Below are 226,420 nucleotides of genomic sequence, written 5' to 3' on the forward strand. Positions count from 1 at the left end.
TCTGCATGTCCCGACCTCCTGCTCAACAAAAGCCCCCAATGAAGGGCGCGGAGCGGGAGGCGTCCATCCCATAACGCCAAGGCCGAGAGCTTCATGAAAACACTCAAGGTCGAGGCGGTCTATCCGATGGCCTACGAAACTTTCGAGGACGTTGCTGCCGACCTTCCGCGCTTCATCGATCACGTCTACAACGCCAGCCGACTGCATTCCGCGCTCGGCTATCTCAGCCCGCAGCAGTTCGAGGATCAACACGCCCGGCTCACGGTCAAATCCGCAGCCTGATCCTGTCTGCCCGCAGGGGCGCACTCCAAAAACAGGGAAGCAGAAGATACAACTGCCGGTCCGTCGGTCGCTTTCAGGTCCTTCTACAGATACACCGCGTATCGAAGCCGAGATGGCATGGAGTACATTAAGAATGAATTTGACAAATACTTGAGAGAGCGATGGAACGGCGCACTCGAGCCCGTCCGGCGCAATTCGGCGATCATTCTGCCAGGGGAAGAACTGAAGAATGAGTTCATAAGCGAGTTGGAAATTTCCCGCCGTGTCGGGAAGGCGCAAGCTCGCGCAATTCTGAACTCGAGGCAACCGAATATCGTCATCGCGCGAACAAAGCAAAAGCCCCGGCTGTTCACGAAGCGTGCAGCCGTCGAAGAATTGATACCAAATGGCAGCGCGTTGTTGAGTTTGAAAGATGCGAGCAAATTTCTTTCAATCTCGCCTGCTTTTACTAAGCTTTTAGCCGACCAGGGCTTGCTTGTTTCTGTCGACGGGCCATTCATCAGCGGGAACAAGCGATACCTTTTTTCACGGCCGACGCTCACTGATTTCGTCGCCTCTGTCGCCGCCCGATCAGTTGCGATCGGCGAAGGGGACAAAACGGTTTCCTTCAGTACTTTCCTGCGCTCTCATCGGGCACGAGGAATCCCTGTTGCGCTGGCAATGCAGCTTATTCGGGAAGGTAGAGTCCAGCCGTTATTTATCAGATCCGACGTGAGATCATTGGCGGACATAAGAGTCTTAAGGCTAGATATCGATAAATCGCTACGCGAAATACCACCTCACGACTGTGCGATTTCCCGGCGTTCGATTGTAGATATTCTAGCTGTCAATAAACGTACGGTACAATTCCTCATTCGAAACGGGCATCTAACTGAGATTCCTGGCTTCGGCAAGCAGCAGCCTATACTGAAGGCGTCTTTTGAAGAATTCAGTTCGAAGTGGATAAAGGTCGGTGATATTGCTAGGTTGTATAAGACTAACCGGATGTTGGCGTCTAGAGCATTAACTTTTCTTGAAATTGATTCAATTATAGATAAGTATGATTCGTCGGTTGCGACGTTTTTCGATCGGCAAGCGGTCTCCGATCTAAAGGGGTTTCGGGCAACTCTCAACAGCGTGGCGTTTCATCGTGGAAAAAGCTATTCGGACTACATGGCAGGTCTCGCCGATCGATCCTGTTGATGCCGGACTTTGGACGCCGTAATCAGTTCTAGCTAACGCGGTTCTTACCGCGTTTTTTTGGCTTTGAGCGCAGCATGCGCCCAGCGCATGGCAAAAATGCCGCCCAATCTCATGTTGAATGAGATTTTTGACGGCCAGTCTCATCGGGAATGAGATTCTCGGTGAGACTGGGTGAGATTCGTGCTTTGACCGGGCATCCCAGTCTCATCTTGAATGAGATCCGACACTCATTGCCGATGAGATTGAGGCAGATTCAAATCTCATAGAAATGAGACCGATATGCAGCCAGTGCATATCAGGAAATCGTGGAATTACAGTGCGTTATCGATACTTTCATCGAACCGGTACCATAGCGAACGGTCAAATGGCAGGGATACGAACCCATCTTTCGCTCGAGAAAACTCGCGATGTTTCAGTCTCGTCCGAATGAGATTCTCAAGAGCGCGCCCGCTTTTTGATAGTCTTTTGGACTGCTGGTGACCCTTCGCAGACTCTGGCAAAGTCCGGTTGCAGGCAGGCGGCCGACCACGACCTGATCGCCAAGAGCGCCCATGCGCTGAAATCGATGAGTGCCAATCTCGGGGCGACGGGCGTCGCGGAGGGCGCCAATCGAACGCATCGCCTCGCCAGCATCGAACCGCGTCAGCGCCCGTTCGCGGAGATCCTCAGAGTAAGGTCGTCATCTCTGCCGGCCGCCTCGCCCCCGGCAGGCATCTTGAATTACAACCAAACCGATTTGCGAATCCCGATTCCGCTGAAAATCAGCAGGCTCTAGGATCGATTTAAAACGGTGCACGTCCCTCGCTCCACCCAGACCGGCACGAGATCGACTGAGACCTGTCGCCATAGCCAATCATCCGGCTGAGCATGCCCCTTTATCATCGATAATGTTGGTTCGAAAATGCGCGGTGGCGTGACGGTTCTGCGAGCCGTCCATCAAGCGTGCCGCACAGCGATAGGTGTGCGGCCGACGTTCCGTGTCAGGACAGAATGAATCTGTGCTATGACCGCTGCACCTTCGCCGACCGCGGCGGCGACCCGCTTGGTCGAGCCGGCACGTACGTCTCCGACGGCGAAGATGCCTGGGCAACTGGTTTCGAGCGGCAGCCGCCCGCCGTCACCGGCGCGCTCCCCGGTGAGGACGAAGCCCGTTCCGTCGAGCGCCACGCAGCCATCGAGCCAATGTGTATTGGGATCGGCGCCGATGAACAGGAAGAGGTGCCGCGACGTGCACTCCCGGATCGCACCGGTCTGGCTGTCCCGAAACCTCGCTCCGGTCACGCCCGTCGCCCGGTTGCCGTACAAACCGGCAATCTCGCTGCCGACATGGAGTTCGACATTGGGCAACGCCGCGATCCGATCGATCAGGTACCGGGACATGGTCTGTTCAAGCGGGCGTCGTACCACGAGGTGCAGATGCCTGACCTGCGGTGCGAGATAGGCGACGGCTTGGCCCGCCGAGTTTCCCCCACCGACGAGGACGATGTCCTGGCCCGCACAAAGCCGCGCCTCGACGGGCGATGCCCAGTAGGACACACCGGCCCCCTCCAGCTCTTCGATGTTGGGGATGGCGGGTTGCCGGTAGCGCGCTCCCGAAGCGATCACGATGGTGCGCGAACGCGCGGTGCCACCATTGCTGAGCTCAAGGCTGAACGGGGCTTCCGCATCCTCGCCGTGACAGCGGAGCAATCCGACGGTCAGCGGAATGGCGAGCTCGGCGCCGAACTTCGCCGCCTGATTGAAGGCCCGCCCTGCGAGCGCCTGTCCGGAGATGCCGGTCGGAAAGCCGAGATAGTTTTCGATCCGGGCGGATGCGCCGGCCTGGCCGCCGAAGGCGCGGCTGTCCAGGACCAGGACGGACAAGCCCTCGGACGCGCCATAGACCGCAGTGGCGAGCCCGGAGGGCCCGGCCCCGATGACCGCCACGTCATAGACCTTGTCCGCGTCGAGATCCGGTGTGATGCCGAGACAGGACCCGGCATCGGCATTGCTCGGGCGTCTGAGCACCGTGCCGTTCGGGCAGATCATCAGCGGCAAATCGTCATGGGCGACGCCGAGCCGTTCGACAAGCTCGCGCCCCTCTGCCTCGCAGGCGGCGATGACGGTGTGGGGATAGCCGTTGCGGGTGAGGAAGCCCGACAACCCGACAATGCCCGGATCATCCCGGCGCCCGACCAGGATCGATCCTGCGCCGCCGGTCTGCCCCGCCTCGATCAGCATGACGCGCCGGAGGATGAAGGCGCGCATGATCGTCTCGCCGACATCGGCCGATCCAATGACAAGCGCCCGCAGATGCGGCGCATCAAATGGGATCGCGACCGCGCCGGCGTCACCCGCTACGACCGACATCAGGGCTGGACGCCCCGTAAGCTGATTGGTCTCGCCGGTGAACTGGCCGGGACCGTAGGTGGTGACCAGCGCTGACTCACCGGCCGCGCTCCGCCGGATCGCATCAGCCGAGCCATCGAGGATCAGCCAGGAGGGCGCGTTGCGGTCGCCGATCTCATAGACGACGTCGCGAGGGTCGAAGCGGTGCGGCTCCCCGCTCGCGAAGCGGCGCGCCGTCGCGATCTGAAGGGCGGAGAGTGTCGGAAAGACCTGCTCCCGCCGAGCATCGCCGATTGGCATAAAGTGACCTCCGCGTCGGAGTATACGACCTCTGGTGCGCGACGCCATCCGCCCCGTTGTAAAGCCCGATCGCCATCACGCCGGCGCAAGCCGCGACGCCTCCGGCTGGGTGAGCGCGAAGACGAACAGGCTCAGGAGAGTCAGTCCGAAGCCGGCCCAAACGGCAGATAGCAGGCCATAGCCGGCAGCGATCGTCGCGCTGCCCGCCCAGGCGCCGATGGCATTGGCGACGTTGAGTGCCGCGAGGTTCATGGCGCCCATCAGCGTGGGCGCCTCCGGCGCAAGGCCCGTCAGGCGAACCTGTATCGTCGGTATGGCGACCATCATCGTCATGCCGACGCCGAGCAACGCCGGCATCAGTATCCACACATTGCCGCCGCCAACGGCAAGCACCGCGAGCACGAACAGGGCGCTGCCGAAGCCCAGGACCAATCCTCGAACGGGATAGCTGTCCGCCAGCCTTCCGCCGATCAGGTTGCCGGCGGTCATGCCGATGCCGAACAGCGCGAGTGCGACAGGAATCCAGATTTTATCGAGCGCTGCCGTATCGGTGACGAACGGGCCGATGAAGGTGTACACGGCGAAGATGCTGGCAACGCCGAGTGCAGCAACGAGCATCATGGCCCACACGGCCGGCTTACGCAGCGCGGTCAGCTCCTGCACCACCGGCCCGCCATGCAGGGCTTCGGTGCGGGGTACCCAGGCCCACAAGGCGAGGAAGGCCAGCGCGGCAATCCCGGCGACGCTGAGATAGGTGTTTCGCCATCCTACGGTTTGCCCGAGAAAAGTTGCCAGCGGCGAGCCGATGATTGTCGCAACTGTCAGCCCCGTCATGACCAGCGCGAACGCCTTTCCGGCATGGCCGGGCCCGACGACATAGGACGCGACAACGGCGCCGGCGCCGAAATATGCCCCTTGCGGCATCCCGCTCACGAAGCGCGCCAGGGCGAACATGCCGAGATCTGTAGCGACCGCCGACAGGAGGTTGCCGATGATGAATAGGCCCATCAGGCATAGGAGAAGCACTCGCCGGTTCAGCCGCGCGGCCACCAGCGTCACCAGCGGCGCACCGATTACCACACCAAAGGCATAGGCAGCGATCGCGTTCGTTGCCGTAGGTATATCGACGCCGAGGCCAGCCGAGAACAGCTGGAGAATCCCCATGCTCGCAAACTCCGACGTCCCGATGCAGAAGCTGCCGAGCGCAAGGGAAAACAGCGTGAGGCTGCGGTGACGCCGCTGCGCTTCATCCGTGCAGTGCACCGTCACGGCCTCACATTGAGCGCGATAGGCTTTGTCCCACATCAGTGCCTCCATGCGAGATAGCTGTGCGGATCGAGTTGGTTCATCCAGGCAACGGCATCGCTATCCCTGCCGTTGCTTGCGCTCAGCCCGGACAGGGCTGCCCGGCGGCTCCCCAGAGAGCCATGTCCTTGACGTGGTCTTCGAAGGTTCCGGGCGGAGTCGAGCGGCCGGCGCCGGGCTCCCATGCTCTGGGAATGAATCCGCTCAGCGACGCATCGTGCCTCAGATGCTCAAGGAGGCGGACAGCGTTGCGGCCGCCGTTACGCTTGGGATCCTTGAGTTGGGCACAGATCTCGGCGCCGTTCTTGCCGAACCAGATGAAATCGACCGGCGCCAGCTGCCAGTCGATGCCGGCCTGCAAGGGGGCCGGCGCCGGGAGGTTCGGCAATGTCGACGTGATGTGGCACGTCGAACACGGAATAGCCTCCGTTCCGATGCGGCTTTTCCCCCCGTGGATGTTCATGCCGTGGACCCGGGACTTGCTTTCGCCGGCCGGCGTCCAGATCGGAATGGCCTTTGCATCGACATGGCAATTGGCACAGCGCGGATGCGTCACCACCGCTTCAATTCGCTTCCAGGCCTGCAGCCCTTCGGCCTGGCTGATGCTGCCTGGCGGCAACGCATCCTTCGACTCTTCCTTGGCCAGGACAAAGCCCGTCAGAGCAACGATTGATGAACTGGCAAAGGCGAGCGCGATCAGAGTTGTCCTTCTCATGGTTCGCCCTCACACGAAATCGATGAACTTGTTGAAAGGCATCTCTCGTATGCGCTTGCCCGTCGCGGCGAAGATGGCGTTTGCCAGCGCCGGTGCCGCGGGTGGCACGGGCGGCTCGCCGATGCCCCTGACCGTGTAATCGTTTTCCAGGCCGCGCACCTCGATCACCGGGCACTGATACATGCGCATGGCTTCGTGGTGATGGAAGTTGGTCTGCTGCACGCCACCCTTGGCATAGGTGAGTTCGCAGTTCATGGCATGGCCGAGGCCCCAGACGACGCCGCCTTGGACGAGATTCTCGAAGTTGACGGGATCGACGATCTTGCCGACATCTGCCGCCACCCAGACTTTGTCGATCTTGATGCCCGCATCCGTCATCGTCACTTCGACGATCTCCGCAACCGCCGTTCCGAACGACTCCACGAACGCGACGCCACGGCCTTTTCCGTTCCCCAGGGGCCCCTTCCAGTCCGCCATCTCACCAACGGTCTCGATAACCCTGCGGTAGATCGGAATCTTGCACATCTCGATGCGCGCCTTGAGCGGATCGAGCCCCGCGGCGTGGATCAACTCGTCGATGAAGCTCTCTGTGAAGAACCCGTTTGCGGAGGCCCCGACGGACCGCCAGGTCGTGGATGGCCCCAGCCCCTGTACTTCGAAGCTTTTGGCGCGGTAGTTGGGGATATCGTAGTAGACGTTCCAGATACCGACCGCCAACTGGCCGTCAGGTTCCTTCGGGGGCGACCCCATCCTTGTTAGGAGTTCCTTGAAGGGCGGAGTTGCGGCCACCTGCACATCGGCTGTGACGATCTTGCCGTCCTTGACGCTTCCCCGATAACGGCCCATCGCGATCTGCCGGGGAATATCCTGCAAGAAATCCTCCTCCCGGGAGAAGACGAGCTTCACCGGCGTTCCGCGCATCTGGTTCGCAATCTCGGCCAGCACCCGGATATTCTCGAATTCGAGCCGATGCCCGAAGCTCCCGCCCATCCATTCGTTATGGAAGGTCACCTGTTCCGGCTTCAGGCCGACCGCGTTAGCCGCGATGTACTGCACCGATTGCGGCGTCTGATGCCCGACCCAGATTTTCATACCCTTGTCGGTCACGATGCCGATGCCGTTGAGCGGCTCCAGTGGCTGATGCCCGACATAGGGCGCGCGATATTCCGCCTCGAGGACCGTCCCTTCCTTCAATCCGGCGTCGACATTTCCGTCGTTGCGCCACTCCTTGGCGAGGAATTGCGGCGTGAAGGACGAGGCCACGGTGTTCCAGTGGTCAGCCTGCTCGGCCGGATATTTGCTCGGCTCCCAGACGCAGTCGACACGCTCGGCCGCCTGCATCGCGTACCAGCTGTTCGTCGCGATGACCGCGATGCCATTCGAGATCTTGAGGATCTTCTGGACCCCCTGCATCGCCTGAGCCTTGCTGGCGTCGTAGGACTTGATCGGCTGTCCCTTGTTGGGGTTCAGCTTGACCGCCGCGTACACCATGCCGTCCATCGTCCGGTCGATGCCGAACTTCATCGCGCCGGTGACTTTCGAGCGGATGTCGAGGCGCTCCATCGGCTTGCCGAGAATTCGCCATTGCGATGGTTCGCGGAGCGTGGTGACCGAAACCGGCGTGATCTTCGCCGCGTCCGCCGCGAGGGCCACATAGGAAATTTTCGCACCGTTCGGCAGGATCACGTTTCCGGCCTCTGTGCGCAGTTCGGCCACCCGGATGCCGCTGCGCCGGGCCGCGGCCGCCTTCAACGTCTCGCGCGCGATCGCGCCGGCCATGCGCAGCTTGTCGTAGGTGTCCGGAATCGTGCTGGAGCCCCCGGTCATCTGCAGGCCGGCGTTCCTGAGCCATTCCAGCGCCGCCGCGCGGGCCTTTTCGGCCTCGGGGCTTTGGTCCGGCGCCATGAAGGGCGCGAGTTCATGCGCGAAGCCGGTATTGAAATAGGCGGGACTTGGCCCGGCGAAGCGGATCTCGAACTGACCGGGCTCGAGATCCAGCTCCTCGGCGATCATGAGCGGCTGGATGGAGCCGACGCCCTGGCCCTTGTCAGCATGCTGGGCGATCAGCGTGATCTTGTCCGGGCTGATCTCGACCCAGGGATTGAAGGTCACCGAGTTTGGACCGAGGCCCGCCGTCAGCGGGTTCGCCGCAGCGGCGGAAGAAGCGGCCTGTTGCGCCTGGCCGTACTGCCCGAAAGCCACACCTCCGGCGACCGCAACGGAGCCGAAAACGAAGCCGCGGCGGGAAAGATTTGGCATCTCGCCCATGTCATTTCCCTCCCATCTTCGCAGAGGCTGAATGGATCGCGACACGGATGCGCTCATAGGTTCCGCATCGGCAGAGGTTGCCCGACATGACCTGGTTGATGTCCTCGTCGGTCGGCGTCGGGATCGCCTTGAGGAGCGAAATGGCCTGGATGATCTGGCCCGTCTGACAGTAGCCGCACTGCGGCACCTGGTGCTCGATCCAGGCTTCCTGCACGGGGTGCAGCCTGCCGTTGCCGATCGCCTCGATGGTGGTGATCGCCTTGCCCGCGACATCGGCCATGCGCGCCTGGCACGAGCGGACGGCTGCTCCGTCTATCTGCACGGTACAGGCGCCGCACTGAGCTATTCCGCAGCCGTATTTGGGGCTTGTGATGCCAAGCTCGTCACGCAGAACCCAGAGCAAGGGCATCTCTGGAACGACGTCGATTTGATGCTTAGTCCCGTTGACGGTGAGTTCGAACATAACAACGCTTTCCCTCGACAGATGTTACAGTTCGTTGCCGTGAAGAGCAGCCCTCTCGGAGCCTGTGCTCTGGCTCATGGCCCGGGCCGCCGCTTCGGCCACCGCGATGTCCTGTTCGACAGAGCCCGCACTGGTGCCGACCGCCCCAACGATCTGGTCGTCGACCTTTACCGGCAGGCCGCCGCCGAAGATGACGACATTGCCGCCATTGCTCTGCTGGATCCCGAACAGTGGCGCGCCGGGTTGAGCCAGCGCGGCGAGATGATCCGTCGCCTTGTCGAACATACGTGCCGTCTTGGCCTTGCCGATCGCAAGATCGATGCTTCCCGCCAGAGCGCCGTCCTGGCGGGTGAAGGCAACGAGGGCGCCACCGGCGTCGACCACCGCAATATTGTATGGAATCCCAAGGCTCGTCGCCTTGGCCTCGCCGGCCTCGAGCATCTGCTTCGCATCGGCCAAAGTGAGTGTATCGAGCGCGCGAGGCATGGTCCCCTGTCTCTCGATTTGCTTGGGACCAGAGCTAGCATCGATGGACCGGCGGCGCCGGTTAAATAATGTAAAAAATCAAAACTGCCGCTGTTCCTGGCAGAGGAACTTAAGCTTAGCGCGCCGAGGTCCACTTGCTGCCGACGGGGCAGTGTCCCGCACATAGCGCCTGCACCATCCACGGCAACTCGGCGCGCTGCATTCCAATTATGAGGAGATAAGTGCGGAGGGATGCGGCCTGCTCAGGAGGCCGCATCCCTCCGCCTGGCGGTCGACAGCAAGTTGCGCGGCCGCGACCTGGTTCGCCTCCGCATCAGTGATGTCGTTCTTGGCGGCACGGTTAGACTGCGGACCTCGGGTGTCGTTCGAACTGACGGATCCGACGCGCGAGGCGATGATCGCTTGGCTCCGATGTCGACCCTCAACCGATACCGGCGGCTCCCGCCGCGCCGCTTGCGCCGATTTGTCAAACATCTGGAGTGCGGCGTGACCTCAACCTCCGCTTATGGCGCGTCTCGCCTCGAACGCGCCAGATTACATTCCGGCCCTGCTGTCAGGTGTTCAACAGGGACGGCTCGCGCCGCCCCCGTGGAGGGCCTTCACTCTGCCTTGGCCCCGGTATCGGCGACGATCTGTGCCCATCGCGCGCCTTCCTGCTTCATATATTCGGCATAGTCCTTCTCGGTGCCGCCCAGCAAGATCGATCCGAGCTCCATGATCCGCTTCCTCACGGCTTCGTTCTTCAGCGTCTTATCAAGCGCGTCGCCGAGCTTGGCGGTGACGTCCTGCGGCGTACCAGCCGGCACCATGAGGCCCTGCCAGGCCCCTGCATCGAGCGTGGTGAGTTTCATCGACTCGCGGAACGTCGGAACATCAGGCAGTTGCGGCAAGCGTTCTGCGTGGGTCACAGCCAACGGACGCAGAGCGCCGCCCTGGATCTGGGGAATGGCCTCGTTGGCCGGCAGGAACATGAAATGGGTCGACCCGCCGATCAGGTCGGTGACCGCGGGAGCGCTGCCGCGATAAGGGATGTGAGTCGCCTTGATTCCGGCCTCCTTGGTGAAGAGCGCTCCTACGAGATGCAGCAGCGCGCCTCTGCCCGACGAGGCGTAGTTGACGTTGCCACCCTGGGTCTTGGTCCAGGCCACGAGCTCGGCGGGTGTGTTTGCCGGGACCTTGGGGCTGACCACGAGGACGAGCGGAATCGTTGCGGTCAGCGAGATCGGCTTGAAATCCTTCTGCGGATCGAATCCTGGATTGTCGTAGACCGAAGGAGCCAGGACCACGGCTGAGGTCGAGTAGAAGATCGTGTAGCCGTCGGGCGCCGAGCGCTTCGCCTCGACGGCGCCGAGGTTCCCACCGGCACCACCCTTGTTTTCAACGATAACTTGTTTGCCCAGCTCCGTGCTCAGTTGCTGGGCGACGAGGCGTGCATTGATGTCAGCCGAGCCCCCTGCCGCGAAGGCGACGATCATCTTGATCGGTTTCGACGGATAGCTGTCGGCAAGGGCTGCGCCGCTGATCGCTATGGCGAGGCAGGCGGCAGCTGCGACAACGCGTGGAAAGAATGACATGGGTGCTCCTCCGGTTCGCCGGCCTTCTAGACGAGGCCGAGTCGCTTCAATGTTTCTGTCAGGTTCAGGAGTTCGGCCGTGGTCGCGCCGTTCTCGATCGCGGCACGCATCTCGTCTTCCTTGCCTTCGCGGGCAATGCTCTTTTCGATCGCACTGGCGACCCCGTCCCGCGGAACCGCGACAAGCCCGTCGCGATCGCCGACGATCACGTCGCCGGGGTTGATCACGACGTCGCCGATCACCACCGGGACATTGACGCGGCCTGCCTGGGCCTTGCCCGTCCCCTTGATCGACAGGCCTCGGCAGAAGACCGGGAAGCCTAGTGAGATCAGGAGATTGGCGTCACGGACGCAGCCATTGATGACGAGGCCTGCGATGCCGAGCTTGAGCGCCTGCATGGTCAGCACGTCGCCCCATGGTCCGGCTTCGAGGAAGCCCTTCGCATCGACGACCAGCACGTCCCCCGGCTGCGCCTTCAGCAGCGCGTAATGGAGCATCAGATTGTCGGCCGGCCGCATGTCGACCGTGAAGGCGGGGCCGGCCAGCCGGACCGACGGGTCGATCGGCTTCATGCCGGAATCGAAGGCGCCGAATGCTCCCTGAGCCTCGTAGACCGTCGCCGCGCCCAGCTCGCGGAGTGCGTGCAATTGTTCGTTTGTCGCCATAGGCATTATCCTGCTTAGGTGTTGGGCGGGGGCGCGCCGACCTCGGAGGCCGTGGCGAGCAGCCAGGACAGTGCCTCGTCGACATCCGGCTCGGCCATGGCCGGCGGGTTGGCCGCGAGCGCCTGCGATGTCGTGCGGAAGCGCTGTTCCACGCCGGGAAGCACGACCGAGGAGAGCCCCTGTGCGTCGAGCTCAGCCGCCGCGTCGCTGACCTCGTGCAATCGCCGGCCGGCATGGATGACATGGGTGCGCACCAGCATGTCGAGGAAGTCGCGCAGCGGGGATTCGTCGATATCGCTGAGCTGCTCGTAGAGCTTCTCACGGACGCCTTGCTTCTCGGCGCTCATCAGCAGCTCGACCGCGAGCGCCTCCATCCCCTTGGTGAAGACACTCCGGAGTATCTTGAGCGAGATGGCGTCACCGGCGACGCCGCCTTCGATGACCTTGACCCGGCCGCCGAGCGGGGCAAGCAGTGCGGCGAACTCGCCGGCGCCGTCACCGGCTGCCAGGAGCGGCGTGCGGACCCGGTTCAGCGAGATTGCGCCCATGATGGCGGTATCGACATAGCGGACGCCGATCCCTGCGGCCTTGCGTGCAGAGGCCCGCTTCACGGCCGGGCTGGCTGTGGTCAGGTCGGCGAAGATCACATCCTTGCGCAGATGCGGCGCGGCGGCATCGAGAACCGGGCCGGCCTGCGCACCGGTCACGCAGCACAACACCTGATCGGCCGAGCTGAGCCAGGGACCCGGCGCAGCGTGGACGGGGCGCTGCGTCGCGGAGACGAGCGTGCCCGCAGCATCGGACAGCCGCGCCTCGCAGAGGCTGAGATCATAACCGGCGGCCAGCAGGGGCTCGGCAAAGCAGCGGCCGACCTCGCCCAACCCGATCACGGCAACATTCATTGAGCATTCCTCCCTCTCTAAAAATACATAAAAAATACATTAGCGCAATATGACAGAGAAAACGCCTGTCAAAACGCGATGGTAAGTACAACAATCGTACATTCATAGCTGCCTGCTCGGAGGAGCTTCCCGCCATGGGGGCAAGCCGCTACACACTGGCGGGAAGCGATGGATGGGCGCATGAAGCGAGGCCAGGAGCGGGCGTACGAGTTGTTGCGGCAGCGTCTTGTCGGCGGCCACTACATGCCGGGGACCCATTTGCGCGAAGAGCCGCTGGCGCGTGAGTTCGGGTTGAGCCGGTCTCCGGTCCGCGCCGCCCTGCAGCGGCTGGTCAGGGACGGGCTCGCGACGGCCGATGCCGGCCAGGGCATCCACGCCTCGGCCTGGAACGATCACGACATCGAGGAAATCTTCCAGCTGCGTATGCAGCTCGAACCGCTGGCCACCCAGTTCGCCTGCGAGCGCGGCGGCGAGCCACTCGTCGCGCGACTGGCACAGTTCAACGCCGCGATGAGCGAGGCGATCGAGCGCGACGAGGAAGCGGCGGTCGAGGCTATCCAGGAAGCCAATCGCGGCTTTCACCTCGCCTTGCTGGAATTCTCGGGATCACCGCGCCTGCGCGAATTTCTTGCGACCATGATCGACATGCCGGTGATCGTCCGGTCGTTTCATCTCTCGACGCGGGCGGAACGGCTCCAGAGCCTCAACCACCATCTCGACATCACCCGGGCGGCCGAGCTGCGCGATGGCGAGATCGGTCTGCATGCAATGCAATTGCATCTGCGAATGTCCTACAGCCGCTTCATGCAGCATCGCTCCAAGTGGCGCGCAGGAAGTGGCGACGCCTGAGCAGGCACCTTCCAATTCAATCAGATAAGCGCCGGAGGAAACCAGTTTCGTCCGGCAATTCCGCCCTTTTGGCCATCTGATTCCGGGGATCAGCGCCTGTCGGAGCGACCGGCTTAGAGTTTGCTATTGGCGCATTGCGATGGCGAGGAAACCATTGGCCCGCATTCTCGTCGGCGCCGAGAGACGAGCTAGGACGACTGACCTAATCGAAAGGAGGTCAACCGTCCTAAAATGACGGCGATGGCATCGGAAGTGGGTTCGCTCCCGTTGATCCTCGCGACGTGCTGCCTGGAGAGACGGCTGCGATGAGCCGCAACACGACCCGCCAGGAGATTGTCGCCGCAGCCGATGATCTCTTCTACCGGAACGCTTCGATCACACCTCACTCGCCGATATTGCGGAGGCGGTGGGCATCCCGTGCCGTCTTTCAAGCGGCTTTCGCGCTGAATGTCGCGTGTGACGGCGGCCCGCGGGGCGCGACCTTGGCCGGCTCTGACCGGCCAGGCCCTTTCGAAGCGTCGCTCTCAGCCCTGCGGCGTGACGGTCTCCGGAGCGCGCGCCTGCGCGGGCGCGGCCTTGGCCTTGGTTCCGCCCGCTTTGAGCATGTCCCAGCTATTGGGCTGGCTGACGCTGCGCTTGAGATAGGCGATCGTCGCCGCGGCCTCGGCCGGGCTCTGGTCCTGCTTCGCCAGCGTCTCGGCCTCGCCGAAGCGGCCCTGAAGTCCCAGCACCAGCACCAGGTTCTGCCGCACGCGCGGATCCCTGTTGCCGGTGGCAGTCGCTTCGCGCAGGACGCGTTCGGCCTCAGGCAATTGCCGCGAGAGCGCGAGCGAGAGGCCGAGATTGGAGAGCACGGTCGGCTCGCCCGGCGCGATCTTGAGCGCGGCCTGGTAGATCTGCTGGGCGCGTGCATGCTCGCCGAGCTGATCGGCCACGGTGCCCTGCGCCGAGAGGATGCGCCAGTCGGGACGCTCCGGCGAATGAGCCCGCGACAGCACTTCGTCGGCTTCCTTGAGCCGCCCGTTATCGGCCAGCGAGCGGCCATAGGCGCCGAGCATCTCGCGATCGTTGGAATGGGTCAGCACGGCCTGCTGCAACACGGCGAGCGCCTGGGCGTTCTGGTCGAGCGCGCGGAGCGCACGCGCATAGTTGAAGGCGGCGTCACGATCCTTCGGATTGGCCTCGTAGCGCTTGCCCCAGCGCTCGCTCTCGGCATGCCAGTCGGCCGCGCTGCGCGGCTGCGAAGGGCTCTTGCTGATCGAGCCGGTGATATCCCCCAAGCCACCCCGTCCCTGGCAGCCGGCCAGCGCGAGCGCGGCGAGGCAGACGCTCAACCCCAACCCCGGCGGCGAGAGCCGGCGGGCGGGTGACAGGGGGTGACGGCGCGCCCGGAAAATGGAAGACAGATGACTGGAAAACATGAGCCTCATCGCCTTGCCATGATGGAAGATGCGCTTGCTCCGGTGATAAAACGTTAACCCTAACGCATCCTTAACCGGCGCTCCTGCCGGCCCTCCCGATCAGAGAACCGACCCTCGTGAACAGCCTCATCGTGCAAGCGTCGCCGGCCGCGATTCCCGTCCATTGCGTGACGAAACCCGGCCTGCCCGCACTCCTCGCCGCGCTTGCCCCGGCCGGTCGCCTCTTTGCCGAGGCGCAGGGTTTCGCAGGCAAGCCGGGCCAGCATCTCGTCCTGCCCAAAGCCTCCGGCGCAGTAGCGGCGGTGCTTCTCGGCGTCGAGGCTGCCGATGCACGCCGCCGGGACTCTTTTGCTCCCGGACGGCTCGCCACCTCGTTGCCGGCCGGCGACTACGTACTGCAGGGCGAGATCGGAGATCCGGCGCTGGCGGCGCTCGGCTGGCTGCTCCAGGGCTACACCTTCGCGCGCTATCGCAGGGCCGTTCCCGCCGCGGCGCGACTGGTGCTCCCCGACGGCGTCGACGGCGAGGATGTGATCCGGATTGCGACCTCGGTCGGGCTGGCGCGCGACCTCGTCAACACCCCGGCCAACGACATGGGCCCGGCCGAAATAGAAGCCGCGATCCGCGCGCTCGCGGCCGAATGCGGCGCGACGGCAACCGCGATCGTCGGCGATGAACTGCTCGCCCGCAACTTCCCGATGATCCATGCGGTCGGTCGTGCCTCGCCGCGCGCGCCGCGATTGATCGATCTGGTCTGGGGCGATCCGGCCCATCCGCGGATCACGCTCGTCGGCAAGGGGGTCGCCTTCGACACTGGCGGCCTCGACCTCAAGACCTCGGCCGGCATGCTGCTGATGAAGAAGGACATGGGCGGCGCGGCGGCGGCGATCGCGGCTGCGCGCATGATCATGCTGGCGAAGCTGCCGGTTCGCCTGCGCCTGCTCGTGCCTGCCGTCGAGAATGCCGTTGCGGGCGCCTCCTTCCGACCGGGGGACGTGCTGGCCAGCCGCAAGGGCCTCTCCGTCGAGATCGGCAACACCGATGCCGAGGGCCGGCTGATCCTGGCAGACACCCTGGCGCTGGCCGACGAGGAGGCGCCGGAACTGTTGATCGACTTCGCCACGCTGACGGGCGCGGCGCGCACTGCGCTCGGTCCCGAACTGCCGCCCTTCTATACCCATGACGAAGGCCTCGCTGCCGAGATCGCGAGACAGGGTGAAGCCGTCAACGACCCGGTCTGGCGCATGCCGCTCTGGCCGAACTACGAGCGGATGCTCGATTCACGGATCGCCGATCTCAACAATGTCTCCGGCGGCGCCTTCGCCGGCTCGGTGACAGCCGCTCTGTTCCTCAACCGGTTCGTCGAGAAGAGCCCTTCCTACGCCCATTTCGATATCTACGCCTGGAATCCGTCGTCGAAACCAGGTCGGCCGGAAGGCGGCGAATGCCAGGCAGCAAGGCTGACCTACGCCCTGGTCAGGCAGCTCTACCCCGCCGGTTAAGCCTGTCGCGAGAAGCCGATTGCACCTTCGCGCCTGCGGGATAATGATCCGGACCCGTAACGATCGGGACCGTGCGCGTTCATGCCCTTGGAGATCAGGCCTTCTCAGGCGCTCAGGCTCTGGCGCCAGGTGCATCTCGATCTCGTGCGCGACGGGCAGGCGGATCTCTCGGCGCGGCAGACGGCGATCCTGCTGACGATCTATCTGGAGCTGCCGCCGCATACGGTGCGCGGTCTGGCGGCCCAGCTCGGCGTGACCAAGCCGGTCATCACCCGCGCCCTCGACACCATGGGCAAGCTCGGCCTCGTCACCCGCAAGCGCGACGAGTTCGACCGCCGCAACGTCGTGATCCAGCGCACCGTCGCTGGCGCGCTCGCGGTCGAGCGGCTGGCCGATCTGGTCGTCGAGCATGCCCGCGAGATCGGCGGCGGTTGACTGGTTCAGCGGATGACGCGGGCTTGGCGTCGCGGCTATGGTCGGAGCGTTTCTTCGACGCCATTGATACAGGATCGATGACCACGATGCTCGACCGCCGAATCACGCCCGCTCGCCCGGATCTCGCCGCCCGCCATCTGGAGGGGCAGGTCGAGGCGCGGACCTTCGTCGATCCCGTCCGGATGCGCGTCGCCGCGCCCTCCGCACCGCTGCGCCGGGAGCCTCGTCCTGATGCAGCTCTCGATACGGAGGCGCTCTGCGGTGAACGTGTCGACGTCTATGAGAGCTTCGAGGGCTGGGCCTGGGTCCAGCTTCGGTCGGATGGCTATGTCGGCTATCTGCCTGACGATGCGCTGCGTGGCGATGCGCTCGCACCGACCCATCATGTCAGCGCGCTCAGGACCTTCGTCTATCCGGGCCCCTCGATGAAGCTGCCGCCGCTGGCGGCGCTTTCGCTCGGCGCAGGCGTCACCGTTTCCGGCGAAAGCGGCGATTTCGTCGTGCTCTCGGAATTCGGCCGGTTCGCAAGCGGCTATGTCTTCGCCGGTCACGTCGCGGCGCTGGATGCGCCCGCGACCGATTTCGTCGCCGTCGCCGAGCGCTTCCTCAACGTGCCCTATCTCTGGGGCGGCAAGACCAGCCTCGGCCTCGACTGCTCGGGCCTGACGCAACTGGCCCTCGCAGCCGCTGGCATCGCCTCGCCGCGCGACTCCGACATGCTGGAAGCAAGCATCGGCTCCCCCGTGGCTTTCGACGACAGCCTGCAGGGGCTGCGGCGTGGCGATCTCGTCTTCTGGAAGGGTCATGTCGGCATCCTGACCGACCCCGACACCCTGCTTCACGCCACCGCCTATTCGATGACCGTGATGAGCGAGCCGCTGCGCACCGCCCGCGACCGCATCCTGGCGAAAAGCTTCGGCGCGATCACGAGTATTCGCCGGCTGGCCTAAGCGAGCCCCTTCAGCCGATACAGCGCCTCCAGCGCCTGCCGTGGCGTCATCTCGTCGAGGTCGAGATCGTCCAGCGCCAGCCGCAGCGGGTCTTCGGCTGGTTGGGCCGGGGTTGGCGCGACGCGCCGTTGCGGCACGGCGAAGAGCGGCAGGTCGTCGACCAGCGAAGCGACCGGCTTCTCGCGCTCGCTCTTTTCCAGCTCGCCGAGGATGGTGCGGGCGCGTTCGACCACCGCCGGCGGCAGGCCGGCGAGCTTGGCGACCTGGATGCCGTAGGAGCGGTCGGCCGCGCCCGGCACGACCTCGTGCAGGAAGACGACCTCGCCATTCCATTCGGTGACGCGCACGGTCGCGTTGGTCACGCGGTCGAGCCGGTCTCCCAGCGCGGTCAGCTCGTGATAATGCGTGGCGAACAGGCCGCGGCAGCGATTGATCTCGTGCAGATGCTCGATCGCGGCCCAGGCGATCGAGAGCCCGTCGAAGGTCGCCGTGCCGCGTCCGATCTCGTCGAGGATGACGAGCGCGCGAGGGCCGGCCTGGTTCAGGATCGCGGCCGTCTCGACCATCTCGACCATGAAGGTCGAGCGTCCGCGGGCGAGATCGTCGGCGGCGCCGACGCGCGAGAACAGCCGGTCGACGATGCCGATATGGGCGCTCGCTGCCGGCACGAAGGCACCCATCTGGGCCAACACCGCAATCAGTGCGTTCTGGCGCAGGAAGGTCGATTTACCCGCCATATTGGGACCGGTGATCAGGCAGATGCGGCCCCCCTTCGCATCGAGCCCCGGCGGCGACAGTTCGGTTTCATTGGCGACGAAGGGTTTGCCGTCGCGCTTCAGCGCTGCCTCGACCACGGCATGGCGACCGGCACGGATGGTGAAGGCCTCGCTGGCGTCGATCAGCGGCCGGTTCCAGCCCTCGCGCGCCGCGAGTTCGGCAAGCCCGGCCGCGACATCGATCTCGGCGAGCGCGGCCGCCGCCCGCTTGATCGGCTCGGCATGGGCGAGAACGCTCTCGGCGAGCGCGGCGAATATCCCCAGTTCGAGTCTGAGCGCGCGGTCGGCCGCCGAGGCGATCTTGGCCTCCAGGCCGCCGAGCTCGACCGACGAGAAGCGCATCGCATCCGACATGGTCTGGCGGTGCACGAAGGTCGCCCGCCAGGGCTCTTTCAGGAAATCTTCGCCGGTGGCCTGCGGCACCTCGACGAAATAGCCGAGCATCGAGTTGTGCTTGATCCGCAGCGTGCGGCAGCCGGTCTCGGCCGCATAGCGCGCCTGCAGTTGCGCGATCACCTTGCGCGAGTCGATCTGCAGCAGGCGCAGTTCGTCGAGATCCGGATCATGTCCCTCGCGCACGAAGCGCCCGTCGCGGCGGTTCAGCGGCAGTTCGTCGGCGAGCGTCGCCTCGAGCCGTGCCGGCAGGTCCGGGTCGATCTCGGAGAGGGCGCGCGAAGCCTTCGACAACTCGGCCGGCAGGGCAGATCGGCCGAGCAGCATGCCGACGATGGCGCGGGCAGCGCTCAGTCCTGAGCCAAGCGCGGCGAGATCGCGCGGTCCGCCGCGGTCGAGCGAGAGCCTCGCCAGCGCACGGGCGATGTCGGGAACCTTGGCGAGCGCGGCCTGCAGGTCCTCGCGCAGCGTGCCGTCGACGACGAGCGCCTCGACGGCGTCGTGGCGCTCGGCGATGGCGGCCGGGTCGGTGAGTGGGCCGGCCAGGCGCTCGGCGAGCAGGCGTGCGCCACCTGGGGTCACCGTACGGTCGATCGCGGCCAACAGGCTGCCGCTGCGCTCGCCTGCGAGCGTCCGTGTCAATTCGAGATTGGCCCGCGTCGCGGCGTCGATCAGCATCGTGTCGGAGCCAGTGTCCCGCACCGGCGGCGAGAGCGGCGGACGGGCGCCGAACTGCGTGCGCTCGACATAGGCCAGCGCCGCGCCGGCCGCAGCCACCTCGGCCCGGCTGAAGCTTCCGAAGGCGTCGAGCGTCGCAACGCCGAAGAAGTCCTTCAGCCGGCGCTCGGCGGAGGCCGCATCGAGCCCGTCGCGCGCCAGCGGCGTCACCGGCACGCCGATCTCGCGCCAGAATTCCTTCAGCTCCGGATCGTCATGGATCGCGTCCGGGCAGACGATCTCGCGCGGCTCCAGCCGGGCGAATTCGATGGCGAGCCGTTCCTGCGGCGCCTCCATCACGCTGAAGCGCCCGGTCGAGATGTCGATCGCGGCGATGCCGTAGAGCGCGCTCGCGTCGCCGAGCTTGCGCCTGGACACCGCGACGAGCAGGCTGGCGCGCCCGGGCTCGAGAAGGCGTTCCTCGGTGATGGTGCCGGGCGTGACGAGGCGCACCACGTCGCGCCGCACCACCGATTTGGGGCCGCGCTTCTTGGCTTCGGCCGGGTCCTCGACCTGCTCGCAGACGGCGACGCGGTGTCCCGCCGCGATCAGCCTCTGCAGATAGTCGTCGGCGCGCTCAACCGGGACGCCACACATCGGGATGTCGTCGCCCTGATGCTTGCCGCGCTTGGTCAGCACGATCCCGAGCGTGCGCGAGGCGATCTCGGCATCGCTGAAGAAAAGCTCGTAGAAATCGCCCATCCGGTAGAACAGCAGGCAATCGGGATTGGCGGCTTTGATCTCGACATATTGCGCCATCATCGGCGTAACGCGGCTGGCCTCCTCCCTGGCGGGCGCGAAGGGTGCGGCGGGCGGATCGACCCGATCGTGAAGCGGTGGATGGGCGCGGTGCATGGTGCGCGGACGCTAGCGTTTCGCCCCCCGCTTGGAAACCGCGCAGCCCGCCCGGCACCCGTTTCGCCTGAATATTGATGTGGACGTGGCTAGGAGCAGCGACACAACGCCAAGGTTCAGCATTCGTTAGCTGCAACCGGCGTAAATGTTGGATGGATGCCGTCCTCAGCCGCAGCGGGCAAGCCCATATGCTACTGGAACTGACCAGGGGTCTTGGTTACCTCATCGTCGCCGCCGTGCTAGTGCCGGTTGTGACGCAGCGGCTCGGCGAACTTCACCGGCTACGGCAGGCCGTGGTCGGCATCATCCTGACGGCCGGCGGCTGCGCCAGCATGCTCGATCCGATCACGGTTCAACCCGGCATCCTGCTCGATTTCCGCAACATCGCTGCGGTTTTGTCCGGCGCGCTCGGCGGCCCGATCGCGGCGGGCATCTCGGCTGTGGGCCTGTCGCTCCTGCGGCTCCATCTCGGTGGAGAGGGCGCCCAGGCGGGCATCATCGGCCTCGTATTGTGCTCGATCATCGGCATGGCGTACGCCCTCTGGCTTCGGCGCGCACAGCGCAACATGTCCGTGGGCGGGCTGATCGGCCTCAGCCTCGTCGCTGCGTGGATGCCCGTCGCGATGATTGTGGCGCATGTCTCGTTCCCGCGCGCCTGGGGGCTGATCGTAACCATCTCCGGGCCCGAGGCCACGACGGTGAACGTGCTCGGCGCCATTCTGATCGGCTACATCATCAGAAGCGACCAGCAACGGGTCGAGGCCCTGCTGCGGCTCGAAGCCTGCACCGCCAATATGCCCGGCGTGCTCTACCAGAAAATTCTGAGACCGGACGGCTCGATCCAGCACAAGCTCGCCAACTCCAAGATCGAGGATTTTCTCCCCGTCACGCGCGAGGAGGTCGAGCGAGACCCGAACAGCTGGCTGCGATGGATGGTGCCGGAAGATCGGGAGTTCCTCGCGAAGGCCAATGCCCAGGCCGCGGCCGAGCGAACGCTGAAGCCCTGGCGTTTCGTGGGGCGCCACCGGCTTGACGACGGCCGGATGGTCTGGCTGAGGACCGACGCGGCGGCGCGCCGACTGGCTGATGGATCGATCTGCTGGGACGGGATCATGACCGATGTCACGGCGGAGCGAACGCTCGACCAACGGCGACAGGAGTTCGACGACGAACGCAAGGCGGCGCTGGCGAGCCTCGCCTCGCAGCTCGAGGTGACGGTCGGCAAGGCGCTTCAGGAAGTCGCATCCTCGGTGCGCGGCATGTACGAGGCGGCCAACGAGATGGTGGGCAGCGCCAACAATACGGCGCTGCGTGCCGGCGAAGTCACGCGCGAGGCAGATGTCGCATCGCGGCGCGTCAGCAGCGTCGCGGTCGCGGCCGAGGAGATCGAGGCCTCGATTCGCGAATTGACCCGCCAGACCGCCCATGCCGACCAGACCGTGCGCGACGCGGCAAGCTATGTCCGCTCCACCCGTCGCGACGTCGCCGGTCTCGGAGAAGCCGCCGACAAGGTCAGCTCCGTGCTCGACTTCATCGAGGATATCGCCTCGCGCACCAATCTGCTCGCCCTCAATGCGACGATCGAAGCTGCGCGCGCCGGGGCGGCGGGGCGCGGCTTTGCGGTCGTGGCCGGCGAAGTCAAGAATCTGGCCGAGCAGACACAGAAGGCGACGCGCGACATCGCTGATACGCTGCAGGAAATTCGCGGCGCGGCGGCGACGGCCTCCGATGCCGTCGCCCATATCGAGGGCACGATGACCACGATCGAGCGGACATCGGGCGCGATCGCTGACGTCGTCAGCAGGCAGGCCGACATCGCCTCGACGATCACGACCGACGCCCAGGCCGTCGCCGGCAGCGCGAGCGCCGTCACGGCCAGCGTCGGCTCGGTCGCCAACGAGGTCTCGGTCACCGGCGGCGCGGCAGAACGCGTCCTCGGCGTCGCCCGCAAGGTCGACGAGCAGACCGCTTCGCTCGACCGCTATGTCGGAGAGTTCGTGGGCAGTCTGCGCAGCCGTCTCTAGCCCTTGGCGCTGGAAACGAAGCCCGCGTTAGGAAGGCGTTCAGCAATCGCCGCCATGGTTGTCCGATCGTTAACCGAGACGGCTTGATGCTGCTGTTCGTCACCCTCATCGAGAGCCTGTCATTCATTCTGCTGGCAGCGCTGGCGGTGATGGTGGTGACGCCGCCGCTCGAGCGCTATCCGATGGCGCGCCAGTTCTCGACGGGTTTGCTGTTCGCCGGTGCGGGCCTGCTCAGCATGGCCCACCCCTTCGTGCTGCAGCCGGGCGTCGTCGTCAGTTCCCGCAACATCGCAGCGCTGCTGGCTGGCACGTTCGGCGGGCCGCTGGCCGGCACGCTGGTCGCCGGAGTGCTGTCGTTCTATCGCTACCTCGAAGGCGGCGGCGGCACGCTCCCCGGCATCGTCGGGATCGTGCTCAGCATGCTCGCGGGGCTCGCGATGCATTGGCACGTCCAGGCGCGTCGCCGCCCGCTCGCCCGGAGCGACGTCGTCGTGCTGGCCCTGGCCAGCGGCGTGGTGCTGCTTCCCCCGATTCTGCTGCTGCCGAACCGGGAGGTGATGTGGACCGTTCTCGCACAGGCCTTCCCGCCCGTTCTCGTCATCAACGTCATTGGCACGGCGCTGGCGGCGCTGTTGATCATCATCGACGCCGAACGGCGTGAAACGGGCTATCGCTTCAAGGCACTGGCGCAGCGCGTTCCAGGCACGCTCTATCAGCGCATCCTGAGCCCCGAGGGCGCGGTCAGCTATCGCTTCGCCTCCTTCGGCCTCGGCGATCTGCTCGGGATCAGGCAGGAGGATGTCGAGCGGGACGCTCGCGTCTGGATCGACAAGATGATCCCTGAGGATCGCGCCCGTTTCGAGGAAGCCTGCCGGACGGGCTTCGACGAGAAGGACAATTGGCGCCTCTATCTGCGCTATCACGGGCGAGACGGCGGCATCGTTGCCATGCGCAGCGAGGCCACGCTGCGACGCCTGCCCGATGGCACGCGGATCTGGGACGGTATCCTGTTCGACGTCACCGACGAGCGCACGCTCGAAACCCGCCGCGAGGAACTCGAGGAGGCGCGCCGGAGCCAACTCGACGAACTCGCAGGCCAACTCGAGGTCACTGTCGGCAAGGCGCTGCAGGATGTCGGGCAATCGGTCCGCAGCATGCACGAGGCGGCCGGCGCCATGGCGCGGAGCGCCGACAACACCACCCAGCGGGCCGTCGCGGCGGCGCGCGAGGCCGAGAGTGCGTCCAGCCGCATCGGCAGCGTCGCTGTCGCGGCCGAGGAGATCGAGGCCTCGATCCGCGAGCTCACGCGCCAGACCGAGCATGCCGATCTGGCAGCCCATGATGCTGCGAGCTATGTCCGCGAAACGCAGCGCGATGTCGCGGGCCTGAACGCCGCCGCCGACAAGGCGAGCGCGGTCCTCGACTTCATCGAGGACATCGCGGCCCGCACCAACCTGCTTGCGCTCAACGCCACGATCGAGGCCGCCCGCGCCGGAGCGGCCGGTCGCGGCTTCGCCGTCGTCGCCGGCGAGGTCAAGAACCTCGCCGAGCAGACCCAGAAGGCGACGCGCGACATCGCCGATACGCTGCAGGAGATTCGCGCGGCGGCGGCAACGGCTTCGGGTGCGGTGGCGTTCATGGACAAGACCATGACCGATATCGAGCAGACCTCCGGCGCTCTGGCGCGCGTCGTGAACCGGCAGGCGGACATTGTCTCCTCCATCGCGGCCGATGCCCAGGCCGTCGCCGGCAGTGCGGTTCTCGTCACGAGCAATGTCGGCTCCGTCGGCGACGAGGCTCGCGTGACCGGCGATGCAGCGCGTCTCGTCGTCGAATCGGCACGCGCCGTAGAGGAGCGCACCGGCGCGCTCGACCAATATGTCGGCGATTTCGTCGCCAGCGTGCGCCGACGCCTCTGATCAGCCGTCCATCCAGCGGGTCGATCTGTAGCCCAGCGGCATAAGCGTTCGTCGCCAGCGCGGCTTGTGGGCGCGCTGGCGCTTGCCTATGGTCCGCGTCCCCCAGGAAACGCTCACAAAAAAGAACACTGCCATGACCGACCAGCCGCCGATCAAGCGCACCCGTCCGACCTTCACCGACCAGGAAGCCCTGCTGTTCCATTCGGAAGGACGCCCGGGCAAGCTCGAGATCGTGCCGACCAAGCCGATGGCGACGCAGCGCGACCTCTCGCTCGCCTATTCGCCGGGCGTCGCCGTGCCGGTCCTGGCGATCGCGGAAGACCCGTCCAAAGCCTATGATTACACCACGCGCTCGAATCTTGTCGCGGTCATCAGCAACGGCACGGCGATCCTCGGCCTTGGCAATCTCGGCGCGCTCGCCTCCAAGCCCGTGATGGAAGGCAAGTCGGTCCTGTTCAAGCGCTTCGCCGATGTCGATTCGATCGATCTCGAGGTCGATACGGAGGACGCGGACAAGTTCATCGACGCGGTGCGCTATCTCGGTCCGTCCTTCGGCGGAATCAATCTCGAAGACATCAAGGCACCGGAGTGCTTCATCATCGAGCAGCGGCTGCGCGAGCTGATGGATATCCCCGTCTTCCATGACGACCAGCACGGCACCGCCATCATCGCCGCCGCCGGCCTGATCAACGCGCTCGACCTGACCGGCCGCGACATCGCGACCACTCGCCTCGTCATCAACGGGGCAGGCGCCGCCGCGATCGCCAGCATCGAGCTGCTCAAGGCGATGGGCTTCAAACCCGACAACGTCATCCTCTGCGACACCAAGGGCGTGATCTATCAAGGCCGCACCGAAGGCATGAACCAGTGGAAATCAGCCCATGCGGCCGTGACCGACCGGCGCACGCTGGCGCAGGCACTCGAAGGCGCCGACGCTTTCTTCGGCCTGTCGCAGAAGGGCGCGGTCACGCCGGAGATGGTCGCCGCGATGGCGCCGAACCCGATCATCTTCGCGATGGCCAACCCCGATCCAGAGATCACGCCCGAAGAGGTCCATGCCGTTCGCGACGACGCGATCATGGCGACCGGCCGCTCCGACTATCCGAACCAGGTCAACAATGTCCTCGGATTCCCCTTCATCTTCCGCGGCGCGCTCGATGTCCGCGCCAAGACGATCAACATGGAGATGAAGATCGCCGCCGCCGAGGCGCTGGCCTCGCTCGCGCGCGAGGACGTGCCCGACGAGGTCGCGGCCGCCTATCAGGGCTCGCGCCCGCGCTACGGCAAGGACTACATCATCCCGGTGCCGTTCGACCCGCGCCTGATCCATGTCGTGCCGGCGGCGGTCGCCAAGGCGGCGATGGAAACGGGCGTCGCCGGCAAGCCGATCGTCGATATGAACGCCTACAAGGCGCAGCTTTCGGCACGGCGCGATCCCGTCGCCGGCACGCTCAACCGCATCTTCGAGCGCGTGCGGCGTTACCCCAAGCGTGTCGTCTTCGCCGAGGGCGAGGAGGAGCAGGTCATCCGCGCCGCCGTTTCCTTCGTCAATCAGGGCCTCGGCCACGCCATCCTCGTCGGTCGCGAGGAGCGCATCTATGAGACCGCGACCTTTCTCGGCGTCGATCTCGAGACGAAGGGCATCTCGGTCCAGAATGCGCGCCTGTCGAAGCGCAACACGGCCTATGCGCAGTATCTCTACGAACGCCTGCAGCGACAGGGCTATCTCTTCCGCGACTGCCAGCGCCTGATCAACCAGGACCGCAACCATTTCGCCGCGGCCATGGTCGCGCTCGGCGACGCCGATGCGATGGTCACGGGCGTGACCCGCAACTACTCCATCGCGCTGGAGGAGGTCCGCCGCGTCATCGACGAGAAGCCGGGTCACCGTGTCATCGGCGTCTCGATCGTGCTCTCGCGCGACCGGACCGTGCTGGTCGCAGACACCGCGATCACCGAGATGCCGACGGCGCGCGAACTTTCGGAGATCGCCATCGAGGCCGCCGGCGTGGCGCGGCGCCTGGGCTACGAGCCGAAGGTCGCGATGCTGGCCTTCTCGACCTTCGGTCATCCGGCCGGCGAACGCTCGGAAAAGGTGCGCGAGGCGGTCAAGCTGCTCGACGGGCAGCGCGTCGACTTCGAGTATGACGGCGAGATGGCGGCTGATGTCGCGCTCAATCGCGATTTGATGACGCAGTATCCGTTCTGCCGCCTCGGCGGACCGGCCAATGTCCTGGTCATGCCGGCGTTCCACTCGGCCTCGATCTCGACCAAGATGCTGCAGGAACTCGGCGGCTCCACCGTGATCGGTCCGTTGATCGTCGGACTCGACAAGCCGGTACAGATCGTGCCGCTCGGTGCCAAGGATTCAGACATTGTCAACATGGCGGCGCTCGCGGCGTTCAATATCGGCGGGTGAGCGACGCCGTCATTGCGAGCGCAGCGAAGCAATCCAGAAGGTTTCGCTCGACGGTTGCTGGATCGCTTCGTCGCTGACGCTCCTTGCAATGACGACGAGGCTCACGAAGCCTTTTTCTTGCGCGTCTCGGCCGCCTTCTTGGCCGAGGCGGATCGTTCCGCCGCGGGTCGCGCGGCGGCGGCCTTGCCGCCGAGCTTCCCGCCGCGCTTCGTCGAAACCTTGGTGTCGGGCTTGCCCCGGCCGGAGCCGGACTTGTTGCCGCCGCCGCTCTCCTTGTTGACGGTGGCCCAGGCGCGCCGTTCGGCTTCCTCCTGGGGGATGCCGCGCTCCTCGTAACTGCCCTCGATATGCTCGGCCTTGCGCTTCTGCTTGTTGGTATAGGCCGACTTGTCGCCGCGTGACATGATCGCCTCCTGGCTTGATCCTCCCTGGGGGGAACGCGGGCAGCGTGGGCGCTGTTCCCGTTCATTTCGAGTTCATTCGGCACCAGCCAGCCTGTCCCGAACGCCGGAAAACCGGCAGAGGGGGATGATCGGGAACCGTGCAGGCGCGCAGCGAGACGCCGGGCGTGACGATGGCCGTGCCGAGCGACCGGCAGGTCGCGCTGCGCTTCGCGCAGCTGACGGGCGGCTTCTGGCGCGGCCGGGGTGCCGGGCGCGCCTGGTTCTGGTCGCTCCTGCTCGCCTCCGCGATCATTCTCTCCGTCTTCGCCAACGTCACCGTCAACCGCTGGAACGGCTGGTTCTTCGACGCGCTGGAGAAGCGCGACAGCGAGAGCGCACTGATCGCGATGGCGGTCTTTCCGGTGCTGGTGCTGGTCGTCGCCGGGCTCGGCGTCGTCATCCTGGTTTCGCGCGAGACCTTCCAGGTGCATTGGCGCCAGTGGGTCACGGCAAAGCTGGCCGATAGCTGGATCGGCCAGCGTCGCTTCTTCCGGCTCAGCCTCTCCGGCTACGAGCCTGCCAATCCCGAATACCGCATCGCCGACGATGTCCGCTGGGCGACCGAGCCTGTGGTCGATTTCGCCATCGGCCTGCTCTCGGCCGTCATCACCATCATCACCTTCATCGAGATCCTCTGGGAGATCGGCGGCGCGCTGACCTTGCGGATCGGCGGCGCGCCTGTCGTCATCCCGGCCTATCTCGTGCTGGCGGCGATCGTCTATGCTGTGCTGGTCTCGGCGCTCGTCACCTTCGTCGGCCGTCGGCTGCCGAGCCTGATCGCCGCGCGCAACGAGGGCGAGGCGCGACTGCGCTTCTCGCTGATGCGCATCCGCGACCATGGCGAGACGATCGCGCTTTCGCGCACGGAGGCCGGTGAACGCCGCGCGGTGGCGCGGACCTATGACAGCCTGGTCGGGCGCTGGCTCGCGATGATCCGCCAGCGCGGCCGCCTCACCTGGATCACCAATGGCAGCGGCGCGTTGGTGCCGGTGGTGCCCCTCCTGCTGGCCGCGCCGAAATACCTGTCGGGCGAGATGTCGCTCGGTGGCGTCGTCCAGGTTGCGGCGGCCTTCGTCGCCGTCCAGAACGCCTTCAACTGGGTGCTCGACAACTTCATGCGGATCGCTGAATGGCTGGCCGCTGCGCGGCGCGTTAACGAGCTGGCCGATGCGCTGGAGCGCGTCGATAGCGAGCCGCCGGGCGAGCATCTGGCGATTTCTCCGAGCCCTGACGGCCTGTTGCGGCTCGACGAGGTTACCTTGATCGACCGCGACGGGCGCACGCTGGTCGCCGACATCTCCTGCTCGGTGCCATCAGGCGCGACACTCCACGTCTCCGGCGAACTCGGCCTCGGCAAGGCTGCGCTGATCCAGGCGGTCGCCGGTCTCTGGCCCTGGGGGCGTGGTGCGATCGCCGTGCCGTCGGGCGCCTTCGTGACGGCCGTGCCGCAGAAGCTGCATCTGTCGGAGGGAACGCTGCGTGCGGTTCTGGAGACCGGCGCTGCCGTGCCCGAGGAGCGATTGGAGAGCGCGCTGCGCCGCTATGGCTTGTGGAGCCTCGCGCCTTTGCTCGACGAGAACCGCGATTGGGACAAGGAACTGGCGACCAGCGACCGCCAGCGCCTCGCTCTGGCCCGCGCCGAGCTAGAAAAGCCCGACATCATTCTGCTTGACGAGGCGACCAGTGCCTTCGACACCGACGCCGCACTCGAACTGCTGACCGAACTGCGCGCGGCGCGGCCGGACGCGATCGTCATCGCCTTCGGGCAGGGCGCGGGTTTCGCGGAGGCCGCGACGCACCGGCTGCTGCTGAAGCGCGCCGGCGGCGTGGTGCGAATGGTTCGCCCGGCCGCACCGGAACCTTCTCTCGCGCCGGCGGCGCTGCCGGCGCAGGCCGGACCCGCTGAATGATCATCCGCTTTTCCAGGAGTCCACGACCATGACCGCCGCGACGATGAACATCTGGGACGTCTATTGGGGCTTGCGCGTCGAGCAATGCCCCTGCGACGTGCATTTCGTCGAATGGCTCGAGGAGGAGGGCCTGACGGGCAAGCGCATCTACCATTTCGGCACCGGCGGCCACCACTATGTCGGCATCCGCTGCGCCGAGCCCGAGCTCGACTGCACCGTGCTCGGCATCACCGCCTCGCCGAAGGAATACGACGCCTTCGTCAAGCTCGCGACCGGCAATCCGACGATCACCAAGACCTACAGCGCCTATTTCGGCGACATCTACACCAGCAATGCCAAGCTTCTGCCGCGCTTCGACATCGTCACGCTGTTCCACGCCTGCGAGTTCCGGACGGAGGCGAACGACGCCTATGGCGCGCTGACCGATCGCGAGGTGATCGATCTCTTCACGGCCCAGACCGATGTCGGCGGCTACCTGCTGTTCTATACCGGCTCCTTCGCCTATGCGACGGCCGAGCCGATCATCGCCGACTGGGCGAAGACGGCGCAGGTCGACGAGGTCGCGAGCTTCAAGACCCTGCGCGTCTTCCGCAAGACCGGCTGATCGGAGGCGCTCCGGGCGCGCACCGCACCGGGCTCATGGCGCGTATTCGCCGCGCCATGCCGCCTTGTGCATTGGCCGGGAGGCGCTATGTCTGCGGCCGGGGCCGTCTCCGCGCCTCACGCCTGCAATCGGCGCCGCTGGCCTTACGCCTCCTGCGCGAAACCGACCATGAGAGCGTATGTCGTTCGGCCAGCCAGAGCCAGGAATGCCCGCGCGCAAGCGCAGCCGCTGGTGGTGGCTCGGGCCGCTCGCCAGCATCGTCATCTTCAGCGCCTCGCTGGTCGTCCTCTGGTTCATCGTCAAGGAGATCGAGCCGGGCGAGCTTGCCGGCGCCTTCGCCAATGCCAGCCTGCGCCAGCTCGGCCTCGCCTGCGGCTTCACCGCCCTGAGCTATCTGCTGCTCACCGGCTATGACGCGCTGGCGCTGAGACGGCTCGGCCTGTCGATCCCCTACCGGACGACGGCGCTGGCCTCCTTCACCAGCTATTCGGTGTCCTTCACGCTCGGCTTTCCGATCGTGACCGGCGGCACGGTGCGCTACTGGATCTATTCGCCCAAGGGCGTGCGCGCCTCCGAGGTCGCGAGCCTGACAGTCATCGCCGGGCTGACCTTCTGGCTCGGGCTCGGCGCGATCCTCTGCGCCAGCCTGTTCTACGCCACGCAATCCGTGGCGATGCTGGCGCGCACCTCGCCGCTGGTGGTGCAGGCGGTCGGCGCGGGCGTCGCCATCGGCACGCTCGGCTATCTCGGCTGGATCGCGAGCGGCGAGCGCACCATCCGCGTGCGCGGCTGGAACCTGCCGCTGCCGGGGCTCGCCATCACGCTCGGCCAGATGTTCCTCGGCGCGGCCGAGGTCTGCGCGGCCGCCGCCGTGCTCTTCGTGCTGCTGCCGGGCGGGCACAACATCGACTATCCGAGCTTCCTGGCGGTCTATGTCTTCGCCTGCCTCGTCGGCATCGCCAGCCATGCGCCGGGCGGCCTCGGCGTCTTCGAAGCGACGATGCTGGTCGCGCTCAGCCGGCTGCCCTTCGAGCATGTGCTCGGTGCGCTCCTGATCTTCCGGATCATCTATTACATCCTGCCCTTCATCCTGGCGCTGGTGTTGCTGGCGCTGAACGAGATGATCCGGCGCATCAGGCGCCACGATATCTGAGCGCCAACCGCCGCGGACCTGCAAACAAGCTGCCGCAGGCCTGCAAAAGAGCCGTCGCGGCTTACTTCAGAGCCACGACGATCAGCAGGAACATCAGGACCAGCGCGATCTGCTTGAGGCTCCAGTTGATCCGCGCGAGTTGGTCGGCGGTCGCCTCCGGTGGCTCTTCTCCGGCGGCGGGCTCGGCTGCGTCGGGTGCGGGCAGGTGGGCTGTCGCGCGTTGCCAGTCCAGGGTCTCGACCAGTCCGCGGGCCGTCGTGCTCCGCCGTCCGTCGGCCTCCAGGCCAAGATGCCAGGCGACGGGCAGGTCCGGCAGGGCCTCGCGCTGGCTTTCGCGCACCCACAGGCTGGTCGTGGCGGAGAGCGAGAGCACTTGCGCGGCGCCGGACAGGATATCCTGCTTCAAGGCCTCAAACGCGACGGCGGGTGCGAGCATCTCGGCGCGGAAGCCGCCGGCTTCGCCTTCGTTCTCGTCGAAGCCGAGAACCAGCAGGATGCGCCCGTCCTCGCCTGTGGAAAGGGGCCGGATGGTCAGCGCGATCTCGCTGGCTTCGCCTGCCATCCCGGCCCGGTGGAGGCTGTCGCCGACCAGCGTTGCCCGCCCGAGGATGCGCGTCGCCTCGTCGAGGCGTCCGTCGCGGCTGGAAAAACCGCGGGCGAGGTCGAGGTCGGCGACGGTCAGGCGCAGATGCCGGCCGAGGCCCTGCACGAACCGCTCCGAAACGCCCTCGATGGTCATCAGGCCCTGGCTTATGGCGACCTGCCGCATCGCGCCTGTTTCGACCATCGAATCCCCGCCCCGTTCCCGCTCGGTACGATAGCAGGTCGCCCCCGCCAGACGAAGCTGGCGCTCCGGACGTGCTGCGGCACCGTCATTGGGATTGCGCGCTCGTGTCGTGCTGCCCACCAGGCGCATGGCGAGCCGCGGTCAGGTCGGGTTGTCCCGCGTTTCGCGGCAGTCTAGAGGCAGATCAGGGGCTTAACGACCATCCGTGTTCCTCCGCCAGGCGGAATGCGTGCCCGCAGACAGGCTGCCATGACCGACGCTTCCCATCCTGCCGGGCCCCGCCATGGCATGCGCTTTCGTTCCTTCGTGGCGCTCATGGCCGCGCTGATGGCGGCGAATGCGCTGGCGATCGATTCGATGCTGCCGGCGCTGCCACAGATGGCCGAGGCGCTCGGCATCGCCGAGGCGAATGAGCGGCAATGGATCATCACTGCCTATCTGCTCGGCTTCGGCACGGCGCAGATCATCTACGGCACATTGTCGGACCGTTTCGGACGCCGGCCCGTGCTCCTCTTCGGCCTCGTCGTCTATGTCGCGGCCAGCATCGCCGCTTCCTTCGCCGGCTCCTTCGAGACGATGATGGCGGCCCGAATCGTCCAGGGTATCGGCGCCGCCGCCACGCGCGTGCTCGTCGTCTCGATCGTGCGCGACTGCTATTCCGGCCGCGACATGGCCCGCGTCATGTCCCTGGCGATGATCGTCTTCCTGGCGGTGCCGATCCTGGCCCCCTCGATCGGCCAGGCGATCCTGCTTGTGGCGCCCTGGCGCTGGATCTTCGGCGCATTGGCGACCTTCGGCGCTCTGGTGATGCTCTGGGTTGTGCGCAGCCTGCCGGAGACGCAAGCCCCCGAGGATCGCAAGCCGATCGAAGTCTCGACGGTCGTCGCGGCCTTCCGCACGACGCTGACGACCCGGCTCGCCGTCGGCTACATGCTGGCGATGGCCTTCGTGCTCGGCGGGCTCTTCGGCTTCATCAATTCGGCCCAGCAGGTCTTTGTCGACGTTTTCCACTCGCCGGAGTGGTTCACGACGATCTTCGCGTTGATCGCGATGGGCATGGCGGCGGCCTCGCTGCTCAATTCGCGCATCGTCGTGCGGCTCGGCATGCGCCGGGTCTCGCATGGTGCGCTGCTGGCCTATATCGCGCTGACCGCGACCCATGCGCTGCTGGCTCTTTCGGGCCATGAATCGCTCTGGAGCTTCGCTCTCTTCCAGGCCGGCGCGATGTTCTGCTTCGGGCTTGTCGCGCCCAATTTCGGCGCCATGGCGATGGACCCGCTCGGCCATGTCGCCGGCACGGCATCCTCCGTGCAGGGCTTCGTCACCACGGTCGGCGGCGCGCTGCTCGGCTTCTATATCGGACAGCATTTCGACGGCACGGTCGTCCCGATCACGCTCGGCTTCGCGCTTTGCGGGCTCGTGGCGCTGGGGATCGTGCTGGTGGCGGAGAAGGGGCGCCTGTTCCGCCCGGCCGCCGGGCGAGCCTAGCGCGAGAACGCCAGGGTTGAGACGGTTCAGGTCGGTTTTGAATCTGGTGGCTCTGGTCCGAGCCTGGAGGGCGCCTTAGGCCCTCGACCGCCGCCATCGAGGCGACGGGCATGCCGGGAATCGTCTTCAGTCCGTATAGATCGATAGAGATTCGCATTGGCTCGGGAAGCGACGCCGCCGATCGGCCTCCCGTCTAGCTATAGGATCAAGCCGTCTTGAGATTGACGGCCGAGGACTTGCCGGTCTTGCGATCGGCCTCGAGATCGTAGCTGATCTTCTGGCCCTCGTTCAGGCCGCGCAGGCCCGAGCGCTCGACAGCGCTGATATGCACGAAGACATCGCTGCCGCCCTGGTCAGGCGTGATGAATCCGTAGCCCTTGGTCTCGTTGAACCACTTCACGGTACCCGTGCTCACGTGCTGTTCCTTCAGTCTCAGTTCAGGTCGGCTCATGCCGACCCGGCCCTACTCTATGAGGCAAATCGCCCAGGTTGCAATCACGCGCCGCACAACGGCGTTTTTGGACATGGTTTGGCATGCCAGGGGAGCAACGCCGCTCGCGAACTGGGGCCTTGCTCCGCGGCGCCGCCTCCCGCATGAACGACGGCGAAGAACCTGCCGCAGGAGAACCTCCGCCATGACGAATTATGTGATCGATCCGCCGGCCGTGACGGCCGTCCCGGTGGCGGGTGGCGGGCTCTTCCCGGTGCGGCGTGTCTTCTGCGTCGGCCGCAACTACGCCGAGCACACTCGCGAGATGGGCGGCGACCCCGATCGCGAGGAGCCGTTCTTCTTCACCAAGCCCGCCGATGCGCTGCTGATCAACGGCGCCGACATGCCCTATCCGACGAAGACCAAGGACCTGCATCACGAGATGGAGCTCGTCGTGGCGATCGGCACCGGCGGCAAGAACATCGCCGAGGCCGATGCGCTCAGCCATGTCTTTGGCTACGCCGCCGGCCTCGACATGACGCGTCGTGATCTGCAGGCCGCCGCCAAGAAGGCAGGCCGCCCCTGGGACATGGCCAAGGGCTTCGATTTCTCGGGACCGATCGGCGAGATCGCGCATGCCAGCCATATCGGGCATCCCAGCGCCGGCAAGATCGAACTCGTCGTCAACGGCGTGCCGCGCCAGAGCTCGGACCTCGCCAAGCAGATCTGGAACGTGCCGGAGACGATCGCCTATCTCTCGGGGCTGGTCGCGTTGGCGCCGGGCGACCTGATCTTCACCGGGACGCCCGAGGGTGTCGCTGCCGTTGTCTCGGGCGACGTGCTCGAAGGCGAGATCGCCGGCGTCGGCACCGTCCGCACCCGCATCGTCTGAGTCGCATGAATCTCCGCCGTCATCCCGGACAAGCGGCGAAGCCGCGCAGATCCGGGATGACGGTGAGGGTGTCGTCGACGTCAATTCCAAAAGCCATTCCAGCCCAAGGCCACGACCATGACCCTCACCCCCGACGCCTCCGGCGTCTTCCCGATCGCGCCGACGCCGTTCAATCCGGACGGCACGCTCGACTGGGCCTCGACCGAGAAGCTCTTTGCCTTCTATGACGAGATCGGCTCGGACGGCACGACCGTGCTCGGCATCATGGGCGAGGCGCCCAAGCTCGAGCCCGACGAGTCGCTCGGCATCGTCAAGCGCGCCGTCGCCGGCATGCCCGGCAAGCCGGTGATCGTCGGCGTCTCGGCGCCGGGCTTCGCCGCGATGCGCTCGCTCGCCCGCCAGTCGATGGAGCTCGGCGCCGCTGCGGTGATGATCGCGCCGCCGCCCTCCCTGCGGACCGACGACCAGATCACCGGCTATTACAGCCAGGCCGTCGAGGCGATCGGGACGGACATCCCCTTCGTGATCCAGGATTATCCGCTGACGCTCTCCGTCGTCATGACGCCGGCCGTGATCCGCAAGATCGTCACCGACAACCCTTCCTGCGTGATGCTGAAGCACGAGGACTGGCCGGGGCTCGAGAAGATCTCGACGCTGCGCAAGTTTCAGGCGGAGGGCTCGCTGCGCCCGATCTCGATCCTCACCGGCAATGGCGGGCTCTTCCTCGATTTCGAAATGGAGCGCGGCGCCGACGGCGCGATGACGGGCTATGCCTTCCCCGAATTGCTGATCGACGTCGTGAAGCTGCAGAAGGCCGGCAAGCGCGACGAGGCCCATGACATCTTCGACGCGCATCTGCCGCTGATGCGCTATGAGCAGCAGCAGGGCGTCGGCCTTGCCGTGCGCAAATACACCCTGATGAAGCGCGGCATCCTGAAGAGCGAGGCCCAGCGCAAGCCGGGCTCGGCGATCAGCGCTGCGGCACGGGCCGAGGTCGATTATCTGCTGGCGCGCGTCGCGAAGACCGATCCGCGCGCGAAGGTCTGAGCGCCACGTCATTCTCGGGCGCCGCAAAGCGGCGACCCGAGAATCTCCCGAATGGGATGCTCGGGATAAGCCCGAGATGACGGCAACGGCCCTCAATGCCCCTTATGGCTGCCCTGATCGGTGCTGCTGCGGGCGCCGACGGCCTCGACCTTGAACTCGACCTCGACGGAGCCGGCCTTCTCGAAGGTCAGGCTGCTCTTGATGCTCTCGCCCTGCTTGAGCGGCTGCTTCAGCTCCATGAACATGATGTGATAGCCGCCGGGCTTGAACTCGACCTTGCTGCCGGGCGCGATCGCGACGCCGCTGTCGAGCGGCCGCATCGTCATCACGCCATTGGTCACGGCCATCTCGTGGATTTCGGTGCGGCCGGCAATCGCGGGCGCGGAGACCGAAACCAGCCTGTCGGCCGTCGCCCCGGTGTTCTCGATCACGAGATAGCCGCCGCCGACCTTGGCGCCGCCGGGCGTGGCGCGGCTCCAGGGGTGATCGATCTTGAGGGGGCCTGCCTTGTAGTCATGGGCGAAGGCCGTGCCGCCCAGCGACATGGCGAGTGCAAGGGCGGTGAGAATGGATTTTGTCATGGCGATGTCCTGATCGGAATGGCGCGTCACAGCGCCTGAACGTGTGGAAGGCTCCCGCTGCGGTCGATGTTGGGCAGCGGCCTGCGGCTGGCGAAGCTCAGAACTGCTGGCGGACGGACGCAGGCGGGCCACGCGATGGCGGCAGGCCGAGAGCGGCCAGAGGCGCGTCTACGCTGCCGCGGGGGACATCCGCCACGGCATGGACCGAGGCCCTGACGAGGGCGGTGGGAACGGCTTGCGGCGGCGCTGCTAGAATCGGATTGACCGGGCAGCCCTTGCAATGGGCCGCCTCACCCGCGGGCTCGGGCGCGTCCGGCCCCGGCGGCGTCAGCCCTGAGCAGAGCAGGGCGCCGTCGAGCGGGGCTAGGGCGGAGGCAGGTGAAGGCGCCAGCCCGGAAGCGAGAACCGCCAGCGCATAGACGACCGCCAGCCAAGCTCCGAGGGCGGAGCGGCGCAGGCCTCCCAGTAAAGGTGTCTCGGCCGTCATCCGCGCAGATGGCCCGCAGCGCGCGGCAGCGTCAAGCGGCGCTTCCGTCGCAGGGGCGATCTCGTTGGACGGAGAATATTGTTCTCATCGGGCCGCCGCTTCGGCCAGGCCAGCCTCTGTAGTGGTGTTTCTTTAAAAGAACGATCGAGTTGACAAACAGGACGGCGCACGCCAGATTGCAACCTGTCATTCGGTCTTGCCGAAAGGCCGCGGGGATTTGAGCGAGCAGCTTGCGCCGCGTCACCAAACGCTAAAGCGCCACGACGCGGTCGTGGGCTCCACTCGACAGGAGACGAACATGATCGATGCGATCTCGCGTCAGGCTGACCTGCTTCCCCTCTGCGACGGCTGCTGTTGTCGATCCTGATCTTGGCCTGAAGCTCGCCTTCGCGCGGCTTCGCAAACCAGTTCCAGCAGATGTCCGGATACGCTGCAGGAGCGGCGGGAGCAGAACCATGACCGCATTTCACCAGAGCAACGCCGGGCCGGCGCCGGGCCCGCAGGCCTATATCATCGAGATCGGCGAAACCCAGGCCGGGCTCGTCACCCGGCGCGGCGACGAGCGCTATTTCACCTTCATCGCCGCCTCTTCGGCCTTCAATGCCATCGAGGGCCATCGCTTCGCCTCGCCGAGCGCAGCCGAGCTCGCGGCCCGGCAACTCGCCGCGCCTCGCCGCCGCGGCGCCGCCCGGCTGGCCGCGTGAGGTGGCGGCCGTGAACGCCCTCAAGCATCTCTGGCTTCGCCTCGCCGACTGGTTCGCCGAGGCGGTTCCGGCCTTCGCATCCGGACCGCGCGAGCGCGACCCGGTTCAGCAGGCCGAGGCCGAGGAGGCGCGCCGGATATCCATTCGCGAGGTCACGCTCGAGCAACTGGGCCTTGCCCATTGGTCCTGCCACACGCATTTCTGAGGTCATGATGAACGCCCCAGTGAAGCCCGACGCCTTTCGCGTCGGCACCGGCCCGTTGCCGGATCCCATCCCACCGATCATCCGCTTCGAGCAGATCGGCAAAACCTATGCCGGCCGCGGCGCGCAGGGCGCCGTCACGGCGCTGTCGGGCATCGATCTCGATGTGCCGAAGGGCGCCATCGTCGGTGTCATCGGGCGCTCCGGCGCCGGCAAGTCGACCCTGATCCGCCTGGTAAACGGGCTCGAGCGCGCCACGGCCGGCCGCCTGCTGATCGATGGCGAGGACGTCACCGGCCTCTCCGAGGCCGGCTGGCGGACGCGCCGCCGCGCCACCGGCATGATCTTCCAGCATTTCAACCTGCTCTCGTCGCGCACGGTGTTCGACAATGTCGCCCTGCCGCTCGAGATTGCGGGGACGACGAAGGTAGAGATCGAGGAACGGGTGGCGCGCCTGCTCGATCTGGTCGGCCTCGCCGACAAGCGCGGGCGCTATCCGGCCGAGCTTTCCGGCGGCCAGAAGCAGCGCGTCGGCATCGCCCGCGCCCTCGCCACCGATCCGAAGGTCCTGCTCTGCGACGAGGCGACCTCGGCGCTCGACCCCGAGACGACGAAGTCGATCCTGGCCCTGCTGAAGCAGGTCAACCGCGATCTCGGCATCACCATCCTGCTGATCACCCATGAGATCCCGGTCATCAAGGAGATCTGCGACCGGGTCGCGGTGATCGAGGACGGCGCGATCGTCGAGGAGGGTGATGTCTTCTCGGTGCTGACGCGTCCGCAGCATCCGACCACGTCGCGTTTCGTCGAGGCGGTGACTGGCGTCGAACTACCGGCCTATCTCGCCGAGCGCATCCGGGCGCAGGGTCGCCCCGGTGACGACACGGTGCTGCGCATCACCTTCACCGGCGAGAACGCGACAGCCCCCGTCATCAGCCGGCTGAGTTCGACCATTGGCGTCGACGTCAACATCCTCGCCGGGCGCATCGACGCCATCGCCGGCAAGCCCTTCGGCAGCCTTCTGGTCTCCGTGCCGACGCGTGAGCCGGAACTGGCGGCCGTGCTCGGCGCGCTCAATAGCCTCGAACTCAAGGCGGAGGTCATCGGCCATGTTTCCTGAGATCATCTCGCCCCAGATCGCGGCGCTGATCCTGCAGGCGACGCTCGACACGCTGCAGATGGTCGCGGTCGCCGCCGGCCTCGGTACGTTGTTCGGCTTGCCGCTCGGCGTCTTCCTCGCCACCAGCAAGCGCGGCGAGCTCTTCGCGGCGCCGTTCACCAACGTGGTGCTCGGCACGCTGGTCAACGCCACGCGCTCGACGCCCTTCATCATCCTCGTCGTCGCGATCATCCCCTTCACCCGCCTGCTCGCGGGAACCTCGATCGGCACGAATGCCGCGATCGTGCCGTTGACGGTGGCCGCGACGCCCTTCATCGCCCGCCTGATCGAGGGGGCCATCCGCGAAGTCGACCAGGGCCTGGTCGAGGCAGCCCGCTCGATGGGCGCGACGCCTTTGCAGATCGTCCGCAAGGTGCTGGTGCCGGAGGCGCTTCCCGCTATCGCGCTGGGTCTCACGCTCGCCGTCGTCAGCCTGATCGGCTTCTCCGCCATGGTCGGTGCGGTCGGTGGCGGCGGGCTCGGCGATCTCGGCATCCGCTACGGCTACCAGCGCTTCATGCCCGAGGTCATGGCAGCCGTCGTCGCCGTCCTGATCGTCCTGGTCCAGACCGTCCAGACCGCCGGCGACCATCTCGCCCGCCGGCTAAACAAGCGCCTGCGCCACGCCTGAACACCGTCACTCCAGCCCATACTCAGCCCTCATCCTGAGGAGCGCTGCTAGGGCGCGCATCTCGAAGGATGGTCCAGGAGGCTCCGGAGATTCACTGGAGCATCCTTCGAGACGCCGCGTGCCGCGGCTCCTCAGGATGAGGGCTGAGATCAATCCGACCCGACCCACAGGAGCCTACCATGCCCACCATCACCCGCCGCGCCGCGCTCGCCGCGTCTGCCGCCCTCGCGCTCAGCCTCGCCGTTCCCGTCCTCGCCCAGACGCCGCAGGTCCTCCGCGTCGGCGTCTCGCCCGGCCCGCATGCCGAGATCCTCGAGAAGGTGAAGCCGCTTCTCGCCGCCAAGGGCATCGATCTCAAGATCATCGAGTTCTCCGACTATGTCGTGCCGAACCAGGCGCTCGATGCCGGCGAGCTGGAGGCTAATTCCTTCCAGAACCAGCCCTATCTCGACAATCAGGTGAAGGATCGCGGCTTCAAGATCGTCAGCGTCGGCCTGACGGTGAACTTCCCGCTCGGCATCTATTCGTCCAAGTACAAGAGCTGGGCAGAGGTGCCGGACGGGGCCACCATCGCCATCCAGAACGACCCGACCAATGGCGGCCGCTCGCTGCTGCTGCTGCAGGACAAGGGCGTGATCAAGCTGAAGGACGGCGTCGGCTTCAAGCCGAGCCCGGCCGACATCGTCGCGAACCCGAAGAAGCTGAAGATCATCGAGGTCGAGGCGGCCCAGACCCCGCGCACCCTGGCCGATGTCGCGGCCGCCGCGATCAACACCAACTACGCAGTTGACGCCAAGATCGAGCCGACCTCGGCGATCCTGCGCGAGGACCCGAAGGGGCCTTACGTCAACCTGATCGCCGTGCGGACGGCGGACAAGGACAAGCCCTGGGTCAAGACGCTGGTCGAGACCTACCACACGCCGGAGATCAAGGCGTTCGTCGCCGAGCGCTTCAAGGGGAGCGTCCTCGCCGGCTGGTAACCTTCCTCCCCACCTGGCCTCGTCGTGGTCAGGCGACTGCCCCGGATGCCTCGGCATCCGGGGCTTTTTGTTCGTCGCCGCTCAGTTCGCGATCCTGCCGAGCGCCAGGAACTGCGTCTCGCCGGAGTTGTCGTCGACGCCGTCATTATCGGTGACGACGAAGAGGTTGCCGGCCTTGTCGACCGTCATCCCTTCGACCTTCTCGATGCCGTAGCCGCCGGTCTTCATCAGATTCGGCGTCAGGTCGCGCAGGACTGTCTTCTCCACCATCGGGACCGTCGCCGCACCGATTGCAGCCGGCACCAGTCCCTTGACCGAGAAGGTCGCCAGCGTCTTGGCAGCCTTGGCTCCGAAGAGGTTGTCGCGCTCGATCACGGCGAAGCGGTCATTGCCGAGCGCAACCAGCTCCGACAGGCCCATCCAGGCCCCGCTCGCCGGCGTGCTCAGCGGATAGTGCAGCACGCCCCAGGTCTTGGCCGCCGGCTTGTAGCTCAGGATCTTGGCCTTGCCTTTCGGATCGTCCTTCCACTCGCGCTGCACCGCGAGCCAGGCCGTCTCGTCAGCGCCTTCGCCAGTGACGGTGACGCCTTCGAAGCCGAAGCGGGTCGCTTGCGCCTCGAGCGCCTCGGGAAGATGGATCTCCTCCTCGACCGCGCCGGCCGCCGTCACGCGCAGCAGGATATTGCGCGTGGGCTTCTCCCTGTTTTCCGGATTGCCTTCCGAAGCGAGCCAGAAGCCGCCAGCCGGCCGCGTCGCGATGCCTTCGAGGTCGTAGGCGGCAGGCTTGCCATCCTTCGTCACGGTGATCGCGCCGGTGATCCTCGCGGGTGCCTGCGTCGCGTCGATCTCGAGGATGCGCGAGGGCTGATAGGCATTGTCCGCGACCGCGAAGAGCCGGCCCGGCGTCGCGGGATGCGCGGCGAGCCCCGATAGCGCGCCCCAGCCGATCGGCGCGCCATCGATATCGCCCGAGACGATGGTCGGATAGGTGGCCGGGGCCTCGCTACGCCGGTAGATCGTCACGGCCGAGCGCGCGCCGCCCTTCTCGCCGACATCGGTTTCGGATGCCGAGACGAAGAGATTGCGCTGCGGGATCGCCAGCAGGCCTTCCGGCCCGATGCCGCCCGGCAGGGCCTGGAGATAGCGCGGCGCGCGGCCCGGGCCCTCGTCCTTGTAGACCAGCACGAGCGAGGCGCGCTCCAGCCCGACGAAGATCAGCCGGTCGCTTCCGTAAGTTCCGACCTCGATGCCCTCCGGCTCGCTGCCCTTGGCGGCGGAACGGCGCTCGGGGTAATGGCCGTGGCGCATCGCGATGTGGTCGACCTGCGAGCCTGAATCGAATTCGATCGTCCCATCCTTGCGGAAGATGGTGAAACCGCGCGAGCCGCCCTTCCAGTCGCCCTCATTGGCGGTGACGAAGCGGTCATTGTCGAGCCAGCGCACGGCGTCGGGCTCGCGCGCCACGCCCTTCAACTCCTCGGTGGCCTTGATCTGGCCGTCGCGGGTCTTGTCGATGGTCGTAAGATCGACCGCGCCGGCACTGAAATGCGTGACGATCTTGCCGGTATTCGTGTCGATGACGACGATGTGGTTGTTCTCCTGCAGCGTCACCACGGCGAGGCCGTCCTGGTTGACGTCGACGAATTCCGGCTCGGGATCGGTCGGCTCGACGCCGGCGATGCCGGTGACGTCGACGATCTGGCGCGAGGCGCAGTCGATGGCGCCGTCCTTGATACCGATCAGCGTGACGTTGCCGGCGGGCAGCTGCGGCAGCGCGCCCTTGTTCAGCTTCTCGTCGCGCTCGTTCTCGATCGCGATGACGATCTTGCTCTTGTCCTTGCTGAGCGTCACCGAATCCGGCTGGCCGCCGAGATCGCAGGTCGCCACCACCGCCTTGCTCTTGAGATCGACGGTGGCGAGATGGCCCGTAGGCTCCTTGAGGTTCTCGCCGGAGGTGACGACCGCCACGAAGGCCTTGTCGCCGAGGATGGTGACCGAGGTGGATTCACCGCCCAGCGGCACGAAGCCGGCGGCCTTCGGTATCTCCGGCGCCGTGATGTCGACGAGGCCGAGCGCCTTCTGCTCGGCATCGGTATAGGCGAGCAGCGTGCCGTCTTCATTGGCGGCGATGATCTCGGCGACGGTCTTCTTCGAGGCATCCCGGTCGGCCGGCAGATTGAGCGGGACCGAGAAGGTCGCGATGCGGTTGAACATCGGCTCCGCCATGGCGGTACCGCTCAACAGCAGGCAGGTGAAGGCGGCGAGGACAAGGGGCTGGCGCATCGGGAGAGGCCTTTTGCCGGAAGCACGGAGATGGAATGTGCTTCCGGCTATGGCTACCAGATGACGGTTGCATGACGAAGCGTCAGAGAATCCGGTGCCGGTTCCGTGCCTGCGGCAGGCCGATCGTGGCGGACCGCTTCAGCCCGATCACCTCGAGCTCGGTGACGGCGGCGACTGCCGCGGCCTGCGCCAGCACGAAGGCGATGCCGAATCCCGTCGGTGCGAACCATCCCGTCAGCAGGATGGCGACGCTGTCGGCGATCCAGATCAGGTTGACGCCGATCACGGTGAAGACGGCGAGGCGCGGCAGCGCTTCGCGGCTGGCGAACCAGGCGAGGATGGCCGCGCAAGGCAGGAGCACGAGCCCCGCGCCGCGCAGAAAACTCTCGGGCAAGCCGAACCATCCGGAAAGCGGCGCGGCAGCGATCGCAAGCAGCAGCCCCGTGCCGGCGCAGGCGGCGGCATCGAGGGCAAGCGCATTCCGCAGGAAGCGCGAGGACTGGATCATGAGCATGGTCGTCTCCTAGGTTGGGAGGCCGCCGGGAGGCGCCTCTGCCGTCGATGGAGGCCATGCTGACGGGATCGTGCCGGGTAGTCGATTAAGCGGGAGGTAATTGGAGCGGGGCCGCCCGCTAAGTTCATCCGCATGAACAGGCATCACCACCCCGCCATCGGCCATCTCATCCGCGACTGGCGGCAACTGCGCCGGCTCAGTCAGCTCGACCTGGCGCTCGAGGCGGAGATTTCCCAGAAACATCTCTCCTTCGTCGAGAGTGGCCGTTCGCAGCCGAGTCGCGACATGGTCCTGCTGTTGGCCGAGCATCTCGGCGTGCCTCTGCGCGAGCGCAACGCGTTGCTCCTCGCTGCCGGCTACGCGCCGGTCTATCTGGAGCGCGCGCTGGAGGATCCGGGTCTCCAAGCCGCCAAATCGGCGATCGATCTTGTCCTGAAAGGGCACGAGCCCTATCCGGCGCTCGCGGTCGACCGCCATTGGACATTGCTGGCGGCCAATGCGGCGGTCACACCTTTGCTCGCCCTCGTCGCCGATCCCGATCTGCTGCGCCCGCCCGTGAACGTGCTAAGGCTTTCGCTGCATCCCGAAGGACTCGCGCCCGCCATTGTCAATCTGGGGGAATGGCGTTCGCATCTCGTCGCGCGCCTTCGCCAGCAGATCAGGGCGACGGCCGACTCCGTGCTGGCGGATCTGCTGGCCGAGCTTCTGACCTATCCCGTTCCCGGCACATCGAGCCGGAAGGGACATGGGCCCGCGCCTGCAGAGGAGCCTGCGATCGTGGTTCCGCTGAGGCTGCGGGTCGGTGATGCCACGCTGTCCTTCATCTCAACGACGACGGTCTTCGGCACGCCCGTCGACATCACCTTGTCGGAGCTCGCGCTGGAGACCTTCTTCCCGGCCGATATGGAGACGGCTCAGGCCCTGCGTGCGATGGCCGAGGCCTGAATTTCTTTTGGAACCTTCCACGGGCCTGCTGGTTTCCTCGTCACAAGCCGCAAGGCGGTACGAAATTCACCAGAAGGATCAAGACGATGGGTAGCACCATGGACAAGGTCAAGGGTATGGCCAACGAGGCCGCCGGCAACGTCAAGCAGGCCGCCGGCAAGGCGCTGAACAAGCCCGAGCTCGAGGCCGAGGGCTTCGCTCAGGAGCGCAAGGGCGAAGCCCAGCAGGCGCTCGGCAAGGGCAAGGACGCCATCAAGAAGGTGGTCGACAAGGCCTGATCCCGATCAGAGCCTGACCAAGAACGGGTCGCCGTAAGGCGGCTCGTTTTTTTGTGCTCAGGCCGAGCCGCCGATGCCTCCGAGGAAGTCCTTGACCCGTCCGAAGAAGCCCGCCGCTTCCGGATGGGTCGCGCCGGAGCTCTCGCGCTCGAACTCCTGCAGCAGTTCGCGCTGGCGTGGCGTCAGCTTCTGCGGCGTCTCGACCACGACCTGGATGTAGAGATCGCCGACTTCGCGCGAACGCAGGACGCTCATGCCCTTCCCCTTTAGCCGGAACTGCTTGCCCGTCTGCGTGCCTTCGGGGATCTTCACCCGCGCCTGCTCGCCGGTCAGCGTCGGCACCTCGATCTCGCCGCCGAGAGCGGCCGAGGTCAGGCCGAGCGGCACGCGGCAGAACAGGTCGGCGCCGTCGCGCTGGAAGATCGCGTGCGGCCTGATCGAGAGGAAGATGTAGAGATCGCCCGCAGGGCCGCCGCGCAGGCCGGCCTCGCCCTCGCCGGCGAGCCGGATGCGCGTGCCGTCTTCGACGCCGGCCGGGATGTTGACCGAGAGCGTGCGCTCGCGCGTGACGCGGCCGGCGCCCTGGCAGTTCTTGCAGGGGTCGTCGATGATCTCGCCGCGGCCCGAGCATGTCGGGCAGGTCCGCTCCACCGAGAAGAAGCCCTGATTGGCGCGCACCTTGCCGTGGCCGCCGCAGGTCGGGCATTGCCGCGACTTCGAGCCAGGCTTGGCGCCCGTGCCGGAGCAGACTTCGCAGGCGATGGAGGTCGGCACGCGGATCGAGGCGTTCTTGCCGGCGAAGGCGTCCTCCAGCCCGATTTCGAGGTTGTAGCGCAGGTCGGCGCCGCGCTCGCGGCCGTTGGCGCTGCGCGGCCCGCCGCGGCGCGCATCGCCGAAGAAGGAATCGAAGATGTCCGACATGAAGTCGGAGAAATCGGGGTTGCCGCCACCCCCGCTGCCATTCTCGAAGGCCTGATGGCCATAACGGTCATAGGCACCACGCTTCTGGCCGTCCGAGAGCACCTGATAGGCCTCGTTCAGCTCCTTGAACTTGGCCTCCGCCGCAGTATCGCCGGGATGACGGTCGGGGTGGCAGCCCATGGCGAGCTTGCGGAAGGCGCTTTTCAGCTCCGCATCGTTGGCCGTCCTGGAGACGCCGAGGATTTCGTAATAGTCGCGCTTGGACATCAAACAGCGGCCCCTTCGTTCCCTTCGGCCTCATGGCGGGGCCAAGCCCGGCCATGAGGCGCGCAGGAACGAGAATGTTGTCTTCACGACGCAATCCCGGAATGGAATGGCCGGGTCAAGCCCGGCCATGATGTCGTCGTGTGGGAAAAGCGCGATCAGGCGCTTTTCTTCTTGTCGCCCTTGTCGTCGCTGACGTCCTTGAAGTCGGCGTCGATGACGTCGTCCTTCTTGGCGTCGGCGGCCGGCTCACCTTCATCGGCGGCTCCTTCGGCCTGGCTGGCGGCATACATCGCCTCGCCGAGCTTCATCGAGGCCTGCATCAGATCCGTGGTGCGCGAGGCGATGGTTTCGGCGTTGTCCTCGGCCAGCGCGGCCTTGAGCGCGTCGAGCGCGGTCTCGATCGCCGTCTTGTCCGCGGCCGAGACCTTCTCGCCATAGTCCTTCAGCGACTTCTCGGTCGAGTGGACCAGGCTTTCGCCCTGGTTCTTGGCCTCGACCAGCTCGCGGCGCTTCTTGTCCTCGGCGGCATTGGCCTCGGCGTCCTTGACCATCTTCTGGATGTCGGCCTCAGAGAGCCCGCCCGAAGCCTGGATGCGGATCTGCTGCTCCTTGTTGGTGGCCTTGTCCTTCGCCGTCACCGAGACGATGCCGTTGGCGTCGATGTCGAAGGTCACCTCGATCTGCGGCATGCCGCGCGGGGACGGCGGAATGCCCATCAGGTCGAACTGGCCGAGCATCTTGTTGTCGGCCGCCATCTCGCGCTCGCCCTGGAAGACCCGGATCGTCACCGCCTGCTGATTGTCCTCGGCAGTCGAGAAGACCTGGCTCTTCTTGGTCGGGATCGTGGTGTTGCGGTCGATCAGGCGGGTGAACACGCCGCCCAGCGTCTCGATGCCGAGAGAAAGCGGGGTCACGTCGAGCAGCAGCACGTCCTTGACGTCGCCCTGGAGAACGCCGGCCTGGATCGCGGCGCCAATGGCGACAACCTCGTCCGGGTTGACGCCCTTATGCGGCTCCTTGCCGAAGAACTGCTTCACGACTTCCTGGACCTTCGGCATGCGGGTCATGCCGCCGACCAGGACCACCTCGTCGATCTGGCCCGCCGACAGGCCGGCATCCTTGAGCGCCTTCTTGCAGGGCTCGATGGTGCGCTGGATCAGGTCGTCGACCAGGCTCTCGAACTTGGCGCGCGAGAGCTTGATCGCGAGATGCTTGGGACCCGAGGCATCGGCCGTGATGTAGGGCAGGTTGATTTCGGTCTGCGCTGTCGTCGAAAGCTCGATCTTGGCCTTCTCGGCAGCTTCCTTCAGACGCTGGAGAGCGAGCTTGTCCTTCTTCAGGTCGATGCCCTGCTCGCGCTTGAACTCGTCCGCGAGGTACTCGACGAGGCGCATGTCGAAGTCCTCGCCGCCGAGGAAGGTGTCGCCATTGGTCGACTTCACCTCGAAGACGCCGTCGCCGATCTCGAGGATCGAGACGTCGAAGGTGCCGCCGCCGAGGTCATAGACCGCGATCGTGCCGGCCTGCTTCTTGTCGAGGCCATAGGCCAGCGCTGCCGCGGTCGGCTCGTTGATGATGCGCAGTACTTCGAGGCCGGCGATCTTGCCGGCATCCTTGGTCGCCTGGCGCTGGGCATCGTTGAAATAGGCGGGGACCGTGATGACGGCTTGGGTGACGGGCTGGCCGAGATAGGCTTCCGCCGTCTCCTTCATCTTGGTCAGGGTGAAGGCCGAGATCTGCGAGGGCGAATAGTCCTTGCCGTCGGCTTCGACCCAGGCGTCGCCGGTCGAGGCCTTCTTGATCTTGTAGGGGACGAGATGCACGTCCTTCTGCGTCATCGGATCGTCGAAGGTCCGGCCGATCAGGCGCTTGATCGCGAAGAAGGTGCGCTCGGGATTGGTGACGGCCTGGCGCTTGGCCGGCTGGCCGACGAGGCGTTCGCCGTCGTCGGTGATGGCGACGATGGACGGCGTGGTGCGCGCGCCTTCCGAGTTCTCGATGACTTTCGGCGTCGTGCCTTCCATGACCGCGACGCAGGAGTTGGTCGTGCCGAGGTCGATGCCAATGACTTTACCCATGGATGGGATCCCTTTCGATTGAGCAGATCGCCGGCCTGCGACGCTTGGCGCCACCTGCCGGCCCATGGACCGGATCGCCCCCACCTGATGCGGCGAACGAAACCGGCATTCCACGTTTGACGGTCGTGAAACCGCCCCTTGGCGGCGTATATAGTGAGGGTGTTCCTGCCCTTGCAAGACAGGCGAGCCGATTAAGAATCCCGCGCGCGTCTGTTTCGCACGTCACGGTCGACGCCGGCGCGCCGGCGCATCGCATTGCCGGCGAGTGTTGCGGATGTGCCCTTGCGCGCGCGGCCGCGGCATTTCATGCAGAAGCGATTGTTTCGGTTCCAAACTGGCCCTTTCGTGACCCGACAGACGCATCTCGCCCTCCGCCTCGCGCTGCTGGTTCTCGCCGGCGCGTCGCAGGCCGCGCTGGCGCAGCCGCTGCAGCTGCCGGGCGCGCAGCCCTTCAATGCGCCCGGCACACAGCAATCGGCCCCTGCGTCATCGAGCGCGCCAGCCGCACCGCGGACGCCGTCCATGCCGGCGATCAAGGTCGCGGGCGAGGATGCGATCACCGGGCGCGTCCTGCGCCATAATGGCGGCCCCGGCGAGGCCGTCTTCGAGAAGACCGCGACCGGATTCGGGCTGAGGCTCACCGTCGACGGCTTCCAGTCGAGCAATCTGGTCGAACCCTGCGCCGTATCCTTCGGCGAGGCGCCGCTGCCGGTGACGTCGCTCGGCCGTCCCGTGGGCGTTCCGCGCTACCGGCTCGAGGCGCCGATCTGCCCGATCGTCTTCGACGTGCTCGACGGCGCCTTCCTCGTGGTCGAGCCGGCGCAGCCTTGCGTCGTCGAGGCGGCCGCCTGCCGGATCGATCCGCGAGGCCTGTGGGGCCCCGACGCCCGCACGCTGCCGGCACGCGCCAAGGAGATCGAGGCCGCGCGCGGCGCAGCCGAACGCGCCGTCCGCGAAGGCTATCGCACGCTGACCGCCAAGGCGGATGCGGTCGACCAGCGCGCGATCGCGCGCGAGCAAGCGGGCTTTTCGGCCGAGCGGGAGCTGATCTGCCGGGCTTTCCAACGCGAGGGCCAGTTCGGCTTCTGCGGCGCACGCCTGACGGAGGCCAGAGCCGCCTCGATCCGCGCCCGCCTCGGCATCACCGGCGAGCCGGCGAGGCCCGCCGCCAACCCCCGGCCCCGCCCGGCCGCGCCGGCGCCCGGATCAGGGCCTCTGCCCCTGACCCCGCAATAGACAGCGGCTCTCCGGCCACTGGGCAGCGTCCTCAGCCGGAACTCATCCGAATCCGGGCGTGGCACTGGACCTCGTCGCCAACCCTGCCTGACTCCGGCCGATATTCGCGGCTATCGTGTCGATGGCCTCACTGCCTTGTCATTGGCGTCGGCGGCCGCGATGGGGCATCTGATCGGCGAGTGTCGAGAGGATGACGACGGAAAGCATGGCTTCGACCCGCAACAGATCTTCGTGGCGACACACTGCGCTGGCCTTCGTGCTGGCAGCGCTGGCACCGGGTCTGGCGGTCGCCGCCGAGTCGGCTGCCGTCTCGACACCCCGCGTCACGGCGACGCTCCTGTCGAGTCGCGACGCGGTGGCGCCCGGCGAGCGCTTCCAGGTCGCCCTCGTCCAGAAGATGGCGCCGGGCTGGCATACCTATTGGCGCAATCCCGGCGATTCCGGCGAGCCGACTCGCATCGAGTGGGTGCTGCCGCAGGGTGTTGCCGCCGGCGAGATCCAGTGGCCGGCGCCTCACGCGATTCCGGTCGAGCCGCTGGTCAATTTCGGCTTCGAGGGCACGCTGCTGCTGCCGGTCGAGATCACCGTGCCCCGGGATGCCAAGCCAGGTGAGCGCCTGACGCTGAAGGCCAATGCGACCTGGCTGGTCTGCGAGAAGATCTGCATTCCCGAGGAGGGCGCCTTCACACTCGAGTTGCCGGTCGCAGCTACGGCTGTCGTCGATGAGGCGGCACACTCCCGTATCGAGGCAACCCGCGCCGCCCTGCCCGCGCCAGCCGCTTTCAAGGGCCGTCTGGCTGCCGATGGCGAAGGGCTCGCGCTGACGCTGCCGGGGCTGTCCGACTCGGCAGCCGAACTGCGCTTCTTCCCGCTCTCCGATACGCTGATCGACCATGCCGCGAAGCAGGACGCGTCGGCCGGCGCCAACGGAACGATGCTGCGCCTCGCCCGTTCGAGCGCCTTCAAGGTCATGGGCGAGGAGCTGGAAGGCGTCCTGACCTTCAAGGAGGGCGGCGTCGCCCGTTCGCTCAGTCTCGCCGCCACGGTCGATGCCGCTCTGGTCGCGAGCGCGGCGAATGCCGCTGCGACGGCTCCGACCGCCATGCGCATACCGCTGCCGGCGGAGGGTACCGATCTGACGCTCTGGGCCGCGCTGCTCTTCGCCTTCGCGGGTGGGCTGATCCTCAACCTGATGCCCTGCGTGCTGCCGGTGCTCTTCATCAAGGCGCTCGGCTTCGCCCAACTGGCGCAGGCGAGCCGGTCGGAGGTGCGCGAACAGGGCCTGCTCTTCCTTGCCGGCGTCGTCGTCACCTTCATGGCGCTGGCCGGCCTTGTCATCATCCTCGGCGCGCTCGGCTCCAGTGTCGGCTGGGGCTTCCAGCTGCAGTCGCCGCCGCTGGTCATCGCACTCGCGGTGGTGATGACGCTGATCGGCCTCAACCTGCTCGGCGCCTTCGAGATCGGCACATCCGCAGCCGGCATCGGCCATGGCCTTGCGAGCCGGGGCGGACGCCTCGGCGCCTTCATGACCGGCGCGCTCGCCGTCATCGTCGCGACGCCCTGCACGGCGCCCTTCATGGGCGCCGCCATGGGCTATGCCGTCACCCGGCCTCCGGCCCTCGGCTTGGCCGTCTTCATGGCGCTGGCGCTCGGTTTCGCGGCGCCGGTGGTGGCGCTGTCCTTCGCACCCGGCCTGCTACGCCTGCTGCCGAAGCCCGGACGCTGGATGCTGATCCTGAAGCAGGCCTTCGCCTTCCCGATGTTCGCGACCGCGATCTGGCTGATCTGGGTCGCCTCGGTTCAGGCCGGCCCGGGCGGCGTGCTGGCGGCGCTCGTCGCCGTGCTGGCGGCCGGTTTCGTCGTCTGGCTGGTCGGCGTGACGCGGGAGGCGGGGCGGGGCCGGATCGTCTCGTCGGCGCTCGCTGTCCTCGTTGCCTTCGGCGCCGGCTGGTTCGTCGTCCAGAGCGCGGTTCCGGAAGCGACCACGGAGGCCCGGGCCGGCGACATCCAGGCCTGGACGCCGGAGCGTGTCGCGGCATTGCAGGGCGAAGGGCGCCCGGTCTTCGTCAATTTCACCGCGGCCTGGTGCATCACCTGCCTCGCCAATGAGCGCGTCGCGCTCTCGCGTCAGGAGGTCAAGGACGCCTTCGCCGAATTGAAGGTCGTCTATCTCAAGGCCGACTGGACCAATCGCAACAGCCAGATCGCCATGGCGCTGGCCGAGCAGGGGCGCGCCGGCGTGCCTCTCTATCTGTTCTATCCCGGCGCCAAGGGCGCTCAGCCTGAGGTTCTGCCGCAATTGCTGACGCCGGACATGATCGTCACTGCCGCGAGGCGTGCCGCCGGCAAGGAGATGAAGACCGCCGCCCGCTGACCAATTTTCGTCCATGCCCCCCGAAGACAGGAGACAGACGTGAAAGCCAACCTGACCCGCCAGACTTTCATCGCCGGCCTCGCCATCGCAGGTCTTTCTCTATCAGGCCTCGCCCTCACCGCCGGATCGGCCCTGGCTCAGGCCACAGCCAAGATCGGCGCGCCTGCGCCTGCCTTCGAGGCGGTCGACGCCGACGGCAAGACCCGCAAGCTCTCCGAATTCGCCGGCAAGACCGTGATCCTGGAATGGACCAATCACGACTGCCCCTATGTACGGAAGCACTACAACAGCGCGACCATGCAGACCTTGCAGAAGGACATGGCGAAGGAGGGCGTCGTCTGGCTCTCGGTCATCTCCTCGCCGGTCGGCGAGCAGGGCCATGTCGACGGCGCCAAGGCCAAGGAACTGACGACGAGCCGAGACGCTGCGCCGGCCGGCATCCTGCTCGATCCCAACAGCAAGATGGCGCGCGCCTATGGCGCGACCACGACGCCGCATATGTACATCGTCGATCCCAAGGGCACGCTCGCCTATATGGGCGCGATCGACGACAAGCCGTCCTCCAGCGCCTCCAGCCTCAACGGCGCCAAGAGCTATGTCCGGCAGGCCATGGCCGAGCTGAAGGCCGGCAAGCCGGTCTCGGAAGCGAGCACGAAGTCCTATGGCTGCGCGGTGAAATACGCGCCGGTTTCATAAGGCGCGGGGAACTTCGACGGAGAACCCTCTCCCGTAGGGAGAGGGCAGGGTGAGGGGTAGGCCGTCGGACCAGATGATCCCGCCCTAACAGCGATATCGCTCGCCAAACTGGTCGAGGGGCCTACATCTCACCCCTGCCCCTCTCCTTACAGGAGAGGGGCTCCCCGCGGTTCCAGTGCCCGCCTACGCCCGCCCCAGCCGTGCGCCGGTCTTCGCGTCGAAGACATGCACTCGGTCGGGATCGACCGTGATCCAGATGCGTCCGGCTTGCGCAGCCACCACATCGGTCGCGGCCTGCATCACGAAGGGCTTGCCCGCGAGCTGGCCGTGGAAGAGCTGCGTCGCGCCGAGCTCCTCGACGAATTCGACGTCGAAGGCCAGCGAGCCGGCCTCTCCCTCAGAGGCGATCTCGATGTCTTCCGGCCTCAGCCCCACCTCGACGTTCGTCTGCGCGGGCAGATCCTCGCGCAGGTCGCGCGCTTCGAGGATCGCATCGCCGAGCGCGACGATGCCTGGGCCGTCGATCGCGCCGGGCAGGATGTTCATCGGCGGCGAGCCGATGAAGGTCGCGACGAACTTGCTCGCCGGCTTCCGATAGACCTCCGAGGGCACGCCGATCTGCTCGACCTGGCCGCCATTCATCACCACGAGCTTGTCGGAGAGCGTCATTGCCTCGACCTGGTCGTGGGTGACGTAGATCGAGGTCACGCCGAGCGCGCGCTGCAGCTTCTTGATCTCGACGCGCATCTGCACGCGCAGCTTGGCGTCGAGATTGGACAGCGGCTCGTCGAACAGGAACACCTGCGGCTTGCGCACGATGGCGCGTCCCATCGCGACGCGCTGGCGCTGACCGCCGGACAGCTGGCGCGGCCGGCGCTCCAGCAGCCCCTCGATCGCGAGGATGCGCGCCGCTTCCTTGACGCGTTTCTCGATCTCGTCCTTGGGCGTGCCGCGGTTGCGCAGGCCATAGGCCATGTTGTCGTAGACGCTCATATGCGGATAGAGCGCGTAGTTCTGGAACACCATGGCGATGTCGCGATCGGCCGGCCCGACCTCGTTGACGACGCGCGGGCCGATCGAGACCTCGCCGGCCGAGATCGTCTCGAGCCCCGCGACCATGCGCAGCAGCGTGGACTTGCCGCAGCCGGAGGGGCCGACGAGCACGCAGAAGCCGCCGTCGGGAATGTCGAAGGAGACGCCCTTCACGGCCTCGACGCCGCCGGGATAGATTTTCTTGACGTTGGTGAGGGTGACCTGGGCCATCGGCGGATTATTTCTCGGTTTCGACCAGGCCCTTCACGAAGAGCCTCTGCATCAGGATGACGACGAGCACGGGCGGCAGCATCGCCAGCATGGCGGTGGCCATGGCGAGCTGCCATTCGGTGAGGGCGTCGGAGGTGACGATCATCTTCTTGATCGCGATGACGATGGTCTGCATCGAGTCCTTGGTCGTCACCAGCAGCGGCCAAAGATACTGGTTCCAGCCATAGATGAACTGGATCACGAACAGTGCCGCGATGGTGGTGATCGAGAGCGGGACGACCGTGTCCTTGAAGAACTTGAACGGGCCGGCGCCGTCGATCTTCGAGGCCTCCAGCAGCTCGTCCGGGATCGTCATGAAGAACTGCCGGAACAGCAGCGTGCCCGTCGCGGAGGCGATCAGCGGCACCGCCAGACCCTGATAGGTGTCGAGCATCCGCAGATCCGAGACGACCTTGAAGGTCGGGAAGATGCGGACCTCTACGGGCAGCATCAACGTGACGAAGATGATCCAGAACGCCGCCATCCGGAACGGGAAGCGGTAATAGACCACCGCATAGGCCGAGAGCACGGAGATGAAGATCTTGCCCAGCGCGATCGCCATCGCCATCACGAAGGAGTTCAGCATCATGCCGAGCACCGGCTCGCGCGTCGTGCCCGAGGTGCCGATGAACAGGATGCGGTTGTAGTTCTCCAGGAAATACGGGCCCGGATAGAGCGGCAGCTTGCCGTTGATGATGGTCGCGGCATCCCAGGTCGAGGCGACGAAGGTCAGCCAGACCGGGAAGGCGACGATCAGCACGCCGATCGACAGGATGACATAGGCGATGAAATCGCCCAGGCGGCGGTCCTCGACCATCAGTAGCTGACCTTGCGCTCGATGAAGCGGAACTGCACGGCGGTCATCGCGATGACCATCACCAGCAACACGACCGACTGCGCCGCCGAGCCGCCGAGGTTCGAGCCGCCCTTGCCGTCCGAGAACACCTTGTAGACCAGTGTCTCGGTCGCGCCCGAAGGGCCGCCGCCGGTGACCGTGTCGATGATGCCGAAGGTGTCGAAGAAGACGTAGACGATGTTCACCACCAGCAGGAAGAAGGTCGTCGGCGAGAGCAGCGGGAAGACGATCGTCCAGAAGCGCCGCATCGGCCGCGCGCCGTCGATCACGGCCGCCTCGATCACGCTCTTTGGGATCGACTGCAGGCCGGCGAGGAAGAACAGGAAATTGTAGCTGATCTGCTTCCAGGTCGCGGCGAGGATGACGAGCAGCATCGCGTCATTGCCGTTGAGGCGGGGATTCCAGGCGATGCCGAGGCTGGACAGCCCGCGCGCCAGCATGCCCAGCGAGGGATCGAACATGAACAGCCAGAGCACGCCGGCGACAGCGGGCGCCACCGCATAGGGCCAGATCATCAGCGTCTTGTAGACCTCGGCGCCCCGGATCTGGCGGTCGGCCATGACCGCGAAGAGCAGCGCCAGCGACAGCGAGAGCACACAGACGAAGCTGGAGAAGATGACCGTGTTGACGAAGGCCTTGAAGTAGCCGGGATCGGCGAAGAGGGTCGTGTAGTTCTCGAACCAGACGAATTCCGTCGAGGTGCCGAAGGCGTCCTGCAGCAGGAAGCTCTGCCACACCGCCTGGCTTGCCGGCCAATAGAAGAACACGATGGTGATGGCCAGCTGCGGCAGGAGCAGCATTAGCGGGATCGTGAGGCCATGAAAGAAGGCGTGCTTCTGCATCGGGTCGCTTCAGTCCGCGTCGTCGTCCCGGGCGACCGCAGGGAGATCCGGGATCCATGCCTTGAACCGTTCCGGCATGGATCCCGGGTCTTCGCTTCGCTGCGCCCGGGATGACGCAGCGTGGTGGATCAGGTCAGCTCAGCGCGACGCCGTGCGCTCGAACTGGCGCAGCATCTGGTTGCCGCGTTCGGCAGCCGCGTCGAGCGCCGCCTTCGGCGACTTCTGACCGTTCAGAGCCGCTTCCAGCTCTTCCGACCAGATGTCGCGGATCTGGACCAGGCTGCCATAGCGCAGGCCCTTCGAGTTGTCGGTCGGCTCCTTGTTGTTGAGTTCGAGCAGCGGCGTCTCGAGATAGGGCTTGTCCTTGTAGAAGCCCGAGGCCTTCACCTTTTCATAGGCCGCCTTGGTGATCGGCAGATAGCCGGATTCGGTATGCAGCTTCACCTGCCGGTCGACATTGGAGAGGAAGGTGAAGAACTTGGCGACGCCCTTGTATTCGTCCGCCTTCTTGCCGCCCATCACCCAGAGCGAAGCGCCGCCGATGATCGAATTCTGCGGTGCGCCCTGGACATCCGGGTAGTACGGCATCGGCGCGTTGGCCCAGTCGAACTTGGCGTTGGCGCGGACATTGCCGAAGAAGGCCGAGGAGGTCAGGAAGATCGGGCATTCGCCCGAGGTGAAGCGGCCCTCGCCGGTGTTGGTGCGGCCGGAATAATCGTAGACGCCCTGCTTTTGCAGATCGACGAGATTGGTCCAGTGCTTCAGGAAGGCCGGGCTCTGGTTGAAGGTCAGGACGGCGTCGAAGCCCTCCATGCCGTTGACCTTGGTCGAGAGCGGCACGTTGTGCCAGGCGCCGAACTGCTCGATGTTCGCCCAGGTCGCCCAGGCGTTCGAGAAGCCGCATTTGTCGAAGCCGGCGGCCTTCAGCTTCTTGGCGGCCTCGAACACCTCGGGCCAGGTCTTCGGCGGCGCGTCGGCGTTCAGGCCGGCCTTCTTGAAGGCGTCCTTGTTGTACCACATCACCATCGAGGATGAGTTGAACGGCATCGAGAGCATGTCGCCCTTGGCCGTCGAGTAGTAGCCGGTGATGGCGGGCAGATAAGCCTTGGGGTCGAATGCTTCGCCGGCTTCCTTCATCAGCTCGTGGACTGGCTTCACCGCGCCCTTGGCCGACATCATCGTACCGGTGCCGACCTCGAAGACCTGGAGGATATGCGGTGCCTGCCCGGCGCGGAAGGCGGCGATGCCGGCGTTGAGCGTATCAGGATAGGAGCCCTTATAGGCCGGGACGACCTTGTAGTCCTTCTGCGAGGCGTTGAACTCCTCGGCCAGCCTCACGACGACGTCGTTGTTGGCGCCGGTCAGCGCGTGCCACCACTGGATTTCGGTCTGGGCCGCGGCAGGTGCGGCGCCGGCGATCGCGAAAGCCGCGACGGACATCAGAATGCGAGATTTCACTGTCATCTTCGTCTCCCTTCCGCCCTCGGGTCGCTTGGGCGGCTGTTATTGTTGGTGCGCAAGCTAGCATGAAGGGCGGGCGACGTTTCAATGACAAATTGATGACAGACGCAAGCTGCGCGCTTCCGCGACTTTGTGCTGAGGCTCTTTTGTCGAGGCTCTTGCACATTTGCCCGGAAGACGCTGTTCTCCCCGCCCCATCCCGCCTTCCGACGGATAGCCGCCATGCCGCGCATCTCTCTCACGCCAGACCAGACCCTACCGAAGGATGCCGCCGGTGCCGCGCTGCTCGGTCGCGTCTGGCGGCCGGATGTCGCCGGCCCTGCGGTCGTCACCCTGCGCGACGGCGTGCTCTTGGACGTCACCCGCGCCTTCCCCACCAGCCGCGATCTCTGCGAGGCGAAGGACCCGGCTGCCGCACTGCGCGCGGCGCAGGGCGAACCGGTCGGGACGCTCGCGGACATCTTGGCGAACACGCCGGTCGACGGCCGCGATCCCGGCCAGCCCTGGCTGCTCTCCCCCCTCGACCTGCAGGCGGTGAAGGCGGCCGGCGTCACCTTCGCCGTCTCGATGCTGGAGCGCGTGATCGAGGAGAAGGCGCGCGGCAACCCGGCCGCCGCCGCGACGATCCGCGAGGAGATCGGAAAGCTGATCGGCGACGATCTCTCGAAGCTGAAGCCCGGCTCGCCCGAGGCGATGCATCTCAAGGACGTGCTGATCAAGCAGGGCGCCTGGAGCCAGTATCTCGAAGTCGGCATCGGGCCAGACGCCGAGATCTTCACCAAGGCCCCGCCGATGTCCTCGGTCGGCACCGGCTTCGATGCCGGCCTGCATCCGGCCTCGACCTGGAACAACCCCGAGCCCGAGATCGTGCTGGTCGTCGCCTCTGACGGTCGCATCGTCGGCGCCACGCTCGGCAACGACGTCAATCTGCGCGATGTCGAGGGGCGCTCGGCGCTTTTGCTCGGCAAGGCCAAGGACAACAATGCAGCGGCGGCCGTCGGCCCCTTCATCCGCCTGTTCGATGCAGGCTTCACGCTCGACCACATCCGCAAGACCACGGTGTCACTGACCGTCGAGGGCGAGGACGGCTTCACGCTCGAAGGATCGTCCTCGATCGCGAAGATCAGCCGCGATCCGGCCGATCTCGCCGGCCAGATGATCGGCCCGCATCACCAGTATCCGGACGGCGCGGCGCTCTATCTCGGCACCATGTTCGCGCCGATCAAGGATCGCGACACGCCCGGCGGCGGCTTTACCCACAGATATGGCGACGTCGTCACCATCGCGGCACCCGAGCTCGGCGCCCTGGTCAACCGCATGCGTTCGACCTCCGAATGCGAGCCCTGGACCTTCGGCGCTTCGCATCTGATGCGCAGCCTGGCGAAGCGCGGCCTGCTGTGAGCGCAGCCGACATCCTCGTTGTCGGCGAGGCGATCGGCGATTTCATCCCGCGCGACGCCGAGGGACGGCACTATGAGGCCGTGCTGGGCGGCTCCGGCTTCAACGCGGCGCTGGCGCTCGCCCGCTTCGGTGCGAAGCCGGCCTATGCCGGGGCGCTCTCGAGCGATGCCCTCGGTCGGCGTTTCCGCACCGCTCTGATAACGGAGGGTATCGGCACGGCGCTGATCCATGACAGCGCCTGGCCGAGCGCGGTCGCGATCGTCTCGCCGCTCGGCCCGGGCGGCGTGCCGGAATTCGCCCTGCACCTCGAAGGCACGGCTCATGACGATCCGGACGGCACGACGCGGTGCATGCCGCCGGAAGCCCGCCATCTCCACGCCGCCTCCTTCGGCGCGACCGCCGGGGCCTCGGTCGAGGCGGTGGCGACGCTGGCCGCGAGCGCCCGGGCACAAGGCGCGACTGTCAGTTACGACGTCAACATCCGCCCTTCCGTGTTGCCGGTGCACGAGCGGGCACTACCCCTGATCGAGGCGCGCATCGCGCAGGCCGACATCGTCAAGGCGAGCCTCGACGACCTCGCCTGGCTCTTTCCGGCGGAGGAGCCGGCTGAGATCGCCCGGCGCTGGCAGTCGCTCGGCGCAACGCTCGTGTTGGTGACGAAGGGGCCGGATGGCGCCATCTGCTTTGGTCCAGGCGATCCTGTCACCGCGACCGCCCAGCCTGTCGTCGTGGCCGATACGGTCGGGGCGGGGGATACCTTCATCGGCGGCTTCATCGCGGTTCTGGCCGCACGCGGCCGGCTCGGTGCAGGCTTCAAGACTGTGACGCACGACGATCTCCAGGCGGCGCTCGCCTTCGCCTGTGCCGCGGCGGCCGATAGCTGCACCAGAGCCGGCTGCGATCCACCGCGGCGGCTCGCGACATGACACCCATTTGATGACCACCGGAACGCGACCATGCGCCTGAGCTATCTCGACTATCACACCTGCGGCGAGCCGGTCCGCATCGTGACCGCGGGCTATCCTGTCCTGAAGGGCGCGACGATCCTCGAAAAGCGCCGCGATGCGCGCGAGAATCACGATCATCTGCGCCGCGCGATGATGCTTGAACCGCGCGGCCATGCCGGCATGTATGGCGTGATCCCGGTCGCTTCGACGCATCCGGAAGCAGCCTTCGGCGTGCTGTTCACGCATAACGAGGGCTATTCGACCATGTGCGGCCACGCGACGATCGCGCTCGGCCGCTATGCCATCGAGCACGGGCTCGTGCCGGCCGTCGAGCCGGTCACCCGCTTCGCCATCGAGGCGCCCTGCGGTCTCCTGCGGCTGGAATGTTCGGTCAGCGGCGGCAAGGTCGGGAGCGTCGTCTTCGAGAGCGTCCCGGCCTTCGTCTTCGCACGGGATCTGGTCGTCGATGTGCCGGGCTTCGGGTCGATCACCACCGACATCGCCTATGGCGGCGCCTTCTACTGCATCCTGCCGGCCTCCCGCTTCGGCCTCGATCTCATCGAGAGCCCCGTCTCGGCGGTGACCGATGCGGCGGCCGCACTCACCGACAGGGTCCGCGCAACGCTCGCGATCACGCATCCGACCGAACCCGATCTCGGCTTCCTCTATGGCACGATCGTCACCGACGAAGCCGGTCCGGACGAGACCAGCTTCAATCTCTGCATCTTCGCCGAGCGCCAGATCGACCGTTCGCCGACGGGCTCGGGCGTCACCGCCCGCATGGCGCTGGACCATGCCAAGGGGTTGGTCCCGCCGGGGCGGACGCGGAGCTTCCGCAGCATCACCGGCGGAACCTTCACCGGCCGTGTGCTGGGTGAAGTGCCTGCCCCGGCTCCCGGCGCCGTCACGGTCGCGGTCGGCGGCATCGGCCATTTCGCCGGCGAGGGCGCCTTCGTCATCGAGCCGGACGACCCGCTGCGGCATGGCTTCGCGCTGCCCGAACGCTTCGCGGAGATCGCAGGCGATTAACCCAGCCCGGAAACCAGTTTCAGGGATTTGCCTGGACTGCCGTCCGAAACCTCGGCTTTTCGAAGATCGGCGCAGGCTCGGGGTAACGATTATCCGGCAGGCTCGGCGCTCGCTCGAAGAATTCGGAGGCGCGCCATGTCGGTTGGGGATCTCGGTGCGCCACTCGCCGCGCCGCAGGGGCTTTCTGCCCGGCTGACCCGTCTCGCGCGCACGCCTGCCTTCTGGATCGCGGCCTTCGCGCTCGCGGCGGCAGCGGCCCTCAGCCTCCCGCTGCGCCTGCCGCTCGGCCCGAACGCGTGGGATACAGCGGTTTATCTCGACACGATCCAGCGCATCCGCATGGGGCAGGTTCCGAGCCTCGACTTCTTCGCGCCGGTCGGCCCGTTCGGCTATTACGGCGCGGCGTGGCTCGATGCGTTGTTCCCGCGCGCCCAGCCGATGCTGCTGGCCAACTGGGCGGTGCTGCCCGTGCTGCTGCCGGTAGCCGCCCTGCTGTGCGGCCATGTCGCCGCCCGTTCGCGGCCGATGGCCTTCGCGCTGCTGCTGCCCTTCCTGCTGTTCGCATCGTTGCCCATCAACCTCCACAGCCTCTACCCGATGCCTGGCTTCGACGGCTACGGGCACTACAACCGCCATGTCGCGCTGCTGCTCTACCTGCTGATCGCGACGCTGCACTTCGCCCGGGATCGGCGCCTGGCGACCGGGCTGGTCGCGGCACTGATGCTCGTGCTGTTCCTCGTCAAGATCACGGGCGCGGTGACGGGTTCGATGCTGGTCGGCTATGCCGTCCTCGCCGGTCGTCTGCGCCAGCGCGACGCGGCGATGGCGGCGGTATTGGTGCTGGCCGCCCTTGGCGTCGTCGATCTCGCGACCGGGCTGGTGCGCGCTTACATCGCCGACATCCTGGCTCTTCTCGCGCTCAACACCGGGGCGCTGCTGCCGCGCTTCCTGACCGTGGCGTCGGTCAAGTTCAACGTCGTCGGGCCCTGCCTGCTGCTGCTCGGCGTCCTAGCGCTGGTGGCCTGGCGCGAGGGCGTGGCGCCGAACCTCCGGGGCCTGCGCGCGCTCGCTGATTCACCGATGGGTTGGCTCGCAGCCGCCCTCGTCGCGCTGACTTTCTTCGAGACGCAGAATACCGGCTCGCTCGAATATATCGGACTCTGGCCGATCCTGCTGCTGGTCCTGCTCGACTGGCGCAATCGGCAGGACTCACTGAAGCCGATCGTCCTGGTGCTGGCGCTCGCCACCGCCCTGCCCAGCGCCGTGATCTTCGTCGAGCGCAGCGTTCGCGCCGTGCTGGGAATGACCGGCCATGTCGCGCTCGATCTGCCCGAGCTCGGCCCGCTCGGCCGGGTCAGCCTCAAGGCCGACATGGTGGCGCGCGCAGCCGGAATGCTGGAGCATTACGCCACCCAGCAGGCGAGCTATCGCGAACTCGCCCGGCGCGACCTGCCGCCCTCCTACATCCTCTATTCCGAGATCGACTATCAGGCGACCTGGCTGCTCGAGGTCCGGCAGGGCCTCGACGCGATCCGGGCCTGGGAAGCCGCCAATGGCCGCACGCTCAACGGCTTCCTGACGCTCGACTTCGTCGATCCCTTCAACCGCCTGCTCGACCGGACGCCGCCGCGCCATGTGCCGATCGGCATGGATCCGGGCCGCAGCACGCCCGCGCTCGCACCGGAGACGCTGGCGGAACTGTCCCGCACCGACGCGATCCTCGCGCCGAAATGTCCGCCGACCACCGCGCGCGACGCGATCCTCCAGCATTTCGAACCGGCGCTCCGCGGGCGAAAGCGCATCGCGCTCTCGCCCTGCTGGGACATGTATCTGAAGGGCTGAGCGCAGCGGTTCAGGCGGCGGCCGTCTGCCCGGCCTCCCAGCCCAGGATCGCGCGCTTGCGCGTCAGGCCCCAGTGGTAACCCGTCAGTGCCCCGGATTTTCCGATGACGCGGTGGCAGGGCACCACGAAGGAGATCGGGTTCTTGCCGACCGCCATGCCGACGGCACGCGATGCGGTGGGCTTGCCGATATGGCAGGCGACGTCGCCATAGGTCGTGGCGCGGCCGACCGGGATGCGCAGCAGCGTCTCCCAGACCCTGACCTCGAAATCGGTGCCGATCAGCACGACGCGCAGTGGCGTCTGCGCCGACCAGGCCTTCGGATCGAAGATGCGCGCAGCATAGGGAGCCGTCGCCTGCGGATCGAAGCGGTAATCGGCATGGGGCCAGCGCCGCATCATATCGGCGAGCGCCTCGGCCCGGCCGCCGACGACCTTGCCGCCGTCGAGCCCATCAGACACCCAGCCGAGCCCGGCGAGGCCGCGCTCCGTGGCGACGATCAGCGCCTCGCCGAAGGGAGAGGGGTGGAAGCCGTAGGAGAGCGCGAGCCCCTCGCCGCCGGCTTTCCACTCGCCCGGCGACATCGCCTCATGCGTCACGAAGAGATCGTGCAGGCGGCCCGGCCCGGAGAGGCCGACCTCGAGCGCTGTGTCGAGTACGCTGGCCGAGGCGCCGAGCAGGCCCTTGGCATGATCGAGCGTGATCGCCTGCAGGAAGGCCTTGGGCGTCAGCCCGCACCAGCGTCGGAAGAGATGGTGGACATCGGTCGGCGTCGCGCCGGCCGCCTCCGCGATCGCCTCGATCGTCGGCTGTGCCCGCCAGTTCTCGGTGATGTAGGCGAGGATGCGCCGCACCGTATCGTAATCGGAGCCCGGCGCCATCGAGGGAAAGTCGGCCGCGGCCGGAATCGCCTCGGTCGCGCGCGCCAACACGGCGTTGGAAAAACGGGTCGGCGTCATCACGCCGAGCTTCTGGATATGAGCGGTCATCGCTGTCACCTTCGCATCGTCTGTCATGATGCGAAACTAGGTGTGCTGGCGCAGCGACTCCACCCGAAAGCTGGCAGGATGGCGTGGCGGTGTCAGCGGCGCGCAAGAACCTCAGGCGGCTCCGTAGTCGGGTCCACGCCTTGCCTTGGCCAGCGCCGAGCCGAGCGCTTCCGCAAAGCCTTCGCGCTCGCCCGGCGAGAGCGCGCCGGCGACCGCCACGCTCCGCCCGCGCGAGACCAGGTTCAGCGCGAGCAGACCGTAATCCTCGTCGGTCTGCCGCTCCAGCCTCGTCCACGCCGGGTTGGAGCGCCACACGGCCTCGCGGCCATGATGCGAGACCTTGCGCAGCAGCACTTCGAGGGGCGTCACGACGATGCGCTCGAAGGCGCGCGCATGGCGGAAATTGACGTGGAAGGCGATGAACAGCGCGACCACGTCGAGGCCGAAGAAGCCGGCGACCGGCCAGGCGCCGAGCACGACGAAGGGAATCGAGGAGACGATGCTGGCAAGGCAGACCAGCGTCATCACGATGCGGAAGCCGTTCTGGCCGAGCGAGCGATGCGGGGTGATGGTGGCGTCGAAGACCGGGCGCTCGGCAGCGGCCGAGACGTCTTCATCCGGCACTCCTGAATCGCGCAGCTCTGAAGCGCACTTGCCGAGGTCCATGCGCCAACTATAACGCCGCCATGACGCAAGAGAACAGCCGCCCGCGCCGCGCCACGCCGAAAGCGCGGATCACGAAGCCGCGCGCCCGCAGCGCCGCGGAGGTGCGCGAGATCTTCACGCGCTTCCAGGCGGCCAATCCCGAGCCCAAGGGCGAGCTCGAATCCGTCAACGCCTTCACGCTGCTGGTCGCGGTGGTACTGTCCGCGCAGGCGACCGATGCCGGCGTCAACAAGGCAACGCGTCCGCTCTTCGTCATCGCAGACACGCCGGAGAAGATGCTGGCCCTCGGCGAGGAGAGGGTTCGCGAGTACATCAAGACGATCGGCCTGTTCCGCACCAAGGCGAAGAATGTGATGGCGCTTTGCGAGAAGCTGATCGCGGAGTTCGGCGGGCAGGTGCCGACGACGCGGGCCGAGCTCGAAAGCCTGCCCGGTGTCGGCCGCAAGACGGCCAATGTCGTGCTCAACATCGCCTTCGGCGAGATCACCCACGCCGTTGACACCCACGTCTTCCGTGTCTCCAACCGCCTGCGCATCGCGCCGGGCAAGAACGTGCTCGAGGTCGAACTCGGTCTGGAGAAGGCGATACCTGCTGAATTCGGCCGCCACGCCCATCACTGGCTGATCCTGCATGGCCGGTACACCTGCAAGGCGCTCAGGCCGGAATGCGGCCGCTGCCTGCTCAATGATCTCTGCGACTCCCCCGACAGGCGGGTCGCTTGACGCTTCCCCCGCGATAGGCTCACCTCCCATGCGTAGGCGCTCCGGACGCTCACCATGCGATCCCAGAAGAGAGCGCAGGGCCAGAGGAAACGCGGGAGATCGCCATGTTCAGACAGATCTTGCTTGCAGCCGGCGTCGCCTTCGCGGCGTCGGGAAGTTCAATGCCTGCTCTGGGCCAGGCCAAGGGTCCGGTCATCGGCGTGAGCTGGTCGAATTTCCAGGAGGAACGCTGGAAGACCGACGAGGCCGCGATCAAGGCCGCGATCGAGAAGGCCGGCGGCACCTATCTCTCCGCCGACGCGCAGTCGTCGCCGGCCAAGCAGCTCACCGATGTCGAAAGCCTGATTGCGCGTGGCGCCAAGGCCTTGATCGTGCTGGCACAGGACGCCCAGGCGATCCGCCCCGCCGTCCAGAAGGCGGTCGACGAGGGCATCGCGGTGGTCGGTTATGATCGGCTGATCGAAATCCCGCAGGCCTTCTACCTGACCTTCGACAATGTCGAGGTCGGACGCATGATGGCGCGCGAGATCGTCAAGGCCAAGCCCGAGGGCAACTACGTCTTTATCAAGGGCTCGTCGGCCGATCCCAATGCCGGCTTCCTCTATCAGGGCTCGATCGAGGTGCTGAAACCGGCGCTCGACAGCGGCAAGATCAAGAATGTCGGCGAGGCCTCGACCGATGGCTGGCTGCCGGCCAATGCCCAGAAGAACATGGAGCAGATCCTGACGCGCAATGCCAACAAGGTCGATGCGGTCGTCGCCGCCAATGACGGCACGGCCGGCGGCGCCATCGCCGCCATGGCCGCGCAGGGACTGGCCGGCTCGGTCCCGGTTTCCGGACAGGACGCCGACCGCGCCGCGCTGAACCGGATCGCGCTCGGCACGCAGACGGTGACGATCTGGAAGGATGCGCGCGAGCTCGGACGCAACGCCGCCGAGATCGCGGTCAAGCTCGCCGGCGGCGCCAAGCTGACGGAGGTCGCGGGCGCGGCGAGCTGGAACCAGGGCCCGGCCAAGCAGCCGATGACGGCCCTGTTCCTCAAGCCCGTGCCGGTGACGCGGGACAACCTCAATGTCGTGATCGATGCCGGCTGGGCGCCGAAATCGGCGGTGTGCCAGGGTGTCGCGGCCGGCAAGGTCAAGGCCTGTGACTGAGATCGCGCCGGCCCCGGCCAAGCCGGTGCAGGGCGATACGAGCCTGGGCGCAGGCAGCCCGGGCTCGCGTAGCCTCGCCGATCATCTGCGCGAGATCGAGTTCGATCCGCGCATGATCGGCATGGTCGCGGCCTTGGCGGTGATCTGGCTCGGCTTCAACTGGTTGTCCGGCGGCGCCTTCCTGACGCCGCGCAACCTGTGGAACCTGCTGGTCCAGTCCGCCTCGATATCGGTGATGGCCTGCGGCATGGTGCTGGTCATCGTGACCCGCAACATCGACCTCTCGGTCGGCTCGATGCTCGGCTTCGTCGGCATGGTCGTCGGGCTGATTCAGGTCAGGCTGCTCCCGGAGCTGTGGGGGTTCGAGCATCCTGCGACCTGGATCGTCAGCCTCGCGGCTGCCGTCGCGCTCGGGGGGCTCATCGGCCTCATGCAGGGCGCGCTGATCGCCTTCCTCGCCATCCCCTCCTTCATCGTCACGCTGGGCGGACTCCTGGTCTGGCGCGGCGCGGCCTGGTGGGTCACGCAAGGCCAGACCATCGCACCGATGGATTCGCGTTTCCGCCGGCTCGGCGGCGGCATCGAGGGCGCGATCGGCACCAGCGCCTCCTGGGCGATCGGCCTGGCGATCTGCGCCGCCATCGCCGTGGCCAGCATTGCCGCGCGCCGCCGGCGCCGCCGTTTCGGCTTCTCGCTGCGCCCGCTCTGGGCCGAGTTCGCCATCGCGGCGCTGGGTTGCGGTGCGGTCGTCGCGACCGTGCTGGTCGCCAATGCCTATGCGCTGCCGGCCGGCATCGCTCGCCGCCTGACCGAGGCGCGTGGGGAGGTTTGGCCAGAGGGCGGGCTGGTGATCGGCCATGGGCTGGCCGTGCCGGTTCTGCTGGCGCTGGCGGTCGGCGTCGTCATCACCTTCCTGACGACGCGGCTGCGGTTCGGCCGCTATGTCTTCGCCATCGGCGGCAACCCCGAGGCGGCGCAGCTTTCGGGCGTCAACACCCGCAAGGTGCTGATGCTGGTCTATGGGCTGATGGGCATGCTGGTCGGCATCTCCGCCTGCATCGCGACGGCGCGGCTGAACGCGGCGACGAATTCCGCCGGCGCGCTCGACGAACTCTACGTCATCGCCGCCGCCGTCATCGGCGGCACTTCGTTGGCGGGCGGCGTCGGCACCATCGCAGGCGCGATGCTCGGCGCGCTGGTGATGCAGTCGCTGCAATCGGGCATGGTGCTGATCGGTGTCGACACGCCGTTGCAGAACATCGTCGTCGGCCTCGTGCTGGTGGTCGCGGTGTGGCTCGACGGCCTCTACCGCAAGCGGCTGGGGTGAGCGCTATGGACATGACCAGCCCGCTCGTCGAGATGCGCGACATCTCGATTGCCTTCGGCGGCATCAAGGCCGTCGATGCGGTCAGCGTCGATCTCAATCCGGGCGAGGTCGTCGGCCTGCTCGGGCATAACGGCGCCGGCAAGTCGACGCTGATCAAGATCCTGTCAGGCGCCTACCAGGCCGATTCCGGCGAGATCCGGGTCAATGGCGAGCCGGTCTCCATCGCAAGCCCGCGCGACGCCAAGCGTCATGGCATCGAGACGATCTACCAGACCCTCGCGCTCGCCGACAATGTCGACGCCGCCGCCAACATCTTCCTCGGGCGTGAGTTGCTGACGCCCTGGCGCACGCTCGACGATTCCGCCATGGAAGCCGAGACCCGCAAGGTGATGGGTCGGCTCAACCCGCATTTCCGGCGCTTCAAGGAGCCGGTGAAGGCGCTCTCCGGCGGCCAGCGTCAGTCGGTCGCGATCGCCCGCGCGATCTATTTCAACGCTCGCGTGCTGATCATGGACGAGCCGACGGCGGCGCTCGGCCCGGCCGAGACCCGGCAGGTCGCCGAACTCATCCTCGAACTCAAGAAGCAGGGCATCGGCATCTTCCTGATCAGTCACGATCTGCATGATGTCTTCGACCTCGCCGACCGCGTCAGCGTGATGAAGAACGGCCGCGTCGTCGGCACGGCCCGGACCAGCGACGTCACCCAGGACGAGGTTCTGGGCATGATCATTTCGGGCAAATGCCCGGCCGGGGCGGTGCCGGGCCCAGGCGCGTTGCGAGGCTAGGTGCTGGCCGCAACAAAACCCGCCGCTTCGCAGCGGCGGGTCGCAGATTTCGCGTCACATGGCGGCCTGATCAGGCCGTTGCATGCGGCTCGTGCCGATAGTCCCAGACCGCCCAGGCTGATACCGCCGCGGTCAGGATACCCAAGATCATATGGGTCCAGAACGCGTAGAGGCTGCCGGTAAAGCCGAGCATCCACGGGGCCACCATCAACCAGAGGCCGAGGAGCAGGTTCACCCATTCCTCCCATTCTGCGAAGACCGAGAGCGCCGCGGAGGCCATCAGGGCGAGCGCCGCGGCGACGATCCAGGCATTTCGCGTGGGCGGAATCTGGCTCACGAAGCCGAAGAGCCAGGGGGAGATGAACAGGCACGCGGCAAGGATCAGGTTGAAGAAGTCCTGTGGCCGTTTGCTGTTCGTATTCGCGGTCAACATGATCACCTCCATGAGTACCGATCATCCAAACCACTACGCCTCACGCAACATGCGCTTGGCATCGAATAATGTAATTATGTGCAAACGGCCGTTCAAGGCCAACCTTCCCAAATGGGAATGGCCGGAAAGGTGCCGGCCATGACTTGCGATCGACTCCTCAATCTTGCAGGCTGACTTGCCGATGACTTTGGAGACGGAAGTTCGCTAGGCTCACTTCGCCTCGAGCAGCTCCTTGACCGACAGCAGCACGAGTTCGCTGTCGTCAGCCTTCTTCGGATCGCGCGAGGAGGAGAAGGGCAGGTTGTTGTCGTTGCCGACGACGATGATGCCGTTGGCGCGGTCCACGACATCGACGTTCTCGATGGTGAAGAAGGGGAAGGGAAGCACGCCGTCGATGGCGCCCTGCTTCGCCTTGCCGTCGGGATCGGCGATCTTCATCAGGTCGATGAAGCCGATCTTGCGGACAGGCTTGCCCACATTGGCGTCGGTCATTTCGATCTTCACGACACGCTTGAACTTGGCGAGGTCGTGGAAGCAGTCGGGGCCTCTCTGCCCGGCGGCGCAGGCCTTGTCGGCGGTGCCTTCGCCGTTGTCGCGCTCGATGATCAGCGCCGTCGTCGCGTCGATCATGTTGAAGTCGCCAATCGCGTTGCCCTTCTGCTCGAGCGGGAAGAACCAGGAGCGGCCGGTCCATTTCTCGGCGGCGACGTCGAATTCGAGGATACGCAGCACCTCCCGGCCGTCGACCTCTTCGTTGCCCTTGGTCTCGGCGTTCCACAGCGGGCCTTCCAGCAGCGGATAGAGGAAGCGCCCGTCCGGCGACTGCGCCATGCCCTCATAGCCCTTGGAGCGGCGGACGTTGAAGTCGACCGGCAGGTTGGGAGCGCCGGGCGTGGTCACGGCATAGTGGTCGGGCGAGCGAGCGGGCTTGCCGTCGACGAGCGTCTCGAACACGGCCTCGACCTTGCCGTTCGCGTCGACGCGGACGAGATAGGGGCCGAACTCGTCACCGATCCAGAACTTGCCGCCGATCGGCTGGATCGATTCCGGGTCGAAATCCGAGCCGGTCAGGTAGCGCTGGGCGGTGCCTTCGTTGGCGATGCGGAAGGGCACCTTCTTGTCGGGGTCGTGCAGGAAGGTGGTGGCGAGGCGCTCGATCTTGCCGCCGACGAAATCGGCCTTGAGGCGGTGGAAATACAGCATCGCGTCGGGCGAATTCGCCTTGGCTCCGAAGCCGTTGTCCGTCAGCACGAGGAACTCGCCATTGCCGAGCGAACGGATGCCCGAGAAGCCCTGGACCGGCTGGCCCTGAAACGGCGTCGAGAGACCGGTCGGGCGCCCGCCCGACGTGCCCACGACCGTCCCGACCGCCTCATTGCGCTTGCCCGGCGTGACGAACTTGCCGGAGACTTTCAGATCGTCCGGCGCGTCTGTGGGTGGAGCGACCATGGTGTTGGCCGGCAACAGGGCATGGCCGAGGAGCTTGGCTGGAAACGCCTTCTGCGCGTCCTGCGCGCCGGCGAGCAGGGTCGAGGAAAGCAGCAGCGCTGCGGCGAAGGAGAGGCGCATGGGACGCTCCGGGCTGGGGAAAGGACATCCCCGATTGCCCGGCCTCGATTTCAGCGCGACGACAGCCCTGTGACCCTTGGGTGACGAAAGGCGCCCCGTCCCGTTCAATAGCCTCGTGCCGGGTCCACCCCATGTTCCAGCGGCTGGCCGGCTTCGAGCCTTCGGACCTGCGCGGCGATCAGCGTCGCGATCGCCTCGGGCTCCGACATCGCCGCGTTGTGCGGCGTCACCGTGACGGCGGGATGGCTCCAGAGGCGCGATTCCACCGGCAAAGGCTCGGTCTCGAACACGTCCAGCGTCGCACCCTTCAGCGTGCCGGCGTCGAGCGCCGCCAGGATGTCGGCCTCGACCTGGAGCCCGCCGCGACCGGCATTGATCAGGAACGGCCCGCCGAGGCGTCCATCCTGCGCGAGGCCGGCGAGCAGTGTCGCGTTGATGGTGCCGCGCGTCTCCGGCGTCAGCGGCAGCAGGCTGACGAGGATGTCGGTGCGGGCGAGGAAGGGAGTCATGCCCTCCGTGCCGGCAAAGGTCGCGAGCCCCTCGATCGTCTTCGGCGAGCGGCTCCAGCCGGCCACATTGAAGCCCATGACCTGGAGCTTGCGCGCGGCGTCCTGCCCGAGCTCGCCCAGCCCCATGATGCCGACGCGCACCGAGCGCGCCGCAGGCTGGTTGCGGTCGTCGTCCCAGCTCTTCTCGACCTGCTGGCGGTCGTAGCGCGGCTGCTGGCGCAGATAGCGCAGGCAGTGCAGGACGATGTATTCGCTCATCCGCGTCGTCAGGTCGGGATCGACCACGCGTGCGATCGGCACGTCGGGCAGGCGGCTATCGGCGAAGAGATGATCGACGCCGGCGCCGAGCGAGAACACCGCCGCGAGGTTCGGCAGGCCGGCGAGGCTGCCTTCGGGATGCTTCCAGCTCGCGACGTAATGCACCGAGCGCCGGTCGAACGGCTCGCCCAGTATCACGATCGGCATGTCCGGCAGCAGCGCCTTGAAGCGCGCGCGCCAATCCTCGACATGCCAGCCGGTCATCGCCAGAAGCAGACTCATGCGTGCGAACTCTCCGTGATGCGTTCCGCGATCAGTACGCCGCGTTCCGGCGCACCCTCTCCCAGCCGATAGGCCTCGCGCAAGCGCCTCTGCGCCATGGCGAAGCCGGCCTCGTCGCGGGCATGGACGATGCCGAGCGGGCGATCGCCCCCCACAGTGTCGCCGACGCCGGCCAGTGCGACGATGCCCACGGCGTGGTCGATCGGGTCCTGCGGCCGCGTGCGCCCGCCGCCGAGCGCCACGACGGCCTGCCCGACGCCGCGCGTGTCGATGGCCTGCACGATACCGGATGTCTCCGGAAAGACCGGCCGGGCGATCGGCGCGGCGGCGAGATGCTTATCGGGCCGCTCCAGCAGGTCCAAGGGGCCACCCAGCGCGACGATCATCCGGGCGAAGCGCTCGGCTGCCGCGCCGCCGGCGAAGGCGGCTTCGATCTTGGCCTTCGCATCATCGATGTCGGCGGCGAGCTTGCCGAGCAGCAGCATCTCGGCTGCCAGCGCGACCGTGACCTCGTGGAAGCGCGACTCGCGCCGCTTGCCGGTGAGATGGTCGAGCGCGTAGGCGACTTCGAGCGCATTGCCGGCGCTGGTCGCGAGCGGTTCGTCCATGTCGGTCATCAGCGCCGTGGTCGGCAAGCCGGCGCCATTGGCGACGCCGACCAGGGCATCGGCCAGCGCCAGCCCCTTGCGGTACTCCGGCAGGAAGGCGCCCGAGCCGTACTTCACGTCCATCACCAGTCCGTGCAGCCCGGCCGCGAGCTTCTTCGACAGGATCGAGGAGGTCAGCAGCGGAATGGTCTCGACCGTCGCGGTGACGTCGCGGATGGCGTAGAGCCGCTTGTCGGCGGGAGCGAGATCGGCGGTCTGGCCGATGATGGCGCAACCTTCGGCCTTCACCACTTTGCGGAACAGGGCGTTGTCCGGCTGCGTCACATAGCCCGGCACGGCGTCGAGCTTGTCGAGGGTGCCGCCGGTATGGCCGAGACCGCGCCCGGAGATCATCGGCACATAGCCGCCGCAGGCCGCGACCGCCGCCGCCAGCGGCAGGCTGACGGTGTCGCCGACGCCGCCGGTCGAGTGCTTGTCCAGCGCCGGACCGGGCAGGTCGTCCCAGTTCAGCACCGTACCGGAATCCCGCATCGCCAGCGTCAGTGCGACCCGTTCGCGCACGCTCATGTCGCGGAAGAAGATCGCCATGGCGAAGGCCGCGGCCTGGCCCTCGCTCACGGAGCCGTCGGCGATGCCGGCGACGAACTGGCGGATATCGGCATCGGGCAACTCGCCGCCATCACGCTTGGCGGCAATGATTTCCTGCGTCAGCTTCATGTCAGTAGGGTCCGCTCGCCTGTCGCGCCGTGCCGCCAGTGATCGTATCCACCAGCACCTGATGCAGGCCGCTCGCGCCGAAGCGGAAAGTTTCCGGCTTCGCCCAGCCAGGCCCCATGATCTCGTCGGCGAGCGCGAGATAGCCCGCCGCATCAGCCAGGCTGCGGATGCCGCCGGAGGGCTTCAACCCGACCGGACGATCCGCCTTCGCGATGACTTCCAGCATCGTCCGTGCCGCAGGCAGGCTGGCGGAATGCGCGGTCTTGCCGGTCGAGGTCTTGATGAAGTCGGCGCCGGCCGCGATGGCGAGTTCAGACGCCTCGCGGACGCGGTCGAGATCGGGATACTCGCCGGTTTCGAGGATAACCTTCAACATTGCCCCGTTGCCGCGATGGCTTCGGATCGTTTTGATCATGAGGCGCGCTCGCTGAGGATCGCGGTCGAGGAACGCCTTCCATGGCATCACCAGATCGATTTCATCCGCTCGCGCGTTGAGCGCCTCGTCTACCTCCTGCTCGACCTCGCGAATGGAGGCGTCTCCGCTCGGAAAGTTGACGACAGTCGCGATCTTGACTGGGCTGTCCCCCAGGATCGCACGAGCCTTGGCGACGAAGCGCGGCCAGATGCAGATCGCCGCGACCGGACCGGGCGTCGAGACCGCCTTGGCGCAGAGCGCAGCGAGCCCCGCCTCGTCGGCACTATCGGAAAGATCGGTCAGGTCGAGCAGCGCCAGCGCGCGTGCCGCCATCTGTGCGTCGGTGGCCGTCATCACAGCGCCCTCAGGAAAGCGCGCAGCAGCCGCGCGAGATCGGTGGCAGCGGCGCTGGCGACATCCTTGGTCTCGCCGTGATGGGGCGCCCCGCCATGGAGCCCGGCGCCCATATTGGTGACCACCGAGAGCCCGGCGACACGCAGTCCATGGCGCCGCGCCAGGATGACCTCGGGCACGGTCGACATGCCCACCAGATCGGCGCCCATCACCTGCGCCATGCGGATTTCGGCCGGCGTCTCGAAGCTGGGACCCGAGAACCACATATAGACGCCCTCGCCGAGCGAGAGCTTTTCAGCGGCGGCGGCGGACTTCAATGCCGCGCGCAAACCCGGATCATAGGCGTCGACCATCGGCACGAAGCGGCCGTCGCCGCCATCGCCAACGAGCGGGTTTGGCCCGTTGAAATTGATATGGTCGGTGATCAAGGCCATGCTGCCGGGCGGCATCTCAGGCTTCAGGGAGCCGGCCGCATTGGTCAGGATCAGCGGCGGCGAGCCGAGTGCGGAGAGCATGCCGAGCGGCACCCGCATCACGGCCGCATCGCCGCCTTCGTAATAATGCGCCCGGCCCTGGAAGATCAGCACGGTCTTGCCTTCGAGCCGGCCGATGCAGATTTGCCGCGCATGGCCGGACACCGCCCCGGCCGGAAAACCGGGAATGACGGCGTAGGGAATCCGGATCGCATCGCCGAGTTGGTCGGCGAGCCCGCCGAGCCCGGTCCCGAGCACGATGGCGCAGTCGATCGGGCTCGTCGCGCCATGCTCGGCGAGGACCGCGGCAGCTCTAGCGAATGGGTCTTCGATCATGCCATTTCGTCCGGTCGTCCGAGTTGGGACGCAAGTTCAAACGCGGGGTCATCCCGGGCGACCGCAGGGAGACCCGGGACCCATGCCTGAACCTTTCCGGCAAGCGCTCCGGCATGGATCCCGGATCTGCGCTTCGCTGCGTCCGGGATGACGGAAATCTTTTCGAACACGGGAGAGCCGCAAATCACCGGCGCAAATTGTCTGGTCCGAAGGAGGCTGGCAACAGCTCCGACAGCGAAAACATCTGCCGGATGCCGCCGGGGCCGGCGATCGCCACGGGCGTCTCCGGGCCGGCGAATTCGCGGATGCGCTGGCGGCAGGCGCCGCAGGGCGTGACGAGAACGTCGCCGTCTCCAACCACGAGGATGGCCATGATGCGGCGGCCCCCGCCCGCGATCATGGCCGAGATTGCGCCCTGCTCGGCGCAACTGCCGGACGGGTAGGCGGCGTTCTCGACATTGCAGCCGGGGTAGACGAGGCCGTCATCGGCCAGGATCGCGGCGCCGACCCTGAAGCGTGAATAGGGCACATAGGCGAGGGGTTGCACGCGCACAGCCGCCGCGAACAGGGCCTCGAAATCGACCGCCGCCTCACTCATCGCGCTCAGCGCTCCTTCACATAGGGTAGGCCCGAGGCCTTGGGCGGCGTCGACTTGCCGATGAATCCGGCGAGCAGGATCACCGTCATCAGATAGGGCAGCGCCTGGATCGCCTGCACCGGAACCTGCCCGATGCCGGGCAGCGCGACGCCCTGGAGTCGGATCGCGACCGCGTCGAGCCCGCCGAAGAGCAGGCAGGCCCAGAACGCCGGCCAGGCTCGCCAATTCGCGAAGATCACTGCAGCCAGCGCGATGAAACCCTTGCCGGCGGTCATGTGCGGCAGGAAGCCGGCCGATTGCGAGATGGCGAGATAGGTTCCGCCCAGCCCGCAGAGCGCGCCGCAGATCACGACCGCGCCATAGCGCAGCGCCGTGACCGAGATGCCGGCCGTGTCGACCGCCGCCGGGTTCTCGCCGACGGCGCGCAGGCGCAGGCCGAAGCGGGTTCGCTTGAGCACCAGCGCGGTCGTGACGACGGCGAGCAAGGCGAGATAGGCCGGCGCGGCATGGCCCGATACGACCTCGTCATAGAGCAGGCCGAGCCCGGGAACATGCGCGCGCAGCGTCGCGGCGAAGGGCAGGGCGATGTCGCCGAAGCGTGCCGCGCTCTCCAGTGTCGGCGTCCTCCCGCCCTGCCCGAACCAGGCATTGCCGAGGATCACGGTCAGCCCCGCCGCCAGCATATTGATGGCGACGCCGGAGACGATCTGGTTGCCGCGCCAGGTGATGGCAGCGAAGCCATGCACCAGCGCGAGGCTGATCGAGGCCAGAATGCCGGCGCCGAGCCCGGCCCAGGCCGAGCCTGTATGATAGGCAGCGACCGCCGAGGCGAAGGCCGCGATCAGCATCTTGCCCTCGAGGCCGATATCGACGACGCCGGCGCGCTCCGACCAGAGCCCGGCCATGGCCGCACAGAGCAGCGGCACCGACAGCCGGATCGCGGAGTCGACGACGACGGCGAAGGTGGCGATCCACTCCATCGCTAGGCTCCGCGTCCGAGTCGCAGCCCGCTCGCGACGATGCGTCGGAACAGCCCGTCCAGTGCCCCGGCGAAGAGGATGACGACGCCGCCGATGACCACGACCATGTCGCGGGTGATGCTCGGCTTGTCGAAGGAGAGTTCCGCGCCGCCCTGGTAGAGCACGCCGAAGAGCAGCGCCGCGAGCGCGACGCCGACGGGATGGCCACGCCCCATCAGCGCGACCGCGATGCCGACGAAACCGTAGCCGGCTGTGAAATCGAGCAGCAGCCGGTGCTGCACGCCCATCACCTCGTTGACGGCGAGCCCGCCGGCCAGCGCGCCCGAGATCGCCATCGCGACCATGGTGATGCGGGCGGGCGAGATGCCGGCATAGGCTGCGGCTTTCGGATTGGCGCCGACGGTGCGGATCGCATAGCCCAGCCGCGAGCGGAAGATCAGCGCCCAGACCGCGACGAGGGCAGCGATTGCCAGCAGGAAGGCCGAGTTCAGCGGCGTCGCCGGGAGTTTGAGACCGAGCGGCGCGAGCAGCCTGTGCATCGGCGTCAGGATGGCATGGGCGGCGAATTCCGGAGTTTCAGGCGCCATCGAGCCCCGCTTCCCCATGACCTCGACCAGAAGATAGACGGTCAGCGTCGCCGCCAGGAAATTGAACATGATGGTGGTGATGACGACATGGCTGCCGCGCGTCGCCTGCAGCCAGCCCGGAATGAACCCGTAGAGAGCGCCGCCGCCCGCCGCGGCCAGCACCGCCAGCGGCACGAGCAGGACGCCTGGCAGAGGCGCGAGCCAGAGGCAGGCCAGCGCGACGAAGATGCCCGCCACCGCAGCCTGCCCCTCGCCGCCGATATTGAACAGCCCGGCATGGAAAGCGACCGCGACGGCGAGGCCGGTGAAGATGAAGTTCGTGGTGTAGTAGAGCGTGAAGCTGATGCCCTCGGCCGTGCCGAGCGCCCCGTGCAGCAGCAGCGCCGTCGCCTCGAGCGGGCTCTCGCCGATCCCGAGCACGACGAGGCCTGCAACGAAGAGCGCCGCTGCGACCGAGACGAGCGGCACGAGCGCAGTATCGGCCCAGCGCGGGAGTTCGATGGGAGCGGCGCTCACTGCGCGATGTCCGTGTCACAAGGGCGCGGGAGCCCCTCTCCCTGGTGGGGAGGGGTTGGGGTGGGGGGCGATCGACCGGGTGAGCGATCACCAGGCGGGCCGCCCCCCCTCTCTGTCTCTCCCCCACCAGGGGGCAGAGAAGGGCCGGACTCACATGAGGCATGTAGACCCATCACGCCGCCTCTCCCGCCACGCCCGCCATCAGCAGCCCGAGATCGCGCTCGTCCGCCGTATCGGCCTTGCGCTCGCCGGTGATCCGTCCGCCGCACATGGCGAGGATGCGGTCGGACAGTGCCATCACCTCGTCCAGCTCGACCGAGACGAGCAGGATCGCGACGCCGGCATCGCGCAGCGCGATCAGGCGTCGGTGAATGAACTCGATCGCGCCGATATCGACACCGCGGGTCGGCTGGCCGACGAGCAGAACCTTGGGCGAGCGCTCGATCTCGCGGGAGAGCACGATCTTCTGCTGGTTGCCGCCGGAGAATTTCGCCGTCTTCAGGCCGGGATCGGGCGGGCGCACGTCATAGGCGGCGAAGATTTCTCGCGCATGCTCCGTGATCGTCGCCGGCGACAGGAAGGGGCCGGGACCGAATGCAGGATCGTCCTGATAGCCGAGAATGGCGTTCTCCGCGGCGGGAAAGGCGGTGACGAGGCCGGTGCGGTGGCGGTCCTCGGGGATGTGCATCACGCCGAGCTTGCGCAGTCTCGCCGGGTTGCGATCGGCGCCAAAGAGGATGTTTCCCTCCAGCCTGACAACCCCGCGCGAAGGTGTGGCGAGGCCGGCGAGCACTTCGAGCAATTCGCTCTGTCCGTTGCCGGCGACGCCGGCGATCCCGACGATCTCGCCTTCATGGAGCGTCAGATCGACGCTGTTCAGGAGCGCGACGCCGCGCGCATCGACGAGGTCGAGCCCGACAGCTTCCAGAACCTTCGCGCCCCGCTGTCTTGGCTCCTTCTCGACCCGGAGCAGCACGCGGCGGCCGACCATCGCCTCGGCGAGTTCGGGCGGCGATGTTTCGGCGGTGGAAAGATGCGCGACCATCTCGCCGCGCCGCATCACCGAGACGCGGTCCGTCACCTCCATGATCTCGCGCAGCTTGTGCGTGATCATGATCACGGTCTTGCCCTGGGCGCGCAGCGCCCGCAGCAGGGCAAAGAGCTGGTCGGCCTCGGGCGGCGTCAGGACTGCGGTCGGTTCGTCGAGGATCAGGATCTGCGCGCCGCGATAGAGCGCCTTCAGGATCTCGACGCGCTGCTGGAGGCCGACCGAGAGATCGCCGACGATCGCATCGGGATCGATGACGAGGCCGTAATCGGCAGCCAGGCGCGAAAGCTCGGCGCGCGCGCGGGTGAGCCCGCCCTTGAGGAAGGCGCCGCCTTCGGCTCCGAGCACGACGTTCTCGACGACGCTCAGCGTTTCCACCAGCATGAAGTGCTGATGCACCATCCCGATGCCGCAGCCGATCGCGTCCGCAGGCGTGCGTATCAGGCGTTCGCTGCCACCGATGCGTATCGCTCCGGCATCAGCTTCGTAGAAGCCGTAGAGGATCGACATCAGCGTTGATTTGCCGGCTCCGTTCTCGCCGACGATGCCGTGGATCGAGCCTGCCGCGACTGACAGGGAGACGTCGCGATTGGCCTGGACCGGCCCGAACCGCTTGGAGATGCCTGAGAGTTCGATGGCGGGGGCAGTGTACGCCGTCATAGTTCGATCGTCATGCCGTCATGGGCCCGTTCTGCGGGCAGGGTGGCGTTATGTGCCAGCATGTTCATGCCCATATGGGTCAGCACGATTCGTGCCGTGTCGAGTTCGGCCCTGTGCGCCGCCAGCGTCCGGTAGTCGAGATGGTTGGCGAGCTTGATGTCGTAGGCGTAGCACTCGACCAGCAGCACATCGGCACCGGCAGCGAGCGGGATCAACGTATCCGTCCAGGCGGTGTCGCCGGAGAAGGCGAAGACCTTGCCGTTATGGTCGAGCCGGTAGCCCTGGCAGGGGCCGGCGCGCTCGTCATGCACCATTGGGAAGGCGCTGACATCGATGCCCGCGAGCGTCGCCGGCTGTTCCGGCGTCACCTCGACATAGGTGACGGGGAAGCGCCAGCGATTGGTCGACGAGCCCGGAAAATCCGCTTCGAGCGCGTGCAGCGCACGATGCTCGATGCCGGAAGGCCCGGCGATCGTCAGCGGTTGAGTTCGTCGCGAGACGAATTGCGCGTCGAGCAGGAAGGCCGGCAGGCCGCCGAAATGATCGCCATGGAAATGCGTGAAGAGCAGCGTCGAGAGCCCGTTGCGCTCGACCCCTGCCTGGTTCAGCGCGACCATGCTCGAGGCGCCGCAATCCAGCAGCAGGCGCCCAGCTCCGGCCTCGACATGCAGGCAGGTGTTGAAGCGCCCGCCGGAGCCGAAGGCGTCGCCGGAGCCGAGGATGGTGATCTTCATGGAAGGCGGACCGCCTTGGCCGTCATGCTCGGGTTCGTCCCGAGCATCTCCCGCATGAGATTCTCGGGTCTGCGCTGCGCTTCGCCCGAGAATGACGAGGTTCTACAGCACGTCAGATCGTGCACTTCGAATCCGACATATAGTCGTGAACCTTCACCGCTCCGCTGATGATGTCGGCGCGCGCCTTGTCGGCGGCGGCCTTCATCTCGGGCGTGATCAGCGCCTTGTTGGCGTCGTCGAGCGCCCAGCCGACGCCGTCCTCCTTCAGGCCCAGCACGGAGATGCCCGGCTTCCAGGCGCCATCGCGCGCCGCCTTGAACGAGGTGTAGGCGGCGACGTCGACGCGCTTCAGCATCGAGGTCAGCACCTTGCCGGGCTGCAGCGCGTTCTGGTTGGAATCGACGCCGATGCCGAGCTTGCCGGCATCGGCGGCGGCGCGCAGCACGCCGATGCCGGTGCCGCCGGCGGCGTGGTAGATCACGTCGGCGCCGCGGTCGATCTGCGACTTGGCGAGCTCGCCGCCCTTGACCGGGTCGTTCCAGGCGGCCGGCGTCGAGCCCGTCATGTTCTGGAAGATCTCGGCGTCCTTCTTGGCGGCCTTGACGCCCTGGACGTAGCCGCAGGCGAATTTCCGGATCAGCGGGATGTCCATGCCGCCGACGAAGCCGACCTTGTTGGTCTTCGAGGCAAGGCCGGCCAGCAGCCCGACGAGATAGGAGCCCTCATGCTCCTTGAACACGACCGACTGCACATTCGGCAGGTCGACCACCATGTCGATGATGGTGAACTTCAGGTCCGGAAACTCGGCGGCGACCTTCTGCAGCGCCGTCGCCTGTGAGAAGCCCACCGCGATGATCGGCGAATGCCCGTCGCGGGCGAAGCGGCGCAGCGCCTGCTCGATCTGCGCCTCGTTGGTCGGCTCGAAATCGCGGAACTCGACGCCGGTCTCTGCCTTGAACTTCTCGGCGCCCGCAAAGACACCCTCATTGAAGGATTTGTCGAACTTGCCGCCCTTGTCATAGACGACCGCCGGTTTGATCGCCGTCTGCGCCATCGTCGCGACGGCCGAGAGAGCGACGCCGGCCAGCGCCAGCGCAAGCGATTTCAGACGCATGGAATATCCCCTGTTCGACTCTAGGGGTCGTTGATCGCCCCATCTGATCGATACGATGGCATGGCTTTGCGGCGTGGCCAAGCGGGGCCGGCGATTGCCCCGGGCGCTGGATCGGCTTAACCCTTCGCATATGAGCCTGAACGACGACGAGATCGAACGTTATGCCCGCCATCTGGTGCTGCCGGAGATCGGTGGGCCGGGCCAGCAGCGTTTGAAGAATGCGCGCGTGCTCGTGGTCGGGGCCGGAGGTATCGGCGCGCCGCTGCTGCAATATCTCGCAGCCGCCGGCGTTGGAAAGATAGGCATCGTCGACGACGACATCGTCTCGCTGTCCAACCTGCAGCGTCAGACGATCTTCGGCACGGATGACATCGGGGCCCACAAGGCCGTGGCGGCGGCGACCTTCATTCGCCGCCTCAACCCGCATGTGGTCGTCGAGGAGCATGTCACCCGGATCGATCCGCACAATGCCCGTGCGCTGATCGCCTTCTATGATATCGTCGCCGAAGGCTCCGACAATTTCGCCACGCGCTATGCCGTATCCGATGCCTGCTTCCATGAGCGCAAGCCTTTGATCATGGGCGCTCTCGGCCGCTTCGACGGTTCCGTCACCACCATACGGGCCCATGAGACAGGTGCCGACGGTCGCCCCAATCCGACCTGGCGCTGCCTGTTCCCGGACGCGCCGCCGGCCGGCAGCATCCCGACCTGTGCCGAAGCGGGCATCCTCGGCGCGTTGCCCGGCGTCGTGGGCTCGCTGATGGCGCTCGAAGTGATCCGCGCCGTGACCGACTTCGGCGAGCCGCTCGTCGGCAAGCTCCTGCTGATCGATGCGCTGACCATGCGCTTCGAGACGCTGCGCTATGGCTGGGACGAGACCAACGCCCTGAACGGCACCGCGAGTCGCTGATTCGCTCAGCGGAATCTTAACCTGCTGTCGCTATCGAGCGCGCATCCAGGATGGATCGTCGCGAGGTGGGGATGCAGTCCGGCGAACCGATCGAAGCCACGCCCGCGCGGACCCCCTTGCGCCTTCGCGCCTCGATCCTGTCGCCCCTTCTGTTGCTGGGCTGCGCCGTCCTCGCCTGTGCGTTGCTGCTGACCCGGCCGCTCATTCTGCCGCTCGGCGCGATGTACTGGGATCTCGTCCTCTATATCGACGCCGCCAACCGGATCGCCGACGGGCAGGTGCCGCTCCTCGACTTTCTCACCCCGGTCGGTCCACTGGGCTACTGGCTCTTCGCCTGGCTGGGTGAACTCTTCCCCCGGGCCCAGCCTCTGCTGCTGGCGCAATGGTCGCTGATCCCCGTGACGGCCCTGCCGATGGCGCTGATCCTGCGGGAAGCCGACCGGCGCTCGCGCGCGACCGCGTTCGGTCTGCTCCTGCCCTATCTCGTCTTCCAGATCCTGCCGATCAATGTCGAGCAATACTCGTTCTTTCCGGGCGTCGACGGTTTCGGCATCTACAACCGCCAGGCCAGCATCGTCCTCTATGTGCTGGTTTCGGCTCTCGTCGTCCTGCGCGACCGGCGCGTGCTGACAGGCGTGGTGGCCTGGTGCCTGCTGGCGCTGCTGCTGATCAAGATCACCGGCTTTCTCGCAGGCGGGCTCGTCGTCGCCTTCGCACTGTTTGCAGGCCGCTTCGACATCCGCCTGAGCCTGGCGGCCGCGGCCATCGCCGTCGCCGCGCTGCTCGCGCTGGAGGCCTGGGGCGGGCTCGTCAGCGCCTATGTCGCGAGCATCGTGGCGCTGCTCGAGATCAATGCCGGCGGCATCCTGGAGCGATTTCTGCGGGCCGGCTCGCTACATCTCGACATCGTCGCGGCCGGCGGCGCGCTGGTCGTGACGCTGGCCTGGTTCGATCGGCATGAAGTGACGGCCGGCTTCCGTCGACTGGCGCGCGAACGCTCATGGCCGGCGCTGCGGCACTTGGTCGACCGCGATTTCGCCTGGCTCGCGGTGACAATGGCGGCTGGCCTGTTCCTGGAGACCCAAAACACCGGCGGGCAGGCTTTCATCTTCATCTGGCCGGTCCTGCTCGGGATCGTGACGGGCTGGGCCGGCAGTGGCCGTCGCGGCGCGCTTGCGGTGCTCGCACTCGTGGCTGTGACGGCGATCCCTCCGGTCGAGACGGTCCTGCAGCGGGCTGGGCGGGCTCTGCTTGCGCAGACCGGCTACATGGCGCTGCCCCACAAGCATCTCGGTTCCTTGGGGCTGGTCTCGCAGCATCCCGAGGTGGTGGGCCGTGCCGACAAGATGCAGACGATCTACGCGGACAGGGTCGAAACCTTCCGGGCGATGGCGGACCAGGAGATTCTGCCCGGCCAGACGCTCTATTCGGAGCTCGATTTCCAACTCGGCTGGCTGATGGCCGTCGATGCCGGCATCACCGGAATCCTCGCTTACGAGGCGAAGACGGGTGCTCGCTTCGAGACGATCATGAGCCTTAACTTCGTCAATCCGTTCCCGGCGCTGATGGGCCGGACGGGCGTGCGTCACATCACGATCGGCGCCGACCCCTTCCGCGCCGTGCCGGAGCCGGATGGCGCGGCGCTGGCCGCCGTCGCGGATGCCGATCTCGTCCTGCTGCCGCAATGTCCTGTCACGGTCGCCAACGAGGCGCTGCGCAAGGTCTATGCGCCGGCCCTCGACGGCCGCCGCGAGATCGCGTTCGGGCGCTGCTGGAAGGGCTTCGTCAAGGGCTGAGCGCGATCGGGGGGCCGATCGCCGGCCTTACGATTTGCTGGCGACCTTCGCCTCGATCACGTCGAAGAGCTGCGCCGCCAGATCTGGCCCGCCGAGCTTCTTGATCGCGCGCACGCCGGTCGGCGCGGTCACGTTGATCTCGGTCAGCTTGCCGTGGATCACGTCGATGCCGACGAGCAGCAGCCCGCGTTCGCGCAAGGCCGGGCCGATCGCCTCGCAGATCGCGAGCTCCTGCTTCGAGAGGTCGGTGGGCTTGGCCGCGCCGCCGCGCACCATATTGGCGCGCAGATCGCCGACGGCGGGCACGCGGTTGACCGCACCTGCCGCCTTGCCGTCAATCAGGATGATGCGCTTGTCGCCCTCCGAGATCTCCTTCATGTAGCGCTGCACCACCCAGGGCTCGCGGAAGAGATTGGCGAAGAGGTCGTAGAGCGAGCCGAAATTCGGGTCGTCCTTGCTCGTCTTGAAGACAGTCGCGCCGCCATGGCCGTAGAGCGGCTTCATCACGATCTCGCCAAACTCGTCGCGGAAGGCCTCGATCTCGGCCTTGTCGCGCGTGATCAGCGTCGGCGGCATCAGCTCCGGAAAATGCGTGACGAAGATCTTCTCGGGCGCATTGCGGACATGGGCGGGGTCGTTGACGACCAGCGTCTTCGGATGGATGCGCTCCAGCATATGCGTGGTCGAGACATAGGCCATGTCGAAGGGCGGATCCTGCCGCAGCAGCACGACGTCGAGCGTCGAGAGATCGGTCCTCACCTCGGCGCCGGCGGTGAAATGGTCGCCCTCGACGTCGCGCACGGTGACGGGGCGGATCGGCGCGGTGACCTTGCCGTCGCGCATCGAGAGCTTGTCGGGCGTGTAGGTGAACAGCGTATGCCCGCGCGCCTGCGCCTCCAGCATCAGCGCGAAGCCGGTATCGCCAGCGACCCGCAGGCGCTCGATCGGGTCCATCTGGATGGCGACGGTGAGGGTCATGGCTTCCGCTCCGATGGCACGAACGACGTCGATGGGGCGTCCTTATCGAACGACGCGGCCCGTATCGGCAAGTGGCGTGCTGTGCGTCACAGGACAAGCGGGAAGACGGCCGGCACATGACGCGGCCAGCGCCGTGGCGCGAGGAAGACCGCGTCCGCACGCAGGTGATGGTCCATCGCCCATGGGTTCTGCGCCAGCCATTGCCGGATGCGGGCCTCGATCAGCCTTTGCTTCTGCGGTGTGATCGCCCCCAGCGCATCCTCGATCGCCCCACGCGCCTTGACCTCGACGAAGGCGACGGTGCCTCCGCGTTTCACGATCAGGTCGATCTCGCCGCCCTTGCCGCCGAAGCGCCGTGCCAGCAAACGGTAGCCCTTGGCGGCGAGCCAGAGGATCGCGAGCCATTCCGAGCGCCGGCCGGTGATGCCGGAGCGGCGGGCGCGCCGGCTGCGGAGCTCTCCGGTCAAGGCTCGTCGCGGGTCAATTCGAGCGCACGCGCATAGACCTTGCGGCGCGGCTGGCCGGTTTCGGCCGCGACCTGAGCGACCGCCTCCTTCAGCGAAACCTGGGCGAGGGCCGCACGTAAGCGCTCTGCGATCGCGTCGCCGGCCGGTGCCAATTCCTCAGCGCCCGGTGGGCCGATGATCACGACGATCTCACCCCGCGCCTCTTCATCGCCCTCGTAATGCGCCGCGAGCGCCGAAAGCGGGCCGCGCCGGACGTTCTCGTAGAACTTGGTCAGTTCGCGCGCGACGGCTCCGGGGCGCTCGCCCAGTACGGCAGCGGCGTCCGACAGCATTTCGGCGAGGCGGCGCGGCGATTCGAAGAAGACCAGCGTGCCGGGAATGGCGGCGAGTTCGGTCAGCCGCCCGCGCCGTGCCGCAGCCTTCGGCGGCAGGAAGCCCTCGAAAAAGAAGCGGTCGGTCGGCAGGCCCGCCAGCACCAGCGCGGCCAGCACGGCGGAAGGGCCGGGAATGCCGGTCACCGGCAAACCCTCGGCCACGAGTTCGGCGACGAGCTTGTAGCCGGGGTCCGAGACCAGCGGCGTGCCGGCATCGGAGATCAGCGCGAGCTTGCCGCCCTGGCGCAGCCGGTCGAGAATCTTCGGCCGCATCTGCTCGGCATTGTGCTCGTGATAGGGGTAGAGCGGCGTCGAGATGCCGTAATGCGCCAGCAGCGTCTTCGAGGTGCGGGTGTCCTCGGCTAGGATCGCGTCGGCGGCGGCCAGCGTCGCCAGCGCCCGGAACGAGATGTCGCGCAGATTGCCAATCGGCGTCGCGACGATGTGCAGGCCCGGCGACAGCGGCTCGGCCTCCGCCTTGATTCCGAAGGCGGTGTAACTGGGCGCGCGCGGCGCTTGGGAGGAGGCGGTCGACATCGCCGCGAACCTGCCACAAGCGCGGTCGCCGCGCCATCGCGCCGTCGGCACATAGCCTCCTCAGACGACTGCAACACAGAGTTAACAACTTGAAAATACCATGCCGCACTGGCAGGACAGTCCCCAGGTCGGGGGACCCTGAATCTGGAGATCGCCCGTGTCGCATCGGCTCCTTGCACCGATTCTTCGGCGAAGTGCCTGTTCGCTGGCTGCGCTCGCCTGTCTGGCGCTGGCAGCCTGCACCGGCGGAGCCGGCGGCCTGCCCGGCTTCGACGGCGGCTCTGCACAGGGCCAGCCGGGCACCGGGCAGACCATCGGCACCGGCAAGGTCAAGGTCGGGCTGATCCTGCCCCTGACGGCCGAAGGCCAGGGCGCCGTCGTCGGCAATTCGCTTCGCAACGCAGCCGAGATGGCGCTGTCGGAGTTCCCCAATGCCGACCTGACCCTGCTGGTCAAGGATGATCGCGGCACGCCCGAGGGCGCCCAGGCTGCGGCGCAGGAGGCGCTGCGCGAGGGGGCCGAACTGATCATCGGCCCGCTCTTCGCCCCCTCGGTCCAGGCTGCTGCCCAGGTCGCCCGCGGCGCCAACCGCCCCGTCATCGCCTTCTCCAGCGACACCAATGTCGCCGGGCGCGGCGTCTATCTCCTGTCCTTCCCGCCCGAGAACGACGTCAACCGCGTCATCGCCTACGCCTCGCAGCAGGGCCGCAGATCCTTCGCTGCGCTGGTGCCCGACACCGCCTATGGCAAGGTCGTCGAGGCTGCCTTCCAGCAGGCCGTCGCTGCGCGCGGCGGCCGGGTGGTCGTGATCGAACGCTTCTCGCCGGACCAGAATTCGATGCGCACCGCCGCGACACGGCTGACGCCGGCCCTGGCGCAGGCCGACGCGCTCTTCGTGCCGGCCGCCGCCGACACCATGCCGGCGCTTGGCACCGCGCTCCAGCAGGCCGGCTATGATCCGGCCAAGGTCAAGCCGCTGGGGACCGGTGTCTGGAACGACGCCAATGTCGCGCGCGTGCCGGCGATCCAGGGTGGCTGGTTCGCTTCGCCCGACACCGCCGGCTTCAACGCCTTCGCCGGCCGCTATCAGGCGCGCTTCAACAGCGCGCCGACGCGTACGGCGACGCTGGCCTATGATGCGGTCTCGCTCTCGGCGGCGCTGGCGCGCACGCAGGGTTCGCAGCGTTTTTCCGAAGCCGTCCTGACCAATGCATCGGGTTTCGCCGGCGCCGACGGCGTCTTCCGCTTCCGCCCCGACGGCCAGATCGACCGCGGCCTCGCCGTGCTCGAGCTGCGCAACGGCCAGATCGTGACGGTCAACGCCGCGCCGCGCGATCTTGGGCCGCGCACGCAGTAGGGCGGAAGCTGCACCGCCATGCTCGCCGTTGTGGCGAGCATCCACGTCTTGAACGCCGATCTCGCCGCAGGAAGACGTGGTTGGTCGGGACAAGCCCGACCATGACGGGTGTCACGCCGCTAGATCCGCCACGACCGCGTCCAGCACCAGCGCGCCTTCCGGCGTGCAGGCGATCTTGCCGCCGGGCTTGCGGGTCAGGAGCCCGTCCAGGATCAGGCTCGTGACGCGAGGTTCGCTGAGCGCGCGCCCGGACAAGGCCTTGAACACCGCGGGGTCGATTCCCTCGACAAGCCGCAAGCCCATCAGCAGGTATTCGTCGCCCTGGGCCTCGATGCTGAGCCGCTCGTCCTCGATCAGCGCATGGCCTTCCGCCTCGACCCGCTCGAGCCAGGCTTCCGGCCGCTTCTCGGTCGAATGCGCCATGCGGCCCTCGGCGGCGACGAGCCGGCCATGGGCGCCGGGGCCGACGCCGGCATATTCGCCATAGCGCCAATAGACCAGGTTGTGCCGGCACTCCGCGCCCGGCCTGGCATGGTTCGAGATCTCGTAGACGGGCAGGCCGTGCCGGGCGGTGATTTCCTGCGTGATCTCGTAGAGCGCAGCGCCCGCCTCGTGATCGGGGATCGCGAGCTTGCCGGCCCTGAACAACCGCTCGAACATCGTGTCGGGCTCGATGGTGAGCTGGTAGAGCGAAAGATGCTCGGCCGCATGGCTGATCGCCAGTTCGAGCTCCGCCCGCCACAGAGCCGGCGTCTGCGTGGCCGAGCGGGCATAGATCAGGTCGAAGGAATAGCGCTCGAAATATTTTCGCGCGATCGCGACGGCGTCGAGCGCTTCCTGCGTCGAATGCATCCGCCCCAGCGCCTTGAGGTCGGCGTCGTTCAGTGCCTGCACGCCGAGCGAAACCCGGTTCACACCGGCCGCCCGGAAATCGCGGAAGCGCCCGGCCTCGACGCTGGTCGGGTTGGCTTCCAGCGAGACCTCACAATTGGGGTCGACCGCCCAGAACTCGCCGATCGCATCGAGGATCGCGCCGACGGTGCGGCCCGCCATCAGGGAGGGCGTGCCGCCACCGAAGAAGATCGAGGACACAGTGCGGCCGGGTGCGAGCGCGGCCCGGTGCGCCAGCTCGCGCCGGAACGCCGCGACATAGCGGGCCTGATCGGGCGGCTGCAGGCGGACATGGCTGTTGAAGTCACAATAGGGGCATTTGGCCAGGCAGAACGGCCAATGCACATAGACCGCGAAGCCCGCATCCGCTGTGGGATGTAGGATCGCGGCAGGCCGCTTGCTCAGGGCGGCCCCGGTTGTCATGTGGGTTTCCGCAAGCAGGCCGCCGCCAGCAACGTGAAGGCGCGCGCGCGATGGGAGAGGGCCTCGCCCGCCCCCGCCTTTTCGGCAGTGGTCATCTCGCCGAAAGTCTTCTCGAAGCCATCCGGCTTGAAGATCGGAGTGTAGCCGAAGCCCTTGTCGCCGCGCGGCTCGTCGACGATCGTGCCAAAGACACGGCCCTCGAACAACTCCTCATGTCCGTCCGGCCAGGCGATCACCAAGGCCGAGACGAAATGCGCCCGGCGCCTCTCGGGCGCAGTCGCGCCGCGCTTGGCCATCTCGGCGAGAACGCGCGCCATGGCAGGCTTGAAGTCCTTGCCCGGCCCGGCCCAGTTCGCCGAGAACAGGCCGGGCGCGCCGTCCAGCGCATCGACGCAGATGCCGGAATCGTCGGCGAGTGCCGGCAGGCCGCTGGCCTTGGCCGCAGCATGAGCCTTGATGGCGGCGTTCTCAGCGAACATGTGGCCGGTCTCATCGGGCTCGGGCAGGCCGAGCTCGCCGGCCGAGACGAGCTCGATCCCGTAGGGCGCCATCAGCTCGCGCATCTCGACGAGCTTGCCCTTGTTATGGGTCGCGAGAACGACCTTGCCGGAGAGGAGGCGATGCCCGCTCATCTCAGGCCACCGCAGCCTTCTGTAGCGTGACGAGCTTGCCGACCCCGCCCTTGGCGAGCTTGAGCAGCGCCATCAGCTCCTCCTCCGAGAAAGGCGCGCCCTCGGCCGTGCCCTGCACCTCGACGAGGCCGCCCGAGCCGGTAATGACGAAATTCGCATCGGTCTGGGCGCCGGAATCCTCGACATAGTCGAGGTCGAGTACCGGGTTGCCGGCGACGATGCCGCAGGAAATCGCCGCGACATGGTCCTTGAGCGGGTTCGAGCCCTTCAGCATGGAGCGGCCCTCCATCCATTTCAGCGCATCGTGCAGTGCGACCCAGGCGCCGGTGATCGAGGCGGTGCGCGTGCCGCCATCCGCCTGGATGACGTCGCAGTCGACGACGATCTGGCGCTCGCCGATCGCGGTCAGGTCGACCACGGCGCGCAAGGACCGTCCGACGAGGCGCTGGATCTCCTGGGTGCGGCCCGATGGCTTGCCCGAGGTGACCTCGCGGCGCGTGCGCTCATGGGTGGCGCGCGGCAGCATCGAATATTCGGCGGTGACCCAGCCCTTGCCGGTGCCGCGTAGCCACGGCGGGCCCTTCTCCTCGACGGTCGCGGCGCAGAGCACCTTGGTCTCGCCGAAGGTCACCATGCAGGAGCCCTCCGCATAGCGCACGACGCCGCGTTCGAGCGTCACCTTGCGCATTTCGTCTGCGCCGCGTTTGGAGGGTCGCATGGGAAGATCCTGATTGTCCTGGGTCGGCGGCTTGTAGGCGGTTGCGCGAGGGGCGGCAAGGTTGGGGGCTTGGTTCCCTGCGTCGTCATGGTCGGGCTTGTCCCGACCATCCACGTCTTTGTCTGGCGAGGCCTGTGTTCAAGACGTGCTCGCCACAAGGGCGAGCACGACGGAAAGGCCGCGCCCCTTCTTGCCTCTTGATCCTTTGAAGGCCAGAGCGGACAATAACCCGCATGTCGAACCCGTCTTTCCGGCTGAAATGAGCGCCCACACGCCGCGTCCCGAATCCCCCAGCGGGTTGATCGAGACCGACCAGCGATCGCGCGAGATCTTCCGCCAGATCGTCGATGGCTATCTCACCACCGGCGAGCCGGTCGGCTCGCGCAACATCGCCCGTCTGCTGCCGATGTCGCTGTCGCCTGCGACTGTGCGCAACGTCATGACCGATCTCGAACTGGCCGGGCTGATCTATGCGCCGCACACCTCGGCGGGGCGCCTTCCAACGGAGAGGGGGCTGCGCTTCTTCGTCGATGCGATGATGGAAGTCGGCAACCTGACCGCCGACGAGCGCACCCGCATCGAGGCACAGATGAAGGCGGCCGCGACCGGGCGGACGCTCGACGGCACGCTGACCGAGGCCTCGGCATTGCTCTCGGGCCTGTCGCGCGGCGCCGGCGTCGTCGTCACCACCAAGGCCAATGCGCGCCTCAAGCACATCGAGTTCGTGAGGCTCGATCCGGCGCGGGCGCTGGTCGTGCTGGTCGCCGATGACGGCACGGTCGAGAACCGCCTGCTGACTCTGCCCGCCGGCTTGCCGGCTTCGGCGCTGACGGAAGCCGCGAATTTCCTCAACGCCCGCATCATGGGCAAGACGCTCGGCGAAGTACGGGACGAGATCGCCCGGCATCGCGCCCAGATGGAGCAGGAACTCGACGCGCTGACCGCACGCCTGGTCGAGAGCGGCATCGCGACCTCCTCGGGGCCGAGTTCCGATCGCCACCTGATCGTGCGCGGCCAGGCCAATCTGCTTGAGGATCTGAAGGCGCAGGAGGATCTCGAGCGCATCCGCCTGCTCTTCGGCGACCTGGAAACGCAGACCGACGTCATCGACCTCCTGTCGCGCGCCGAGGCCGGCGACGGCGTCCGCATCTTCATCGGCTCCGAGAACAAGCTATTCTCGATGTCCGGTTCCTCGATGGTGGCGGCCCCCTTCCGCGACGCCGAGCAGCGCATCGTCGGCGTCGTCGGCATCATCGGCCCGACGCGGCTGAACTATGCCCGCATCGTGCCGATGGTCGACTATACGGCGAAGGTCGTCGGCCGGCTACTCGATAGCGGGCGCTGACGAGGCCGCTTCGCCCGGTTCTCAGGCGCTCAGTGCCACCGGCGGAACGCAAGCCTCGCAAACCGCCGCGACATGGCGGTGGTCGGTGCCGCAGCAGCCGCCGAGGATGCGCATCGTCGGGAAGTTGCGCCTGAGCGCCTGATAGCGGTGGCCGAGATCGACCGGATCGCCCTCGTCCAGCGTCTCCGACTCGTCCAGCTCCGCATGGCTGCGCGTCGAGGCATTGGCGCGGATGCCATGCACGCGCTGCACCCAGGTCTCGCCGGCCTCCAGAGCATGCTGGAAATGCGTCGGATGGGCGCAGTTGATCATGTAGTAGAGCGGCGCGCCGCTGGTCTCGTCGTCGACGATCTCGACCGCCTCGCGCAGGGATCGGCCACTGGCCAGCCGCCCGTCCGTCTCGACCGTGAAGGAGATGGCGCAGGGCATGCCATGCGCCTTCGCGGCCTCCGCGATGCCGATCGCCTCCTCGACGGTGTTCATCGTATAGGCCGCGACCATGTCGGCTTGCGACTCGGCGAAGCTGGCGATCTGCTCGCTGTGATAATCCTGCGCCGTCCTCGCATCCATGAAGCCGGCCTTGTAGCCGTCGCCGCGCGGCCCGATCGCCCCCGAGATCACGCAGGGCATCGACGGCGTCTCCCAGCGGGCGCGCAGCCCAGCCAGAAGCGCGACCGAAGCCTGGTTCGCTGCCTTCAGAGCGTCAGCCCCGTAGCCGAGCTTCTCGCCCCAGTCGCGATTGGCCCGCCAGGTCGCGCTGTCGAGCACGAAGCCGACGCCGCGGCCCTTCGCGATCGCCAGATACTTTTCGTAGTAGGCGGTCAGATGAGCCCTGCCGTCCTCGGTCGCCAGCAGGACGAACGAGGCGAAATGCGGCAGTTCGAGCCCCTCATGAAAGATCAGGGTGGTTTCCATGCCGCCGTCGCTGAGGAAGAGCCCGCCATGCATCTGTGGAAGGGCGTGGCGATATTTGGCGTAGGAAGGCTTGGCCATGAATGTCGCTCCCGAATTGTTGACACCCGCCCCGGCGTTTTGCCTTCCGGCGGGAACGCGCCGGTTATCTCCAATGCCGCCCCGAGCGGCTAGAAAGCTCGTGGTACGGCTTGGTCTCGCGCCCAAAAAGTGTCTTGAATCCAGTGTCTTGAGTCGACCGTGGCGTGTCGAAGGCCTCTCGTGCTAGGCTTCCCGCAAGGAAAAACCACACCGGCGGTACAGTTTTTCGGAGGTCCTGCCATGAGCAAGGGCATCGCGACGCGCGACCGCATCCTCGCCATTGCCGAGGCCGGCGTCCTGGCCAAGGGTTTCGGCGCGACCTCGATCGAGGAGGTCATCGTCGAGGCGGGCATCACCAAGAGCGGCTTCTTCTATCATTTCCGTGACAAGAACGAACTCGCCCGCGAAATGCTCAAGCGCTATGTCGCGAGCAACGACCAGCTCTTTGACGACATCTTCGCCCGCGGTCGCGAGCTCTCCGAGGATCCGCTGCAGGCCTTCCTGATCTCGCTCAAGCTCCTCGCCGAGGTGATGTCCGACCTGCCGAACGGCCATCCCGGCTGCCTGATCGCCAGCATCTGCTATCAGGAGCGCCTTTTCGACCGCGAGGTGCGCGAACTGACCGCCCAATCGGTCCGCAGCTGGAACGCCCGCTTCCGGAGCATTTTTGGCGAGATTGCCGCGGTCCACCCGCCGCGCGAGCCGGTCGATCTCGACGACCTCGCCGATATGCTCTCCTGCGTCGTCGATGGCGGCATCATCATGTCGAAGACGCTGGGCGATCCGAGCCGCCTGACCCGGCAGGTGCTGGCCTTCCGCAGCTTCGTCAAGCTGCTGTTCTCGGAGCCCGCGCGGACCTCCTAGCTCCGGCCGCAGCGCCGCGCTCCTTCGCGCCGGACAGCCGGATTTGGCATCGCTGCCGGATCGCGCTACCTGTCCCGGCAACACGGCGTCCGCCGCAAGATTCCGCAGTCCAAGGCTTTATCCGATGACCGATACCCTTCCCGACCGCCTCTCCTCGAACCCGAACAGCCCCTACTACAACGAGGAACTGCTCGCCCGGGACATCGGCGTGCGCTTCAAGGGCGTCGAGAAGACCAATGTCGAGGAATACTGCGTCAGCGAGGGGTGGGTGCGCCTCACCGCCGGAAACGCCAAGGATCGCTTCGGCAATCCGATGACGGTGAAGCTCAAGGGCGAGGTCGAGCCCTATTTCCGCCAGGCGCAGACCGAGGGCTGAGCGCCGGGCTCAGGCCAGCGCCTTGTAGAAGAAGGTCGAGCCGCAATCGCGGCCGTCCGGCATCAGCGCATAGCGCGGGATGGTGCCGACCTCCGTCCAGCCAAGCCGCTGATAAAGCCGCCGCGCCGCGCCGTTCTCGTCGGTGTCGAGCACCAACAGGTCGCGCTTGGCCTGCCGCGCGGCGGCTTCGGCCGCCTGCATCAGCGCCTCGCCGAGCCCGCGCCGACGTGCGCGCGAATGCACTAGAACTTTGGCGATCTCGGCGCGATGCGGCTGGTTCGGCTTGCCGATGAGCTGCAACTGGGCGGTGCCGACGATTTCGTTGCCATCGCGCGCGGCGAAGAGGATCGTGCGGCCCGCCTCGACCTCGGCCGCGACGCTGCTCCAGAACGCCGCGTAGTCAGCGTGCGTGTTCCAGTCCATGAAGCCGACCGAGGCGCCGTTGGCGACGCAGTCGCGCAGGATCTCGGTCAGCGCGGGGATGGCGGCGCGCGCGGCCTCTGTGTCGAGCGTGTCGATGGCGTGTGTCGAAGTCATCAGGCATTGTCCGGAAAGCTGCCGCGGCTGGCGGCGAGGATGACGGCGTAGCGCACCGGGGCGGCGCTACGGTTACGATAGGCGATCCTGCCGCGCAGATGCATCTGCAGGCAGTCCCCGGTGGAGAGCGGATGCACGGTTTCGCCGAGCGTCACCTCGAGCGCGCCCTCCAGCACCCAGATTTGCTGGTCGAGCGGTGGCGCCCCGCTCGCGCTGTCGAGTTCGACATGCGCGCCCGCCGGCAGGACCACCTCGACGACCTCGAAACCGGAGCCGGTGCCGTGCGGCGAGACGTTGCGGCGCAGATAGCCGCTGGCTGGATCGCGCCAGACGGCCTGTTCCGCCCGCCGCGCCAAGGGGCCGCCGCCGGCACTTTCTTCCAGTAGCGCCGAAAGCGTCAGCCCGAGCCCCGAGCCCAATCGCACGAGGAGGGCTGCGGTTGGGCTCGATTCGCCGCGTTCGACGCGCGAGATCATGGCGCGGCTGACGCCGGTGCGCTGGGCGAGCGCATCCAGCGTCAGATCGGCCCGCAAACGTGCCGCCTTCAGGCGCGCGCCGAGGCGTCGATCCAGGTCCGTGTCGTCGCTTATGGGCATCGTCTCCATAATGGAGAGAAAAAATCCAATATCATGGAAAGTCAAGATACGAAGCGACTGCATGCTTTCATCCTGTGACCGCGACGCTTGGCGCGATGCGGCATCGCTGCTATGGCCCGCGCATGAGCACGAAGTCCTTCGACAACATCCGCAACTTTTCCATTGTGGCGCATATCGACCACGGCAAGTCGACGCTGGCCGACCGGCTGATCCAGCAGACCGGCACGGTCGCGGCCCGCGACATGAGCGAGCAGATCCTCGACTCGATGGATATCGAGAAGGAGCGCGGCATCACCATCAAGGCGCAGACGGTGCGGTTGGACTATCTGGCGAAGGATGGCAAGACCTACATCCTGAACCTGATGGACACCCCCGGCCATGTCGACTTCGCCTATGAGGTCTCGCGCTCGCTAGCGGCCTGCGAAGGCTCACTCCTGGTGGTCGATGCTTCGCAGGGCGTCGAGGCGCAGACGCTCGCCAACGTCTATCAGGCGCTCGACGCCAACCACGAGATCGTCACGGTCCTGAACAAGATCGACCTGCCGGCGGCCGACCCCGATCGCATCAAGCAGCAGATCGAGGACGTGATCGGGCTCGATGCCTCGGAGGCCGTGCCGATCTCGGCCAAGACGGGGCTCAATATCGAAGGCGTGCTGGAGGCGATCGTCGCGAAGCTGCCGGCGCCGAAGGGCGATCCGGACGCCCCGCTCAAGGCGATGCTGGTCGATTCCTGGTACGACGCCTATCTCGGCGTCGTCGTGCTCGTGCGCATCATCGACGGCGTGCTCAAGAAGAACATGACGATCCGGATGATGCGCGCCAACGCCGCCTATGGCGTCGACCGCGTCGGCGTGTTCAAGCCGAAGATGAGCGAAGTCAAGGAACTCGGCCCCGGCGAGGTCGGCTTCTTCACCGCCTCGATCAAGGAGGTCGCCGATACCGCGGTCGGCGACACCATCACCGACGACAAGAAGCCGATCGCCGAACCGCTGCCGGGCTTCAAGCCGGTTCAGCCGGTGGTGTTCTGCGGCATCTTTCCGGTCGACGCCGCCGATTTCGAACTGCTGCGCGGGGCGATGGCGAAGCTGCGCTTGAACGACGCCTCGTTCTCCTACGAGATGGAGACCTCGGCCGCGCTCGGCTTCGGCTTCCGCTGCGGCTTCCTCGGCCTGCTCCATCTGGAGATCATCCAGGAGCGGCTCGAGCGCGAGTTCAACCTCAACCTGATCTCGACGGCCCCGTCCGTCGTCTACCATCTCAAGCTGCGCGACGGCACGACGCTGGAACTTCACAATCCGGCCGACATGCCGGACGTCATGAAGATCGAGGCGATCGAGGAGCCCTGGATCCGCGCGACGATCTTTACGCCCGACGAATATCTCGGCTCGGTCCTCAAGCTCTGCCAGGACCGGCGCGGCCTGCAGATCGACCTCGGCTATGTCGGTAGCCGCGCCAAGGTGGTCTACGACCTGCCTTTGAACGAGGTCGTGTTCGACTTCTACGACCGGCTGAAGTCGATCTCGAAGGGCTATGCCTCCTTCGACTACAACATCACCGATTACCGCGAGGGCGACCTCGTGCGCATGTCGATCCTGGTCAATGCCGAGCCGGTCGATGCGCTCTCGATGCTGGTCCACCGCACCCGCGCCGAGGCGCGCGGCCGCGCCATGTGCGAGAAGCTGAAGGAGCTGATCCCGCCGCACATGTTCCAGATCCCGGTGCAAGCGGCGATCGGCGGCAAGATCATCGCCCGCGAGACCATCCGGGCGCTGCGCAAGGACGTCACCGCCAAATGCTATGGCGGCGACGCGACCCGCAAGCGCAAGCTTCTGGAGAAGCAGAAGGAAGGCAAGAAGAAGATGCGGCAGTTCGGCAAGGTCGAAATCCCGCAGGAAGCCTTCATCGCGGCGCTGAAGATGGACTCATAAAACAAGCGCATCAGTTACTTGCATTAGGTCAAGTCTCCGCTAGCATGCCCTAAATGGGGAGAGCTGAAGAAAATGCGGTTGGATGAATTGCCTAAGGCCTACATCGAAGAATTGTCACGCCATCTCGCGCCTAACTATGAAGTGAAGCGAATTATTGGCGAGGGAAAGAATGGGATTGCATTTGAAGCAGAGGGGAGAAATTCAAGTTATAAGTATTGCATCAAAACAGTAAAGCCAGGTTTGATTGATAATGAACTTGATGATGCAAGACAAAAAATTGAAAAGGAAGCAAAAATACTATTGCCGCTAAATCACAATTGCATACAAAAAATTTTTGATTGTAGCCTTGAAGGCTCGTTCCCATATTTAGTTTCAAATTTTTTTGATGGGTCAACGTTTTACGAATTTAAGAAAGCCGAAAATGCATTGAGTTTCGCGGAGGGTTCTTATGTAATTCGACTATTAGTCGATGTATTTGATTACATCCATAGGCATGGAAGGGTGCATTGTGACGCTCATCAAGATAACATTATGATATCGAATGAGGTGTTCGCTAACGGCATAATGTTGATTGATTTTGGCTCAGGTCATAGGCGAACCGGGAGCGAACCAGTTACAGAGGACAAGGGAGCTGTCCGCTTTAAGCCGGTGGAAGCGCTTCCGCGGCACCAGCGAGCGGCCAGTAGGGCGACTGTTTCTCAGGCGGGAGCAGTGTATGATCTCAAAGCCTTCGGTCAACTCCTTGGATACATGCAACCGTGCTTCTTTTCCGACGCTTCACAGAAGCAAATACAAGAATACCTAAGATTATCATCCGAAGTTGAGGCCGGACGACTGTCTGATTGGAAAAAAATCCGGGACCGCCTTAACTTTGTTTTTGATCCCAGTTATTTGGTAACGCGCATCGATCGCTTCCTAGATATCAATTCGAATGAAGATGATACAATTTCTATACCGGTGAACGGCAGCGTCAAGCTTGGAAGCAGCATCAAGAACATAGTCGACACCGGTGCTTTCCAAAAATTGAAAAACATCAAGCAGTTATCTTTCTGTGAGTGGCAATATCCGGGCGCCACTCATAATCGGTTTGAGCACAGTTTGGGCGTTTTTGATGCGACGACAAAGGCAATCGAACGCCTCTGCACTGATAATTCGTTTTATTCAGATGTGTCAGAAACAGAAACTGTTGCCCTTATCGTCTCTAGTATGGTGCATGATATTGGACATTATCCTTTCGCTCATGTTATAGAGCATTATGTTGCAAGCCGATATTCGGAGGATCGAGAGCTAAGAGCGATCGCAAGCCATAGCCAAAATTCGATTGATATCATCAAGAATGATCTTCAAATATCACGTATATTGGAGTCTGATTTTAGCGAGGCGATTGTCACAGAACTGGAGAACATTCTGCTTGGCAGGCGTAAAAAATTATCAAGTATTATTGATGGAACGATTGATTGTGACAAGATAGATTATTTAAAGCGTGATTCCTATCACTGCGGAGTTGCGTACGGACAGGGATTTTTGCCGGGAAATATAATTCAATCTATGTATTTCAAGCATGAAAGTTCACGCTTGATATTTGATAGAAATTACTCGTCGTCAGTAGAGGGATTTCTTCTACTTCAGTGTCAGATGCTTAAGGATGTATATTGGCACCAAAATGTTCGAACAATATTCGCAATGTTTCATAGATTTATTGATGTTTGCGTCAGAAATGATAAGCAAAAACTTATCAGTCTAATCGGGGAAATGAAATCCGCGAAAACGGAACAATATGTTATCGAAAGTATATTTTCAGATTTATATGAAAGATCAGTTAAGGAGCAGAATCTTTCCAATGACGATCAGTTGGCTCTAATAAGATTGCTACAAGTCCATTCTGAGCCAAGGAACATTAATAAATACGAATTGCTGTACAGCTTTAGTAGGGATGATGACCTTCCAAGCGGAATGTCTTCGTCAATTAACGTGTTCGAATCAATCATAGTTCGCCCTGAAAGAACGACGCAGGAGAACTCAAAAATTAGATGGGCCAGTGTCGCAAAGCTTAGAGAAAGTTTAGTTTCTGCATTAAAAATCAGAGGCGTAGAAGCTTCCAAGCTTGATGTACTAATTGATATCCCATGGGGAAAATCATCTGTTCGACCTATCGAATTTGTCGATATAAAAAGCGGGAGAGAGTATAGTTTCTCGCAGTGCTCCCACATTTCAGACAGCATATTTGCTGAGTTATCTATATTCGCCGCTCCGATAAGAATTTTCGTCAATCCAAGCGTGAAAGGTCTAATTGAACATCAACATGATTCTTTAGAGCGGGACATGCTCGATAAATACTTCAATATTAGAACTCAAGTGGTCGATGAGCACTAGATAAGTTCCTCCGGACGTGAGTGCCCACGGCGCCTTATATACGAGACGTTCCGGAGTGCACGTCTCGTCATGATAAGAGCTTACTAGGGTATTTCACCACCCCAGCGCGCAGCCGTCCTTGCGGTGGTCGGAACCCGCGAGCAGGACGCCGGTCTCGTGATCGATCGCGATGGCCTGGCCGCCGCCGATCGCGGCGCCGGGCGCCGTGAAGGTGAAGCCGCGTCGCTCCAGTTCGGCGCGCACGGCCGCCGGCAGCGTCTTTTCCGCCTCGATCGCGGTCTGCCCCGGGCGCGGGAAGACCCGCGGCAGCGAGATCGCGGTCTGCAGGTCGAGCCCGTAATCGACCAGCTTGCTGACGAGATGGGCGTGGCCCATCGCCTGGTAATGGCCGCCCATCACACCAAAGGACAGGCTGACCTTGCCGTTCCGCGTCATCATGCCCGGGATGATCGTGTGCAGCGGGCGCTTGCGCGGCGCGATCGCGTTGGGGTGGCCGGGCTTCAGCACGAAGCCCTGGCCGCGGTTGTGCAGCAGCACGCCGCTCTTGGGCGCGACCAGCGCAGCGCCATAGGGGTTGAAGATCGAGTTGATGAAGCTGACCGCCATCCCGTCGCCGTCGACGACGCTGATATAGACGGTATCGGCATGCTCGACAGCCGAGGCGGAGAAGGAGGGCAACTCCTTGATCGCCTGCTTCAGGTCGATCTTGCTGCGCAACTCCGCCGCGAGTTCCTCCGACAGCAGCCAGTCCAGCGGCACCTCGCTCTGGCCCGGATCGGCCAGCACCGCGTCGCGCACGGAATAGGCCAGCCGCGAGGCCTCGATCTCGACATGCAGCCGGTCGGCCGAGAGGGGATCGGTTCCCGGCTCGAAGCCCGAGAGGATGTTGAGGATCATCAGCGCGATCACGCCCTGGCCGGCCGGGGGGCACTCATGCACCTCGTAGCCGCGGAAGCTGGTCTTGATCGGCGTGACATAGCCGCCCTTCGCCGCCTTGAAGTCTTCCAGCGTGTGCAGCCCGCCGAGCTCGCGCAGGCGGTGCACCATGTCCTGGGCGATTTCGCCTTCGTAGAAGGCCGCGGGGCCGCGCTCGGCGATGGCCTGGAGCGTCGTCGCGAGCTCTCGCTGATGGTGGACCTCGCCGGCTGCCGGCGCCCGCCCGCCCGGCAGGAAGACGCGGGCCGCATGCGGGTCCTTCGCCATCAGGGCGGCCTGGCCGGCCCAGTCGGCCGCGACGCGCGGCGCCACCGCATAGCCGTCGCGGGCGAGCGCGATCGCCGGCTCCAGCAGTTTTGCGAGCGGCAGCTTGCCATGATCCTTGACCAGCGTCGCCCAGGCCTCGACCGAGCCCGGCACGGTCACCGCATGCGGCGACTGGCGCGGGATTTCGGTGAAGCCATGCTCGAGATACCAGTCCAGCGTCGCGGCCGCCGGCGCCCGGCCCGAGCCGTCATAGGCGATGACCTTGTCGCTGCCGCCCTTGGCCAGCAGCACGAAGCAGTCGCCGCCGATGCCGGTCGAGCCCGGCTCGACCACGCATTGCACGGCGCAGGCGGCGACCGCGGCATCGATCGCATTGCCGCCCGCCTGCAGGATGTTGATCGCGGCGAGCGTCGAGGTCGGGTGAGAGGTCGCGGCCATGCCGCGCCGGCCCATCACCACCGAGCGGCCGGGCTGCTCGAAATCACGCTGGTTCGGGTGGCTCACGTCGCTGTCTCCAAGGGTCGTCTGAAGCGTCGGCCGGCTTCGATTGGGTTTCGTCTATCCGCACTCGCGCAGCCCGGGGCATTTGGCAAGCGCGTCGCGCGCGATGCCGCCCTGCAGCGGGTTCCACATCAGGCTGTGCGCTGGTAGGAGCGACGGACCACCAAGAAAACGAGATGCTGGGAGATCGAATCGTGCCGCTACCTGCCTCGCTCGCCGGGCGCCTGCGCCTTCCCGCCATCGCCTCGCCGATGTTCCTGGTCTCGGGCCCTGATCTCGTGGTCGAGACCTGCAAGGCCGGCATCCTCGGCACTTTTCCGGCGCTGAATCAGCGTACGAGCGAAGGCTATGCCGCTTGGCTGGGTGAGATCGAGGGACGCCTCGCCGGCATTCCCGATGCCGCGCCTTTCGGCGTGAACCTGATCGTCCACCGCTCGAATCCGCGCCTCGAGCAGGATCTGGCGATCACGGCGAAGCACAAGGTCCCACTGGTGATCACCTCGCTCGGCGCGGTGCCGGATCTGGTCAAGGCGGTGCATGGCTACGGCGGCGTGGTGTTCCACGACGTTATCAGCCTGCGCCACGCCGAGAAGGCGGCCGCGGCCGGCGTCGACGGCATCATCGCGGTCGCGGCCGGCGCCGGCGGCCATGCCGGCACGATCAGTCCCTTCGCGCTGGTGTCGGAAATCAGGCGCTTCTTTTCCGGTACGATCGTGCTTGCCGGCGCGATCTCGAACGGCGCGCAGATCGCCGCGGCACAGTTGATGGGCGCCGATCTCGCCTATCTCGGTACGCGCTTCATCGCGACAGCCGAGAGCATGGCCGATCCCGCCTATAAGGCGATGCTGCTGAAGACGCGCGCGGCCGACATCCTCTACACGCCCGCGATCAGCGGCGTGAACGCCAACTTCATGCGCGAGAGCATCAAGGCGGCGGGTCTCGACCCGGACAACCTGATCTCTCACGGCAAGCTCGATCTCGGCAACGAGGCCAAGGTCTGGAAGACGATCTGGTCGGCCGGGCAGGGCGCGGGCTCGATCGAGGATGTGCCGAGCGTGGCCGAACTGGGTGCGAGGCTGCTCGCCGAATACACGCAGGCCCGCGCCTCGCTGGCGGACTGAGGGGAGAGCCCGCCCTGGCGCCGACGCCCTCAGGTCGTTGTCCAATAAGCGCCGTCATCCCGGGCAAGCCGGGGATGACGGTGGTGGTTCGGCGAAGAGCTAGTCTGACGCTCCGCTGTAATGCCGGAGCGCCTCAGCTCTTAAGCTTGGCGTTGCACTGGCTCCAGTAGCCGCCGCCCTTCTCGATCCATTTCAGCTCGCCATTGGCGTTGGCGGCCTTATTGGCGTTGTACTGGTCGGCGCAGGTCTTGAGGCGTGCCTTGCCGGCGGACTGGTCGGAATATTTCTGCGAAACCGCCTTCGGGAAGACGGCGGCCTTGGCTTTGCCGGCCGGCTTTGCCGCAGGTGTCGCCGCCGGTGCTGCGGGCTCGGTCACGGCCGCCGCCGCCTCGTTGTCGTCGGCGTCATCGTCGCCGCACTGAGCCTTGCGGAAATCGTTCCACTTCTGGCCCTTGAGCGTGTTGGCCTTCTTGGCGTCCTGATACTTGGCGCTGCATTCCTTCATCGTCAGCGCGGCGGCTGGCGTCACCGGCAGCATCGTCAGTGCGAAGAGGGATGCGGATGCAAGAATGGCGTTCCTCAGCATGGTCTTCTCCATCGCAAGGCTGGTCTGAGCCCCGTGCCATCGCACTCTCATTCTCCGGGCCTGGCAAGCGGCTTTTTTCGGCCGGCTGGTCAGGCCAGCGAGCGCAGGTCGAAGCCCGGATCAGCCGCCTGCTCGGGCGTCGGCCAGCGCCCGGCGGCGATCAGCCGGCGACCCATCATGTGGTCGGCCGGCTTGTTGATGCTTTCGATCGCCGCCAGCCGGTCGCCCTCATAGCGGAACAGCGAGAAGCGCCCATCAGCGACCGAGCCGCGCAGGACATCGGTGCTGCCACCATTGGCGAGGCCGACCATCTGCAGCTTCACGTCATATTGGTCCGACCAGAACCACGGCACGGCCCGATAGGCCTCCGGCCGCCCGGCAATGATGCTGCCGGCCGCGCGACCCTGGTCATGCGCGTTCTGGACGGAGCTGAGCCGCAGGCGGCGCCCGGCAAAGAAGCTGGGATGGCTGGTGCAGTCGCCCGCCGCGAAGATCGTCGGGTCGGAGGTGCGGCAAAACTCGTCGACGACAATGCCGTCCTGAATGTCCAGCCCGGCAGCTGCCGCCAGTTCGGTGTTCGGTACGGCGCCGACCGCCGAGAGCACGAGGTCGCAGGGTAGTCGTGTGCCGTCATCGCAGACCGCGGCGGTCGCCCGGCCGTTCTCGCCCTCGATTCGCTCGACCATCGTCGCGAGCCGGATCGCGACGCCGTGCCCGGCATGGACGCTGTGCATATAGGCCGAGATCTCGGGAGCGACGGCGTGGCCGATCAGGCGCGGCCCGGCTTCCACCACCGTGACCTGCTTGCCGAGCGCGATCGCGGCGGAAGCCGCCTCGAGCCCGATGAAGCCGCCGCCGATGATGACGATGGAGTTGGCCGCGCCGAGCCTTTCGCTCAGGGCCTGGGCATCCCCGAGCGAGCGCAGCGAGACGACGCCATCCAGCTCCGAACCGGGGCAGCGCAAGGCGGCGGCGCGTGCGCCGGTCGTCAGCGCCAATGTTTCGAAGTGCAGCGCGGAGCCATCGTCGAGGAGAACCCGCCGCGCCGGCCGATCGAGCGCGACGGCGCGGCGCCCGGCGATGAAGTCGATTCCGGCCTCCTCGTAGAAGGATGCGGCCTTCAGCGGCAGGTTGGCCCCGGCCTTGCCGAGCAGGAAGCCCTTCGACAACGGCGGTCTCTGATAGGGCAGCTCCGTCTCGTCTCCGACGAGCGCAATGCGTCCGGTGAAGCCGGCTTCCCGCGCCGCGGCGACGACCCCGACGCCGGCATAGGAGGCGCCGATCACCACAAGGTCGAAATCCGTATTGGTTCCGGTGGCGATAGGCGAGTCGAGGCTGGTCGGCATTACTGAAAGGTCCATCGTCGAACGAACGTGCGCGAGAGACCACTGCCGGCGAGGCTCGCCGGATCGCGGTCACGGGCGCTGCGTATCTAAGCGAGCCGGCTGACGCCGACCATGCCCAATTCGACATGCTCCGTTTCTGAGTTTGGGGGCAGACCTACTCCGCGAGCGCCTCCTTGCGGTTGCGCATTACGGCCGGCGACATCATCGCCAGCAGCAGCACCGCGACCACGGCCAGCAGCACCGCGCTGATCGGGCGCGACAGGAAGACCGAGAAATGGCCGTCCGAGAGCAGCATGGCGCGGCGGAAATTCTCCTCGAGCTGCGGCCCGAGCACGAGGCCGAGCAGCAGCGGCGCCGGCTCGACGCCGATCTTGATGAAGAAATAGCCGATGCCGGCGCAGCCGAGCATCAGCCAGACATTGAACAGGCTGTTGGCGATGCCATAGGTGCCGATGCAGCAGAACAGCACGATCGCCGGGAAGAGCAGTCGATAGGGGATCTTCAGCATCGAGACCCAAAGGCCGATCAGCGGCAGGTTGATCACCAGCAGCATCAGGTTGCCGACCCACATCGAGGCGATCACGCCCCAGACCAGCTTGGGCTGTTCGGTCATGATTTGCGGCCCGGGCTGGATGCCCTGCATCATCAGCGCGCCGATCATCAGCGCCATCAGCGCGTTCGCCGGAATGCCGAGCGTCAGCAGCGGGATGAAGCTCGTCTGCGCGCCGGCATTGTTGGCGGCTTCGGGTCCGGCCACGCCCTCGATCGCGCCCTTGCCGAAGCGGGAGGGGTCCTTTGCCAGCTTCTTCTCCAGCGCATAGGAGGAGAAGGGCGGAAGCGCCGCGCCGCCACCGGGCAGTACGCCGAGCACCGAGCCCAGCGCGGTGCCGCGCAGCATGGCGGGGAAAGCGGCGCGCAGATCGGCCCGCCTCGGGATCAGGTCGCGGACCTTCTGGCTGACGACGCGGCGCTCGGCCGGCCGCTCCAGATTGGCGATGATCTCGCCGAGGCCGAACAGGCCCATCGCAATGGGTACGAAGTCGAGCCCATCGGAAAGCTCCGCGATGCCGAAGGTCATGCGCGCGGCGCCGGATGAGACATCGATGCCGACGAGCCCGAGCAGCAGGCCGAGCAGCACCATGGCCAGCGACTTCGCGACCGAGCCATGCGCCAGCACGACGGCGGCGATCAGGCCGAGCACGAGCAGGCTGAAATACTCGACCGCGGTGAATTTGAGCGCCAGCACTGAGAGCGGCACGCTCATCAGCGCGATCACGACCGTCGCCACCGTTCCGGCGAAGAAGGAGGCGATCGCGGCGATGGCGAGCGCCGTGCCGGCCTTGCCCTGCTTGGCCATCTCGTGGCCGTCGAGGCAGGTCACGACCGAGGAGGTTTCACCGGGGACGTTGACAAGAATGGCCGTGGTCGAGCCGCCATATTGCGCGCCGTAGAAGATGCCGGCGAGCATGATCATGGCGCCTGCCGGATTGAGCCCGAAGGTGAAGGGCAGCAGGAGGGCGACCGTCGGGATCGGCCCGATGCCCGGCAGCACGCCGATCGCGGTGCCGATCAGCACGCCGAGCAGGCACAGGCCGAGATTGTTGAGTTCGAGGGCTGTCGACAGCCCCATCAGCAGATTGTCGAACAGTTCCATGGCGAGACAGCCTTCAGCGCGGCCAGACGGGCACCGGCAGCGCCAGGACCTTGATGAAGAGGAGCACGGCCGCGCCCGAGAGCAGCACCGCGAAGGGAACCGTTTCGCGCAGCCGCCCCTCGCGCGTGGCGAAGCTGGCGAGGATCACGGTGACGACGGCGGCGATGGCGAGCCCCAGCCGCTCCGCCGTCAGCGCGAAGACGCCGACAGAGCCGAGGATCGCCAGCAGCGGCCGCAGCAGCACCGGCTCGATCGCCAGCGCCGCGCCCGCGCGCCAGACGCCGCGCGCGCAGAAGAACAGGCCGAAGCCGAGCAGTGCCAGCGAGACGACGCGGGGCATGTAGCCCGGGCCCATATCGGCGGCGTGGCCGACGGCGAGGTGGCGGGTGGCGAAAAGGGCGCCTGCCGCGACCCCGACCAGGAACAGCCCGAGCAGGAGGTCGCGCCAATCGATCCGCAAACGGGTCACAGGAGCACTCACTTAGCTGCCCTTGATGCCGGCTTCCTTAATGATGCCGCCCCAACGCGCGGTGGCATCCTGCAGCCAGGCCGAGAATTCGGCGGGGGAGCCGGCTTTCACCACGCCGCCCTGCTCGGCGATCTTGGCCTTGATGTCGGGGTCCTGCAGGATCTTGCCGATCTCGGTATTCAGCCGCGTGACCATTGCGGGCGGCGTGCCGGCCCGCGTCAGGATGCCCTGCCAGGTGCCGGCGTCGCCGCCGGGCAAGCCGGCCTCCTTGAAGGTCGGTAGCCCTGCCACGCGTTCCTCGCCGGTGACGGCCAGGCCGACGAGTTGCTTGTTGGAGACGAAGGGCAGCGTCGCGGTCGAGCCATTGATGATGACTCCGCTCTCGCCCGAGACGACTGCGCGCGAGGCCGCCGCGCCGCCCTTATAGGGCACGTTCTTCCAGGTGATCCCGAGTTCCCTGGCCATCTGCACGGCCGTGATGTGATTGGCGGCGCCGACGCCGGAATTGGCGATCGCGAGTTTATTCGGGTTCGCCTTGGCGTAGGCGACCAGTTCCTGCGCGGTCTTGGCCGGGACGGACTCATGCACGGCGAGCACGTAAGGTCCGAACATCACCATGGAGACCGGCGCGAGGTCCTTGGCCGGATCATAGGTCAGGTCCGAGAACAGGCTCGGCGCGGTTGCCAGCGAGCCGACATCCATCAGGAGCAGCGTATGCCCGTCGGCAGGAGCCTTGGCGACGGCATCGGCGCCGAGATTGCCGGCCGCGCCCGGCTTGTTCTCGATCACCACGGGCTGGCCGATCGCGGTCGAGAGCTTGGGCCCGATCAGGCGGGCGAGGATATCGGAAGTGCCGCCCGGCGCGAACGGCACGACGAGCCGCACGGGGCGCTCGAAATTCTGCGCGACCGCGGGCTGGGCCGCGAGTGCGACGCCTGCGAGCATCGCGATGGCGAGGCTCTTCATCGAGCCTGCGGACAAACGGAACGGGAGTGGGAATCGGCTCATCTGTCGTGTCCTCCTGTGGGTGCGGACGGGCCTGCCGGCCATCATCGCAGACAGTCTTGAAAGCTGCCTTCTCCTCGGCAGGATAGGCCGGGCATGATGCGCTGGTGAGTTAGATTGGCAATGGAACCATACCTTTTTTGGATCGCACGATAGCGCCAAGGGACTTGTCCGGGCCGCGCCCGCGCCTAGTCTGGCGGTTAGACGGCAAAAGCCGCGACATATCCTGGGAGGGGAACGATGAGTCGATCGATCACGCGCCGTGCGGCGCTCAGCCTTGCCGGCGGCGCGCTCGCCGCGCCGATGGTTTCGCGCAACGGCTTCGCGCAAGCCTATCCGGCCAAGCCCGTGACGGTCATCGTTCCCTTCGGCGCCGGCGGCACGACCGATCTGGTTGGCCGCATCATCTGCGAGAAGCTGACGCAGAAAATGGGCAAGGGCTTCATCATCGAGAACCGCGCCGGGGCGGGCGGCAACACGGGGGTCGCTGCGCTCTCCCATGCCACGCCGGACGGCTACACCATCGGCATGACCACGCCGTCGACTCACGGCATCAACCCGAACCTCTACAAGGAGAAGCTGCCCTTCAAGCCGTTCGAGGATTTCGAGTTCCTCTCGCTGGCCTCCTCGCAGCCGAATTTCCTCTGCATCCATCCGTCGATCCCGGCACAGAACGTCAACGAGCTCATCGCCTATCTGAAGGCCAATCCGGGCAAGGAGAATTTTGGGTCCTCAGGGATAGGCACCTCGATCCACCTGTCGGGGGAACTGTTCATGCAGCTCGCGGGCGTGAAGATGCAGCATGTCACTTACCGCTCCTCGGGCGCGCTGGTGCAGGACCTCATCGCCGGCAACGTCAAGATCTCCTTCGACAACTTCACCTCGCCCTATCCGCACTACAAGGCCGGCACGCTGCGCGGGCTCGCGGTCACCTCGACCGAGCGCGCCAAGATCGCCCCGGAAATCCCGACGCTGGCCGAGACCTTGCCGGGCTTCGACGTCAGCTCCTGGAACGGTTTCCTGGCCCCCAAGGGCACTCCGAAGGAGATCTGCGACAAGCTCACCACCGAGATGCAAGAAGTGCTGAAGGACCCCGCTGTTGTCGCCCGCTTCGAGGAACTGGGTGCGGCTGCGACGCCCTCGACCGGCGAACAGGCCAGGGCCAAGGCGCAATCCGAGATCGCCAAGTTCAAGGGGATCATCGACAAGGCCGGGATCACCATCCAAAACTGAGAGACGCTGCGGCGATGCCGGACCGCGGGCGGCGTGGGAAAGGCTGGGGATGTTCGAACTGAGCCAGCTACGCTGCTTCGTCGCCGTCGCCGAGGAGCTGCATTTCGGCCGGGCGGCGCTGCGCCTCAACATGACGCAGCCGCCGCTCAGCCGGCAGATCCAGATCCTTGAGCGCGTTCTCGACGTCGTGCTGCTGGAGCGCAGTAACCGGACGGTGAAGCTCACCCCCGCCGGCCAGAGCTTCCTGGCCGAGGCGCGCCGCCTGCTCAAGCTCGCCGAGAGCGCGGCGCTGCTGGCCAAACGCGTCGCCAACGGCAAGGCTGGCTCGATCAATATCGGCTTCACCGCGACCTCGGCCTATTCCTATGTGCCGGAACTGGTCGCAGCCTGCCGGCGAGAGATGCCCGATGTCGAGATTTCCCTGAAGGAGATGGTCAGCGGCGACCAGCTCAAGCGGCTCGATTCCGGCGAGATCGATATCGGCCTGCTGCGGCCGCCGATCCCGCGCACCGGCTTGAGCGCCTTTCGCGTCATGGCCGAGCCGCTGATCGCGGCGGTCAACGCCGGCCACGCTTTGGCGCGTTCCAGAACGATCGCGATCGAGGATCTCGCAGCCGAGCCCTTCGTGATGTACGCGCCCTATGAGGCCCGCTACTTCCATGATCTGCTCGTCGAGCTGTTCTCGCGGGCAGGCCTCGTACCGAACTATGTCCAGCATCTCGCCCAGATCCATTCGATCCTGGCGATGGTCCATTCCGGCGTTGGCGTCGCGCTGGTTCCTGAGGCCGCGATGAACCTGCATTTCAGCGGCGTCGCCCTGCGTCCGGTCGACCTGCCGCGGCAGCGCCCGGCCGAGCTCTTCTTCGTCAGCCGCGAGGACAACGACAATCCGCTCGTGCCGATCGTCGCCTCACTGGCGAAGCGCATGGCGCAGGAGCCGGTGAAGATCCTGCAGGGCGATCCAATGATTGCATCGGCCGATACAGTGTTTGGTCACTTTCGGCATCGTTCTTGATCTACTCCTTCGCTGCATTCAGCGAAGGAGCCGACATGAGCAAGATGACCCCGCAGGAGATGGCGCGCCATATCGGCAACGGCCTGCTCTCCTTTCCCGTCACGCCCTTCACCGCCGGCAACGCCTTCGACGAGTCGCGCTACCGCTCCAATCTCGACTGGCTTTGCGGCTATGAGGTCGCCGGCCTCTTTGCAGCCGGCGGTACGGGCGAGTTCTTCTCGCTCTCCCCAGCCGAGGTGGTGAAGGTGGTGGCCACCGCCGTGGCCGAGACCCGTGGCCGTGTGCCGGTGCTCGCCGGTGTCGGCCATGGCACGCAGATCGCGACGGAACTTGCTGCGGGCGTCGAGCAGGCCGGCGCCGACGGCATCCTGCTGCTGCCGCCCTATCTCGTCTTCTCCGAGCAGGAGGGGCTTGCCGCCCATATCGAGGCTGTCTGCAAGGCAACGAAGCTCGGCGTCATCGTCTATAATCGCGACAATGCCGTCATCACCGAAGAGACGCTGGCGAAGCTCTGCGAGCGCAATCCCAACCTCGTCGGCTACAAGGACGGCATCGGCGATATCGAGCTGATGACGCGCATCCATCTGCGCATGGGCGACCGCCTGACCTATATCGGCGGCCTGCCGACGGCCGAGACCTTCGCCTTGCCCTATCTCGAAATGGGCGTGACCACCTATTCCTCGGCGGTGTTCAACTTCGTTCCGCAGTTCTCGACCAGGTTCTACGACGCCGTGCGCCGCCGCGACCGCGATCTGGTGCAGGCGGGCCTGCGCGACTTCATCCTGCCGCTGATCGCGATCCGCAACCGCAAGCGCGGCTATGCCGTCTCGATCATCAAGGCCGGCATGAAGGTGATCGGGCGCGATTCCGGCTCGGTGCGCACGCCGCTGACCGATCTCACCGAGAGCGAGACGGCGGAACTCGCCGCCCTCGTCGCCAGGCTGGACAAGAGCGACTTCGCGACGCGCGAGCGCGCCGCCGCCTGAGGCTCTTTCGAGAGAATTATCGACGCCGTCGCTCCCATCGGTGCGGCGGCGTTTTGCTTTGGCGAGGCGAGCCGCTCTCACGATGCGCCGATTGGATCGGTCGATACGCCCTTTGAGCTATCCGCCTCCGATCCGGCTCCGAATAATCGCCCCTCAAGGTCACGCCGCCAGCCAGGACGGACGAATGACCAACAGGGGGAATACGATGTCGAGGAAGAACACTGGCGCAGCGGCGCTGCTTGCGCTCATCATGGGCGTCATGCCCGCCGCCGCGAAGACCATCGTCTATGTCTCGAATGCCGACAGCCGCGAGATCAGCGTGCTGGAACTCGACGCCTCGGCCCGTCAGCTGAAGCCGGTCGAGACGGTCGCCGTCGGGGGCACCGCGATGCCGATGGCGATCTCGCCGGACCGTCGGCATCTCTACGTTTCGCTGCGCTCGCAGCCCTTCTCTGTCAGTTCCTTCGCCATCGACCAGCAGAGCGGCAAGCTCGACCTGCTCTCGACCGTGCCGCTGCCGGACAACATGGCCTATGTCGCGACAGACCGGACGGGCCGCTTCCTGCTCAGCGCCTCCTATACGGGCCACAAGATCGCCATCAATCCGATCGGCCCGCAGGGCTTCGCCCAGGGCGAGCCGGTGCAGGTCGTCGAGACGCGCAAGCACGCCCATGCGATCCTGACCGACCGCTCGAACCGGCATCTCTTCGCCAGCAATCTCGGCGGCGACGTCCTGTTGCAATTCCGCTTCGACGCCGCGACCGGGAAGGTCGCGGCCAACGAGCCGGCCTTCGTCGAGACCAAGCAGGGCGCCGGGCCGCGCCATTTCGTCTTCCACCCGAACGACCGCTTCCTCTACCTCGTCAACGAGCTCGACGGCACCGTGGACAGCCACCGTTTCGATCCGGCCAAGGGCATGCTGTCGAAGCTCGGCAGCGTCAGCATCGTGCCGGCCGGGTTCGACGGCGGAGCGCCAGCCGCGGCCGAGATCCGCATCACGCCGGATGGACGCTTCCTCTATGCCTCGGAGCGCACATCGAACACCATCGCCGCCTTCAAGGTCGATGGCGAAACCGGCGCCCTGACACCGGCCGGCAACTTCGCCACGGAAACCCAGCCGCGCGGCTTCAACATCGATCCGCGCGGGCGCTTCCTGGTCGCGGCCGGCCAGAAATCGAACTCGGCGACGCTCTACGCCATCGACCCGGAAACCGGCGCGCTGAAGGAGCTTCAGAAGATCGCGCTCGGCAAGAACCCCAACTGGGTCGAGATCATCGACCTGCCGTGATCCGGGGCGGGCTGTAACGTCTCATCGATGCGCGTGTCATCCCGGACGCAGCGAAGCGGAGATCCGGGATCCATGCCTGAACCTTGATCGGAAGCGCTCCGGAACGGATCCCGGGTCAAGCCCGGGATGACCGCGTGGTTCCGCAAAAATCAGCAGCCTCTACTTCGCAGGCACCGAGATCGCCATGCCGTCGCGCTGGGGGTCGGCGCCGCCGGAGCACACTCCATCCTCGATGCGGATGCCGTGCAGGGCTGCGAAAGGATAGCTCTGAGCAGAGCGCTTCACATCGTAGCCCATCGAGGTGAGCTCCTCGCCGACGCTGCGCCGGATGCGGTTCGAGATGTCGATGCTGTTGGAGACGGCGACGATGCGCGGCGCCGCGACCGCCTCCAGCATGCCCATGCCGAAATCGATCACGTTCATCACGCCCTGCGCCATGGCCGGGGCGATGTAGCTGCCGCCTGGCGCGCCCATCACGATGAAGGGCTTGTCGTCCTTGAAGACGATGGTCGGCGCCGCGGAGGAGGAGCGGCGCTTGCCTGGTGCGATCGAGCCGGCGCGACCGGGGCGCGGGTCGAAGCGGCTCATCGTGCCGTTGTAGATGAAGCCAAGCCCTTCCGTGATCGCGCCCGAGGGCGAGCCCAGCGTATGCGTCAGCGCCACCGCATTGCCGTGCCGGTCGACGACCGAGACATGGGTCGTCTCGCGCGAGGAGGAGCGCTCCAGCCGCTTCACATCGGCGCGTTCGCCACGGCGGATGCTCGCCGCCTGCTCGGCCGCATGTTCCTTCGAGATCAGCCGCTCGACCGGGACCTCGACATAGGTTGGATCGCCCATGAAGGCGTCCTTGTCGATGGTCATGCGTTTCATCGCCTCCGCGAGCAGCCGCACATGCTCGGCCGAGCCATGCGTGAGTTCGCCGATGGCGAAGGGCTCGAGCATGTTCAGGATCTGCAGCATCGACAGGCCGCTCGCCGGCGGCGGGCTGGTCGAGATGCGATGCCCGCGATACGAGCCCCAGATCGGCTCGGCCAGGGAAAGCTCATAGGCCGCGAGGTCCTCGCGCGAGATCAGCCCGCCATGAGCAGCGAAATCGGCGGCGATCTCCTCGGCTAGCTCGCCACGATAGAACAGGTCGGCGCTGCCCTTCGCCAGCCGCTCCAGCGTCTTCGCCATGTCGGGATTCGCGATGACGTCGCCCGGACGCTTCAGGCTGCCATCGGGCCGGAAATACAGGCGCTTGCCGGTCTCGCTGTAGCGCAGCTTGTCGGCGGTGTTGACCTGGCCCGTGCTCTTCTGATCCTGCGACCAGAACCAGTGCATATGCGGGCGCACCAGCACGCCCTCGCGCGCCTGCTTGATCGCGGGCGCGATGATGTCGGCCCAGTCCATCGTGCCGTAGCGGGAAAGGGCGAAGTCATAGCCCTTGACGCTGCCCGGCGTGCACACCGCGAGATGGCCGAATTCGCTGATGCCGCCCTCGAGCAGGAAGGCGAAGCCGTCGCGCGACTGGCCTGTCAGCTTGTCGGCCCACATGTCCGGCGTCGCGGAGAGCGAGGCGCGGGCATAGAACTCGACGATCTGGTGGACGCCCTTTCCCGGCATATAGAGCTGCATCGAGCCGAAGCCGCCGATGCCCGACATCAGCGGATCGACGACGCCCTGCATGAAGGCGCAGGCGATCGCGGCGTCGACAGCGTTGCCGCCACGCTCCAGCACGGCAGCCCCGGCCTCGGCGGCCTCCGGCTGCGGGCAGACGATCATTCCGTTCTTCATGGTGGCGGCCTCTCGATAGTCGCAGCGTGTCCAACACCCTCCGCGTCATCCCGGACAAGCCGCGCAGAGGCGCAGCTCCGGGATCCATCGTAGGGTACGACGGCGCTCTATGATGGATCCCGGATCTCCGCTGCGCTGCGTCCGGGATGACGTTGAGGGTGTCAGTTCACCCCTGGTAAAGTCATCGAGCGGGCGCGGCGCCTGCCTCAGGCTCCGCCAGCCGCCAGAACAGCCTGACTCCGCCATCCTGGGTACTCTCCAGCCCCGGAACGGCCGAAAGCAGCTTGCGCGTATAGGCGTGCTGCGGCGCGTCGAAGATCTGGTCCCGCGAGCCTTCCTCGACGATCCGGCCCTCGTTCATGACGATGACCCGGTCGGCCACCTGCTCGACCACGCCAAGGTCATGGCTGATGAACAGGCAGGAGAAGCCGTGCTTGCGCTGCAGCTCGGCGAACAGCTCCAGTACCTGCGCGCGCACCGTGACGTCGAGCGCCGAGACCGGCTCGTCGGCGATAACGAAGCTCGGCCGGCGCACCACGGCGCGGGCGATCGCGACGCGTTGACGCTGGCCGCCTGAGAGTTCGTGCGGATAGCGCTCGGCGAAGCCGTCGGCCAGCCCCACCTCGCTCAGCACTTCGGTGACGCGGACCTTCTTCTGGCCGGCGTTCAGGCCGGGCACCAGCCGCAGCGGCTCGGCGACCAGCTTGCCGATCGTCATGCGCGGGTCGAGCGAGGAGTACGGGTCCTGGAAGACCATCTGGCAGTTGAGCCGGTAGTCCCAATAGGCCGCTTCGCTCTTGAAGATCGGTTTGCCGGCGAAGAGAATGTCGCCGCCGCTCGCCTTGACGAGCCCCGCGATCGACTGGCCGAGCGTGGTCTTGCCCGAGCCGGAGCCGCCGACGACTGCGACGACCTCGCCGGGCTGCACCTCGAGCGAGATGCCGTGCAGGGCGCGCTTGGGGGCGCTCTTGCGGAAGAAGCGCTGGCGGCCGGGATAGTCGACGACGAGATCGCGCACCGCGACGATCGGCGTCGGCGCCTGCGGCAGGTCGCGAGCCTCTCCCCGATGCGGCATCGCCGCCAGCAGCTTGCGAGTATAGGGGTGCTGCGGTCGTGCCAGGATGTCGGCGCTATCGCCCTGCTCGACCACCTCGCCCTGGCACATCACGACGATGCGGCTGCAGTAGCGCGCAACCATGCCGAGGTCATGCGAGATCAGCAGCACGGCAGTGCCGTTCTCCTGCGTCAGTCCGACCATCAGCTCCATCACGTCGCGCTGCACGACCGCGTCGAGCGCCGTCGTCGGTTCGTCGGCGAGCAGCAGAGCGGGCTTCAGCAGCATCACCGAGGCCAGCATGATGCGCTGGCGCATGCCGCCGGAGAACTGGTGCGGAAAGGCGTCGAGCGCGCCCTCAGGGTCGGTAAGGCCGACGCGCCTAAGCATGTCGAGGATCAGCGCGCGGCGGCCGGCCGCGTCGAGCTTGCGGTGCAGCGCGAGGCCTTCCTCGAGCTGGCGGCCGATCGTCATCGACGGGTTCAGCGAGGTCATCGGCTCCTGGAAGACCATGCCGACCTTGGCGCCGCGCACCGCCCGCAGCCGCTTCGGCGCCATGGTGGTGATCTCTTCGCCGTCGAAGCGGATCGAGCCCGCGAGCAGCTTCACGGCCGGGGGCACGAAGCCCATCACGGCGCGCGCCGCCAGCGTCTTGCCGGAACCGGATTCGCCGACGATGCCGACGATCTCGCCGCGCGAAACGGAAAAGCCGACGCTCTTTACGACCTCGCGGCCGGAGGACCTGATCGCGAGGGTGAGGTTCTCGACCTCGAGCAGGGGCGTGGTCATCGGGCGCCTCGCATGCGCGGGTCGAGCTTGTCGCGGACCGCGTCGCCCAGCAGGTTGATGCCGAGCAGGGTCAGCGAGATGCACAGGCCGGGGAATATGCCGAGCCACATCGCCTGCCCGATATAGGGGCGGGAGCCGGCGAGCATGTTGCCCCAGGTCGGCGCCGGCGGCGGCACGCCGAGCCCGAGGAAGGAGAGCGAACTCTCCGCCAGCAGCACATAGCCGAACATCGAGGTCGCCAGCACCGTCAGCGGCGCGATGCAGTTCGGCAGGATGTGGCGGGCCATGGTGAAGCCCTCGGAATTGCCCATCACCCGCGAGGCCGCGATGAACTCCTTCTCGCGCAGTGACAGCACCGTTCCGCGCACGATGCGCGCGACGGAGGGCGTGTAGGCGATGCCGAGTGCCAGGATGATGCCGTATTTGTTGGCGCCGACCACGGCGAGCAGGCCGAGCGCCAGCAGGATGCCTGGGAAGGCGAGCAGCGCATCGTTGAAGGCCATCACGACCCGGTCGACCCAGCCGCGCATATAGCCCGAGAACAGACCGATCACCGTGCCGAGGACGACCGCCAGAGTGACCGTCAGGATGCTGATCCAGACCGAGGTCGCAGCCCCCGCCATCAGCCGCGAGAGCACGTCGCGGCCGAACTCGTCGGTGCCGAGCCAGTACATCGAGGAGGGCGGCGCGAGCTTGTAGCGGAAGGACAGCCGCAAGGGATCATAGGGCGTCCACAGCGCGCCGATGGCGGCTACGACCGCGAGCGTGCCGATCAGCGCACCGCCGATCAGGGCATTGAGAGGAGGGAGCTTCATTCGGCCATCACCCTCGGGTCGAAGATCGGATAGCAGAGGTCAATGACCAGGTTCACCAGCACATAGGTGAACGCGACGAACAGCATGCAGCCCTGGATGACCGGGTAGTCGCGCGCGAAGATCGCATCGACCAGCAGCCGGCCCAATCCGGGGATGGTGAAGACGGTTTCCACCACCGCGATGCCCCCGAGCAGATTGCCGAGCACGAGGCCGATCAGCGTCCAGGTCGGCCCGAAGGCATTCTTGAAGGCGTGGCGCCACAGCACCGCCATCTCCGAGAGGCCCTTGGCGCGGGCATGGGTGATGTAGTCGAGCCGCATCACCTCTAGGGTCGAGGCCCGAGCCATGCGCAGCAGCACGCCGATCTCGTGCAGGAACAGGGTGAGGATCGGCATGACCAGGTAGAGCACGCCGCGCCAGGGATCGTCGCCGATCGAGACATAGCCGACGACTGGCAGCCAGCCGAGCTTCAGCCCGAAGAGCAGCAGAAGGAGGAGGCCGAGCCAGAAGGTCGGGATCGAGAGCAGGAGCGTCGCGATGGCGACGAGGCCGAGATCGAGCTCGGAGTCCTGCTTCCAGGCCGCGATCACGCCGGCCGGCACCGCGACCAGGCTGGCGAAGAGCACCGCGACCAGGACGATCTGCGCGCTGATCCAGAAGCGCGACAGGATCAGCGGCAGGATCGGCTCCTGCGTGTTGATGGAGATGCCGAGATCGCCCCTCAGCAGGTTGCCGAACCAGATGCCGAACTGCACCGGCAGGCTCTGGTCGAGGCCGAGCCGCGCCCGCAGGTCGGCGATCGAGGCCGGCGTGGCGAGGTCGCCCAGCATCAGCGATGCCGGATCGCCCGGGATCAGTCGGATCAGGACGAACACCGACACCGCTACGATCAGCAGCGTCGGCAGGGCCATGGCGACCCGGGTCAGGGCGAAGCGCAGCATCGGCGGCCTTCGGGTTCGAGAGCATTTTCGAGCGAAGCGGACATGGGTCCGCCTCGAGAAAACGCGTTGCAGCGATAAGTCGGTGTTAGCGGCGAAGGCTTTGCGTCACTTCGCAGTGACTTCCCACATCCGCAGCTTCGACTGCCAGGGCTTGAAGCCGGTGATGCGCTTGCTGTGGGCGATGGCGTCGACGCCGTTGAACATGAAGATCAGTGGCACCTCGTCGATGACGGCCTTGTGCAGCTCGTCGACCAGCTTCTGCCGCTCCGTGCGGTCGGAGACCGACATCAACCGGTCGATCTTCTCCTGCGCCTGCGGATTGTCCCAGATCTTGCGCGGCTGCTTGTCCTTCGGCCCGGCGAACTGCTCGAAGGCGAGCGCGGGGTCGAAACGCGCCGAGAACGAGAAGGACTGCATCTGGTAGTTGCCCTTGTTGTAGCGGTCGAGCTGGGTCGCCCAGTCGAGCACCTCGATCTCGGCATTGATGCTTGCCGCTTGCAGCATGGCCTGCACGACGACGGCGGCCGGGAAGCTCGGCACGCGCGGGCGCTTGTTGGCGAGGATCGTGATCTTCTCGCCCTTGTAGCCGGCCTCCGCGAGCAGCTTCTTGGCGCGGGCGGCGTCGTATTTGTGGCCCTGCTTTTCAACCGCGCCGAAATAGGCGGAGCCTGAATAGATCGGCGACGTGTTGGCTTGGCCCAGACCGTCCGAGGCCGTGCCGACGACCTCGTCCATGTCGAGCGCGGCGGCGATCGCCTGACGCAGCTTCTGGTTGCCCATCACGGCGTCGCGCGTCTGGATCAGCAGCACGTGACGCACGGCGGTGGCGGCGGTGACGACCTCGAGCGTGGGCAGCTTGCGGATCTCGGCGACGTCGCTCGGCAGGACCTCGCTCAGATCGATCGCGCCCGAGGTCAGCCCGGCCTTCACCGTCGCGGGGTCCTTGACGACGAGGAACTTCACCTCCTTGAGCAGCGGGCGTTTGGAGCCGACATAGCCGTCGACCTTGCCGTCCGTCTTCGGCGAGGCGTAGCCCTCGAAGGCGGTCATGGTGAAGTACTCGCTGCGCTTCCACTCGCCGAACTTGTAGGGGCCGGTACCGATCGGCTTGTCGAACGAGCCGTCGGCCTTGACCGAATCCTTGTGTAGGATCGCGGTCATCGCGCAGTCGGTGCGGGCCAGGCTGTCGAGGAAGAGCGAGTTCGGCTTGTCGAGCTTCATCACGACGGTCTGCGCGTCGGGCGCCTCGACGGCCTCGACCTTGAGGCCGGAGCGGCCGTCGAAATCCGAGGTGCAGCGCCACTCGGTCTTCGGGTCCATGTAGCGGTTCCAGCTCCACAGCACGTCGGCGGAGGTGAGTTCGGCGCCGTTGTGGAACTTCACGCCCCTGCGCAGGGTGAAGCTGTAGGTCTTGCCGTCGGCCGAGACCGCCACCTTCTCGGCGAGCAGGGGCTGCGGCGTGCCGCCCTCGTCATAGCCGACGAGGCCCTCGACCATCTGCAGGGCGAAGTCGTCGGTGCCGTCGTCGCGGTTGACGCCCGGATTGATGCTGCGGACGTCGGCCTGGACGGCGACGGTGAGCGATTGCGCCAGCGCAGGGCCGGCGAGCAGTGGCAGGAGGCAGGCGGAGGCGAGAAGCCGGTTCATGAGTGATCCCCTGTTGTCGTTGTCTTCGGCGCGCGGCGTCGGCGGCCTTCAGGCTGCCTTGGCCGCCTCTGTGCGGAGCCTGGCGAGATGCTCGGCGAAGAAATCCTCGACCCGCGGCACGGCGCGCAGCCCGTCATGGGCCATGTTGGGTACAAGATCGAAGCGCACGCCGATGCCGGCCTGCTCGAAGGATGCCTTAAGACTGGCGAGGCGTTCAGGCCGGGTCGTGCCGGCATGGTTGGCGTCGGGCATCCAGTTGCGCCCGCCCGGCTTATGGGTGATTTCCCAGGTCTCGAGATCGGCGGCGCCGACGATCATCTGGACCGCGACCTGCTTCATCGCGGCGATGTCGGGCGTCGAGCCGAAGAGTTCGGCGATGTTGCGCGTGCCGACCCACCAGTCGCGTGTCGGATCGAGCAGCGTCACCGAACCCGGCGCACCGATCGAGCAGGCCCAGAGCTTTTGCGGTTGCAGCATCAGGAAGCGGTGGGCGAAATGGCCGCCGCCCGAATAGCCGAACAGGCCGAAGCGGGGCAGCCTGACGCCGTAGCGCGCCTCGACCTCGGCCACCATCGCGAGCAGGACGTGATCGTAGCGGATCGCGCCCTCGCGCATGTATTTGAAGCCGTCGCGGTTGTCGTCGCCGAGCACGCCGATCGGAAAGAGCGGCGCCAGCACGATGCAGTTGTTCCAGCGGCCGAACTCCTGGAAGGCGTCGCGATAGCCGGTGAAACCGCGTCCGGTGCCGTGCATGGCGACGACGAGTTCGGGCGGCTGGGCATTCTTGCCGAGGTCCTTGGGCACATACAGGCAATAGCTGAAGCGGGGATCGGCCTTGCAGGCGATCACGGGCGTCGGGCCGAGATCGTAGAGCGCGCGCGCGATCGCCGCGGCGTCCTGGCTGGCTGCGGCACCTCCGGCAGGGTTCCCATCGGCTTTGGTCATGGCAGCGTCTCTCGATATGGCTGAATAATTGGCGCCAATTTTGTTGCACGTTGTGGCGAGCCGTGCAACAGGCTTGTGCGTCCCCCGCTGCGATGGGCTAGAACGCCGTCATGCAAGCGCCCCCGAAATCCAGGCGAGTCGCCGCCAAATCCGCCGGCACCAAAGCGGGCATCGCCAAACCCAGCGACGCTAGGCCTGGCGACGCCAAGCGCGCGCTCGCCAGCGAAATCGCCCAGGCGATCCGGCTGCGCATGTATCGCCCCGGCGAATGGCTGCGGCAGATCGACCTCGAGGAGAAGTTCCAGGCGACGCGCTTCGACGTGCGCAGCGCGCTCGAGGAACTCGCCATCCGCAAGACGATCGAGCACGTGCCCAATCGCGGCTACCGCGTCGCCGAGATCGATCTGGCGACCTATCGCGCCATTCGTGACACCCGCATCATCCTGGAGGCCGGCGCCATGGCCGGCGTCGTCGCCCATATCGGGGAAGCGGAGATCGACCGTCTCGACGAACTCGCTCACGCTTTCAGCCAGGCGGCGGCTACGGGGACCCGAACCGAGCAGAGCGAGATCAACAGCGCCTTCCACCATCTGATGTACGCCTCATGCGGCAATCCGGTTCTGGACGAGACGATCTGGGCCCTGCGTGACCGCTCGCGCGGTTCATCCGTCACCGTCTGGGCTTCGCACGAAGCGTTGCTCGCCAGCGCCCGCGATCATCACGCCATGGTCGATGCGATGAGGCGGCGCGACACGGTGGCGCTCGCGGCCCTGATCACGCGCCATATCGAGAAGGATATGGGCTGAGGCCGGCGGCGTGCCGGTGCCGGTTCACGGCGCCAGCGAGACCTCCCAGAGCCGCGGCAGCGAGGTCAGCGAGGAGACATAGCCGTTGACGCGCTTGCCCACGGCGCCGCCGGCGATGCCGTTATAGAGCATCACCATCGGCACATCCGCGAGAAAGCGCCTGTGCAGCTCGTCGAAGATTGCCTGACGCTCGGCCTTGTCGGCGACGATCATCGATTTGTCGAGCAGAGCCTGGACTTCCGCGTTGTCCCAGAGCTTGCGCGGCTGCTTGTCCTTGGGGCCGGTCATCGACTCGAAGGACAGCGAAGGGTCCATCCGGCCGGAATAGGGGAAGGCCTGGATCTGGTAGTTGCCCTTGTTGTAGCGGTCGAGCTGCGTTGCCCATTCGAGCACTTCGATCTCGACCTTCAGCCCGACCGATTGCAGCATCTGCTGCGCCACCACCGCGGCGTTGAAGCTCTGCGGATAGCGCTTGTTAGCCATCATCACGATCTTCTCGCCCTTGTAGCCGGCCTCCGCGAGCAGTTTCCGGGCGGCAGCGGCGTCGTAGGTGACATCCTGCTCCTGAACCTTGCCATGATAGGCCGAGAGCGTCGGCACGATCGAGCCGTTGGGCTTGCCGAGCCCGTCGGTGACGCTCGCGACCAGCTCGGTCTTGTCGATTGCGGTCGCGACGGCGCGGCGCAGCTTGACGTTGGCCATGACGGGGTCGCGCGTCTGGATGATCAGGCCGACCAGGCCCATATGCGAAACCACCGAGAGCTTGACCCTGGGCTCCTTCTTCAGCTCTGCGACATCGGCATTGGCGACATCGGGCACGACGTCGATGTCGCCGCTGACCAGAGCGGCCTTGGCAGTGGCGCTGTCGGGGATGACGACGAAGCGCAGCTCGTCGACGAGCGGGCGCTTGGCGCCGCCGAGCCCGTCGATCTTGCCGGGCAGCGCCGCATAATCGGCGAAGCGCTCGAGGCGGATGAATTCGCCGCGCTTCCAGTCGGCGAACTTGAACGGTCCTGTTCCGATCGGCTTGTCGAAGGAGCCGTCGGCCTTGACCGAATCCTTGTGCAGGATGCCGGTCATGGCGCAGTCGGTCCGGGCGAGCGAGGTCAGGAACAGCGCGCTCGGCTTGTCGAGCTGGAAGACGACGGTGCGCGGATCCGGCGCGGTGACGCTCTCGACCTTGACCAGCCCGCGCCCGTCGAATTCGGAGAGGCAGCGCCAGTCCGTCTTCGGGTTCATGTAGCGGTTCCAGCTCCAGACCACGTCGGCCGAGGTCATCTCGGCGCCGTTATGGAACGTCACGCCCTGGCGCAGCGTGAAGCTGTAGCGCTTGCCGTCCTCGGAGATCGCGACCTTTTCCGCGAGCAGCGGCTTCGGCGCCGCATCCTCGCCATAGGCGACGAGCCCCTCGACCATATGGAGCACGACGGCGTCGGTGTTGTGGTCGCGGTTGACGCCGGGATCGATCGAGCGGATGTCGGCGGGCAATTGCACGCGCAGCGCCGTCGCGGCGTCTGCCGGCGTCGCCAGGGCGAGGCCGGCGGCGAGGATCGTCGTAGTTAGCGCGGTCGTCTGGATAAGTCGAAGCATCGGCCTGTTCCCCATTGTTGTGTCGGCATGCTGCGGCTGGATCGGTGGTCTTATTCGGCGGCCTCCGCCAGGGTCTGCGGGTCGTCCGTCAGGCTGTAGCGGGTGAAGCTCCGGTTCAGCGCCGGCAGCGGGCAGACCTCCATGATCCCTTTGGCGGGTTGCAAGATCACCATCGCGACCGTCGCCGAGAGATTGCCGGTGTCGTTCGGGCGCGGCGGGCGGCAGACCGAATGAGGCGTGAGGAAGTCGTCGAAGAAGGCCGCTTTCAGATCATCGACCGTCAGCTTCTCGCCGGCCTCATTGAGCAGCTTCTTCACCCGCCAGTCGCGGTAGAAGCTCTCGGGCACGCGCGGCGTACCGGTGTCGCGCAGCTTGGTCAGCGCGACCTGCCCGACCCAGTGATTGGCGTGAACGATCAGCCCCTCGCTCGGATAGAGCGGGAAGGCCTCGTCCGGCGCGCATTCGAAATCGATGCCGAAGCCCTTCACGGTCGACAACATCATGTTGTTGGAACAGGCCTTGGGGGTCGTCGCCACGGCCTTGATCGCGAAGGCGAGATGCTCCTGCTCCAGAACCTTGCGGCGGATCAGGGCGAGCGGCACACCGGTCTGGGTGAAGTCGCGCTCGGATTCCAGGTAATTGGCGGTGATGCAGATCCCGGCTTCGTTCATGCCGCAGCGGGCGAGGCCGCCGGCTTCGACGAAGGTCAGGAAGTCCGGCCCGTCGTCGCGCCGCACCCGCAGCACGATCGCGGTCTCCGCGCATTCGGCCTTCCAGTCCCAGTTCTGGCCGTGGATCAGGGACCCGTCGGCGCTGCGCTCGGGCAGGATGATCGCGCCGGTGCAGCCATCGTCGAGCTCCTCGGTCGCCTCGACCGGCTTGTTCTTGACGAGCCGCGCCTTGGCGATGACCTCGGTGCGGGCGTTGATCATCACGATGTCTTCGAGCGGAACGCCCGCACCGTCGGCGATGCCGCGCATCTCCTCGATGTAATGCGCGCCGAACGCCTCGATCTCGCGGGCGAATTCGCCGATGAGGGCCGTCTTGGCCTCAGGTCCGTAGCCGAGGTCGCCGAGCTGCCCACCATAGAGTTCGATCGAGCGCTTGACGCGCGCGGGCACCGCCGCACCATGCTGCCGCCCGCGCTCATAGGGCGATCCGGAAACATCCACGAAGGGACAGGGCTGGATCATCGTCGTCTCTCCCGGCCTATGGCCTGTGGTCGGCTACTAATGTATTTCATCTGCAATTAAGACAATCAAGAGCCTTTCATGTCCCAGCCTTCCCGCCTGCAGCAGGACCTCGCCGAGCGCATCCTCGATCTGGCGCGCGAGGATGGCCTGATCACCGGCGCGCATCTCAACGAAAGCGTGATCGCGCGCCGCCTCGACGTCTCCCGCACGCCGGTGCGCGCCGCCTTCGCATGGCTGGAGGATCGCGGGCTGGTGCGGCGCAATCCGCATCGCGGGCTCGAGCTGATCGGCATGCCCGCCGCGTCGGAGAATGGCGCGAGCCCGCCCGACGATGTCGAGTTGGCGCTGATCCGGCTGGCGCATGAGCGCGAGGCCGGCGAACTGGAGGACGAGTTCTCCGAACAGGAGATCATGCGGCGCTACGGGCTCGCCCGTCCGGAGATGAAGCGGCTGCTGGCGCGGCTGGCCGATCTCGACATGGTCGAGCGCAAGCCCGGCTATGGCTGGCGCTTCCTGCAGGAGCCGCGCGATCATCGCGTGCATGACGAGCGCTATCGTTTCCGCCTGCTGATCGAGCCGATGGTATTTCTCGAGCCGGGTTTCGCGCTCGAACAGGGCTGGGCGGCGGAGATGCGCGAGCGCCATCTGGCGACGCTGCGGCAGCCCTGGCGCGAGACTTCGGCGATCAGCTTCTTCGAGATGAACGCCAGCTTCCACGAGGGGCTGGCGGCGGCCTCCGGCAACCGCTTCATCCACTCGGCGGTGCGGCGGCAGAACCAACTCCGGCGGCTATCGAATTATGACTGGGTCTTCGGTTTCGAGCGCGTCGAGGTGAATTGCCGCGAGCATCTGCAGATTCTCGACTCGGTCGAGGCGGGCGATCTGGAGGTCGCAGCCGCGCAGATGCGCCGCCATCTCCAGCGCGCCAGCCGCCTGCGTCGGCCCGACGGCTTGGACTGATCGGTGCTATTGTGTTTTGTAAATAAGAAAGACATTCTGGCGTCGACAGTCGCCGGAGCCAGATCATGTCAGCCCCTCTTTCCGCCCCACACGGGCTCGCCAATGAGCGCGATCCCTTCTGGATGCCGTTCACGCCGATGCGCGGCTTCCGCAAGGATCCGCTCCTGTTCGAGAGCGCGGAAGGCGTGCATTACGTGACGACCGATGGGCGGCGGGTGCTCGACGGCATGGCCGGCCTCTGGTGCGTCAATGCCGGCCACGGCCAGCCGCGCATCGTCGAGGCGATCCGCGCTGCGGCCGGCTCGCTCGACTTCGTCTCCTCCTTCAAGATGACCCACCCGGCCGCCCGGGCCTATGCGCGCCGGCTCTGCGATTTCGCGCCTGAGGGCATCGACCATGTCTTCTTCGTCAATTCGGGCTCAGAGGCGGTCGACACGGCACTGAAGATCGCGCGCGGCTACCATCATGCCCGCGGCCAGGGCGGGCGCACCAAGCTGATCGGCCGCGCCAAGGGCTATCACGGCATGGGTTTCGGCGGCCTCTCGGTCAGCGGCATCGGGCGACACAAGGCGGCCTTCGGACCGCTCCTCGAGGCCGCGCATTTGCCGCTTCCCTATGAGCGCGACAGCATGGCGTTCTCGCTGGCACAGCCGGAGGGGAACGAGGCTGCGTCTGCGGCGCTGGAGACGCTCCTCCAGATCCACGATCCCGCGACCGTCGCCGCCGTCATCGTCGAGCCGGTAACCGGGTCGGGCGGTGTCTACCCGCCGCCGCAGGGCTATCTCGAGCACCTGCGCTTGATCTGCGACCGGCATGGCATCCTGCTGATCTTCGACGAGGTCATCACCGGTTTCGGCCGCCTCGGCACGCCCTTCGCCAGCCAGTTCTACGCGGTGACGCCCGACCTCATCACCTGCGCCAAGGGCATGACCAACGGCTCGGTGCCGATGGGCGGCGTGCTGCTCTCGGGCGCCGTCCACGACGCCTTCATGGCGGGCCCGCCCGAGGCGATCGAACTGCTGCACGGCTACACGTACTCCGCTCATCCGCTCGCCTGCGCGGCAGGGCTCGCGACGCTCGATGTCTTCGCCGAGCAGGACATCCTGGCGCGGGCGACGGAGACCTTCCCGCATTGGCAGGCTTCGGCCTTCGCGCTGCGCGGGCAGCCCCACGTCATCGACATCCGCGTCGCCGGCTGGCTCTGCGCCATCGACCTCGCGCCGCGGCCTGGAGGCGATGGCCAGCGAGGCGCGCTCTGCGCGCGGCTTTGCCTGGGGGCGGACCTGCTCCTGCGCAATGTCGGCGACACGCTGATCCTGTCGCCGCCATTGGTGATGCAGCCGGACACCGTTTCGGCTCTGTTCGAGACGATCGCGCAGGTCATCGCCCGGATCGAATGAACGATCCGCAGGGAGGCCGCCTCACGCCGCCCTGAGCAGCATCCCGAATAGGTCGCGCGGCTCGTCCGGGTCGGCGAGCAGGTCGAGGTCCTCGAAGAACGCCGTGCCGGCCAGCTTTGCCCGGATGTAGCGCAGCGCCGAGAAATCCTCGACCGCGAAGCCGACCGAGTCGAACAGCGTGATCTGCTCTGCGCCGGTCCGGCCGTTCGCGCGGCCGGCGATCACCTCTGACAGTTCGGTCACCGGATGATCGTTCGGCAGTTGCTGGATCTCGCCCTCGATCCGGGTCTGCGGGGTGTATTCCACAAAGATGTCCGCGCGGCGCAGGATGTCGCCGTGGAGCTCGGTCTTGCCCGGGCAATCCCCGCCGACGCCGTTGATATGGATGCCGCTGCCGACGAGATTGTCGGTGAGGATCGTGGCGTTCTGCTTGTCCGCGGTCACCGTCGTCACGATCTGAGCGCCCTCGACGGCCTTCTCGATACTGGGGCAGGCCGTGATCTCGAAACCGAAGCCCTCAAGATTGCGGATGCATTTCCGGGTAGCGGCGGGGTCGATGTCGTAGAGCCGCAGCTGGTCGACGCCGGCGATCGCCTTGAAGGCGAGGGCCTGGAACTCGGCCTGCGCGCCATTGCCGATGATCGCCATGGTGCGCCCCCCGGCGGGCGCGAGATAGCGCGCCGCCAGCGCCGATGTCGCGGCCGTCCGCAAGGCCGTGAGGATCGTCATTTCCGTCAGCAGCATCGGGTAGCCATTACCGACATCGGCCAGGACGCCGAAGGCCGTGACCGTCTGGCGGCCCTCCCGGATGTTCTTGGGGTGGCCGTTGACGTATTTGAAGCCGTACGTGGTCCCGTCCGATGTCGGCATCAACTCGATGACGCCGTCGACCGAATGGGAGGCGATGCGCGGCGTCTTGTCGAACAGATGCCAGCGCTGGAAGTCCTCCTCGATGTAGACGGCCAGTTCCGACAGGAATGTCTCGATGCCGATCGAAAGCACCAGCTTCATCATGTTGTCGACACTGACGAAGGGCACGACGTTGAGCTTGGGCGGCATGGCCTTGGGAGTCATGGCGTTGGAAGGCATGGCTCAGAAACTCCGGGTCGGACGGTCGAGGATCTTGCGGCCCATCAGGCTGGCGGCGAGGTCGACCATCAGCAGCGCCGTGCGGCCGCGCTCGTCGAGAAACGGGTTGAGCTCGACGAGGTCGAGCGAGGAGACGCGGCCGCTGTCGTGCAGCATCTCCATGGCGAGATGCGCCTCGCGGAAGGTCGCGCCGCCCGGGACGGTCGTGCCGACGGCCGGCGCGATGTCGGGATCGAGGAAATCGACGTCGAGCGAGACGTGGAGAAGCCCGTCCGCCGCCTCCACGCGCTCCAGGAAGCGCCGCAGCAGTGGCGCAATGCCGATCTCGTCGATCGCGCGCATGTCGTGCGCGACGACGCCGGCTGCAGCCATCGCGGCCCGCTCAGCCGGATCGACGCTGCGCAGCCCGATCAGGCAGACGTTTTCCGGCTTCACCGGTGCATCGACCAATGGAAGGCCGCCGCCGAAGCCGTCCCGGCCGGTGACATAGGCGAGCGGCGTACCATGAAGGTTGCCGCTCGTCGTCGTCTCCAGCGTGTGGAAATCGGCATGGGCGTCGAGCCACAGGACGAAGAGTTCGCGATCATCCCGGCGGGCGCGGCGGGCGAGACCCGCGATCGAGCCGGCCGAGAGCGAGTGATCGCCGCCGAGAAAGATCGGCATGCCGTCGCCGCTGGCGTCGTCCGCTGCCGCAGTGAGGGAACGAATCCACGCATCATAGGCCGACAGCTTGCGGATCGCAGGATTGGCGTGTGTGAGATCGCGAATGGGGGCCGGAGCGACGTTCCCGCGGTCCTCGACGACGAAGCCGAGATCGGCCAGTGCCTCGCGCAGGCCGGCGGTGCGATAGGCGCTCGGCCCCATGTCGCAGCCGAGCCGCCCCGCGCCGTCCTGCGTCGGCACCCCCAGCAATATGCAGCGTTCGGCCGTCATCTTCGCTCCGTCGATCCGTCAGCGGAATCTACCGGGCCGGCACGGCAGAGTGAACGAGGCACATTGGCAGATGTTTCAGATTGGCTTATCGATCTGATCAATCAATGTAGTCATAATGGCGATCATGGACGAACTCGATCAACGCCTCCTGTCCATTCTGAGGCATGACGGCCGCCGCGCCATCTCGGACATCGCCGGCGAACTCGGCCTGTCGCGCGCGACCGTGCGCGCCCGCATCGAGCGGCTCGAACAGCGCGGCGACATCATCGGCTACACGGTGGTGCTGCGGGCCGACGCCGTATCGATGCCCGTGCGCGGCCTCACCATGGTCGAGGTCGAGGGGCGCATGCTCGATCCCGTGGTCGACGCCCTCGTCGGCTTCCCCGAGATCGGCGCGGTCCATACGACGAATGGGAAGTGGGACCTCATCCTCGAAGTCTCCGCTCAAAGCCTGACCGATCTCGATGCCGTCCTGCGGCGTCTGAGGATGGTGCCGGGAATCATCGCCTCCGAGACAAACCTGCTGCTTGCCACGCCCCGCAGCTCCCGCGCACGGCTGTGATGACGGCAAGCGCGAGCTAAGCCGGCAGGGCTGAGGCGACGCTGAACATATCGGCAGAGCCTGCCGATTCATTGCGCAACGCAAAAGAGAAACAAAGTTGACGATCGGAAACTTTTGCCCGACGTTTTCCTCGTGAACGGGGAGCGTCGGCGTCAATCATGGCTGATGGAGTTGCCGCACTGGAGGCGAAAGGGCTCAGCCGCGAGTTCGGCGGGTTCTTCGCGGTCAAGAATGTCGATTTTCGACTGAAGCAAGGCGCCATCCAGGCCGTCATCGGCCCCAATGGCGCGGGCAAGACCACGCTTTTCAACCTGCTGACCAAATATCTCGCGCCCTCCGCCGGAGCGATCCTGCATGACGGCGAGGACGTCACCCCTCTCGCAATGCCCGCCATGGCGCAGCGCGGCGTCGTCCGCTCCTTCCAGATCTCGGCCGTCTTCTCCGGTCTCACCGTCCGTCAGAACCTCGAACTCGCGCTGCTGCGCGGGGCGGGCATCTCCTGGAACATGCTCGGGCGCGTCGCCGGGCGTCCGGATGTCGGCGAGAGGGTGCAGGCCCTGCTTCGCCAGTTCGGCCTCGTCGAGGACGCCGAGGCGATGGCCGGCAACCTCTCCTATGGCCGCAAGCGCGTTCTGGAATTGGCGACGACGCTGGCGCTGGAGCCCAAGGTGCTGCTGCTCGACGAGCCGATGGCCGGCCTCGGTCGCGAGGATATCGGCCGCGTCACCGATCTCATTCGCGAGGCGGGCCAAGGCCGCACCGTGCTCTTGGTCGAGCACAACATGAAGGTCGTGGCCGCTCTGGCCGACCGCATCACTGTGATGGTCCGCGGCGAGGTGCTGGCCGAGGGCAGCTATGACGAGGTCTCATCCCGCCCCGACGTGATGGCGGCCTATACGGGGCAGGCTCATGGCTGAAGCACTGACGGTTTCGCGGCTGGAGGCTTGGTACGGCGAGTCGCAGGTGCTGCACGGCATGGATTTCAACATCGGTGCCGGCGAGGTGGTGACGCTGCTTGGGCGCAACGGCGCCGGCAAGACGACGACATTGAAGGCGATCATGGGATTGATCGAGCGCCGCGAAGGCTCGATCCGGCTCGGCGGCGCCGAACTTGTCGCAGCGCCGCCCTACGACATCGCCCGCAAGGGCATCGCCTTCTGCCCGGAGGAGCGCGGCATCTTCTCGAGTCTGAGCGTGCGCGAGAACCTGTTGCTGCCGCCGGCGATCGCCCGGGGCGGCATGACGGTCGACCAGATCCTCGAACTGTTTCCGAACCTGAAGGAGCGCCTCGACAGCCAGGGCACCAAGCTCTCCGGCGGGGAGCAGCAGATGCTGGCGCTCGGCCGCATCCTGCACACCGGCGCCCGCATCCTGCTGCTCGACGAGCCGACCGAGGGCCTCGCCCCGGTGATCATCCAGCAGATCGGGCGCACCATCGAAAAGCTCAAGGCGCTCGGCTTCACCATCCTGCTGGTCGAGCAGAATGTCGGCTTCGCCTCGGCCATCGCCGACCGGCACTACGTGGTCGAGCAGGGCCGTGTCGTCGACGAGATCCCGGGCCCGGAGCTCGAAAGCCGACTCGACACGCTCAAGAGCTATCTCGGCCTGTGACGACGGAAGGGCAGTCGCCATGACCATGATCTTCGGGGTCCCCTCCGCCGTCCTCTTCGGGCAACTCCTGCTCGGCCTGATCAACGGCGCCTTCTACGCCATGCTGAGCCTTGGCCTCGCCGTGATCTTCGGCATGATGAACATCGTCAATTTCGCCCACGGCGCGCAGTATATGCTCGGCGCGATCACGGCCTGGTTGCTGCTGAACTTCCTCGGCGTCGGCTATTGGTGGGCGCTGCTGCTCGCCCCGTTGATCGTGGGCGCGACCGGGGTGTTGATCGAGCGCTTCCTGCTGCGAAGGCTGTATAAGCTCGATCATCTCTACGGCATGCTCCTGACCTTCGGTCTGGCGCTGATGCTGCAGGGCATCTTCACCAATGCCTTCGGCTCCTCGGGACAACCCTATGCGATCCCGGCCGAGCTCACCGGGGGCCGCAATCTCGGCTTCATGTTCCTGCCGAACTATCGCGCCTGGGTGATCGTCGCCTCGCTCGTGATCTGCCTGACCACCTGGTACGTCATCGAGCGCACCAAGCTCGGTGCCTATCTGCGCGCCGCCACCGAAAACCCGATGCTGGTGCAGGCCTTCGGCATCCGCGTGCCGCGCATGATCATGCTGACCTATGGCGCGGGCGTGGCGCTGGCGGCGCTGGCGGGCGTGCTCGCGGCGCCGATCTACCAGGTCAACCCGACCATGGGCGCCGATCTGATCATCGTCGTCTTCGCCGTCGTGGTGATCGGTGGCATGGGCTCGATCATGGGTTCGATCGTGACGGGCTTCCTCGTCGGTGTCATCGAGGGCCTGACCAAGGCCTTCTATCCGGAGCTGTCGAGCACCGTCGTCTTCCTCGTCATGGCCGTGGTGCTGCTGGTCCGGCCGGCCGGACTCTTCGGCTCCAAGCCTGAGGCCGTGCAGGTCCATCACGAGGGCGTGGCGGACACTGCGGTTTCGCCGCGGGCGCAGACCATCGCCTTCGCCGCCATGGCCGTCTGCTTCGCCGCCGCGCCGCTCTTCGTCTATCCGGGCTTCATGATGAAGGCGATGGTCTTCGCCCTCTTCGCCTGCGCTTTCAATCTCATCGCCGGCTATGGCCGGCTCGTCTCCTTCGGCCATGCGATGTTCTTAGGGCTGGCCGGCTATGTCTGCGGCCATGCCGCCAAGGTCTGGGGCTTCACGCCGGAACTCGCCCTGCTCGCCGGCACCGGCACGGCAGCGCTGCTCGGCCTGCTCTCCGGCTGGCTCTCCATCCGCCGCAGCGGCATCTATTTCGCGATGGTGACGCTCGCCTTCGCGCAGATGATCTATTTCGTCGCGCTCCAGGCGCCTTTCACAGGCGGCGAGGATGGCTTGCAGGGCGTGCCGCGCGGGCATCTCTTCGGCCTGATCGACCTGTCGCGGCCGGGCAATCTCTACGCCTTCGTGCTGACGATCTTCCTCGGCGGTTTCTACCTGATCATGCGGCTGGTCGGCTCGCCCTTCGGCCTCGTGCTCAAGGGCATCAGCGACCACGAGCCGCGCGCGCAGTCGCTCGGCCTCGACACGACGCGCTACAAGCTCGCAGCCTTCACGATCTCGGCGGCGCTGTCGGGCCTTGCCGGCTCGACCAAGGCGATCAGCAGCCAGATCGCCAGCCTCACCGACGTCCACTGGTCGATGTCCGGCGAGGTGCTTCTGATGACCTTCCTCGGCGGCGTCGGCACGCTGTTCGGCCCCGTAGTCGGCGCTTTGGTCGTCGTTGCGATGCAGAACTATCTCGCCGCGCTCGGCCAGTGGGTCATCGTGATCCATGGCGCGATCTTCGTGCTCTGCGTGCTCGCCTTCCGCCGCGGCATCGTCGGCGAGATCGTCGCCCTGGCGCAGCGCCGGCGCGGCAAAACCCCGATCCCGGCCCCTGTGCCCACACCGGGAACATGACGCCATCCGGACGACGCCACGCCGAACGCGCCGGCGGCGCGCTCGGATTTCAACCAGAGGGCCGTTTGATCGGGCCCGGACAATGAGGGGAAAGATCATGCGAAAGACCGTTTCCACCGTTACGCGCCGGCTGGCCGCCGCACTCTGCCTCACCTGCGCGCTGACTGCCGGGACCGCGCTCGCCCAGGTCAGCGACGAAGTCGTCAAGATCGGCGTCTTGACCGACATGTCCGGCCAGTGGTCGGACATGAACGGGCCGGGCTCGCTGCTCGCGGCGCAGATGGCAGCCGCCGATTTCGGCGGCAAGGTTCTCGGCAAGCCGATCGAGATCATCGGCGCCGACCATCTCCACAAGGCCGATGTCGGCGTCGGCATCGCGCGCCGCTGGATCGAGAACGAGAAGGTCGACGCGATCTCCGACGTCACCAACAGCGCGATCGCGCTCGCGGTCCAGCAATTGACACGCGAGAGCAACCGCGTCGCGCTGTTCTCTTCGCCCGGCACCACCGACCTGACCGGCAAGCAGTGCTCGGCAACCGGCGTGCAGTGGGTCTACGACAATTATTCGAACGCGGTCGGCCCGATCAAGGCGCTGATCGACAAGGGCAACGACACCTTCTTCATCGTCACCGCCGATTTCGCCTTCGGCCATTCGCTGGAGAAGATCGCGAGCGAAGCGATCAAGGCCAGCGGCGGCAAGGTCGTCGGGACGATCCGGCACCCCTTCGGCGCCAACGACCTCTCCGCCTTCCTGCTGCCGGCTCAGGCCTCCAAGGCCAAGGTCATCATGCTGGCGACCGCCGGCAAGGACATGACCACCGCGATCAAGCAGGCGGGCGAGTTCGGAATCACCGCCGGCGGCCAGATCCTGACCGCGCCGGTGATGTTCATCTCGGACGTGCATGCGCTCGGCTTAGCCACCGCCCAGGGCATCTCCTTCATGGAAGGTTTCTACTGGGACCAGAACGAGGAGACCCGCGCTTTCGCAAAGCGCTTCTTCGAGGCGCGCAAGGCGATGCCGACCGCCCTGCAGGCCGGCGTCTATTCCTCCGTCACGCATTATCTCAAGGCGATCCAGGCCGCCGGCACCGACGAGGCCAAGGCCGTCTCGGCCAAGATGCGTGAATTGCCGGTGAACGATTTCCTCGCCAAGAACGGCAAGCTGCGCGAGGACGGCCGCATGGTCCATGACATGCTGTTGGTTCAGGTAAAAAAGCCTTCCGAATCGAAGGCTCCCTGGGATTATTACAATGTCGTCGCGACCGTGCCGGGCGACCAGGCCTTCCTGCCGCTGGCGCAGAGCGAATGCACGCTCGTAAAGAAGTAACCTTCGCGGGCGGCGGCAGGCCGCCGCCCGCTGCCGATCCTGCCGGAGAACCCGTCGTGGCGAAGAAGAGTGCAGTCCGCACCGGCGTGAGCGAAGCGGTCTCGGCAGCGACGAGCCCGGTTCCGGCCCGCTTCGCCAACGCGAATTTCCCGGTGGAGGACAGCTCGGTCGATCTCGGCCTCAGGCTCAAGCGCATGCGGCTCGACAATGGCTGGACTCTGGAGGAGGTCAGCCAGCGAACGGGTGTAGCGCGTTCGACGCTCTCGAAGATCGAGAACGGCCAGATGTCGCCGACCTACGACGTTCTCCAGCGGATCACGCGCGGCACGGGGCTCGACATCGTCGAACTCTTCGACGCACGACGCCAGAACGCACCCTTCGGGCGGCGCAGCGTCACGCGGCGCGGCGAGGGCAAGCCGCATCCGACCGCGACCTATCACTACGAGGTGCTGGCCACCGACCTGTCGCAGAAGGAAATCCTGCCGTTCAAGGCGCGGGTCACGGCCCGCCGCCTCGACGATTTTCCCGGCTGGGTGCGCCACCAGGGCGAGGAATTCGTCTGCGTGCTGTCCGGCCGCGTCCAGGTCTTCACCGAATTCTACGAACCCGTCGTTCTTGAAGAGGGCGACAGCACCTATTTCGACAGCAAGATGGGCCACGCCATCGTCTCGCTGAGCGAGGAAGACGCCGAGATCCTCTGGGTCTGCACCGGCATCACCGCCCTGAAGTGAAGCGAGCCGCAGGACGCCAGACATGTTGCGCCATTTCACCGCTGCCGAAGTCGAAGCCGGGCTCGACTACCCCCGCCTGATCGCAGCGCTCGACGAGGCCTTCCGCCGCGGCGGCGAGGCGATGCCGGTCCGCCAGAGCTATGACGTCGGCACGCAGGAGACGCCCGGCCATCTGCTGACCATGCCGGCCTGGGATCGCGGGCAGTCGCTCGGCGTCAAACTGGTTTCGGTCTTTCCGCGCAATGCCGATCGGGGGCTCGGCGCCGTCTCGTCCCTCTATGTCCTGCTCGACGGCCAGACCGGTCAGCCCAGCGCGCTGGTCGATGGCGAATCCCTGACCAACCGGCGCACGGCGGCAGCCTCGGCACTGGCCTCGCGCTATCTCTCGCGGGCGGACAGCCGAACGCTGCTGATCGTCGGCACCGGCCATGTCGCCGCTCATCTGCCCGAGGCGCATCGCACCGAGCGGCCGATCGAGCGGGTTCTGGTCTGGGGCCGCAGCCAGCAACGCGCCATGGCACTCGCCGGCAGCCTCGCGCGCAGGGGCTTCGATGCCAAGCCGGTCACGGATCTGCCGGCTGCCGTCGCCGAGGCCGACATCGTCTCCTGCGCAACCACCTCGCGCGAGCCGCTCGTCTTCGGGCGTGACCTGAAGCCGGGGACGCATCTCGATCTGGTCGGCGCCTTCACGCCGCAGATGCGCGAGAGCGACGACGGAGCCGTGACGCGTGCGCGCGTCTTCGTCGACACCTATCAGGGGGCCTTGGCGGAAGCCGGCGATCTGTTGCAGCCGGCCGCGGCTGGCCTCTGGTCGACGGCCTCTGTCTGCGGCGATCTCCACGAACTCGCGAGCGGCGCCAAAGCCGGGCGCCGCGACGAGGATGAGATCACCCTGTTCAAATCGGTCGGAGCGGCGATCGAAGATCTCGTCGCGGCCAGCCTGCTCGCCGCACCCGGCCTGCCGGAGCGCCATCGCGCCGCGTGCTGACGCGGAGGGGAGAAGGAGCGCGGCAATGGCGAGGATCGAGAAACCGGGCTTCTGCACGCTCTGCCGCTCGCGCTGCGGCGCGATCTACACGATCGAGGAGGACCGCCTCGTCTCGGTGCGGCCCGATCCCTCTCATCCGACCGGCAAGGCGATGTGCCCCAAGGGGCGCGCCGCACCCGAGATCGCCCATTCCGCCCGCCGGCTGACGACGCCGCTCCGGCGCACCGCCCCCAAGGGCGCGGCCGACCCCGGTTTCGTGCCGATCTCCTGGGACGAGGCGTTGACCGAGATCGCCGCGAAACTCGGCCGTTATCGTCGGGAGAGCGGTCCGGAATCCGTCGCCTTCGCCATCACCTCGGGCTCGTCCTCCTCGACCTCGGACAGCATCGACTGGCTGCAGCGCTTCGTACGCGGGTTCGGCAGCCCGAACACGGTGTTCTCGACCGAGATCTGCAATTGGCACAAGGACAGCGCCCACGCCTTCACCTTCGGTTGCGGCTTGCCAACAGCCGAGTATCGCCAGTCCGACCTGATTCTGCTCTGGGGGCACAACCCCGCCAATGTCTGGCTCGCCCAGGCCGAGGCGATCGGCGCCGCCCGCGCGCGGGGTGCGAAGCTCGCCGTGATCGATCCCCGGCAGGCCGGCTCCGCACGCGATGCCGATTTCTGGCTGCGTATCCGCCCCGGCACGGATGGCGCGCTTGCACTGGGAATTGCGCGCTGGCTCATCGCCAACGAGGCCTATGACGCCGAGTTCGTGCGGCACTGGACCAATGCCACCTTCCTCGTGCGCGAGGATGACGGGCTCTTCCTGCGTGCCGCCGACATCGGAATGGAGGGCGACGGTTTCGTCGTCTGGGATCACGCGCGCGCACGCCCGGTCATGGCGGACGGCGCGCTGGGCGAGGCCACGCTGGAGGGGCGCTTCGTCGTGCACGGACCTGCCGGGCCAATCGGTTGCCGCACCGCCTTCAATCATTACCGCGCCGCCGCCGAACCTTATGATCCTGCGAAGGTCGAGGGCATCACCACCATCCCCGCCGCGCAGGTCGAGACGCTGGCGCGCGAGATCGCTGCGGCGGGCAGCGTGTCCTATCATGGCTGGACCGGCATCGGGCAGCACACCAATGCGGCGCAGACCGAGCGCGCCATCGCGACGCTCTATGCGCTGACCGGCCATTTCGATGCGCCGGGCGGCAATGTCCGCATGCCCGCGCTGCCAGCCCCGTCCCTGCATGCGATGGCGATGATTCCGGCCGAGACGCGCAAGCGTGCGCTCGGCCTTGACAAGCGCCCGATCGGCCCGCCCGCTGATGGCTGGATCACTTCCAGCGACTTCTATGATTCCGCCATCGTCGGAAAGCCCTATCGCATTCGCGCGCTCTTCGGCTTCGGTTCAAATCTCCTCGTCTCGCATCCCGCGCCCGAGCGCGGCCGCGAGGCCCTGAAGGCGCTCGAGTTCCAGGTCCACTGCGACCTCTTCCTCAATCCGACCGCGGAAATGGCCGACATTGTGCTGCCGGTTTCCAGCCCCTGGGAGCATGAGGCGCTCAGGCTCGGCTTCGAGCTCTCGCCGGAGGCGCAGGAACTCGTGCAATTGCGGCCGCAGATGGTTTCGCGTCAGGGCGAGGCGCGCTCGGACATGTGGATCGTCTTCGAACTCGCGAAGCGTCTCGGCATGGGCGAACTCTTCTTCGATGGCGACGTTGAGAAGGGCTTCGCGCATCTGCTGGCGCCGCTCGGCCTCGACCTCGCGACGCTGCGGGCGAAGCCCGAAGGCGTGCGCGTACCGCTGAGCCATGCCTATCGGAAGTACCGGCAGACCGGCTTCGCCACCCAGACCGGCAAGGCCGAACTTTATTCCGAGCTGCTGCATCGCCATGGCTATCCGGCCGTGCCGGACTTCGTGCCGCCGGCCGAAGCGCGCACGCAGCGCTTCCCGCTGACGCTGTTCTCGGCGAACAGCGGCTATTATTGCCACAGCCAGCATCGCGGCATCGCCACGCTGCGCCGGCGCCGTGAGGAGCCGACCGCTGAGATTCATCCGGCGCTCGCACGGCGGAAGGGCATCGCCGCCGGCGACTGGCTCCTGCTGAGCACGCGGAAAGGCCGGATCCGCCTGCGCGCAGCCCTCGACGAGGCGCTGGCCGAGGATGTCGTCGCCAGTGACTACGGCTGGTGGCAGCCGGCTCCCGACCTCGGCCTGCCCGGCTATCTTCCGGACGCGGCCAATCCGATCGGATCGAGCTTTAACGCGATCATCTCGGAGAGCGAGCGCGATCCGCTCAGCGGCTCGCTGGCGCTGCGTTCCTTCGCCTGCGATGTCGAACTGCTGGAGGCAGCCGGCTGGCAGGGCTGGCGATCCTTCACGGTTGCCGAGCGGCGTGAGGAAGGCGCTGACGCGGTCGCGCTGACACTGAAGCCCGCCGATGGCGGGCCGCTGCCTGGCTTTCGGCCCGGGCAATATGTCGGCTTGCGGCTCGCCGGCCAGATCCGCTCCTATTCGCTGACCGGAGCTGCGGTGCCTGCGCCCGACGCCTACCGGATCGCGGTGCGCGAGATCGCGGGCGGTGTCGTCTCCGGTGCGGTGCGCCGCGAGCTTCGGCCCGGCATGAGCGTGGAGTTGCAGGCGCCGAAGGGCGGCTTCGTCCTGCCGCTGACGAACGCGTTTCCGGTCGTGCTGATCGCGGGCGGCATCGGCATCACGCCTTTCCTCTCCTATCTCGAAACGCTGCAGGGCCGGCCGGGCGAGCCGGAGATCACCCTGCATTATGGCTGTCGGGATGCCGAGCAGCAGCCCTTCGGCGAGCGGCTGGAAGTGCTGCGCCAACGCCTGTCCAATCTGACGGTCGTCACCCATTTGTCGCAGCCGCGAGCCGGAGACCGCTACGATCGGCCGGGCCGCTTCTGCGTCGACGAACTCGATCCGGCGCTGCTGGAGCGGCGGGCGCGCTTCTACATGTGTGCCTCCGACGCGATGATGGCCGAGGTCGCCGCTGCGCTGAAGGCGCGTGGCGTGCCGGCTTTCGAGATCTTCAGCGAGCGCTTTCGCTCGCCGGCGCCGCCTGTCCTCGACGGGCTCGCGCCGCGGCGCGTCGTTTTCGCCCGTTCCGGCAAGACGGTGACATGGTCGCCGGACGCCGGTGGCGGCGGGGTTCTAGCGGCCGCCGAGCGCGAAGGCGTGCCGCTTCCCAGCGGCTGCCGTGTCGGGCAGTGCGAAAGCTGCGCCGTCCCGATCCGTGAGGGCGAAGTGCGCCACCTCGTCGATTGCGACGATCTTGATGACGGTGTCTGCCTGACCTGCCAGGCCGTCCCGCTGACCGATCTGGTGCTCGACGCCTGAGCGGACGCAGCATGGTGGCTCTTGCTAGGCTAGTTCGCCACGACGCCCGCTGCCTTGATCACCGGCGTCCATTTCTCGATCTCGCCTGCGACCAGGCTGCGGAGCGCCTCCGGCCCGGTCTTGGCGGGGATCACCGCGCCGATTTCCTCCAGCCGCTTGCGCGTGGCCGGGTTCTTGAGCGCTGCATCGACGGCCGCGGCGAGCCTGTCGACGATCGCCTTGGGCGTGCCCTTCGGCGCGAACATCGCGTTCCAGCCGGAGGCGACGAACTTCGGCATCCCGGCATCGGCCGTGGTCGGCACGTTCGGGATCGCGGGGGAGCGCTCCGGGATCGCGATGGCGAAGGCCTTGATGTTGCCCGCGATGACCTGCGGAACGGTATGCGGGATCTGGTCGCACATGAAGTCGTGCACGCCGGCGACGAGGTCGTTCAGCGCCGGGCCGGAGCCGCGATAGGCGACCTGCGGCGGCCTGACCCCGATCATCGAGGTGAACAGCAGGCAGCTCACATGCGAGGTCGAGCCGACGCCGCCGTGACCGTTGTTGAGCTTGGACGGATCGGCCTTGATCAGCGCGATCAGGTCCTGAAGCGAGTTCGCGGCGAGATCCTTGCGGCCGAACACCGCGATCGGCGTATCCGAGAGCTGGCTGACATGCTCGAAATCCGTCACCGGATGATAGGGCAGGTTCGGATAGAGAGCGGGTGCCGCGCCATGCGTGCCCATCTGTCCGACCAGGATGGTGTAGCCGTCCGGCGCGGCCTTGGCGGCTCGGAAGGAGCCCGTCGTGCCGCCGGCGCCGCCGATGTTCTCGACTGGAAGAGCCTGGCCGAGCGTCTGACCCATATGCTCCAGCACGATGCGCGCGACCACGTCGGTATTGCCGCCTGCCGCGTAGGGGACGATCACGTTGATCGGCTTCGTCGGATAGGCTTGCGCCGTGGCCTGCGATCCGCCGGCCAGTATCGCCGCCGCCAGCACGGCGGCCAGTTTCACTTGCATCCCCATTTCGTTCTCCCTCGAAAAAACGGCTGGTTTTCCAGCTCGCGAATTCATCTCCCTTCGGCGCCGGGGGCGCCGAAGCGGCTCACGGCAGATAGGCTCCGCCGTTCACATGCAGGGTCTGGCCGGTGACGTAGCGGGCGTTCGGACCGGCGAGATAACGCACCATCGCCGCGACCTCCTGTGGCCGGCCGCGACGGCCGACCAGTGTCGAGCCATGTTTGTGGTGGTCGGGCTGCGCGGCCGAATGGCCGCCGCGCACCGTGTCGATCAGCCCCGGCGAGACCAGGTTGACGGTGATGCCGCGCGGCGCGAGTTCCTGGGCCAGCGCCTTGGTCAGGCCGTCGAGCCCGGCCTTGGCGGTGACGACATGGGCGCGCTGCTTAGCTCCTGTATAGGCGGTGAGGCCGCCGATATTGATAATGGCGCCAGCTCCGCTGTTCGTCAGCGCGTCGAGGGAGGCCTGCGCACACAGGAAGGGCCCGTCCAACGTGACGCCGAGCACCTGGTGCCATTGCGCCAGCGTCATGTCTTCGAAGGCGACCTCACCGCGGATGGCTGCGTTGTTGACGAGGATGTCGATGCGTCCGAACCGGGCGAGCGTGGCCTCGACGGCGGCGCGCACGGAGGCAGCATCGGTCACGTCGGCAAGCTGCAAGGCGGCGCGTCCGCCCTCGGCCTCGACCGCGCCGACCATCTCGCCGAGCCCGGCGGCGTCCGAGAGCGCAAGCCCCATCACTGCAGCCCCGCCCGCCGCGAGTTCGAGGGCGATCGCGCGACCGATGTTGCGCGCGGCGCCAGTGACCAGCGCGACCTTGCCTGCGAGTTCAGTCATGGCTCAACCCCGTGCCGTCGAAAGGTCGACGCCGCTGCCGGCAACGATCGCGTCGAGAGCGGCGGCGAGCCGTTCCGAACGTTCCGGCTGCCAGCCCCCGAAGGCGGCGTTGTCGTGGAACTTTCCGATGATGTCGGCGCCCGAGAGCGGCTCATGCGCGCCGCCGCGCATATGCGGCTGGCGCAACTCGCGCACCGAACCGTCCCGCAGCGTCGCCTTGATGTGGCCGCTGAAATTGCGGGGATACGCGTTCTGCGGATCGATCACATAGGAGACCCTGGCGGCCAGCGCCCTCACGCCGGCCTCGGCGACGCGTTCCTCGGTGAACTGACCGAGCCCGGCGCCGCCATCCATGAAGCCGACCGCGATGCAGTAGGGCGTCGAGAATTTCGCGGCATAGGCATTGGGCGGCGCCTGCTTCAGCGCCAGCGGCTCCCATAGCCGGTGAACCGTGCCCTCGCCGACCTCGCATTCCAGGCTGACGATGTCGTCGGCCCTGACGCCCTGCCTCGCCAGTGCGATGGCACAGTCGACGAAGGGCTGGGTCATGGTTCCGCAGGCATAGGGTTTGAAGGCGAGCGTCGCGAGGATCCAGCTCTCGCCGAGGCTGTCTAGCAACGGGGCGAAGTCCGGCGTCTTCGACGAGGCGAAGGCGCGGTAGAAGCCGTGCTGGCCCTCGATCACCGTCGCCGGTCCGAGAAAGCCCGCTTCGGCCATGAAGGCGGCGCGGATGCCGGCCTGCGCCGCCGCCCCGGCATGCAACCGCTTGGTCCAGCTCCCATCGGCGAGATATTCGATGATGCCCGAGGCGAGGCTGCCGGCGATGCCGATCGCATGGGCGATCAGCTTCGGCGGCAGGCCGAGCGCGCTCGCAACCGCGGCGGCGGCGGCTGGCGCACCGATGACGGCGGTCGGATGAAAGCAGGCTTTGTGGATCGCCTGCGGCGCGACGAGGCTCATCCGGCACATCAGCTCGGAGCCGACCGCGATGCCACGCAGCACGGCCTCGCCGGTGAGCCCACGATGCTCGGCGGCAGCCAGCACGGCCGGCACGATCACCGCGCCGGCATGGATCGGCCCACCCTCGAAGGTGTCGTCGAAATCCTCGCCATGTGCTGCCGTGCCGTTGACCAGTGCCGCGTCATAGGGGCCGAGAGCCGTCGCATGGCCGATCGCGGTCGCCTTGCCCTGCGAGGCGGTAGACGCCAATGCGGCGCGGACATAATCGGTTTCGCGGGCTGCAATGCAGAGGCCGGCGACATCTAGCAGCAGGAGCCGGACTGTCTCGCGCGCACCGGCGCTCACATCGGCATGGGCTGCGAACCCGCCGAGGCGGAGCGCGACGGGCTCGTCACGCGTGGCGGACGGAGCGATGCTGCTTTGGTGGTTCACGCGTGGGCATCCTTGAGCCGGGCTTGGCGCGCGTCGCGGAATTCGCGGACGAGCGAGAGCGTGACGAAGAGGGTCGAGGCCAACAGAAGCCCGATGGCGATTGGATCCTCGAGAAAGATCATGTGGTCTCCGCCCGAGAGCAGCAGCGAGCGGCGGTAGCTCGACTCGACCATGTGGCCGAGCACGACGCCCAGGATCAGCGGCAGGAATGGATAGCCGGCGCGGCGCATCAGATAGCCGACGAGCCCCATGGCGAGCGCGATGCCCAGGTCGAAGAACGAGGTGTTGAGCGTGAAAATGCCCGACAGGATCAGCGCCAGGATGAAGCCGGCGAGATAGGCGCGCGGCCGGTTGACCAGCCAGACACAGACCGGCAGCAGGAGGATGCCGACGACGATCTGCGCCAGCGTCGCGATCAAGGAGCCGAGATAGAGCCCGACCACGACGTCGGCGTTTTGTTCGAACAGGCGCGGGCCGGGCAGAAGCCCGTGGATCAGCAGGCCGCCGAGCAGGACGGCGGTCGAGTTCGAGCTCGGGATGCCGAAGGAGAGCAGCGGGATGAGGGCGGTGCTGGCGACCGTGTTGTTGGCGGTCTCGGGCGCGGCGACGCCCTCTTCGGAGCCCTTGCCGAACTTCTCCGGCTCCTTCGACCAGCGCTTCGCCTCGTTATAGGAGAGGAAGGCTGCGATCGAGCCGCCGCCGCCAGGCGTCAGCCCTTCGAAGGTGCCGAGCAGGCAGCCAATGAACTGCGAGCGTTTGAGCCGGTTCATTAAGCCGAGGGAGGGCAGGCGCACCCGCACCTGCTCGCTGACCCCGCCGAGGTCGCGCGAACCGGATTGCATCATCAGTTCGCTGATCGCGAAGACGCCGATCATGATCAGCACCGGCTCGACCCCGCCGAGCAGTTCCGGGCTGCCGAAGGTGAAGCGGGTGACGCCAGAGATCGGGTCAGTGCCGACGGTCGAGATCATCAGCCCGACGATGGCGGCGGCCAGCCCCTTCAGCAGCGAGCCGTTGGTCATCGAGGCGATGACGCTGAGGCCGAGGATGCCGAGCGCGAAATAGGAGGTCGGCTTGAAGGCGAGCGCGACCCAGGACAAAGGCTCGGTCATCATGATCAGCATCAGCAGCCCGAACAGGCTGCCGATGACGCCGGACCAGAGCGAGATGCCGAGCGCTTCGCCGGCGCGGCCTTGGCGCTTCATCTCGTAGCCGTCGATCACGGTCGCGGCGGCGGAGTTTGTGCCGGGCGTGCGGATCAGGATGGCCGGGATCGAGCCGCCATATTCGGCGCCGATATAGGTGCAGGCCAGCATTACGATCGCCTGGACCGGGGCCATGCCATAGGTGAAGGGCAGCAGCAGCGCCATCGTGATCGAGGCTGAGATGCCCGGCAGCGAGCCGCCGATGATGCCCCAGATCAGGCCGACGATCGAATAGAAGATGATCGGCGAGCCGGTCAGGAGGTCGTATGCAATGCCGAGTGAATGCATCGCCGCCTCCTAGAAGAACCAGCCGGTGGGCTGGCGCACGCCGAGGAGCCGGACGAAGATCGCCCAGTAGAGAAGGGCGCCTCCGATCGCGATCGCGACCGTCCGCCAGGTCGGCGGCGCGCCTTCGTAGAGCGCCACGGCCCCGATCAGCAGCGCGACCGCCGGCAGGTAGCCGATCACCGGCACGAGCGCGACATAGGCCGCGCCCAAGGCCAGGAAGCCGAGCGCGCGCAGTGGGGGCGACAGCGGCTCGCCGTCCTCCTCGCGTGCCTTCTCCGGCTTGCCGGCCGGGACGAGCGCGCCGGCGCGAATGGCGCGCAGCGTCAGGACGAGGCCGAGCCCGGTCAGCGTGATCGCCAGGATACGCGGCAGGCCGCTCGCCCCGACCTCGTCCGAGAGCGTGCTCTCGGCGATCCCGGTGGTCGCCCAATAGTAGAGAAGGGCGATGGCGAGCACGGTGATGCCACCGGCGAGGTCCTTGAGAGCCGATTGGTCGCGCATAGCACGGTCTTTCCGGACGGATTTCGAGCGTGGCGGCGGAAGCCGATGGCGACGGCGTCACTTCAGGACGCCGCTCTCCTTCAGGAAAGCTTCGGTGGTCGAACCGAAATTCGCGATGAAGCCCTGGTACTCGTCGTGCGGGATGAAGTTCGCGACGAGGCTCTCGGTGCTGTAGACTTTTCGATAGTCGGGATCGGCCAGCACCTTCGGCACCGTCTCGTTCCAGATCTTGGTGATCGCCGGCGGCAAGCCCTTGGGGCCGGCGAGTCCCCGGAATTTCTCCAGCACGACGGGATAGCCGGTTTCCTTGACCGTCGGGACGTTCGGGAAGGCTTCCATCCGCTGCGGATCGAAGGTCGCGAGCAGCCGGATCTTGCCGGCCTCGAGCTGGGCGCGAAGCTCGGGAATCTCGCCGACGCCGATGTCGAGCGTGCCGTTCAGCACATTGATCATCAGATCGCCGCCGCCCTCATGCGAGACGACCGCCGCGTTGACGCCGGCCGCCTTCTTGAGCTGCTCGGCGGCCTGGCGTTCGAGGGAGGCCGGGTTGGCCGCGCCCCAGCGGCCGCGCGCGGTCTGCGCCTTGTCGATCACGTCCTTGAGCGTCTTGAAGGGGCCGTCGGCGCGCGTGTAGACGACCTCCGAGTCGGTGAAGAAGTTCGCCAGCGGCTCGACATCCTTGTAGCCGTGCTGCGTCTTCGACAGCAGCGAGGTGTAGATGTAGGTCGGCGTCGTCGCGTAGAGGACGCTGCCATCGGCCGGTGCGGTCGCCAGCCGCGAGATCGCCCGCGCGCCGCTGCCGCCCTGCACGTTCTCGACGATGAAGGTGGCCTTGATGTATTTCGGCAGGTGCTTGGCCATCTCGCGCAGGAAGACGTCGCTGCCGCCTCCCGGGCTCGAATGGGTGACGAGCGTCACCACCTTGTGCGGGTAGTCGACGGGCGTCTGGGCCGCGACCCGGTCTGCCGGGCAGACCGAAATGCCAGCGGCGACGGCGGCGGCGATGGCCAGATGTCGCATAGGTCCCTCCCTGGGATGATGGAACGGGCCGCCCTGCATCGGGGAGACCTCGTTTGAGCGCCGCCGCGTCGTTGCGCGGCGGCGTATCCGTCAATGTGCCGCGCGGCGCAGCGGCACGGCCGCTGCCGTGGTGTCGAAGACGAGCTGCTCGATCAGGGGTTCGATCCGCGGCAGGCTGTCGACGCCCCAGGCCAGTTCGAGCAGCTTGTCCTGCGCCGCATCGGTGATCGCGCCCTCGGCGCACATCCGGAACTTGGCTTCGAGGTCGGCGTCGCTGATCGGGTTGTCCGGCCCGCCGCGATAGCGCTCGTCGGCCCATTGCACGAGCGTGCGGCCGTCGCGCGTGTCGACCTCGATGCGCGAGCGGATCTTGTCGTAGCCGCGAGCGTCGATCTCGGGATCTCCCAGGACCTCGGTGCGCTTCTGCATGTCCTGCATCGCCGGTCCGGCGACGAAGGCGTCGCTGAACTCGTGATGGCTGGCGCGGCGGCACAGCACGATCATCGAGAGCAGGGCCGGCATCGAGAACTTGGCCTGTAGATGGTTCTGCGCTAGCGGATAGCGGATCGGCTCGAGGATGTTCTTGCCGGCGAAGAAGCGGATGTGCTCGACCTGGTCCGGCTTGAGGTCGTGCTTGAGCACCAGGGCGAGCATTGCGTCCATCGACTGATGGGTCAGGATGCCCGACGGGTAAGGCTTGATGCTGATGCCGGGTTCGACGATCGTCAGCGTCTCACCGAAGCCCTGCGGCAGCTTTTCCTCCGAGACGCCTTCGCCCATCACCTGGAAGAAGCCCCAGGTGCCGTCGAGCGCGGCGGGATCGGCGGTGAAGCCGCGCGCTGCCAGCAGCGCCGCCGTGACGCCGTTCTCCGAGGCCCGCCCGACATGCAGCGGCTTGGTCATCGTGCCGAAATTGCAGCGGATGCCGGCGGCGAAGCTCGCCGCGATGCCGAGCGCATGCGCGACCTGGGCGCCCTTGAGGCCGAGCAGTTTCGCGGTGGTCGCGGCGGCGCCGAAGGTGCCGACGGTGCCGCTGGAATGGTGGCCGCGACGATAGTGGCGCGGCGTCATCCATTCCGAGATCTTGCACTCCACCTCGAAGCCGGTCTGGAAAGCGAGCATGAAGCGCTTGCCGTCGACGCCGCCGAGCCGCTGCGACATCACCAACGCCGCCGTCAGCGGCGGCACGGATGGGTGCGTCAGCAGGCCGTAGACATGGCGCGGATCGTTGGAGACCTGTGTGTCGTCCCAGTCATGGGCGTGGCCGGCTGTGCCCAGCACCCGCGCCGCGAGCGCGGCCGGAACACGAGCATGACCATGGCCGATCAGCAGCGCCTCGGCCCGGCCGCCCGTCTCCAGCGCGTCGGCTGCGAGCATCTGGACCGATCCTTCGAGGCCGCCGGCGAGATACAGGCCGAGCGTGTCGATGATGCAGCGCCGGCCGACGCGCAGCGCCTCGCTCGGCAGCTTGTCGAAGCTCGCCTGTTCGATGAAGTCGACCGCGGATGCGGTCACGTGATGAAGCTCGCTCATTGCGTTTCCGGCTCTTGTCGTTGCAATGGTTTCAGTTGGTGAGCTGTGCTTCGCTGGCCGCCTTCTGGAAGGCAGCCAGCAGACGGGTCTTGGCCCGGGCGACATGCTCGGCATGGGCGTGCTGGGCGCGCTCCGGATCGCGCGCGGCGATCGCCTCGACCATGGCGCGGTGCTCCGAATTCGAGACTTCGAGGCCGCCGCCCTGCACCAGGCTGCGGGCGCGGAACAGGTGCAGCTTCTTGACCAGGCCGCGATACTGCGCGGCGAGCGTGGCGTTGCCGCAGGCGTCGATGATGAATTCGTGGAAGGCGAGGTTCAGCGGATAGTAGCGGTCGAAGTCACGATCGCGCGCCGCCGCCTCCATCTGCTCCAGATAGTCGCGCAGTTGCGCGATCTGGGCATCGCTGGCGCGTGCGGCGAGGGTCTTGCCGGCGAGGCCGAACAGCACCGTGCGCACATCGTAGATCTCGATCGCCTCCTCCAGTGCCGGCTGGCGGATGAAGACGCCGCGATTGGGAATGAGCTCGACCAGGCCGAGACCTTCCAGCGCACGCAGCGCCTCACGCACCGGGCCGCGGCTGGTGCCGAAGCGCGTCGCGAGCAGGTTCTCGTTCACGCGCCGTCCCGGCGCGATCTCGCCATTGAGGATCGCGTGCTCGATCTCGCGTTCGAGCACGCCCGAGAGCGAGCGGGTTTTCAGAATCGTCAGGACGTCCGGTGCCGGGTTCATGGCGACGCAAATTAATCGTCGATCAAAAACTGTCAACAGTTTTCAGTTTGGGTTGACCGCCAGCGATCGAGCTTGGTCCGGATTGGAGACGTGCGGCGCGAAGGATCGCTGGGCGCTGGTCGTGAAAGAGATGATAGGCCCTGCTCGAAACGAGCCGCCCGCGCGCAGGAAAGGTCGCTCTCTCTCTCTCTCTCTCTCTCTCTCTCTCGATCATTCGGCGCGTCGGGGCCCGATGCGACGGGTTTCGAATCGTCGCCTGCGACGGTTTATGAAGGCGCCCCTTCCGGTAGGCGGGCCATGCGGGGCCAGAGCCGGCAAAATCTGCCTAGCTCCGGGAAGATTTTGCCTATCTAACTATATGAAATATCTTATTTTTCTTGATTTTACTGCGCCTGGTTTGGCGCTCTCACGCGTTTCAGTTCCAGAGACCGCTTTCAGGCGAGCCCGCCAGCAAGTGGTTTCTGGAGGTTTCCGAACTATGAGCGCCCAGGCATCTCATCTAGATCTCGTGCCGCAGACGGTTTGCGCGCCCCTCGCCCTGCTGCTCGATCAGAACGCCCCGATGCCGTTGCTGCTGGAAAGGTTGGAAAGCCGCAGGCCGATGGATCGCGACGACGAATTGCTGGAACTGATCACGCTCGGCGACGAAGCGGCCTTTCGCGAACTGGTCGAGCGTCATGTCGACAGAGCCTATGCGCTGGCGCTGCGCATTCTCCGCAATGGCGCCGATGCCGAGGATGTCGTCCAGGACACGCTTCTGAAGATCTGGAGCCAGCGCGGGACCTGGCAGTCCGGGCGCGCCAAATTCTCGACCTGGCTCTACCGCGTCGTCACGAACCGCTGCCTCGACATGCGCCGCCGCCCGACGACGGAAGGCATGGACAACGCGCCGGAGGTCGTCGACGCGCAGCCCGACGCACTCGTGACGCTGCAGCGCCATGAAGCCAGCGACCTCCTGGCCCGCGAGATGGAGCGCCTGCCCGACCAGCAGCGGGTCGCCTTGATCCTCTCCTACTACGACGACCTCAGCAATTCGCAGATCGCCGAGGTGATGGATACGTCGGTCCAGGCGGTCGAGTCGCTCCTGAAGCGCGGACGCCAGCATCTGCGCAAGCAGCTTCACGGCGCGGAACGCGACATCTGCCGGTCATTTACCGCCGATTAGCCATGCCGGCGGCCATTTCAAGAAAGAGCGCCAGCCGCTTCGACCTGCCCCGTTGAACTCCCGGACGCACAAACGCGGCGTCTGCTCCCAGGAGGGGAGCCTCATCGGAGCAAGGAGAAGCCGCCATGGCTGTGATCTCGACCAATCTCGCCGCCAATTCGGCGGTCCGCTATCTCAATGCCAACTCTGCCGACCAGACCTCGTCGCTGGCGAAGCTCGCGAGCGGCTCGCGCATCGTCTCCGCCGCCGACGACGCCTCGGGCCTCGCGATCTCGACCCGCATCTCGTCCGACGTCACGGCCCTGACGCAGGCCGCGACCAACGCCTCGCACGGCACCTCGATCCTCCAGACTGCCGATGGGGGCGCTTCCAACATCAGCGACATGCTGCAGCGCATGAAGGCGCTCGCTTCCCAGTCCGCCTCCGGCACGGTCACGGACACGGAGCGCGCATACATCAATGCGGAGTTCTCGCAGCTCATCGAGGAAATCGACGGCCTCTCGCAGAGCACGCGCTATAACGGCGAGAGCCTGCTCGACGGCACCGGTGCTTTCGCGGCGGGCATGGTCGTCGTCGTCGGTTCCGACGCGACCGCCGACACCATCACGGTGACGATCGACGCGCTCGACGCCACGACGCTGGGCGTAGACACGCAGGACATCTCGACCCAGGCAGGCGCGACGACCGCCATCACGGCGATCGACACTGCAATCGACGCCGTGTCGAGCGCCCGCGCCAATATCGGCGCGCTGGAGTCGCGCTTCGAGTTCCGCTCGAACACGATCGCCACCAGCATCGAGAACCTCGAAGCCGCCAACTCGGCGATCAAGGATGTCGACGTCGCGTCGGAATCGGCGAATCTGGCCTCGATCAAGGTCAAGACGCAGGCCGCCGTCGCTGCCGCGGCGCAGGCCAACTCGATGCCCCAGGAACTGCTGAAGCTGCTGCAGTAAGCCCTGGGCGAGGTGGGCCGGTCCTGGACAGCCGGCCCACCTCTCACTTTATGCGGAGACGGCGATGACCTCGGTCAGTAGCACAAGTTCGAGCACCACATCCACGACGAGCACCGTCACGTCCTCCACCGCGACGACGGAGCCTTCGGACATCGACTGGAATGCCCTGATCGAGGTCGCGGTCCAGGCCAAGCTGAGCAAGGCCGATACGATCGATCTCAAGATCACCGCCAACGAGGCCAAGATCGCCGCCTATCAGGAGCTGCAATCGCTGCTGTCCGATGTCGCCGATGCGGCGGATGCGCTTCGCGCCGTTTCGGGAACGTCCAACAGCAGCACCGATGTCTTCCTCGACCGCGCAGCCTATCTGACCGCCAATGGCGATGTCGATGCGGCCTCCGCGATGTCGGCCACCGTCGAGGACGGCAGCGACATCGGCAGCTACGACATCCAGATCCTGCAACTCGCCAAGGCGCATAAGGTCGCCGGCACGACGCACGCGTCGAAATCCGAGGATCTGGGTTATTCCGGCATCATCTCCCTCGGGGTTGAGGACGGCAGCACGGTCGACCTGACGATCACCGAGAGCATGTCGCTCACCGACATCGCCGAAGCCATCAACGCCGAATCCGAGACTACTGGCGTGCAGGCGACCGTGCTGCAGGTGTCGAGTTCGAGTTACCGTCTCGTGCTGTCCGCCGTGGAAACCGGCGAGACGATCAGCGCCGTCGCAGCCTCCGGCGACGATGTGCTGGCCTCGCTCGGCATCACCGACGGCAATGGTGCTTTCGCCGACGTGCTCCAGGAGCCGCAGGACGCGATCCTCTCCCTCGACGGCATCGAGGTGACGCGCAGCGGCAACGACATCGACGACCTGCTCGACGGCGTGACCCTGCATCTCTACCAGACGACGCAGGATGATCCCGATGCCGAAAGCGATGCGTCGATCACGCTCGAAGTTGGCGCCGACGTCAGTTCGGCCAAGGAAGCCATCCAGACGCTGGTCGATACCTACAACGCCCTGCGCGACTACTTCACCACGCAGCAGAGCCTGGCGAGCGACGGCACCATTTCGGAAGACGCCGTGCTGTTCGGCGACGGCACTATGCGCAGCGCCAGCCTGTCGATCTACAGCGCGCTGACGCGGACGATCGAAGGCCAGTCGATGAGCCTGATCGGGCTGTCCTTCGACAGCGACGGAACGCTGGTGATCGACGAGGACACCCTGGACGACGCGCTGCTCAGCGACCTCGACGGCGTCAAGTCGCTGCTCAGCTTCCAGATGGACGCCTCGTCGAGCCAGCTCAAACTGCTCTCGCGCGGTACGACCCTCCCGTCCGATTTCACCCTCGACATCGGCGTCGACGCCAGCGGTGCGATGACGTCCGTCTCGGTCGGCGGCGATTCCTCGCTCTTCACCGTCAGCGGCACGCGCATCATCGGAGCGGAGGGAACCCAATATGAGGGCTACACCTTCGTCTATACCGGTTCGACGGCGCAATCGATCGACGTCTCGCTCAGCACGGGCATCGCCGAGCTTCTCTACAACACGGCCGATTCCGTTTCCGACACATCGGACGGCTCGCTGCAGACGCTGATCGACAATCTGACCGAGGTCGATGACGACCTCCAGGCCAAGAGCGACGCCATCCGCTCCGCCGCCGAAACCTATCAGACCAATCTGAGCGCCCGTTACGCCCGCTATCAGGCAGCCATCGAGGCGGCCGAGTCGACACAGGACTATCTCACCGCGCTCCTCGACCAATGGAACAGCTCTTCATGAATCAGCATGCCCACCCGCTCGCGGCCTATCGCATGGCCGCCGCCCAGGTCCATCCGCTCGTCGCGGTGGTCAAGCTCTACGACGAAGCGATCCGCCAGCTCAGGCTCGCGATCCTCGCCACGCAGGATCGCCGCCATGAGGAGAGCCATGCCTGCATCACGAAATCATCGACGATCCTGCGTGGCCTTTGCCACAATCTGCGCTTCGACAAGGGCGAGGAAGTCGCCCAGCAGCTTCTGAAAGCCTACACCTACAATATCATGGCGATCCACACCGCCTATGGCCGGCGCGATGCGGCAGCCCGATACGAGAAGATCATCTGGCACCTGACGGATCTGCGTAACGCCTGGGCGGATATCGCCGGGCTGGCTCCGAAGACGCAGGTCGCTCCGGCGGCGCGGGTCGTCGTCAGGCGCTGACGGGACCTGACGAACGAGCGTGCGGAGTCCGCCGAGCAGCCGCGGGACCTTGGCCGGCCGACGGCTTCGCCCTTTTCACAACATTCCGAAACAGTCTATAAACAAGGAGAAGCATCGGGGAACGAAGCAGACATGAATCGCATCGAGTTTCGGGACGCGGTCGATCGTCATGGCGAGGATCTCTCGACCTGGCCGCTTTCGGAGCGAAGCGAAGCGATTCAATTGCTGGCGAGCGAGCCGGCCGCCCGTTCCATCATCGACGAGGCGCGCGCGCTGCGGGTCGCGATCACCGGCCAGGACGTTATCCGTGCCCCCGCCGGGCTGGCGGATCGGATCGTGCGGGCAGCGCTCGGCGATGCCACTGCGACGACACGCGCCCGCCGCGCGTGAACTGCAACCTCATTCGCCGTCGACGAAGGATTTGAATAGGATGGCAACGAGGGTCTCGGGTCGTTGAATTCTTAACCGCTCGCTAATTTTGATAGTTAATCCAAACTTAACGACATTGCGAACGCGTCTCGCCGCGACAATTCTGCGGCTGCCGCCAATATTCGCCGCCTGAAAATCTCCGCTCACACGTTTGATCATCGAGCCCGCAGCGAACCGTTGCTGCGGGCTCGGATCGAAACGTTCCGCTTCGGGATTCGAACAGTCCCGCAGCATGAGGGAGGCTCTCCATGAGCGTCAGTTCCGTCTCCTCGTCCTCGGCGACGACCGCGGCCACCACGACCAGTTCCTCGACATCGTCATCCTCGTTTTCGGAATCCGACTTCATGTCGTTGCTCGTGCAGCAACTCCAGAACCAGGATCCGTCGAATCCGGCCGACTCGAGCCAGCTCGCCTCGCAGATGCTGTCCTATGCCTCGTACAGCCAGCAGGTCTCGATGAACGACACGCTGTCCTCGCTGTCCTCGACGATGAACACGCTCTCCTCGACCGTGACCGACCTCTACTCCTCGGTCAGCTCGATCTCCTCGCAGCTGAGCGTCACCGCCTGAGCAGGCCTCGGCCTGGACGACCCTATTCCCGCGTAAAGTCGAGTAAACGCCATGAGTCTCACCGGCGCCTTGAATTCGGCTGTCTCGGCCCTGTCAGCGCAGAGCTCTGCCCTGTCGATGGTCAGCCAGAACCTCGCCAACTCCAACACCTACGGTTACAAGACCACCACCGCCAGCTTCGAGAGCTTGATCGCCGATTCCGCCTCTTCGGCCTACTCCGCCGGAGGCGTCTCGGTCACCGGCGTGTCGAGCATTTCCTCGCAAGGCTCGCTGGTATCCTCAGCCACCACGACCAACATGGCGATCGAAGGCAACGGCTTCTTCGTCGTCAGCAACGACTCCGCCAATGGCGACATCTACTATTCGCGCAACGGCCAGTTCACGATCGACAAGAACGGCTACCTATCGAACGGCGACTACTATCTCCAGGGCTGGCCGACCGATGCCGACGGCAACGTCCTTGGAGCCACCAGCACAGCCTCGCTCGAGACCATCGATACGAAAACGATCGGCAGCATCGCGGCCGCCACCACCAGCCTGTCGATGCAGGCGAACCTCCCCGCGGACGCAGCTATCGGCGACACTTTCGAGAGCGAGGTCGAGGTCTACGATTCACTCGGTACGGCCGCCACCACGACCATAACCTGGACGAAGACCGCCGAGAACACCTGGAGCGCGTCCTTCTCCGATCCGACCAGCGCGGATGGCAGCACGGTGCTCGCGACCTCGCCGGCGAGCAACACGATCTCGATCAGCTTCAACAGCGACGGCACTCTGGCCAGCACAACCCCCAGCCCGCCGTCGCTGTCCTTCACCGGCTGGACCACCGGCGCCGCCGCCAGCGCGATCACGCTCGACCTCGGCACGGCGGGCTCGTCCAGCGGGCTGAGCCAGCTTTCGACTGGCGCCGACGATTTGTCGGTTTCGATCGAGTACGACCAGGACGGCATCAGCTACGGCACGCTGACCGGCGTCGAGCTCGGCGACGACGGCACGGTCTACGCGACCTATGACAACGACCAGCGCCGGGCGATCTACAAGGTCGCGGTCGCCACCTTCAACAATGCCGACGGGCTGACCTCGCTGAGCAGCGGCGTCTATGCCGCCAACTCGATCTCCGGCGCCAGCTCGCTGCATGTGGCCGGACAGAACGGGGCGGGGACGATCTCGGGCGGCATGCTCGAGGCGAGCACGACCGATACCAGCCAGGAATTCAGCAACATGATGGCGGCGCAGCAGGCCTATTCGGCGGCAGCCCAGGTCATGTCCTCGGTCAACACGATGTACGACACGCTGCTGAGTGCGATCCGATGAAGCGCAACCGGCCCGCTCCCCGCGTCGCGCGCCCGTCGCGCCCCGCTCAGCCCGACATCCTCGCGCAGGATCCGCTCCTCGCCCGGCTGGCCGTCGTCGAGTCGGCTGCGAAGGGTCACATCGCCGCCGCGCGGCAGAAGCCGCATTCCGCGCGGCCGGCCGAGCGCCAGCGCAAGGTGGCCTTGGTCACGCTCGCCAATCTCGGCTTCATGCTCGATGCGCTGCGCGGCGCGCGAGACGAGATGCGCAGCGCCCTCGACAGGAATCTGACGACGCATCGCGCGCTCGACGCCTATCAGCGCGCCGGGTCGCTCTCCGACATGCCCTACAAGCGCTGACCATGCCAGGACCGACCATGCCCCAGCCCTCCCAGATCGATCCGCTCCCGGCCCAAGGCTCGCGCCGGCAAGCGGCCAATGCTGCGACCACCGCATTGCTCGGTCTCGTCGATGAGCTGATCGTCGTGATCGAGCAGGAGAACAGCCTGATGGCGGCCGGCATTCCGGCCTCGACCTCCCATCTCGTCGAGCGCAAGCGCGAACTCGCCGGGCAGTTCTCGCACTGGATCGCAGGTCTGCGCAGCCGTCAGGTTGAAGTCGTTCACGCCGACAGCGCCCTGCGCAAGCGTCTGGTCGAGAGCAACGAGGTGTTGCGTCTCCATATGAACGACAATGTCGACAGCCTGCGTGCCTCGATCTCGGCGACGCGCCGGCGCATCGACGCGATCATGCGGGCGATCCGCGAGCAGTCGGCGCCGCCACCGAGTCGTTACGGCGCCAACGGAAAAGTCGCTCCGCCCCGGATCGCGCAGGCGATCCGGCCGGGACGCTATCTCTGACGCCGCATCGAGCCAGCAGGGGCTGATCATGTCCTTCACCGCCATCCGCAGCATCGCCTACAGCTCGCTGGCGACCACGCAGCTGCAGATGGCGCTGACCTCCTCCAACGTCGCCAATGCCGATACGGAGGGCTACACGCGCAAGGTCGCGACGCAGAGCGCGGTCTATACGGGGACGGTGGGCTCCGGCGTGATGGTGACGGCGATCACCAGCACGGTCGACAAATACCTGCTGCAGGATCTCGTCGGTGCGACCAGTGCGCTCGGGGGCGCGACGGCGACCGACAGCTACGCCGACAAGCTCCAGAACCTGCTCGGTTCCACGACGGGCAGCGACAGCGGCGGCACCTCTATCGCAAACACCATCGCCGATCTCGAAACCGCACTGTCGGAACTGAGCGGCACGCCCGAAAGCGAGACGCTGCAGGCGAGCGCCATCGCCGCGCTCGACGGCCTGGCGAGCCAGCTCCGGGAAACCTCCGCGGGTATCCAGGGCCTGCGCGCCGATGCCGACGGCGCGATCGAGGACGCCGTCTCGACGGTCAACACCGCGCTGAACGCGATCGATGCCCTCAACGGCCAGATCGCCGCAGCGCAGGCGCGTGGCGACTCGACCGCGGATCTGGAGGACCAGCGCAACACCGCCCTGCAGACGCTCGCCGGTCAGCTGGATGTGAAGTACTACGTCACATCCGACAACCAGATGCGGATCTCCACGGCCTCGGGCACGACGCTGCTCGACGGCAGCGTTCACGAACTGAGCTATGCGAGCGCCGCGACCGTCACCAGTGCCACGGTGTTCGACGGGATCACGGTCGATGGCGAGGACATTACCGCGCAGATCGGTTCGGGCGCGATCGGGGCCCTGATCGCGCAACGCGATACCGTTCTGCCCGCGGCGCAGGCGGAGCTCGACGAACTCGCGACTGGGCTGATCGCCACGCTCAACAGCGTCCATAACGCGGGGACCTCGCTGCCGCCGCCTTCGACCCTGACAGGCTCGACCACGTTCTCGGCCAGCGATGCGCTTTCGGGCAGCGGCACCGTTCGCTTCGCCGTGACGGACGGGGAGGGCGCCCTGGTCAGCTACCAGGATCTCGATCTCTCGGCCTACGCTACGGTGTCCGACCTCGTTTCGGCGCTCGACGGGATCGCCGGCATGTCCGCTTCGCTCGACTCCTCTGGCCGGCTCGTCATCGCTGCCGACGACGCCGAGACCGGCATCGCGATCGCCGACATCGACAGCGTGGTTGGCGATGCCGAGCAGGGCCTGTCGGACTATCTCGGCCTGAACGATCTCTTGAGCGGTTCGGACGCATCGACGATCGCGGTGCGCCCCGACCTGCTCGCGACGCCGGGCCTCATGGCGACGTCGAGCCTTTCGGCCGACGCTGGCCCGGCCGTGGGCGACGTGGTCGTCAGCATCGGCGAGAGCAGCATCGCCCAGGCGCTCGACGAGGCGCTGACCACGAAGCAGAGCTTCGCCGCGGCCGGCACGCTGAAGGCCTCGAACACGTCCTTCGCCGACTATGCCGCCAAGATCGTCTCCGGCATCGCAGCCACTGCGGAGAGCAGTGCAACCGAGCTGGAGACCAGCCAGAGCGCGCAGCAATCGCTGGCGGATTCGATGTCTTCACAGTCGGGGGTCAATCTCGACGAGGAGACGGCTAAGCTTTCGGAACTGGAGCAGCAATACTCCATGGCGGCCCAGCTTCTGGAGACGCTGAACAGCATGTTCGACACGCTGCTTCAGGTCGTCGCGGCGGCCTGAGGAAGCGTCCATGCAAGGGGATCGGAGCGCATGATCACACGCGTCGCGACCTTCGCCATGAGCGAACGCATGCTGCAGGCCTCGCAGCGTTCGCAGGCGAAGATGAGCGAGATCCAGCTCCAGGAAGCCTCGGGCTCGGTCTCCACCGACTATGGCGGTCTCGGGCGTTCGGCTGGAACGCTGGTCAGCCTGGAGATCTCGGTGGCGCGCTCCAAGAGCTATGGCAGCGCCGCCGACGAGGCACGCAGCCGCGTCGAGGTGATGTCCGACGCTCTGACCTCGATGACCGATGCGTTGTCGAGCTTCCGCTCCAGCCTGTCGGCGGCCATCAGCGGGGGCGACGACGAGACGCTGACGGCCACGGCCCAGAGCTTGCTCGACGAGTTCGCGGACCTGCTCAACACCCGCTTCGAAGGGCGCTATCTTTTCGGCGGCAGCGACACCACGACAGCGCCGGTCGATCTGTCGGGCTATGCTGCGACCGATGTCGCCACGGCCGACACCTCCTACTACCAGGGCAATGCGGTGAAGGCCTCGGTCGTGGTCTCGTCGGAACGGACCGTGAGCTACGGCGTCACCGGTGATGACGCGGCCTTCGAGCAGGCCCTGCGCGCCTTCAGCGCCGTCGCCAATGCCACGACCGTGCCCGATACCGCGACCTTGCAGGCGATTTCGGACCTCGTCGTCGGCGCGCTCGATTCCGTCGCCTCCGTCCAGGGGCAACTGTCTGTCCATGCCGCGACGCTCGAGCGCAGCGCGGCCGCGCAGGTGGACTATCAGGATTATGCGAGCGGCCTGATCAGCGAGGTCAACGGCGCCGACGTCACCGAACTGACCGTCCAGCTCTCCGCATACGAAACGCAATTGCAGGCATCCTATGCCGCTATCGCCAAGATCCAATCGCTCAACCTGAGCGACTACCTGAACTAGAGCTGTAACCACCGAGCTTTTGGGCCGGGGAAAAGAGCCTGCGCGGAATCGTCAAAGCCGTTTTCGATTTCCGAATCAGGGATTACGGCCCGTCGCGCCCAATTCGAGCAGAACGACCTCGCAGACCTTTTCGAGAGCGGTCGGACAACGCTCGACACCGTGCGGCACGATGATGAACTCGCCTTCCTCGATGATCTCGTCGCGATCGCGGAACTTCATCAGCAGGCGGCCCTTGTGAACGAAGAAGACCTCGTCCTCCTGGCTGTTGAAATGCCAGCCGACCTCGCCCTCGAATTTCGCGAGCTTGATCTGCAGATTGTTGACTCCCGCGGCGACCTGGGGCGGCCAGGTGTCGGAGAATCGTCCGAACGCCCTGCTGAGGTTCTCTTTGTGAAACGGCGAGATGTGCCGGTTGAGCATCGCGACGTCGCGGATGATCGTCGCGAGCTGGCTCGGCACATCCGTTCCATCGGCCGGATACTTCCCGTCGAGTGCAGCCGTGCCGATCGTGAACCCCGCCGCCCCGGCCTCCTTCAGGGCAGCGATGCGGCCCGGCGTGTCGATCGATCCGGCCACATAGACGGGCTTCGACACCGCGGCGCAAACGGCTTCGATCAGCGCCGGCACGTTCTCGTGCGAGCGATAGGCCAGGAGATCGAGACCGTGCACGCCGTCGCGCGCAGCCAATGTCCGCGCGCTGGCGACGATGTCGGCGATGCTGCCCTCGAGAACGCTGGGGTGTCCGGAGATCGTGCCCGGGAACGGGCAGTACTGGATCGTCGTGCCGGCAATGATAGGCAGCACGTCGTCGACCCTAGTCCCGCCCAGCAGAACGTCGATGCCGATCTCGACCGCCGCTTTCGCCGACGCGATTTCGCTGTCGCGATCGAGTGAAACCACCTCGAGATAGGCGGTCGCGCGGCCAGCCTTGATCGCTGTCTTGAGCGCCTTCAGCTCGTGGAGTGGCAGGCCGATATCCTTGAAGCCGATATGCCGGACGCCGAGCGCCAGGGCGGTCCGAAGTTGGTCCATTGCATCGCTGACCGTCCGGTCGTTGCGCGTGAGCATGAAAATGAAGCGGAGTCCCATCAGGATACCTGTTCCGTTTGTCCGGCTGCGGGGCAACGAAGCACTGCGCCTTAGCGAGTATGCTGGCGCAGTCTGCGAGTTTCGCAACCGCTGGGCGCTTGGCGGGGCTGCATTCGGCGCTCTTTGAGCCGATCGAACACCCGCCCTATCAATGGCCGGCCCTCTCTCACCTTCCCTCGACGGTCGTTCCTCGATGAACTCACGCGTTTCCCCTGACAGTCTTCCTGCGCCTTCCGTCGAGATCGGCCAGCCTGTGCCGCGCAAGGAGGATGCGATCCTCGTGCAGGGGCAGGGGCGTTACACGGACGATCTGAACGTCGAGCGGCAGCTCTTTGCGGCTTTCGTCCGCAGTCCGCACGCGCATGGCCATCTGCGGGCTGTCGAGACGGGAGAGGCGCGGGCGATGAAGGGCGTCGTCGCGATCTACACCGCGGCGGATATGAAGGGCCACGGCTACGCCGCGATCCTGACGGCGAACAACGTGCCGGGCCGTGACGGCGCACCGATGCGCAGGCCGCACAGGGCGGCGCTGGCGGCCGGCAAGGTCCGCTTCGTCGGCGACCCCGTTGCGGTCGTCGTCGCCCGCACCGCCGATCAGGCGCGCAATGCTGCGGAAGCTGTCGGCCTCGACATCGATGTCCTGCCTGCCGTCACGGATGCCGAGGCGGCTCTCGGCGCGGATGCGCCGCAACTCTATGACGATGTCGCCGGCAATCTGATCGTCGATTTCCAGTATGGCGACAGCGACAAGGTCGCCGCGGCTTTCGCGGAAGCCGCGCATGTCGCGCGGTTGCGGATCGTCAACAACCGCGTCGTCGTCAACCCGATCGAGCCGCGCACGGCGATCGCGAGCTTCGACGGCAAGGCGAAGCGCTACACGCTGCACGCCCCGAGCCAGGGCGCCTTCGGCATGCGCAACAACCTGGCCGCGGCCATGGGCGTGAAGCCCTCCCAGATGCGACTGGTCACGGGCCATGTCGGCGGCTCCTTCGGCATGAAGGCCTCCGTATTCCCTGAATATGTCGCGCTCCTCCATGCAGCGCGTATGTTGAAGCGGCCGGTGAAATGGACCGACCAGCGTTCGGAAAGCTTCGTCTCGGACCATCATGGCCGCGACATGGTTTTCGAGGCCGAACTGGCCCTGGATGCTCGGGGCCGTTTCCTCGCCACGCGCTTCACGGGCGTCGCCAATATGGGCGCCTATCTCACGCCCGTCGGCCCGCTGATGGCGACGATGAACATCGGCAAGAACTCTGTCGGCATGTACCGGACGCCGCTCGTCGAGGTCCGGACGCGCTGCGCGGTGACCAATACGCCGGCGATCGGCGCCTATCGCGGCGCGGGGCGTCCGGAAGGCAATTATTTCATGGAGCGGCTGATCGATACGGCGGCCCGCGAGATGGGCATCGACAAGGCGGGCCTGAGGCGGCGCAATCTGATCCCGCCGACGAAATTGCCCTGGGCGACCCCGATGGGAACCGTCTATGACAGCGGCGATTTCCCGGCGCTCCTCGAGCGAGCCCTCGCAGCCTCCGATTGGAAGGGATATGCCGGGCGACTGAGAGCCAGCCGGAAGGCGGGCTTGCTGCGCGGGCGCGGCATCGGCTGCTATCTCGAGGTGACGGCGCCGCCGACCAATGAGATGGGCGGGATCCATTTCGCCCCCGACGGCAGCGTCGAGATCGTCACCGGCACGCTCGATTACGGCCAGGGGCATTGGACGCCCTTCGCTCAGCTCCTCACCAGCCAGCTCGGCGTGCCCTTCGACCGCATCAGGCTCGTCCAGGGCGACAGCGACCGGCTGATCGCCGGCGGCGGTACGGGTGGCTCCAAATCGCTGATGGCGAGCGGCTCGGCGATCATTGAGGCGAGCGATCTCGTCATCGAGAAAGGCAAGCTAATCGCCGGCCATTTCCTCGAGGCCAATGCCGCAGACATCGAATTCGGCACCGGCCGGTTCACAGTCGTCGGAACCGACCGGTCGATCGGCCTCATGGAGGTCGCGGTTCGCTTGCGCGCCGGCGCCGGGGTCCCGCCGGAGCTGCCGCAATCGCTCGACGTGGATCATGTCTTCAAGGCGGCACCATCGGCGTATCCCAATGGCTGCCATGTCGCCGAGGTCGAGATCGATCCGGAGACCGGTCATGTCGAGGTCGTGCGCTACGTCATGGTCAACGACTTCGGAACCGTCGTTAACCCGATGATCGTCGAGGGGCAGCTCCATGGCGGCGTTGTCCAGGGCATCGGCCAGGCACTGTTCGAGCGGACGGTCTACGACGACAGCGGCCAACTGCTCACGGGGTCCTATATGGACTACGCCTTGCCTCGGGCGGCGGATGTCCCCTTCTTCTCATTCGAGAGCCGGGGCGTGCCGACGCTGAACAATCGGGTCGGCGCCAAGGGCTGCGGGGAAGCCGGCTGCGCCGGCTCCCTGCCCTCGGTGATGAACGCGGTCGTCGATGCCCTGACGCCCTATGGGGTCACGCATCTCGACATGCCGGCGACGCCTCAGGCGGTCTGGCGGGCGATCCGATCCGGATCGGTTGGCGCCGACGAGGCCGGCGCGTTCGCCGCAGCGTGGTGACGCGACGATCGAACTGCTCGGCAAAAATAGTGGAGAGGTCCGACAGGGCATCGCGAACATGTGGGTGATGTAGCGAGCGGTCGGGCCGTTGGCGTAACGTGGCGGGAAGCGGCACCGGATGCCGTTGCCCATCGAGTTCGAACGGCAGCACAAAGCGCAAGCCGAAGGCGCCTAGAAAACGAGGGGCTATTCACCTGGCCCATAGCGCTTCCTTCCGCTCGCGCGAACAGACTGCACCATCAAAGCCCGGATCAAACATCTCTGGGGCGCAGCCAGATTTACCCCCCGCAACGTGGAATGCGAGGCGTTTCTCAGCGCAGCACTATTCGGGATCGGAAGTCTGGCGACGAGCGGCGGCACGAGGTAGGCCCCTTCCTAATGCGGGACTGAAGGGTTGAGATCACCGGCGAAACAGCTGGTGCTGGCCCATTCGCGCCCTTCGCAAGGTCAGCTTTCGGATCCTTCAACTCCCGCCCGGCCCTTATCGACCGTCGGTCCTCCTCATGAGGCTGCCACTCGCGATCAACGTCGTTAGGCTGATTGCGGCGGCAAGCATGACGTACCACGCCGGCGCGAGGGAGCTGCCCGTCTGGACGATGAGCCATGTGGTGATGAAGGGCGCGAACCCACCGAAAATCGTGACCGCCAGATTGTAGGCGATAGACAAGCCCGTCGAGCGCATCGCAGGCGGATAAAGTTCCGCCATCGCAGCCGCAGCGGGGCCGCTGAAGCCGGCGATCAGCACGGCGAAGACGATCTGCGCGAAGATAAGATTGGCAACGCTGGGCTGATGGGTCAGCCAGAACAGCAGCGGCCAGCAGAGGGCTAGGATCCCGCAAGCCGACGCGATCATGATCGGCCGCCGCCCGATCTTGTCCGACCAGGCGCCGAACACGGGCGCCAGAATGACGATTAGGACAAGTCCAATGCTGTTGGCGAGGAAGCTTGCGCTTTGCGGTACGCCGAGCTGGCGCACGGCATAGGTCGGCATCGTCACCAGGAAGAAGTAGGTGCAAACCGTCCAGGCGATGGTGATGCCGAAGCCGGCGAACACCGCGGAACGATGCTCGCGCAACGTGTCGCGCAATGGCGAGAACGCAGCTTCGGGCCGAACCGCGCGCTCACGCAGCAGCGCTTTGAAGGCGTCCGTCTCGCTGACGCGGAAGCGGATGAAGAGGCCGACCGGCGCGATCAGCAGGCCGAGCAGAAACGGGACGCGCCAACCCCAGGCCTCGATATCGGCCGCAGGCAGGAGGCCGGTCAGCAATGCGCCGCTTAGCGAACCGAGGAGGAGCGCGCCAGCCTGGCTTGCCTGCTGCCAGCTCGCATAGAGCCCCCGACGCGCAGGAGGAGAGTGCTCGACGAGGAAGGCGGTCGCGCCGCCGATCTCGCCGCCGGCGGAGAAGCCCTGGATCAGCCGCGCGAGAACGATGATCGTGGGCGCCCAGGCTCCGGCCGTCGCGTAGGTCGGCGCGAAGCCGATCATCGCGGTCCCCAGCGCCATCAGCAGGATCGTCAGGGAGAGCGCCACTTTGCGTCCGCGCCGATCGGCGAGCGTCCCCAGGACGACCGCGCCGACCGGACGCATGATGAAGCCGACGCCGAAGGTGGCGACAGTGAGGAGCAGCGAGACGGTCGGGTCGCCCGTTGGGAAGAAGAGCTTGGCGAGCGTCAGCGCAAAGAACCCGTAGACTGCGAAGTCGTACCACTCCAGCGTGTTGCCGACGATGGCGGCGATCACCGCCCGCCGGCCAGAGAGCTTGCTGGTGGCCGATGCGACCTCTGGATCGGGATGAGTGCCGACGAACTGCGTCATGGTGATCCCCTCTTTAAGGAGCCTTGGCGTCGAGGCCGCGGCTTTCAGAATTCTCGACGGCACGCCCACTCTGCGAGGCGAGCGAGGAAGATGTCGGCGGCGTCGAGCTGCGAGCGCTCGATCCATTCGTCGGGCTGGTGTGCCTGCGCGATTGATCCCGGCCCGCACACCACCGTGGAGATGCCGGCTGCCCGGAAGAAGCCAGCCTCCGTCCCGAAAGGCATCGCGAAGGGTGGGCCGATGCCGCCAAATCCGGCAGCCGTGATCAGCGCCGGCTCGTGGCCGGCAGGCGACAGCGGTGGAACGTGGACATGCCGATGCGTCGATTGGTGGACTTCCGGCGGCATGGCCCGAGCGAGATAGGCGGCGATCAGCAGCTCAGTCTCTTCGGCATCCTGCGGCGTCACCGGACGAAACTCCCAGAGTACCTCGCAGGCGGAGGGCACGATGTTGATCGCCGAGCCGCCCTCGATTCGGCCGATATTGACGGTCGTTTGGTCGATCTCCGCCCCGGCGCGGTGTCCGATGGACTTGAGGAAGCCGATGAAATCGGCCGCAGGGTAGATCGCGCTCGCGCCGGCGCACGGATCGCTTGAATGCGCTGCCTTGCCTTCAAAGCGGGTGCGGAAGCCGAGAAAACCGCGATGCCGATCGCCGAGGCGCATCCCGGTCGGCTCCCCGACGATCGCGAGGTCCGGCTTCTCCTCATGTGCCAGCAGATCGTCGATCAGGCGCGGCACGCCGAGACAGCCGACCTCCTCGTCATAGGACAGGGCGATGTGGATCGGCCGGGCAAGATCGGCGCCCGCAAAGCCGCTCGCGGCGGCGAGGCAGGCGGCGACGAAGCCCTTCATATCGGCCGCGCCGCGGCCATAGAGCTTTCCATTGCGCTCGGTCATGCGGAACGGGTCGGAGGACCAGCTCTGGTCGTCGACGGGAACGACGTCGGTATGGCCCGAGAGCACGATGCCACCGGGACCGCGTGGCCCGAAGCTGGCCACGATGTTGGCCTTGTGCCGATCGTCGTCATGGCTCAGTCGGATACGTGCACCCGCGCCGTCGAGCCGATCGGCGACCCGCTCGATGAGCGCCAGGTTCGACCGGCTCGATGTCGTGTCGAAGCCAATCAATTCCTCGAGAAGGGCGACGGTCGCGCTCATGGTCGCTCACGCCGCCAGCGCAGCTCGCCCGGCGCGCGCTTGCGCGAGGCGCGCCTGCGCCAGTCGGAGCGCTGCGGCCTGTGTCGGGATGCCGTCCGCCTCGGCGATCTGGAGGATGGCGAGCAGCGTGCGCCCGATGTCCGCAACACCACGGTCGACGAGATTCGGATCGTAGCCGCTCCGCTCAGAGGCGACGCGGATCATGCCGCCGGCATTGATGACGAAGTCCGGCAGATAGAGAATGCCAAGCGAGCGCAGGACCTCGCCATGGTTCTCGCCGGCAAGCTGGTTGTTGGCCGCGCCGCCGACGATTCCGCAGCGCAGCTGCGCGATCGTTTCGTCGTTGAGCACAGCGCCCATGGCACAGGGTGCGAAGATGTCCGCGTCGGCGCCATAGATCGCTTCGGGTGTGACGGCCCGCGCAGCGAAGGTCGCAACGGCCTTTGCGACACGCCTCCCATCGACATCGCTGACCGTCAGTGAGGTCCCGGCCTCGTGCAGCAGCTGGCAAAGGTGCCAGCCGACATTGCCGAGGCCTTGCACCGCAACATGGCGGCCGGAGAGGCTCGCCGCCCCCCACCGATGTCGCGCGGCGGCGATCAGGCCATGGAAGACGCCGAGCGCCGTGGTCGGGGACGGGTCCCCGGTGCCGCCGAGTTCGACGGGGAGGCCGACGACATGGCTCGTCGCTTTTCTGATTTCGGCGAAGTCGGCCACCGTCGTGCCGACGTCCTCGGCGGTGATGTAGCGCCCCGCCAGTCGCTCGACCGCCCGGCCCATCGCCTGGAGCAGCGCCGGTGTCTTCTGGCTACGGGGATCGCCGATGATCACCGCCTTACCGCCGCCGAGGTCCAGTCCTGAGACCGCGGCCTTGTATGTCATGCCGCGCGAGAGGCGCAGCACGTCGCGCAGCGCGGCCTCCTCGTCGGGGTAGTGATACATGCGGCAGCCGCCGAGAGCCGGGCCGAGCGTCGTGTCGTGGATCGCGATGAGGGCCTTCAGCCCGGCGGCCTCGTCCGAAACGAAAACCACCTGCTCGTGACCGGCGAAAGCTGCATGCGAAAAGATAGTCATGACCTGGATTCTCCGGGTAGGCGCTCCGGCGCCGGGGGGGCGCCGACGGTGGCAAGGCCAAAGCCGCCGAGGATCAGTGCGGCGCCGACGGCCGGAGATGGCGACTTCACCGTCACCCGATGCCAGCGTGCCGCGATCGGGCAATTGCCCGCCCCCGCCGGGATAGAAGGGGCTTTCCGCGAGAGCGACCGGCCCGGCTTCGCCTGCATGACCTCGGTCGTCAGCGTCAGGATGTCAGGGTGGTCGAGGCAGAAATAGCGGGACATCCAGCTCACCTTGCCGACAGCCCCGGCGGGGCCTTTACGTACAGGCGAGATTGGTGCGGTGCAGCGCGTGGTTATTGGCGGAAATTGAGAAAGCGGTCAGTCGGTCGCGGCGCGCACCCATTGCAGCGGCGTGATCCCGTAGGCGCGTTTGAAATGCCGCGTCAGCGCGCTCTGGTCGTAGAAGCCGGCGTCGAGCGCGGCGGCGGCGATCGTCGCGCCTCGGCCCAGCGCCGCGATCGCGGCCTTGAGGCGCAATTGCGTGAGATAGGCATGGGGAGTGAGTCCCGTGCTGCGCTTGAACAACGCGATCAGCTGGAACGGGGTCAGCCCGACCTCCGTCCCCAGTTGCTCCAGCGTGAGCTCCTCGGCATGCCGCTCCCGCATGATCTCTCGGATGCGGGCTGCCTTGATTTGGTCGTGCATCGGCAGGGCCAGGCCGGGCTCGCTGGCGGCGTGACGCCGGATGAGCGCACCGAAGCTACGCACCAGAAGCTCGCGCTCTTCGAAGGGATCGTTCCCATCATCCAGGACGCGATGCAGTCCGAGAAAGGCATCGATCAGGTCGGGATCGTGGAAGCTGTTGCGCGTGAAATAGGCCGGGGCATCGAGGCCGAGCGCGGTTTTCAGCGTCTCGATCGCCGGTGACGTCAAATAGAACCCGCGATAGATCCAGCGCTGGCTCCAGCCCATCCGTCCCGAATGGGGCTCGTCGGGATTGAAGACCAGCAGGGTCGAGGCCTTGGCCTCATCGGTCCGCCCCCGGCTTTTGAACTCGGCGCCGCCGGTCTCGGTGACCGCGACGACGAAAGCCTCGTGGCTATGGGGCGCGTAGTCGTGGCTGGTGAAATCTGCGACGAGGCAGCTAAGGCCCCGAACCCGAGGGTCGCGCCAGTAGCGAGAGGAGTTGCGGAGATCGACGCGAGCCAAGTTCCGATCCGGAGGTCAGGACAGCCGCGATCGTGCGACGATCGAAGCAAGATCGCAATCGCGCGGCAGGCTGCCGAAGGCGCGATTGGGTAGTCCCTCGAGGCGCGAGGCGACGAACGCATCCGCCGCGACGGGGATAGAGTGGCGGACGAACAGCGCCGCCTCCATCACCGTGGCGATCTGGGCGGCGATCTGGCGGGCACGGTGCTCTTGGTCGCGCATGTCGGACAGTTCGACTTCCAGGGCGTCGATGGCAAGATCGAGCCGCCGATTGACACCGCGCGCCAGGGACAGTTCCGCCAGGAGAGCTGCGACGGTATCCGGCTCACGCTGCAGGGCCCGCAGAACATCAAGGCAGATCACGTTGCCGGTGCCCTCCCATATGCCGTTCAGCGGCGCCTCGCGATAGAGACGCGGCATCGGCTGCTCCTCGATGAAGCCGTTGCCACCATGGCATTCCACGCATTCCGCGACAAAGGCGGGAGCGCGCTTGCAGTTCCAGAATTTCGCCACCGGGGTGAGAATGCGCTCCAGCAGGCGCGCTTCCTCTGAACCGGCCGCGGCCTCGTCGACGGCGCGCGCGAGGCGGAAGGCGAGCAAGGTCGCCGCCTCGGATTCGAGGCAGAGATCGGCGAGTACGTTGCGCATGAGAGGCTGTTCGGCCAGCACCCTCTGGAAGGCCCGCCGGTTGTGGGTGTGGTGTAGCGTCAGGCTGAGCGCCCAGCGCATCAGCCCGGCGGAGCCGACCGCGAAGTCGAGCCGGGTCAGATGCGCCATCTCGATCGCGATGCGCACGCCGCGCCCCTCCTCACCCAGCAGGATCGCATAGGTGTCGTCATATTCGATCTCGGAGGAGGCGTTCGAGCGGTTGCCGCATTTGTCCTTCAAACGCTGGATGAAGAAGCGATTGCGCGTGCCGTCGGGCAGCGAGCGCGGGACGAAGAAGCAGGACGGTCCCTTCCCGGTCTGTGCGAGAGTCAGGAAAGCATCACTCATCGGCGCGGAGCAGAACCATTTGTGTCCTCTCAGCCGGTATTCGCCGCCAGGGCCGCCACCACTCATCGGCACGGCGCGCGTGACGTTGGCCCGCAGATCCGAGCCGGCCTGTTTTTCGGTCAGCGCCATGCCGATGGTCGCACCGGCCTTCTCAGCGACGGGCACCGGGCGCGGATCATAGGCATCCGTCAGCACCTTGCCTTCCCACAGCGAGCGGATGGCAGGGACAAGGCGAAGCGAAGGAACCGCCGAATACGCCATGCCGACCGGACAGCCGACGCCGTTCTCGATCTGGTTCCAGACATAGGACAGAGCGGCGCGCGCCGTATGGCCGCCCGGCCGCCCGGCCGTCCAGCCGAGGGAATGCACGCCGGAGCCGAGGGCGAGCTCCATGAGCGCATGGTAGCTCGGATGAAACTCGACGAGATCGATCCGATGACCAAACCGGTCATGGCTCCTGAGCCGCGGCGTGTTCTGGTTGGCCAGGTGGGCATGCTCCTGCCAGACCGGATCGCCTGCCGCCCTGCCCAGCCGCGCCGCGCGCTCGGCGACCCAGGCCGCCCCTTCGCGTGTCACCGCTTCCTTTAGGACGACATCACCATCGAATACATTCACGCCGGCAAGCGCGCCCGACTGATTGGTCACCTCATCGGTGGTCGCTGGCCAAATCCGGGCTTCCGCCTCAGGCATGCCATCCTCCCTGGTCGCGAACCTTCTGTTCGGCAGTCAGGCGCGCCCAGCGCGGGCCGGTATTGGCGATAATTGTGCGTGCGCCACTGATCAGGGGGCGGGGACGTCGAAGCTGGCCTTTTCGTGAATTGGGCGAGGCAAAGTGCTCTCACATCGCGCTTTGAGATCTGTGGTCCCGGTGCTCGCTCAGCGCACGCCTCTGCTTTCCTTGGCCATCCAGGTGGCCTTGCCGACGACGAACGCCTTTATCCCCAATGGTTCGATTGGACACCGATGACCTGGCCGTTTCAACCTGACCGTCCAGCCGACCGCCTCGGTGCCATGCGCGCTGACGCAACGTGAGCTGCCGATCGGAGCCCAGATCGTCGGGCCGATGTTCGGCGATCCGCGGGTGATGCGAGTAGCCCGCGTCTTCGAGCGTGCTGTCGGTTTCCAGGGTTGGTTCGATCGGCGCGGCCTGTCTTTTGCTAGCGCCGTTTCGCCCGCCGGTCCGTGATCCGGCGCGGCCATCCCAAGCCGGCTTGGCCGGGACCCATGATCGGGACAGGACAGACGAGATGACGCATCGACCGCTCGCGCTCGTGACCGGGGCAGCCCGGGGCATCGGCGATGCCTGCGCGGAGGCCATTGCCGCCAATGGCGCGAGGCTGACCGTGGCGGACATCGACGCCGATGGAGCGGCGGCTGCCGCCGAAGCGCTCGGCGACGACGCCGTCGGACTGGCTTGCGACATGAGCGATGCCGAGGCCGTGGCTGCCATGTTCATCCGGATCGAAGCCGAATACGGGCCATTCTCGGCCCTCGTGAACAATGCCGCGATCGCTCTGCCGGCCGATTTTATCGAGACGACGCTGGACCACTTTCGAAAGGTCAACGCGGTCGGACCGGGGTCGATCGACACCGACATGCTTGCGGCCGTGAATGCCGATCCCCAGGCGATGAAGAAGGTGATGTCTCAAACGCCGCTGCAGAGGCTGGGTACCGCCACGGAGATCGGCGAGATCGTCGCCGTTCTGGCGAGCGAGAAGGCGAGCTACATCACCGGCGAAACCATCTACGCCGATGGTGGCCGTCTCGCTCTGAACTATACCTGCTGAAGGGAGCGCCCGACTATGGCCAACGAACATGTCCGGCTCGCCGTTGATATCGGCGGGACCTTCACCGACGTCGTCCTCGAAACGGGTGAACGCCGGATCACCCGCAAGGTTCTGACGACGCCGTCGCGCCCTGAAGAAGGCGTGCTCGGAGGCATGCGGCTGATCCTCGCGGACGCAGACCTGCACATCTCCGACATCGATGTCTTCGTGCACGGCACGACGCTGGCGACCAACGCCATCATCGAGAGGCGCGGCGCGAAGACCGCCCTGATTGCGACCGAGGGCTTCCGCGACGTGGTCGAGATCGGCACCGAAAGCCGCTACGATCAGTACGACCTCTCGATCGAAAAGCCGAAGCCGCTGGTGGAGCGCGCGCTGCGCTTCACCGTTCCCGAGCGCGTGGACGTACACGGCACCGCGCGGCTGCCGCTCGACGAGGCAGCCGTTGTGGCCCTCGTGCCGAAGCTCCAGGCGGCCGGTGTCGAAAGCGTGGCGATCGCCTTCCTGCATTCCTATGTCAATCCGGACCACGAGCAGCGCACCGGCGCGCTGCTCAAGGCCGCGATGCCCGGCCTCGGCGTCACGCTCTCCAGCGAGGTCTGCCCGGAGGTGCGCGAATATGAGCGGACCTCGACCGCGATCGCCAACGCCTATGTCCAGCCGCTGATGGCGGGCTACCTCGCCCGGATGGCGCAGGCGCTGGCGCAGGAGCAGTTCCGCGGCGCGATCTATCTCGTGACGTCCGGCGGCGGGCTGACCTCGCTCGAGACGGCGCGGCGCTTCCCGGTTCGGCTGGTGGAATCCGGTCCGGCCGGCGGAGCCATCTTCGCCGCTCTGACGGCGGCGCGCCTCGGTGAGCGCAAGGTGCTCTCCTTCGACATGGGCGGCACCACGGCCAAGGTCTGCCTCATCGACGAGTTCGAGCCGCATTCCTCGCGCGTCTTCGAGGTCGACCGGGCGGCGCGCTTCCTGAAGGGTTCCGGCCTGCCGGTGCGGATCCCCGTGATCGAGATGGTCGAGATCGGTGCTGGCGGCGGCTCGATCGCCCGGATCGATGCGCTCAAGCGCGTGACCGTGGGCCCTGAGAGCGCATCCTCCGAGCCGGGCCCGGCCTGTTACGGCCGCGGCGGCGCCCATCCCGCCGTCACCGACGCCGACGTGGTGCTCGGCATGATCGATCCGGACGCCTTTGCCGGCGGCACGATCCGCCTCGCGCCCGAATTGTCGCGCGAAGCTCTGAGGAAGGACATCGGCGAGCCGCTCGGCCTCGATGCCGAGACCGCCGCCTATGCCGTGCACGAGATGGTCTGCGAGAACATGGCGAGTGCGGCGCGCGTGCATGCCGTCGAGCGCGGCGCGGTCGTGGCCGAGCACACGCTGATCGCCTTCGGCGGCGCTGCGCCCCTCCACGCCGCCCGCGTCGCTGAGAAGATCGGCGTCGGCCGCGTCATCGTGCCGCCCAATGCCGGCGTCGGCTCGGCCGTCGGGTTCCTTGCCGCGCCCGTCTCCTACGAGCTCGTGCGCAGTCGCCACGCAAGGCTCGACGGCTTCGACGGTGCCGCCGCCACCGCGCTGCTCGCGGAGATGGAGGCGCAGGCGCGCGCGCTCGTCGAGCCGGGCGCCCGTGGCGCGCAGGTCTTCGCGCGGCGCACCGCCTTCATGCGCTATGTCGGGCAGGGCCACGAGATCAGTGTCGTCCTTCCCGAAGGGCCGCTCTCCGATGCCGATGGGCCGCGCCTGCGAGCCGCCTTCGAGGCCGATTACGCCGCGCAGTTCGCACGGCCGATTCCCGGCGCCGCGATCGAGGCGCTGAGTTGGTCCGTGCTCGCGACGACGCAGCCGCCAGCGCCGCGGCCAGTCGCCGCCGTCGCGCGCTCCGCCGGGCCGCAGGCGGCGGACTCGCGCCTGTTCTTCGATGGCCGCAGCGGCACGCAGATCGCCGTGCCGCTCTATCGCCGCGAGATGATGATGCCGGGCGCGACTGTGGCCGGGCCGGCCATCATCGCCGAGGACGAGACCTCGACCTTCGTCTCGATGAGCTTCGACGCCCATATCGACGGCGCGGGTTGCATCGTCATGGACCGCAAGGCGGCTTGAGGAGAGCGATCATGAGCCAGACCCGCAGCAGCCTGATCGATCTCCAGATCATGTGGAACCGCCTGATCGCGGTGGTGGAGGAGCAGGGCCAGATCCTGATGCGCACCGCCTTCTCGCCGATCGTGCGCGAATGCGGGGACATCTCCGCCGGCGTCTTCGACCTCTCGGGCCGGATGCTGGCGCAGGGTGTCACCGGTACGCCGGGCCACGTCAATTCGATGGCGGAGTCGGTGAAGCACTTCCTGCGGCACTTCCCGGTCGAGACGATGAAGGAAGGCGACGCCTACATCACCAACGATCCCTGGATGGGAACCGGCCACCTCAACGACTTCGTCGTGACCACGCCCGCCTTCAAGAACGGCAGGCCCGTCGCGCTGTTCTCCTGCACCAGCCATCTGATGGACATCGGCGGCATCGGCTTCGGGCCGGATGCGACCGATGTCTTCATGGAGGGGCTCTACCTGCCGATGCTGAAGCTCATCGACGCCGGCAAGGTCGACCAGAACGTCATGGCGATCATTCGCGCCAACACCCGCCAGCCGGTCGACACGGAGGGCGATACCTATTCGCTCGCCGCCTGCAACGACATGGGCGCCAAACGGCTGGTCGAGATGATGGAGGAATTCGGCATCGAGACGCTGGACGAGCTCGCCGACCACATCTGCGAGCGCTCGCGCGAGGCCGTTCTGGCGGAGATCGCCAAGCTGCCGAAGGGGGCATGGTCGAACGAGATGGTCGTCGACGGCTACGACGCCCCGCTTTCGCTCAAGGCGACGCTGACCGTCTCCGACCACGGCATCCATGTCGACTATACCGGCACCTCGCCGCAGGTGGCGCGTGGCATCAACGTTCCGCACTCCTACACCACGGCCTATACGGTGTTCGGGCTGGGCTGCGTCGTCGCGGCCGAGATCCCCAACAACGCTGGCTCGCTGGCGCCGCTGACCGTGTCCGCGCCGCCCGGCTCGATCCTGAACGCTCCCAAGCCCGCCGCGGTCTCCTCACGCCACGTTATCGGCCAGATGTTGCCGGACGTCGTCTTCGGCTGCCTGAGACAGGTCATTCCCGAGCGCGTCCCGGCCGAGGGCACCTCCTGCCTATGGAATCTCAATGTCCGCGGACGCACTCATGCCGGTGCGCAGGGCAATTACGGTTTCGCCATGGCCGTGACCAGCAATGGCGGCACGGGCGCCCGCTTCGACAAGGACGGGCTGTCGGCGACGGCCTATCCGAGCGGCGTCAAGGGCACGCCGGTCGAGATCGCCGAGACCCAGACGCCGCTGATCTTCTGGAAGAAGGAGTTGCGGCCCGGGAGCGGCGGCGGGGGCCGCACGCGCGGCGGCCACGGCCAGATCATCGAGATCGAGAGCGGGGTCGCGGCACCCTTCGAGATTCTCGCGGCCTTCGACCGCATCGACCACCCTCCGCGAGGCCGCGACGGCGGGATGGACGGGGCGGCCGGCTATGTCGGCCTCAAATCAGGCAAGAAGCTGAAAGGAAAGGGCTTCCAGGAAATCCCGGCCGGCGAGCGACTGGTGGTTCTGACGCCGGGGGGCGCCGGAATCGGCGACCCGGCCGAGCGGGATCCGGCCCTGGTCGCGCGCGACATCGCGGATGAATTGGCCCCGTCCGGGTAGACTTTCCCAGGCGAGAGCAAGCCTGTCGGGCATGACGTTTGGCCGACATCTTGCATTGCGACGAAAGACGTAGACGGCATCTCCAGAGGCTTGGCACCATGACTGATCATCGCATTGCGCGGCGCGCGCTCCTCGCGGCTTTCGGAGCGCTCGGTCTGTGGCTTCATCCCGCGGCCGCGCAGACCAAGCTGGACCTTTCGACGGTCTGGCCGGAGAGCAATTTCCACACGCAGAATGCGATGCGTTATGCCGAAGAAGTCAAGAAAGCGACCAATGGTGGCGTCGAGATCCTGGTCAAGCCGGGCGGGCAGCTCGGATTCAAGGGGCCGGAGCACCTACGCGCCGTGCGTGACGGCATCGTGCCCATGGCCGACGTCCTCAATATCCAGCAGGTCGGCGACGAGCCCTTGCTCGGTGTCGAGAGCGTCCCGTTCCTCGTCGGCACGCCGGAGGAGCTGAAGGTCCTGCACAAATATGTGCGGCCCGAATATGACAAGATCGCCGCGCGCAACAACCAGAAGATCCTCTTCGTGGTGCCGTGGCCGACGCAGTATCTGCAGCTCAAGACCAAGGTTACGACGGTCGACGGGCTGAAGGCCATCAAGATCCGTGTGCCGGATAAGAACGCCGCCGACATGCTCAACGCTGTCGGCATGTCCGCCGTGCTGATCCCGTGGGGCGAGACCATCCCCGCTCTGGCCTCCGGCGTCGTTTCGGGCGTTTCGACGTCCGCCGTCTCGGGTGTCGACGGCAAGTTCTGGGAATTCCTGAAATATCTGCTGCCGACCAACCATGTCTGGTCGTCGGAAATGGTGACGATCAATCTCGACTCCTGGAACAAGCTGAAGCCGGAGGAGCGCAAGGCGATGGAGGAGCTCGCCGCCAAGCTCGAGCCGGAATTCTGGGCCGCCTCGCTCAAGGCGGACAGCGACAGCCTGGCACGCCTGAAGGAGGGCGGCATGGAGGTGGTGCCGGTGCCGGAGGCGATGATGGCCGAGCTGCGAGCCAAGACCGCGCCCATGACAGAGGCTTTCCTCAAGCGCGTGCCGGCCGCCGACAAGCCCGTGAAGGCCTATCTCGCCGAGATGAAGCGCTGATCATGGCGTCCGCCTCGTCACCCAACGCGGCGGCGCCCGCGCCGTTGCGCCTGATCCTCGACGGCATCGACAGGCTGGGTCGCCTCGACGGCTGGATCGGCGGGGGCTGCCTTCTGGCACTGACGCTCCTGATGCTCTGCGAGATCGGCACGCGCTTCTTCTCGAATTTCCTGCCCTTCTTCCCGCCATCCATCCCGGTTGCCTGGGAATATTCGTCCTATCTGATGGCGGCCTCCTTCACCTTCGGCGCGGCGATGACGCTGCGCGCCGGAGGGCACATCCGCGTGACCTTGCTGATCGCCAAGGCGCCGCCGGCCGTCCGGCGGCAGCTCGAAATCCTGTCCAGCCTGCTTGGCTTCGTGTTCATGAGCTTCCTCACCTACGCGATGGTCCGGTTCACATGGAGCTCGTTCGCGCGCGGCCAGACCTCGATCTCCAGCGATACGCAGCTCTGGATTCCGCAGGCGGTCGTCACCTTCGGCATGGCCCTGCTCGCGTTGCAACTGCTGGCCCGGACGATCCAGGCCTCGCTCGGTCTCCCGCTGGAAGATCACACGATGAAGGCCGCCGCTCCCGCGGATTGAGCCCGTCGCTCTCATGCGACCACGTTGGACGCGCGGATGAGCGACCGTCCAGTTCTGGCCCAGAGCCGCCGGTCGGGCGGTCAGGAAAACGCCCATGTCCCTCGAAGTCGTCGTGATGTTCACGATCCTGTTCGGCCTGCTGGCCACCGGGCTCTGGATCGGCCTGACACTCGCAATCACAGCTACGACGCTGCTCTTCTCCTTCCGCAACATCCCGCTCGACCGGCTGTTGCCGCAATATGCCTGGAACATCCTGACCACGCAGGAACTGCTGGCGCTGCCTCTCTTCATCCTGATGGGCGAGCTGCTGTTCCGCACCCATCTTTCAAAGGCTCTCTTCAAAGGCCTCGCGCCCTGGGCCGGACTGCTTCCCGGCCGGCTGCTGCACGTCAACATTTTCGGGTGCACGATCTTCGCGGCGATTTCGGGCTCGTCCGCGGCGACGACGCAGGTCGTCGGCCGCATTGCGCTCGCCGAGCTTCTGAAGCGCGGTTACTCGAAGGACATCGCCATCGGCTCGCTGGCGGGCGCCGGCACCTTGGGCTTCCTGATCCCGCCGTCGAACATCATGATCATCTATGGCGTGCTCGGTGACGTCTCGATCCTGAAGCTGTTCACCGCCGGCTTTATTCCCGGTTTCCTCCTTGCGGGGAGCTTCATGGCCTGGGTGATGCTCCACACCGGGCTGCGCCGCGATCTCGTGCCGGCAGCCGAGAACGACCTCAAGAATCTGAGCTGGGGCGAGCGCTTCGCGGCGTTGCGCGATCTCGCGCCGGCGCTGTTCCTCATCGTCTGCGTGCTGGGCTCGATGTATGGCGGCATCGCGACGCCTTCGGAGGCGGCGGCCGTCGGCGTGCTCGGCGCCGCCATCGTCACCGCCATCCAGGGCTCTCTCAACTTCGAGGCGATCAAGGGGATCCTGATCGGCTCGGTGATCACCTGCGCGATGATCGCGCTGATCGTGCTCGGCGCCTCGATCCTCGGCAACGCCGCAGCTTTCCTCGGCATTCCCCAGGCGATCGCGGCTTTCGTCAAGTCGCTGAACCTGACGCCGCTGATGCTGATCGTTGTCCTGATTGCCTTCTACGTCGTCCTGGGCTGTTTCCTGGATGGCTTTTCGATGATCGTGATGACGCTGCCGATCGTCCTGCCGATCGTGAAACAGGCGGGCTTCGACCCGGTCTGGTTCGGCGTTTTCATGGTCCTCGTCGTCGAGATGGCGCAGATCACGCCGCCCGTCGGCTTCAATCTCTTCGTCATCCAGGGGCTGACCGGCGATGGGCTGGGCTACATCGCCAAGGTCACCTTCCCCTATCTCGTCATCATGGTGCTGTTGACGCTGCTGCTGACGGTCTACCCGCAGATCGTGCTGTGGCTGCCTGAAGCGCTGGCGCGCTGAGGGCAATAGCTGCGTGGCGTTCGAATATTCGATACGCAACGCAGCCAGTATGGGACGAGAGCGGCGACGTCGCGTCGTCAAATCGCATCGAAGGGCGTCCCTTATCGCGTTGAAGGTTATAGCCCCTGAAGCTCGCGCCGACGTCCCGCTCGTGAGGGTCCTCAGGCGTTCAGGCGCGGTTCCTGAAGCACCAAATTTCGTTGCCAGTCTCGATGATGTTGCAGTGACGCGTTAACGTTGAAGCGGCTTCACTTCGAAAGTCCGGAAATTGGCAAACGCTCAACGACCGCTCCGGCCGCATGTCGCCCTCGCACAGCGGTCTCTGCCGGCGTCGCCATCGGCTTCATCTCGGCTCAACGCCATTCCGAATCCTGATGAAGCGGACAAGGCGTCCGTCGAATTGTTGCACGTTTGCCTTGGATCATGGCCCCGGTGCGACCTCGTTGATCCAGCGGTCGGTGCGCGTAGGGCCGAAGCAGGGGCAGTGACGAGTGTTGGAGCGGAATGAACTGCGTGTGCGAACGGCGTGGACGGCACTGATACCGGAGAGTTAATATCATTGCGGGCGGAGGTGCTGATCAGAAGCGGCGGGTGACGTTGTGAACAGCAGGGCGCACGGGAATCGATGGAGCGGTTCTCATGCTAAAGCCGGCATCGGCGGTCTGCCGCTGCCCCAATGTCGCAGGGCTAGATAGCTGTGCCGCTGAGGAGCGGATTCGAGGGCGTTTTATCGTTCGGCTCATTCGAGCTCATACCGTCGCAGCGTATCCTACTCAAGAACGGCAAGCCTGTCGGCATCCGCAGTCGCGCACTCGATCTTCTCTGCCTGCTCGTCGAAGCCTCCGGGCAGGTGCTGAGCAAGGACGAACTTCTCGCTCGCGCCTGGCCGGGCACTTTCGTCGCCGAGGCCAATGTCCGTGTGCAGATCAACGAAGTTCGCCGGGCCCTCGATGATGGACGCGACGGCAAGCGATACATCGTTACCGTCCCCAATCGCGGATACAGCTTCGTCGAGACCGTTCATCGAAAGCCCCCTCAGCTTCCGAGGGATCGAGTAACCGCGGTTGAGCGGCCCGCTCTCAGTTCGATCCCGGCGCTGCAGGGCGGAGTCATAGGACGGGAGCGATCGCTTCAGGCGCTCATCAAGCAGATCTCCCAGCGGCGGCTGGTGACGGTCGTCGGTGTGGGTGGCGTTGGCAAGACCACGTTGGCTCTCTCCGTGATCGCGCAGATGCGCGATGCTGGTGAGGCGCTAGCGCGGCAGAAGGTCTTCTTTGTCGATCTGGCTTCGCTTTCGGGGGAGCGCGCCGTGCCAAGCGCATTCGCGTCGGCGCTCGGTGTGGTCCTTGCCGGCGACGACGCTGTATCGAGCCTGGCGCATTACCTGTGCGAAAAGGAATGCCTCGTTGTCATCGACAATTGCGAGCATGTCATCGGCTCCGTCGTCGACATCGTCGAAGCCATTCTTCGCCATGCGCCGGGTGTTCGTATTCTGGCGACGAGCCGGGAGCCGCTGCGCGTCGCGGAGGAGTGGGTCCATCGCCTCAACCCGCTAGCCGTGCCGCCCGCGGCCATCTCCCTCACCCTGGACGAAGCGCTCTCCTATCCCGCCGTCGCTTTGTTCGTCGAACGTGTGAGCGGCCGTGCCGAGAGGCCGGCAATTGCCGATGACGATGTCGGCTGCGTCGTGAACATCTGCAGGAGGCTCGACGGCATACCTCTGGCCCTGGAGCTTGCCGCCGGGCGGTTCGAAGCCTTCGGCGCCCGTGGGCTTGCCGCCGTGCTGGACGATCTCTTCGCCATCCTGACTAGAGGCAGGCGCAACGCCCTGCCACGGCAGCAGACGCTCCATGCAACGCTCGACTGGAGCTTCAACCTGCTCACGCCTCGGGATCAGACGCTCCTGCGGCGCCTGGCCGTGTTCGCCAACCGATTCACGCTGCATTCCGCGTCGGCGGTCGCCGGCTGGGGAGAGTTGAGCGCCTCGGATGTGCTCGAAGGGATTGCCGATCTCGTCGCGCAATCCCTCGTGACGGCGGAACCGATGGGCGAGGAAATCAGCTTCGGTTTGCTGGAGACCACGCGCGCCTATGCCAGGGAAAAGTTGGCGGCCGGACCTGGTGCGGTCGAAGTTGCTAAACGGCATGCGGGGCTGTGTCTCGATCTCCTGGCCGAGGCGGATCGACCGCGCAACCCAAAGCGAGTGGACGATGAGCATGGCTTGCTGCTCGATCTGCGAACGGCGCTGAAATGGGCTTTCTCGCCGGCTGGCGATCTGAACTACGGGATATTGTTGACCGTCGCGGCCATTCCACTCTGGCTGCGTCTTTCACTGGTCAGCGAATGCCGGGAGCGGGTCGAGGAAGCCCTTGCCAGCCACAGCGATGAGAGCGCTCTCAGCGACAGCATCGCGATGAAGCTGCAGACCGCGCGCGGCTGGTCGTTGATGTACAACGCCGGCACGGCGCGCGAGACGAGTGCCGTTTGGAAAACTGCTCACGGCCTCGCGGAACGTCTCGGCGATCACGACTACCGCTTGCGGTCGCTATGGGGGCTATGGGCAGGCCATATGAAGAGCGCCGCCTTCGCCGCGGCGCTGGAGAGCGCGGTCGAGTTCAAGCGCGCCGCGCAGCAGTCCTCGGATCCCGACGATTTTGCGATCGGCGACAGGCTGATCGGAACATCGCTGCATTTCCTCGGTGACCAGTCTGGATCGCGGCGTCACATCGAGCGCATGCTCGAAAAATACAAGTCGCCCGGGCATCGCTCGCATATCGCACGCTACCAGGTCGCACCACGCGTGGCCGGCTTGATGACGCTGGCCCGCGTCTTGTGGCTGCAGGGCTATGCAGATCAGGCCGTGCACGTGGCCGATGCCAGTATTGCTGAAGCTCAAGACCTCGATCACCATCTGTCGCGTTGCTACACGCTGGCCCAATCAGCTTGTCCGATCGCGCTTCTGAATGGCGACCTCGCACGTGCAGAGCGGGTGATCGACGAGCTTTTCGAGGAGACGGCGCGGCACCGGCTCGATATCTGGCATATCTATGCGCAGGCCTATCGCGGCCAACTGCTGTTCCTGCGAGGTGATCTCGATCGAGGCTTGCCGCTCATGCAGACCGCCGTGAACGATCTCGGCAGCGCGCGATTCATGCAGCACCACTCGGCGTTTGTGCTTGCACTCGTCGAAGCGCTCATGTCCGCCGGTCAGCCGGATGCCGCCAATGCATTGCTCGATGGGCAGCTGGCCCAGCTGGCGCGCAACGAGCGCCTATGGGTCGCTCCCGAGATACTGCGGCTCAAGGGGGAGCTGTCATTGCGTTTTGGAGACGAAATGTCTGGTGAAGTATTTTTGCATAATTCGATCTCATTGGCGAAGCAGAGTGGCGCTTTAGGTTGGCATATTCGTTCGTACATAAATTCACCTGCCGCTCGAGATAATAAGATGAAGCGGCTGGTTGATAAAATTGTATCAAGAACGCTGCTCCGTCAGTTCAATCGCGGGATAACCGAAGCGCAAGGGAAATCATGATCTCGCTGCTCTGCTGAAGCACTCTGGTCCCACACGCTGGTGTTTTTGGGGGGCTGCGCGAATGCCACCGGCCAGGGCGGCCGACAGCATATGCTTGGCCTCGCCGAGGTAATGCCGACATGGGAGTTCGGCATGGCTCGCTCCTCGCGTCCCGTAACGAATGGTCTTGATCGGCACGAATTCATGCCGCGTGCCGTCTTGGCCTCTTATTCTGGGTTCAGATCGACGGGCTCGACGACAAGCGCGGACCGATCCGCCAGATCGTCGATTGTCCTGCGGTAGTTCAAATAGTGGGGCGTTTCCCGGTGCGCTTCGACCGCAGTCTGGTCTTCATAGAGTTCGTCGAGAACATAGCGTTCGGCGTTCAGCTGATCGCGCCAGACGTTCCACTGAAGATTGCCTCTTTCGGCGCGGCAATAAGGAGCCATTCCGAGCAAGGTGGCGCGCAGCTCCGCCTCCTTGCCCGGCTTGGCAGTCAGGACCGCCATGATCTTGATCGGAGCGCTCATTGGGTTGGCTCCCTGGTTGTCGTTCCCCGCAACTGATCGGCTCTCCTGCATGCGTCAGGCGACGGCGCGCTGCTGCTGAAGCGCCTCGATGAGGGCGGCGGCGATCGGATGATCCGAACGAGGGTTCTGGCCCGTGATGAGTTCGCGGTCCACGACCACATGCGGCGCGAAATCGACGGACCCGGTCTCGACCTTGGCGCCCGCGGCGCTCAAGGCGTCGACCATGTTGAAATACAGCTTGCCGTGCAGGATGTTCTCCTCGATCGGCACCTCTTCGCTGGGGGAGAAGACCGTCATCCGGTATCCCGCATACTGCCAACCCTTCGCGGCCTCCGCTGCCGCGGCTCGATCGCCCGCGATCAGCGCCGCCCGGAATTCGCGCGATCTGGGTATCGCCGCCGCAGTGACGATCGGCCCATGGCAGAGCAGTGCGGTCGGCTTCCGGCGCGCATGGAAATGCCGCAGAATCTCGCCAGCGTCGGGATCCTGCATCAGATCGACGACGGGCCCTTGCCCACCCGGCACGAAGACGGCAGCGAACTGATCGAGCCCTGCCTCTATCACCGATCGCAGCGTGCGGCCCTGGTTCGTGGACCGGTCGTCAGCGAAGAATGCCTTGGCCCGCCGATAAGCAGCCTCGTCGGTGAAGTGCACGGCAGAGTCCGATGCCGCGTCGATATGCGGCTTGGCTCCGTTTGGGGTCGAGAGGAGGACCTCGTAGCCGGCGTCGCGAAGCGCGAGCATCGGGATCACGGTCTCGTTGAGATACTGTCCTGTCGGACCCGTGCCGCCGCCCTGTATCTCGATGCGGGTGGCATTGGATCCGACGACAAGAACTTTTCCTTTGGCCATCGCTCTTTCCCTCTTGCGTCATGCCAGGGCGAACCTGGCGCGTTGCGGAATGAATGACGGCGAAATCCATATCTGACGTTTTGTCAGGCGCGCCGTTAAAGGATGTAAAATCGCGAAGGGGTGGCACTCGGAGGCTGGTTTCGACAGGCGATTTGATGTTGTTTTCCTCCACGAGCCGCCGCGCGGGGAGCTGGGATTTTTACCCTGTTTTCGGGGCGTTTTCAGGAGGGATGCCGATCGATGATCCTGTTCGAATCGATCCTGCTGATCCTCTTGGGAGCGGTGCTGCTGGCTGCCTTCGCGCGGAGGGCCGGCATAGCCTATCCCGTGCTTCTCGCGATTGCCGGGGCCGCTCTTGCCTTTATCCCGAACGCACCCGGAATACCTCTCGACCCGGAACTCGTCCTGGTCCTGTTCGTCGCGCCCATTCTTCTCGATGCGGGCTTCGACACCTCGGTTCGGGATCTTCGACGGAACTGGCGCTGTATCGCCGGGCTGGTCGTCATCGCAGTCGGATTGACCACTGTTGCAGTCGCGCTCGTCGCACGCTGGCTCGTGCCCGACATTCCCTGGGGAGCCGCGATCGCGCTGGGAGCCATCGTCGCGCCACCCGATGCGGTCGCGGCTACCGCCATTCTGCGTCGGGTTCGCCCACCGCATCGGCTGATCGTGATCCTGGAGGGCGAAAGCCTGCTGAACGACGCGACCGCGCTGCTGATCTATCGCCTCGCGGTCGTCGCCGTTGTCACGGGCGGCTTCTCACCCGCCGCAGCTCTGCCGACATTCGCCCTCGTCGTGCTCGGCAGCATCGCCCTCGGCGTCGCCATGGGATGGCTGATCGTGCGCATTCTGGCACGGTTTCATGATGCTCCGAGCCTGATCATCCTCCAGTTCATCACCACGTTCGGCGTCTGGATTCTGGCTGAGCGGCTTCACCTGTCGGGGATCATCACGATCGTCGTCTATGCGATGGCGCTTGCCTGGTCGACGCCGGCACGTACCAGTGCGCGGCTGCGTGTCCCGACCTATGCCGTCTGGGAAACGGTGATCTTCGTTCTGCAGATCTTCGCGTTCATGCTGGTGGGGCTGCAGCTTCGGCCGATCTTCGGCAATCTCGGCTCTGCGACGATCATCGAATACGGGGTCGTAGCGGGCGCCGTACTCGTCACGGTGATCGTGGTGCGCCTTGCCTGGGTGATCTTCGAGCACCGGCTCGCCGGCTACTCGCAAGGTGCAAGCAGGTCCCGCGGTGCTCTACAGCCAGATGTGTCTTCCCACGGTGACGGGCTCGTCATCGCCTGGTGCGGGATGCGCGGCATCGTCACCCTGGCCGCGGCCTACGCGCTGCCGGCGCAGTTCCCTTATCGGGATCTCATCCTGATCGTGGCCTTCGGCGTGGTCGTCGGCACGCTGGTCATCCAGGGCCTGACCCTGCCTCTGCTTTTGCGGCATCTCGCCATCGACGACGACCATCCGATCGAGCGCGAATTTCGGCAGGCGCGCAAAACAGCTCTGGAGGCGGGCATGGAAGCGATCGCCGACGCCCGGTCGAACGCGGCCGGAATGGTGAGAGCCGAATACACTGACATGCTGCAGCAATCCCTCGATCAGACGAAGTTCGATACGGAGCAGAACCAGCTGAGACGAAAAGCCCTCACTGCAGCGCGGAGCAGAACCCTCGAGTTACGGAAATCGGGCCAGATCGGAGACGATGCGTTTCATCGGCTCGAGGAGGAACTCGATTGGCTCGAACTGGGCGCGGCCGCACGAGTCTCGGAGTGAGCGATGGCTACGACGTCGTCGTCATCGGCGCCGGAGCGGCCGGTATAGCGGCAGCACGCACGCTGAGGGCGGCCGGGCTGTCGCTCCTGATCCTGGAAGCCAGCAGCCGCGTCGGCGGGCGGGCGCATACCGTGACCTGCGACGGCTGGCCGATCGATCTGGGGTGCGGCTGGTTGCATTCCGCCGATCGGAATTCCTGGACAGCCCTGGCCGGAACGCTCGGCTTCGACATCGACCGCTCGACGGCGCCCTGGGGCCGCAAGACCCTGGAGCACGGCTTCCCCGCCAGCGAACAACGCGCAGCTCAAGCGACGCTGGATGCGTTCGACGGGCGAGTGCGCGATACCTTGCTCGCGACCGACCGGGCGATCGATCTGGTCGACAGGACGGAACCCTGGGCGCCCTTCCTCGAGGCGTACAGCTCCTATGTGAACGGGGCCCAGCTCGATGAGGTGTCGATCCGCGACTATCGGGCTTACGTCACAGCGGACACGCGAAAGAACTGGCGGTTGCCACAGGGCTATGGTGCGCTCGTCGAAGCGGCTGCACGAGGATTGCCCATCCGGCTGGGCGTGGCCGCGACAGCCATAGAGGTGCATAAGCGCCGGCTTTCAATTCTGACGAATGCGGGCCGGATCGAAGCGGACCGCATCATCATCACGATCTCGACCGACCTGCTTGCTTCGGGGGCGCTTAGGCTCCCGGGTGTTCTCGACGACAGGCTCGAGGCAGCCGGGCGCCTGCCGCTCGGTCTCGCAGACAAGGTCTACTTCCATCTCGATACGCCACGCGGCTTCGACGCCGACACGCAGACCATCGGCAACCCGCATCGCTCCAAGACCGGCAGCTATCGGCTTCGCCCGTTCGGCCGCCCTCTGATCGAAGGCTTTGTGGGAGGCGTCGCTGCTCGCGAACTGGAGGACGAAGACGATCTGGCCGATTTCGCGGTCCAGGAACTCGTCGGCCTGTTCGGAGCAGACATCAAGCGGCGGCTTCGATTGGCGACATCTTCGCGCTGGGGGCGCGATCCATTCGTGCGCGGGGCCTATAGTCACGCGCTTCCCGGCCATTCCGGCTCCCGCGCGGTGCTGGCCTCGCCTTGGGACGATCGCATCTATTTCGCCGGAGAGGCTTGCTCGTTCAGAGACTTCTCCACGGCGCACGGGGCTCACGACTCGGGGGTGGCCGCAGCGCGACTGATACTGGTCGACCGTTCGGCTGAGCCTTGAGTCCGCCGCGGACTGGCCGCTTCGCTGCTCCAGATTTTACGCCATTTTACGGCTGGGATCGCAGTCCGCGTGCTAATCATGGTGCGAGATCGGTACGACGACCGCTGCCGTGGAGCAAGTGAAGGAGGCCGTGAAATGAGCAGTTATAGGCACATCCTCTGCCTGATGGCGTCCATGGTCGCGCTCGTGGCCGGCTCGGCTTCAGCCGTCGCACAGGGCGCGGCGAAATCGGTGGTTCTGGTGCATGGAGCCTTCGCCGACGGATCGTCGTGGCACAAGGTCATTCCTCAGTTGGAAAAGGCCGGTCTCAAGGTCATCGCAGTTCAGAACGCCCTGCAATCACTCGAAAACGACGTCGCCACCACACGGCGCGCGATCCGAGATGCCGAAGGGCCGGTCGTGCTGGTCGGGCACTCCTATGGCGGGATCGTGATCACGGAGGCGGGCAACGATCCGAAGGTCAGATCGCTGGTCTATGTCGCCGCCTATGCGCCGGACAGCGGCGAGGCTCAGAGCCATATCGCATCCCGCTACCCGCAGCAGGAAAGCCGGGCGGAGTACATCCGGGACGAGGATGGCTTCCTCAGGATCAGCGATGCCGGGATCGCCAAGTATTTCGCCGCGGATCTGCCCCCTGCCGAACAGAGATTGGTGGCGGCTGTGCAAGGCAGGCTCCATGCGCGCGCGCTCGCCACCCCCGTAGCGCGCGCGGCCTGGCGGGAAAAGCCGACCTTCATGGCGGTTGCCGCGAACGACGCCATCATCCCGCCGCAGCTTCAGAAGGATCAAGTCGTGAGGGCACGGGCGACGGCAATCGAAGTTCCGTCGAGTCACGTCGCCATGCTGTCTTTCGCGAACGAGATCTCGGACCTGATCATGACGGCGGCCAAGTAGAATTCGAGGGGGGCTCTTCACCGACGAGATCGAATGGACGTTGACCAGACCTCGATCGAGTTGGGTGCGATCTCCGGCGCCCGCGCGCCTGCTCGCGGAGGTCCCTCCGCCGATCGTCGCAGTAACGAGGGGAGCCGGGGATCATCGGCCGCCTCCAATCGATCGGACGCGGCGTTGCTCATGGCTTCGCCGTTCGTTCCGGCAAAGGTCTGCAGTCAACGGCTTGATGTCGCTTCCAGGCGACAACGCGCTCCACCGATGATTGCGGCCGTTCGCGCGTTGCCTTGTCATCGGGCCGCAGCACGCTCGAACCTCGCACCATGCCCTCGAGAACTCGGCGCGCAATGTGCGTCAAGCTGCGCGGATTATTGCGCGGGGGCTGGCGACATGCTCCTTGAGAACCGTGCCCGACAGGTCTACCTCCCGAAGCTGCACATCATAGCTCCACAGCTCCGCGACATGCTGAAGCACCTGCGCGACGGCCTTGTCCTGGAGCAGGCAACCATTCACGACGCTGTGGCGCAGGATCAAACGCCGGTCACCGGCGAGGTCGACATCGACGATCTCGATATTGGGGTCGGTCCAGCTGACATCATATTCGCGGGTGAGCTGCCGGCGGATACGGCGGTAGCCGCGCTCGTCATGGATCGCCGAGACCACCACGCCCTCGGCCTGCGCCGGGTCGTCGTGGAGATGGAACATCCGCATCTTCCGCATCAGGTGCGGGCTGAGGAACTGGCTGACGAAGCTCTCATCGCGGTAATTGGCCCAGATGTCGCGCAGGACGCCCATCACATCGCCGCGGCCGGCAATGTCCGGGAACCACTCCCGATCCTCATTTTCCGGGGTGGTGACGATCCGCTCGAGATCCTGCATCATCGCGAAGCCGAGCGCATAGGGGTTGAAGCCCGGGAACCTCGGATCGTCGAAAGCCGGTTGGAACACGACGTTGGAATGCGACTTGAGGAACTCGAGGAAGTTGCCGTCGCTGATGGCCCCCAGTTCGTGCAGGCGCGTCATGATCCGGTAGTGGACATAGGTGGCCGTCCCTTCGTTCATGACCTTGGTCTGCCGCTGCGGATGGAAATACTGCGCGATCCGGCGGACGATGCGCAGGATCTCGCGCTGCCAGGGATGCAGCCGGGGTGCTGATTTCTCGAGGAAATACAGAAGATTGTCCTGCGGCAGCCCGAGAGCGGCGCGCCGCAGCTCGACGCTCGCGTCCGAGGCGCTCTTGCTGGGCCCTGTCGGCACGGTACGCCACAGATCGTTGAATATCTGCTCCTCATGCGCGCGGCGCTCCCGCTCGCGCCTTTCGTCTTGGCGCAGGTCGAGCTTGCTCTTTCCGGGATGCCGGTGAACGCCATGGGACATCAGCGCATGCGCTGCATCCAGCGTTCGTTCCACGGCGACCTGGCCGTAACGCTCCTCGCAGCGCGAGATATAGCCCTTGGCGAAATCGAGGTAGTCGAGGATGCCCTCGGCGTCGGTCCAGGTCTTGAAAAGGTAGTTGTTCTTGAAAAAATGGTTATGGCCAAAGGCGGCATGGGCGATCACCAGCGTCTGCATCGTCGCGGTGTTCTCCTCCATCAGATAGGAGACGCAGGGCGAGCTGTTGATGACGATCTCGTAGGCCAGATCCTTCAGTCCCTTGCGGTAGAACGCCTCGTGATGGGCGAAATGCTTGCCGAATGACCAATGCTTGTAGAAGAGCGGCATGCCGGTGGACGAATAGGCATCGAGCATCTGCTCGGCCGTGATGACCTCGATCTGGTTCGGATAGACGTCGAGACCGAGCTCGGAGAGCGCGATCTCCTCGCAGGCATCGTGGATCCGCTGGAGCGTGGCGAAGTTCCAGTCGGCCCCGTCGAAGAGGCGCTCCATCGAGGCAGCCGTCATGATGCGGCCCTTTCATGTCCCTGGCTGCGATGGAACAGCTCGCGGAAGACGGGGAAGATCTCGCTGCGATGGCTCACCTTGCGGATCGACAGCGGCGCGCCCTCCGAGCGCAGCCGTTCGTAGAGCTTCCACAGGGCGGAGTGGGACGCAGACCCCCGGTCGCCCTCGCCAACCTCAAGATAGGCGAAATACTGGCTGACCGGCAGGATCGCCTCCTTCAGCAATTGCCCGGTCGCGGCTTCATCGGAATAGGAATTGTCGCCGTCCGAAGCCTGGGCCGCGTAGATGTTCCAGTCCTCCGGGCGATATCGCTTCGCGACGATGTCCCGCATCGCTTCCAGGGCGCTCGACACCAGCGTCCCGCCGGTCGCAGGGCTGTGGAAGAACGTATCCTCGTCGACTTCCTCGGCCCGATCCGTGTGGCGGATGAAGACGAGCTCGACATGGCGATAGCGTTGCGAGAGGAAAATATAGAGCAGCATGTAGAACCGCTTGGCGAGGTCCTTCATGTGCTCCGTCATCGAGCCGGACACGTCCATCAGGCAGAACATCACCGCCTGCGCGACCGGCTTCGGCTCGTTCTCGAAGCGACGATAGCGGACGTCGACGGGATCGATGTAGGGGATGCGCTGCACCTTTGCCGCGAGCGCCTTCTTCTTGGCCTCGAGCGACAGGCGGAGCCCATCGTCGTCGCAGGCGGCGATCTCGGCATCCAGTTGCGCGATCGCCTCGGGGCGCGGACGGCCGAGGGCGATCCTGCGCATCAGCGCGAGCCGCGTGGTGCGGTTGATCGCGAGATTGGCGGGCGATCCCGAAACGGAGTAGCCAGCGCGGGCGGGATTGTCATGCTCCGTCTCCGTGAGCCGCCGCTTCGCGAGGTCGGGAAGCTCGAGGTCGTCGAGGAAGACGTTGAGGAACTCGTCGCGGGTCAGGACGAAGCGGAACGCGTCCTCGCCGTCGCCCTCGCCCGCCTTGTCCGGCCGGCCGCCGCTGCCGCCCTTCGGGCGTTGCAGCACATCGCCTTCGACGAAGGTCCTGTTTCCCGGCAACACATGGTCGCGCACACCTCCCGGGCCCCTTCGCAGGCTCGGTTCTTCCATGCCGTCGACCGGGAGGTTGACTTCCCCGCCCTCGAGAACATCGCGGATATTGCGGCCTTCGAGGGACTGCTTCACCGCTTGCTGCACGACGCTCTTGGCCCGCCGCAGGAACCTCTGACGATTCTCGAGGGCCTTGCCACGTGGGTTCAGGCGCCGGTCGACGATATTCATGACTGCTCCCGAGTCTGGCTCAGCCAGCCTGCTTCACGCGCATGTACCACTCGATCAGGCGCCGGACCTGGCGCTCGGTATAGCCACGTTCGACCATGCGCGAGACGAACTCGCCATGCTTCTTCTCGCTCTCGCCATCCTTCTTCGAACCGAACGAGATGACCGGCAGCAGATCCTCGACCTGCGAGAACATCCGCTTCTCGATGACCTCGCGGATCTTCTCGTAGCCGGTCCAGGACGGGTTCCTGCCGCCATTGGCCGCCCGCGAGCGCAGGCTGAACTTGACGATCTCGTTGCGGAAATCCTTCGGGTTGGCGATCCCCGCCGGCTTCTCGATCTTGGTCAGCTCCTGGTTGAGCAGTTCGCGGTCGAGGAGTTGGCCGGTGTCCGGATCCTTGAAATCCTGATCCTCGATCCAGGCATCGGCATAGTCGACATAGCGGTCGAACAGGTTCTGACCGTAGTCGGAGTAGGATTCGAGGTAGGCCTTCTGGATCTCATGGCCGATGAACTCGGCATAGCGCGGAGCGAGCTCGGCCTTGATGAACTCGAGATAGCGCTTCTCGACCTCGTCGGGGAGCTGCTCGCGGCGAATGGCCTGCTCCAGCACGTACATGAGATGAACCGGATCGGCGCCCAGCTCGATCGTATCGTGGTTGAACGTCGCCGCCAGCACCTTGAACGCGAAGCGGGTCGAGATGCCGTCCATGCCCTCGTCCATGCCTGCCGCGTCGCGGTACTCCTGGACGCTGCGGGCCTTGGGGTCCGTCTCCCTGAGGCTTTCCCCGTCATAGGCGCGCATCTTTGCGTAGAGTGTCGAGTTTTCGTGGTTGCGCAGCCGCGAAAGGACCGAGAAGCGCGCAAGCATGGTCAGCGTGGCGGGTGCGCAGGACGCCTCGCTGAGCGCCGAGCCCTCGATCAGTTTCTCGTAGATCTTCTGCTCTTCGGTGGCCCTCAGGCAATAGGGCACCTTGATCACGCAAATGCGGTCGATGAAGGCCTCGTTGTTCTTGTTGCTCTTGAAGCTTTGCCACTCGGCTTCGTTGGAATGAGCGAGGACGATGCCCGAGAACGGTATGGCGCCGATGTTCTCCGTACCGATGTAGTTGCTTTCCTGCGTCGCCGTGAGGAGCGGGTGCAGCATCTTGATCGGCGCCTTGAACATCTCGACGAATTCGAGGACGCCCTGGTTGGCACGATTGAGGCCGCCAGAGTAGCTGTACGCGTCGGGATCGTTCTGGGAGAAATTCTCCAGCTTGCGGATATCGACCTTGCCGACGAGCGAGGAGATGTCCTGATTGTTCTCGTCGCCCGGCTCGGTCTTGGCAATGGCGATCTGGCGCAGGCGCGAAGGCTGGATCTTCACGACCTGGAAGCGGGAGATGTCGCCGCCGAACATTTCGAGCCGCTTCAGGCACCAGGGGCTCATCAGGCCTGTCAGCCGCCGCTGCGGGATGCCGTAGCGCTGCTCGAGGATGGGGCCCATTGTGATGGGATCGAAGAGATTCAGGGGGCTTTCGAAGATCGGGCTGATCTCGTCGCCCGCCTTCAGGACATAGATCGGATGGGCTTCCATCAGCGACTTCAGCCGCTCCGCGAGGGACGACTTGCCGCCGCCGACCGGCCCGAGCAGATAGAGGATCTGCTTGCGCTCTTCCAAACCCTGGGCGGCGTGCCGGAAGAAAGAGACGATGCGCTCGATCGTCTCCTCCATGCCGTAGAAGCCGGCGAATGCGGGATAGGTCCGGATCGTCCGGTTCAAAAAGATACGGCCAAGGCGAGCATCCTTGGCCGTGTCGATCATCTGAGGTTCGCCGATAGCCGCCAACAGGCGTTCCGCTGCGTTAGCGTATAGCATTGGATCACCCCGGCAGGCTTCCAAGTAATCCGAAATCGGCATGTCCGTTTCGCGCCGAGCCTCATAGGAGCGGACGAAGGCATTGAACAAAGAGTCGTTGTACATGAGCCCTCTGCATCTGGTTATGCCGGAGACTCGACGCAGGCTTACAATATCCGCTACGCCTGTCGTCGAAGCACGGCGTACATCACTGCGAATCAGCATCTGCTATTGATTGATAGGATGCGCTCAAGCGCGGAAGTCGCAATATAGAAAAATGTGCTCTCCCTGCTTTGTGCAACGCATCTGCACATAAATTGGGCTGAACGCCATCCGGCATCGACGCCTTCGCCAGGCCGCCATGCCCGGTGGATGCGGTTCGCGGGCATGGGCAGCCAGTGGCAGCGACTGCCCTTGGCTGCCGACGTCGGCGAGCGCGCGCGCGGGCCAACTCGATCCTTGACATGTTTAGTGATTATCTATTCACTAAACAAATCGCTGAACTCGGACGGCTAGTTCCGGGGCAGCGTGAGGAAACGTCCCGCGTCGGCCGTGCCCCTTCATCCGGCTGTGCCCTTCGCGGTCGCGCAGGTTCACCCGTCACCCCAATGACGGCTGGTGACGGCATGCCAAGGGAGGGATAGCCATGAAAACGATCAGGACGTGCCTGCTTGCCGCGACGATGGTCGGGAGCGCCGCGCTCGGCGCGACGACCGCTCAAGCCCAGGGCAAGACGCTCACCCTTTGCTGGGCGGCCTGGGACCCAGCCAATGCGCTGGTCGAACTCTCCAAGGATTTCACCGCGAAGACCAACATCGGCATGAAGTTCGAGTTCGTGCCCTGGCCCAACTTCGCCGACCGGATGCTCAACGAGCTCAACTCCAAGGGCAAGCTCTGCGACCTGATCATCGGTGACTCGCAGTGGATCGGCGGCTCCGCCGAGAACAAGCACTACGTGAAGCTGAACGACTTCTTTGCCAAGGAAGGCATCAAGATCGACGATTTCATGCCGGCGACCGTCACCGGCTATGCCGAATGGCCGAAGAACACACCGAACTACTGGGCGCTGCCGGCGATGGGCGATGCTCTCGGCTGGACCTACCGCAAGGACTGGTTCTCGAAGCCTGCGCTGCAGGCTGAATTCAAGGCCAAGCACAACCGCGATCTCGCCGCTCCCAAGACGCAGACCGAGCTGAAGCAGATCGCCGAGTTCTTCCAGGGCCGCGACGTCGACGGCAAGAAGGTCTATGGCGCGGCGATCTTCACCGAGCGCGGCTCGGAAGGCATCACCATGGGCGTCGCCAACGCTCTCTATCCCTTCGGCTTCAAATATCAGGATCCGAAGAAGCCCTACGCCATGGCCGGCTTCGTCAATTCCGACGACGCGGTGAAGGGACTCGAGTTCTACAAGTCGCTCTACAAATGCTGCACCCCGCCGGGCTACTCCAACGCCTATATGCAGGAGGGTCTCGACGCCTTCAAATCCGGCCAGGCGGCCCTGCAGATGAACTGGTTCGCCTTCTTCCCCGGCCTGTTCAAGGATCCGAATGTCGGCGGCGACAGGATCGGTTTCTTCGTCAATCCGCCCGAGAAGGAGAAGGGCTCGCAGCTCGGCGGCCAGGGCCTTTCGGTCGTCGCCTATTCGCCGAACCAGGCCGAGGCGCTCTCCTACATCAAATGGTTCGCCTCGCTCGACGTGCAGAAGAAGTGGTGGGAACTCGGCGGCTATACCTGCCACAAGGGTGTGCTGAACGATCCCGGTTTCGCCAAATCCGCGCCCTTCGCAGCGGACTTCCTCGTCGCCATGGGCCAGGTCGTCGACTTCTGGGCTGAGCCTTCCTACGCGCAGCTGATGCAGGCGGAGCAGGCGCGCATCCACGACTATGTGGTCGCGGACAAGGGCACAGCCAAGCAGGCGCTCGACCTGCTGATCCAGGACTGGACCAAGGTCTTCAAGGAAGACGGCAAGTTCTGACGCTGCGACGCCCGCTGAACTGAGCCAAAGGCTGCGCCTTTCCCACGGGGGGCGCAGCCAATCTCCGATTTTGCCTTTGAACGGTGCTGAGTCATGAATGCGAGCGACATCACCGGCATCAGGAGCGCGACGGCGATGCGCGCAGCCTATCCCCCGATCGCCCATCGGATCCGGGGCCTTTCGGACAAGGCCATCGCCTGGCTTTTCATCGCGCCGACGATGATCCTGCTGCTGGCGATCAACCTGTTCCCGCTGATCTGGACGATCCAGCTCTCCTTCACCAACTACCGCGCCAACCGCCCCAATGCGCCGCTGCGCTATGTCGGGCTCGATCATTATCAGACGATCCTGTCGGACCCGGAAATCTGGCAGCGCATGCAGGCCACCGCGCATTTCGTGTTCTGGACGATCCTGCTGCAGACCGTGATCGGCTTCGCGCTGGCCTATCTGATCGACCGCAAGTTCCGTGGCCACGGCTTCTGGACCACGCTGATCCTGATCCCGATGATGCTCTCGCCCGCCGTGGTCGGCAATTTCTGGACCTTCCTCTACCAGCCGCAGATCGGCCTGTTCAATTACGTCGTCTCGTTCTTCTCCGGGCTTGCGCCGTCCTCCTTCCAGATGCTGGGCGACGTCACCTTGAGCCCCTGGGCGATCATCATCGTCGATACCTGGATGTGGACGCCCTATGTGATGCTGATCTGCCTCGCCGGCCTGCGCTCCATTCCCGACTACATCTATGAGGCGGCCGAAGTCGATCGGGCCAGCAACTGGCGGCAATTCATCTCGATCACCCTGCCGATGTGCCTGCCCTTCATCATGCTGGCGGTGCTGTTCCGCGGCATCGAGAACTTCAAGATGTTCGACATGGTCAACCTGTTGACCTCGGGCGGGCCGGGCTCGACCACCGAACTCGCCTCGATCACGCTCAAGCGCGCCGCCTTCGAGGCCTGGCGCACCGGCTATTCCTCCGCCTTCGCGATCATCCTGTTCGTCGCCGTGTTCGGGCTGGCGAACATCTATGTGAAGGCCCTGAACAAGGTGAAGGCACGATGAGCGGCGCCCTCTCCACGGCCCATTCCGTCGTCGCCCCAAGCGGTCGGGTCAAGCTGCTCGCCGGCGTGATCGTGGTGCTCTACGCGCTGGTCGCGCTCGTGCCGCTGCTCTGGATCGGCCTGACCAGCATCAAGACGCCGCCGGACTCGATCTCCTACCCGCCCAAGGTCGTGCCGTTCGTGCATTTCGAGCCCTCGATCGAAGGCTATTGCAACCTCTTCAACACGCGCTCGCGCCAGACCGCGGACTATCTCGCCTCGCTCCCGCCGGCAAACTCGGCCTGCGAAGAGATCACGCGCTCTCGCAGCATGGTCGTCGTCGGTCCCTCCAATTATGTGCCGCGCTTCCTCAATTCGCTGATCATCGCCTTCGGCTCGACCCTGCTTTCGGTCGGGCTCGGCACCTGCGCAGCCTATGCCTTCTCGCGCTTCAAGGTTCCCTTGAAGGACGATCTGCTGTTCTTCATCCTGTCGACGCGGATGATGCCGCCGATCGCCGTCGCGATCCCGATCTTCCTGATGTACCGCGAGCTCGGCCTCTCCGACACGCGGCTCGGCATGATCCTGCTCTACACCTCGGTCAACGTCTCGCTGGCAGTCTGGCTGCTCAAGGGCTTCATCGACGAGATCCCGCGCGAATACGAGGAAGCGGCGATGATCGACGGCTATACGCGGCTGCAGGCCTTCCGCAAGGTCGTATTGCCGCAGGCGACGACCGGCATCGTCGCAACCGCGATCTTCTGCCTGATCTTCGCCTGGAATGAATACGCTTTCGCCGTGCTGCTCACCTCCGGCACGGCACAGACCGCGCCACCCTTCATTCCGATCATCATCGGCGAGGGCGGGCAGGACTGGCCGGCGGTGGCGGCCGGAACGACGCTGTTCCTGATCCCGATCCTGGTTTTCACGGTGCTCCTGCGCAAACACCTGCTGCGCGGCATCACATTCGGGGCCGTGCGCAAATGAGCCTGCATGCCAGCCATTCCCGAGAGCCCGAAGGCGCGCCGCACTCGCGCTGGCCGAAGGCGCTGCGGCGCGGACCGATGGAGACGCTGGCGACAGTGCTGATCGCGGCGGGCGTGCTCATGCTGCTGCAGCCCTTCTCGCTGACGCTCTACGGCTACTCCTTCGTCACGACTCTGATCGGCGTCGTCATGTTCACCTTCGTCACCAAATTCCCGGAGTGAGCCATGGCCGAGATCCGGGTCGACAATCTGGTGAAGCGGTTCGGCGCCTTCACGGCCGTGCGCGATACCAGCTTCACGGTCGAGGATGGAGATTTCTTCTGCCTGCTCGGCCCATCGGGCTGCGGCAAGACCACGACCTTGCGCATGGTCGCCGGCCTTGAGCTGCCATCCTCCGGCAGCATCCGCCTCGATGGCGAGGACGTCACCTTCAAGCGCGCGCGCGAGCGCGACATCGCCATGGTGTTCCAGCTCTTTGCGCTCTACCCGCACATGAACGTACGCAAGAACATCAGCTTCCCGCTGGTCTCGATGGGCGTGCCGAAGGCGGAAACGAGGCGGCGGGTCGAGGACGCTGCGAAGACCTTGCGGATCGAACATCTCCTCGACAAATCGGTCTCTGGCCTCTCGGGCGGCGACCGGCAGCGGGTCGCGCTGGGCCGCGCCATCGTGCGCGAGCCGAAGGCCTTCATGATGGACGAGCCGTTGGGGGCCCTCGACGCCGAGTTCCGCCACCTGATGTGCGGCGAATTGCGCGCGCTGCACGACCGGCTGAAGGCGACGACTGTCTATGTCACCCATGACCAGCTCGAAGCCATGTCGATGGCCGACAAGATCGCCGTGATGAATGACGGCGTGATCGAGCAACTCGGTTCGCCCCAGGAGATCTATGACCGCCCGAACTCGATGTTCGTCGGGGATTTCATCGGCTCGCCGGCGATGAATTTCATTCATTTTGAGGGAACAGCCGTAGCGGGCGCGGCTTCGGTCACCATCGATGCCGCCGCCGTACCCCTGCCCGAACTGCGCGAGACCCGCGCCGCCGGACCGCTCGCGCTCGGCGTGCGCCCTGAGCAGGTCGTCATCGGCGATCCCGGCCGGCCGGGCGGCGCCCTTCCCGGAGAGGTCTTCGGCGCGGAGTATCTCGGCACGACCCAGATCGTGACCGTCACCACCCCGCGCGGCATGCTCAAGGCGCGCCTGCCGGCCCATCTGCGGGCTGCCGCCGGCGATCGCGTCAGCCTCTCCTTCAAGCCGGAGCGGCTCTCGTTGTTCGATGCCGCGACCGGCAAGGTCATCCGCTCCGCCTTGCATGAAGCCAGCACTGTGAGGCGGACCCATGGCTGAGATCGCACTGACTCAGGTTTCGAAACGCTTTGGTGCGGTCAAGGCGGTGGACGATCTCTCGCTCACCATCGCCGACGGCGAGTTCGTGGTGCTGCTGGGACCGACGGGCGCGGGCAAGACAACGACTTTGCGCCTCATTGCCGGCCTGGAGACGCCCGATGACGGCCGCGTCTTCGTCGGCGGCGCCGATGTCACCGGCCTGCCGCCAGCGGCTCGCGACGTCACCTTCGTGTTCCAGCAATACTCGCTCTATCCGCATCTCAGCGTCTTCGACAATCTCGCCTTTCCGTTGCGCTCACCGACGCGGCGCACGCCCGAGGATGAGATCAGGCGCACCGTCGGCGAGGTCGCGCGACTGCTCCGGATCGAGGACAAGCTGCAGAACCGCGCGACGCAGCTTTCCGGCGGCCAGATGCAGCGCGTCGCGATCGGCCGCGCGCTGGTGCGCCGACCGGCGATCTACCTGATGGACGAGCCGCTCTCCTCGCTCGACGCCAAGCTGCGTTCGGAACTGCGCATCGAGCTGAAGCGCATCCAGCAGGATCTCGGCGCGACCATGCTCTATGTCACCCATGACCAGACCGAGGCGATGACGCTGGCCTCGCGCATCGGCGTGATTCATCAGGGCCGGCTCGTCCAGATCGGCTCGCCGCGCAGCATCTACGAGGATCCCGCCGACATCTATGTCGCCACCCGTCTTGGCAGCCCGGGCATCAACCTGCTGCCGCGCGCGCTCTTCCCCAAGCTGGAGGCTCCGGCTGCCGCGGCGACCATCGGTGTGCGCACCGAACACCTCGCTATCGCCAAGGGGAAGAACGGCGCCGTGACGGGCAAGGTGAACTGGATCGAGCGGCTCGGCGACCAGAACCACCTGCATATCGATGTGAACCAGCAGCAGATCGTCAGTCTGGTCGATCCGGACGAAGGACTTGGCGTCGGCGACGAGGTGGCCGTCAGCCTGCGCAAACCCCTGTTTTTCGGCGCCGATGGCCTGCGGGTGAGGTGAGTGATGGACGAGGCGCTCAAAAGAAGGCTGATCGTGGCGATGGCGGAGGCGGTCGTGGCGCATGTCGAGGAACTCACGATGCTCGATCAGGCGATCGGCGATGGCGATCACGGCCTTAATATGAAGCGCGGTTTCGAGGCGGTTCTGGCGGAGGCGGACGCGATCACCGCCAAGCCCTTGCCCGAGGCGCTGAAGGCGATCGGCACGACATTGGTCATGAAGGTCGGCGGCGCCTCCGGCCCGCTCTACGGCACCTTGTTCATGACGCTCGGCAAGGAGCTTCCGCCCGAGCCGACGATTGCCGACGCGGCGCGCGCGCTGGCCGCCGCGATCGAGGCTGTGAAGGCACGCGGCAAGTCCGAGCTCGGCCAGAAGACCATGCTCGACGTCCTCGGACCTCTGCAGGCGGCGCTCGCCGATGGCGGCGCTGACCTGACCTCGCGCCTGCCGGCAGTCGCCGACGAGGCGGCCGCCGCCACGGTGCCGCTCAAGGCCATCCGCGGGCGCGCCTCGTTCCTGGGCGAGCGTTCGATCGGCCACATGGACCCCGGCGCGCGCTCGTCAGCTCTGCTCGCGACGGCAATCTGCAACACCATCGGAGCCTGAACCATGCCCGCCAACAAGAATGTCGGCATCGTCATCGTCTCGCATTCGGCCAAGGTCGCCGAAGGCGCCGCCGACATGGTTCGCCAGATGGTCGGCGACAACGTCCCGCTCGCCGCGGCCGGAGGCAATGCCGAAGGCGGGCTGGGCACGGATGTCGCGGCCATCATGGCGGCCATCGACAAGGCCTGGTCCGAAGCCGGCGTTGCCATCCTTGTCGATCTCGGCGGGGCCGAGACCAACAGCGAGATGGCGGTGGAAATGATGCCGGAGGAGCGGCGCGATCGCATCGTCATCTGTAATGCACCGATCGTCGAAGGCGCCGTGATGGCTGCGACTGAAGCCTCGGGAGGCTCGCCTCTGGCGGTGGTGCAGGCGACGGCAGAGGAACTGATCTCGGCATGAACGATATGGCGAGCGAAGGCAGTGAGAGGATCGTTGGAATGCAGGAGGTGACGGCCAGCGCCCAGCTCATCAACAAGGTCGGGCTCCATGCCCGCCCTTCGGTGAAGCTCACCCAGCTTGCCAAGCGTTTCGCCTCACGGATCGAGGTGGCGACCAGCGCCACCGGTCCGTGGACCGATGCCAAGAGCCCGGTGAAGATCATGCGCGTCAAGGCGTCCCAGGGCGAAGTGCTGCATTTCAAGGCCAGCGGCGAGGATGCATCGGCCGCCATCACCGCATTGGTCGATATCGTCGCGCGAAAATTCGACGAGGAGTGAACTGCGATGGAACGGCGCCTGTCCGGCCTCGCCGCCTCTACCGGGCTCGCTTTCGGCCCGGCAGTGACATTTCGTGCGCTCGGTGAAATGCGGCGCGAGAAGGGGCCGGTCGCCAGAGAGAAGCAGGCACTGGCCGACGCCGTCTCCGCGTCCCTGAAGGCCGTCGCAACGCTGGTCGGAGACCTTGAAGGCGAGGCCGCCGATATCGTCGGCTTTCAGGCTGCGCTGCTCGAGGACGACGCCCTGACCGAGGGCGCGTACACCGCGATCGAAGGTGGCGCAGCGGCTGATGTGGCCTGGCGGCAGGCAATGGCAGAAGAGATCGCAGGGTACGAAGCCTCCGAGGATTCTTATTTCCGGGCCCGCGCCGCGGATCTCGCGGATATCCGCGACCGCGTCCTGAGGCAGCTATTCGGCCTGCCCGAACCGGCGGCAGTGCCGCCCGGCGCCGTCGTCCTGGCGCTGGATCTGCCGCCCTCCGCTTTCCTCGGCATCGACTGGTCCCAAGGCGGGGGCATCGTGCTCGGCTCGGGAAGCCCGACCAGCCACGTCGCCATGCTGGCCCGCGGACGAAGCGTGCCGATGGTCGTAGGCATTGGCTCTGAATGGGAGGCCATATCCGGCACGGTCGTTGTCGATGGCGTGGCAGGGCTCGTCCTGACCGGCCCGTCGCCTAAGACCATCGAGCATGCACGGCAACGCGCTGGCGAGCTTGGTCGCCTGCATGAGCAGGCGGAGCTGCGAAAATCGCAGCCAGCGTCAACCGGCGACGGCACGCCGATCGCAGTCATGATCAATGTCGCCAGCCTGGCCGACGTCGCCGGCCTCGGACCCGAGACCTGCGACGGAATCGGCCTGACGCGCACCGAGTTTCTCGTCGAGCATGCCCTGCATGACGAAGCGCGTCAGTTCGAAGCCTATGCCGGCCTGCTCCACTGGGCGGCGGGCCGATCGGTCACGATACGCACACTCGATGCCGGCGGCGACAAGCCTATTGCCGGTTACACTCTCGCTGGCGAAACGAACCCCTTCCTGGGCTTGCGCGGCATCAGGCTGTCCCTCCGCCATCCCGACGTCTTCCGCGTGCAGTTGCGGGCGCTGGCGCGCGCAGCCGCCATCGGTCCGCTCAAGGTGATGCTGCCCATGGTCACGACAGCGCAGGAGCTCGAACAGGCCCGGGGGCTGCTCGACACCGTGCTGACGGAACTCGCTTCCGAAGGCCTGCCCCATGCCCGGCCCGCGCTCGGCATCATGGTCGAGGTGCCGGCTGCCGCGATGGCGGTCGCGAGTTTCGACGCCGCCTTCTTTTCGATCGGCTCCAACGATTTGACCCAATACGCCACGGCCGCGGCGCGCGATGGGCCGGAGGTCGCGGCCTATGCCGACGCCCTGCATGCGGGTGTGCTCGCGATGATCGCCCATGTCGCGAGCCATGGCGCAGCAATTGGCCGTGAGGTCAGCCTCTGCGGCGATGCCGGTGGCGATCCGCGGGCGATCCCGGCGCTGCTACGGGCCGGCATCCGCGCTGTATCGGTATCGCCCGGCCTGCTGGCCGTTGCGAAGGAGGCCATCCGCAATGTCGATCTTTCTCTGCCGGACGAAGGCGCATGACCAGTTCCGAGACCGCCTCGACCGAGCAATCGCCTGTTGCCGCCTACAAGTCGATCCTGCGCGCGGTGATTGAGAACCGCCCGTCCGGCACAAGACAGCGGCTGGCGGAGGCGCTGGGAAAGAACCGCAGCTTCATTTCGCAGATCATCAGCCCCGCCTATGCCACGCCGGTGCCGTTGCAACATCTGGAGACCATCTTTCACGTCTGCCATTTCGCACCGCCGGAGCGGCAGGCCTTCCTGGACGCCTATCGTGCCGCTCATCCGGGCCGCCTCGAGGTGGTCGATGCCACGCGGCCGATGCGCCGGCTGGTGGTCGAGCTGCCGGATTTCGGCAACGCCGACCTGAACGCGCGGGCCGACCATATCGTGCTGGGGGTTGCACGCGGGCTGGTCTCGCTGATCCCAACCGCCGACGAAGAAGAAAACGACAGGCAGGGAGGGATTTCATGAAGAAGCTGATCAATGCGGTCGACGACATCCTGTCGGAAAGTTTGCAGGGGCTGGAGGCTATCCACGCCGACATTCTGGCGCTGGGCGAAGGCGGGGCCTTCGTTCGCCGCAAGACGCTGAAGCCCGGCAAGGTCGCGCTGATCTCCGGTGGCGGCTCCGGCCACGAGCCCTTGCATGCCGGCTTCGTCGGCGTCGGCATGCTCGATGCCGCTTGCCCGGGGCAGGTCTTCACCTCCCCGACGCCGGACCAGATGCTCGCTGCAGCCAACGCCGTCGGCTCGGGCGCCGGCTCGCTCTTCGTCGTCAAGAACTATGAGGGCGACGTGATGAATTTCGAGATGGCGGCGGAGATGGCCGAAACCGCGGTGGCCACAGTCATTGTTGATGACGACGTCGCCGTTCCGGCCTCGACCTGGTCGACCGGCCGGCGCGGCGTTGCAGGCACGCTGATCGTCGAGAAGATGGTCGGCGCCGCTGCCGAGCAGGGTCGCGAACTCGGCGCGCTGAAGACCCTCGGCGAAGAGGTCAACAGGCGTACCCGCTCGATGGGCGTGGCGCTCAGCTCCTGCACCGTGCCGGCGGCCGGCAAGCCGACCTTCACCCTCGCTGAGGACGAAATGGAAATGGGCGTCGGCATCCACGGCGAACCCGGCCGGCGACGTGTGAAGCTCGCATCGGCCGACGCCATCGCCGAGGAGCTGATGGACGCGATCCTCGGCGATTTGTCGTTGGCCGGCGCCTCGCCCTGCCTGCTGCTCGTCAACGGCTTCGGCGGCACACCTGCCATGGAGCTCTACCTGATGGCCAATGCCGCAAAGCGCATATTGGCCGCGCACAACCTCGTCATGGCGCGCGGGCTCGTTGGATCCTATGTTACGTCACTCGACATGGCGGGCTGTTCGCTGACTGTCACCGCGCTGGACGACGGGCTGATCGAGCTGTGGGACGCGCCGGTCCATACAGCCGCGCTCCGATGGTAGGATGATACCCCATTTGCAGTGGTTGATCTTGTCAGGGGGCCAGCTGCAAGAGGCTGATATTAAAGAAGTTCTGACGACAGAGCGCGTTAGCGCAGTTATGGCGGACAGGGCGGGATTCGAACCCGCGATACGGTTTCCCGTATACACACTTTCCAGGCGTGCGCCTTCAACCACTCGGCCACCTGTCCGGCGCGCTGCTTATGACCGCCGAGCCGGCTTCTTTCAAGCGCGTTCTGATGCCTGTCGACAGATCGCGCGAAAACGATCTCCGGTGCGGTTGCAAAGCCATGGCTGAATGGGCACATCGAGGCCGTCGGGCAGCGGGGACGGGCGGGCACGATGCGCGACGCTGCCGTTCGAGCCGGTAGTGGGTAAATCTCCCTGTCCTGCCGAGGGATCGATGAAGGAGATGGTGCGGTGCGGTTCCTGCTACGGTTTCTCGGCTTTCTGCTCGTCGCGGCCGGTTTCGTCGCGCTCGTCATCGACGGAGCCCGGTCGATCGCCAATTCCGCCGTGCAGTATACGCCGCTGAAGCTGGCGCTGACGACGCTGTTCGGTGCGCGCATGGATGCACTCCAGCCCTCGGTCGAGCGCAACATCCATCCCTTGCTGTGGGATCCGGTGCTGATGAACCTGCTGCAGGCGCCCGCAGCGTTGATCGCCTTCCTGCTCGGCTTCCTGCTGGTGAAGCTCGGCACACCGCCGGAACCCAAGATTGGCGTCGTCACGAGACGGTGAAGCCCCGCTGGCCGGTCGACGCCTGTCGAAACCGCGATCGGATGCCTATATTCCGGCTCGAAACCAGCAACGGAGTCCGACATGTTCTTCCTCCGCAAGAAGACGTCCCTGCCTGAAGCCGATGAGGCGCTGCCGGGCCGGGCCAATCCGATCCCGACCGCCGAGCGCCACTTTCTCAACAAGCGGGCCTTGGCCGGCCCCTATCCCGAAGGCTTGCAGGTGGCGATCTTCGGACTCGGTTGCTTCTGGGGCGCGGAGCGCAAGTTCTGGCAGATGGGCGAGGGCATCTGGATCACTGCCGTCGGCTATGCCGGAGGCCTGACGCCGAATCCGATCTATGAGGAGGTCTGCTCGGGCCGGACCGGCCACAACGAGGTCGTCAAGGTCGTCTTCGATCCCGCAGTCCTGCCCTATGAGACGCTGCTCAAGACGTTCTGGGAGAATCACGACCCGACGCAGGGCATGCGCCAGGGCAATGATGTCGGCACGCAATACCGTTCCGGCATCTATGTCCAGGACGAAGCCCAGCGCGAGGTCGCCGAGCGCTCGCGGGCCGAATACCAGCTGGCGTTGCAGCAGCGTGGCTATGGCCCGATCACGACCGAGATTCTCGACGCGCCGGAATTCTACTTCGCCGAGGACTACCACCAGCAATATCTCGCCAAGAATCCGGCCGGTTATTGCGGGCTCGGCGGCACCGGCGTGACCTGCCAGATCGGCACGGGCGTCGCGGCCTGACGCACTCCCTGACGCACTGAACACGAGGTCTCCGGGCTTGCCTCGGGGCCCTTTTCCTGTGCGGTCGCAGGCCCGTCCGCCTAGCCGGCCGCGCCGAAGGATCATTTCAGTTGATCGCCGCGAGAAAGCTCGGGACAGTGGCGCCCGTCTGGGAGGTTGAGGCGATGCCCTCGCATGTTCGATCGAAGCTCGTCGCGGCCGGCCTGGCGCTCGGCGGTGTCGCGCTCGCCGCCGGCTTCGCCTTCGCGCAGGGCTCCGCCTTCCTCCGCATCGCAACGGGTAGCACGGCGGGCACCTATTACCCGGTCGGCCGCCTGATCGCGAATGCGATCTCTGCGCCGCCGCAACTGGTCACGACGATCGTTGCGAGCAACGGCTCCGTTGCCAATGTCAGCGCCATCGCGGGCGGCGCGGTCGAATCCGGCTTCGTCCAGGCCGACATCGCCTTCTGGGCCTATTCGGCCACCGGCGTCTTCCAGGGCAGGCCGCGGGTGGAGGAACTGCGTTCGATCGCCAATCTCTATCCGGAGAGCGTCCATCTCGTCGTCCGCAAGGCGGCCAATGTGAAGAGCGTCGCCGACCTCAAGGGCAAGAAGGTCTCGCTCGACGAACCTGGCTCCGGCACGCTGCTCAATGCCAAGGCGATCCTGGCGGCTTTCGGCCTGGGCGAGCGAGATATCGTGGCCGAATACCTCCGGCCGGACCAGGCGGCGCAGAGAATGAAGGACGGCTCGGTCGACGCCTTCTTCTTCACCGGCGGCTTCCCTGCCATGGCCGTCTCGGAACTGGCCTCGACCGGGTCCGGCATCGACATCCTGCCGATCACGGGCGCTCCCGCCGAAAAACTGGCCCGGGATTTCCCTTTCTTCGCTGCGGCCGAGATTCCGGCTGGCACCTACAAGGATGTCGGGGCGGTCAGGACGGTCGCCGTCGGCGCGCATTGGGTGACCTCGTCCAAGATCCCAGCCGACACCGTCTATGCGGTCACCAAAGCGCTTTGGAGCGACAAGACCCGCGCGGCGCTCGATGCCGGCCACGCCAAGGGCAAGGAGATTCGGAAGGCGACGGCGCTTTCGGGCTTGCTCGGCGTGCCGCTGCATCCGGGCGCCGAGCGCTTCTACAGGGAAGCCGGCTTGCTGAAGTAACCCTCTCCGATCGATTTAGTTCCCGATATGTTCTTGCGCGCCGGATGAAGCTCGGCTAGCCTCTCCTCGGGGAATGGGGTGGCGCTGATGGTGACGCGGGTCGCGACGGTAGCATTCGAGGGAATCGAGGCGCGCGCCGTCGATGTTCAGGTTCAGGTCACGCCCGGCGGCGTCAATTTCATCCTTGTCGGTTTGCCAGACAAGGCAGTCGGCGAGAGCAAGGAGCGGGTGCGCGCCGCGCTGATCGCCTCGGGGCTCGCTTTGCCGGCCAAACGCATCACCGTCAACCTCGCCCCGGCCGATCTGCCCAAGGAAGGCAGCCATTACGATTTGCCGATCGCGCTCGCCGTCATGGCGGCGATCGGTGCGATCCCGGCGGATGCGTTGTCCGGCTACACGGTGCTCGGCGAACTCGCCCTGGACGGCTCGATCGCCGCCGTCGCCGGCGTTCTGCCCGCGGCGATCGCGGCCTATGGCCGGGGCCAGGGGCTGATCTGCCCTTTTCCCTCGGGCCCCGAGGCGGCCTGGGCGGCGGCGGATATCGACATCCTCGCGCCGCGCTCGCTGATTCAACTCGCCAATCATTTCAAGGGTACGCAGGTGATGGCGCGGCCGGAGCCGGCGGTCGCGCGCCAGTCCGGCCCGCTGCCGGATCTCGCCGACATCAAGGGCCAGGAGTGCGCCAAGCGCGTGCTCGAGATCGCTGCGGCCGGTGGCCACAATCTGCTGATGAACGGCCCGCCGGGCGCCGGAAAATCGATGCTGGCGAGCCGCCTGCCCTCGATCCTGCCGCCGCTCAGCCCACGCGAACTGCTCGAGGTCTCGATGGTGCTTTCCGTCGCCGGCCATCTCGCCGATGGCGCGCTGACGGACCGGCGTCCCTTCCGCGCCCCGCATCATTCCGCCTCGATGGCGGCGCTCGTCGGCGGCGGCCTTCAGGCCAGGCCCGGAGAGGTCTCGCTCGCCCATCACGGCGTGCTCTTCCTGGACGAACTGCCGGAGTTCCAGGCCCAGGCGCTCGACGCGCTGCGCCAGCCGATGGAGACCGGCGACGTGCTGATCTCCCGGGCCAATCATCGCGCCGTCTATCCGGCCCGCTTCCAACTCGTCGCGGCGATGAATCCGTGCCGCTGCGGCAAGGCGACCGAGCCGGGCTTCGCCTGCCGCCGCCAGCAGAACGAGCGCTGCATGGCGCAGTATCAAAGCCGCATCTCCGGGCCGATGCTGGACCGGATCGACATCGCCATCGACGTGCCCGCCGTCACCGCGTCGGACCTGATCCTGCCTCCGCCGAGCGAGGGCTCGGCGGAGGTCGCGGCCCGCGTCGCCGCGGCGCGACGGCTCCAGACGGCGCGCTTCGAGGCTTTGGGGCTGTCCCATATCGCAACCAATGCCGCCTGCCCGGCGCCGGTTCTCGACGAGATCGCCCGGCCCGACAATGCCGGTCTGGCTCTGCTGCGTGATGCGGCGGACGCAATGCGCCTGACGGCGCGCGCCTATCATCGCGTCTTGAAGGTGGCGCGCACCCTGGCCGATCTCGACGGCGAGCCGAAGGTCGGGCGCATCCATCTGGCCGAGGCGTTGTCCTATCGCTCGCGCGGCGATCAGATGGCGCAGGCGGCCTGATCCGCCGGCCCGTCCAGTCCGGGCACGGTTAACGGATTGCCTCATGCGATCGCTCAAGATCGCGGTTTCGCCCAACGGTTCTTCAACGCGCGCTTGCTAGATTGCGCGCATGAATCCTCTCTCATCCCCTTGGCCTGCGGCCGCGGTGGTCGTGCTCGCGCTGTTCGCTGGTGTCGCCGCCCTGTTGCTGCTGCGGCAGCGCGATCGCATCGTCCGTCAGGCGGCCGAACTGGCCGGCGATGTCGAGGCGTTGAACGACCGCCTCTGGGCGCTGGCCGACAGCGAGGAACAGTATCGCAGCCTGATCGAGGCGCAGGGCGACCTCATCGTGCGCCGGGACGGCGCTCGCATCGTCTATGCGAACGGCGCCTACGCCGCGTTGCTCGGGCTGGATGAGTCGGAGGTCGTCGGTGCGATCGTGCAGCCGCGTCTCATCGCCTGCCGTCCGGCGCAGGCGCTCGACGGCGGCGCGCGCGTCTTCGACGAATGCCTCGCGACGCCCGATGGCGAGCGCTGGATCTCCTGGGTCGAGACCGTCGTGCCGGTAGCGCTGGGCCGGACGGTGCTGCAGCGCGTCGGCCGCGACATCACGGCGCGCATCGCCAGCGAGCAGGAACTGGTCGAGGCCCGGGCGCGCGCCGAGAGCGCCAATGAGGCGAAGTCGCGTTTCCTTGCCACCGTCAGCCATGAATTCCGCACGCCGCTCAACGGCATCCTCGGCATGGCCGACTTGCTCGGCGACACCGGGCTCGATCCGGAGCAGGTGACTTATGTGCGGGCACTGCGGACTTCCGGCGAGGCGCTGCTCGGCCTCGTCGACGACATCCTCGACTTCGCCAAAGTCGAGGCCGGCAAGCTCGAACTCGCCAGCGAACGCTTCGATCTCGGCCTGCTTGTCGAGACGGTTTCGGAGCTGATGGCCCCGCGCGCCCAGTCCAAGGGCATCGAGCTCGCCGCGCATCTCGCGCCGGATCTGCCGACGCATCTCGTGGGCGATCGGAACAGGCTGCGCCAGATCCTGCTCAATCTCGTCGGCAACGCGATCAAGTTCACGGAAGCCGGCGGCGTTGGCATCCGCATCGTCCGCGATGGTGACGGTATTGCGATCGAGATCGCCGATACCGGGCCCGGCATCCCAGAGGATCGTCGCCAGGCGATCTTCGAGGAGTTCGAACAAGTCGACAACTCCGCCGCGCGCCGCCATGAGGGCACCGGCCTCGGCCTCGCCATCGTGCGCCGTCTCGTCGCTCTGATGCGCGGTTCGGTCGGCGTCGAGGCGCGGCCCGGCGGCGGTTCGCTGTTTCGGGTCCGGCTGCCATTGCCCTTCGTGGCCGGCGCGGCTGCCCCCGCCTTGCCGGCGTGGGGGGGCAAGCGGGTGCTGGTCGTCTCCGGCGCCCCCTTCGGCGCCGGCTTCCTGCGCGAGACGATCGCTGCCACGGGCGGAACGGCGACGCTGGCCGTCGATGCCGCACAAGCGACTGCATTGCTGCAAACCGAGCCGCGTTATGATGCAGCCCTGGTCGACCAGTCGATCGGCCGTGATGCGGTGATTGCATTTGCCGCGGCGGCGCGGGCCGCAGGCGTCGCCGATTCCTTGATCATGCTGTCGCCCCTGGAGCGTCGCCAGTTCGGCTCGCCGCGTGACGCCGGCTTCACCGGATTCCTGGTCAAGCCGGTGCGGGCCCGCTCGCTCTACGAGCGGCTGTCGCCGCGCCCTGCGCCTGTGGCTGCGGCAACGGAGACATCCAGCTCGCTCCCGCACCGCTCGTCACGCCCGAGGCTCAGCGTGCTGGTGGCGGAAGACAACGAGATCAACGCGCTGCTTGCGACACGAACGCTCGAGCGCTTCAACTGCGTGCCAGTCTGGGTCCGCGATGGCCGTCAGGCGCTCGTCACCATCGAGGCCGGCTTGAACGGAACAGGCCCGTCCTTCGACCTCGTCCTGCTCGACATCCGAATGCCGGAACTCGACGGGCTCGCTGTCGCGCGCGCCGTCCGGGCGCTGGAGCGGGCCCGCCAGGGCCTTGCGCCGCTGCCGCTGGTCGCGGTCAGCGCGAACGTTTCCGAGGGCGACAAGGCAGCCGCGCTCGCTGCCGGCATGGATGATTGCCTGGCTAAGCCTCTCGACCGCGCCGCCCTGGAGCGCTGGCTCGATCGCGTCGCCGGGTCGGTGGGCTTGGCCCGTTCGGCGTGAACGTCGTCACCGCTCCGACGCAGTTTTGTCGCTATTCTGTAAGACAATCAGGCCACAGGTTCCCGATTGCCAGCGAAGGCGGCCTGAGGGACAAGACGAGCCATGGCAGCAGATCTCGACGGATATGCGGGTGAGCCGGCTCGACATATGTCGGCGGGAAGCCATCTGTTCTCGCGACTCTCGCCGTTCAGGTTGATCACGGGCGAGACGCTCGGCCGTTTCGCCCGCCGCTCCGGTGCGACCGATCCGCTCGCCGGCACATTGGGGCGATGCGGCTCGCTCGAGGTCAGGCTGGCGCGGGGACCTCGTGAGATTTGGCGCGCGCAGCGCCTGCGCTACCGCGTCTTCTACCAGGAGATGTCCGCCCGGCCCGACGTCGTCTCGCGCATGTTCCGCCGCGATGCCGACCGCTTCGACGGCGCCTGCGATCATCTGCTCGTCATCGACCACGCCGCGCGCGGACGCTTCGGCGGTGTCAAGCCGAAGGTCGTCGGCACCTATCGGCTGATGCGCGAGGGGGCCGCGAGCCGGCTCGGTGGCTTCTACACCCAGGGCGAGTTCGATCTCGCGCCGATGATCGCGTCCCATCCCGGCCAGCGCTTCCTCGAACTCGGCCGTTCCTGCGTGCTGGAGCCGTATCGCAGCAAGAAGACGGTCGAGCTGCTCTGGCACGGCATCTGGGCCTATATCCGCCACCACCGTATCGATGCGATGTTCGGCTGCGCCAGCTTCGACGGCACCGATCCCGACGCACTCGCCCTGCCACTGAGCTTCCTGCATCACCATGCCAGCTCGGCTGGCGAATGGAGCGCTGCGGCCCGGCGGGAATTGCATGTCACGATGGATCGTTTGCCGGCGGAGATGGTGGATCCGAAGCTCGCGCTGAAGCAGATGCCACCCCTGATCAAGGGCTATCTGCGGCTCGGCGCCCGCTTCGGCACCGGCGCGGTGATCGACCGCCAGTTCGGCACGACGGATGTCCTGGTGATCCTGCCGGTGTCCGCGATCGACCAGCGCTACCTCGCCTATTACGGCGATGAGGGGCAGCGCTACGCGGCGTGAGCCTTTAGTCACCGCCCGCCAGCAGCACGGGAAGTGCCTCGCGATAGGTCGGGTAGCGGAAGCCATAATCGAGCTCGCGCTTCACCAGCGCATTCGAGACGCGCCTGTTCTCGCCATAGAAGGCAGCCGCCATCGGCGAGAGCTTCGTGGGATCGAACGGCGTCTCGGCTGGCGCCTCCAGCCCGGCGAGATGCGCGGCGAGGGCCACCACATCCTGCGGCGGGGCCGGCTCGTCATCCGTGACGTTATAGATCGCGCCCTGGCGCGGCCTCTCCAGCGAGGCCATCAGCACGCCGGCGATATCGTCAACATGGATGCGGTTGAAGACCTGGCCGGGCTTGATCAGCCGCGTCGCCTTGCCTTGCCGGAGCTTGACGATCGGGTTGCGGCCCGGCCCGTAGATGCCCGACAGCCGGAAGATCTGCACCGCCTTGCCGCTGCGCTCTCCCAGCGCCAGCCAGTCCTGCTCGATCGCGAGCCGCACTTGCGAGCGAAAGCTCGGTCGCGGCGCGGTGGTTTCGTCGATCCAGGCGCCGCCATGGTCGCCATAGACGCCGATGGTCGAGAGATAGCCGATCCAGCGCAGCTCCGGCGCGGTCGCGAGGTCCTTGGCGAGGCATGCGAGCGCCGGGTCGCCGGCTTCTCCCGGCTGTACCGATACGAGCACGGCGTCTGCCGCCGCGATCGCCTTTGCGAGGAAGGAGGATACCGCAAAGCCGTCGAACACCAGCGTCCGGATGCCATCGCGGCTGAGCCGCGTCGCCTTCTCGGCCGTGCGCACCGTTCCCGTCACCTCCCAGCCCCTGTTCAGCGCTTCACGAGCGAAGAAGCCGGCCGAGTAACCGAGGCCGAGGATGACGAGATTCATGGGACAGCTTCCGGTTCGGACGAGAGCGCCGACCATTCGCGGCGGACATCCGGATCGTTTTCGACGGTGAGCGCAGCGGGTGCAAGCGCGCGGGCCTGGGCGGGGGAAAGCCGGATCAGGGCCCAGGCCGCCATGGCGCGAATCAGTGGCGAGGCGTCGGCGATGAGGTCGGCGGCACTGTCCGCCAGTTCGGGCCGACCGCTGTTGCCGATCGCGATCAGGACGTTGCGCAGGAAACGGCTGCGTCCCGTGCGCTTGACCGGCGTGCCCGCGAAGAGCGTGCGGAAGGCGGCATCATCGAGGGCAGCCAGATCGGCCAGCGGCAAGGCATCGAGCCCGTCGCGCAGGGACAGGCGCGTTTCCCGGGCCGCTTCCGCGAACTTGTTCCACGGACAGACGGCGAGGCAGTCGTCGCAGCCGAAGACGCGGTTGCCGATGCCGGCGCGAAGGCCTTCGTCGATATGGCCCTGATGTTCGATCGTCAGATAGGCGATGCAGCGGCGCGAATCGAGCTGGTAGGGCGTGGGAAAGGCATCGGTCGGGCAGATGTCGAGGCAGCGCCGGCACGAGCCGCAATGATCGGTCTCGGGCGCATCGGGCGGCAACTCGGCGGTGGTGTAGATCGCGCCGAGGAAGAGCCAGGAGCCGTGCTCGCGCGAGACCAGCACGGAGTGCTTGCCCTGCCAGCCAAGGCCGGCCGCTTGCGCCAGCGGCTTTTCCATCACGGGTGCCGTGTCGACGAAGACCTTCACGTCGACGCCGCCCTGCGCCGCGAGCAGCGCGGCGACGCTCTTCAGCTTGCCCTTGATGACGTCGTGATAGTCGCGCCGGCGGGCGTAGAGCGAGATCGCGGCCTTGTCGGGTTGGCCGAGGGTCGCGAGCGGATCGCTGTCGGGGGCATAGCTCATGCCGAGCATCACGACGGAGCGGGCCTCGCCCCAGAGCAGGCGCGGGTTGCTGCGCTCCGCGGTACGCTCTTCCATCCAGCCCATATCGCCATGGCGGCCTTCGGCCAGCCAGGCGGCGAGCCGGGCCGGAGCATCCGGAATGGCGTCGATGGGGGCGACGCGGGCGACCGAGAAGCCCTCGGCGAGGGCGCGCGCGACGACCGCCTGCTTGAGCCGCTCGCTCTTGGAGCGCCGCCCGGCCTTCAAAAGTCCAGGTTGTCGTAATGGGCGCTCGGCGCCATGCCCGGCACCCGGTCGCTCAGCAGGGGTCGGAAGCTCGGCCTCGACTTGATCCTCGCATACCATGCGCGCGCCGCCTCGTCCTCTTCCCAAGGCACGTCGCCGAGATAGTCGACGCAGGAGAGATGCGCCGCCGCGGCGAGATCGGCATAGCTCAGTTCCGAGCCTGCCAGCCAGTTCCGCTTGGCCGTGAGCCAGGCGATATAACGCAGATGATAGCGCACATTGGCGCGCGCGGCGCGGATCGCGCTCATTTCCGGAGGGCCACCGCCCTCGTCGCGCGCCATGAACCGCTTCATCACCTTCTCCAGCACGAGCGGGGCGGTGATCTCCTCGTTGAACTTGAGGTTGAACCAGTCGAGCAGACGACGGACCTCGACGCGCTCGCCCGGCCCTTCCGGCAGCAGGCGCCGCTCGGCCAGGGCAAGGCCGCGCGTCTCGTCGAGATATTCGGCGATCGGCCCCGCGCCCGGGACGGACAGCCCGTTCTCCTCGCGGAACACCGGCGTCGTGCCGGCCGGGTTGAGTTCGAGGAACTCGCGCCGGCGTTCCCAGACGCGCTCCTCGACCAGCCCGGCCTCGAGCCCGTATTCGCCGAGCACGAGCCGGATGAAGCGCGAATGCGGGCATAGCGGATAATGATGCAGGGTCGCCATGGCACTCATGAAACAGGCAGCTGCGGCCGAAGCGGGGCCGGAAGGACGAAACGCATCCCGATATGCGCAGGGCGCCCGCTATAAAGCCGGTTGGGGGGCGTCACAACCCGGCGCGGTGCATTGAAGGCGATTCCCGCGATCCGGTTCGGGATTTGGTAACCAATTTGCAAAGGGCTGGGTTTATCCAGACCGGCGGCTTAATGATGCCGCACTGCAAAAAAGCCTTGAGTCGCGCGAGGCGAATCCTGACGAGGAAAGTCCACGCATGGAAAATCTGATCGAAGCGATCATCCTCGGCATCGTCGAGGGCTTGACTGAGTTCCTGCCGGTATCCTCGACCGGGCATCTCCTGCTGCTCGGGCATTTCCTCGGCTTCGAATCGAACGGAAAGTCCTTCGAGGTTCTGGTCCAGCTCGGTGCGATCCTGGCGATCACGCTGGTCTATTTCCGCCGCCTGCTCGACATCGCGCTCAGGATACCGAGCGACCCGTCCGCGCGGCGCTTCGTCATCGGCGTCCTCGTCGCCTTCCTGCCGGCGGCGCTGATCGGCGCCGTGCTCCACGGCTTCATCAAGGGCGTGCTGTTCAACCCCTTCATCGTCTGCTGCACGCTGATCGCGGGCGGGCTCGTCCTGATGGTGGTCGACGAGCTGGAGCTCCAGGAGAAGCACACCGACGCCACGGCGTTCCCGCTGCCGATGTATTTCAAGATCGGCCTGATCCAGTGTCTGGCGATGATCCCCGGCGTGTCGCGCTCGGGCTCGACGATCGTCGGCGCCATGCTGCTCGGCGCCAGCAAGCGCGCGGCGGCCGAGTTCTCCTTCTTCCTGGCCATGCCGACCATGGCCGGCGCCTTCGCCTACGACCTGCTCAAGAGCTACAAGACGCTGTCCTTCGATGACATGACGCTGATCGTCGTCGGCTTCGTCTGTGCCTTTGTCTCGGCGCTGATCGTCGTCCGCAGCTTCCTCGACTTCGTCTCGAAGCGCGGCTTCGCGCTCTTCGCCTGGTGGCGCATCGTGGTCGGGCTCTTCGGCATGGCGGGCCTCTGGATCTACGGCTGAGGGATTACTCCCGCATCCTTGCGGTTTTTCGCCGGGTTCAGCACAGTATCGGCATGGAACCCGTGCCGTCGGCTCGAAATGAGGCGCGCTTCGACCTCTGCGTCAGGCGCGATGGTTCGTTCCTGAAGCGGACGCCGACGACGCTCATGCTGTCCGACGAGGGCATCGACTACGCGCTCGACGGACGCTCGGGACTGCGGCCCTATTCGGGCCTGCGGTCCATCCGCATCCAGATGACCTCGCCGGCCCCGCATCTGTCAGCGATCGCCCAGCTCGATTTCGTGCGAGGCTGGCCGCTCTTCGTCTATTCGCACACCCCCGACGGCCAGATCTCACCCGAGCAGAACCGGGTGTTCGTCGCCTTTCTCACGGAACTGCATCGCCGCCTCGGCCCTCAGGACCGGGCCCGTATCGCCTTCCGCAGCGGCGTCTCGCCGATCAGGCACAAGGTCTTGCTCGCATGCTCGCTGGTGATCGCTGTCCCGGTCGTTGTGATGCTGGTGCTGGCGCTGTTCGGGCAGGTGCCGATCGGCAAGGTCGTCTGGCCGCTCGTCCCGGGCGGTCTGCTGGCCGCGGGCCTCGTCAAGGCCGCGCTCTGGTCCCGTCCGGGGACATATGAGCCCGATCGCCTGCCCGACGGGCTGCTGCGGCCGGCATAGGCGGTTCAGCCATTGTGCCCGATCGGCTCGGGCGGATGCGGGTGCTGGGCGGGCAGGCCGCGCGGCAGGGTCGCCGTCTCGCGTTCGATCATCCGGTGCACGACCGGCGGGTTCGGTCCCTTGTGCAAGGCTCTGACGCGGTCGCTGATCTCCGCGTCGGCCTGGGTCACCCGCTGCGCCTGCCGGACATATTCGACCCAGGTCGGGCTGTCATAGCGCTCGACCCAGAGTTCGGCGTCGGTCAGATCGCGCAGCAGCGTCCAGTGGCGCGCGCCGTCGCGGCGGCGGATGCGCCGGCGCTCCGCCATCGCCTTGAGGAACTCGACGACATCCTCCTCGCGGATCAGCCATTCGATCGTGACGATGACCGGCCCGCTGCGCGGCTCGATGTCGACGGCGACCTTGGGTTCGCGCCAGCGGCTCAGCGGATCGAGATTGAGAGCCTCCAGTGGCGGCAGGACGTAGCGCAGGCCGAGGCCCGCGCCGGCGAGAAGGGCGAAGGCGGAGAGCAGGAGGGCCTGCTGCGCACCCAGATGCAGCGTCGCATAGCCCCAGGCCCAGCTTCCCGACGCCATCCCGCCGAAAGCGGCCATCTGGTAGATCGCCAGCGCTCGGCCGACGACCCAGCGCGGGGCCGAAAGCTGCACCGTTGCGTTGAAGGTCGAGAGCGTCAGCACCCAGCAGGCGCCCGCGACGGCCAGCGCTGGCATGGTCAGCCACATCGTCGTGCTGACGCCGATCAGCGCCGCCGCCGTCGCATAGGCCGCGAAGGTCGCGCGCACCAGCGCCTCGGTCGTCAGCATCCGGCGCAAGCGCGCGCTCATGAAGGCACCGACGACCGCGCCGGCTCCGAAGGCGCCGAGCAGCACGCCGAAGACCAGCGGGCCGCCCTTGATGAGGTCGCGCGCGATCAGCGGCAGCAGCGCGAGCGCGACGATGCCGCCAAAGCCGAAGGCGAAGGCGCGCAGGATGACGCTGCGGATGTTCGGGGACATCGCGACATAGCGCACGCCGGCGCCCATCGCGATCAGCAGGGTCTCGCGCGGCAGCAGGCGCTCGATCCGCGGCGGCTGCCAGCGCGCCAGCACGACGAGCAGGCTGATATAGCTGAAAGTGTTGACCACGAACGCGGCGACCGCGCCGGCGGCGGCGACGATGGCGCCGCCGATCGCGGGCCCGACGCTGCGGGCGATGTTGAAGGCGACGCTGTTCAGCGTGACGGCGGCCGGCACATCCCGGCGCGGCACCATGTCGCCGACCGAGGACTGCCAGGCCGGGTTGTTGAGCGCGTTGCCGCAGCCGATCAGGAAGGTGAAACCGAGCAGGAGCCAGGGCGAGAGCAGCCCCTGCCAGGCGAAGATCGCGAGCAGGATCGAGACGCCGAGCATGAAGCCCTGGGCCGTCAGCAGGATGCGGCGCCGGTCGTAATTGTCGGCGATCGCGCCCGCTGCGAGCGAGAAGATCATCACCGGCAGCGTCGTCGAGGCCTGAACGAGCGCGACCATCTCAGGCGAGTTGGAGAGCGAGGTCATCAGCCAGGATGCGCCGACCATCTGCACGAGGCCGCCGAAATTCGAGGCGAGGCTTGCGATCCAGACGGCGCGGAAGATCGGCTGGCGCAGCGGCGCGAAGGCAGAATAGGGCTCCTGCGCCGGTGCTAGGCCCTCAGCAACAAGCTCGGCTTGGGCTACATCGGCTGTCGGCTGCGCATGCGGATCATCAGGCATGCCATAGGGTTAGAACCTATGATCAGGCCTGCCAACCGCGATTGCGGCCGCTGCAGATCTTTGGCCGAATTTTGTCAGGGCGTGGCGCTCGCAGGCGTACCGGCCTGCGCTCGGCGCCCCTGTCGCGGCTTCGGCCGGCGCAGCACGCGGCCGAGGGCGATCACGAGTCCGGCGAGCGCGACCCAGTGCCCCGGGCGCAGCGAGGCGAGGTCCTGATAGACCACGATGTCGGCATTGGACTGGAACACCAGCCAGGCCGAAGCGCCGGTCGCAAACGCATACCAGGCCGTCTCGCAGAGCGCCGTTGCAAGCCCGGTCGCCAGCGCGGTTGCGGCCAGGACGGGAGCGGTCGGGGGAATCTTGAGCTTGTCCAGCCCGCGATAGGCCATCAGCAGGGCGAAGAGACCACTCATCAGCACGGGCTGCGTCACGTCGATCTTCGACTGCAGGGCGAAATGCAGCAGGCCGAGCATCGTGATCGGATAGACGAGGTTGTGCAGGCGCTGCCAGTTCTGCGCTCCCATTCGTCGGATCATGCCGTCGGTCGAGGTCACGCCGAGCGCGACCAGCCCCGTCAGCGCGGTGATGCCGACGACGAGATAGAAGCGCTTCACGATCTCGGAGGCGATCAGCCCCCAGTCGAAGGCGAGGTCGATGCAGTAGAGCGCGAGATGCCCCAGCGCATAGGCGAGGACGGAAAGCCCGAGCATCCGCCGGATTCCTAGCAGCTTGCCCCAGTCGAAGATGCGCCGCGCCGGCGAGATCGCGAGCGTGACGAGCAGCAGCCGGATCGCCCAGGTGCCGGTATCGTGCACGGCCCGTGTCCAGGGCTTCGAACCGAGCTGACCCATCCAGGCCTCGGCGGCGAGGATCAGCGCCGGCAGCAGGACGAGCGCGAAGGCCGTCGCGCGCAGGCCCGAGAACCGCCCCTGCCGGTCCAGCCAAGGCCACCATGGGCTCGCCAACCATCGGCTCATGCCGCTCTCCGCCGTTGCATTCATCCCATCGGATACGCGAGAGTTCGCATCTGTGTCTCGCAATCGCACACACAAGGGCGTGAACGCACGTCCTGCAGCCGCCTCCAGCCAATGGAACCCGCCATGCCTGCCAATACGCCTACCGTCGTTTTCGATGTCGGCAATGTCCTGATCCGCTGGGACCCGACGCTGCTCTACCGCGACATGATCCCCGATGACGAGAAGCGCGCCTGGTTCATGCGCAATGTCTGCACCGCCGCCTGGAACCTGGAACAGGATCGCGGCCGAAGCTGGGAGGAGGCGGTGGCCCTGCTCGTCGCCAGCCACCCGGAATGGGAAAGCCAGATCAGGGCCTATGACGAGCGCTGGCACGAAACCGTGCCCGGCATCATCGAGGACAGCGTCGCCGTGCTGGACGAACTCAAGCGGCGCGGCGACAAGGTCTACGCCATCACCAATTTCTCACGCGAGAAATGGGCGGAATGCCTGATCCGCTTCCCCTTCCTGCAGAGCTTCGACGGCGTCGTCGTCTCGGCCCATGAGCGCGTCATCAAGCCCGATCCCGCGATTTACGAAATCCTGCTGCAGCGCTACGGGCTGGTCGCTCCCGACTGCATCTTCGTCGACGATAGCGCCAGGAACATCGAGGCCGCGCGCGGGGTCGGCATGAAGGCGGTGCATTTCGTCGAGCCGATCGACCTGCGCGCGGAGCTGGCCGGGCACGGCGTCGCGTTCTGAAGAGGCGTATCAGGTATTTTGCCGCGTCGTCGCGATATGCGCCTTGCGGGCGAGTGCCCGCGTCGCGGCGAGGCACTCGTCGACCGCGTACCACAGCCGCGGATTGAGCTCGATGTTGAACAGCACGCCGTCGGGGAAGGTGCAGCGTTCCATCAGCGCGTCCCATGGAATCCCGCCCCAACCGACCGGCAGATGCAGGTCGCCATGGCCGAAGGCGAACTTCTCGCTCGGAAAGACCGTCTCGAACGCGTCCGGCAATCCGAAGGAATCATGCATGTGGAGGTGCTTGGCAAAGGGCGCCAGCGCCGAGACCTCGGCGAGATAGTCGCCGCCGAGATAGCCGAGCCTCAGGAAGGCATGGCTGAAATCGAGCGTCGCCCAGACATGCGAATGCCCGATAGCCGCGATCTCGCTTGCCAGCCGCGACGGCAGCGAGGCGTGCGTCCTGCCATGGTGGTCGCCGAACATGGTTTCGACGCAGAGTAGCACGCCGCAGTCCCGTGCGACGTCGCCGGCCTTCGCCAGCCATTCGCGCTGGCGGCCATAGGCGACCTCGATCACCTCGGCCGGCTGGACCGGCATCACTCCGGAGTGCATCACGTAATGGATCGCGCCGATCTCGCCGGCGATCTCGAGTGAAGCTTTCAGGACGTCGAAATGGCGTGGCAGCCGGGCCGGCTCGTCGAAGAAATTAATCACCAGCGGGCCATGGACGCTGTAGCCGAAGGCGCGCCCGGCGCAGGCACGCTTCAACAGGTCGAGATGCGGCCGCCTGATCCGCCCGCCCACGACCAGATCCATCGCGCAGGTCGGGAGTTCGACCGTATCGACGCCGAGCCGCTCGACCCGGTCGAGCAGCGCCGGCAGGTCCGAGAGATCGCTGGCGGGTTGTCCCGCCGTGATGCCGACGCCGCGAACGCCGTTGGGGTACATGGCAAGACTCCGGTCCGGCTCGGGAATGGTGGCAGGCGCGTGGTTCGGGCGCCGCGCGTGGTCAGCACGAATGCGCCAGGCGCACAAGCGCCTTTCGCGAGATTCGGCGCTGCACCATGGCGGGTGCGGTCGGCCTGGCGGCGCGCTAACATCGTTCAACAAGGATCGATCCGAGGGAGCGGACGTAAAGCCCATGCCGAGCGCAACCCGATACGACCAGATGATCTACAACCGCTGCGGTCGCAGCGGCCTCAAGCTTCCGGCCCTTTCGCTCGGCCTCTGGCACAATTTCGGCGAGACGACCGCGCCCGATGTCGGTCGCCGCATCTGCCGCACCGCCTTCGACCTCGGCATCACTCATTTCGATCTCGCCAACAATTACGGCCCGCCGCCCGGCTCAGCCGAGACGGCGTTCGGGGAGATTCTGCGCCGGGATTTTGCGGGCCATCGCGACGAGATGGTGATCTCGACCAAGGCCGGCTACCGGATGTGGCCCGGCCCCTATGGCGAATGGGGCAGCCGCAAATACCTGCTCTCGAGCCTCGATCAGAGCCTGAAGCGGATGAAGCTGGACTATGTCGACATCTTCTATTCGCACCGCTTCGACCCCGAGACGCCGCTCGAGGAGACGATGGCCGCGCTCGATTCGGCTGTTCGCCAGGGCAAGGCGCTCTATGTCGGGCTGTCCTCCTACAATTCGAGGCGCACCCGCGAGGCGGCGGCGATCCTGCGCAATCTCGGCACGCCCTGCCTGATCCACCAGCCGAGCTATTCGATGATCAACCGCTGGATCGAGGAGGACGGCCTGCTCGATACGCTCGACCAGGAGGGTATCGGCTCGATCGTCTTCTCGCCTCTGGCCCAGGGCATGCTGACCTCGAAATATCTTGGCGGCGTGCCGGAGGGCAGTCGCGCAGCCAGGAAGGCGCCTTCCTTCCGCGACGGCTTCCTCAGCGACGACAACCTCGGGCGCATCGCCGCGCTCAACGAGATCGCGGCCGGGCGCGGCCAGAGCCTTGCCCAGATGGCGATCGCCTGGGTGCTGCGCGGCGGCCGCGTCACCTCCGCACTGATCGGCGCGAGCAACCCCGAGCAGGTCGAGGACTGCGTCGCTGCGTTGAAGCGCCCGGATTTCAGCGCCGAGGAATTGCAGCTCATCGACAAGCATGCCGGCGAGGGCGGCGTGAACATCTGGGCCGCTTCCGCTGAGCGGTGAATAATCAGCCGAGCGGTGAAGAACAAGCGCGTGTGAGGCTCGGATTTCACCAAGTTGACGGCTTCAGCAGCTTGAACGGCAATGCAATGCGAGAGGGGCATCCGTCTCCCGAGCATTCGGGCCGGGGATGTTGAATATGACTGCAGATCTGCTCGGTGAGGCCATTTCTCGTCTGCGACGACGAGCGGAAGTCGATCTCTTGGTCTGTCCTCGCGGCGGATATGACCCACTGACTGATGATGGGTTTGAACAATTGCCTCCCGCCGCAGGATATGTGATTTGCGCGCTGCTGCATCAGTTGCGCCGGATCAATCAGGCGTAGTGCGCTGAATTTGATCAGGCTGATGCGCCGTAACTGGAGAGCGGCATGGAAAAGTCGGGGGTTGGTAAAGTTGCGCTCGTCACGGGCGTAACCGGACAGGACGGCGCCTATCTCTCCGAGCTGCTGCTCGACAAGGGCTACGTCGTCCACGGTATCAAGCGACGGTCGTCATCCTTCAATACAGGGCGCATCGAACATCTCTATCAGGACCCGCACGAGAAGGATCAGCGCTTCATCCTTCACTATGGCGATATGACGGATTCGACGAATCTGATCCGCATTGTCCAGGAGGTGCAGCCTGACGAGATCTATAACCTCGCGGCGCAGAGCCATGTGCAGGTCTCGTTCGAGACCCCGGAATACACCTCGAACGCCGATGCCACCGGCACGCTGCGCCTGCTCGAGGCCATCCGACTGCTCGGCCTGACGAAGAAGACGCGCTTCTACCAGGCCTCGACTTCGGAACTCTATGGCAAGGTCCAGGAGATCCCGCAGAGCGAGAAGACGCCGTTCTATCCGCGCAGTCCTTATGCGGCCGCCAAGCTCTATGCCTATTGGATCGTGGTGAACTACCGCGAGGCCTACGGCATGCACGCCTCCAACGGAATCCTCTTCAACCACGAGAGCCCGTTGCGCGGCGAGACCTTCGTTACCCGCAAGATCACGCGGGCCATTGCTGCGATGCATCTGGGCTATCAGGACAGGCTCTATCTCGGCAATCTCGACGCCAAGCGCGACTGGGGCCATGCCCGGGAGTATGTCCGCGGCATGTGGCTGATGCTGCAGCAGGACGAGCCCGACGATTACGTTCTCGCGACAGGCGAGACCACCATGGTCCGCGATTTCGTCAGTCACGGTTTCAAGCAGATCGGCATCGACGTCGCCTGGCAGGGCCAAGGCGTCGATGAGAAGGGCCTCGACGCCCGGACCGGCAAGGTCCTGATCGAGATCGACCCGCGCTATTTCCGCCCGACCGAGGTGGAAATCCTGGTTGGCGACCCGACCAAGGCGCACACCAAACTCGGCTGGAAGCACGATACCCGATGGCAGCAGCTCTGCGAGGAGATGGTGGCGTCCGATCTGAAGGTGGTGGAGTGGGAACGTCGCCGTGTTGGCCAGTGAGGTGAACTTCGATCTGACGGGCAAGCGCGTCTGGGTCGCAGGGCATCGCGGCATGGTGGGGGCGGCGCTGGTGCGTCGCCTGCAGAGCGAAGCGTGCGAGATCGTTGCGGCCGGCCGCAGCGATGTCGATCTGTTGCGTCAGGATCAGACCGAGAGTTGGCTAAGCAAGAACAAGCCGGACGTGGTCATCGTGGCGGCCGCCAAGGTCGGGGGCATCCTCGCCAACGACACCTTCCCGGCCGATTTCCTCTATCAGAACCTGATGATCGAGGCGAATATCGTCGAAGCCTCGCGGCAGGCCGGCGTCGGCAAACTGCTTTTCCTCGGTTCGAGCTGCATCTATCCGAAGCTCGCGCCGCAGCCGATCCAGGAGGATTCGCTGCTGACGGGGCCGCTCGAGCCGACCAATGAATGGTATGCGATCGCCAAGATCGCCGGCATCAAGCTCGCCCAATCCTATCGCAAGCAATATGGCTGCGACTACATCTCGGCCATGCCGACCAATCTCTATGGCCCGGACGACAATTTCGACCTTCAGTCCAGCCATGTCATGCCGGCGCTGTTGCGCAAGGCGCATGAGGCCAAGCAGCGTGGCGACAGGCAGATCACGATCTGGGGCACGGGCACGCCGCGGCGCGAGTTCCTGCATGTCGACGACTGCGCCGATGGGCTCGTCCATCTTCTGAAGCATTATTCCGGCTTCGAGCACGTCAACATCGGTTCGGGAGAGGATGTGACGATCCTCGAACTGGCCGAGGCGGTGTGCGAGGTCGTCGGTTTCACGGGCGAGATCGTCAGGGACACGAGCAAGCCCGACGGCACGCCGCGCAAATTGATGAGCGCCGATCGCCTGAGGGGCATGGGTTGGGCGCCGAAGATCGGGCTGAGGGACGGTATTGCCCAGACCTATCAGTGGTTCCTTGCCAATCGCGCTTGAGGGCGCCGGTCTGGGGTCGATCCGGCCATCGGGTAGCGGACGTCCAATCAGGCTGCGACGACCAACCCCTGGGTGACAGGCGTTAGCTCTGTCGTCTCCGCAGGACGTTCGTCCCCTTGCGTCGATGAGCGGCCGCTCAAACAAGGATGTTACAGGCTAGCTAGCGGCGATCCGCTTGAATTTCTTGCGTGTTTTCGGCAAAGCCCTCGAGTGATGGATAAGCAGGTTTCGATCGTCATTCCCGTCTATCAGCGTCAGTATTCTGGCGAGGCGGCTGTTGCTTCAGCGCTGGCGCAGAGTGGCGTTTCCTTCGAAATCATTATCGTCGACGACGGCTCGCCTGACCCTTTTGTCTTGCCGCCGCACATGGCGGGTGACGAGCGGATTCGGCTCATCCGGCAGGAGCCGAATGGGGGGGCGGCTGCCGCCCGCAATCGTGGCGTGCGCGCGGCCACGGCACCCTGGATCGCCCTGCTGGATTCCGACGATCTCTGGCTGCCGGGCAAGCTCGCAGCGCAACTCGCTCTCGCTGAACGTGAAGCAGCTCGAAATCCCCTGTCGTGCGTGATGACCGGCTTCACGCAGGTCGAGATGGCAACGGGCGCAAGCTGCGAGCGCATGCCGATCGAGAGTGACGATCTCGCCGATTTCGCATCCGCTTGCTGGTTCGGCCCGGGCTCGACGGCCTTGATTCCGAGTCTCGCCTTCGAGCGGGTCGGTTTTTTCGATGAAGCGCTGGAGCGATTGGAGGACCTCGACTGGTTCCTCCGGCTTGCGCGCGCCGGGGGGTGCGTTCGCGTCCTGCCGCTCATCGGCGCCCGCGTTCAGGTCGGCGGTCGCCCATCGCCGGAGCGGCTGGATCGAACCATTGCGCGGCTCGAAGCCAAATGGCTCGCGCCGGGGGCTCCGGAACGGCTGGAACCGCGGTTGCGCCGAAATCTCGCAGCCTACCTCTCGGTCGAGAGAGCATCGACCCGATATTTCTCTGGCCGCTATGCTGGCTTTGCACTCGCTCTCGCAAAATCATTCCTGCTCAAGCCCCGCCTTGGCCTGCATCTGCGGGACTGGTGGAGGAAACCAGACTAGAAGCCCGACAGCCGCCCGCGCCAGCGACGCGCCAGAGCCAGGGCGCGTACGAGATCGGTCGGCGCGATCTCCAGCAGCCCAATGGTCTTCGCTCCGGTCAATCTGAGCTTCGTCTGGGCCAATGCCTTGGTCGCACAGGCGAGCCGGCGCAACGCGGCATCCGTCGATGCGTCGGCGATCAGCCTGTCGGCGAGCCGGCGCTCCGCCTCATAGACGCGCTGCGCGCCTTCGCGGTCCCCCGAAATCGTGTGGGAGCCGGCATGGACCCGGTAAAGATAGAGCGGTGCGTTGAAGGCGCAGCCGCGCGCGCCGCTTTGCGCTAACCGCGCCATCCACTCGCGATCGGAAGCAAGCCCGAGGTCCGTCCGGATCGGCCCCAGCGCCCGCAACGCCGCTCCGCGAAAAACCCGGGCGTTGATCGCAGGAACGCCGAACATGGCCCCTTCAGGCGACAGGGGCGCGCGATGCGAGCGTGTGATCGCGTCCTCAAAGCTGCTGCCAAACAGTGCCTGACCGCTGATGAAAGCGCTGTCGGGGCTGCGCTCGATCATGCTCAGCGCTTCGCGAAGCGCCGTTGCCGGCAGCATGTCGTCACTGTTGAGGATGATGACGTAGTCCCCGGTCGCCTCGGCCAGAGCCCGGTTCATGCCATCATAGATTCCGGAATCGGCGCGCGAGACGATTCGCAGACCAGGTTGCGCCGCGGCGATGGCCAGCGTCTCGTCGGTCGATCCGCCATCGGCCAGCACGATTTCGGTCTCGATGGCGGCATCCGCGAGCGAGGTCGCGATGCTGGCCAGCGCATCCGGCAGATAGCGTGCGGAATTGCGGGTGGCCATCGCGATGCTGAGGCGTTTCATCGTGATTCTCTATCTATGCCGAGGGAGTTGCCCGCGGGAGCTGAAGCGAATGCGGCGGGGCTGTGCGACGCCCGGAGGCGCTGCCGGCTTGCCCCGCGCACTACCGCCTTGTCGATCGCCTCATGGCGGTCAAGGCAGCTCAAGCAGCGCGGGCCACCGTCGCAGCGCGCTCGGATTCATGTCGCTATCAATCAAAGCCTCGATCCTTTGGCAAGGTGATTGCGCGCGACCAAGACGGTTGACCCCGCGCATCCTTTCGCCCAAGAGGACGCCGATCAGCGAAATCGCCGCGAGGACGACATGACGACCATCCCGCCTGCCGCCGAGGCCGCCCGCATGCCGCTCGACATCGTCACGGGGGGCGCCGGCTTCATTGGCAGCCACCTCGTCGATCGCCTGATGCGCGATGGCGGGCGTCGCGTCCGGGTGATCGACAATTTCGCGATCGGCAATCCGCGCAACCTGGCCCACCATGCGGATGATCGACGTCTAAGCGTCCATCAGGCCGATATCGGCGATGCCGCTGCGATCGAAGGCCTGTTCGACGGCGCCGACCGGATTTTCCATCTTGCCGCCTTGGCCGACATCGTGCCGTCCATCAACGCGCCGGAGGCCTATTTCAGGGCGAATGTGGATGGCACCTTCAACGTGCTGCAGCAGGCCGTGAAGAACAAGGCGCGCCGTTTCATCTATGCGGCTTCGTCGAGCTGCTATGGCATTCCCGACGTTTCGCCGACGCCCGAGACGGCAGAGCTTCGGCCGCAATATCCCTACGCACTGACGAAGTTGCTGGGTGAGCAACTCGTTCTGCATTGGGCGCAGGTCTACAAACTGCCGGCCCTGTCGATGCGCTTCTTCAACGTCTTTGGCCCACGCGCCAGGACATCGGGAACGTATGGAGCCGTGTTCGGTGTCTTCCTAGCACAGATGAAGGCCGGCAAGCCGGTCACGATCGTCGGAGATGGCGAGCAGACGCGCGATTTCACCTTCGTCACAGATGTCGTCGATGCCGTGGTCCGCGCTGCCGAATCCGAGCATCAGGGCAAGATCTTCAACGTCGGCAGTGGCGATACCTATTCGATCAACACCTTGGTTCGCCTGCTCGGCGCCAAGGAGATCGCCTACATCCCCAAGCGGCCTGGCGAGCCGGACTGCACCTTTGCCGACATTTCGCGTATCCGTGATGAGCTCGGTTGGAAGTCTTCGGTGCCGTTCGATCAGGGCGTCCGTATCATGCTGGACAATATCGATCACTGGGCGGACGCGCCGGTCTGGACGACCGACACCATCGCCGAAGCGACGAAGGATTGGTTCAAGTTTCTCGGGCCACAGGCTTGATCCTCGTTGGCCATGGCTGCCGTCGATCATATGGCTGGATTGATGACTAACCTGCGCAGGGTTGCCGCCATCTGCTATTAACGTTAGAGCAATGCCAAAATTGGGGACGGGGCGTCGCGTGCGTTGCGAAGCTGCTGGCCGGATGGCTATCCATACCCGCGCGTACCGCGCAAAACGGGAATCGAGTAATCATGGCATCGGATAGTTTCGGGCACTATGTCGCCAAGCTCGTGTCGGTTGTCGAAAGCGGTCACGCCAGTGATGCGTCGGGCGCGGCTCTTGTGATGGGTGATGCCGTCGAGGAGATGGGCCGTCGCATGTATGCCGCTCATCAGTCCAGCCGCCGGGTGTTCTTTGTTGGCAATGGCGGCTCGGCCGGCATCTGCAGCCATATGGCGACCGACTACTCCAAGAATGGCGGCATTCGCTCGACGGCGTTGAATGATGGCGCCGTACTGACCTGCTTGGGCAATGACTACGGTTACGAGTACGTCTTCTCGAAGCAACTCGAATGGCACGCGGTTGCGGGCGACGTCGTTGTCACGATTAGTTCCTCTGGGCGTTCGCAGAACATCCTCAATGCTGCCGATGTCGCCCGTCAGAAAGGCTGTTCGTTGTTCACGTTCTCGGGTTTCAAGCCGGACAATCCGCTGCGGTCGCGTGGCGATATCAACATCTATCTGGCCAATCTCGAATATGGCTTCGTCGAGGTCGGTCACCTTGCGGTGCTCCACGCCGTGCTCGACATTCATCTTGGCTGGAAGCAGGCGCACGCCGCCTGAAGGCGGCGTGCCCGTTTGGCCGGCCGCTTGTCCGCTCCGCTCCCATCTAATTCGAAGAGAAAACCTATGTCTGAAACGCGCAGTGTCATGGTCACGGGTGGTGCAGGTTACGTCGGCAGCGTGCTTGTGCCCCGTCTGCTCGCGCTCGGCCACAAGGTCACCGTCCTCGACCTGTTCCTCTATGGTCATGATGTGTTCGACAGCGTTCGCGGACATCCCAACCTGGTTCAGGTCGTCGGCGACATCCGCTCGGCAGATGCTGTCGCCAAGGCGATGACGGGCTGCGACAGCGTTATCCACCTGGCCTGCATCTCGAACGATCCGTCCTATGAACTCGACCCGGACCTCGGCCGCTCGATCAACTACGACTGCTTCCGCCCCTTGGTGAAGGCGGCCAAGAAGGCGGGCGTCAACCGCTTCATCTATGCGTCGTCCTCCAGCGTCTACGGCATCAAGGAGGAGGATGAGGTCACCGAGGATCTCTCGATGGAGCCGTTGACCGACTACTCCAAGTTCAAGGCCCTCTGCGAGGACATCCTCGAGGAAGAGCGCGAGCCGGGTTTCACCACGCTCACCATTCGGCCTGCCACGGTCTGCGGCTACGGCCCGCGCCAGCGCCTCGACGTCATCGTCAACATCCTGACCAACCACGCCGTCAACAACCGCAAGATCAAGGTCTTGGGTGGCGAGCAGACACGGCCCAACATCCATATCGATGACATGTGCTCGGTCTATGAGTTGGCGTTGTCGGCGCCGTCGGAGAAGATCGACGGCAAGATCTACAATGCCGGCGGCGACAACGAGACGGTCAACAGCCTGGCCCAGATGGTCAAGCGCGTCGTCGAGCAGGACAACGTTTATGGCGGCGAGATCGAACTCGTCGTCGAGCCGACGAACGACAACCGCTCCTACCGCGTCTCGTCCAAGAAGATCGGCGCCGAACTCGGCTGGTATCCGCAGAAGACCATCGAGGACGCTGTCCGCGACCTTCTGGCGGCCTTCAAGGATGGACGGCTCAAGGATACGATGACCGACGAGCGCTACTTCAATATCAAGACGATGCAGTCTGTGAAGCTGACGTGACGCAGCCGCTGGTGCTCTTTCGAACGGGCCCGGACTCATGCCGCACGCTCCCGTAAAGATCGGTTTCCTGGGCGGCGGCATGATCTCGCAGATCGCGCATCTGCCGTTCTACCAGGCGGATTCGCGCTGCGAGATCACGGCGATTGCGGAAGAGCGCGCGTCTCTGCACCCTGCGCTGGCGGCGTTCGCCGGGGCGGGCGAGGTGATGACCGACCACCGCGCTATGCTTGCCCGAGCCGATATCGATGCGGTGGTGATCTCGGCGCCGCGTCCGGCGACAGGGCCGTTGACACTGGCGGCACTCGAGGCCGGCAAGCATGTGCTCGCCGAAAAGCCGATGGCCCATACCGCCGAGCAGGCGCGCCGCCTTGTCGAGGCGGCCAGCCAGCGCGGCCTGATTTATGCCGTGGGCTTCATGAAGCTCTACGATCCCGGCGTGGAGCGGGCGCGCGCCTTGCTGCGCGAGACCATGGCGTCAGGCAGGCTCGGGCGCCTTCTTTTCGCGCGCTTCTATGACTTCTCGAAATCCTATGCCCATCCGGTGCCGGCCCATGCGCGGCCGCTGGAAAGCCGCTCCACCCGCTTCGACACCTGGCCCGTCACGCCCGACTGGCTTCCCACTGCCTGGAGCGGGCTCTATCCCTGGTTCGTCAATGCGGCGATCCACGACGTCAATCTGATCCATCAATTCCTCGGCGACGATATCGCTGTCCGTTCCGCAATCGCCTCGGGCGGGGACATGATCAGCGCCACGCTGATGGCCGGCGACGTGCCGGTGGTCCTGGAAATCACCAAGACCGAAGCCGGTCGCTGGCTCGAAGGGGCCGAATTCCTGTTCGAAAAGGGCAGGATCGCAGTGGAAATTCCCTCGCCGATGGATACAAGCGCGGTCAGTCGCGTAACGCTCGACGATTCCGCCGCCGCAGAGCGCACCATGGCGGTCGAGACCGGAACTGGCTGGTCTTTTGCACTGCAGGCGCGCGGCTTCGTCGATGCGCTGACGGGTAGCGAGCCGCCGCGGGCACTGGGCTCGATGGGATTACGGGATATGGAACTGACCGAGGCGATCTTCCGCTCGCTTGGCGCAGAAGTGCCGGCCCGGTCAACGGCTGAAGCTTGAAGGTTGGTTGCCCTATGACTGAACTGGTCCATGTCCGCTCGGATTGCCGCCTGTGCGGATCGAACAAGATCGTTCGCAGCGTGCCTCTGGCGCAGGTTCCGATCGTCTCACCCAATGTCGGACGCGAAAAGGATGCGTCGGGCGAGAGCCTCACGCGGGTCGTCGCGCCGCTAGACAACTATCTTTGCACGGATTGCGGCCTGAACCAGCTCATCCACGAGGTCGACCCGTCGCTGATCTATCGCGATTACCTCTACCGGACCTCGGTGTCGCTGGGCCTGCCGCAGCATTTCCGTGGTCTGGCGGAAGCGGTGATCGCACGTGTCGGTCTGCAGCCCGGCGATCTCGTCGTCGAGTTCGGCTCCAATGACGGCACGTTGCTGAACTTCTTCCGCGAGAAGGGCTTTTCGGTCCAGGGCGTCGATCCGGCGCGGCAGATCGCGGCCGAGGCGACGGCGCGCGGCGTTCCCACCATCGCCGATTTCTTCACTGCCGAACTGGCGGGCAAGATCGCCGCCGATCGTGGCAAGGCCCGCGCCATCATCGCCAACAATGCGATGGCCAACATTCCCGATCTGGCGGAGATTCTCGCGGGCGTTAAGGCGTTACTGGCGCCTGACGGCGTCTTCGTCTTCGAAACGCAATATGGCCTCGACGTCTTTGAGAAGACCCTGCTCGACGTGATCTATCACGAGCATATCTCATTGTTCTCGGTGCGACCCGTGGCCCGCGCGGCCGCCCAGCACGGTCTGCAGGTGATCCACGCCGACCGGATCGCGACGAAGGGCGGTTCCATCCGCTTTTGGCTCCAACTGGCCGGCGGCCCGCGCGCCGTCGATGCATCGGTCGACGAACTCGTCGCGCAGGAGGAAAAGGCTGGCCTCTACGACCTGAAGACCCATGCGCGCTTTGCCGAGAAGGTCGCCGCGATCAAGGCGAATCTTCATCGGCTGATCGACGAGACGCGGGCACAAGGCGGCGTCATCGGTGCTTATGGAACATCCGTGGGCTGTGCGGCCTTGATCCATCAGTTTGAGCTTGAAGCCCGGCTCGACGTGCTCTTCGACGACACGCCGTTCAAGACGCGGCTCGAGGGGCCGGGCTATGATCTGCCGGTCATGCAGGCGGAAGGCGTCTATGATCGGAAGCCCGCCCTGATCATTATTCTCGCCTGGCGCTATGCAGAGCCGATCATTGGCCGGCACCAGGCTTTCCTGGAGAATGGCGGCCGGTTCCTGGTCCCCTTGCCGGAACTGTCGGTCCGGCATTTGTGAGGCCCCCATGCCGCGTCGCAATGCGCTGAAGCGCTTACTCGCACGGCCGTTCTTTAAGCTCGCGCACCTCTGCTATGGTTCGACGTCGGGACGAAGCCTGGCGCGCGCTGCGTTGCGGACGCCGCCGGGGCGCTCCGTTTCCCTACGGGTCATCGATAAACTGGAACCTCTGCTGCGTCGACGTTCCGTCGAGGTGATCCAGGGGCTTGCCAGTCGGACCGAGGACCGCCGGTCCTTCATCGAAGCGGCCCGGAAGTTCTACAACGCGCAGCCCACCAGTCGAAACCGTTTCGACATCTACGCGACCGCTTTGGTCGCGTCGGAGTTCAAGGAGGAGGCGCTCCGCGTTGTCCTGTCGGAGACGGCTGAAACAGCGATTGATCAATCCGAGGACGATCTCAACCTGATTGCCTTGCGTGTTTCGCTGCAATCGGAACTGGCGCGCTATCGTGACGTCCTGGACTCAGCGAAGTTGGGCATTTTCCAGGCCCCGGCAACGCTGCGTACACGTTACGACTTCCTCAAAGCCGCTTATGCGGCAGGCAAGCTGCGTCGTGAGCGCGACGCGATCGAATTCTTCGGCCGGCAATTCGGCGTGATTGGGGATCATGGCGGTGCAGCCACTGATCAGGAGATTGCACGGGTACATAGTGTCTACCAGACCCACGCGGCCTTGACGCTCAAGCGCGATGTCGAACTGATGCGGCTACTGGGCGAGGTCGATTTTTCCAATTGCGCTGTCTTCTTCCTGTCCTCGACCGAGGCGCTGGGGCATGCGATCCTCGATCCGTTCTATTTCATCGCCCAGAACAAAGATAAATTCGATCGCCTGATCTTCATCGGTCCGCCGCGTTCGAACTACAGGCCTGCCTCGCGTGCCTGCCTCCAGATCGTGGAGCAATATGGCGATTATTATGAAACAAATTCAGACATTCTGTTGAATTTATCCTGGATGAGCTTGGGCCATCATCAGGCTGGGCGTTTTACTTTCATCATCGACCACTACTGG

General features: G+C 65.9%; 201 protein-coding genes, 1 tRNA gene and 2 pseudogenes (1 of these 204 cut by a window edge). 112 read left to right on the forward strand and 92 right to left on the reverse strand.

Annotated elements, in window-relative coordinates:
• Positions 1-66: 66 nt before the first annotated feature.
• Positions 67-282, forward strand: a pseudogene (locus AC1RMY_RS13855) (integrase core domain-containing protein); the annotation flags it as partial.
• A gap of 117 nt (positions 283-399) precedes the next feature.
• Positions 400-1,464 (forward strand): hypothetical protein, encoded by a 1,065-nt coding sequence (locus AC1RMY_RS13860; RefSeq protein ID WP_492865334.1) that lies wholly within the window; start codon positions 400-402, stop codon positions 1,462-1,464.
• Between the two features lie 936 nt (positions 1,465-2,400).
• Here the strand turns inward: AC1RMY_RS13860 and AC1RMY_RS13865 are convergent.
• From AC1RMY_RS13865 to AC1RMY_RS13905, 9 genes are all read right to left on the reverse strand, one after another.
• Complete coding sequence (locus AC1RMY_RS13865; RefSeq protein WP_492865336.1) at positions 2,401-4,092, reverse strand: FAD-dependent oxidoreductase; 1,692 nt, start codon at positions 4,090-4,092, stop codon at positions 2,401-2,403.
• Positions 4,093-4,167: 75 nt separating this feature from the next.
• On the reverse strand, positions 4,168-5,397 hold the full coding sequence (locus AC1RMY_RS13870; protein WP_492865338.1) for an MFS transporter: 1,230 nt from the start codon (positions 5,395-5,397) through the stop codon (positions 4,168-4,170).
• An 82-nt stretch (positions 5,398-5,479) separates the two neighbouring features.
• Positions 5,480-6,112, reverse strand: coding sequence for a hypothetical protein (locus AC1RMY_RS13875; protein WP_492865340.1), 633 nt, complete (start codon positions 6,110-6,112; stop codon positions 5,480-5,482).
• A 9-nt stretch (positions 6,113-6,121) separates the two neighbouring features.
• On the reverse strand, positions 6,122-8,380 hold the full coding sequence (locus AC1RMY_RS13880; protein WP_492865342.1) for a xanthine dehydrogenase family protein molybdopterin-binding subunit: 2,259 nt from the start codon (positions 8,378-8,380) through the stop codon (positions 6,122-6,124).
• A 1-nt stretch (position 8,381) separates the two neighbouring features.
• Positions 8,382-8,843 (reverse strand): (2Fe-2S)-binding protein, encoded by a 462-nt coding sequence (locus AC1RMY_RS13885; protein WP_492865343.1) that lies wholly within the window; start codon positions 8,841-8,843, stop codon positions 8,382-8,384.
• A 24-nt stretch (positions 8,844-8,867) separates the two neighbouring features.
• Positions 8,868-9,329, reverse strand: coding sequence for a GlcG/HbpS family heme-binding protein (locus AC1RMY_RS13890; RefSeq protein ID WP_492865344.1), 462 nt, complete (start codon positions 9,327-9,329; stop codon positions 8,868-8,870).
• Positions 9,330-9,928: 599 nt separating this feature from the next.
• The gene (locus AC1RMY_RS13895) at positions 9,929-10,804 is read right to left on the reverse strand and encodes a Bug family tripartite tricarboxylate transporter substrate binding protein (RefSeq protein ID WP_492865346.1); all 876 of its coding nucleotides are present in this window, start codon (positions 10,802-10,804) and stop codon (positions 9,929-9,931) included.
• Between the two features lie 125 nt (positions 10,805-10,929).
• Positions 10,930-11,568 carry a 4-carboxy-4-hydroxy-2-oxoadipate aldolase/oxaloacetate decarboxylase gene (locus tag AC1RMY_RS13900; RefSeq protein ID WP_492865348.1) on the reverse strand — a complete coding sequence of 213 codons (639 nt, stop codon included), beginning with the start codon at positions 11,566-11,568 and terminating at the stop codon, positions 10,930-10,932.
• Positions 11,569-11,582: 14 nt separating this feature from the next.
• Positions 11,583-12,470, reverse strand: a complete 888-nt coding sequence (locus AC1RMY_RS13905) for an NAD(P)-dependent oxidoreductase (RefSeq protein WP_492865350.1) — start codon at positions 12,468-12,470, stop codon at positions 11,583-11,585.
• Between the two features lie 180 nt (positions 12,471-12,650).
• Here AC1RMY_RS13905 and AC1RMY_RS13910 point away from each other — a divergent pair, with 180 nt between their 5' ends.
• Entirely contained in the window at positions 12,651-13,319 is a 669-nt protein-coding gene (locus AC1RMY_RS13910) for a GntR family transcriptional regulator (protein ID WP_492865352.1), read from the forward strand.
• Between the two features lie 524 nt (positions 13,320-13,843).
• On the opposite strand, the gene AC1RMY_RS13915 is transcribed toward AC1RMY_RS13910, so the two are convergent.
• Positions 13,844-14,599: a tetratricopeptide repeat protein gene (locus AC1RMY_RS13915; RefSeq protein WP_492865354.1), complete on the reverse strand. Its 756-nt coding sequence runs from the start codon at positions 14,597-14,599 to the stop codon at positions 13,844-13,846.
• 257 nt (positions 14,600-14,856) lie between these two features.
• On the opposite strand from AC1RMY_RS13915, the gene AC1RMY_RS13920 reads away from it, so the two are divergent.
• From AC1RMY_RS13920 to AC1RMY_RS13930, 3 genes are all read left to right on the forward strand, one after another.
• A complete protein-coding gene (locus AC1RMY_RS13920; protein WP_492865356.1) occupies positions 14,857-16,242 on the forward strand; it encodes a leucyl aminopeptidase family protein in 1,386 nt (461 codons plus the stop codon).
• An 81-nt stretch (positions 16,243-16,323) separates the two neighbouring features.
• Complete coding sequence (locus AC1RMY_RS13925) at positions 16,324-16,677, forward strand: MarR family winged helix-turn-helix transcriptional regulator (RefSeq protein WP_492865358.1); 354 nt, start codon at positions 16,324-16,326, stop codon at positions 16,675-16,677.
• A 77-nt stretch (positions 16,678-16,754) separates the two neighbouring features.
• On the forward strand, positions 16,755-17,627 hold the full coding sequence (locus tag AC1RMY_RS13930; RefSeq protein WP_492865360.1) for a C40 family peptidase: 873 nt from the start codon (positions 16,755-16,757) through the stop codon (positions 17,625-17,627).
• Here AC1RMY_RS13930 and mutS read toward each other — a convergent pair.
• Positions 17,624-20,368, reverse strand: coding sequence for a DNA mismatch repair protein MutS (gene mutS, locus AC1RMY_RS13935; protein ID WP_492865362.1), 2,745 nt, complete (start codon positions 20,366-20,368; stop codon positions 17,624-17,626). The two genes, AC1RMY_RS13930 and mutS, sit on opposite strands and share 4 nt — an antisense overlap.
• A gap of 152 nt (positions 20,369-20,520) precedes the next feature.
• Here mutS and AC1RMY_RS13940 point away from each other — a divergent pair, with 152 nt between their 5' ends.
• From AC1RMY_RS13940 to AC1RMY_RS13950, 3 genes are all read left to right on the forward strand, one after another.
• Complete coding sequence (locus tag AC1RMY_RS13940) at positions 20,521-22,392, forward strand: methyl-accepting chemotaxis protein (protein ID WP_492865364.1); 1,872 nt, start codon at positions 20,521-20,523, stop codon at positions 22,390-22,392.
• Between the two features lie 86 nt (positions 22,393-22,478).
• Complete coding sequence (locus tag AC1RMY_RS13945; protein WP_492865366.1) at positions 22,479-24,311, forward strand: methyl-accepting chemotaxis protein; 1,833 nt, start codon at positions 22,479-22,481, stop codon at positions 24,309-24,311.
• Between the two features lie 133 nt (positions 24,312-24,444).
• Positions 24,445-26,730, forward strand: coding sequence for an NADP-dependent malic enzyme (locus tag AC1RMY_RS13950; protein ID WP_492865368.1), 2,286 nt, complete (start codon positions 24,445-24,447; stop codon positions 26,728-26,730).
• 101 nt (positions 26,731-26,831) lie between these two features.
• Here AC1RMY_RS13950 and AC1RMY_RS13955 read toward each other — a convergent pair whose 3' ends face one another.
• Complete coding sequence (locus tag AC1RMY_RS13955) at positions 26,832-27,134, reverse strand: plasmid stabilization protein (protein WP_492865370.1); 303 nt, start codon at positions 27,132-27,134, stop codon at positions 26,832-26,834.
• Positions 27,135-27,271: 137 nt separating this feature from the next.
• Here AC1RMY_RS13955 and AC1RMY_RS13960 point away from each other — a divergent pair, with 137 nt between their 5' ends.
• From AC1RMY_RS13960 to AC1RMY_RS13970, 3 genes are all read left to right on the forward strand, one after another.
• Positions 27,272-29,083 carry an ABC transporter ATP-binding protein/permease gene (locus AC1RMY_RS13960; protein WP_492865372.1) on the forward strand — a complete coding sequence of 604 codons (1,812 nt, stop codon included), beginning with the start codon at positions 27,272-27,274 and terminating at the stop codon, positions 29,081-29,083.
• A 28-nt stretch (positions 29,084-29,111) separates the two neighbouring features.
• On the forward strand, positions 29,112-29,687 hold the full coding sequence (locus AC1RMY_RS13965; RefSeq protein WP_210203908.1) for a hypothetical protein: 576 nt from the start codon (positions 29,112-29,114) through the stop codon (positions 29,685-29,687).
• Positions 29,688-29,892: 205 nt separating this feature from the next.
• The gene (locus AC1RMY_RS13970) at positions 29,893-30,840 is read left to right on the forward strand and encodes a lysylphosphatidylglycerol synthase domain-containing protein (protein WP_492865374.1); all 948 of its coding nucleotides are present in this window, start codon (positions 29,893-29,895) and stop codon (positions 30,838-30,840) included.
• A 61-nt stretch (positions 30,841-30,901) separates the two neighbouring features.
• Here the strand turns inward: AC1RMY_RS13970 and AC1RMY_RS13975 are convergent, their stop codons facing one another.
• Positions 30,902-31,627 (reverse strand): hypothetical protein, encoded by a 726-nt coding sequence (locus AC1RMY_RS13975; protein WP_492865376.1) that lies wholly within the window; start codon positions 31,625-31,627, stop codon positions 30,902-30,904.
• A gap of 225 nt (positions 31,628-31,852) precedes the next feature.
• Here AC1RMY_RS13975 and AC1RMY_RS13980 point away from each other — a divergent pair, with 225 nt between their 5' ends.
• Entirely contained in the window at positions 31,853-33,115 is a 1,263-nt protein-coding gene (locus AC1RMY_RS13980; protein ID WP_492865378.1) for a multidrug effflux MFS transporter, read from the forward strand.
• Between the two features lie 205 nt (positions 33,116-33,320).
• Here the strand turns inward: AC1RMY_RS13980 and AC1RMY_RS13985 are convergent, their stop codons facing one another.
• Positions 33,321-33,530, reverse strand: a complete 210-nt coding sequence (locus AC1RMY_RS13985) for a cold-shock protein (RefSeq protein ID WP_492865380.1) — start codon at positions 33,528-33,530, stop codon at positions 33,321-33,323.
• Positions 33,531-33,750: 220 nt separating this feature from the next.
• On the opposite strand from AC1RMY_RS13985, the gene AC1RMY_RS13990 reads away from it, so the two are divergent.
• Together AC1RMY_RS13990 and AC1RMY_RS13995 are read left to right on the forward strand one after the other, a co-directional pair.
• Positions 33,751-34,437, forward strand: a complete 687-nt coding sequence (locus AC1RMY_RS13990) for a fumarylacetoacetate hydrolase family protein (protein ID WP_492865382.1) — start codon at positions 33,751-33,753, stop codon at positions 34,435-34,437.
• Between the two features lie 117 nt (positions 34,438-34,554).
• Entirely contained in the window at positions 34,555-35,484 is a 930-nt protein-coding gene (locus tag AC1RMY_RS13995) for a dihydrodipicolinate synthase family protein (RefSeq protein WP_492865384.1), read from the forward strand.
• A gap of 92 nt (positions 35,485-35,576) precedes the next feature.
• Here the strand turns inward: AC1RMY_RS13995 and AC1RMY_RS14000 are convergent, their stop codons facing one another.
• Both AC1RMY_RS14000 and AC1RMY_RS14005 read right to left on the reverse strand, forming a co-directional pair.
• Entirely contained in the window at positions 35,577-36,065 is a 489-nt protein-coding gene (locus tag AC1RMY_RS14000) for a copper chaperone PCu(A)C (RefSeq protein WP_492865386.1), read from the reverse strand.
• A 97-nt stretch (positions 36,066-36,162) separates the two neighbouring features.
• Positions 36,163-36,552: a hypothetical protein gene (locus AC1RMY_RS14005; protein WP_492865388.1), complete on the reverse strand. Its 390-nt coding sequence runs from the start codon at positions 36,550-36,552 to the stop codon at positions 36,163-36,165.
• A 455-nt stretch (positions 36,553-37,007) separates the two neighbouring features.
• Between AC1RMY_RS14005 and AC1RMY_RS14010 the strand changes: the two genes are divergently transcribed.
• The 5 genes from AC1RMY_RS14010 (at position 37,008) to AC1RMY_RS14030 (ending at position 40,228) form a co-directional block, all read left to right on the forward strand.
• Complete coding sequence (locus AC1RMY_RS14010; protein ID WP_492865389.1) at positions 37,008-37,256, forward strand: hypothetical protein; 249 nt, start codon at positions 37,008-37,010, stop codon at positions 37,254-37,256.
• 10 nt (positions 37,257-37,266) lie between these two features.
• On the forward strand, positions 37,267-37,461 hold the full coding sequence (locus AC1RMY_RS14015; protein WP_492865391.1) for a hypothetical protein: 195 nt from the start codon (positions 37,267-37,269) through the stop codon (positions 37,459-37,461).
• Between the two features lie 7 nt (positions 37,462-37,468).
• The gene (locus tag AC1RMY_RS14020; protein ID WP_492865393.1) at positions 37,469-38,578 is read left to right on the forward strand and encodes a methionine ABC transporter ATP-binding protein; all 1,110 of its coding nucleotides are present in this window, start codon (positions 37,469-37,471) and stop codon (positions 38,576-38,578) included.
• Entirely contained in the window at positions 38,568-39,248 is a 681-nt protein-coding gene (locus AC1RMY_RS14025; RefSeq protein ID WP_492865395.1) for a methionine ABC transporter permease, read from the forward strand. Before AC1RMY_RS14020 ends, AC1RMY_RS14025 begins: the two co-directional genes overlap by 11 nt.
• Positions 39,249-39,427: 179 nt before the next feature.
• Complete coding sequence (locus tag AC1RMY_RS14030; protein ID WP_492865397.1) at positions 39,428-40,228, forward strand: MetQ/NlpA family ABC transporter substrate-binding protein; 801 nt, start codon at positions 39,428-39,430, stop codon at positions 40,226-40,228.
• Between the two features lie 81 nt (positions 40,229-40,309).
• Here the strand turns inward: AC1RMY_RS14030 and AC1RMY_RS14035 are convergent, their stop codons facing one another.
• Together AC1RMY_RS14035 and AC1RMY_RS14040 are read right to left on the reverse strand one after the other, a co-directional pair.
• Entirely contained in the window at positions 40,310-42,511 is a 2,202-nt protein-coding gene (locus tag AC1RMY_RS14035) for an esterase-like activity of phytase family protein (RefSeq protein WP_492865399.1), read from the reverse strand.
• Between the two features lie 82 nt (positions 42,512-42,593).
• Positions 42,594-43,025: a hypothetical protein gene (locus AC1RMY_RS14040; RefSeq protein ID WP_492865400.1), complete on the reverse strand. Its 432-nt coding sequence runs from the start codon at positions 43,023-43,025 to the stop codon at positions 42,594-42,596.
• 132 nt (positions 43,026-43,157) lie between these two features.
• Here AC1RMY_RS14040 and AC1RMY_RS14045 point away from each other — a divergent pair, with 132 nt between their 5' ends.
• Both AC1RMY_RS14045 and AC1RMY_RS14050 read left to right on the forward strand, forming a co-directional pair.
• The gene (locus tag AC1RMY_RS14045) at positions 43,158-43,970 is read left to right on the forward strand and encodes a helix-turn-helix domain-containing protein (RefSeq protein WP_492865401.1); all 813 of its coding nucleotides are present in this window, start codon (positions 43,158-43,160) and stop codon (positions 43,968-43,970) included.
• Between the two features lie 86 nt (positions 43,971-44,056).
• Positions 44,057-44,248 (forward strand): CsbD family protein, encoded by a 192-nt coding sequence (locus AC1RMY_RS14050; protein WP_492865403.1) that lies wholly within the window; start codon positions 44,057-44,059, stop codon positions 44,246-44,248.
• Between the two features lie 57 nt (positions 44,249-44,305).
• Here AC1RMY_RS14050 and dnaJ read toward each other — a convergent pair whose 3' ends face one another.
• Both dnaJ and dnaK read right to left on the reverse strand, forming a co-directional pair.
• Positions 44,306-45,436, reverse strand: a complete 1,131-nt coding sequence (gene dnaJ, locus AC1RMY_RS14055) for a molecular chaperone DnaJ (protein ID WP_492865405.1) — start codon at positions 45,434-45,436, stop codon at positions 44,306-44,308.
• Between the two features lie 155 nt (positions 45,437-45,591).
• Positions 45,592-47,514, reverse strand: coding sequence for a molecular chaperone DnaK (gene dnaK / locus AC1RMY_RS14060; RefSeq protein WP_492865407.1), 1,923 nt, complete (start codon positions 47,512-47,514; stop codon positions 45,592-45,594).
• Between the two features lie 345 nt (positions 47,515-47,859).
• Between dnaK and AC1RMY_RS14065 the strand changes: the two genes are divergently transcribed.
• From AC1RMY_RS14065 to AC1RMY_RS14075, 3 genes are all read left to right on the forward strand, one after another.
• Complete coding sequence (locus AC1RMY_RS14065; protein WP_492865409.1) at positions 47,860-48,750, forward strand: hypothetical protein; 891 nt, start codon at positions 47,860-47,862, stop codon at positions 48,748-48,750.
• 205 nt (positions 48,751-48,955) lie between these two features.
• Complete coding sequence (locus AC1RMY_RS14070; protein ID WP_492865411.1) at positions 48,956-51,124, forward strand: protein-disulfide reductase DsbD family protein; 2,169 nt, start codon at positions 48,956-48,958, stop codon at positions 51,122-51,124.
• Positions 51,125-51,163: 39 nt separating this feature from the next.
• Positions 51,164-51,820, forward strand: coding sequence for a thioredoxin family protein (locus AC1RMY_RS14075; RefSeq protein ID WP_492865413.1), 657 nt, complete (start codon positions 51,164-51,166; stop codon positions 51,818-51,820).
• Between the two features lie 183 nt (positions 51,821-52,003).
• On the opposite strand, the gene AC1RMY_RS14080 is transcribed toward AC1RMY_RS14075, so the two are convergent.
• The 4 genes from AC1RMY_RS14080 to ugpB all read right to left on the reverse strand — a co-directional run bounded on the left by AC1RMY_RS14080 (position 52,004) and on the right by ugpB (position 56,284).
• Positions 52,004-53,083, reverse strand: coding sequence for a sn-glycerol-3-phosphate import ATP-binding protein UgpC (locus AC1RMY_RS14080; RefSeq protein WP_492865415.1), 1,080 nt, complete (start codon positions 53,081-53,083; stop codon positions 52,004-52,006).
• A gap of 7 nt (positions 53,084-53,090) precedes the next feature.
• Positions 53,091-53,939: a sn-glycerol-3-phosphate ABC transporter permease UgpE gene (gene ugpE / locus AC1RMY_RS14085; RefSeq protein ID WP_492865417.1), complete on the reverse strand. Its 849-nt coding sequence runs from the start codon at positions 53,937-53,939 to the stop codon at positions 53,091-53,093.
• Positions 53,939-54,820, reverse strand: coding sequence for a sn-glycerol-3-phosphate ABC transporter permease UgpA (gene ugpA, locus AC1RMY_RS14090; RefSeq protein WP_492865418.1), 882 nt, complete (start codon positions 54,818-54,820; stop codon positions 53,939-53,941). Before ugpA ends, ugpE begins: the two co-directional genes overlap by 1 nt.
• Before the next feature lie 138 nt (positions 54,821-54,958).
• The gene (gene ugpB / locus AC1RMY_RS14095) at positions 54,959-56,284 is read right to left on the reverse strand and encodes a sn-glycerol-3-phosphate ABC transporter substrate-binding protein UgpB (protein ID WP_492865420.1); all 1,326 of its coding nucleotides are present in this window, start codon (positions 56,282-56,284) and stop codon (positions 54,959-54,961) included.
• Between the two features lie 219 nt (positions 56,285-56,503).
• Between ugpB and AC1RMY_RS14100 the strand changes: the two genes are divergently transcribed.
• The 4 genes from AC1RMY_RS14100 to AC1RMY_RS14115 all read left to right on the forward strand — a co-directional run bounded on the left by AC1RMY_RS14100 (position 56,504) and on the right by AC1RMY_RS14115 (position 61,500).
• Complete coding sequence (locus AC1RMY_RS14100; RefSeq protein ID WP_492865421.1) at positions 56,504-57,682, forward strand: fumarylacetoacetate hydrolase family protein; 1,179 nt, start codon at positions 56,504-56,506, stop codon at positions 57,680-57,682.
• On the forward strand, positions 57,679-58,608 hold the full coding sequence (locus AC1RMY_RS14105; RefSeq protein WP_492865423.1) for a PfkB family carbohydrate kinase: 930 nt from the start codon (positions 57,679-57,681) through the stop codon (positions 58,606-58,608). The genes AC1RMY_RS14100 and AC1RMY_RS14105 overlap by 4 nt, the downstream gene beginning before the upstream one ends.
• Positions 58,609-58,638: 30 nt before the next feature.
• A complete protein-coding gene (locus AC1RMY_RS14110; RefSeq protein ID WP_492865425.1) occupies positions 58,639-59,658 on the forward strand; it encodes a proline racemase family protein in 1,020 nt (339 codons plus the stop codon).
• Between the two features lie 135 nt (positions 59,659-59,793).
• On the forward strand, positions 59,794-61,500 hold the full coding sequence (locus AC1RMY_RS14115; RefSeq protein WP_492865427.1) for a hypothetical protein: 1,707 nt from the start codon (positions 59,794-59,796) through the stop codon (positions 61,498-61,500).
• A gap of 10 nt (positions 61,501-61,510) precedes the next feature.
• Here the strand turns inward: AC1RMY_RS14115 and AC1RMY_RS14120 are convergent, their stop codons facing one another.
• Positions 61,511-62,380, reverse strand: coding sequence for a methylated-DNA--[protein]-cysteine S-methyltransferase (locus AC1RMY_RS14120; protein ID WP_492865961.1), 870 nt, complete (start codon positions 62,378-62,380; stop codon positions 61,511-61,513).
• A 219-nt stretch (positions 62,381-62,599) separates the two neighbouring features.
• On the reverse strand, positions 62,600-63,112 hold the full coding sequence (locus tag AC1RMY_RS14125; protein ID WP_492865429.1) for a DUF2244 domain-containing protein: 513 nt from the start codon (positions 63,110-63,112) through the stop codon (positions 62,600-62,602).
• A gap of 62 nt (positions 63,113-63,174) precedes the next feature.
• On the opposite strand from AC1RMY_RS14125, the gene nth reads away from it, so the two are divergent.
• From nth to AC1RMY_RS14145, 4 genes are all read left to right on the forward strand, one after another.
• Positions 63,175-63,876, forward strand: a complete 702-nt coding sequence (gene nth, locus AC1RMY_RS14130; protein ID WP_492865431.1) for an endonuclease III — start codon at positions 63,175-63,177, stop codon at positions 63,874-63,876.
• 161 nt (positions 63,877-64,037) lie between these two features.
• Positions 64,038-65,030 carry a D-xylose ABC transporter substrate-binding protein gene (gene xylF / locus AC1RMY_RS14135; RefSeq protein ID WP_492865963.1) on the forward strand — a complete coding sequence of 331 codons (993 nt, stop codon included), beginning with the start codon at positions 64,038-64,040 and terminating at the stop codon, positions 65,028-65,030.
• Positions 64,960-66,357 carry a sugar ABC transporter permease gene (locus tag AC1RMY_RS14140; RefSeq protein WP_492865433.1) on the forward strand — a complete coding sequence of 466 codons (1,398 nt, stop codon included), beginning with the start codon at positions 64,960-64,962 and terminating at the stop codon, positions 66,355-66,357. The genes xylF and AC1RMY_RS14140 overlap by 71 nt, the downstream gene beginning before the upstream one ends.
• A 5-nt stretch (positions 66,358-66,362) precedes the next feature.
• Entirely contained in the window at positions 66,363-67,142 is a 780-nt protein-coding gene (locus AC1RMY_RS14145) for an ATP-binding cassette domain-containing protein (RefSeq protein WP_492865435.1), read from the forward strand.
• Positions 67,143-67,212: 70 nt separating this feature from the next.
• On the opposite strand, the gene AC1RMY_RS14150 is transcribed toward AC1RMY_RS14145, so the two are convergent.
• From AC1RMY_RS14150 to AC1RMY_RS14205, 12 genes are all read right to left on the reverse strand, one after another.
• Positions 67,213-67,575 (reverse strand): SPW repeat protein, encoded by a 363-nt coding sequence (locus AC1RMY_RS14150; protein WP_492865437.1) that lies wholly within the window; start codon positions 67,573-67,575, stop codon positions 67,213-67,215.
• A gap of 210 nt (positions 67,576-67,785) precedes the next feature.
• Positions 67,786-69,144: an esterase-like activity of phytase family protein gene (locus AC1RMY_RS14155; protein WP_492865439.1), complete on the reverse strand. Its 1,359-nt coding sequence runs from the start codon at positions 69,142-69,144 to the stop codon at positions 67,786-67,788.
• Positions 69,145-69,248: 104 nt separating this feature from the next.
• Complete coding sequence (locus tag AC1RMY_RS14160; protein WP_492865441.1) at positions 69,249-70,193, reverse strand: 2-hydroxyacid dehydrogenase; 945 nt, start codon at positions 70,191-70,193, stop codon at positions 69,249-69,251.
• Complete coding sequence (gene deoA, locus AC1RMY_RS14165; RefSeq protein ID WP_492865443.1) at positions 70,190-71,518, reverse strand: thymidine phosphorylase; 1,329 nt, start codon at positions 71,516-71,518, stop codon at positions 70,190-70,192. Before deoA ends, AC1RMY_RS14160 begins: the two co-directional genes overlap by 4 nt.
• Position 71,519: 1 nt before the next feature.
• A complete protein-coding gene (gene deoC / locus AC1RMY_RS14170) occupies positions 71,520-72,287 on the reverse strand; it encodes a deoxyribose-phosphate aldolase (protein ID WP_492865445.1) in 768 nt (255 codons plus the stop codon).
• Entirely contained in the window at positions 72,287-73,096 is an 810-nt protein-coding gene (locus AC1RMY_RS14175; protein WP_492865447.1) for a purine-nucleoside phosphorylase, read from the reverse strand. The genes deoC and AC1RMY_RS14175 overlap by 1 nt, the downstream gene beginning before the upstream one ends.
• Positions 73,097-73,280: 184 nt before the next feature.
• Complete coding sequence (locus AC1RMY_RS14180; protein ID WP_492865449.1) at positions 73,281-73,694, reverse strand: cytidine deaminase; 414 nt, start codon at positions 73,692-73,694, stop codon at positions 73,281-73,283.
• Between the two features lie 5 nt (positions 73,695-73,699).
• Positions 73,700-74,674, reverse strand: coding sequence for an ABC transporter permease (locus tag AC1RMY_RS14185; protein WP_492865451.1), 975 nt, complete (start codon positions 74,672-74,674; stop codon positions 73,700-73,702).
• 2 nt (positions 74,675-74,676) lie between these two features.
• A complete protein-coding gene (locus AC1RMY_RS14190) occupies positions 74,677-75,777 on the reverse strand; it encodes an ABC transporter permease (protein ID WP_492865453.1) in 1,101 nt (366 codons plus the stop codon).
• Between the two features lie 172 nt (positions 75,778-75,949).
• On the reverse strand, positions 75,950-77,485 hold the full coding sequence (locus tag AC1RMY_RS14195) for an ABC transporter ATP-binding protein (RefSeq protein ID WP_492865455.1): 1,536 nt from the start codon (positions 77,483-77,485) through the stop codon (positions 75,950-75,952).
• On the reverse strand, positions 77,482-78,219 hold the full coding sequence (locus tag AC1RMY_RS14200) for an MBL fold metallo-hydrolase (protein ID WP_492865457.1): 738 nt from the start codon (positions 78,217-78,219) through the stop codon (positions 77,482-77,484). Before AC1RMY_RS14200 ends, AC1RMY_RS14195 begins: the two co-directional genes overlap by 4 nt.
• A 112-nt stretch (positions 78,220-78,331) precedes the next feature.
• A complete protein-coding gene (locus AC1RMY_RS14205) occupies positions 78,332-79,327 on the reverse strand; it encodes a BMP family lipoprotein (protein ID WP_492865965.1) in 996 nt (331 codons plus the stop codon).
• A 136-nt stretch (positions 79,328-79,463) separates the two neighbouring features.
• Here AC1RMY_RS14205 and AC1RMY_RS14210 point away from each other — a divergent pair, with 136 nt between their 5' ends.
• Positions 79,464-80,243: a HesA/MoeB/ThiF family protein gene (locus AC1RMY_RS14210; RefSeq protein WP_492865459.1), complete on the forward strand. Its 780-nt coding sequence runs from the start codon at positions 79,464-79,466 to the stop codon at positions 80,241-80,243.
• 71 nt (positions 80,244-80,314) lie between these two features.
• The gene (locus AC1RMY_RS14215) at positions 80,315-82,039 is read left to right on the forward strand and encodes a hypothetical protein (RefSeq protein WP_492865461.1); all 1,725 of its coding nucleotides are present in this window, start codon (positions 80,315-80,317) and stop codon (positions 82,037-82,039) included.
• 27 nt (positions 82,040-82,066) lie between these two features.
• On the opposite strand, the gene gshB is transcribed toward AC1RMY_RS14215, so the two are convergent.
• The 3 genes from gshB to rsmI all read right to left on the reverse strand — a co-directional run bounded on the left by gshB (position 82,067) and on the right by rsmI (position 84,395).
• Positions 82,067-83,017, reverse strand: a complete 951-nt coding sequence (gene gshB, locus AC1RMY_RS14220) for a glutathione synthase (RefSeq protein WP_492865462.1) — start codon at positions 83,015-83,017, stop codon at positions 82,067-82,069.
• Positions 83,018-83,103: 86 nt separating this feature from the next.
• Positions 83,104-83,484, reverse strand: a complete 381-nt coding sequence (locus AC1RMY_RS14225) for a YraN family protein (protein ID WP_492865464.1) — start codon at positions 83,482-83,484, stop codon at positions 83,104-83,106.
• Positions 83,481-84,395: a 16S rRNA (cytidine(1402)-2'-O)-methyltransferase gene (gene rsmI, locus AC1RMY_RS14230; protein WP_492865466.1), complete on the reverse strand. Its 915-nt coding sequence runs from the start codon at positions 84,393-84,395 to the stop codon at positions 83,481-83,483. Before rsmI ends, AC1RMY_RS14225 begins: the two co-directional genes overlap by 4 nt.
• Before the next feature lie 157 nt (positions 84,396-84,552).
• Between rsmI and AC1RMY_RS14235 the strand changes: the two genes are divergently transcribed.
• A complete protein-coding gene (locus tag AC1RMY_RS14235) occupies positions 84,553-85,752 on the forward strand; it encodes a penicillin-binding protein activator (RefSeq protein ID WP_492865467.1) in 1,200 nt (399 codons plus the stop codon).
• Positions 85,753-85,863: 111 nt separating this feature from the next.
• On the opposite strand, the gene hemW is transcribed toward AC1RMY_RS14235, so the two are convergent.
• Genes hemW through rph form a run of 3 tightly spaced genes read right to left on the reverse strand, consistent with a single transcriptional unit; the run spans position 85,864 to position 88,416 of the window.
• Positions 85,864-87,066 (reverse strand): radical SAM family heme chaperone HemW, encoded by a 1,203-nt coding sequence (gene hemW / locus AC1RMY_RS14240; protein WP_492865469.1) that lies wholly within the window; start codon positions 87,064-87,066, stop codon positions 85,864-85,866.
• Positions 87,063-87,698: an RdgB/HAM1 family non-canonical purine NTP pyrophosphatase gene (rdgB, locus tag AC1RMY_RS14245; RefSeq protein ID WP_492865471.1), complete on the reverse strand. Its 636-nt coding sequence runs from the start codon at positions 87,696-87,698 to the stop codon at positions 87,063-87,065. Before rdgB ends, hemW begins: the two co-directional genes overlap by 4 nt.
• A gap of 1 nt (position 87,699) precedes the next feature.
• Positions 87,700-88,416: a ribonuclease PH gene (gene rph / locus AC1RMY_RS14250; RefSeq protein WP_492865473.1), complete on the reverse strand. Its 717-nt coding sequence runs from the start codon at positions 88,414-88,416 to the stop codon at positions 87,700-87,702.
• 259 nt (positions 88,417-88,675) lie between these two features.
• Here rph and hrcA point away from each other — a divergent pair, with 259 nt between their 5' ends.
• Positions 88,676-89,761, forward strand: coding sequence for a heat-inducible transcriptional repressor HrcA (hrcA, locus tag AC1RMY_RS14255; protein WP_492865475.1), 1,086 nt, complete (start codon positions 88,676-88,678; stop codon positions 89,759-89,761).
• A 21-nt stretch (positions 89,762-89,782) separates the two neighbouring features.
• On the opposite strand, the gene AC1RMY_RS14260 is transcribed toward hrcA, so the two are convergent.
• Entirely contained in the window at positions 89,783-90,754 is a 972-nt protein-coding gene (locus AC1RMY_RS14260; protein ID WP_492865477.1) for a homocysteine S-methyltransferase family protein, read from the reverse strand.
• A gap of 240 nt (positions 90,755-90,994) precedes the next feature.
• Here AC1RMY_RS14260 and AC1RMY_RS14265 point away from each other — a divergent pair, with 240 nt between their 5' ends.
• Both AC1RMY_RS14265 and AC1RMY_RS14270 read left to right on the forward strand, forming a co-directional pair.
• Positions 90,995-91,618, forward strand: coding sequence for a TetR/AcrR family transcriptional regulator (locus tag AC1RMY_RS14265; RefSeq protein WP_492865479.1), 624 nt, complete (start codon positions 90,995-90,997; stop codon positions 91,616-91,618).
• A gap of 124 nt (positions 91,619-91,742) precedes the next feature.
• Complete coding sequence (locus AC1RMY_RS14270) at positions 91,743-91,994, forward strand: DUF3297 family protein (protein WP_492865481.1); 252 nt, start codon at positions 91,743-91,745, stop codon at positions 91,992-91,994.
• A gap of 9 nt (positions 91,995-92,003) precedes the next feature.
• Here the strand turns inward: AC1RMY_RS14270 and AC1RMY_RS14275 are convergent, their stop codons facing one another.
• On the reverse strand, positions 92,004-92,531 hold the full coding sequence (locus tag AC1RMY_RS14275; RefSeq protein WP_492865482.1) for a GNAT family N-acetyltransferase: 528 nt from the start codon (positions 92,529-92,531) through the stop codon (positions 92,004-92,006).
• The gene (locus tag AC1RMY_RS14280) at positions 92,531-93,127 is read right to left on the reverse strand and encodes a helix-turn-helix domain-containing protein (protein WP_492865484.1); all 597 of its coding nucleotides are present in this window, start codon (positions 93,125-93,127) and stop codon (positions 92,531-92,533) included. Before AC1RMY_RS14280 ends, AC1RMY_RS14275 begins: the two co-directional genes overlap by 1 nt.
• Positions 93,128-93,249: 122 nt before the next feature.
• Between AC1RMY_RS14280 and lepA the strand changes: the two genes are divergently transcribed.
• Complete coding sequence (lepA, locus tag AC1RMY_RS14285) at positions 93,250-95,055, forward strand: translation elongation factor 4 (RefSeq protein ID WP_492865486.1); 1,806 nt, start codon at positions 93,250-93,252, stop codon at positions 95,053-95,055.
• Between the two features lie 72 nt (positions 95,056-95,127).
• Positions 95,128-97,428, forward strand: coding sequence for a protein kinase domain-containing protein (locus tag AC1RMY_RS14290; RefSeq protein ID WP_492865487.1), 2,301 nt, complete (start codon positions 95,128-95,130; stop codon positions 97,426-97,428).
• Positions 97,429-97,521: 93 nt separating this feature from the next.
• On the opposite strand, the gene ggt (AC1RMY_RS14295) is transcribed toward AC1RMY_RS14290, so the two are convergent.
• Positions 97,522-99,084, reverse strand: coding sequence for a gamma-glutamyltransferase (gene ggt, locus AC1RMY_RS14295; RefSeq protein WP_492865967.1), 1,563 nt, complete (start codon positions 99,082-99,084; stop codon positions 97,522-97,524).
• A gap of 242 nt (positions 99,085-99,326) precedes the next feature.
• Here ggt (AC1RMY_RS14295) and AC1RMY_RS14300 point away from each other — a divergent pair, with 242 nt between their 5' ends.
• On the forward strand, positions 99,327-100,253 hold the full coding sequence (locus AC1RMY_RS14300; RefSeq protein ID WP_492865489.1) for an NAD(P)H-dependent flavin oxidoreductase: 927 nt from the start codon (positions 99,327-99,329) through the stop codon (positions 100,251-100,253).
• A 133-nt stretch (positions 100,254-100,386) separates the two neighbouring features.
• Here AC1RMY_RS14300 and AC1RMY_RS14305 read toward each other — a convergent pair whose 3' ends face one another.
• The 5 genes from AC1RMY_RS14305 to AC1RMY_RS14325 all read right to left on the reverse strand — a co-directional run bounded on the left by AC1RMY_RS14305 (position 100,387) and on the right by AC1RMY_RS14325 (position 105,316).
• Complete coding sequence (locus AC1RMY_RS14305) at positions 100,387-100,839, reverse strand: hypothetical protein (protein ID WP_492865491.1); 453 nt, start codon at positions 100,837-100,839, stop codon at positions 100,387-100,389.
• 89 nt (positions 100,840-100,928) lie between these two features.
• Positions 100,929-102,185 carry an NAD(P)/FAD-dependent oxidoreductase gene (locus AC1RMY_RS14310; RefSeq protein WP_492865493.1) on the reverse strand — a complete coding sequence of 419 codons (1,257 nt, stop codon included), beginning with the start codon at positions 102,183-102,185 and terminating at the stop codon, positions 100,929-100,931.
• 154 nt (positions 102,186-102,339) lie between these two features.
• A complete protein-coding gene (locus AC1RMY_RS14315) occupies positions 102,340-103,839 on the reverse strand; it encodes a tripartite tricarboxylate transporter permease (protein WP_492865495.1) in 1,500 nt (499 codons plus the stop codon).
• 13 nt (positions 103,840-103,852) lie between these two features.
• On the reverse strand, positions 103,853-104,308 hold the full coding sequence (locus tag AC1RMY_RS14320; RefSeq protein ID WP_492865497.1) for a tripartite tricarboxylate transporter TctB family protein: 456 nt from the start codon (positions 104,306-104,308) through the stop codon (positions 103,853-103,855).
• A gap of 12 nt (positions 104,309-104,320) precedes the next feature.
• On the reverse strand, positions 104,321-105,316 hold the full coding sequence (locus AC1RMY_RS14325) for a Bug family tripartite tricarboxylate transporter substrate binding protein (protein ID WP_492865499.1): 996 nt from the start codon (positions 105,314-105,316) through the stop codon (positions 104,321-104,323).
• Positions 105,317-105,553: 237 nt separating this feature from the next.
• Here AC1RMY_RS14325 and AC1RMY_RS14330 point away from each other — a divergent pair, with 237 nt between their 5' ends.
• From AC1RMY_RS14330 to AC1RMY_RS14345, 4 genes are all read left to right on the forward strand, one after another.
• Positions 105,554-106,546, forward strand: a complete 993-nt coding sequence (locus AC1RMY_RS14330; protein ID WP_492865501.1) for a Bug family tripartite tricarboxylate transporter substrate binding protein — start codon at positions 105,554-105,556, stop codon at positions 106,544-106,546.
• Positions 106,547-106,595: 49 nt separating this feature from the next.
• Positions 106,596-107,561, forward strand: a complete 966-nt coding sequence (locus tag AC1RMY_RS14335) for a LysR family transcriptional regulator (RefSeq protein WP_492865503.1) — start codon at positions 106,596-106,598, stop codon at positions 107,559-107,561.
• Between the two features lie 35 nt (positions 107,562-107,596).
• Positions 107,597-108,547, forward strand: coding sequence for a 5-dehydro-4-deoxyglucarate dehydratase (kdgD, locus tag AC1RMY_RS14340; RefSeq protein ID WP_492865505.1), 951 nt, complete (start codon positions 107,597-107,599; stop codon positions 108,545-108,547).
• 205 nt (positions 108,548-108,752) lie between these two features.
• Positions 108,753-109,835, forward strand: coding sequence for a lactonase family protein (locus AC1RMY_RS14345; protein ID WP_492865507.1), 1,083 nt, complete (start codon positions 108,753-108,755; stop codon positions 109,833-109,835).
• Between the two features lie 159 nt (positions 109,836-109,994).
• Here AC1RMY_RS14345 and ggt (AC1RMY_RS14350) read toward each other — a convergent pair whose 3' ends face one another.
• The 6 genes from ggt (AC1RMY_RS14350) to AC1RMY_RS14375 all read right to left on the reverse strand — a co-directional run bounded on the left by ggt (AC1RMY_RS14350) (position 109,995) and on the right by AC1RMY_RS14375 (position 117,802).
• On the reverse strand, positions 109,995-111,611 hold the full coding sequence (gene ggt / locus AC1RMY_RS14350; RefSeq protein ID WP_492865509.1) for a gamma-glutamyltransferase: 1,617 nt from the start codon (positions 111,609-111,611) through the stop codon (positions 109,995-109,997).
• 181 nt (positions 111,612-111,792) lie between these two features.
• Positions 111,793-113,454, reverse strand: coding sequence for an ABC transporter ATP-binding protein (locus tag AC1RMY_RS14355; protein ID WP_492865511.1), 1,662 nt, complete (start codon positions 113,452-113,454; stop codon positions 111,793-111,795).
• Positions 113,451-114,269, reverse strand: coding sequence for an ABC transporter permease (locus tag AC1RMY_RS14360; RefSeq protein ID WP_492865513.1), 819 nt, complete (start codon positions 114,267-114,269; stop codon positions 113,451-113,453). Before AC1RMY_RS14360 ends, AC1RMY_RS14355 begins: the two co-directional genes overlap by 4 nt.
• Positions 114,266-115,210 carry an ABC transporter permease gene (locus tag AC1RMY_RS14365; RefSeq protein ID WP_492865515.1) on the reverse strand — a complete coding sequence of 315 codons (945 nt, stop codon included), beginning with the start codon at positions 115,208-115,210 and terminating at the stop codon, positions 114,266-114,268. The genes AC1RMY_RS14360 and AC1RMY_RS14365 overlap by 4 nt, the downstream gene beginning before the upstream one ends.
• Before the next feature lie 105 nt (positions 115,211-115,315).
• A complete protein-coding gene (locus AC1RMY_RS14370; protein ID WP_492865517.1) occupies positions 115,316-116,857 on the reverse strand; it encodes an ABC transporter substrate-binding protein in 1,542 nt (513 codons plus the stop codon).
• A gap of 48 nt (positions 116,858-116,905) precedes the next feature.
• Complete coding sequence (locus tag AC1RMY_RS14375; protein ID WP_492865519.1) at positions 116,906-117,802, reverse strand: alpha/beta hydrolase family protein; 897 nt, start codon at positions 117,800-117,802, stop codon at positions 116,906-116,908.
• 110 nt (positions 117,803-117,912) lie between these two features.
• Between AC1RMY_RS14375 and AC1RMY_RS14380 the strand changes: the two genes are divergently transcribed.
• A complete protein-coding gene (locus tag AC1RMY_RS14380) occupies positions 117,913-118,608 on the forward strand; it encodes a GntR family transcriptional regulator (protein WP_492865521.1) in 696 nt (231 codons plus the stop codon).
• Positions 118,609-118,632: 24 nt separating this feature from the next.
• Here AC1RMY_RS14380 and AC1RMY_RS14385 read toward each other — a convergent pair whose 3' ends face one another.
• Both AC1RMY_RS14385 and AC1RMY_RS14390 read right to left on the reverse strand, forming a co-directional pair.
• Positions 118,633-120,198 carry an ABC transporter substrate-binding protein gene (locus AC1RMY_RS14385; protein WP_492865523.1) on the reverse strand — a complete coding sequence of 522 codons (1,566 nt, stop codon included), beginning with the start codon at positions 120,196-120,198 and terminating at the stop codon, positions 118,633-118,635.
• Positions 120,199-120,248: 50 nt separating this feature from the next.
• Positions 120,249-121,391 (reverse strand): C45 family autoproteolytic acyltransferase/hydrolase, encoded by a 1,143-nt coding sequence (locus tag AC1RMY_RS14390; protein WP_492865525.1) that lies wholly within the window; start codon positions 121,389-121,391, stop codon positions 120,249-120,251.
• Positions 121,392-121,469: 78 nt separating this feature from the next.
• Between AC1RMY_RS14390 and AC1RMY_RS14395 the strand changes: the two genes are divergently transcribed.
• Positions 121,470-122,351 carry a GntR family transcriptional regulator gene (locus AC1RMY_RS14395; protein WP_492865527.1) on the forward strand — a complete coding sequence of 294 codons (882 nt, stop codon included), beginning with the start codon at positions 121,470-121,472 and terminating at the stop codon, positions 122,349-122,351.
• A 65-nt stretch (positions 122,352-122,416) separates the two neighbouring features.
• Positions 122,417-123,751, forward strand: coding sequence for an omega-aminotransferase AptA (gene aptA, locus AC1RMY_RS14400; protein WP_492865529.1), 1,335 nt, complete (start codon positions 122,417-122,419; stop codon positions 123,749-123,751).
• 21 nt (positions 123,752-123,772) lie between these two features.
• Here the strand turns inward: aptA and ocd are convergent, their stop codons facing one another.
• Both ocd and rocF read right to left on the reverse strand, forming a co-directional pair.
• Complete coding sequence (gene ocd / locus AC1RMY_RS14405; RefSeq protein ID WP_492865969.1) at positions 123,773-124,810, reverse strand: ornithine cyclodeaminase; 1,038 nt, start codon at positions 124,808-124,810, stop codon at positions 123,773-123,775.
• Positions 124,811-124,843: 33 nt separating this feature from the next.
• Entirely contained in the window at positions 124,844-125,773 is a 930-nt protein-coding gene (gene rocF, locus AC1RMY_RS14410; protein ID WP_492865531.1) for an arginase, read from the reverse strand.
• Positions 125,774-125,897: 124 nt separating this feature from the next.
• Between rocF and AC1RMY_RS14415 the strand changes: the two genes are divergently transcribed.
• The 9 genes and pseudogenes from AC1RMY_RS14415 to AC1RMY_RS14455 all read left to right on the forward strand — a co-directional run bounded on the left by AC1RMY_RS14415 (position 125,898) and on the right by AC1RMY_RS14455 (position 136,250).
• Complete coding sequence (locus AC1RMY_RS14415) at positions 125,898-126,335, forward strand: Lrp/AsnC family transcriptional regulator (protein WP_492865533.1); 438 nt, start codon at positions 125,898-125,900, stop codon at positions 126,333-126,335.
• A gap of 158 nt (positions 126,336-126,493) precedes the next feature.
• Positions 126,494-127,252 carry an ABC transporter ATP-binding protein gene (locus tag AC1RMY_RS14420; protein ID WP_492865535.1) on the forward strand — a complete coding sequence of 253 codons (759 nt, stop codon included), beginning with the start codon at positions 126,494-126,496 and terminating at the stop codon, positions 127,250-127,252.
• Positions 127,245-127,946 carry an ABC transporter ATP-binding protein gene (locus tag AC1RMY_RS14425; protein WP_492865537.1) on the forward strand — a complete coding sequence of 234 codons (702 nt, stop codon included), beginning with the start codon at positions 127,245-127,247 and terminating at the stop codon, positions 127,944-127,946. The genes AC1RMY_RS14420 and AC1RMY_RS14425 overlap by 8 nt, the downstream gene beginning before the upstream one ends.
• Before the next feature lie 19 nt (positions 127,947-127,965).
• Positions 127,966-128,841 (forward strand): annotated as a pseudogene (locus AC1RMY_RS14430) (branched-chain amino acid ABC transporter permease); the annotation flags it as partial.
• A 138-nt stretch (positions 128,842-128,979) separates the two neighbouring features.
• The gene (locus AC1RMY_RS14435; protein ID WP_492865971.1) at positions 128,980-129,861 is read left to right on the forward strand and encodes a branched-chain amino acid ABC transporter permease; all 882 of its coding nucleotides are present in this window, start codon (positions 128,980-128,982) and stop codon (positions 129,859-129,861) included.
• Between the two features lie 97 nt (positions 129,862-129,958).
• Positions 129,959-131,188, forward strand: a complete 1,230-nt coding sequence (locus AC1RMY_RS14440) for an ABC transporter substrate-binding protein (protein WP_492865539.1) — start codon at positions 129,959-129,961, stop codon at positions 131,186-131,188.
• Positions 131,189-131,244: 56 nt separating this feature from the next.
• Positions 131,245-131,919 (forward strand): helix-turn-helix domain-containing protein, encoded by a 675-nt coding sequence (locus tag AC1RMY_RS14445; RefSeq protein ID WP_492865541.1) that lies wholly within the window; start codon positions 131,245-131,247, stop codon positions 131,917-131,919.
• Between the two features lie 22 nt (positions 131,920-131,941).
• The gene (lhpI, locus tag AC1RMY_RS14450) at positions 131,942-132,907 is read left to right on the forward strand and encodes a bifunctional Delta(1)-pyrroline-2-carboxylate/Delta(1)-piperideine-2-carboxylate reductase (RefSeq protein ID WP_492865543.1); all 966 of its coding nucleotides are present in this window, start codon (positions 131,942-131,944) and stop codon (positions 132,905-132,907) included.
• Positions 132,908-132,932: 25 nt separating this feature from the next.
• Positions 132,933-136,250, forward strand: coding sequence for a molybdopterin-dependent oxidoreductase (locus AC1RMY_RS14455; protein ID WP_492865545.1), 3,318 nt, complete (start codon positions 132,933-132,935; stop codon positions 136,248-136,250).
• A gap of 29 nt (positions 136,251-136,279) precedes the next feature.
• Here the strand turns inward: AC1RMY_RS14455 and AC1RMY_RS14460 are convergent, their stop codons facing one another.
• From AC1RMY_RS14460 to AC1RMY_RS14495, 8 genes are all read right to left on the reverse strand, one after another.
• Positions 136,280-137,251 (reverse strand): tripartite tricarboxylate transporter substrate-binding protein, encoded by a 972-nt coding sequence (locus AC1RMY_RS14460; RefSeq protein WP_492865547.1) that lies wholly within the window; start codon positions 137,249-137,251, stop codon positions 136,280-136,282.
• 85 nt (positions 137,252-137,336) lie between these two features.
• The gene (locus tag AC1RMY_RS14465; protein WP_492865549.1) at positions 137,337-138,086 is read right to left on the reverse strand and encodes an SDR family NAD(P)-dependent oxidoreductase; all 750 of its coding nucleotides are present in this window, start codon (positions 138,084-138,086) and stop codon (positions 137,337-137,339) included.
• A gap of 3 nt (positions 138,087-138,089) precedes the next feature.
• The gene (locus AC1RMY_RS14470; protein WP_492865551.1) at positions 138,090-139,478 is read right to left on the reverse strand and encodes an MmgE/PrpD family protein; all 1,389 of its coding nucleotides are present in this window, start codon (positions 139,476-139,478) and stop codon (positions 138,090-138,092) included.
• Complete coding sequence (locus AC1RMY_RS14475; protein ID WP_492865553.1) at positions 139,475-140,971, reverse strand: tripartite tricarboxylate transporter permease; 1,497 nt, start codon at positions 140,969-140,971, stop codon at positions 139,475-139,477. The genes AC1RMY_RS14470 and AC1RMY_RS14475 overlap by 4 nt, the downstream gene beginning before the upstream one ends.
• Before the next feature lie 9 nt (positions 140,972-140,980).
• Positions 140,981-141,472: a tripartite tricarboxylate transporter TctB family protein gene (locus AC1RMY_RS14480; RefSeq protein ID WP_492865555.1), complete on the reverse strand. Its 492-nt coding sequence runs from the start codon at positions 141,470-141,472 to the stop codon at positions 140,981-140,983.
• 57 nt (positions 141,473-141,529) lie between these two features.
• A complete protein-coding gene (locus AC1RMY_RS14485) occupies positions 141,530-142,492 on the reverse strand; it encodes a tripartite tricarboxylate transporter substrate binding protein (protein WP_492865557.1) in 963 nt (320 codons plus the stop codon).
• 90 nt (positions 142,493-142,582) lie between these two features.
• Entirely contained in the window at positions 142,583-144,007 is a 1,425-nt protein-coding gene (locus AC1RMY_RS14490; protein ID WP_492865559.1) for an MmgE/PrpD family protein, read from the reverse strand.
• 49 nt (positions 144,008-144,056) lie between these two features.
• On the reverse strand, positions 144,057-144,755 hold the full coding sequence (locus AC1RMY_RS14495) for an FCD domain-containing protein (protein WP_492865561.1): 699 nt from the start codon (positions 144,753-144,755) through the stop codon (positions 144,057-144,059).
• Between the two features lie 478 nt (positions 144,756-145,233).
• Here AC1RMY_RS14495 and AC1RMY_RS14500 point away from each other — a divergent pair, with 478 nt between their 5' ends.
• The 5 genes from AC1RMY_RS14500 to AC1RMY_RS14520 all read left to right on the forward strand — a co-directional run bounded on the left by AC1RMY_RS14500 (position 145,234) and on the right by AC1RMY_RS14520 (position 149,465).
• A complete protein-coding gene (locus AC1RMY_RS14500) occupies positions 145,234-145,920 on the forward strand; it encodes an RNA polymerase sigma factor (protein ID WP_492865563.1) in 687 nt (228 codons plus the stop codon).
• A 125-nt stretch (positions 145,921-146,045) separates the two neighbouring features.
• Positions 146,046-146,873: a flagellin gene (locus AC1RMY_RS14505; RefSeq protein ID WP_492865565.1), complete on the forward strand. Its 828-nt coding sequence runs from the start codon at positions 146,046-146,048 to the stop codon at positions 146,871-146,873.
• Positions 146,874-146,937: 64 nt separating this feature from the next.
• Complete coding sequence (gene fliD, locus AC1RMY_RS14510) at positions 146,938-148,656, forward strand: flagellar filament capping protein FliD (protein ID WP_492865567.1); 1,719 nt, start codon at positions 146,938-146,940, stop codon at positions 148,654-148,656.
• Complete coding sequence (locus AC1RMY_RS14515; protein ID WP_492865568.1) at positions 148,653-149,075, forward strand: flagellar export chaperone FliS; 423 nt, start codon at positions 148,653-148,655, stop codon at positions 149,073-149,075. Before fliD ends, AC1RMY_RS14515 begins: the two co-directional genes overlap by 4 nt.
• A 132-nt stretch (positions 149,076-149,207) precedes the next feature.
• Positions 149,208-149,465, forward strand: a complete 258-nt coding sequence (locus AC1RMY_RS14520; protein WP_492865570.1) for a hypothetical protein — start codon at positions 149,208-149,210, stop codon at positions 149,463-149,465.
• Positions 149,466-149,474: 9 nt separating this feature from the next.
• On the opposite strand, the gene AC1RMY_RS14525 is transcribed toward AC1RMY_RS14520, so the two are convergent.
• Positions 149,475-149,738, reverse strand: coding sequence for a hypothetical protein (locus AC1RMY_RS14525; RefSeq protein ID WP_492865572.1), 264 nt, complete (start codon positions 149,736-149,738; stop codon positions 149,475-149,477).
• 14 nt (positions 149,739-149,752) lie between these two features.
• On the opposite strand from AC1RMY_RS14525, the gene AC1RMY_RS14530 reads away from it, so the two are divergent.
• The 6 genes from AC1RMY_RS14530 to AC1RMY_RS14555 are packed head-to-tail and all read left to right on the forward strand — an operon-like array spanning position 149,753 to position 154,926.
• The gene (locus AC1RMY_RS14530; RefSeq protein WP_492865574.1) at positions 149,753-150,073 is read left to right on the forward strand and encodes a flagellar hook capping FlgD N-terminal domain-containing protein; all 321 of its coding nucleotides are present in this window, start codon (positions 149,753-149,755) and stop codon (positions 150,071-150,073) included.
• A 51-nt stretch (positions 150,074-150,124) separates the two neighbouring features.
• Positions 150,125-151,387 carry a flagellar hook protein FlgE gene (flgE, locus tag AC1RMY_RS14535; protein ID WP_492865576.1) on the forward strand — a complete coding sequence of 421 codons (1,263 nt, stop codon included), beginning with the start codon at positions 150,125-150,127 and terminating at the stop codon, positions 151,385-151,387.
• A complete protein-coding gene (locus AC1RMY_RS14540) occupies positions 151,384-151,725 on the forward strand; it encodes a hypothetical protein (RefSeq protein WP_492865578.1) in 342 nt (113 codons plus the stop codon). The genes flgE and AC1RMY_RS14540 overlap by 4 nt, the downstream gene beginning before the upstream one ends.
• Positions 151,726-151,742: 17 nt before the next feature.
• On the forward strand, positions 151,743-152,225 hold the full coding sequence (locus AC1RMY_RS14545) for a flagellar protein FlgN (RefSeq protein WP_492865580.1): 483 nt from the start codon (positions 151,743-151,745) through the stop codon (positions 152,223-152,225).
• A 28-nt stretch (positions 152,226-152,253) separates the two neighbouring features.
• A complete protein-coding gene (gene flgK / locus AC1RMY_RS14550) occupies positions 152,254-153,996 on the forward strand; it encodes a flagellar hook-associated protein FlgK (protein WP_492865582.1) in 1,743 nt (580 codons plus the stop codon).
• A gap of 30 nt (positions 153,997-154,026) precedes the next feature.
• Positions 154,027-154,926 carry a flagellin gene (locus tag AC1RMY_RS14555; protein ID WP_492865584.1) on the forward strand — a complete coding sequence of 300 codons (900 nt, stop codon included), beginning with the start codon at positions 154,027-154,029 and terminating at the stop codon, positions 154,924-154,926.
• A 75-nt stretch (positions 154,927-155,001) separates the two neighbouring features.
• On the opposite strand, the gene AC1RMY_RS14560 is transcribed toward AC1RMY_RS14555, so the two are convergent.
• Positions 155,002-156,279, reverse strand: coding sequence for a cupin domain-containing protein (locus AC1RMY_RS14560; protein WP_492865586.1), 1,278 nt, complete (start codon positions 156,277-156,279; stop codon positions 155,002-155,004).
• Between AC1RMY_RS14560 and AC1RMY_RS14565 the strand changes: the two genes are divergently transcribed.
• Positions 156,209-158,599 carry a xanthine dehydrogenase family protein molybdopterin-binding subunit gene (locus tag AC1RMY_RS14565; protein ID WP_492865588.1) on the forward strand — a complete coding sequence of 797 codons (2,391 nt, stop codon included), beginning with the start codon at positions 156,209-156,211 and terminating at the stop codon, positions 158,597-158,599. The genes AC1RMY_RS14560 and AC1RMY_RS14565 overlap by 71 nt on opposite strands.
• A 481-nt stretch (positions 158,600-159,080) precedes the next feature.
• Here the strand turns inward: AC1RMY_RS14565 and AC1RMY_RS14570 are convergent, their stop codons facing one another.
• The 6 genes from AC1RMY_RS14570 to AC1RMY_RS14595 all read right to left on the reverse strand — a co-directional run bounded on the left by AC1RMY_RS14570 (position 159,081) and on the right by AC1RMY_RS14595 (position 165,528).
• On the reverse strand, positions 159,081-160,415 hold the full coding sequence (locus AC1RMY_RS14570; protein WP_492865590.1) for an MFS transporter: 1,335 nt from the start codon (positions 160,413-160,415) through the stop codon (positions 159,081-159,083).
• A gap of 44 nt (positions 160,416-160,459) precedes the next feature.
• The gene (gene argE, locus AC1RMY_RS14575) at positions 160,460-161,575 is read right to left on the reverse strand and encodes an acetylornithine deacetylase (RefSeq protein ID WP_492865592.1); all 1,116 of its coding nucleotides are present in this window, start codon (positions 161,573-161,575) and stop codon (positions 160,460-160,462) included.
• 6 nt (positions 161,576-161,581) lie between these two features.
• Complete coding sequence (locus AC1RMY_RS14580) at positions 161,582-162,649, reverse strand: Glu/Leu/Phe/Val family dehydrogenase (protein WP_492865594.1); 1,068 nt, start codon at positions 162,647-162,649, stop codon at positions 161,582-161,584.
• Positions 162,646-162,915 carry a hypothetical protein gene (locus AC1RMY_RS14585; protein ID WP_492865596.1) on the reverse strand — a complete coding sequence of 90 codons (270 nt, stop codon included), beginning with the start codon at positions 162,913-162,915 and terminating at the stop codon, positions 162,646-162,648. The genes AC1RMY_RS14580 and AC1RMY_RS14585 overlap by 4 nt, the downstream gene beginning before the upstream one ends.
• Positions 162,916-163,011: 96 nt before the next feature.
• On the reverse strand, positions 163,012-163,842 hold the full coding sequence (locus AC1RMY_RS14590; protein WP_492865598.1) for an AraC family transcriptional regulator: 831 nt from the start codon (positions 163,840-163,842) through the stop codon (positions 163,012-163,014).
• A 15-nt stretch (positions 163,843-163,857) separates the two neighbouring features.
• Positions 163,858-165,528, reverse strand: coding sequence for an acyl-CoA dehydrogenase family protein (locus tag AC1RMY_RS14595; protein ID WP_492865600.1), 1,671 nt, complete (start codon positions 165,526-165,528; stop codon positions 163,858-163,860).
• 557 nt (positions 165,529-166,085) lie between these two features.
• Here AC1RMY_RS14595 and AC1RMY_RS14600 point away from each other — a divergent pair.
• The 7 genes from AC1RMY_RS14600 to AC1RMY_RS14630 all read left to right on the forward strand — a co-directional run bounded on the left by AC1RMY_RS14600 (position 166,086) and on the right by AC1RMY_RS14630 (position 176,971).
• Positions 166,086-166,625 (forward strand): SDR family NAD(P)-dependent oxidoreductase, encoded by a 540-nt coding sequence (locus AC1RMY_RS14600; RefSeq protein WP_492865602.1) that lies wholly within the window; start codon positions 166,086-166,088, stop codon positions 166,623-166,625.
• A 15-nt stretch (positions 166,626-166,640) separates the two neighbouring features.
• The gene (locus tag AC1RMY_RS14605) at positions 166,641-168,722 is read left to right on the forward strand and encodes a hydantoinase/oxoprolinase family protein (RefSeq protein ID WP_492865604.1); all 2,082 of its coding nucleotides are present in this window, start codon (positions 166,641-166,643) and stop codon (positions 168,720-168,722) included.
• An 11-nt stretch (positions 168,723-168,733) separates the two neighbouring features.
• Complete coding sequence (locus AC1RMY_RS14610; RefSeq protein WP_492865606.1) at positions 168,734-170,359, forward strand: hydantoinase B/oxoprolinase family protein; 1,626 nt, start codon at positions 168,734-168,736, stop codon at positions 170,357-170,359.
• Positions 170,360-170,457: 98 nt separating this feature from the next.
• Entirely contained in the window at positions 170,458-171,456 is a 999-nt protein-coding gene (locus tag AC1RMY_RS14615; RefSeq protein ID WP_492865608.1) for a TRAP transporter substrate-binding protein, read from the forward strand.
• Positions 171,457-171,458: 2 nt separating this feature from the next.
• On the forward strand, positions 171,459-172,040 hold the full coding sequence (locus tag AC1RMY_RS14620) for a TRAP transporter small permease subunit (protein ID WP_492865610.1): 582 nt from the start codon (positions 171,459-171,461) through the stop codon (positions 172,038-172,040).
• 94 nt (positions 172,041-172,134) lie between these two features.
• The gene (locus AC1RMY_RS14625) at positions 172,135-173,439 is read left to right on the forward strand and encodes a TRAP transporter large permease (protein ID WP_492865612.1); all 1,305 of its coding nucleotides are present in this window, start codon (positions 172,135-172,137) and stop codon (positions 173,437-173,439) included.
• Positions 173,440-174,136: 697 nt separating this feature from the next.
• Positions 174,137-176,971, forward strand: a complete 2,835-nt coding sequence (locus tag AC1RMY_RS14630; RefSeq protein WP_492865614.1) for an ATP-binding protein — start codon at positions 174,137-174,139, stop codon at positions 176,969-176,971.
• A gap of 206 nt (positions 176,972-177,177) precedes the next feature.
• Here AC1RMY_RS14630 and AC1RMY_RS14635 read toward each other — a convergent pair whose 3' ends face one another.
• Together AC1RMY_RS14635 and AC1RMY_RS14640 are read right to left on the reverse strand one after the other, a co-directional pair.
• Positions 177,178-177,480, reverse strand: coding sequence for a putative quinol monooxygenase (locus AC1RMY_RS14635; protein WP_492865616.1), 303 nt, complete (start codon positions 177,478-177,480; stop codon positions 177,178-177,180).
• A gap of 54 nt (positions 177,481-177,534) precedes the next feature.
• A complete protein-coding gene (locus AC1RMY_RS14640) occupies positions 177,535-178,332 on the reverse strand; it encodes a type 1 glutamine amidotransferase domain-containing protein (RefSeq protein ID WP_492865618.1) in 798 nt (265 codons plus the stop codon).
• Positions 178,333-178,572: 240 nt separating this feature from the next.
• Here AC1RMY_RS14640 and AC1RMY_RS14645 point away from each other — a divergent pair, with 240 nt between their 5' ends.
• The 3 genes from AC1RMY_RS14645 to AC1RMY_RS14655 all read left to right on the forward strand — a co-directional run bounded on the left by AC1RMY_RS14645 (position 178,573) and on the right by AC1RMY_RS14655 (position 182,237).
• Positions 178,573-180,114, forward strand: a complete 1,542-nt coding sequence (locus AC1RMY_RS14645) for a cation:proton antiporter (RefSeq protein WP_492865620.1) — start codon at positions 178,573-178,575, stop codon at positions 180,112-180,114.
• Entirely contained in the window at positions 180,111-181,343 is a 1,233-nt protein-coding gene (locus tag AC1RMY_RS14650; RefSeq protein WP_492865622.1) for a flavin monoamine oxidase family protein, read from the forward strand. The genes AC1RMY_RS14645 and AC1RMY_RS14650 overlap by 4 nt, the downstream gene beginning before the upstream one ends.
• A gap of 135 nt (positions 181,344-181,478) precedes the next feature.
• Positions 181,479-182,237 (forward strand): alpha/beta hydrolase, encoded by a 759-nt coding sequence (locus AC1RMY_RS14655; protein WP_492865624.1) that lies wholly within the window; start codon positions 181,479-181,481, stop codon positions 182,235-182,237.
• 351 nt (positions 182,238-182,588) lie between these two features.
• Here AC1RMY_RS14655 and AC1RMY_RS14660 read toward each other — a convergent pair whose 3' ends face one another.
• Genes AC1RMY_RS14660 through AC1RMY_RS14670 form a run of 3 tightly spaced genes read right to left on the reverse strand, consistent with a single transcriptional unit; the run spans position 182,589 to position 187,370 of the window.
• The gene (locus tag AC1RMY_RS14660) at positions 182,589-184,136 is read right to left on the reverse strand and encodes a SpoVR family protein (protein WP_492865626.1); all 1,548 of its coding nucleotides are present in this window, start codon (positions 184,134-184,136) and stop codon (positions 182,589-182,591) included.
• Positions 184,133-185,407 carry a YeaH/YhbH family protein gene (locus AC1RMY_RS14665; RefSeq protein ID WP_492865628.1) on the reverse strand — a complete coding sequence of 425 codons (1,275 nt, stop codon included), beginning with the start codon at positions 185,405-185,407 and terminating at the stop codon, positions 184,133-184,135. Before AC1RMY_RS14665 ends, AC1RMY_RS14660 begins: the two co-directional genes overlap by 4 nt.
• A gap of 19 nt (positions 185,408-185,426) precedes the next feature.
• Positions 185,427-187,370: a PrkA family serine protein kinase gene (locus AC1RMY_RS14670; protein WP_492865630.1), complete on the reverse strand. Its 1,944-nt coding sequence runs from the start codon at positions 187,368-187,370 to the stop codon at positions 185,427-185,429.
• 556 nt (positions 187,371-187,926) lie between these two features.
• Between AC1RMY_RS14670 and AC1RMY_RS14675 the strand changes: the two genes are divergently transcribed.
• From AC1RMY_RS14675 to dhaK, 12 genes are all read left to right on the forward strand, one after another.
• Positions 187,927-189,219 (forward strand): ABC transporter substrate-binding protein, encoded by a 1,293-nt coding sequence (locus AC1RMY_RS14675; protein ID WP_492865973.1) that lies wholly within the window; start codon positions 187,927-187,929, stop codon positions 189,217-189,219.
• A 135-nt stretch (positions 189,220-189,354) separates the two neighbouring features.
• Positions 189,355-190,275 (forward strand): carbohydrate ABC transporter permease, encoded by a 921-nt coding sequence (locus AC1RMY_RS14680; protein WP_492865975.1) that lies wholly within the window; start codon positions 189,355-189,357, stop codon positions 190,273-190,275.
• Entirely contained in the window at positions 190,272-191,240 is a 969-nt protein-coding gene (locus AC1RMY_RS14685) for a carbohydrate ABC transporter permease (protein WP_492865632.1), read from the forward strand. The genes AC1RMY_RS14680 and AC1RMY_RS14685 overlap by 4 nt, the downstream gene beginning before the upstream one ends.
• Positions 191,237-191,461 carry a hypothetical protein gene (locus AC1RMY_RS14690; RefSeq protein ID WP_492865634.1) on the forward strand — a complete coding sequence of 75 codons (225 nt, stop codon included), beginning with the start codon at positions 191,237-191,239 and terminating at the stop codon, positions 191,459-191,461. The genes AC1RMY_RS14685 and AC1RMY_RS14690 overlap by 4 nt, the downstream gene beginning before the upstream one ends.
• 3 nt (positions 191,462-191,464) lie before the next feature.
• The gene (locus AC1RMY_RS14695) at positions 191,465-192,586 is read left to right on the forward strand and encodes an ABC transporter ATP-binding protein (protein ID WP_492865636.1); all 1,122 of its coding nucleotides are present in this window, start codon (positions 191,465-191,467) and stop codon (positions 192,584-192,586) included.
• Complete coding sequence (locus AC1RMY_RS14700; RefSeq protein WP_492865638.1) at positions 192,579-193,592, forward strand: ABC transporter ATP-binding protein; 1,014 nt, start codon at positions 192,579-192,581, stop codon at positions 193,590-193,592. The genes AC1RMY_RS14695 and AC1RMY_RS14700 overlap by 8 nt, the downstream gene beginning before the upstream one ends.
• A gap of 3 nt (positions 193,593-193,595) precedes the next feature.
• Positions 193,596-194,198: a dihydroxyacetone kinase subunit DhaL gene (dhaL, locus tag AC1RMY_RS14705; RefSeq protein WP_492865640.1), complete on the forward strand. Its 603-nt coding sequence runs from the start codon at positions 193,596-193,598 to the stop codon at positions 194,196-194,198.
• 3 nt (positions 194,199-194,201) lie between these two features.
• Complete coding sequence (gene dhaM, locus AC1RMY_RS14710) at positions 194,202-194,600, forward strand: dihydroxyacetone kinase phosphoryl donor subunit DhaM (protein ID WP_492865642.1); 399 nt, start codon at positions 194,202-194,204, stop codon at positions 194,598-194,600.
• Between the two features lie 38 nt (positions 194,601-194,638).
• On the forward strand, positions 194,639-194,917 hold the full coding sequence (locus tag AC1RMY_RS14715) for an HPr family phosphocarrier protein (RefSeq protein WP_492865644.1): 279 nt from the start codon (positions 194,639-194,641) through the stop codon (positions 194,915-194,917).
• Positions 194,918-194,923: 6 nt separating this feature from the next.
• Positions 194,924-196,528: a phosphoenolpyruvate--protein phosphotransferase gene (locus AC1RMY_RS14720; RefSeq protein WP_492865646.1), complete on the forward strand. Its 1,605-nt coding sequence runs from the start codon at positions 194,924-194,926 to the stop codon at positions 196,526-196,528.
• The gene (locus tag AC1RMY_RS14725) at positions 196,525-196,980 is read left to right on the forward strand and encodes a hypothetical protein (RefSeq protein ID WP_492865648.1); all 456 of its coding nucleotides are present in this window, start codon (positions 196,525-196,527) and stop codon (positions 196,978-196,980) included. Before AC1RMY_RS14720 ends, AC1RMY_RS14725 begins: the two co-directional genes overlap by 4 nt.
• Positions 196,977-197,960 carry a dihydroxyacetone kinase subunit DhaK gene (gene dhaK / locus AC1RMY_RS14730; protein WP_492865650.1) on the forward strand — a complete coding sequence of 328 codons (984 nt, stop codon included), beginning with the start codon at positions 196,977-196,979 and terminating at the stop codon, positions 197,958-197,960. The genes AC1RMY_RS14725 and dhaK overlap by 4 nt, the downstream gene beginning before the upstream one ends.
• Before the next feature lie 98 nt (positions 197,961-198,058).
• Here dhaK and AC1RMY_RS14735 read toward each other — a convergent pair.
• A tRNA-Ser gene (locus tag AC1RMY_RS14735) sits at positions 198,059-198,148 on the reverse strand.
• Between the two features lie 229 nt (positions 198,149-198,377).
• On the opposite strand from AC1RMY_RS14735, the gene AC1RMY_RS14740 reads away from it, so the two are divergent.
• From AC1RMY_RS14740 to olsB, 6 genes are all read left to right on the forward strand, one after another.
• The gene (locus AC1RMY_RS14740) at positions 198,378-198,698 is read left to right on the forward strand and encodes a hypothetical protein (protein WP_492865652.1); all 321 of its coding nucleotides are present in this window, start codon (positions 198,378-198,380) and stop codon (positions 198,696-198,698) included.
• 81 nt (positions 198,699-198,779) lie between these two features.
• Complete coding sequence (gene msrA / locus AC1RMY_RS14745) at positions 198,780-199,436, forward strand: peptide-methionine (S)-S-oxide reductase MsrA (RefSeq protein ID WP_492865654.1); 657 nt, start codon at positions 198,780-198,782, stop codon at positions 199,434-199,436.
• A 164-nt stretch (positions 199,437-199,600) separates the two neighbouring features.
• Positions 199,601-200,581, forward strand: a complete 981-nt coding sequence (locus AC1RMY_RS14750; protein ID WP_492865977.1) for a TAXI family TRAP transporter solute-binding subunit — start codon at positions 199,601-199,603, stop codon at positions 200,579-200,581.
• A gap of 87 nt (positions 200,582-200,668) precedes the next feature.
• Entirely contained in the window at positions 200,669-202,207 is a 1,539-nt protein-coding gene (locus AC1RMY_RS14755; protein WP_492865979.1) for a YifB family Mg chelatase-like AAA ATPase, read from the forward strand.
• A 109-nt stretch (positions 202,208-202,316) separates the two neighbouring features.
• Entirely contained in the window at positions 202,317-204,401 is a 2,085-nt protein-coding gene (locus AC1RMY_RS14760) for an ATP-binding protein (RefSeq protein ID WP_492865656.1), read from the forward strand.
• Positions 204,402-204,503: 102 nt separating this feature from the next.
• Entirely contained in the window at positions 204,504-205,463 is a 960-nt protein-coding gene (gene olsB, locus AC1RMY_RS14765) for a l-ornithine N(alpha)-acyltransferase (protein ID WP_492865658.1), read from the forward strand.
• A gap of 4 nt (positions 205,464-205,467) precedes the next feature.
• On the opposite strand, the gene AC1RMY_RS14770 is transcribed toward olsB, so the two are convergent.
• Genes AC1RMY_RS14770 through AC1RMY_RS14780 form a run of 3 tightly spaced genes read right to left on the reverse strand, consistent with a single transcriptional unit; the run spans position 205,468 to position 208,174 of the window.
• The gene (locus tag AC1RMY_RS14770) at positions 205,468-206,331 is read right to left on the reverse strand and encodes an SDR family oxidoreductase (protein ID WP_492865660.1); all 864 of its coding nucleotides are present in this window, start codon (positions 206,329-206,331) and stop codon (positions 205,468-205,470) included.
• The gene (gene queG / locus AC1RMY_RS14775; RefSeq protein ID WP_492865662.1) at positions 206,328-207,485 is read right to left on the reverse strand and encodes a tRNA epoxyqueuosine(34) reductase QueG; all 1,158 of its coding nucleotides are present in this window, start codon (positions 207,483-207,485) and stop codon (positions 206,328-206,330) included. Before queG ends, AC1RMY_RS14770 begins: the two co-directional genes overlap by 4 nt.
• A complete protein-coding gene (locus AC1RMY_RS14780; RefSeq protein WP_492865981.1) occupies positions 207,482-208,174 on the reverse strand; it encodes a glutathione S-transferase family protein in 693 nt (230 codons plus the stop codon). Before AC1RMY_RS14780 ends, queG begins: the two co-directional genes overlap by 4 nt.
• Positions 208,175-208,439: 265 nt before the next feature.
• On the opposite strand from AC1RMY_RS14780, the gene AC1RMY_RS14785 reads away from it, so the two are divergent.
• Together AC1RMY_RS14785 and AC1RMY_RS14790 are read left to right on the forward strand one after the other, a co-directional pair.
• On the forward strand, positions 208,440-209,237 hold the full coding sequence (locus AC1RMY_RS14785) for an undecaprenyl-diphosphate phosphatase (RefSeq protein ID WP_492865664.1): 798 nt from the start codon (positions 208,440-208,442) through the stop codon (positions 209,235-209,237).
• A gap of 53 nt (positions 209,238-209,290) precedes the next feature.
• On the forward strand, positions 209,291-209,896 hold the full coding sequence (locus tag AC1RMY_RS14790; RefSeq protein WP_492865666.1) for a hypothetical protein: 606 nt from the start codon (positions 209,291-209,293) through the stop codon (positions 209,894-209,896).
• 5 nt (positions 209,897-209,901) lie between these two features.
• Here the strand turns inward: AC1RMY_RS14790 and AC1RMY_RS14795 are convergent, their stop codons facing one another.
• Together AC1RMY_RS14795 and msrQ are read right to left on the reverse strand one after the other, a co-directional pair.
• Complete coding sequence (locus AC1RMY_RS14795; protein WP_492865668.1) at positions 209,902-211,623, reverse strand: MFS transporter; 1,722 nt, start codon at positions 211,621-211,623, stop codon at positions 209,902-209,904.
• 74 nt (positions 211,624-211,697) lie between these two features.
• Entirely contained in the window at positions 211,698-212,600 is a 903-nt protein-coding gene (msrQ, locus tag AC1RMY_RS14800) for a protein-methionine-sulfoxide reductase heme-binding subunit MsrQ (protein ID WP_492865670.1), read from the reverse strand.
• A 123-nt stretch (positions 212,601-212,723) separates the two neighbouring features.
• Here msrQ and AC1RMY_RS14805 point away from each other — a divergent pair, with 123 nt between their 5' ends.
• A complete protein-coding gene (locus tag AC1RMY_RS14805; protein ID WP_492865672.1) occupies positions 212,724-213,338 on the forward strand; it encodes an HAD family hydrolase in 615 nt (204 codons plus the stop codon).
• Positions 213,339-213,347: 9 nt separating this feature from the next.
• Here AC1RMY_RS14805 and AC1RMY_RS14810 read toward each other — a convergent pair whose 3' ends face one another.
• Positions 213,348-214,271 (reverse strand): sugar phosphate isomerase/epimerase family protein, encoded by a 924-nt coding sequence (locus tag AC1RMY_RS14810; protein WP_492865674.1) that lies wholly within the window; start codon positions 214,269-214,271, stop codon positions 213,348-213,350.
• A 193-nt stretch (positions 214,272-214,464) separates the two neighbouring features.
• Here AC1RMY_RS14810 and mgrA point away from each other — a divergent pair, with 193 nt between their 5' ends.
• From mgrA to AC1RMY_RS14835, 5 genes are all read left to right on the forward strand, one after another.
• Complete coding sequence (gene mgrA / locus AC1RMY_RS14815) at positions 214,465-215,487, forward strand: L-glyceraldehyde 3-phosphate reductase (RefSeq protein ID WP_492865676.1); 1,023 nt, start codon at positions 214,465-214,467, stop codon at positions 215,485-215,487.
• Positions 215,488-215,623: 136 nt separating this feature from the next.
• On the forward strand, positions 215,624-215,809 hold the full coding sequence (locus AC1RMY_RS14820) for a hypothetical protein (protein ID WP_492865677.1): 186 nt from the start codon (positions 215,624-215,626) through the stop codon (positions 215,807-215,809).
• A gap of 45 nt (positions 215,810-215,854) precedes the next feature.
• Positions 215,855-216,931, forward strand: a complete 1,077-nt coding sequence (gene gmd / locus AC1RMY_RS14825; protein WP_492865678.1) for a GDP-mannose 4,6-dehydratase — start codon at positions 215,855-215,857, stop codon at positions 216,929-216,931.
• A 1-nt stretch (position 216,932) separates the two neighbouring features.
• Positions 216,933-217,868 (forward strand): GDP-L-fucose synthase, encoded by a 936-nt coding sequence (gene fcl, locus AC1RMY_RS14830; protein ID WP_492865680.1) that lies wholly within the window; start codon positions 216,933-216,935, stop codon positions 217,866-217,868.
• 213 nt (positions 217,869-218,081) lie between these two features.
• Positions 218,082-218,954: a glycosyltransferase family 2 protein gene (locus AC1RMY_RS14835; RefSeq protein WP_492865682.1), complete on the forward strand. Its 873-nt coding sequence runs from the start codon at positions 218,082-218,084 to the stop codon at positions 218,952-218,954.
• Here AC1RMY_RS14835 and AC1RMY_RS14840 read toward each other — a convergent pair.
• Positions 218,951-219,814, reverse strand: a complete 864-nt coding sequence (locus tag AC1RMY_RS14840) for a glycosyltransferase (RefSeq protein ID WP_492865684.1) — start codon at positions 219,812-219,814, stop codon at positions 218,951-218,953. The genes AC1RMY_RS14835 and AC1RMY_RS14840 overlap by 4 nt on opposite strands.
• Before the next feature lie 300 nt (positions 219,815-220,114).
• On the opposite strand from AC1RMY_RS14840, the gene AC1RMY_RS14845 reads away from it, so the two are divergent.
• The 6 genes from AC1RMY_RS14845 to AC1RMY_RS14870 all read left to right on the forward strand — a co-directional run.
• Positions 220,115-221,152: an SDR family oxidoreductase gene (locus AC1RMY_RS14845; protein WP_492865685.1), complete on the forward strand. Its 1,038-nt coding sequence runs from the start codon at positions 220,115-220,117 to the stop codon at positions 221,150-221,152.
• Positions 221,153-221,343: 191 nt separating this feature from the next.
• Positions 221,344-221,934 carry an SIS domain-containing protein gene (locus AC1RMY_RS14850; RefSeq protein WP_492865687.1) on the forward strand — a complete coding sequence of 197 codons (591 nt, stop codon included), beginning with the start codon at positions 221,344-221,346 and terminating at the stop codon, positions 221,932-221,934.
• 66 nt (positions 221,935-222,000) lie between these two features.
• Positions 222,001-223,017: an NAD-dependent epimerase/dehydratase family protein gene (locus tag AC1RMY_RS14855; RefSeq protein WP_492865689.1), complete on the forward strand. Its 1,017-nt coding sequence runs from the start codon at positions 222,001-222,003 to the stop codon at positions 223,015-223,017.
• A 37-nt stretch (positions 223,018-223,054) separates the two neighbouring features.
• The gene (locus AC1RMY_RS14860) at positions 223,055-224,137 is read left to right on the forward strand and encodes a Gfo/Idh/MocA family protein (protein ID WP_492865691.1); all 1,083 of its coding nucleotides are present in this window, start codon (positions 223,055-223,057) and stop codon (positions 224,135-224,137) included.
• 14 nt (positions 224,138-224,151) lie between these two features.
• Positions 224,152-225,411 carry a methyltransferase domain-containing protein gene (locus AC1RMY_RS14865; RefSeq protein WP_492865693.1) on the forward strand — a complete coding sequence of 420 codons (1,260 nt, stop codon included), beginning with the start codon at positions 224,152-224,154 and terminating at the stop codon, positions 225,409-225,411.
• 7 nt (positions 225,412-225,418) lie between these two features.
• Positions 225,419-226,420, forward strand: the 5' portion of a protein-coding gene (locus tag AC1RMY_RS14870; protein WP_492865695.1) for a TIGR04372 family glycosyltransferase. It continues 888 nt past the right edge of the window; the window shows 1,002 of its 1,890 coding nt (coding positions 1-1,002); its start codon is at positions 225,419-225,421; the stop codon falls past the right edge of the window.

Source organism: Allobosea sp. GW822-FHT03F07 (genome assembly GCF_058801345.1).

Bases quoted from the DNA above. Each gene is read 5' to 3' on its own strand.
- AC1RMY_RS13860 (WP_492865334.1), top strand. From the start codon at position 400: ATGGAGTACATTAAGAATGAATTTGACAAATACTTGAGAGAGCGATGG.
- AC1RMY_RS13865 (WP_492865336.1), bottom strand. From the start codon at position 4,092: ATGCCAATCGGCGATGCTCGGCGGGAGCAGGTCTTTCCGACACTCTCC.
- AC1RMY_RS13870 (WP_492865338.1), bottom strand. From the start codon at position 5,397: ATGTGGGACAAAGCCTATCGCGCTCAATGTGAGGCCGTGACGGTGCAC.
- AC1RMY_RS13875 (WP_492865340.1), bottom strand. From the start codon at position 6,112: ATGAGAAGGACAACTCTGATCGCGCTCGCCTTTGCCAGTTCATCAATC.
- AC1RMY_RS13880 (WP_492865342.1), bottom strand. From the start codon at position 8,380: ATGGGCGAGATGCCAAATCTTTCCCGCCGCGGCTTCGTTTTCGGCTCC.
- AC1RMY_RS13885 (WP_492865343.1), bottom strand. From the start codon at position 8,843: ATGTTCGAACTCACCGTCAACGGGACTAAGCATCAAATCGACGTCGTT.
- AC1RMY_RS13890 (WP_492865344.1), bottom strand. From the start codon at position 9,329: ATGCCTCGCGCGCTCGATACACTCACTTTGGCCGATGCGAAGCAGATG.
- AC1RMY_RS13895 (WP_492865346.1), bottom strand. From the start codon at position 10,804: ATGATCGTCGCCTTCGCGGCAGGGGGCTCGGCTGACATCAATGCACGC.
- AC1RMY_RS13900 (WP_492865348.1), bottom strand. From the start codon at position 11,568: ATGGCGACAAACGAACAATTGCACGCACTCCGCGAGCTGGGCGCGGCG.
- AC1RMY_RS13905 (WP_492865350.1), bottom strand. From the start codon at position 12,470: ATGAATGTTGCCGTGATCGGGTTGGGCGAGGTCGGCCGCTGCTTTGCC.
- AC1RMY_RS13910 (WP_492865352.1), top strand. From the start codon at position 12,651: ATGAAGCGAGGCCAGGAGCGGGCGTACGAGTTGTTGCGGCAGCGTCTT.
- AC1RMY_RS13925 (WP_492865358.1), top strand. From the start codon at position 16,324: ATGCCCTTGGAGATCAGGCCTTCTCAGGCGCTCAGGCTCTGGCGCCAG.
- AC1RMY_RS13930 (WP_492865360.1), top strand. From the start codon at position 16,755: ATGACCACGATGCTCGACCGCCGAATCACGCCCGCTCGCCCGGATCTC.
- mutS (WP_492865362.1), bottom strand. From the start codon at position 20,368: ATGCACCGCGCCCATCCACCGCTTCACGATCGGGTCGATCCGCCCGCC.
- AC1RMY_RS13940 (WP_492865364.1), top strand. From the start codon at position 20,521: ATGGATGCCGTCCTCAGCCGCAGCGGGCAAGCCCATATGCTACTGGAA.
- AC1RMY_RS13945 (WP_492865366.1), top strand. From the start codon at position 22,479: ATGCTGCTGTTCGTCACCCTCATCGAGAGCCTGTCATTCATTCTGCTG.
- AC1RMY_RS13950 (WP_492865368.1), top strand. From the start codon at position 24,445: ATGACCGACCAGCCGCCGATCAAGCGCACCCGTCCGACCTTCACCGAC.
- AC1RMY_RS13955 (WP_492865370.1), bottom strand. From the start codon at position 27,134: ATGTCACGCGGCGACAAGTCGGCCTATACCAACAAGCAGAAGCGCAAG.
- AC1RMY_RS13965 (WP_210203908.1), top strand. From the start codon at position 29,112: ATGACCGCCGCGACGATGAACATCTGGGACGTCTATTGGGGCTTGCGC.
- AC1RMY_RS13970 (WP_492865374.1), top strand. From the start codon at position 29,893: ATGCCCGCGCGCAAGCGCAGCCGCTGGTGGTGGCTCGGGCCGCTCGCC.
- AC1RMY_RS13975 (WP_492865376.1), bottom strand. From the start codon at position 31,627: ATGGTCGAAACAGGCGCGATGCGGCAGGTCGCCATAAGCCAGGGCCTG.
- AC1RMY_RS13980 (WP_492865378.1), top strand. From the start codon at position 31,853: ATGCGTGCCCGCAGACAGGCTGCCATGACCGACGCTTCCCATCCTGCC.
- AC1RMY_RS13990 (WP_492865382.1), top strand. From the start codon at position 33,751: ATGACGAATTATGTGATCGATCCGCCGGCCGTGACGGCCGTCCCGGTG.
- AC1RMY_RS13995 (WP_492865384.1), top strand. From the start codon at position 34,555: ATGACCCTCACCCCCGACGCCTCCGGCGTCTTCCCGATCGCGCCGACG.
- AC1RMY_RS14000 (WP_492865386.1), bottom strand. From the start codon at position 36,065: ATGACAAAATCCATTCTCACCGCCCTTGCACTCGCCATGTCGCTGGGC.
- AC1RMY_RS14005 (WP_492865388.1), bottom strand. From the start codon at position 36,552: ATGACGGCCGAGACACCTTTACTGGGAGGCCTGCGCCGCTCCGCCCTC.
- AC1RMY_RS14010 (WP_492865389.1), top strand. From the start codon at position 37,008: ATGACCGCATTTCACCAGAGCAACGCCGGGCCGGCGCCGGGCCCGCAG.
- AC1RMY_RS14020 (WP_492865393.1), top strand. From the start codon at position 37,469: ATGAACGCCCCAGTGAAGCCCGACGCCTTTCGCGTCGGCACCGGCCCG.
- AC1RMY_RS14025 (WP_492865395.1), top strand. From the start codon at position 38,568: ATGTTTCCTGAGATCATCTCGCCCCAGATCGCGGCGCTGATCCTGCAG.
- AC1RMY_RS14030 (WP_492865397.1), top strand. From the start codon at position 39,428: ATGCCCACCATCACCCGCCGCGCCGCGCTCGCCGCGTCTGCCGCCCTC.
- AC1RMY_RS14035 (WP_492865399.1), bottom strand. From the start codon at position 42,511: ATGCGCCAGCCCCTTGTCCTCGCCGCCTTCACCTGCCTGCTGTTGAGC.
- AC1RMY_RS14040 (WP_492865400.1), bottom strand. From the start codon at position 43,025: ATGCTCATGATCCAGTCCTCGCGCTTCCTGCGGAATGCGCTTGCCCTC.
- AC1RMY_RS14045 (WP_492865401.1), top strand. From the start codon at position 43,158: ATGAACAGGCATCACCACCCCGCCATCGGCCATCTCATCCGCGACTGG.
- AC1RMY_RS14050 (WP_492865403.1), top strand. From the start codon at position 44,057: ATGGGTAGCACCATGGACAAGGTCAAGGGTATGGCCAACGAGGCCGCC.
- dnaJ (WP_492865405.1), bottom strand. From the start codon at position 45,436: ATGTCCAAGCGCGACTATTACGAAATCCTCGGCGTCTCCAGGACGGCC.
- dnaK (WP_492865407.1), bottom strand. From the start codon at position 47,514: ATGGGTAAAGTCATTGGCATCGACCTCGGCACGACCAACTCCTGCGTC.
- AC1RMY_RS14070 (WP_492865411.1), top strand. From the start codon at position 48,956: ATGGCTTCGACCCGCAACAGATCTTCGTGGCGACACACTGCGCTGGCC.
- AC1RMY_RS14080 (WP_492865415.1), bottom strand. From the start codon at position 53,083: ATGGCCCAGGTCACCCTCACCAACGTCAAGAAAATCTATCCCGGCGGC.
- ugpE (WP_492865417.1), bottom strand. From the start codon at position 53,939: ATGGTCGAGGACCGCCGCCTGGGCGATTTCATCGCCTATGTCATCCTG.
- ugpA (WP_492865418.1), bottom strand. From the start codon at position 54,820: ATGCAGAAGCACGCCTTCTTTCATGGCCTCACGATCCCGCTAATGCTG.
- ugpB (WP_492865420.1), bottom strand. From the start codon at position 56,284: ATGACAGTGAAATCTCGCATTCTGATGTCCGTCGCGGCTTTCGCGATC.
- AC1RMY_RS14100 (WP_492865421.1), top strand. From the start codon at position 56,504: ATGCCGCGCATCTCTCTCACGCCAGACCAGACCCTACCGAAGGATGCC.
- AC1RMY_RS14110 (WP_492865425.1), top strand. From the start codon at position 58,639: ATGCGCCTGAGCTATCTCGACTATCACACCTGCGGCGAGCCGGTCCGC.
- AC1RMY_RS14115 (WP_492865427.1), top strand. From the start codon at position 59,794: ATGTCGGTTGGGGATCTCGGTGCGCCACTCGCCGCGCCGCAGGGGCTT.
- AC1RMY_RS14120 (WP_492865961.1), bottom strand. From the start codon at position 62,380: ATGGCGCCGGGCTCCGATTACGATACGGTGCGGCGCATCCTCGCCTAC.
- nth (WP_492865431.1), top strand. From the start codon at position 63,175: ATGACGCAAGAGAACAGCCGCCCGCGCCGCGCCACGCCGAAAGCGCGG.
- xylF (WP_492865963.1), top strand. From the start codon at position 64,038: ATGCCTGCTCTGGGCCAGGCCAAGGGTCCGGTCATCGGCGTGAGCTGG.
- AC1RMY_RS14140 (WP_492865433.1), top strand. From the start codon at position 64,960: ATGCCGGCTGGGCGCCGAAATCGGCGGTGTGCCAGGGTGTCGCGGCCG.
- AC1RMY_RS14145 (WP_492865435.1), top strand. From the start codon at position 66,363: ATGGACATGACCAGCCCGCTCGTCGAGATGCGCGACATCTCGATTGCC.
- AC1RMY_RS14150 (WP_492865437.1), bottom strand. From the start codon at position 67,575: ATGTTGACCGCGAATACGAACAGCAAACGGCCACAGGACTTCTTCAAC.
- AC1RMY_RS14155 (WP_492865439.1), bottom strand. From the start codon at position 69,144: ATGCGCCTCTCCTTCGCCGCAGCGCTGCTGCTTTCCTCGACCCTGCTC.
- AC1RMY_RS14160 (WP_492865441.1), bottom strand. From the start codon at position 70,193: ATGAGTCTGCTTCTGGCGATGACCGGCTGGCATGTCGAGGATTGGCGC.
- deoA (WP_492865443.1), bottom strand. From the start codon at position 71,518: ATGAAGCTGACGCAGGAAATCATTGCCGCCAAGCGTGATGGCGGCGAG.
- deoC (WP_492865445.1), bottom strand. From the start codon at position 72,287: ATGACGGCCACCGACGCACAGATGGCGGCACGCGCGCTGGCGCTGCTC.
- AC1RMY_RS14175 (WP_492865447.1), bottom strand. From the start codon at position 73,096: ATGATCGAAGACCCATTCGCTAGAGCTGCCGCGGTCCTCGCCGAGCAT.
- AC1RMY_RS14180 (WP_492865449.1), bottom strand. From the start codon at position 73,694: ATGAGTGAGGCGGCGGTCGATTTCGAGGCCCTGTTCGCGGCGGCTGTG.
- AC1RMY_RS14185 (WP_492865451.1), bottom strand. From the start codon at position 74,674: ATGGAGTGGATCGCCACCTTCGCCGTCGTCGTCGACTCCGCGATCCGG.
- AC1RMY_RS14195 (WP_492865455.1), bottom strand. From the start codon at position 77,485: ATGACGGCGTACACTGCCCCCGCCATCGAACTCTCAGGCATCTCCAAG.
- AC1RMY_RS14200 (WP_492865457.1), bottom strand. From the start codon at position 78,219: ATGAAGATCACCATCCTCGGCTCCGGCGACGCCTTCGGCTCCGGCGGG.
- AC1RMY_RS14210 (WP_492865459.1), top strand. From the start codon at position 79,464: ATGAGCCTGAACGACGACGAGATCGAACGTTATGCCCGCCATCTGGTG.
- AC1RMY_RS14215 (WP_492865461.1), top strand. From the start codon at position 80,315: ATGCAGTCCGGCGAACCGATCGAAGCCACGCCCGCGCGGACCCCCTTG.
- gshB (WP_492865462.1), bottom strand. From the start codon at position 83,017: ATGACCCTCACCGTCGCCATCCAGATGGACCCGATCGAGCGCCTGCGG.
- rsmI (WP_492865466.1), bottom strand. From the start codon at position 84,395: ATGTCGACCGCCTCCTCCCAAGCGCCGCGCGCGCCCAGTTACACCGCC.
- hemW (WP_492865469.1), bottom strand. From the start codon at position 87,066: ATGACAACCGGGGCCGCCCTGAGCAAGCGGCCTGCCGCGATCCTACAT.
- rdgB (WP_492865471.1), bottom strand. From the start codon at position 87,698: ATGAGCGGGCATCGCCTCCTCTCCGGCAAGGTCGTTCTCGCGACCCAT.
- rph (WP_492865473.1), bottom strand. From the start codon at position 88,416: ATGCGACCCTCCAAACGCGGCGCAGACGAAATGCGCAAGGTGACGCTC.
- hrcA (WP_492865475.1), top strand. From the start codon at position 88,676: ATGAGCGCCCACACGCCGCGTCCCGAATCCCCCAGCGGGTTGATCGAG.
- AC1RMY_RS14260 (WP_492865477.1), bottom strand. From the start codon at position 90,754: ATGGCCAAGCCTTCCTACGCCAAATATCGCCACGCCCTTCCACAGATG.
- AC1RMY_RS14265 (WP_492865479.1), top strand. From the start codon at position 90,995: ATGAGCAAGGGCATCGCGACGCGCGACCGCATCCTCGCCATTGCCGAG.
- AC1RMY_RS14270 (WP_492865481.1), top strand. From the start codon at position 91,743: ATGACCGATACCCTTCCCGACCGCCTCTCCTCGAACCCGAACAGCCCC.
- AC1RMY_RS14275 (WP_492865482.1), bottom strand. From the start codon at position 92,531: ATGACTTCGACACACGCCATCGACACGCTCGACACAGAGGCCGCGCGC.
- AC1RMY_RS14280 (WP_492865484.1), bottom strand. From the start codon at position 93,127: ATGCCCATAAGCGACGACACGGACCTGGATCGACGCCTCGGCGCGCGC.
- lepA (WP_492865486.1), top strand. From the start codon at position 93,250: ATGAGCACGAAGTCCTTCGACAACATCCGCAACTTTTCCATTGTGGCG.
- AC1RMY_RS14290 (WP_492865487.1), top strand. From the start codon at position 95,128: ATGCGGTTGGATGAATTGCCTAAGGCCTACATCGAAGAATTGTCACGC.
- ggt (WP_492865967.1), bottom strand. From the start codon at position 99,084: ATGGGCCGGCGCGGCATGGCCGCGACCTCTCACCCGACCTCGACGCTC.
- AC1RMY_RS14305 (WP_492865491.1), bottom strand. From the start codon at position 100,839: ATGCTGAGGAACGCCATTCTTGCATCCGCATCCCTCTTCGCACTGACG.
- AC1RMY_RS14310 (WP_492865493.1), bottom strand. From the start codon at position 102,185: ATGCCGACCAGCCTCGACTCGCCTATCGCCACCGGAACCAATACGGAT.
- AC1RMY_RS14315 (WP_492865495.1), bottom strand. From the start codon at position 103,839: ATGGAACTGTTCGACAATCTGCTGATGGGGCTGTCGACAGCCCTCGAA.
- AC1RMY_RS14325 (WP_492865499.1), bottom strand. From the start codon at position 105,316: ATGAGCCGATTCCCACTCCCGTTCCGTTTGTCCGCAGGCTCGATGAAG.
- AC1RMY_RS14330 (WP_492865501.1), top strand. From the start codon at position 105,554: ATGAGTCGATCGATCACGCGCCGTGCGGCGCTCAGCCTTGCCGGCGGC.
- AC1RMY_RS14335 (WP_492865503.1), top strand. From the start codon at position 106,596: ATGTTCGAACTGAGCCAGCTACGCTGCTTCGTCGCCGTCGCCGAGGAG.
- kdgD (WP_492865505.1), top strand. From the start codon at position 107,597: ATGAGCAAGATGACCCCGCAGGAGATGGCGCGCCATATCGGCAACGGC.
- AC1RMY_RS14345 (WP_492865507.1), top strand. From the start codon at position 108,753: ATGTCGAGGAAGAACACTGGCGCAGCGGCGCTGCTTGCGCTCATCATG.
- ggt (WP_492865509.1), bottom strand. From the start codon at position 111,611: ATGAAGAACGGAATGATCGTCTGCCCGCAGCCGGAGGCCGCCGAGGCC.
- AC1RMY_RS14355 (WP_492865511.1), bottom strand. From the start codon at position 113,454: ATGACCACGCCCCTGCTCGAGGTCGAGAACCTCACCCTCGCGATCAGG.
- AC1RMY_RS14360 (WP_492865513.1), bottom strand. From the start codon at position 114,269: ATGAAGCTCCCTCCTCTCAATGCCCTGATCGGCGGTGCGCTGATCGGC.
- AC1RMY_RS14365 (WP_492865515.1), bottom strand. From the start codon at position 115,210: ATGCTGCGCTTCGCCCTGACCCGGGTCGCCATGGCCCTGCCGACGCTG.
- AC1RMY_RS14370 (WP_492865517.1), bottom strand. From the start codon at position 116,857: ATGAACCGGCTTCTCGCCTCCGCCTGCCTCCTGCCACTGCTCGCCGGC.
- AC1RMY_RS14375 (WP_492865519.1), bottom strand. From the start codon at position 117,802: ATGACCAAAGCCGATGGGAACCCTGCCGGAGGTGCCGCAGCCAGCCAG.
- AC1RMY_RS14380 (WP_492865521.1), top strand. From the start codon at position 117,913: ATGCAAGCGCCCCCGAAATCCAGGCGAGTCGCCGCCAAATCCGCCGGC.
- AC1RMY_RS14385 (WP_492865523.1), bottom strand. From the start codon at position 120,198: ATGCTTCGACTTATCCAGACGACCGCGCTAACTACGACGATCCTCGCC.
- AC1RMY_RS14390 (WP_492865525.1), bottom strand. From the start codon at position 121,391: ATGATCCAGCCCTGTCCCTTCGTGGATGTTTCCGGATCGCCCTATGAG.
- AC1RMY_RS14395 (WP_492865527.1), top strand. From the start codon at position 121,470: ATGTCCCAGCCTTCCCGCCTGCAGCAGGACCTCGCCGAGCGCATCCTC.
- aptA (WP_492865529.1), top strand. From the start codon at position 122,417: ATGTCAGCCCCTCTTTCCGCCCCACACGGGCTCGCCAATGAGCGCGAT.
- ocd (WP_492865969.1), bottom strand. From the start codon at position 124,810: ATGCCGCCCAAGCTCAACGTCGTGCCCTTCGTCAGTGTCGACAACATG.
- rocF (WP_492865531.1), bottom strand. From the start codon at position 125,773: ATGACGGCCGAACGCTGCATATTGCTGGGGGTGCCGACGCAGGACGGC.
- AC1RMY_RS14415 (WP_492865533.1), top strand. From the start codon at position 125,898: ATGGACGAACTCGATCAACGCCTCCTGTCCATTCTGAGGCATGACGGC.
- AC1RMY_RS14420 (WP_492865535.1), top strand. From the start codon at position 126,494: ATGGCTGATGGAGTTGCCGCACTGGAGGCGAAAGGGCTCAGCCGCGAG.
- AC1RMY_RS14425 (WP_492865537.1), top strand. From the start codon at position 127,245: ATGGCTGAAGCACTGACGGTTTCGCGGCTGGAGGCTTGGTACGGCGAG.
- AC1RMY_RS14435 (WP_492865971.1), top strand. From the start codon at position 128,980: ATGAAGGCGATGGTCTTCGCCCTCTTCGCCTGCGCTTTCAATCTCATC.
- AC1RMY_RS14440 (WP_492865539.1), top strand. From the start codon at position 129,959: ATGCGAAAGACCGTTTCCACCGTTACGCGCCGGCTGGCCGCCGCACTC.
- lhpI (WP_492865543.1), top strand. From the start codon at position 131,942: ATGTTGCGCCATTTCACCGCTGCCGAAGTCGAAGCCGGGCTCGACTAC.
- AC1RMY_RS14455 (WP_492865545.1), top strand. From the start codon at position 132,933: ATGGCGAGGATCGAGAAACCGGGCTTCTGCACGCTCTGCCGCTCGCGC.
- AC1RMY_RS14460 (WP_492865547.1), bottom strand. From the start codon at position 137,251: ATGCAAGTGAAACTGGCCGCCGTGCTGGCGGCGGCGATACTGGCCGGC.
- AC1RMY_RS14465 (WP_492865549.1), bottom strand. From the start codon at position 138,086: ATGACTGAACTCGCAGGCAAGGTCGCGCTGGTCACTGGCGCCGCGCGC.
- AC1RMY_RS14475 (WP_492865553.1), bottom strand. From the start codon at position 140,971: ATGCATTCACTCGGCATTGCATACGACCTCCTGACCGGCTCGCCGATC.
- AC1RMY_RS14480 (WP_492865555.1), bottom strand. From the start codon at position 141,472: ATGCGCGACCAATCGGCTCTCAAGGACCTCGCCGGTGGCATCACCGTG.
- AC1RMY_RS14485 (WP_492865557.1), bottom strand. From the start codon at position 142,492: ATGCGACATCTGGCCATCGCCGCCGCCGTCGCCGCTGGCATTTCGGTC.
- AC1RMY_RS14495 (WP_492865561.1), bottom strand. From the start codon at position 144,755: ATGAACCCGGCACCGGACGTCCTGACGATTCTGAAAACCCGCTCGCTC.
- AC1RMY_RS14500 (WP_492865563.1), top strand. From the start codon at position 145,234: ATGAGCGCCCAGGCATCTCATCTAGATCTCGTGCCGCAGACGGTTTGC.
- AC1RMY_RS14505 (WP_492865565.1), top strand. From the start codon at position 146,046: ATGGCTGTGATCTCGACCAATCTCGCCGCCAATTCGGCGGTCCGCTAT.
- fliD (WP_492865567.1), top strand. From the start codon at position 146,938: ATGACCTCGGTCAGTAGCACAAGTTCGAGCACCACATCCACGACGAGC.
- AC1RMY_RS14515 (WP_492865568.1), top strand. From the start codon at position 148,653: ATGAATCAGCATGCCCACCCGCTCGCGGCCTATCGCATGGCCGCCGCC.
- AC1RMY_RS14520 (WP_492865570.1), top strand. From the start codon at position 149,208: ATGAATCGCATCGAGTTTCGGGACGCGGTCGATCGTCATGGCGAGGAT.
- AC1RMY_RS14525 (WP_492865572.1), bottom strand. From the start codon at position 149,738: ATGCTGCGGGACTGTTCGAATCCCGAAGCGGAACGTTTCGATCCGAGC.
- AC1RMY_RS14530 (WP_492865574.1), top strand. From the start codon at position 149,753: ATGAGCGTCAGTTCCGTCTCCTCGTCCTCGGCGACGACCGCGGCCACC.
- flgE (WP_492865576.1), top strand. From the start codon at position 150,125: ATGAGTCTCACCGGCGCCTTGAATTCGGCTGTCTCGGCCCTGTCAGCG.
- AC1RMY_RS14540 (WP_492865578.1), top strand. From the start codon at position 151,384: ATGAAGCGCAACCGGCCCGCTCCCCGCGTCGCGCGCCCGTCGCGCCCC.
- AC1RMY_RS14545 (WP_492865580.1), top strand. From the start codon at position 151,743: ATGCCCCAGCCCTCCCAGATCGATCCGCTCCCGGCCCAAGGCTCGCGC.
- flgK (WP_492865582.1), top strand. From the start codon at position 152,254: ATGTCCTTCACCGCCATCCGCAGCATCGCCTACAGCTCGCTGGCGACC.
- AC1RMY_RS14555 (WP_492865584.1), top strand. From the start codon at position 154,027: ATGATCACACGCGTCGCGACCTTCGCCATGAGCGAACGCATGCTGCAG.
- AC1RMY_RS14565 (WP_492865588.1), top strand. From the start codon at position 156,209: ATGAACTCACGCGTTTCCCCTGACAGTCTTCCTGCGCCTTCCGTCGAG.
- AC1RMY_RS14570 (WP_492865590.1), bottom strand. From the start codon at position 160,415: ATGACGCAGTTCGTCGGCACTCATCCCGATCCAGAGGTCGCATCGGCC.
- argE (WP_492865592.1), bottom strand. From the start codon at position 161,575: ATGAGCGCGACCGTCGCCCTTCTCGAGGAATTGATTGGCTTCGACACG.
- AC1RMY_RS14580 (WP_492865594.1), bottom strand. From the start codon at position 162,649: ATGACTATCTTTTCGCATGCAGCTTTCGCCGGTCACGAGCAGGTGGTT.
- AC1RMY_RS14585 (WP_492865596.1), bottom strand. From the start codon at position 162,915: ATGTCCCGCTATTTCTGCCTCGACCACCCTGACATCCTGACGCTGACG.
- AC1RMY_RS14595 (WP_492865600.1), bottom strand. From the start codon at position 165,528: ATGCCTGAGGCGGAAGCCCGGATTTGGCCAGCGACCACCGATGAGGTG.
- AC1RMY_RS14600 (WP_492865602.1), top strand. From the start codon at position 166,086: ATGACGCATCGACCGCTCGCGCTCGTGACCGGGGCAGCCCGGGGCATC.
- AC1RMY_RS14605 (WP_492865604.1), top strand. From the start codon at position 166,641: ATGGCCAACGAACATGTCCGGCTCGCCGTTGATATCGGCGGGACCTTC.
- AC1RMY_RS14610 (WP_492865606.1), top strand. From the start codon at position 168,734: ATGAGCCAGACCCGCAGCAGCCTGATCGATCTCCAGATCATGTGGAAC.
- AC1RMY_RS14615 (WP_492865608.1), top strand. From the start codon at position 170,458: ATGACTGATCATCGCATTGCGCGGCGCGCGCTCCTCGCGGCTTTCGGA.
- AC1RMY_RS14620 (WP_492865610.1), top strand. From the start codon at position 171,459: ATGGCGTCCGCCTCGTCACCCAACGCGGCGGCGCCCGCGCCGTTGCGC.
- AC1RMY_RS14625 (WP_492865612.1), top strand. From the start codon at position 172,135: ATGTCCCTCGAAGTCGTCGTGATGTTCACGATCCTGTTCGGCCTGCTG.
- AC1RMY_RS14635 (WP_492865616.1), bottom strand. From the start codon at position 177,480: ATGAGCGCTCCGATCAAGATCATGGCGGTCCTGACTGCCAAGCCGGGC.
- AC1RMY_RS14640 (WP_492865618.1), bottom strand. From the start codon at position 178,332: ATGGCCAAAGGAAAAGTTCTTGTCGTCGGATCCAATGCCACCCGCATC.
- AC1RMY_RS14645 (WP_492865620.1), top strand. From the start codon at position 178,573: ATGATCCTGTTCGAATCGATCCTGCTGATCCTCTTGGGAGCGGTGCTG.
- AC1RMY_RS14655 (WP_492865624.1), top strand. From the start codon at position 181,479: ATGAGCAGTTATAGGCACATCCTCTGCCTGATGGCGTCCATGGTCGCG.
- AC1RMY_RS14660 (WP_492865626.1), bottom strand. From the start codon at position 184,136: ATGACGGCTGCCTCGATGGAGCGCCTCTTCGACGGGGCCGACTGGAAC.
- AC1RMY_RS14665 (WP_492865628.1), bottom strand. From the start codon at position 185,407: ATGAATATCGTCGACCGGCGCCTGAACCCACGTGGCAAGGCCCTCGAG.
- AC1RMY_RS14670 (WP_492865630.1), bottom strand. From the start codon at position 187,370: ATGTACAACGACTCTTTGTTCAATGCCTTCGTCCGCTCCTATGAGGCT.
- AC1RMY_RS14675 (WP_492865973.1), top strand. From the start codon at position 187,927: ATGGTCGGGAGCGCCGCGCTCGGCGCGACGACCGCTCAAGCCCAGGGC.
- AC1RMY_RS14680 (WP_492865975.1), top strand. From the start codon at position 189,355: ATGCGCGCAGCCTATCCCCCGATCGCCCATCGGATCCGGGGCCTTTCG.
- AC1RMY_RS14685 (WP_492865632.1), top strand. From the start codon at position 190,272: ATGAGCGGCGCCCTCTCCACGGCCCATTCCGTCGTCGCCCCAAGCGGT.
- AC1RMY_RS14690 (WP_492865634.1), top strand. From the start codon at position 191,237: ATGAGCCTGCATGCCAGCCATTCCCGAGAGCCCGAAGGCGCGCCGCAC.
- AC1RMY_RS14695 (WP_492865636.1), top strand. From the start codon at position 191,465: ATGGCCGAGATCCGGGTCGACAATCTGGTGAAGCGGTTCGGCGCCTTC.
- AC1RMY_RS14700 (WP_492865638.1), top strand. From the start codon at position 192,579: ATGGCTGAGATCGCACTGACTCAGGTTTCGAAACGCTTTGGTGCGGTC.
- dhaL (WP_492865640.1), top strand. From the start codon at position 193,596: ATGGACGAGGCGCTCAAAAGAAGGCTGATCGTGGCGATGGCGGAGGCG.
- dhaM (WP_492865642.1), top strand. From the start codon at position 194,202: ATGCCCGCCAACAAGAATGTCGGCATCGTCATCGTCTCGCATTCGGCC.
- AC1RMY_RS14715 (WP_492865644.1), top strand. From the start codon at position 194,639: ATGCAGGAGGTGACGGCCAGCGCCCAGCTCATCAACAAGGTCGGGCTC.
- AC1RMY_RS14720 (WP_492865646.1), top strand. From the start codon at position 194,924: ATGGAACGGCGCCTGTCCGGCCTCGCCGCCTCTACCGGGCTCGCTTTC.
- AC1RMY_RS14725 (WP_492865648.1), top strand. From the start codon at position 196,525: ATGACCAGTTCCGAGACCGCCTCGACCGAGCAATCGCCTGTTGCCGCC.
- dhaK (WP_492865650.1), top strand. From the start codon at position 196,977: ATGAAGAAGCTGATCAATGCGGTCGACGACATCCTGTCGGAAAGTTTG.
- msrA (WP_492865654.1), top strand. From the start codon at position 198,780: ATGTTCTTCCTCCGCAAGAAGACGTCCCTGCCTGAAGCCGATGAGGCG.
- AC1RMY_RS14750 (WP_492865977.1), top strand. From the start codon at position 199,601: ATGCCCTCGCATGTTCGATCGAAGCTCGTCGCGGCCGGCCTGGCGCTC.
- AC1RMY_RS14755 (WP_492865979.1), top strand. From the start codon at position 200,669: ATGGTGACGCGGGTCGCGACGGTAGCATTCGAGGGAATCGAGGCGCGC.
- AC1RMY_RS14760 (WP_492865656.1), top strand. From the start codon at position 202,317: ATGAATCCTCTCTCATCCCCTTGGCCTGCGGCCGCGGTGGTCGTGCTC.
- olsB (WP_492865658.1), top strand. From the start codon at position 204,504: ATGGCAGCAGATCTCGACGGATATGCGGGTGAGCCGGCTCGACATATG.
- AC1RMY_RS14770 (WP_492865660.1), bottom strand. From the start codon at position 206,331: ATGAATCTCGTCATCCTCGGCCTCGGTTACTCGGCCGGCTTCTTCGCT.
- AC1RMY_RS14780 (WP_492865981.1), bottom strand. From the start codon at position 208,174: ATGGCGACCCTGCATCATTATCCGCTATGCCCGCATTCGCGCTTCATC.
- AC1RMY_RS14785 (WP_492865664.1), top strand. From the start codon at position 208,440: ATGGAAAATCTGATCGAAGCGATCATCCTCGGCATCGTCGAGGGCTTG.
- AC1RMY_RS14790 (WP_492865666.1), top strand. From the start codon at position 209,291: ATGGAACCCGTGCCGTCGGCTCGAAATGAGGCGCGCTTCGACCTCTGC.
- AC1RMY_RS14795 (WP_492865668.1), bottom strand. From the start codon at position 211,623: ATGCCTGATGATCCGCATGCGCAGCCGACAGCCGATGTAGCCCAAGCC.
- msrQ (WP_492865670.1), bottom strand. From the start codon at position 212,600: ATGAGCCGATGGTTGGCGAGCCCATGGTGGCCTTGGCTGGACCGGCAG.
- AC1RMY_RS14805 (WP_492865672.1), top strand. From the start codon at position 212,724: ATGCCTGCCAATACGCCTACCGTCGTTTTCGATGTCGGCAATGTCCTG.
- AC1RMY_RS14810 (WP_492865674.1), bottom strand. From the start codon at position 214,271: ATGTACCCCAACGGCGTTCGCGGCGTCGGCATCACGGCGGGACAACCC.
- mgrA (WP_492865676.1), top strand. From the start codon at position 214,465: ATGCCGAGCGCAACCCGATACGACCAGATGATCTACAACCGCTGCGGT.
- AC1RMY_RS14820 (WP_492865677.1), top strand. From the start codon at position 215,624: ATGACTGCAGATCTGCTCGGTGAGGCCATTTCTCGTCTGCGACGACGA.
- gmd (WP_492865678.1), top strand. From the start codon at position 215,855: ATGGAAAAGTCGGGGGTTGGTAAAGTTGCGCTCGTCACGGGCGTAACC.
- AC1RMY_RS14835 (WP_492865682.1), top strand. From the start codon at position 218,082: ATGGATAAGCAGGTTTCGATCGTCATTCCCGTCTATCAGCGTCAGTAT.
- AC1RMY_RS14840 (WP_492865684.1), bottom strand. From the start codon at position 219,814: ATGAAACGCCTCAGCATCGCGATGGCCACCCGCAATTCCGCACGCTAT.
- AC1RMY_RS14845 (WP_492865685.1), top strand. From the start codon at position 220,115: ATGACGACCATCCCGCCTGCCGCCGAGGCCGCCCGCATGCCGCTCGAC.
- AC1RMY_RS14850 (WP_492865687.1), top strand. From the start codon at position 221,344: ATGGCATCGGATAGTTTCGGGCACTATGTCGCCAAGCTCGTGTCGGTT.
- AC1RMY_RS14855 (WP_492865689.1), top strand. From the start codon at position 222,001: ATGTCTGAAACGCGCAGTGTCATGGTCACGGGTGGTGCAGGTTACGTC.
- AC1RMY_RS14860 (WP_492865691.1), top strand. From the start codon at position 223,055: ATGCCGCACGCTCCCGTAAAGATCGGTTTCCTGGGCGGCGGCATGATC.
- AC1RMY_RS14865 (WP_492865693.1), top strand. From the start codon at position 224,152: ATGACTGAACTGGTCCATGTCCGCTCGGATTGCCGCCTGTGCGGATCG.